216 protein-coding genes are annotated in these 206355 nt (G+C 40.8%); 144 read left to right on the forward strand and 72 right to left on the reverse strand.

From position 1 onward, the window contains the following. Positions 1-16: 16 nt before the first annotated feature. From TW85_RS17650 to TW85_RS17670, 5 genes are all read right to left on the reverse strand, one after another. Positions 17-535 (reverse strand): MCP four helix bundle domain-containing protein, encoded by a 519-nt coding sequence (locus tag TW85_RS17650; protein ID WP_046018463.1) that lies wholly within the window; start codon positions 533-535, stop codon positions 17-19. Positions 536-572: 37 nt separating this feature from the next. Next, positions 573-1430, reverse strand: a complete 858-nt coding sequence (locus TW85_RS17655) for a universal stress protein (protein ID WP_046018464.1) — start codon at positions 1428-1430, stop codon at positions 573-575. Between the two features lie 23 nt (positions 1431-1453). Then, positions 1454-3487: a tripartite tricarboxylate transporter permease gene (locus tag TW85_RS17660; RefSeq protein ID WP_046018465.1), complete on the reverse strand. Its 2034-nt coding sequence runs from the start codon at positions 3485-3487 to the stop codon at positions 1454-1456. Between the two features lie 150 nt (positions 3488-3637). Continuing rightward, positions 3638-4744 (reverse strand): tripartite tricarboxylate transporter substrate-binding protein, encoded by a 1107-nt coding sequence (locus TW85_RS17665; RefSeq protein ID WP_046018466.1) that lies wholly within the window; start codon positions 4742-4744, stop codon positions 3638-3640. A 143-nt stretch (positions 4745-4887) separates the two neighbouring features. After that, on the reverse strand, positions 4888-6018 hold the full coding sequence (locus TW85_RS17670; RefSeq protein ID WP_046018467.1) for a 4-oxalomesaconate tautomerase: 1131 nt from the start codon (positions 6016-6018) through the stop codon (positions 4888-4890). 423 nt (positions 6019-6441) lie between these two features. On the opposite strand from TW85_RS17670, the gene gcvA reads away from it, so the two are divergent. Continuing rightward, positions 6442-7332: a transcriptional regulator GcvA gene (gene gcvA, locus TW85_RS17675; protein ID WP_046018468.1), complete on the forward strand. Its 891-nt coding sequence runs from the start codon at positions 6442-6444 to the stop codon at positions 7330-7332. Positions 7333-7412: 80 nt separating this feature from the next. On the opposite strand, the gene tcuB is transcribed toward gcvA, so the two are convergent. The 3 genes from tcuB to TW85_RS17690 form a co-directional block, all read right to left on the reverse strand. Further along, entirely contained in the window at positions 7413-8534 is a 1122-nt protein-coding gene (tcuB, locus tag TW85_RS17680) for a tricarballylate utilization 4Fe-4S protein TcuB (RefSeq protein WP_046018469.1), read from the reverse strand. Beyond that, positions 8521-9915 (reverse strand): FAD-dependent tricarballylate dehydrogenase TcuA, encoded by a 1395-nt coding sequence (gene tcuA / locus TW85_RS17685; RefSeq protein WP_046018470.1) that lies wholly within the window; start codon positions 9913-9915, stop codon positions 8521-8523. The genes tcuB and tcuA overlap by 14 nt, the downstream gene beginning before the upstream one ends. 130 nt (positions 9916-10045) lie before the next feature. Next, positions 10046-10795, reverse strand: a complete 750-nt coding sequence (locus tag TW85_RS17690; RefSeq protein ID WP_046018471.1) for a sulfite exporter TauE/SafE family protein — start codon at positions 10793-10795, stop codon at positions 10046-10048. A gap of 325 nt (positions 10796-11120) precedes the next feature. On the opposite strand from TW85_RS17690, the gene TW85_RS17695 reads away from it, so the two are divergent. The 3 genes from TW85_RS17695 to TW85_RS17705 are packed head-to-tail and all read left to right on the forward strand — an operon-like array spanning position 11121 to position 14355. Next, complete coding sequence (locus TW85_RS17695) at positions 11121-11792, forward strand: response regulator transcription factor (protein WP_046018472.1); 672 nt, start codon at positions 11121-11123, stop codon at positions 11790-11792. Beyond that, positions 11785-13224 carry a sensor histidine kinase gene (locus TW85_RS17700; RefSeq protein ID WP_046018473.1) on the forward strand — a complete coding sequence of 480 codons (1440 nt, stop codon included), beginning with the start codon at positions 11785-11787 and terminating at the stop codon, positions 13222-13224. The genes TW85_RS17695 and TW85_RS17700 overlap by 8 nt, the downstream gene beginning before the upstream one ends. Before the next feature lie 3 nt (positions 13225-13227). Then, positions 13228-14355, forward strand: coding sequence for an ABC transporter substrate-binding protein (locus TW85_RS17705; RefSeq protein WP_052702275.1), 1128 nt, complete (start codon positions 13228-13230; stop codon positions 14353-14355). A 39-nt stretch (positions 14356-14394) separates the two neighbouring features. On the opposite strand, the gene phnE (TW85_RS17710) is transcribed toward TW85_RS17705, so the two are convergent. From phnE (TW85_RS17710) to TW85_RS17745, 8 genes are all read right to left on the reverse strand, one after another. Continuing rightward, entirely contained in the window at positions 14395-15192 is a 798-nt protein-coding gene (gene phnE / locus TW85_RS17710) for a phosphonate ABC transporter, permease protein PhnE (RefSeq protein ID WP_046018474.1), read from the reverse strand. Between the two features lie 19 nt (positions 15193-15211). Further along, positions 15212-16006 carry a phosphonate ABC transporter, permease protein PhnE gene (gene phnE, locus TW85_RS17715; RefSeq protein ID WP_046018475.1) on the reverse strand — a complete coding sequence of 265 codons (795 nt, stop codon included), beginning with the start codon at positions 16004-16006 and terminating at the stop codon, positions 15212-15214. After that, positions 15994-16779: a phosphonate ABC transporter ATP-binding protein gene (gene phnC, locus TW85_RS17720; protein WP_009832637.1), complete on the reverse strand. Its 786-nt coding sequence runs from the start codon at positions 16777-16779 to the stop codon at positions 15994-15996. The genes phnE (TW85_RS17715) and phnC overlap by 13 nt, the downstream gene beginning before the upstream one ends. A 120-nt stretch (positions 16780-16899) precedes the next feature. Next, positions 16900-17940, reverse strand: coding sequence for a phosphate/phosphite/phosphonate ABC transporter substrate-binding protein (phnD, locus tag TW85_RS17725; protein ID WP_046018476.1), 1041 nt, complete (start codon positions 17938-17940; stop codon positions 16900-16902). 258 nt (positions 17941-18198) lie between these two features. Then, on the reverse strand, positions 18199-19548 hold the full coding sequence (locus tag TW85_RS17730) for a sigma-54 dependent transcriptional regulator (RefSeq protein ID WP_046018477.1): 1350 nt from the start codon (positions 19546-19548) through the stop codon (positions 18199-18201). Then, positions 19545-21440, reverse strand: coding sequence for an ATP-binding protein (locus tag TW85_RS17735; protein ID WP_052702276.1), 1896 nt, complete (start codon positions 21438-21440; stop codon positions 19545-19547). Before TW85_RS17735 ends, TW85_RS17730 begins: the two co-directional genes overlap by 4 nt. A 330-nt stretch (positions 21441-21770) precedes the next feature. Beyond that, on the reverse strand, positions 21771-22436 hold the full coding sequence (locus TW85_RS17740) for a GntR family transcriptional regulator (RefSeq protein WP_046018479.1): 666 nt from the start codon (positions 22434-22436) through the stop codon (positions 21771-21773). 206 nt (positions 22437-22642) lie between these two features. After that, positions 22643-23644: a 4-hydroxyproline epimerase gene (locus tag TW85_RS17745; RefSeq protein ID WP_046018480.1), complete on the reverse strand. Its 1002-nt coding sequence runs from the start codon at positions 23642-23644 to the stop codon at positions 22643-22645. Positions 23645-23761: 117 nt separating this feature from the next. Here TW85_RS17745 and TW85_RS17750 point away from each other — a divergent pair, with 117 nt between their 5' ends. From TW85_RS17750 to TW85_RS17810, 13 genes are all read left to right on the forward strand, one after another. Then, positions 23762-25012, forward strand: a complete 1251-nt coding sequence (locus TW85_RS17750; protein ID WP_046018481.1) for an FAD-dependent oxidoreductase — start codon at positions 23762-23764, stop codon at positions 25010-25012. A gap of 154 nt (positions 25013-25166) precedes the next feature. After that, positions 25167-26045 (forward strand): 4-hydroxy-tetrahydrodipicolinate synthase, encoded by an 879-nt coding sequence (gene dapA / locus TW85_RS17755; RefSeq protein ID WP_046018482.1) that lies wholly within the window; start codon positions 25167-25169, stop codon positions 26043-26045. A 9-nt stretch (positions 26046-26054) separates the two neighbouring features. Continuing rightward, positions 26055-27578, forward strand: coding sequence for an aldehyde dehydrogenase (locus tag TW85_RS17760; protein WP_046018483.1), 1524 nt, complete (start codon positions 26055-26057; stop codon positions 27576-27578). Between the two features lie 156 nt (positions 27579-27734). After that, positions 27735-28751, forward strand: coding sequence for a substrate-binding domain-containing protein (locus tag TW85_RS17765; protein ID WP_084616418.1), 1017 nt, complete (start codon positions 27735-27737; stop codon positions 28749-28751). A gap of 138 nt (positions 28752-28889) precedes the next feature. Then, the gene (locus TW85_RS17770; protein ID WP_046018484.1) at positions 28890-29120 is read left to right on the forward strand and encodes a hypothetical protein; all 231 of its coding nucleotides are present in this window, start codon (positions 28890-28892) and stop codon (positions 29118-29120) included. Next, on the forward strand, positions 29120-29629 hold the full coding sequence (locus TW85_RS17775; protein ID WP_046018485.1) for a hypothetical protein: 510 nt from the start codon (positions 29120-29122) through the stop codon (positions 29627-29629). The genes TW85_RS17770 and TW85_RS17775 overlap by 1 nt, the downstream gene beginning before the upstream one ends. A 22-nt stretch (positions 29630-29651) precedes the next feature. Next, positions 29652-30086, forward strand: a complete 435-nt coding sequence (locus TW85_RS17780) for a DUF1801 domain-containing protein (protein WP_238326248.1) — start codon at positions 29652-29654, stop codon at positions 30084-30086. Positions 30087-30202: 116 nt separating this feature from the next. Then, on the forward strand, positions 30203-30580 hold the full coding sequence (locus tag TW85_RS17785; protein ID WP_046018487.1) for a polymorphic toxin type 44 domain-containing protein: 378 nt from the start codon (positions 30203-30205) through the stop codon (positions 30578-30580). After that, positions 30558-30986 carry a hypothetical protein gene (locus TW85_RS17790; protein WP_046018488.1) on the forward strand — a complete coding sequence of 143 codons (429 nt, stop codon included), beginning with the start codon at positions 30558-30560 and terminating at the stop codon, positions 30984-30986. The genes TW85_RS17785 and TW85_RS17790 overlap by 23 nt, the downstream gene beginning before the upstream one ends. Positions 30987-31234: 248 nt before the next feature. Continuing rightward, on the forward strand, positions 31235-32233 hold the full coding sequence (locus TW85_RS17795; RefSeq protein WP_046018489.1) for a sensor domain-containing diguanylate cyclase: 999 nt from the start codon (positions 31235-31237) through the stop codon (positions 32231-32233). Positions 32234-32543: 310 nt separating this feature from the next. Beyond that, a complete protein-coding gene (locus TW85_RS17800; RefSeq protein ID WP_238326249.1) occupies positions 32544-33110 on the forward strand; it encodes a GNAT family N-acetyltransferase in 567 nt (188 codons plus the stop codon). Between the two features lie 42 nt (positions 33111-33152). Continuing rightward, positions 33153-33821 (forward strand): HAD family phosphatase, encoded by a 669-nt coding sequence (locus TW85_RS17805; protein ID WP_052702277.1) that lies wholly within the window; start codon positions 33153-33155, stop codon positions 33819-33821. 538 nt (positions 33822-34359) lie between these two features. Beyond that, positions 34360-35127: a transporter substrate-binding domain-containing protein gene (locus TW85_RS17810; protein WP_046018491.1), complete on the forward strand. Its 768-nt coding sequence runs from the start codon at positions 34360-34362 to the stop codon at positions 35125-35127. A gap of 73 nt (positions 35128-35200) precedes the next feature. Here TW85_RS17810 and TW85_RS17815 read toward each other — a convergent pair whose 3' ends face one another. Next, complete coding sequence (locus TW85_RS17815) at positions 35201-36067, reverse strand: MBL fold metallo-hydrolase (RefSeq protein ID WP_046018492.1); 867 nt, start codon at positions 36065-36067, stop codon at positions 35201-35203. A gap of 123 nt (positions 36068-36190) precedes the next feature. Here TW85_RS17815 and TW85_RS17820 point away from each other — a divergent pair, with 123 nt between their 5' ends. The 5 genes from TW85_RS17820 (at position 36191) to TW85_RS17840 (ending at position 39967) form a co-directional block, all read left to right on the forward strand. Then, the gene (locus TW85_RS17820) at positions 36191-37081 is read left to right on the forward strand and encodes a LysR family transcriptional regulator (protein WP_046018493.1); all 891 of its coding nucleotides are present in this window, start codon (positions 36191-36193) and stop codon (positions 37079-37081) included. Between the two features lie 43 nt (positions 37082-37124). Beyond that, positions 37125-37661, forward strand: coding sequence for an MOSC domain-containing protein (locus TW85_RS17825; RefSeq protein WP_046018494.1), 537 nt, complete (start codon positions 37125-37127; stop codon positions 37659-37661). Positions 37662-37733: 72 nt separating this feature from the next. After that, positions 37734-38144 carry a GFA family protein gene (locus TW85_RS17830; RefSeq protein WP_046018495.1) on the forward strand — a complete coding sequence of 137 codons (411 nt, stop codon included), beginning with the start codon at positions 37734-37736 and terminating at the stop codon, positions 38142-38144. A 17-nt stretch (positions 38145-38161) separates the two neighbouring features. After that, complete coding sequence (locus tag TW85_RS17835) at positions 38162-38503, forward strand: aldehyde-activating protein (protein WP_046018496.1); 342 nt, start codon at positions 38162-38164, stop codon at positions 38501-38503. 45 nt (positions 38504-38548) lie between these two features. Further along, complete coding sequence (locus TW85_RS17840; RefSeq protein ID WP_046018497.1) at positions 38549-39967, forward strand: phosphomannomutase; 1419 nt, start codon at positions 38549-38551, stop codon at positions 39965-39967. Positions 39968-40043: 76 nt separating this feature from the next. Here TW85_RS17840 and TW85_RS17845 read toward each other — a convergent pair whose 3' ends face one another. The 3 genes from TW85_RS17845 to TW85_RS17855 are packed head-to-tail and all read right to left on the reverse strand — an operon-like array spanning position 40044 to position 41025. Beyond that, positions 40044-40493, reverse strand: a complete 450-nt coding sequence (locus tag TW85_RS17845) for a RidA family protein (protein ID WP_238326250.1) — start codon at positions 40491-40493, stop codon at positions 40044-40046. After that, positions 40490-40717, reverse strand: coding sequence for a DUF2798 domain-containing protein (locus tag TW85_RS17850; protein ID WP_046018498.1), 228 nt, complete (start codon positions 40715-40717; stop codon positions 40490-40492). Before TW85_RS17850 ends, TW85_RS17845 begins: the two co-directional genes overlap by 4 nt. Further along, positions 40714-41025, reverse strand: coding sequence for an antibiotic biosynthesis monooxygenase (locus TW85_RS17855; RefSeq protein WP_046018499.1), 312 nt, complete (start codon positions 41023-41025; stop codon positions 40714-40716). The genes TW85_RS17850 and TW85_RS17855 overlap by 4 nt, the downstream gene beginning before the upstream one ends. Before the next feature lie 103 nt (positions 41026-41128). Here TW85_RS17855 and TW85_RS17860 point away from each other — a divergent pair, with 103 nt between their 5' ends. From TW85_RS17860 to TW85_RS17900, 9 genes are all read left to right on the forward strand, one after another. After that, on the forward strand, positions 41129-42034 hold the full coding sequence (locus tag TW85_RS17860; protein WP_046018500.1) for a LysR family transcriptional regulator: 906 nt from the start codon (positions 41129-41131) through the stop codon (positions 42032-42034). Between the two features lie 105 nt (positions 42035-42139). Further along, complete coding sequence (locus tag TW85_RS17865; RefSeq protein WP_046018501.1) at positions 42140-43027, forward strand: AraC family transcriptional regulator; 888 nt, start codon at positions 42140-42142, stop codon at positions 43025-43027. Between the two features lie 92 nt (positions 43028-43119). Then, positions 43120-43410: a hypothetical protein gene (locus TW85_RS17870; protein ID WP_046018502.1), complete on the forward strand. Its 291-nt coding sequence runs from the start codon at positions 43120-43122 to the stop codon at positions 43408-43410. 118 nt (positions 43411-43528) lie between these two features. Next, a complete protein-coding gene (locus TW85_RS17875; protein ID WP_046018503.1) occupies positions 43529-44191 on the forward strand; it encodes a LysE family translocator in 663 nt (220 codons plus the stop codon). A 71-nt stretch (positions 44192-44262) separates the two neighbouring features. After that, positions 44263-44715 carry a pseudoazurin gene (locus TW85_RS17880; protein WP_046018504.1) on the forward strand — a complete coding sequence of 151 codons (453 nt, stop codon included), beginning with the start codon at positions 44263-44265 and terminating at the stop codon, positions 44713-44715. A gap of 118 nt (positions 44716-44833) precedes the next feature. After that, positions 44834-45646 carry a GNAT family N-acetyltransferase gene (locus TW85_RS17885; RefSeq protein ID WP_046018505.1) on the forward strand — a complete coding sequence of 271 codons (813 nt, stop codon included), beginning with the start codon at positions 44834-44836 and terminating at the stop codon, positions 45644-45646. Between the two features lie 72 nt (positions 45647-45718). Then, a complete protein-coding gene (locus tag TW85_RS17890; RefSeq protein ID WP_046018506.1) occupies positions 45719-46627 on the forward strand; it encodes a helix-turn-helix domain-containing protein in 909 nt (302 codons plus the stop codon). Between the two features lie 163 nt (positions 46628-46790). Further along, positions 46791-47462: a LysE family translocator gene (locus TW85_RS17895; RefSeq protein ID WP_046018507.1), complete on the forward strand. Its 672-nt coding sequence runs from the start codon at positions 46791-46793 to the stop codon at positions 47460-47462. 152 nt (positions 47463-47614) lie between these two features. Further along, positions 47615-48112, forward strand: a complete 498-nt coding sequence (locus TW85_RS17900; protein ID WP_046018508.1) for a mechanosensitive ion channel domain-containing protein — start codon at positions 47615-47617, stop codon at positions 48110-48112. Between the two features lie 67 nt (positions 48113-48179). Here TW85_RS17900 and TW85_RS17905 read toward each other — a convergent pair whose 3' ends face one another. After that, positions 48180-49367: an MFS transporter gene (locus TW85_RS17905; protein ID WP_046018509.1), complete on the reverse strand. Its 1188-nt coding sequence runs from the start codon at positions 49365-49367 to the stop codon at positions 48180-48182. A 170-nt stretch (positions 49368-49537) separates the two neighbouring features. On the opposite strand from TW85_RS17905, the gene TW85_RS17910 reads away from it, so the two are divergent. After that, positions 49538-50314: a helix-turn-helix transcriptional regulator gene (locus tag TW85_RS17910; protein ID WP_052702278.1), complete on the forward strand. Its 777-nt coding sequence runs from the start codon at positions 49538-49540 to the stop codon at positions 50312-50314. On the opposite strand, the gene TW85_RS17915 is transcribed toward TW85_RS17910, so the two are convergent. The 5 genes from TW85_RS17915 to TW85_RS17935 all read right to left on the reverse strand — a co-directional run bounded on the left by TW85_RS17915 (position 50311) and on the right by TW85_RS17935 (position 52964). Next, positions 50311-50721 (reverse strand): DUF6463 family protein, encoded by a 411-nt coding sequence (locus TW85_RS17915; protein WP_046018510.1) that lies wholly within the window; start codon positions 50719-50721, stop codon positions 50311-50313. The two genes, TW85_RS17910 and TW85_RS17915, sit on opposite strands and share 4 nt — an antisense overlap. A 207-nt stretch (positions 50722-50928) precedes the next feature. Continuing rightward, positions 50929-51324: a DUF6463 family protein gene (locus tag TW85_RS17920; protein ID WP_046018511.1), complete on the reverse strand. Its 396-nt coding sequence runs from the start codon at positions 51322-51324 to the stop codon at positions 50929-50931. A 31-nt stretch (positions 51325-51355) separates the two neighbouring features. After that, positions 51356-51961, reverse strand: coding sequence for a TetR/AcrR family transcriptional regulator (locus TW85_RS17925; protein ID WP_046018512.1), 606 nt, complete (start codon positions 51959-51961; stop codon positions 51356-51358). Next, on the reverse strand, positions 51958-52470 hold the full coding sequence (locus TW85_RS17930; RefSeq protein WP_046018513.1) for a DUF2867 domain-containing protein: 513 nt from the start codon (positions 52468-52470) through the stop codon (positions 51958-51960). Before TW85_RS17930 ends, TW85_RS17925 begins: the two co-directional genes overlap by 4 nt. 134 nt (positions 52471-52604) lie before the next feature. After that, positions 52605-52964: a helix-turn-helix domain-containing protein gene (locus TW85_RS17935; RefSeq protein ID WP_046018514.1), complete on the reverse strand. Its 360-nt coding sequence runs from the start codon at positions 52962-52964 to the stop codon at positions 52605-52607. A gap of 165 nt (positions 52965-53129) precedes the next feature. On the opposite strand from TW85_RS17935, the gene TW85_RS17940 reads away from it, so the two are divergent. The 9 genes from TW85_RS17940 to TW85_RS17975 all read left to right on the forward strand — a co-directional run bounded on the left by TW85_RS17940 (position 53130) and on the right by TW85_RS17975 (position 58851). Further along, positions 53130-53693, forward strand: coding sequence for an NAD(P)H-dependent oxidoreductase (locus TW85_RS17940; RefSeq protein WP_046018515.1), 564 nt, complete (start codon positions 53130-53132; stop codon positions 53691-53693). An 18-nt stretch (positions 53694-53711) separates the two neighbouring features. After that, on the forward strand, positions 53712-54149 hold the full coding sequence (locus TW85_RS17945) for a GNAT family N-acetyltransferase (protein ID WP_046018516.1): 438 nt from the start codon (positions 53712-53714) through the stop codon (positions 54147-54149). 11 nt (positions 54150-54160) lie between these two features. After that, positions 54161-54622 (forward strand): GNAT family N-acetyltransferase, encoded by a 462-nt coding sequence (locus tag TW85_RS17950; RefSeq protein ID WP_046018517.1) that lies wholly within the window; start codon positions 54161-54163, stop codon positions 54620-54622. Positions 54623-54655: 33 nt separating this feature from the next. Continuing rightward, positions 54656-55045 carry a GFA family protein gene (locus TW85_RS17955; protein WP_046018518.1) on the forward strand — a complete coding sequence of 130 codons (390 nt, stop codon included), beginning with the start codon at positions 54656-54658 and terminating at the stop codon, positions 55043-55045. 258 nt (positions 55046-55303) lie between these two features. Then, positions 55304-55447 carry a hypothetical protein gene (locus TW85_RS26195; protein WP_009832587.1) on the forward strand — a complete coding sequence of 48 codons (144 nt, stop codon included), beginning with the start codon at positions 55304-55306 and terminating at the stop codon, positions 55445-55447. Positions 55448-55565: 118 nt separating this feature from the next. Next, positions 55566-56051, forward strand: a complete 486-nt coding sequence (locus TW85_RS17960) for a glycine-rich domain-containing protein-like (protein ID WP_238326251.1) — start codon at positions 55566-55568, stop codon at positions 56049-56051. Between the two features lie 460 nt (positions 56052-56511). After that, positions 56512-57426 carry a DMT family transporter gene (locus TW85_RS17965; RefSeq protein ID WP_046018520.1) on the forward strand — a complete coding sequence of 305 codons (915 nt, stop codon included), beginning with the start codon at positions 56512-56514 and terminating at the stop codon, positions 57424-57426. A gap of 25 nt (positions 57427-57451) precedes the next feature. Next, positions 57452-58162 carry a 2OG-Fe(II) oxygenase gene (locus TW85_RS17970; protein WP_046018521.1) on the forward strand — a complete coding sequence of 237 codons (711 nt, stop codon included), beginning with the start codon at positions 57452-57454 and terminating at the stop codon, positions 58160-58162. 74 nt (positions 58163-58236) lie between these two features. Further along, positions 58237-58851, forward strand: coding sequence for an alpha-ketoglutarate-dependent dioxygenase AlkB (locus TW85_RS17975; RefSeq protein ID WP_046018522.1), 615 nt, complete (start codon positions 58237-58239; stop codon positions 58849-58851). A 124-nt stretch (positions 58852-58975) separates the two neighbouring features. Here TW85_RS17975 and TW85_RS17980 read toward each other — a convergent pair whose 3' ends face one another. Both TW85_RS17980 and TW85_RS17985 read right to left on the reverse strand, forming a co-directional pair. Continuing rightward, positions 58976-59887 (reverse strand): hypothetical protein, encoded by a 912-nt coding sequence (locus TW85_RS17980; protein WP_046018523.1) that lies wholly within the window; start codon positions 59885-59887, stop codon positions 58976-58978. Positions 59888-59928: 41 nt separating this feature from the next. Continuing rightward, positions 59929-60957, reverse strand: coding sequence for a hypothetical protein (locus TW85_RS17985; protein WP_046018524.1), 1029 nt, complete (start codon positions 60955-60957; stop codon positions 59929-59931). 223 nt (positions 60958-61180) lie between these two features. Between TW85_RS17985 and TW85_RS26020 the strand changes: the two genes are divergently transcribed. The 4 genes from TW85_RS26020 to TW85_RS18005 all read left to right on the forward strand — a co-directional run bounded on the left by TW85_RS26020 (position 61181) and on the right by TW85_RS18005 (position 65083). After that, complete coding sequence (locus TW85_RS26020; protein ID WP_084616419.1) at positions 61181-61636, forward strand: DUF4157 domain-containing protein; 456 nt, start codon at positions 61181-61183, stop codon at positions 61634-61636. A 45-nt stretch (positions 61637-61681) separates the two neighbouring features. Next, positions 61682-63268 (forward strand): ATP-binding protein, encoded by a 1587-nt coding sequence (locus TW85_RS17995; RefSeq protein ID WP_052702279.1) that lies wholly within the window; start codon positions 61682-61684, stop codon positions 63266-63268. A 164-nt stretch (positions 63269-63432) separates the two neighbouring features. Then, positions 63433-64230: a phytanoyl-CoA dioxygenase family protein gene (locus TW85_RS18000; RefSeq protein ID WP_046018525.1), complete on the forward strand. Its 798-nt coding sequence runs from the start codon at positions 63433-63435 to the stop codon at positions 64228-64230. A 115-nt stretch (positions 64231-64345) separates the two neighbouring features. Beyond that, on the forward strand, positions 64346-65083 hold the full coding sequence (locus TW85_RS18005) for a transporter substrate-binding domain-containing protein (RefSeq protein ID WP_052702280.1): 738 nt from the start codon (positions 64346-64348) through the stop codon (positions 65081-65083). Between the two features lie 12 nt (positions 65084-65095). Here TW85_RS18005 and TW85_RS18010 read toward each other — a convergent pair whose 3' ends face one another. Together TW85_RS18010 and TW85_RS18015 are read right to left on the reverse strand one after the other, a co-directional pair. After that, a complete protein-coding gene (locus TW85_RS18010; protein ID WP_046018526.1) occupies positions 65096-65515 on the reverse strand; it encodes a VOC family protein in 420 nt (139 codons plus the stop codon). Positions 65516-65810: 295 nt separating this feature from the next. Next, positions 65811-67070 (reverse strand): NAD(P)/FAD-dependent oxidoreductase, encoded by a 1260-nt coding sequence (locus tag TW85_RS18015; RefSeq protein ID WP_046018527.1) that lies wholly within the window; start codon positions 67068-67070, stop codon positions 65811-65813. Positions 67071-67445: 375 nt separating this feature from the next. Between TW85_RS18015 and TW85_RS18020 the strand changes: the two genes are divergently transcribed. From TW85_RS18020 to TW85_RS18040, 5 genes are all read left to right on the forward strand, one after another. After that, a complete protein-coding gene (locus TW85_RS18020) occupies positions 67446-68120 on the forward strand; it encodes a haloacid dehalogenase type II (RefSeq protein WP_046018528.1) in 675 nt (224 codons plus the stop codon). Positions 68121-68206: 86 nt separating this feature from the next. Then, on the forward strand, positions 68207-68686 hold the full coding sequence (locus TW85_RS18025; RefSeq protein ID WP_238326252.1) for an MEKHLA domain-containing protein: 480 nt from the start codon (positions 68207-68209) through the stop codon (positions 68684-68686). A 95-nt stretch (positions 68687-68781) separates the two neighbouring features. Beyond that, positions 68782-69111: a hypothetical protein gene (locus tag TW85_RS18030; protein WP_046018530.1), complete on the forward strand. Its 330-nt coding sequence runs from the start codon at positions 68782-68784 to the stop codon at positions 69109-69111. 15 nt (positions 69112-69126) lie between these two features. Continuing rightward, a complete protein-coding gene (locus TW85_RS18035; protein WP_046018531.1) occupies positions 69127-69609 on the forward strand; it encodes a MazG-related protein in 483 nt (160 codons plus the stop codon). A 263-nt stretch (positions 69610-69872) separates the two neighbouring features. After that, positions 69873-70235 (forward strand): VOC family protein, encoded by a 363-nt coding sequence (locus TW85_RS18040; protein WP_046018532.1) that lies wholly within the window; start codon positions 69873-69875, stop codon positions 70233-70235. 57 nt (positions 70236-70292) lie between these two features. On the opposite strand, the gene TW85_RS18045 is transcribed toward TW85_RS18040, so the two are convergent. Then, on the reverse strand, positions 70293-71111 hold the full coding sequence (locus TW85_RS18045; RefSeq protein WP_046018533.1) for a helix-turn-helix transcriptional regulator: 819 nt from the start codon (positions 71109-71111) through the stop codon (positions 70293-70295). Between the two features lie 225 nt (positions 71112-71336). On the opposite strand from TW85_RS18045, the gene TW85_RS18050 reads away from it, so the two are divergent. Beyond that, complete coding sequence (locus tag TW85_RS18050) at positions 71337-72737, forward strand: aspartate ammonia-lyase (RefSeq protein ID WP_046018650.1); 1401 nt, start codon at positions 71337-71339, stop codon at positions 72735-72737. Between the two features lie 200 nt (positions 72738-72937). Next, positions 72938-73387, forward strand: coding sequence for a GNAT family N-acetyltransferase (locus tag TW85_RS18055; protein ID WP_046018534.1), 450 nt, complete (start codon positions 72938-72940; stop codon positions 73385-73387). Here TW85_RS18055 and TW85_RS18060 read toward each other — a convergent pair. Together TW85_RS18060 and TW85_RS25630 are read right to left on the reverse strand one after the other, a co-directional pair. Continuing rightward, positions 73384-73758, reverse strand: a complete 375-nt coding sequence (locus TW85_RS18060; protein WP_046018535.1) for a hypothetical protein — start codon at positions 73756-73758, stop codon at positions 73384-73386. The two genes, TW85_RS18055 and TW85_RS18060, sit on opposite strands and share 4 nt — an antisense overlap. Then, positions 73755-76076, reverse strand: a complete 2322-nt coding sequence (locus TW85_RS25630) for a hypothetical protein (protein WP_052702281.1) — start codon at positions 76074-76076, stop codon at positions 73755-73757. Before TW85_RS25630 ends, TW85_RS18060 begins: the two co-directional genes overlap by 4 nt. A 172-nt stretch (positions 76077-76248) precedes the next feature. Between TW85_RS25630 and TW85_RS18070 the strand changes: the two genes are divergently transcribed. The 6 genes from TW85_RS18070 to TW85_RS18095 all read left to right on the forward strand — a co-directional run bounded on the left by TW85_RS18070 (position 76249) and on the right by TW85_RS18095 (position 81375). Further along, on the forward strand, positions 76249-76824 hold the full coding sequence (locus TW85_RS18070) for a GNAT family N-acetyltransferase (protein ID WP_052702282.1): 576 nt from the start codon (positions 76249-76251) through the stop codon (positions 76822-76824). 189 nt (positions 76825-77013) lie between these two features. Then, a complete protein-coding gene (gene chrA / locus TW85_RS18075; RefSeq protein WP_046018536.1) occupies positions 77014-78213 on the forward strand; it encodes a chromate efflux transporter in 1200 nt (399 codons plus the stop codon). A 135-nt stretch (positions 78214-78348) separates the two neighbouring features. Next, positions 78349-79419: a methylated-DNA--[protein]-cysteine S-methyltransferase gene (locus TW85_RS18080; protein ID WP_046018537.1), complete on the forward strand. Its 1071-nt coding sequence runs from the start codon at positions 78349-78351 to the stop codon at positions 79417-79419. A 46-nt stretch (positions 79420-79465) separates the two neighbouring features. Next, a complete protein-coding gene (locus tag TW85_RS18085; RefSeq protein WP_343251983.1) occupies positions 79466-79930 on the forward strand; it encodes a hypothetical protein in 465 nt (154 codons plus the stop codon). Further along, complete coding sequence (gene sigZ, locus TW85_RS18090) at positions 79927-80538, forward strand: RNA polymerase sigma factor SigZ (RefSeq protein WP_046018539.1); 612 nt, start codon at positions 79927-79929, stop codon at positions 80536-80538. Before TW85_RS18085 ends, sigZ begins: the two co-directional genes overlap by 4 nt. A gap of 120 nt (positions 80539-80658) precedes the next feature. Next, on the forward strand, positions 80659-81375 hold the full coding sequence (locus TW85_RS18095) for a glutathione S-transferase family protein (protein ID WP_046018540.1): 717 nt from the start codon (positions 80659-80661) through the stop codon (positions 81373-81375). Positions 81376-81455: 80 nt separating this feature from the next. On the opposite strand, the gene TW85_RS18100 is transcribed toward TW85_RS18095, so the two are convergent. Further along, on the reverse strand, positions 81456-82214 hold the full coding sequence (locus TW85_RS18100) for a transporter substrate-binding domain-containing protein (RefSeq protein ID WP_046018541.1): 759 nt from the start codon (positions 82212-82214) through the stop codon (positions 81456-81458). 284 nt (positions 82215-82498) lie between these two features. Between TW85_RS18100 and TW85_RS18105 the strand changes: the two genes are divergently transcribed. The 4 genes from TW85_RS18105 (at position 82499) to TW85_RS18120 (ending at position 85735) form a co-directional block, all read left to right on the forward strand. Next, positions 82499-83347 carry an aldo/keto reductase gene (locus tag TW85_RS18105; RefSeq protein ID WP_052702283.1) on the forward strand — a complete coding sequence of 283 codons (849 nt, stop codon included), beginning with the start codon at positions 82499-82501 and terminating at the stop codon, positions 83345-83347. Between the two features lie 29 nt (positions 83348-83376). Beyond that, positions 83377-83856 carry an ASCH domain-containing protein gene (locus TW85_RS18110; RefSeq protein ID WP_046018542.1) on the forward strand — a complete coding sequence of 160 codons (480 nt, stop codon included), beginning with the start codon at positions 83377-83379 and terminating at the stop codon, positions 83854-83856. 209 nt (positions 83857-84065) lie between these two features. Continuing rightward, a complete protein-coding gene (locus tag TW85_RS18115; RefSeq protein ID WP_084616421.1) occupies positions 84066-84731 on the forward strand; it encodes a 7-cyano-7-deazaguanine/7-aminomethyl-7-deazaguanine transporter in 666 nt (221 codons plus the stop codon). Between the two features lie 218 nt (positions 84732-84949). Beyond that, complete coding sequence (locus tag TW85_RS18120) at positions 84950-85735, forward strand: transporter substrate-binding domain-containing protein (RefSeq protein ID WP_052702284.1); 786 nt, start codon at positions 84950-84952, stop codon at positions 85733-85735. 18 nt (positions 85736-85753) lie between these two features. On the opposite strand, the gene TW85_RS18125 is transcribed toward TW85_RS18120, so the two are convergent. Together TW85_RS18125 and TW85_RS26595 are read right to left on the reverse strand one after the other, a co-directional pair. Further along, on the reverse strand, positions 85754-86392 hold the full coding sequence (locus TW85_RS18125; RefSeq protein WP_052702285.1) for a ferritin-like domain-containing protein: 639 nt from the start codon (positions 86390-86392) through the stop codon (positions 85754-85756). Positions 86393-86436: 44 nt separating this feature from the next. Next, the gene (locus tag TW85_RS26595) at positions 86437-86568 is read right to left on the reverse strand and encodes a hypothetical protein (protein WP_272947173.1); all 132 of its coding nucleotides are present in this window, start codon (positions 86566-86568) and stop codon (positions 86437-86439) included. Positions 86569-86831: 263 nt separating this feature from the next. On the opposite strand from TW85_RS26595, the gene TW85_RS18130 reads away from it, so the two are divergent. After that, positions 86832-87572 (forward strand): transporter substrate-binding domain-containing protein, encoded by a 741-nt coding sequence (locus TW85_RS18130; protein WP_046018543.1) that lies wholly within the window; start codon positions 86832-86834, stop codon positions 87570-87572. A gap of 65 nt (positions 87573-87637) precedes the next feature. On the opposite strand, the gene TW85_RS18135 is transcribed toward TW85_RS18130, so the two are convergent. Continuing rightward, positions 87638-89323, reverse strand: coding sequence for an MATE family efflux transporter (locus TW85_RS18135; RefSeq protein ID WP_046018544.1), 1686 nt, complete (start codon positions 89321-89323; stop codon positions 87638-87640). Between the two features lie 235 nt (positions 89324-89558). On the opposite strand from TW85_RS18135, the gene TW85_RS18140 reads away from it, so the two are divergent. After that, complete coding sequence (locus tag TW85_RS18140) at positions 89559-90884, forward strand: SH3 domain-containing C40 family peptidase (RefSeq protein ID WP_046018545.1); 1326 nt, start codon at positions 89559-89561, stop codon at positions 90882-90884. 108 nt (positions 90885-90992) lie between these two features. On the opposite strand, the gene TW85_RS18145 is transcribed toward TW85_RS18140, so the two are convergent. Then, positions 90993-91682 (reverse strand): transporter substrate-binding domain-containing protein, encoded by a 690-nt coding sequence (locus tag TW85_RS18145; protein WP_162197510.1) that lies wholly within the window; start codon positions 91680-91682, stop codon positions 90993-90995. Between the two features lie 342 nt (positions 91683-92024). On the opposite strand from TW85_RS18145, the gene TW85_RS18150 reads away from it, so the two are divergent. Then, a complete protein-coding gene (locus tag TW85_RS18150) occupies positions 92025-92762 on the forward strand; it encodes a TSUP family transporter (protein WP_157196979.1) in 738 nt (245 codons plus the stop codon). Between the two features lie 49 nt (positions 92763-92811). Here TW85_RS18150 and TW85_RS18155 read toward each other — a convergent pair whose 3' ends face one another. Next, positions 92812-93090, reverse strand: a complete 279-nt coding sequence (locus TW85_RS18155) for a hypothetical protein (protein ID WP_046018548.1) — start codon at positions 93088-93090, stop codon at positions 92812-92814. Between the two features lie 163 nt (positions 93091-93253). Between TW85_RS18155 and TW85_RS18160 the strand changes: the two genes are divergently transcribed. The 9 genes from TW85_RS18160 (at position 93254) to TW85_RS18200 (ending at position 99549) form a co-directional block, all read left to right on the forward strand. Then, positions 93254-93811 carry a DUF6817 domain-containing protein gene (locus TW85_RS18160; protein WP_046018549.1) on the forward strand — a complete coding sequence of 186 codons (558 nt, stop codon included), beginning with the start codon at positions 93254-93256 and terminating at the stop codon, positions 93809-93811. 44 nt (positions 93812-93855) lie between these two features. Beyond that, complete coding sequence (locus TW85_RS18165; RefSeq protein ID WP_202904885.1) at positions 93856-94365, forward strand: GNAT family N-acetyltransferase; 510 nt, start codon at positions 93856-93858, stop codon at positions 94363-94365. A gap of 140 nt (positions 94366-94505) precedes the next feature. Then, on the forward strand, positions 94506-95279 hold the full coding sequence (locus TW85_RS18170) for a class I SAM-dependent methyltransferase (protein WP_046018550.1): 774 nt from the start codon (positions 94506-94508) through the stop codon (positions 95277-95279). A 74-nt stretch (positions 95280-95353) separates the two neighbouring features. Continuing rightward, positions 95354-95599 (forward strand): Rho-binding antiterminator, encoded by a 246-nt coding sequence (locus TW85_RS18175; protein ID WP_046018551.1) that lies wholly within the window; start codon positions 95354-95356, stop codon positions 95597-95599. Positions 95600-95868: 269 nt separating this feature from the next. Beyond that, a complete protein-coding gene (locus tag TW85_RS18180) occupies positions 95869-96885 on the forward strand; it encodes a Gfo/Idh/MocA family oxidoreductase (RefSeq protein WP_046018552.1) in 1017 nt (338 codons plus the stop codon). A gap of 148 nt (positions 96886-97033) precedes the next feature. After that, positions 97034-97486, forward strand: coding sequence for a GNAT family N-acetyltransferase (locus tag TW85_RS18185; protein WP_082828023.1), 453 nt, complete (start codon positions 97034-97036; stop codon positions 97484-97486). 104 nt (positions 97487-97590) lie between these two features. After that, positions 97591-98445 carry an AraC family transcriptional regulator gene (locus TW85_RS18190; protein WP_046018553.1) on the forward strand — a complete coding sequence of 285 codons (855 nt, stop codon included), beginning with the start codon at positions 97591-97593 and terminating at the stop codon, positions 98443-98445. 162 nt (positions 98446-98607) lie between these two features. Beyond that, complete coding sequence (locus tag TW85_RS18195) at positions 98608-99216, forward strand: LysE family translocator (protein WP_046018554.1); 609 nt, start codon at positions 98608-98610, stop codon at positions 99214-99216. A gap of 33 nt (positions 99217-99249) precedes the next feature. Then, entirely contained in the window at positions 99250-99549 is a 300-nt protein-coding gene (locus tag TW85_RS18200; protein WP_238326253.1) for a Dabb family protein, read from the forward strand. Positions 99550-99625: 76 nt separating this feature from the next. On the opposite strand, the gene TW85_RS25635 is transcribed toward TW85_RS18200, so the two are convergent. The 3 genes from TW85_RS25635 to TW85_RS18215 all read right to left on the reverse strand — a co-directional run bounded on the left by TW85_RS25635 (position 99626) and on the right by TW85_RS18215 (position 101905). Continuing rightward, a complete protein-coding gene (locus TW85_RS25635) occupies positions 99626-100936 on the reverse strand; it encodes a GGDEF domain-containing protein (protein ID WP_157196980.1) in 1311 nt (436 codons plus the stop codon). Positions 100937-101300: 364 nt separating this feature from the next. Next, entirely contained in the window at positions 101301-101624 is a 324-nt protein-coding gene (locus TW85_RS18210) for a Rieske 2Fe-2S domain-containing protein (RefSeq protein WP_046018555.1), read from the reverse strand. Positions 101625-101626: 2 nt separating this feature from the next. Then, entirely contained in the window at positions 101627-101905 is a 279-nt protein-coding gene (locus TW85_RS18215) for a hypothetical protein (RefSeq protein WP_046018556.1), read from the reverse strand. A 152-nt stretch (positions 101906-102057) separates the two neighbouring features. On the opposite strand from TW85_RS18215, the gene mrcB reads away from it, so the two are divergent. Then, positions 102058-104436 (forward strand): penicillin-binding protein 1B, encoded by a 2379-nt coding sequence (gene mrcB / locus TW85_RS18220; RefSeq protein WP_052702287.1) that lies wholly within the window; start codon positions 102058-102060, stop codon positions 104434-104436. A gap of 99 nt (positions 104437-104535) precedes the next feature. Here mrcB and TW85_RS18225 read toward each other — a convergent pair whose 3' ends face one another. Then, positions 104536-105024 carry a YHS domain-containing (seleno)protein gene (locus TW85_RS18225; RefSeq protein WP_052702288.1) on the reverse strand — a complete coding sequence of 163 codons (489 nt, stop codon included), beginning with the start codon at positions 105022-105024 and terminating at the stop codon, positions 104536-104538. A 171-nt stretch (positions 105025-105195) separates the two neighbouring features. Between TW85_RS18225 and TW85_RS18230 the strand changes: the two genes are divergently transcribed. After that, positions 105196-105999 carry a transporter substrate-binding domain-containing protein gene (locus tag TW85_RS18230; protein ID WP_052702289.1) on the forward strand — a complete coding sequence of 268 codons (804 nt, stop codon included), beginning with the start codon at positions 105196-105198 and terminating at the stop codon, positions 105997-105999. A gap of 132 nt (positions 106000-106131) precedes the next feature. On the opposite strand, the gene glgA is transcribed toward TW85_RS18230, so the two are convergent. Continuing rightward, complete coding sequence (gene glgA, locus TW85_RS18235; protein ID WP_084616422.1) at positions 106132-107565, reverse strand: glycogen synthase GlgA; 1434 nt, start codon at positions 107563-107565, stop codon at positions 106132-106134. Between the two features lie 255 nt (positions 107566-107820). Here glgA and glgC point away from each other — a divergent pair, with 255 nt between their 5' ends. Beyond that, positions 107821-109080, forward strand: a complete 1260-nt coding sequence (gene glgC, locus TW85_RS18240) for a glucose-1-phosphate adenylyltransferase (RefSeq protein ID WP_046018557.1) — start codon at positions 107821-107823, stop codon at positions 109078-109080. Positions 109081-109194: 114 nt separating this feature from the next. On the opposite strand, the gene TW85_RS18245 is transcribed toward glgC, so the two are convergent. Further along, complete coding sequence (locus tag TW85_RS18245; protein WP_046018558.1) at positions 109195-110106, reverse strand: TraB/GumN family protein; 912 nt, start codon at positions 110104-110106, stop codon at positions 109195-109197. A gap of 248 nt (positions 110107-110354) precedes the next feature. Here TW85_RS18245 and TW85_RS18250 point away from each other — a divergent pair, with 248 nt between their 5' ends. Next, on the forward strand, positions 110355-111005 hold the full coding sequence (locus tag TW85_RS18250; RefSeq protein WP_046018559.1) for a riboflavin synthase: 651 nt from the start codon (positions 110355-110357) through the stop codon (positions 111003-111005). 135 nt (positions 111006-111140) lie between these two features. After that, a complete protein-coding gene (locus tag TW85_RS18255; protein ID WP_046018560.1) occupies positions 111141-111809 on the forward strand; it encodes a hypothetical protein in 669 nt (222 codons plus the stop codon). A 283-nt stretch (positions 111810-112092) separates the two neighbouring features. Here the strand turns inward: TW85_RS18255 and TW85_RS18265 are convergent, their stop codons facing one another. After that, the gene (locus tag TW85_RS18265; RefSeq protein WP_046018562.1) at positions 112093-112833 is read right to left on the reverse strand and encodes a cupin domain-containing protein; all 741 of its coding nucleotides are present in this window, start codon (positions 112831-112833) and stop codon (positions 112093-112095) included. Positions 112834-113003: 170 nt separating this feature from the next. Here TW85_RS18265 and TW85_RS18270 point away from each other — a divergent pair, with 170 nt between their 5' ends. Continuing rightward, on the forward strand, positions 113004-113408 hold the full coding sequence (locus TW85_RS18270) for a DUF4345 domain-containing protein (protein WP_046018563.1): 405 nt from the start codon (positions 113004-113006) through the stop codon (positions 113406-113408). Between the two features lie 41 nt (positions 113409-113449). Here TW85_RS18270 and TW85_RS18275 read toward each other — a convergent pair whose 3' ends face one another. Continuing rightward, on the reverse strand, positions 113450-114517 hold the full coding sequence (locus tag TW85_RS18275; RefSeq protein ID WP_157196981.1) for an AraC family transcriptional regulator: 1068 nt from the start codon (positions 114515-114517) through the stop codon (positions 113450-113452). A 766-nt stretch (positions 114518-115283) separates the two neighbouring features. Here TW85_RS18275 and lepA point away from each other — a divergent pair. The 6 genes from lepA to acpS all read left to right on the forward strand — a co-directional run bounded on the left by lepA (position 115284) and on the right by acpS (position 120934). After that, the gene (gene lepA / locus TW85_RS18280; protein WP_046018565.1) at positions 115284-117089 is read left to right on the forward strand and encodes a translation elongation factor 4; all 1806 of its coding nucleotides are present in this window, start codon (positions 115284-115286) and stop codon (positions 117087-117089) included. A 91-nt stretch (positions 117090-117180) separates the two neighbouring features. Further along, complete coding sequence (gene lepB / locus TW85_RS18285; protein ID WP_046018566.1) at positions 117181-118005, forward strand: signal peptidase I; 825 nt, start codon at positions 117181-117183, stop codon at positions 118003-118005. A gap of 15 nt (positions 118006-118020) precedes the next feature. Further along, a complete protein-coding gene (rnc, locus tag TW85_RS18290; RefSeq protein ID WP_046018567.1) occupies positions 118021-118704 on the forward strand; it encodes a ribonuclease III in 684 nt (227 codons plus the stop codon). Beyond that, positions 118697-119731 carry a GTPase Era gene (gene era, locus TW85_RS18295; RefSeq protein ID WP_238326254.1) on the forward strand — a complete coding sequence of 345 codons (1035 nt, stop codon included), beginning with the start codon at positions 118697-118699 and terminating at the stop codon, positions 119729-119731. The genes rnc and era overlap by 8 nt, the downstream gene beginning before the upstream one ends. Positions 119732-119743: 12 nt before the next feature. Beyond that, complete coding sequence (locus tag TW85_RS18300) at positions 119744-120508, forward strand: recombination protein O N-terminal domain-containing protein (protein ID WP_046018568.1); 765 nt, start codon at positions 119744-119746, stop codon at positions 120506-120508. A gap of 42 nt (positions 120509-120550) precedes the next feature. After that, positions 120551-120934 carry a holo-ACP synthase gene (acpS, locus tag TW85_RS18305; protein WP_046018569.1) on the forward strand — a complete coding sequence of 128 codons (384 nt, stop codon included), beginning with the start codon at positions 120551-120553 and terminating at the stop codon, positions 120932-120934. On the opposite strand, the gene TW85_RS18310 is transcribed toward acpS, so the two are convergent. Both TW85_RS18310 and TW85_RS18315 read right to left on the reverse strand, forming a co-directional pair. After that, a complete protein-coding gene (locus TW85_RS18310; protein ID WP_046018570.1) occupies positions 120915-123665 on the reverse strand; it encodes a response regulator in 2751 nt (916 codons plus the stop codon). The two genes, acpS and TW85_RS18310, sit on opposite strands and share 20 nt — an antisense overlap. A gap of 43 nt (positions 123666-123708) precedes the next feature. Further along, entirely contained in the window at positions 123709-123933 is a 225-nt protein-coding gene (locus TW85_RS18315; protein ID WP_046018571.1) for a hypothetical protein, read from the reverse strand. Between the two features lie 135 nt (positions 123934-124068). On the opposite strand from TW85_RS18315, the gene cysM reads away from it, so the two are divergent. The 10 genes from cysM (at position 124069) to TW85_RS18365 (ending at position 135954) form a co-directional block, all read left to right on the forward strand. Next, positions 124069-124965 (forward strand): cysteine synthase CysM, encoded by an 897-nt coding sequence (gene cysM, locus TW85_RS18320; protein WP_046018572.1) that lies wholly within the window; start codon positions 124069-124071, stop codon positions 124963-124965. Positions 124966-125194: 229 nt separating this feature from the next. Next, on the forward strand, positions 125195-126520 hold the full coding sequence (rlmD, locus tag TW85_RS18325; RefSeq protein WP_052702290.1) for a 23S rRNA (uracil(1939)-C(5))-methyltransferase RlmD: 1326 nt from the start codon (positions 125195-125197) through the stop codon (positions 126518-126520). A gap of 15 nt (positions 126521-126535) precedes the next feature. Then, positions 126536-128779, forward strand: coding sequence for a GTP diphosphokinase (gene relA / locus TW85_RS18330; protein WP_046018573.1), 2244 nt, complete (start codon positions 126536-126538; stop codon positions 128777-128779). After that, positions 128776-129591 carry a nucleoside triphosphate pyrophosphohydrolase gene (gene mazG / locus TW85_RS18335; protein ID WP_084616423.1) on the forward strand — a complete coding sequence of 272 codons (816 nt, stop codon included), beginning with the start codon at positions 128776-128778 and terminating at the stop codon, positions 129589-129591. Before relA ends, mazG begins: the two co-directional genes overlap by 4 nt. Before the next feature lie 120 nt (positions 129592-129711). Further along, the gene (gene ppc, locus TW85_RS18340) at positions 129712-132342 is read left to right on the forward strand and encodes a phosphoenolpyruvate carboxylase (RefSeq protein ID WP_046018574.1); all 2631 of its coding nucleotides are present in this window, start codon (positions 129712-129714) and stop codon (positions 132340-132342) included. A 296-nt stretch (positions 132343-132638) separates the two neighbouring features. Continuing rightward, a complete protein-coding gene (gene adk, locus TW85_RS18345) occupies positions 132639-133295 on the forward strand; it encodes an adenylate kinase (RefSeq protein ID WP_046018575.1) in 657 nt (218 codons plus the stop codon). Positions 133296-133300: 5 nt separating this feature from the next. Next, entirely contained in the window at positions 133301-134008 is a 708-nt protein-coding gene (tsaB, locus tag TW85_RS18350; protein WP_046018576.1) for a tRNA (adenosine(37)-N6)-threonylcarbamoyltransferase complex dimerization subunit type 1 TsaB, read from the forward strand. 4 nt (positions 134009-134012) lie between these two features. After that, positions 134013-134816 carry an undecaprenyl-diphosphate phosphatase gene (locus tag TW85_RS18355; RefSeq protein ID WP_046018577.1) on the forward strand — a complete coding sequence of 268 codons (804 nt, stop codon included), beginning with the start codon at positions 134013-134015 and terminating at the stop codon, positions 134814-134816. A 33-nt stretch (positions 134817-134849) separates the two neighbouring features. After that, a complete protein-coding gene (locus tag TW85_RS18360; RefSeq protein WP_046018578.1) occupies positions 134850-135134 on the forward strand; it encodes a hypothetical protein in 285 nt (94 codons plus the stop codon). A 25-nt stretch (positions 135135-135159) separates the two neighbouring features. Continuing rightward, positions 135160-135954, forward strand: coding sequence for a class I SAM-dependent methyltransferase (locus TW85_RS18365; protein WP_046018579.1), 795 nt, complete (start codon positions 135160-135162; stop codon positions 135952-135954). Positions 135955-135966: 12 nt separating this feature from the next. On the opposite strand, the gene TW85_RS18370 is transcribed toward TW85_RS18365, so the two are convergent. Further along, positions 135967-136182, reverse strand: a complete 216-nt coding sequence (locus TW85_RS18370; protein ID WP_046018580.1) for a SlyX family protein — start codon at positions 136180-136182, stop codon at positions 135967-135969. Positions 136183-136456: 274 nt separating this feature from the next. On the opposite strand from TW85_RS18370, the gene TW85_RS26600 reads away from it, so the two are divergent. Both TW85_RS26600 and tpx read left to right on the forward strand, forming a co-directional pair. Then, on the forward strand, positions 136457-136933 hold the full coding sequence (locus tag TW85_RS26600) for a cold shock domain-containing protein (protein ID WP_046018581.1): 477 nt from the start codon (positions 136457-136459) through the stop codon (positions 136931-136933). Between the two features lie 22 nt (positions 136934-136955). Beyond that, positions 136956-137450, forward strand: coding sequence for a thiol peroxidase (tpx, locus tag TW85_RS18380; protein WP_046018582.1), 495 nt, complete (start codon positions 136956-136958; stop codon positions 137448-137450). A gap of 91 nt (positions 137451-137541) precedes the next feature. On the opposite strand, the gene TW85_RS18385 is transcribed toward tpx, so the two are convergent. The 5 genes from TW85_RS18385 to dapE form a co-directional block, all read right to left on the reverse strand. Then, on the reverse strand, positions 137542-138174 hold the full coding sequence (locus TW85_RS18385; RefSeq protein ID WP_157196982.1) for an HD domain-containing protein: 633 nt from the start codon (positions 138172-138174) through the stop codon (positions 137542-137544). A 78-nt stretch (positions 138175-138252) separates the two neighbouring features. After that, positions 138253-138633, reverse strand: a complete 381-nt coding sequence (panD, locus tag TW85_RS18390; RefSeq protein WP_046018584.1) for an aspartate 1-decarboxylase — start codon at positions 138631-138633, stop codon at positions 138253-138255. 84 nt (positions 138634-138717) lie between these two features. After that, positions 138718-139092 (reverse strand): hypothetical protein, encoded by a 375-nt coding sequence (locus tag TW85_RS18395; protein ID WP_046018585.1) that lies wholly within the window; start codon positions 139090-139092, stop codon positions 138718-138720. Positions 139093-139097: 5 nt separating this feature from the next. After that, on the reverse strand, positions 139098-139394 hold the full coding sequence (locus tag TW85_RS18400; protein ID WP_046018586.1) for a hypothetical protein: 297 nt from the start codon (positions 139392-139394) through the stop codon (positions 139098-139100). A 15-nt stretch (positions 139395-139409) separates the two neighbouring features. Then, on the reverse strand, positions 139410-140546 hold the full coding sequence (gene dapE, locus TW85_RS18405) for a succinyl-diaminopimelate desuccinylase (protein ID WP_046018587.1): 1137 nt from the start codon (positions 140544-140546) through the stop codon (positions 139410-139412). An 86-nt stretch (positions 140547-140632) separates the two neighbouring features. Here dapE and TW85_RS18410 point away from each other — a divergent pair, with 86 nt between their 5' ends. After that, positions 140633-140860 (forward strand): hypothetical protein, encoded by a 228-nt coding sequence (locus TW85_RS18410; protein ID WP_046018588.1) that lies wholly within the window; start codon positions 140633-140635, stop codon positions 140858-140860. A gap of 10 nt (positions 140861-140870) precedes the next feature. On the opposite strand, the gene TW85_RS18415 is transcribed toward TW85_RS18410, so the two are convergent. The 5 genes from TW85_RS18415 to map all read right to left on the reverse strand — a co-directional run bounded on the left by TW85_RS18415 (position 140871) and on the right by map (position 147260). Then, a complete protein-coding gene (locus TW85_RS18415) occupies positions 140871-141215 on the reverse strand; it encodes an ArsC family reductase (RefSeq protein WP_046018589.1) in 345 nt (114 codons plus the stop codon). A 56-nt stretch (positions 141216-141271) separates the two neighbouring features. Then, positions 141272-142309: a 2,3,4,5-tetrahydropyridine-2,6-dicarboxylate N-succinyltransferase gene (gene dapD, locus TW85_RS18420; protein WP_046018590.1), complete on the reverse strand. Its 1038-nt coding sequence runs from the start codon at positions 142307-142309 to the stop codon at positions 141272-141274. A 156-nt stretch (positions 142310-142465) separates the two neighbouring features. Next, entirely contained in the window at positions 142466-143665 is a 1200-nt protein-coding gene (gene dapC, locus TW85_RS18425; RefSeq protein ID WP_046018591.1) for a succinyldiaminopimelate transaminase, read from the reverse strand. A 10-nt stretch (positions 143666-143675) separates the two neighbouring features. Further along, entirely contained in the window at positions 143676-146360 is a 2685-nt protein-coding gene (gene glnD, locus TW85_RS18430; RefSeq protein WP_046018592.1) for a [protein-PII] uridylyltransferase, read from the reverse strand. Between the two features lie 45 nt (positions 146361-146405). Then, positions 146406-147260, reverse strand: a complete 855-nt coding sequence (map, locus tag TW85_RS18435) for a type I methionyl aminopeptidase (RefSeq protein WP_197477846.1) — start codon at positions 147258-147260, stop codon at positions 146406-146408. A gap of 310 nt (positions 147261-147570) precedes the next feature. Between map and rpsB the strand changes: the two genes are divergently transcribed. From rpsB to rpoS, 29 genes are all read left to right on the forward strand, one after another. Further along, a complete protein-coding gene (rpsB, locus tag TW85_RS18440; RefSeq protein WP_046018593.1) occupies positions 147571-148308 on the forward strand; it encodes a 30S ribosomal protein S2 in 738 nt (245 codons plus the stop codon). Between the two features lie 80 nt (positions 148309-148388). Further along, a complete protein-coding gene (tsf, locus tag TW85_RS18445; RefSeq protein WP_046018594.1) occupies positions 148389-149249 on the forward strand; it encodes a translation elongation factor Ts in 861 nt (286 codons plus the stop codon). Between the two features lie 136 nt (positions 149250-149385). Next, on the forward strand, positions 149386-150108 hold the full coding sequence (gene pyrH, locus TW85_RS18450; protein WP_046018595.1) for a UMP kinase: 723 nt from the start codon (positions 149386-149388) through the stop codon (positions 150106-150108). Positions 150109-150115: 7 nt separating this feature from the next. Beyond that, entirely contained in the window at positions 150116-150673 is a 558-nt protein-coding gene (gene frr / locus TW85_RS18455) for a ribosome recycling factor (protein ID WP_046018596.1), read from the forward strand. A 62-nt stretch (positions 150674-150735) separates the two neighbouring features. After that, complete coding sequence (locus TW85_RS18460; protein WP_046018597.1) at positions 150736-151482, forward strand: isoprenyl transferase; 747 nt, start codon at positions 150736-150738, stop codon at positions 151480-151482. 2 nt (positions 151483-151484) lie between these two features. After that, positions 151485-152288, forward strand: coding sequence for a phosphatidate cytidylyltransferase (locus TW85_RS18465; protein ID WP_046018598.1), 804 nt, complete (start codon positions 151485-151487; stop codon positions 152286-152288). Next, positions 152288-153463: a 1-deoxy-D-xylulose-5-phosphate reductoisomerase gene (gene ispC, locus TW85_RS18470; protein WP_046018599.1), complete on the forward strand. Its 1176-nt coding sequence runs from the start codon at positions 152288-152290 to the stop codon at positions 153461-153463. Before TW85_RS18465 ends, ispC begins: the two co-directional genes overlap by 1 nt. Continuing rightward, positions 153460-154806 (forward strand): RIP metalloprotease RseP, encoded by a 1347-nt coding sequence (gene rseP, locus TW85_RS18475; RefSeq protein WP_046018600.1) that lies wholly within the window; start codon positions 153460-153462, stop codon positions 154804-154806. Before ispC ends, rseP begins: the two co-directional genes overlap by 4 nt. An 11-nt stretch (positions 154807-154817) precedes the next feature. Beyond that, on the forward strand, positions 154818-157136 hold the full coding sequence (gene bamA / locus TW85_RS18480; RefSeq protein WP_238326256.1) for an outer membrane protein assembly factor BamA: 2319 nt from the start codon (positions 154818-154820) through the stop codon (positions 157134-157136). A gap of 12 nt (positions 157137-157148) precedes the next feature. Beyond that, on the forward strand, positions 157149-157643 hold the full coding sequence (locus TW85_RS18485) for an OmpH family outer membrane protein (protein ID WP_046018602.1): 495 nt from the start codon (positions 157149-157151) through the stop codon (positions 157641-157643). Then, complete coding sequence (gene lpxD / locus TW85_RS18490; protein WP_046018603.1) at positions 157643-158656, forward strand: UDP-3-O-(3-hydroxymyristoyl)glucosamine N-acyltransferase; 1014 nt, start codon at positions 157643-157645, stop codon at positions 158654-158656. The genes TW85_RS18485 and lpxD overlap by 1 nt, the downstream gene beginning before the upstream one ends. Before the next feature lie 25 nt (positions 158657-158681). Further along, positions 158682-159119 (forward strand): 3-hydroxyacyl-ACP dehydratase FabZ, encoded by a 438-nt coding sequence (fabZ, locus tag TW85_RS18495; protein ID WP_082828017.1) that lies wholly within the window; start codon positions 158682-158684, stop codon positions 159117-159119. Then, positions 159119-159895, forward strand: a complete 777-nt coding sequence (gene lpxA, locus TW85_RS18500) for an acyl-ACP--UDP-N-acetylglucosamine O-acyltransferase (RefSeq protein WP_046018604.1) — start codon at positions 159119-159121, stop codon at positions 159893-159895. The genes fabZ and lpxA overlap by 1 nt, the downstream gene beginning before the upstream one ends. Positions 159896-159979: 84 nt before the next feature. Next, entirely contained in the window at positions 159980-161155 is a 1176-nt protein-coding gene (lpxB, locus tag TW85_RS18505; RefSeq protein ID WP_046018605.1) for a lipid-A-disaccharide synthase, read from the forward strand. A gap of 12 nt (positions 161156-161167) precedes the next feature. Then, positions 161168-161806 (forward strand): ribonuclease HII, encoded by a 639-nt coding sequence (gene rnhB / locus TW85_RS18510; protein ID WP_046018606.1) that lies wholly within the window; start codon positions 161168-161170, stop codon positions 161804-161806. 10 nt (positions 161807-161816) lie between these two features. Next, complete coding sequence (gene dnaE / locus TW85_RS18515) at positions 161817-165293, forward strand: DNA polymerase III subunit alpha (protein ID WP_046018607.1); 3477 nt, start codon at positions 161817-161819, stop codon at positions 165291-165293. A 156-nt stretch (positions 165294-165449) separates the two neighbouring features. After that, positions 165450-166397, forward strand: coding sequence for an acetyl-CoA carboxylase carboxyl transferase subunit alpha (gene accA / locus TW85_RS18520; protein WP_046018608.1), 948 nt, complete (start codon positions 165450-165452; stop codon positions 166395-166397). Positions 166398-166489: 92 nt separating this feature from the next. Then, a complete protein-coding gene (gene tilS / locus TW85_RS18525) occupies positions 166490-167794 on the forward strand; it encodes a tRNA lysidine(34) synthetase TilS (RefSeq protein WP_052702291.1) in 1305 nt (434 codons plus the stop codon). Between the two features lie 182 nt (positions 167795-167976). Then, on the forward strand, positions 167977-169611 hold the full coding sequence (locus TW85_RS18530; protein WP_046018609.1) for a CTP synthase: 1635 nt from the start codon (positions 167977-167979) through the stop codon (positions 169609-169611). 53 nt (positions 169612-169664) lie between these two features. After that, positions 169665-170960: a phosphopyruvate hydratase gene (gene eno, locus TW85_RS18535; protein WP_046018610.1), complete on the forward strand. Its 1296-nt coding sequence runs from the start codon at positions 169665-169667 to the stop codon at positions 170958-170960. A gap of 114 nt (positions 170961-171074) precedes the next feature. Next, entirely contained in the window at positions 171075-171350 is a 276-nt protein-coding gene (locus TW85_RS18540) for a septum formation initiator family protein (RefSeq protein WP_046018611.1), read from the forward strand. Then, the gene (gene ispD / locus TW85_RS18545; RefSeq protein ID WP_046018612.1) at positions 171347-172057 is read left to right on the forward strand and encodes a 2-C-methyl-D-erythritol 4-phosphate cytidylyltransferase; all 711 of its coding nucleotides are present in this window, start codon (positions 171347-171349) and stop codon (positions 172055-172057) included. Before TW85_RS18540 ends, ispD begins: the two co-directional genes overlap by 4 nt. A gap of 28 nt (positions 172058-172085) precedes the next feature. Then, positions 172086-172571: a 2-C-methyl-D-erythritol 2,4-cyclodiphosphate synthase gene (ispF, locus tag TW85_RS18550; protein WP_046018613.1), complete on the forward strand. Its 486-nt coding sequence runs from the start codon at positions 172086-172088 to the stop codon at positions 172569-172571. Positions 172572-172620: 49 nt separating this feature from the next. Next, positions 172621-173712, forward strand: a complete 1092-nt coding sequence (locus tag TW85_RS18555; RefSeq protein WP_046018614.1) for a tRNA pseudouridine(13) synthase TruD — start codon at positions 172621-172623, stop codon at positions 173710-173712. Beyond that, the gene (gene surE / locus TW85_RS18560; RefSeq protein WP_046018615.1) at positions 173690-174460 is read left to right on the forward strand and encodes a 5'/3'-nucleotidase SurE; all 771 of its coding nucleotides are present in this window, start codon (positions 173690-173692) and stop codon (positions 174458-174460) included. The genes TW85_RS18555 and surE overlap by 23 nt, the downstream gene beginning before the upstream one ends. After that, positions 174453-175112: a protein-L-isoaspartate(D-aspartate) O-methyltransferase gene (locus tag TW85_RS18565; protein WP_238326257.1), complete on the forward strand. Its 660-nt coding sequence runs from the start codon at positions 174453-174455 to the stop codon at positions 175110-175112. Before surE ends, TW85_RS18565 begins: the two co-directional genes overlap by 8 nt. Then, positions 175105-176043 carry a DUF368 domain-containing protein gene (locus TW85_RS18570; protein ID WP_046018616.1) on the forward strand — a complete coding sequence of 313 codons (939 nt, stop codon included), beginning with the start codon at positions 175105-175107 and terminating at the stop codon, positions 176041-176043. Before TW85_RS18565 ends, TW85_RS18570 begins: the two co-directional genes overlap by 8 nt. Positions 176044-176169: 126 nt before the next feature. Continuing rightward, positions 176170-176925 carry a peptidoglycan DD-metalloendopeptidase family protein gene (locus tag TW85_RS18575; protein ID WP_238326258.1) on the forward strand — a complete coding sequence of 252 codons (756 nt, stop codon included), beginning with the start codon at positions 176170-176172 and terminating at the stop codon, positions 176923-176925. 29 nt (positions 176926-176954) lie between these two features. Then, the gene (gene rpoS / locus TW85_RS18580) at positions 176955-177947 is read left to right on the forward strand and encodes an RNA polymerase sigma factor RpoS (RefSeq protein WP_157196983.1); all 993 of its coding nucleotides are present in this window, start codon (positions 176955-176957) and stop codon (positions 177945-177947) included. Positions 177948-178221: 274 nt separating this feature from the next. Here rpoS and TW85_RS18585 read toward each other — a convergent pair whose 3' ends face one another. After that, positions 178222-179586 (reverse strand): hypothetical protein, encoded by a 1365-nt coding sequence (locus TW85_RS18585; RefSeq protein ID WP_238326259.1) that lies wholly within the window; start codon positions 179584-179586, stop codon positions 178222-178224. Between the two features lie 362 nt (positions 179587-179948). Here TW85_RS18585 and serB point away from each other — a divergent pair, with 362 nt between their 5' ends. Further along, entirely contained in the window at positions 179949-180866 is a 918-nt protein-coding gene (gene serB / locus TW85_RS18590; protein ID WP_046018618.1) for a phosphoserine phosphatase SerB, read from the forward strand. Between the two features lie 97 nt (positions 180867-180963). Then, the gene (locus TW85_RS18595) at positions 180964-181884 is read left to right on the forward strand and encodes a LysR family transcriptional regulator (protein WP_046018671.1); all 921 of its coding nucleotides are present in this window, start codon (positions 180964-180966) and stop codon (positions 181882-181884) included. Positions 181885-182007: 123 nt separating this feature from the next. Here the strand turns inward: TW85_RS18595 and TW85_RS18600 are convergent, their stop codons facing one another. The 4 genes from TW85_RS18600 to moaA form a co-directional block, all read right to left on the reverse strand. Further along, the gene (locus TW85_RS18600) at positions 182008-182457 is read right to left on the reverse strand and encodes a hypothetical protein (protein ID WP_046018619.1); all 450 of its coding nucleotides are present in this window, start codon (positions 182455-182457) and stop codon (positions 182008-182010) included. Positions 182458-182552: 95 nt separating this feature from the next. Then, entirely contained in the window at positions 182553-183749 is a 1197-nt protein-coding gene (locus TW85_RS18605) for a molybdopterin molybdotransferase MoeA (protein WP_046018620.1), read from the reverse strand. 130 nt (positions 183750-183879) lie between these two features. Continuing rightward, a complete protein-coding gene (moaB, locus tag TW85_RS18610) occupies positions 183880-184395 on the reverse strand; it encodes a molybdenum cofactor biosynthesis protein B (protein ID WP_046018621.1) in 516 nt (171 codons plus the stop codon). Positions 184396-184410: 15 nt separating this feature from the next. Next, a complete protein-coding gene (gene moaA / locus TW85_RS18615) occupies positions 184411-185406 on the reverse strand; it encodes a GTP 3',8-cyclase MoaA (RefSeq protein WP_046018622.1) in 996 nt (331 codons plus the stop codon). Positions 185407-185607: 201 nt separating this feature from the next. On the opposite strand from moaA, the gene TW85_RS18620 reads away from it, so the two are divergent. Further along, positions 185608-186465 carry an acyl-CoA thioesterase II gene (locus TW85_RS18620; RefSeq protein WP_046018623.1) on the forward strand — a complete coding sequence of 286 codons (858 nt, stop codon included), beginning with the start codon at positions 185608-185610 and terminating at the stop codon, positions 186463-186465. Positions 186466-186474: 9 nt separating this feature from the next. Here TW85_RS18620 and queG read toward each other — a convergent pair whose 3' ends face one another. Beyond that, complete coding sequence (gene queG, locus TW85_RS18625) at positions 186475-187563, reverse strand: tRNA epoxyqueuosine(34) reductase QueG (protein ID WP_046018672.1); 1089 nt, start codon at positions 187561-187563, stop codon at positions 186475-186477. 101 nt (positions 187564-187664) lie between these two features. Then, the gene (locus TW85_RS18630) at positions 187665-187925 is read right to left on the reverse strand and encodes a hypothetical protein (protein WP_046018624.1); all 261 of its coding nucleotides are present in this window, start codon (positions 187923-187925) and stop codon (positions 187665-187667) included. A 419-nt stretch (positions 187926-188344) separates the two neighbouring features. Between TW85_RS18630 and TW85_RS18635 the strand changes: the two genes are divergently transcribed. The 3 genes from TW85_RS18635 to TW85_RS18645 all read left to right on the forward strand — a co-directional run bounded on the left by TW85_RS18635 (position 188345) and on the right by TW85_RS18645 (position 192068). Next, positions 188345-190060, forward strand: a complete 1716-nt coding sequence (locus tag TW85_RS18635; protein ID WP_046018625.1) for an acetolactate synthase 3 large subunit — start codon at positions 188345-188347, stop codon at positions 190058-190060. Between the two features lies 1 nt (position 190061). After that, a complete protein-coding gene (ilvN, locus tag TW85_RS18640) occupies positions 190062-190553 on the forward strand; it encodes an acetolactate synthase small subunit (protein WP_046018626.1) in 492 nt (163 codons plus the stop codon). A 207-nt stretch (positions 190554-190760) separates the two neighbouring features. Further along, positions 190761-192068: a hypothetical protein gene (locus TW85_RS18645; protein WP_046018627.1), complete on the forward strand. Its 1308-nt coding sequence runs from the start codon at positions 190761-190763 to the stop codon at positions 192066-192068. Here the strand turns inward: TW85_RS18645 and ilvY are convergent. After that, positions 192065-192955 carry an HTH-type transcriptional activator IlvY gene (gene ilvY, locus TW85_RS18650; protein WP_046018628.1) on the reverse strand — a complete coding sequence of 297 codons (891 nt, stop codon included), beginning with the start codon at positions 192953-192955 and terminating at the stop codon, positions 192065-192067. The genes TW85_RS18645 and ilvY overlap by 4 nt on opposite strands. 132 nt (positions 192956-193087) lie before the next feature. Between ilvY and TW85_RS18655 the strand changes: the two genes are divergently transcribed. Beyond that, entirely contained in the window at positions 193088-193549 is a 462-nt protein-coding gene (locus TW85_RS18655; RefSeq protein WP_046018629.1) for an Lrp/AsnC family transcriptional regulator, read from the forward strand. Positions 193550-193653: 104 nt separating this feature from the next. Here the strand turns inward: TW85_RS18655 and TW85_RS18660 are convergent, their stop codons facing one another. After that, positions 193654-194550 carry a DMT family transporter gene (locus TW85_RS18660; RefSeq protein ID WP_046018630.1) on the reverse strand — a complete coding sequence of 299 codons (897 nt, stop codon included), beginning with the start codon at positions 194548-194550 and terminating at the stop codon, positions 193654-193656. A 284-nt stretch (positions 194551-194834) separates the two neighbouring features. On the opposite strand from TW85_RS18660, the gene TW85_RS18665 reads away from it, so the two are divergent. Together TW85_RS18665 and TW85_RS18670 are read left to right on the forward strand one after the other, a co-directional pair. Continuing rightward, a complete protein-coding gene (locus TW85_RS18665) occupies positions 194835-195461 on the forward strand; it encodes a LysE family translocator (protein ID WP_046018631.1) in 627 nt (208 codons plus the stop codon). Positions 195462-195671: 210 nt separating this feature from the next. After that, positions 195672-196430, forward strand: coding sequence for a DUF1223 domain-containing protein (locus tag TW85_RS18670; RefSeq protein WP_071210296.1), 759 nt, complete (start codon positions 195672-195674; stop codon positions 196428-196430). Positions 196431-196538: 108 nt separating this feature from the next. Here TW85_RS18670 and luxS read toward each other — a convergent pair whose 3' ends face one another. Continuing rightward, a complete protein-coding gene (gene luxS, locus TW85_RS18675) occupies positions 196539-197051 on the reverse strand; it encodes an S-ribosylhomocysteine lyase (protein WP_046018633.1) in 513 nt (170 codons plus the stop codon). Between the two features lie 162 nt (positions 197052-197213). Then, a complete protein-coding gene (gene yjeH / locus TW85_RS18680) occupies positions 197214-198470 on the reverse strand; it encodes an L-methionine/branched-chain amino acid transporter (RefSeq protein ID WP_046018634.1) in 1257 nt (418 codons plus the stop codon). Positions 198471-198665: 195 nt separating this feature from the next. On the opposite strand from yjeH, the gene TW85_RS18685 reads away from it, so the two are divergent. Next, complete coding sequence (locus tag TW85_RS18685) at positions 198666-199094, forward strand: Lrp/AsnC family transcriptional regulator (protein WP_046018635.1); 429 nt, start codon at positions 198666-198668, stop codon at positions 199092-199094. 121 nt (positions 199095-199215) lie between these two features. On the opposite strand, the gene argC is transcribed toward TW85_RS18685, so the two are convergent. Continuing rightward, positions 199216-200247, reverse strand: coding sequence for an N-acetyl-gamma-glutamyl-phosphate reductase (gene argC / locus TW85_RS18690; protein WP_046018636.1), 1032 nt, complete (start codon positions 200245-200247; stop codon positions 199216-199218). 141 nt (positions 200248-200388) lie between these two features. Between argC and TW85_RS18695 the strand changes: the two genes are divergently transcribed. The 6 genes from TW85_RS18695 (at position 200389) to TW85_RS18720 (ending at position 206257) form a co-directional block, all read left to right on the forward strand. After that, positions 200389-201720, forward strand: a complete 1332-nt coding sequence (locus TW85_RS18695; protein WP_238326260.1) for a chloride channel protein — start codon at positions 200389-200391, stop codon at positions 201718-201720. Between the two features lie 178 nt (positions 201721-201898). Then, positions 201899-202321: a protoporphyrinogen oxidase HemJ gene (hemJ, locus tag TW85_RS18700; RefSeq protein ID WP_046018637.1), complete on the forward strand. Its 423-nt coding sequence runs from the start codon at positions 201899-201901 to the stop codon at positions 202319-202321. A 37-nt stretch (positions 202322-202358) separates the two neighbouring features. Continuing rightward, complete coding sequence (gene hemL / locus TW85_RS18705; RefSeq protein WP_046018638.1) at positions 202359-203639, forward strand: glutamate-1-semialdehyde 2,1-aminomutase; 1281 nt, start codon at positions 202359-202361, stop codon at positions 203637-203639. A gap of 28 nt (positions 203640-203667) precedes the next feature. After that, positions 203668-204453 carry a CDP-diacylglycerol--serine O-phosphatidyltransferase gene (gene pssA / locus TW85_RS18710; RefSeq protein WP_046018639.1) on the forward strand — a complete coding sequence of 262 codons (786 nt, stop codon included), beginning with the start codon at positions 203668-203670 and terminating at the stop codon, positions 204451-204453. A 161-nt stretch (positions 204454-204614) separates the two neighbouring features. Next, positions 204615-205607, forward strand: coding sequence for a protein-methionine-sulfoxide reductase catalytic subunit MsrP (gene msrP / locus TW85_RS18715; protein ID WP_046018640.1), 993 nt, complete (start codon positions 204615-204617; stop codon positions 205605-205607). 32 nt (positions 205608-205639) lie between these two features. Further along, positions 205640-206257 carry a protein-methionine-sulfoxide reductase heme-binding subunit MsrQ gene (locus TW85_RS18720; RefSeq protein WP_046018641.1) on the forward strand — a complete coding sequence of 206 codons (618 nt, stop codon included), beginning with the start codon at positions 205640-205642 and terminating at the stop codon, positions 206255-206257. The last annotated feature ends 98 nt before the right edge of the window (positions 206258-206355 follow it).

Here is a 206355-nt window from a genome sequence, read left to right on the forward strand (position 1 = left end):
CAAATATCGCGGCGGCCTACATGATGAGAGCCGCAATCTTATGACTAATGGGATCAATATCTTTATATAAAGGGCCAATTTGACGATTTAAACGAGAGGCGACTTTTGGGCTCATCTCGCTTAATCTGGTGATCTTTTGAGTGACTTTCTCTATGGCTTTGTCGGCATTTACAAATAAAACTTCGGCTTCTTCAGCGAGTAATCGCTCTTCAGCACTTAAGTTACGACTACGATAAGCAAGCCACTTCTCGCTTATTTCTGCTTGTGCTCGGTTAATACCCTCTAAGGCTTGGGTTGCATTGATCAGCCCTGCATTAGCTTTATTGACTGAGTCAGTGACATAAATGGCATAGTCATCCGCAATAATCTTTAGGTTTTCAAGAGGCACCATATGCTCTTGGTATACCTTTTCGACACCTTGATTAGCTGTTTTTAGTTGGATTAAGGAGGTGGCGACCACAATAAGTAGGCCAACCACTGGGAGCACTGAGAGCAAAAGGAGTTTGCTTTTAATGGAGATATGAGGGATTTGCATCTTAGTGCTCCTAGGTGATGAAGGTTTGTTTTATTTTTTAGTGCATCATAAAAATAGGAAGATCAGACTTGGCCAGCATATGACGAGTAACACCGCCAAAGATTTGCTCCCGCACACGCCGTCTTGTGTAGGCGCCCATTATGATGAGTTGGCTTTGATGGTTTTTAGCGAAACTCATTAAAGCTTCACCTGTGGCGCTATGGCTATTATCGAACTGTTCAATAATGGTATTGATGCCATGGCATTTAAGATAATCGGCTAGCTCATTGGGGCTTGGTTGACGATATCCCTTACGAGTACCTGTGGTGATAATGACTTGCTGGGCTCGTTTTAAAATTGGCAGAGCATGGCTTATTGCTCGGGCCACTTCAGTACTGGCATTCCAAGCAATCAATACCTTATCTGCTTTAAATTGGGTCATGGTTCTAGGGACTAGCAAAACAGGTTTGCCGCTGCGCATAATGGCGGCTTCAAAGGTAGCGGTAGAGCTACCTGATTTAGACTGAGGGATAATGACAAGGTCAGATACCTTGCCTTTTTCCGCGACTAGCTCACTGCGTAAACCATTCACTTCGACCCAGTGGGCAGTGGTATTTCGGCTAGATGCCTTTTCGCTCAGTTTGATATCTAGTTTACGGCATAACTTAGCGAATTCTGTCTGCAGGGTTTGTGATTCAGACTGAGAGAACTTCCCCGCCAGTGACTCTAATTCTCGTACTAGCTTGGTAGGAATACCTATCGCACCTTCTGGGATAAATTGTCTTGGGCTAACTTGAGCATGCAGCACTTCTAAATGACCATCAAAGTAATTAGCCACGGAAAGCGCACCTTCAAGGCGCTCATTAATGTGGCCACTGGTGGAGAGGGGCATTAATAAGGATTTTGGGGTAATCATAAAATATCTCCGTGAGAAACTCCCTAGCCTATCGGCCAGGGAAGTTGAACTAGATCTTGAAGCAGGCCACGGGGAAGATCTAACACCATGACATGAGATAGAACACTTAAGAATAAAACGGCACTCATAGTTAGGGAGGCGGTTTTTATAAAGGATGTACGCGCTTTTAAGACCAAGAAGGCAATAAAAAAGAGACTGATAGAAATGAGATAGCCAAGTACAAAACAACCCAGGATAAGGCCAACTAACCAATAGATATAATGCATCAAGCTGGCAACACTTTGATCGCCCTTATAGCCTGCGACGATTTCATTATCAAAGTTCACAGGGCCATCAAACTTATTAGTAACAAGCTTATAAAGCACAATACTGGATAATATGAGCATGAGACCAGATAAGCCTGCGGTAAACACACCCCCTAAAAAGGATTGCTGTAAAGAGTCGTACAAACCATAGGCGAAGGTTAGACAAACCGCAGCGGCAAATATTACCTGTGGGCGAATGGAGTGCTGAGTTTTAGCTTGTGTTTGAGTTAGCTTGTCTTTCTCATTGCTTTCAACGCTATCTGTTACAGAGCCATCAGCGCCACTAGTATCATCTGACTTACTCGCGTGTCTCGCCGCAAAGTAAATAGAAACCGCCGTCATGATGCCAATGATGATAACGCCCGGTTTTAATAAGAAGCCCCAACCATCAAACTGTACCGCTTGATATAAATAGGTTTCCATACCACCAGCGAGTACAAAGCCAATTAAAAAAGCCGGTCTAGGCCAGCCAAAACGCTTCATTAAAATACCTAATAAACCGATACCCAATAGTGCCATCAAGTCGCCAAGATCTCGGGTCGCTTGGAAAGCCGCAAAGCAGATAACCATGATCATAAAAGGGGCCATTAAGGCATAAGGTATGGTCGTGAGCTTAGCGACCCACTTAGATAGGATTAAACAAGCACCGGCACCAATAACATTCGCCATCGCAAGAGACCAGACAATGGTGTAAGTGATGTCTAGGTCTGTGCTGACCATAGCAGGGCCTGGTTCAAGACCGATAAGTACCATGCCACCTAAGAAGACAGCCATACTTCCAGAACCTGGAATACCAAATAACAGGGTAGGGATAAGACCACCGCCTTCTTTGGCATTATTGGATGACTCTGGTGCTAATACACCACGCACATCACCTTTACCAAATTCTGACTTGTCTTTTGAGGTTTGAACCGCATGACCATAGGCTATCCAATCGACAACGCTACCACCAAGACCTGGCAGTGCGCCGACGATGCAACCGATAATGGCACAACGAATCGCTAGCCATTTGTTACGTACTAGATCTGTGATGCCTTCAACCCAACCACTGCCTAATTTAGAGGCTTCAGCAATAGGGCGATTTTGTCTTAATAGATCAATAATTTCGGGAATAGCGAAAATACCTAAGCCAACAACCACTAACGGAATACCATCCATTAGGTAGCTATTATCAAAACTCATACGGTATTCACCGGTCGCAGGAGCGCCACCAATGCTGCCAAACAGCAAGCCAATGCCGCAGGCGCTTAAGCCTTTAATTAGGCTATTACCTGCTAGTACACCTACCATACTCAGTCCGAGTAAGGTCAGCATAAATAGCTCAGCCGAGCCAAACGCTAGGATGACTGGGCGAGCAATAAGAACAAATAAGGTTAGGACTAAAGCACCAAATAAACCGCCGAACAAAGAGGCAGAAAAAGCTGCTGATAAGGCTCTGGCTGCTTGGCCTTTTTTGGCCATGGGGAAGCCATCTAACACAGTGGCTTGAGACCCGCTTGAGCCGGGGATACCCATCAATACTGAGGTGAAAGTATCAGACGTTGGGATGACAGCAACCAAACCGATTAACATGGCAAGGGCCGAAACGGGCTCCATTCCGAATAAAAAAGGTAACAGGAGAGAGAGGCCTGCTATGCCACCTAAACCTGGAAAAATACCAATAGCGAGACCCAGTAAAACGCCGCCAGAAAGGTATAAAAGATGAGTGCCCGTGAGTATGGTTTGCAGGGCGATTAAGAATGCATCAATCATGCGCTCAAGCCTCTTAAAGTAATGATATGGCGAACGGTTTTTCGACCACAGGTGTTGGTTAGGTGAGGCATGTGCGCTCTCCGATAAATGAGCTTGTCAAAGCCCTGAAAACAGGGCTTATCAAAGTGAAAGAGTAAAGATAGTGAGGGATTAAAAGCGTACGTTATACTTTTCAGTCAACCAGCTGCGGACCCACTCTTTATCTGCGTCTGAGATAGAAAGAGCTGTGTTAAAGGCACTGGTAGCGTCACCATAAATCGCTTGCGGGTAAAGGCCTAAAACCTTTTCAGAACGGCTCTTAAATTCGTCTGATTCAACGGTTTTAGCAATGGCATTCTGCCAAGTTTCAATCACTTCTTCTGAGGTGCCTTTAGGTAAGAAAATCCCTTTTTGAGCGGCAAAGCCTGCGACAAAGAAAGCTTTCCAAACTTTAAAGTCAGTACCAGAAGGGGCTTCGCCATGAATCATTTTATAGACTTCAGCAAAGTGAGGTAGGTCTGGGAAAGTTGGGTCTCTTTGCAAGCTACCATCTTCAGCCAAAATACCCCAAGTCATGATAGGTGTCGCTTTGCCTTCTTTAACCAAAGGTGTCACTTTTTTCAGGTAAGCGGCACTGGTTTGGTAATCGATATTGACTTCACCACGTTCAAAAGCGAGACGGCCTGCGCCACGACCTTTCATGCCAAAGATCGCTTTAACATCTATGTCCAACATGTCTAAAGCAAGTAGTGGGACTAGGTCTAACGAGGTGGCGCCTTGGCTACCATACTTAAGTTCTTGATTGCGTAATTTCACTAGGTCTTGCGCTGAATTAATACCCAGTTCAGCGTTTACATAGAAAACACCGCCTGTTGGTGTGGCAAGTACTGCATGCCAGTCTTGATATTCATATTTAACGCGACGATCGCCTAATAGGTAAGGGAACTGAGTTGAACCTGAGGTGCCTAGTACGTTAAGGCCGTTGTTTTTAGCACGACGTTGGAATTGGTTTGCCCCTTTGGTAGAGCCACCACCAGGGATGTTTTTCACCACGACTACAGGTTCACCCGGTAGGTTTTTTGAGATCATAGGTGCATAGAAACGCGCCCAAGTGTCCGAACCACCGCCTTCTTTGAAAGGGACAATCCATTCAACGCGTTTACCACTAAAATCAGTGGCTTGAGCAGGTACTGAAAGTGTTGCAAGCACAATACTTGCGCCCGTGATGATGCCTTGCATCAATCGTGTGATTGATTGTTTTTTAAGTTGATAACTCATTGTAAGCCTCATAATTATTTTTGTATTAAGGGTGACCATACCTATGGTCGGGTTTACTCTTATTGCTCCACCTTAAAAAGGTAAGCTGTCACCAAGCTGTCACAGACGACTTGGTGTGGTTTTATTGAAAACGGATAAACTGATTAGGATGCTTGCAGTTTTAAAGGCGTCCAAATACGGCTAGGGACATACAGGTCGCCTCGAAATAAACGCCTGGCTGTACGGACTAATCCTGCTTGATGAATTTCAGAGCGCTCTTGATTAAGCGTCATATTTAACGCGATCGTGATTTTGCCACTTGGGTGTTCAATAACGACTTGCTTCGCTTTATCGCTACCCTTGCTATTAACTTGGTTATCAAGCTCTATGGGGGTTAAGCCTTCTGCAACTGTGCCTGGAATGGCGGAGCAAACACTGACGCAAATAGCACCTGTAGCAGAGTGGCTGGCATGGCAGTTGTGGGGGACGAAATAGCGAGAAGTAATGCTGCCACCCTGTTGTGGTGAACTTAGTAGACCAACTTTGGGAATCACTTGATGGGAAACATCTCCCAACCCCATTTTTTCACCTGCGATTAAACGAATCGCTTCGATACGCGCAAGCAAACTTTCATTATTATCTAGGGTTTGTTTGGACTCATTGCCTTTAATACCAAGGCTTGTGGCAGGGATAAGCACCATAGGCATAGCGGCATCAATGCAACTGACTTCTGTCCCTAGAATCGAATCCTTTAGCTGGCCTGTTGGGAATAGCTTGCCTGTTTTTGTGCCTGCAACATTCAAGAAGTTGAGCATGACAGGTGCCGCACTGCCTTCCACGCCATCAATTTGAGTTTCACCTTCATAATTGACAAAACCATCAGGTGTTTGTACCAAGACATGGATGAAAGAGTTGGTGTTTAGGTTGCGCACTCTGACTAAAGTTTCGCCTAATTGAGCACGAACTAAACCGGACTCTATGGCGAAAGGGGCTGCGCCAGAGAGGATGTTGCCACAAGATGGCGCGGTATCTACGGACATGTCATCGATAGAGACTTGTGCAAACAAATAATCAATATCCGCTTCTGGACTCTCTGAAACCGAAATGATCGCCGCTTTACTGGTTAAGCTGGTGGCACCACCAATACCGTCAATTTGTTGACCCGTACATGATCCCATCGCTGACAATAAAACCTGTTTTTGTGTTTCCCAATCCCTAGGTAAATCATTCGCCAAAAAATAAGGTCCACGTGACGTACCGCCACGCATCATGGTGCAGGGAATGGATGTTTGCATGAGGCCACCTCGAACTATAGTTTAGATTTTCTAAATCAAAATGCTGTTTTTTATTTTAGAACTTGCTGATGTGGGCTAAAGTAACGTGGAGGCTTTTGACTGACAAACGATAAGATTTAGCTATTTGGTATAGAAAAACTACACTGAAAAATTAGCGCAATAGATAAGATGAAAATTAAAGTGATTTCTATCTAGGGTTGATGAAAAATATTATGTTTCTATTTTATTGTTTTAACTGTATTTATTTTCAATATCTTTCTTCTTTAATGATTGTTCTTTGTAGGGTTTCGAAATCTTGATTTAGTAAAAATTATGGTGAATAAAAAATGTTTTATAAGTTAGAAACACTCATAAAAAAATAATCCCTACCAATAACGCTTATAAAAATAATAGAATAACTAAACTGAAAAAGTGAAAAATACGATGAAACGCTTACCTCCTTTAAAAGCGATGCAGGCATTTGAAGCGGCTGGACGACATCAAAGTCTTAAAAAAGCAGCGGATGAGCTATGTGTCACCACAGGTGCGATTAGCCAGCAAATTAAATTGTTGGAAGCCCATTTAGACGTTGAGCTGTTTAAGCGCTTAAATAAATCTGTGCGCTTAACAGAAGCGGGTAGAGCTTGTCTTCCTCTCATTGAGCAAGGGTTTGAATTGTTAGGCGATGCCGCAGCAAAAGCACAAACCTATAGTGAACAAAAGCTCATTACCATTAGCGTGGCGCCTTCTTTTGGCGCGAAATGGTTATTACCTCGATTAGAGCAGTTTAGGCGCAAACACCCTGATATTGATTTACGTATTGATGCTTCAACTCGACTCATCGATTTTGCCCATGATGATGTGGATATTTCAATTCGTTATGGGGCAATCAAGGAGAAAGGAATGCATGTGGAATCTCTTTCCCATGAAGAGCTGTTTCCTGTCTGTAGCCCTCACCTGATGACCCAGTGTGCCAGTTTAGAAGCCCTAAGTGATTATCCTTTATTGCACCTTGAGCGACGTTCTGCGGACAAATCCTTTCCCGGTTGGGCTGAATGGATTGAAGATAACGGGCTGAATAAAGATGCCTTTAAACATGGGCCAAGATTCAGTATGTCGAGCATGGTGTTACAGGCCGCAATAGATGGGCAAGGGGTGGCAATGGCCAGCAGCGTATTGGCGGCAGATGATTTAAAAACAGGGCGTTTAGTTCGACTTTTTCCGCAATCTTTAAGGGCGAAATATAACTATCACCTAATATGTACTAAGAGTCTGTCGCAAAGGGCTGATGTGGTGAAGTTTATTGATTGGATCAAGCAGGAAATTCTGGCCTAGTTTCTGACCTACTTTCTAGCCTACTTTCTAGTTTAAATATAAAAAAGCTGAGCCCAGTGATGAGCTCAGCAAAGGATGGGTTATACCTTGTTTTGCTCTTCTTTTATCAGTGCCGCGAGTCGATAAAAACCATGGGTCATTTTCGAGTAGGGCATGAGTAAGAAAAACGCTAACACACCGCCTAAATGCAAGGCTAAAAGCTCCCCTAACCAAGGGCTTTGTCCAAACCAATATAGGACTAAGCCTGAGGTGCTAACAAAAAAGAGTAGAAGAACAAAAGCCATTTCGCCTCCCCAAACTTTTGCATCGCCCAAAGACTTGTCTGCTTGTAGCTTTAAATAAGCTAATCCAGCAGTACCAATACTGAGAGAAATGCCCCCGACAATACCCAGTATTTTAGGTAAAGAGGTGAGATCGTAGGGGGCTGCCATAGCAAGTAGATAATGCATGAGCGTTGCTGTACTGGTTGCTGCAAAGCAGAGTAAAAAACCATACATGGTTGCCTGATGAAAATAACGACGGGCTTGGCTAAACCTGTCTTCATCCTCGTAATTGCAGCCTTCACCATGGCCGGCAGCGAGGTTTTTCATTTTCGCTGCTGAGGCAAAAGCCCCTTTAATATGGATTAAACGTAATGGCTCTGCGCCTATGTCTCGCCAGAAGCGCCTGACACTAAAGGCGATACTAGCAAGAGGCAGCAAAAAGGCTGGCATAAACAGAGCTACCATGAGGTTGTGTGACAACAGGTCATAGAAGTCAGTTTCAGAACCGGAAGAGGTACTGCTGCCCATCAGCTGAATGAGCCATAGCAGGGCAGCAAAGCCGATAATGACTGCTGCGCCTATGGCGGCACCGCTTTTATGAAAAGCCTTTGCAAAGGCGGCGGGGTAGGCATTATCCTGCCAACTTTCTTGTCTGACTTTTGCCAGTGCTTGTGGCAGGTTTAAGTCAAATTCGTGTGGTGCCGTATACTGGCAAGCATAAAAACAACCGCGGCAGTTATGACACAGGTTGGCTAGCTGTTTTAGGTTCTCATCAGAAAATGCTCTTTCCCTGTGAACGGCAGGAAAAACAGAACAATAGGTTTCACAATAACGACAGGCATTACAGATTTCGAGTTGTCGTCTGGCTTGTTCCAAAGGTTGGAGGGCGTGTTGCTCGCTGGTGTTTGAATCTAGGTTTACGATCTCAATGGTTTGCATACTTTACTACCTCTTGCCCTGCGATACGGCCAAAGACCGTACCAATTGCCATACCGAATCCGGCCAGATAGCCTTGACCTAAAATGGATCCCGCCATGGTTTCTCCCGCAGCCCAAAGATTTTGAATTGGGCCGTTCTCGCCTTGTACTTGGGCTGTTTCGTCCACCTTCAAACCTAGGTAAGTAAAGGTGACGCCTGTTCGCAGGCTGTAGCCATAATAGGGCGGCGTATCGATAGGTCTGGCCCAGTTGGTTTTGGCGGGGGTGAGATCTTGTGTCGCTAAACCATCAAGCTCTGTTGGGTGAAACTTTCCAGTACGACATGAGCTGTTAAAGCCATTGATTGTTTGAGTTAAGGCATGGGGTTCTAATCCCATTTTTAATGCCAACTCCTCTAGTGAATCCGCTTTAATCGGTGGGAAAACAGAAGGCATAAAGAGGTCCAGGGATTTTGCATCGATAATGGCATAGGCCACTTGGTCGGGTTGATCTGCGACTAATCTGCCCCAAATTGCATAACGTTTAGGCCAAACATCTTCCCCTTCATCATAAAAGCGCTGGCTATTTTGATTCACAACGACAGAAAAAGGCACGCAATCTAAGCGTGTCACTATGCCGCCATCGTATTTAGGTGAACGGCCATCAATAGCCACCGCATGGCATTGGGTTGGATCACCGACAGAGGTCGCACCTTGTTTAAGTAGGTTGGCCAGAACCACACCCTTGTTATATGGGGTTCCACGGATAAGAAAGTTTTTGGCAGCGGGCCCCCAAGCGCTTGCTAGCCAGTCGATATCTGCTTGAAAGCCACCTGAAGCGACAATAACGGTTTTGGGTGAGAGCTCTATGCTGTCATTTTGATAATCAAAGGTGACTGTCTTTATCTGATTATCGCGCAAATCTAAATGGGTAACTTGGGCCTCATAGAGTACATCCACATCTAACTTTTCAAGCTGACGGTAATACGCATTGACTAAAGACTTCCCTCCTCCCATAAAAAAGGCATTGGTGCGGGATAGGGATAAGGTGCCAGATAAGGAAGGCTGAAACCTAACTCCGTGATTCTGCATCCAGTCATAACATTCATGGGTATTTTTGATGACTAGCCGAGCGAGCGTTTCATCGGTTTTACCCTTAGTGACCTTGAGCAAATCATCAAAATACTCTTCTTCTGTGTAGGTATCTGTTAGCACAGCTTTAGGTGCTGGGTGCATGCATCTAAAGTTTCTTGTATGACGAGAGTTACCTCCACGATAGGGCTTAGGTGCGCTTTCTAGAATGAGGACTTTCAGGCCTGCCTCTGCCGCTGTGATGGCGGCGCAAAGAGCGGCATTGCCACCGCCAATGACTAGGGTGTCATAGATATTATTTATTTTTTTCATTATCTAAACCAGTGAACTTATTAGGTCGTCCTATTACGACCTCAAGCACAGCTTAAGAGGAGAAGCTGTCTCGAACCTGTCACCAATTGAGAGAAGAGAGTAAGGTGCTTTAACCTGAAAAAAGTTGCGTTCAAGCCAATAAGGCGGAATATAAAAGGCGCAATGCCAGAAGTGTAATGACGGTTTTGGATAAAATTTGAAACACAGATTCAGGGATTTTAAATAACATATGGCGACCTGCGTAAGTACCTAGCATGCCTGTCAGTAACATTAGAGTGATGAGAAGAGCATAGTCATAAAAGGCAAAACCCATAAAACCAAAGATAATGATTTTAAAACCATGTTGTATCGACATGACAGCGGCATGGGTGGCGACCTTAGCTTCTTTTGGCATCTTCTCGCGCCTCATAAAGGCGGCGGTAATTGGGCCAGAAGCACCAATAAATAAAGAGGCAAAGGTACTAATAAAACCGCCCAGATAGAAGCGGAACTTTCGTTTTACATTTACTGGGCTAATTTTGGGCCCCCACACCATGTACAAGATAAAGAGACCCAGTATGACTTTAAGTAAGGTCTCATCTAGGCTGACAGCGACTTGAGAGCCAATAATGGCCGCTAGAATGGAGCCCAAGGTAAAGGCAAGCAGAATATCTCGCTTGAAAAATTGACGCATAATCAAGGCGCGAAAGCCATTTGAGCCTAACTGTATTACCCCGTGTAGTGGAATGACGACAGCGGGTGGGAAGAAAGAAACCATAACTGCTAAGAGTAAAACGCCGCCACCTAGGCCTGCGACTGCCGCCATAAAAGAAGCAAAAAAGCTGGTACCTATCAATATCCAGTCAGCTAAAGTTAATACAAAAAGTTGGGGGTCTAGCATTCAGAACACCTATTATAATTTGTTATCTGATGATCTTGTTGTCTTAATAACGCTGTCTATACAAACGAAAATAAAACGAAAAATTATGCTTGATAGTCAGGCTTATTTCGCTTGTTTTATCATCAATAAGATGGCGGCAAAATAACACATTAAGCTGTCACCAAGCTGTCATGGGAAAAATTTATTTATCTTAACAGCCTGATAGCTGACTGCTAATATTTCATTGAATGGAAAAGAAATTTATGGGATTACAGCATAAGGATTTGTACTAAGTAGGTGAATATAAATGAGCAAATCTAATCAAACTTCTATCAGGTAATAATAAATGAGAATACTGGTTGTCGAAGATGATGCTGTACTGGGTGAGGCCATTAGCCAACGCATGTTAAAGCAAGGCCACGGGGTGGACTTGGCAACCAGTGGTGCGGATGCAAATGATATTTTAAGGCATCAAGAATATGACCTAGTGGTGCTCGACCTTAATTTACCTGGCATGAATGGCGAACAGGTGTTGAATAAGCTTCGAGTGCGTCAAACCAATACGCCGGTGCTTATCCTTACTGCCCGTAATCAAGTGGAAGACAGAATTCAGTTACTGGATTTAGGCGCTGATGATTACCTGACGAAACCTTTTGATTTTGGTGAGTTTGATGCGAGGTGTCGTGCCTTATTGAGGCGTCATCAGGGGCAAGCACAGAATGTCATTAGTTATGGCAATCTTAGCTTGGATAGAAAAGCCTGCCGTGTGTATGTTGATCAAACCTTAGTTGACCTTAAACAGAGAGAGTTTCGACTGTTAGAGATTTTTGTCACCCATACTGGCTGGGTGTTAAGTAAGGATGACCTGATTGATCACCTTTATAATTTTGATGAGCCACCTAGCCCCAATGCGATTGAGCTCTATGTGGCGAGGCTTAGAAAAAAACTGCAAGCCAGCGCTGTTGAGATCCGGACCTTAAGAGGCTTAGGCTATATCTTGGAAGAGCTTAATGAGTAACGGGAAAAAGACCCGTTCGATTCGCAGCCAGCTGGTGCTCATGACACTGCTTTTATTAATAGTCATGACAGTGATTACTTTTTTCTTAGCCAATAGTTATGGCAAACGCTCTGCCCAAACCTCATTTGATCGTCTCCTTACTAGCGCTGCCTTGCAAATCGCTGAAAGCATTAGTATGAAAGACGGTCAAATCTTGGTTGACCTCCCTTGGTCAGCCTTTGAGATTCTCTCCTCTGCGCCTAACGATAGGGTGTTTTATCAAATCAGTGATAAAGCGGGTAATAAAATCACAGGCTATCAAGGCTTGCCTCAACTAAGTGATACTGAGCGCAGAGGGAAACCAACAACTCAGCAAGGTCGACCAGAACCTAGATTTTTTGATGGCTTTTATCAAGGTGAGGCGGTGAGGTTTGTGGTCTTCAACAAACAGCTGACCGAGACCTTGTACCAAGGGGATGTGAGTATACAAATAGGGCAAACCGTCATTGCGCGTGAAGCCTTAGCCAGAGAAATTAGTTGGCGCGCAATCCAGTTAGTTCTGCCATTTATTTTTATCGGTTTTATCTTGGTTGTGTTGGGAATATGGACTCTTCTAAAACCTATCAAAGAGTTGAATAGAGCCTTATCTAATCGTACCGGATTTGATTTGTCGAAAATCAGCTTACCTGTGCCATCTGAGTTAACCCCTTTAGTTCAGAGTATTAACCATTTTATGGGCCAGCTTGATAATAACCTTAATCAGTTACAGCGCTTTACCAGTGAGGCCGCCCATCAATTGAGAACGCCTCTAGCAGGGCTAAAGTCTCAAGCGCAAAACGCCCTGAGTGAAGACGATGAAGCCATTCGCCATGCTCAACTTGTGCGCGTGATTGAATCCTGTGACATGCTAAATCACACGGTCTCTCAGCTGTTATTACAGGCGACATTATCCCACCGCTTTCAAAGCCAGCAATTGACGCGAATTAATCTGGCGCAAATGGCCAAAAAAGTCTGTAAGGATGTGGTTGTGTCGGCATTACAACAGGACATAGAAATTAGCTTTGATGGAGAAGAAGCCTTTGCCAAAGAAAACGCAGGTGACATTTTAGGGGATGCCTTTGCATTAGAGCAGATGGTACGAAACATATTGGAAAATGCGATTAAATACAGCCCGCCCCATTCTGTGGTCCATGTCAGTATCTTAAGTGTTACTCACGCTTTAAAGCCCATGATACGTCTGTCGGTAAAAGATCAAGGTATTGGTATTCCTGATAGTGAAAAGCCCCATGTGTTTGAGCGCTTTTATCGTAGTGCGAATAATCCTAGATCCGGTACGGGTCTAGGTTTGGCGATAGCCAAAGAAGTGGCTGATCATCATAATGCCTTGCTAAAGCTTAATGATAATGAGCCTAAGGGGCTGGTGGTGAACTTAACATTTGAGTTGGTGGGCTAGCTTATGTTGCAAGCTAAATTGAAAGTTATGTTGAAGGCTATGTGTTTGGCCAGCCTCACGTTACTAAGTGCTGTGATTAGCCATGCGAGCTTTGCTAATCAAGAGGAAAACAGAGACAGGGTATTTTTAGAGCAGCGCCAGCTGAGTATTCGAGGTGCAGCGGATTATCCAGAAATCGCGCCTTTGCTGAATGCCTTTATAAAGCGTTTTCCTAACATCAAGGTGGATTATCAAGAGCTGGGTACACGTCGCCTTTATGAGCGTTTTATTGCCGGTGAATTTACCAAAGTCGATTTAATTACAAGTTCTGCCATGGACTTACAAATTAAGCTGATTAACGACGGTTATGCACAAAGCTATCGATCTGCCCAAACCAGTGCCTTACCTGACTGGGCCAGTTGGCGAAATGAGCTCTTTGGTTTTACTTATGAGCCTGCGGTCATTGCCTATAACCACGATTTTATTTCTCATAATTCGAGTATCTTGACCCCAGACCTGCAAAGTCGTGAGCACATGCTGGAATACATTCGGGAAAACAGTGAGCGTATCAAGGGGAAAATAGGTACCTTTGATATTGAAAAAGTGGGTTTAGGTTATCTGCTGTGGTCCCATGATAGTCAGCAATCAACCAGCTATGGACGGGTGCTAGAGTCCTTTGGTATTCATGATGTTCGCCTCTATCCAAGCAGTGCTTCTATGCTTCAGGCTCTTGCTGATAATGAAATTGCTATTGCCTATAACTTATTGGGTTCTTATGCCAAATCCTGGTCTAAAAAATACCCTCAAATCAAGGTGGTCTTGCCAACCGATTACACCATGGCCATTATGCGAACCGCCTTTATCCCAAAGACAGCCCCTGATCCTGAAGTGGCTAAAGTCTTTTTAGACTTTCTGATTTCAGAAGAGGGGCAGCGTATCTTGGCTGAGCAATCTAACTTGTTTCCCATTAATGAAAGTGTGAGGAAAAAGTACCTAGAATCCAGCTTTAATATTTCCAACTCCACAACCACTCGGCCTATTTCATTAGGGTTAAAACTCTTAGTTTTAAGTGATGAAATGAAACGGAAAATTATTTTAGATGAATGGTCTAGGGCGCTAATCAAACCTGAGAAGGGCTCTCCTTTAAAATAAAGTTGAGCCCTTTTTGAATGAAACGGTGAATTAAAATCGTTAGATTAAACGTTTGCGGATATTCACCACGACAATTTCTGCGATGATCACGACTACAAAAATAGAGAGTAATGCGACTGCCACTCTTTGCCATTCAAACAGGTTCATAGAATCACTTAATACCACACCGATACCGCCAGCACCGACCAAGCCTAATACCGCTGATTCACGAACGTTAATGTCCCAACGAAATAGCACGATGCTGAAAAAGGCGGGCAGGATTTGTGGCCAATAGCCTTTTAGTAGTACCGACATCCAAGAGGCGCCAGTAGCTCTTAAGGCTTCAATTGGCCCCATGTTTACCTCTTCGATGGCTTCACCTAATAGCTTGCCGACAAAACCGACAGAACGAAAGGCAATGGCGAGCACACCGGCGATAACACCCGGGCCAAAGATAGACACAAACAAGAGTGCCCAAACCAGTGAGTTTACTGAGCGAGAAGAGACCAAAAAGAATCGTGCAATCCAGTGTACCCAAGGGGATGCCACAATATTGCTCGCATTCATCAAGGCCAAAGGCAGAGCGAAGATCAAGGTAACTAACGTACCTAAGGTGGCGATGTTAAGGGTTTCTATCATGGCGTCATGGACTGTCACAGGATAGTAAGCAAAATCAATGGGCCACATACGGCTGAACATGTCTGCCATTTGTTCTGGTGCATCAAAGAAGAACTCAGGGATGACCTCGACCGATTGAATCGATTGCACCATAGCCATGATAAGTACTAGGTAAACCGCATAACGGGACAGCTTTTGCTTTAGGGTAAAACGCTGCCATTGATGATTCATTGTATTCATTTAATTGGCTCCTAAAGGCTTATCTAAAGATGTTTCTGACTATGTTAGACAGAAACTCGCCCAGCATAATCAAGGCAATAATGGTGATTAAGATGGCAGCAACAAAGTCATAGTCAAAGCGCTGGAAAGCAGAGAATAAGGTGCCACCAAGACCGCCTGCACCCACGATTCCCACCATGGTGGAGTTACGTAAGTTAGAGTCCAACTGATACACAGAAAAGCCAATGAAACGAGAGAAAACTTGTGGCATCACAGAGAAAAGAATGACGCTCACAAAGCCTGCGCCAGTGGCACGAATGGCTTCTACTTGCTTGAGTGAAATCTCTTCGATGGCCTCGGCAAACAGCTTAGCGATAAAGCCAATGGAGGCCACGATCAGAGTGAGTATGCCTGCAAGAGCACCAAAGCCGACACTTTTCACAAAGAGAATAGCGATGATGACAGGGTGAAAAGTACGACACAAGGCAATGAAGCCTCGCATAGGCACACTGACCCAGTTTGGCATCAAGTTACGAGCTGCAAAGAGGCCAAAAAATAGCGATAGCACTATGCCTGAGACACTGGCGATAACCGCAATCTCTAAGCTTTCTGCTAAGCCGCTTAATAACAGCTCCCAACGGTCAAAGTTAGGTGGGAACATACGATCTAAAAGTTTGTCCGCATGGCCTAAACCTTGTGAAAATCTATCCCATGTGAGGCCCATGGCATTGAAAGAGTAAACCAGATAGACGCCTACAAGCGCCCAAATGCCAGTGCTTACCCAGTTACGCTTAAAAGGATTCTCATATTTTTTGGAGGTGCTTAGTCCAGCCATGATTCACCTCCATAAATTTGTTTAAGGTGTTCATCTGTGATGCCTTCTGGAGAGCCGTCATATACGACCACACCATTACTCATGCCTATCATGCGTTTGGCAAAACGGCTGGCGAGTTTAACGTCGTGAATATTGACCAGAGCAGGGATGTTTTTTTCTTCTGAGAAGCGTTCTAACAGCTCCATGATCTCAACAGCAGTTTTTGGATCAAGAGAAGAGGTTGGTTCGTCGGCTAATAACACACGAGGGTTTTGCATCACGGCGCGGGCGATACCAACACGCTGACGCTGACCACCTGATAAGCTGTCTGCACGTTTATTGGCATGTTCACTTAGACCAACCGCTTCGAGTAATTCAAATGCGCCATTAATGTCTTCTTGACTAAATTTACGACGCCAAGCTTGCCATGCACTCATATAACCAAGGCGACCGGTTAATACGTTTTCAATCACGGTTAAACGCTCAACCAAATTATATTCTTGGAACACCATGCCGACTTGGCGGCGTAGTTTGCGTAATTCGCCCCCTTTAGCTTGGCTAAGGTCTGCATTATCGAACAAGATAGCCCCAGCGGTTGGGTCAATTAAACGGTTGATACAACGTAATAAGGTACTTTTCCCTGTGCCTGATGGACCGATGATGGCGACAATGCCGGGTTCGCTGATGTTAATGTCGATGCCCTTTAAAATAGGGTTGCCTGGCACGTATTCTTTCTGTAATCCTTTGATTTCAAGGAAATTGGAGCGACCATGCGCCGTTTGGGTTGAAGACATAATCTGTATCCTACAAGCAATAAGAGGTGCAAACGACCTGGTTTCCCAGGTCGCTGATGAGCTATTTCAATTAATTAAATGTGCGGTAAAACTGAGGTGGTTAAATTGGCAAGTTAGCCATTAACCATTGTTTTTAGCCGCTGCGGCAGCACGCTTTTTCGCGGCTTTCGCTGCGTCAGCTTCAGCCAAACGTTTTAGGCCTGTTTTGGTGTAAGCCGTGCCAGATGCGTGGGCAATGTCGCGGATAACTTGCCAGTCAACTTTATAAGTAACTGGGAAGAAACGGTCCGCACCACCAAAGGTTTCTTGCATATCCGCAGGGAAACGGAATTCAGAGAAAGCTTTTTTGATTTTAGCCACTAATTCTGGGTTCAAGTCATGGGCATAACCAAATGAAGAGGTAGGGAAACGTGGACTGGTGTAGATGATACGAAAATCTTCTTCGTTAATACGCTCTGCTGCCACCATACGTTTAAATACGTCAGAAGCGACAGGTGCGGCTTCATAGTCACCTGATAGTACGCCCATGATAGATTGGTCATGCTTACCTGAGTATTTCACCTTGTAGTCTTGATCTGGCGTAATACCTAATGCAGGGAAGATAGCGCGAGGAGCTAGGTTACCAGAGTTAGAGGAAGCAGATGTATGTGCTACAACACGGCCTTTAAGATCAGACATTTTATAAATATCGCTGTCTGAACGGGCAATAGTAATCAGGTTATAACCTTGGAAACCGTCTGCTGTGCCTTTTACTGCGATTGGCACTAAACCACCTAGGTTAACCGCATAGCCAGTTGGGCCAGTAGAGAAACCGGCAATGTGTAAACGACCTGAACGAATAGCTTCGACTTCAGCCGCATTTGAGTGAACCGTGTAATAAACCACTTTTTTACCTGTGACATCACTTAAGTACTTTTGAAAGTCACTAAAGGCATCCTTGTACACTGCTGGGTCTTCTACGGGTGTGTAGGTGAACACCAAGGTGCTTGGATCACGCCACTTGCCAGGGTCTTTTGGTGTGTCGGCAACAAGGTCATAGTTATCATCACAAAACTTGTCGTCCAATACACCACGGTATTTACAGTCTTCTGCTTGTACAGCGCTGGCACCTAAGAATAACGAACTGGTTAAAAGTAAACCGGTAAGCAATTTGTTTGGCATCTCACTTTTCCTCATTAGATATTTTTATTTTTATCACCAATTGGGCAAGACCCTGATCGGAGATGAGTCAGCCCCACAATGTTGTGGATCTGACCCAGTGAGAGCAAAAGCAATACCAAGTCTAAAATGTTGTTTAATTTCATATATTTACGATATTTTTAAAAATCTAAGTCACGGCTTTGGGACGCTTTAGTCTCATTGTTTTTTGTTAAATGGGACACATGTGTCTTTTTTCCTTGAGTCCCTTTTATAACGTTTCTATGTCGCCTTAAAAACCTGCTTATCTAATTGATGTTTCTTCATTTTTCGATAAAGGGTTTTACGAGAGAGATCTAATAATTCCGCCGCTTCATTAAGCTGACCGCCCGATGCCCGTAGGCCTTGCTCAAGAATGCTACGTTCAAATTGCTCCATGCGCTCCTCGTAACTTCCGTTAGAATCTTCATCACGTTTAAGGGTTGCGAGAGAGGTTTCTGTGATACCTAAGACAAACCTGTCCACGGCGTTTTTGAGTTCTCGTACATTGCCTGGCCATGTTTGCTCTAATAAAAAGGCAAGATACTCTGGGGTAAGTTCAGGCAAAGGGCGGTCGAATTGCTCCGCGGCTTTACGGGCATAGTAGTGAAACAAAGGCAGTACATCTTCTGGTCTGTCTTTGAGTGGCGGTATGGTGAGGCTTGCCACATTGAGACGATAAAAGAGGTCCTTTCTAAACTTCCCTTCTTCGCCTAATTGGGCAAGGTCATCCTTACTAGCGGCTATGACAGTGAGCTCAACGGGAATAGGCTGTGTGCTGCCGACTCTTTCTATGGTCCTGTCTTGCAACACTCTGAGAAGTTTGATTTGTACGGGTAGGGGCATGGTTTCGATTTCGTCAAGAAACAGAGTACCGCCATTGGCTGCTTCTATCTTGCCAATATGGCGTTTATTGGCACCGGTAAAAGAGCCTGCCTCATGGCCAAAGAGCTCACTCTCAATCAAGCTTTCACTGATGCCGCCACAATTTATGGCGATAAAGCGGCTTTCATGGCGACGGCTAAACTGATGTAAGGCACGGGCGACCACATCTTTACCACAGCCGGTATCCCCATAAATAATGGTGTCCACATTGGCTTGGGCGAGGGCTGTCACATGTTGGCGTATGCCTTTAATGGCAGCGGACTCACCAATAATAAAGTTCTCTAGGCCTGTTTGATTGGCAAGATTTTGTTTGAGACTACGGTTCTCTAAAATAAGACAGCGTTTCTCTATGGCTCTTTCTAATTGGCTAATCAGCTTAGCGGGTTGCAGTGGCTTTTCGAGAAAGTCATAAGCACCTTCTTTCATGGCTTCGATAGCCATTGGTATATCACCGTGACCGCTCATTAAGAGAATGGGTAATTCAGGGTCTAAAGCTTGGAGCTTGGCCAGCACACTCATACCATCCATTTTGGGCATTTTTACATCACAAAGCACAACCACAGGGCTATTTTTGTTAAGAGAATCTAATGCTTGTTGAGCATCTAAGAAGGTGTCTACCTGAAAGTCCTCTAGCTCTAAAAGTTCTGTCAGGGCTTCAATGATGGTTTGCTCATCATCTATGATAAGAATGCGAATCGCTTGCTTCATTTTGTGCTCGCTTTTTGTAAAACCAATGTGAAAGTACTGCCTTGTCCTTGGGTCGAGCTGACGCGGATCTGGCCACTAAAATCTTGAATGATGTTGTAACTAATGGAGAGGCCTAGCCCTAAACCTTGGCCCACTTCTTTTTGAGTGAAAAAGGGATCAAATATCTGGTTGAGCTTATCGGCTTCTATGCCAATGCCAGTGTCGCTAACACAGATGAACACTTGATCCTCTTCTTCTGTTACTGCTATTTGAATTTGCTTTAAAGGGGCGCTGGATAAGGCATCCACCGCATTACTAATGAGGTTCACCAAGACTTGTTCGAGGCGAATAGGTTCGGCCAATACGTTTAGATCTTTGACATTATTTTGATACTCTAAGTGGCTATTTTGTTCTCGAATCTGATTCGACATTAGCTCTATGGCATCAAGAATAACGGGTTCTAATAACACAGGGCTGAGTGCTGTTCCTGCCTCACGGGCAAAGGCTTTAAGGTGGCGAGTAATGCCTGCGATTTTATCTAATAGCTGGCGCATCTTCTCGATATTGAGTCTGGCTTTATCTGGCTGGGCCTTGTCTAAATGACGCCCAGCTGTATGCAAATAGCTAGCAATCGCGGTTAAAGGTTGGTTTATTTCATGGGTGATCCCCACACTTAATTGACCAAGAGCGGCAAGTTTTCCGGCTTGGACTAGCTCGTTTTGGGTGCTCTTTAATTGAACTTCAGCGGCGAGCCTTTCTTCAATTTCGGCGGCGAGTTTTTGGTTGGTTTTTTCCACTTCTATGGCGGTTTTTTGGAAGTATTGCAGGTCTCTGGCCATACCTGATACTTCGTCATTACCCTTGATTAATATCTGGGTGTCTAGCTTAGAGCTTGCGATGGCCCGCATGTTTTTTTGTAGCTCAATAATACGCTGTAACACATCACGTCTGACGTAAAACCAAGAGATGGCACAGGCCACAGCTAGGCTGGCTAACGACAGTAACAGTATGCTGCTAATACTGGTATTGATTGACTTAATCGCCCCTTCTAAGGAGCCACGAATACTGGTATTGGTTTGGTTGGTATATTGATTTATTTGCGCCGCTAATTGCTGAATATGCTGTTGGCTATTTTCCAAAAAGAAGCTCTGTTGATAGAGCAAATCTAACTCTTCATTTTTTAATAAAAAGAGCTGTCCTTGGCGCGAACTTATTTCTAATAGTTGGCTAAGAAGTTGTCGTTTTAAACTCGGGATTTGAGGCAGAAATGGTAAGCGCGCACTGATTTCTCGGCCCAAGGCTTCAAGCCGTAAAAAGGTGTAATCAAGGTCGTTAAAGGAGGCTTCGTTACTGACTTTTTCGATAAGGCCTGAAAAGTAATAAAGCCGCCTAATGACTTCTTCCAATTGCTCACTTTGCTCTAGACGGTCAAATTCAACGATTAAATCTTGGAATAAAGGGAAGATGAGTTTGGACTGTTGGGTGAGTTTTTTGCGTATCACTTCTCGACGCTCAACACTCTGATTTAACAAGGTTAAGTTGTTTTGGATTTGCGTAATAAGTTCTAAAAAATAGCGGTTATAGTCGGGTAAATTACGCATCAAAGCATCCATATCTTGAATCGCAATGTTCAAAGTGTCCATGGCTTGATTACGGCTGACATTTGAGTCACTGGTGACAATTAAAGGTGCAGTGGCGACGATTAAGCGACTTTTATCATTAAGGCGCGCTGCGGCATCTAGGCCAGGAATATCCTGATGCTTGAGTAGCATTAGCCTATCGCTTAGCTGCAAATAGGTGTTTGTTGCCAGCCCACTAGAGACGATGGTGATGGAAGAAATCATCACAAAAGCCAAGAATAAGCGACTGCCAATCCCTAGCTGCGAGAGCCAGTAAAATCGTTTTATTGCCATTTCCAAATATCCTATTTTTATTTTTTTGGAAGAGCTTAGGTATTAAGTCAGCGCAAGCTGCTTACTAAAGAGCTGTTTTGCTAATAAAGCTAATGAAAGAATGATGCCAAGTTTGAAGTGCCATATATCAGGCTTTCAGCTTATTAAAAGGACAAAAATGTCCCATTAGCTAAATTACTTGATACTGACTGAAGTTAAAAGCGTTTGCTGTTTGAGCGTTTGCTTAAACTCATTCATTGGTTTGCTTAAAATTTGAATAAGTAGATGAGGAATCTGTGCTTGTGAGAAGAGGGAGCCAATTTATCAGGAGATAAATTGGCTAGGAATGACTTACTTTGCGTTTTCTTGTTGCTCAACTAATAGGTCATGAATGGCTTGGCCCGCTTCTAAAATATGCTTTTTAAGCAGGGCGCAGGCGGCAACTTTATCGCGCTGACGACACAGCGTGAGCAATTCACTGTGTTCTTGTTCTGCTTTATCAATGCGTGACGTAAGCAGTAGTTGCAAACGAATATATCTGTCTGACTTTAGGTTCAAGCTTTCAATAATCTCTTTGGCTTGAGGAAGATCAGCCGCCTTATAAAGGGCAGCATGTAACTGATAATTTAAGTCACTCCAACTTTCTACTTGAGCGCCTGTTTCGACGGCGGTTTCAAAAGCTTGCACTATTTTATCGGCCGCATCAAAGTCGGCTTCTGTCATATTATCGATAGAGTGTTCAAGTACATGACACTCTATCATGGCTCTTAGTTGGAAGAGTTCGTGAATTTTAGCGGGTGAGAGTTCGGTTGCGATGGCGCCTTTATGAGGTTCAAAAGCCACTAAGCCTTGGGCTTCTAATTGGAGTAGGGCCTCTCGAACAGGGATTCGGCTGACATCAAACTCTTTGGCTAGGGCTTCCTGGCGTAATGCTTCCCCTGCCACGATTTCACCGGACAGAATTTTATTCCTTAATATGTCTGCAACCATTTGAGTTCGTGTTTTATAAACAGGCATAGAGTTTCTAATCATGAGGTAGGGGCCGCGCTGTGGTCGTAAGGTGGAGTCTCGTAGTTATTCTATTGTAACACTTTCATTTTAAAGCTTAATAAAAAGCTGAGGTTTAATATAACCCCCAGCTTAGTATTTCTAAAAGCCCTTTTAAAAAAACTTAATACCTGTAGCCACTTAACAGGAGTGATTCTCTCACTTGTCGGTAAAGATCATTTAACTTCAAAGCCGTGGGCATAAGGGTCTTCATCGTCCACCCAAATGGTATTGTGACCATATACCTTGGCCCAACCTTGCACACTTGGCATGATGCCAATCTGGCTGCCGACTTGGGTAAGAGATTCAACTCGACCATGAAATAAGCTACCGATAATGCTTTCGTGTACAAAGTCATCGCCGACTTTGAGCTTACCTTTGGCAAACCATTGGGCCATGCGTGCGCTGGTGCCTGTGCCACAAGGTGATCTGTCTATGGCTCTGTCACCATAAAATACGGCGTTTTTCGCTCGCGCCCCTTCTTGTGTGGGTGTACCTGTCCATAACACATGGGAAACCCCATTAACGGTGGCATCGTCTGGGTGAACACATTCTGCAGCGGTATCAACAAGCTGGCGTACGATGGGGCTTAATTGCAAAATTTTATCTGGGCTAAAGTGCTCTAATCCGTGAAAGTTTTTTTGTGGATCTACAATAGCGTAATAGTTACCGCCATAGGCAATATCGACCACAAGTTCGCCCAATTCTGGTACTTGCACCACGACATCTGTGTGAGCGAGATAAGAAGCCACATTAAAAATACGCACGCTTTCTACCTTGTCACCATCTTGTTTGTATTCAATTTTAATCTTGCCTGCCGGCACATCGAGGATGAGCTGCCCCGGAATTTTTGGTTTGATAATGCCATTTTCAATGACACTTGTGACTGTGCCTATGGTGCCGTGACCACACATGGGCAAGCAACCACTGGTTTCGATAAAGAGTATTGATGCATCAGCATCTTGTGAACAAGGAGGATAAACAATAGAGCCAGACATCATGGAATGCCCCCTTGGCTCAAACATAAGTGCTTGTCGAATCCAGTCGTATTTATTAAGAAAAAATTGGCGTTTTTGGCTCATTGTTTGACCTTCTAGGTCAGGATAGCCGCCCGCAACCAAGCGTACTGGATTGCCACATGTATGAGCATCAATGCAAAAAAAGGTGCCTTCTCTCATCTTATTTTCCTTATCCATTTTTATCGTTATTGGGGGTTTTAGTATGAATAGCGTTGCTTTAATTTTGATCAAAGTATATTTTATACAATATACATAGATCGGATGAAAGGATATTTTATGAAGTCTTTGCAAGCGGATATTGCTGTTTTAGGCGCGGGTGTTGTTGGTGTCTGTTGTGCGCTCGCCTTACAAAAATCAGGTCATCAGGTGACCCTGATTGATAGGGATGGGGTGGGGGAAGGTTGCTCAAAAGGCAATGCTGGTCACTTTGCCACAGAGCAAATTCTACCGCTCGCCACACCTGGTTTGATGTGGAAGATACCTAAAATGCTGCTTGATCCTTTAGGGCCTGTGTCTATCCGTTGGTCATATCTACATAAAATTGCCCCTTGGTTAATTCGTTTTATGCTCAATACGCGCAGCGGCCCTTTTTGTCAGGGAGTGGATGCCCTAACAGGATTAAATAATGCAGCTTTACCTGCTTGGTTAAAGGTTTTAGAAGAATTAGGCGAGCAAAAACAAATTAAAGCGGACGGCTCACTGCTGGTATTTGAATCGAAGAAGTCAGTTTTAGACTATGAAGAGACTCATCTCTTTTTGAATGAGCAAGGGATTAAAACTCAATCCCTTTCGGGTTGTCAGGTAAGAGAGTTAGAGCCGAGCTTGTCAGGCAATATTTGCCATGGGGTTTTGTTCCCTAATACGGCCCATACGGCTGACCCTCATAAATTGACTCGTGTATTAGCTGAGCACTTTATCAAACAGGGAGGCAAGTTGATTGAGCAGGAAGTAGAAGCCTTAGGCATGAATGATGATGGCGTTGAGGTGAAACTTGATGGAAGTTCATATCAGGTCCCTAAACTTGTTTTAGCCACAGGGGCTTGGTCAAAACATTGGGTGCAGGCATTAACTCAGAAGAAGGTGCCTTTAGATACAGAAAGGGGTTATCACCTCATGTTGCCCAAAGTCGATAATAGTTTAAAAGTGCCTGTGACTTCTGCTGATAGACGTTTCATTATGACGCCGATGAATGATGGGCTACGCCTTGCTGGCACCGTTGAATTTGGTGGTTTGCATAGCTCACCAAATATGAAACGAGCTCATATGCTAGCAAGGCATGCACAAGTGTTGTTACCTAAAATTGATACTCAAGTTGGACAAACTTGGATGGGTTTTAGGCCTTCTTTACCAGACTCTTTACCCATAATAGATAAGGTTGGCGCCAAAGGTCAGGTGATATTAGCTTTTGGTCATCAGCATTTAGGGTTAACGCAAGCTGCGGTTACAGGTGAGCTGGTAGATGCCTTAACGCATAACCAAAAACCTAAGTTAGATATGACGCCATTTCGTCATGACAGGTTTGCTTGAGAGGCTTTCTTACATCAAGTTGATCTCTCACTGAGAGCTAAAGGGTGTTAAAAAATTTTGTAAAAATAAATTGTATAAAATATACATAAATTTAATTGTAAGTATAAATCGGCTTTTAAAATAAGCCAAAATCTCATGTTAAAAGGATAAGAAAATGAATATTGAAGGTGTATTAGTTCCTGTTGTTACCCCGTTTACTACAAATGGCAGTATAGATTTTGCGGCCCTTGCTAACTTATTGGATTTTCAAATTAATGCTGGTGTGAAAGGTATTGTTGCCTGTGGTACTACAGGTGAGTATTACACCTTCAATGATGAAGAGCGTTATAAAGTAATGGCCTTTATTGCTGAGCATGTGGGTGATAGAGCCTTGTTGATTGCTGGAGTGAATGACTTATATACCCAAGGTTCTGTGCTTAAGGCTAAACAGGCAAAAGAGCTAGGTTATACCTGCTTAATGCTCGCGCCACCTATCTATTGTTTGCCGCAAGAAAACGAAATTATTCAACACTATAAAACGGTCAGCCAAGAAGCTGATATGCCCATCATTATGTATAACTTTCCAGCACGCTCTGGTGTTGAAATCAGTGTTGAGGCGGTAATTGAGCTAAGTACAGATAAGAACATTGTTGGGATTAAGGAAAGTAGTGGTGACTTTAGCCGTGCTTTGTCGTTAATCAATGCCAAGTTAGACAACTTCCAAGTGGTGTGCGGCAGTGATGATCAGGCGGCAGACTACTTGTTCTGGGGTGTACGTGCTTGGATAGGTGGTGCAGCTAACTACTTACCTTCTCAACATGTCGCCTTGATTGAAGCAGCTAAAGCGGATGATCTTGCGAAAGTAAGAGACATAATGACAGCCATTTTACCCGTGATTAAGCATCAAGAAGCGGAAGATTATAATCAAAAAGCTAAGTTAGGTTGTGCCCATGTTGGCGTGCCTGTGGGGAATGTTCGCGCCCCTTTACTGCCTGTGAGTACTGAATCTCAAGCTGAGTTTATCGCTTTATTAGACCAAGCTTTATCGGCATAGGAGGCCAGTATGCAGTCATTTAATTCAACATCTAAGTCAGCTTCTAGCTCAAAGCTTCTTAAAGAAGATGTGTTTCAGCTTGGACGTAAACAGGCCTTATACGCTGGTGCTTTGATCAAAGGTTATGCAAGTAATGAAGCGCAAGCCTTTAAGACACTGAACCCTTTTGACCATAGTGTCATTGGTAAGGTGGAATCTTGTGATGAAAAGCATGTTAATGAGGCGGTTAAGGTTGCTAGAGAAACCTTTGAATCGGGTGAATGGGCGGGTTTACACCCGGCCGAGCGAAAAGCGGTGATGCAAAACTGGGTGGCATTATTGACGGAGCATGCTGAAGAATTGGCAGCACTGGATTGTATTGATGCAGGTAAACCCATTGCAGAATGTTTAGCGACAGATATTCCTGAAACGATTCAAACCTTCGCCTGGTATGCAGAAGCGATAGATAAGGTCTTTGGAAAGGTCGCGCCCACTCATGGGGATAATCTTGCCCTTGTAGTGAAAGAAGCTGTTGGCGTGGTGGCGGCTGTATTGCCTTGGAATTTTCCGGCTCTTATGTTCGCTTGGAAAGTCGCTCCTGCTTTGGCAGCGGGGAATTCTGTGATTGCAAAACCTGCTGAGCAAACCTCTTTAAGTGCATATCGTATGGTGCAACTGGCCTATCAAGCGGGCATCCCTGAAGGGGCGCTTTCTTTGATTACAGGCTTTGGAGAGGATGTCGGCAAACCTCTTGGCTTACATACTGACATTGATATGGTGTCTTTTACTGGCTCCACGGAAGTAGGGCGCTTGTTCCTAATTTATGCTGCCCAATCAAACCTAAAGGGTGTGGTGCTAGAGTGCGGTGGAAAAAGCCCACAAGTGGTGTTTGATGATGTTTATTCTGTCGAAGAAATTGCTGATGACGTGCTCTCAGCAGCCTTTTGGAATATGGGAGAAAACTGCAGCTGCGGTTCTCGCTTGATAGTGCATCAAGGTATTAAAGATGAGCTGTTAACTGTGCTAAAAAGGCGCCTAGAGGATTGGAAGTTAGGAGATCCTCAAGACCCAGATGTCTCTATTGGCCCTATGGTCGAACAGGTGCATTTTGATAAGGTGCTTTCTCATTTAGAAATAGCCAAACAAGAAGGTGCGAAATTGATTCAGGGTGGCAGGGTATCTGATTTAGGGGCGGGTATGTGTATTGAGCCGACTGTCTTTGATGAGGTTACACCAGAGATGACTTTGTTTAAGCAAGAGGTTTTTGGCCCTGTGCTGGCCGTGGTGAGTTTTGCCACGGAAGAAGAGGCGATCAAACTGGCTAATGACAGTGAATATGGCTTGGCGGCATCTTTATATACAGCGGATATTCGCCGTGCTCATAGGGTGTCTAAAGCAATTAAAGCAGGGACAGTTTCGGTTAACTGTTTTTCTGAAGGGGACATATCAACACCCTTTGGTGGTTATAAGATGTCTGGCTTTGGCGGTCGTGATAATGGTTTAGAGGCATTTGAGCAATATCTACAAACCAAGACAGTTTGGTACGCTAATTAGCGCATTAAGAGAAATTAATCTTTCTTCCCTTCAAGTTGCATTGAGAGAGATAGGTGTTAGTCTTAATTTAGTTTTCACTTATATGTAGATTAAACTTTGTATTAAATATCAATGGTTTATTTACTATCTCTCGATGCAATTTTTTTGAGGAAGTGTATGTCTTTTCATTACTCTATCAGTGCTTTTCTCCTTGCTTGTGCATTAAATATAACAGGACTATCTGCAACAGAAACGAGCCATGATGCAGCCAAAAAAAAGCTAAACATCGTTGTAATTGGCAAGACTAAAAATGACAGTTTTTATGAACAGTCTTTTGACGGTTGTCAAAAATTCGCTCAAACTGTGGGTGACATTAATTGTATTTATGATGGGCCTCAAGACTTTCAAAATATCCGTTCTCAAGCTTACATTATTGAGTCTTATTTAAAGATAGGGGTAGATGGTTTACTTATTTCAATCACAGACTCAAGCTTTCTCGTTAACCGGGTATTAAAGCAGGCTAAAGAGGCAAAAATCCCCGTCATTACTTTTGATTCAGATTTATTAGCAAAAGATAAAGCCTATCGATTAGCTTATGTGGGCACTAATAATTTTGATTATGGTGTGGCGCTTGGTAACCAAGCAAAGGCATTTAAAAAAGCGGGTGAGACTCAGATATGCATTCAGTCTGGACATGATACAACGCCAAATTTGAATGCGAGAATTGATGGTGTTAGATATGCTTTAGCGGGTACCCATGTGACTCGATTACAAGGTGAAAATGGCTGGACAGAGTATTCAAGATGCCCGTTTTATACCTTAGGGAAAAGAGAGCACGCCGTTAGACAGTTAGAATATATACTTAACCTTGAGCATCCTCCTACCTTTCTTGCCGTGGCAGGTTTTGCCCAGTTTTCTCCTGATTACATTAAAAGAATTAAACCCTATGGAGCGCAAATCAAATCTGGCAAGGCGGTTATTATCTCTGCTGATGCAGAAGAGATTCAGCTAAAGGCACTGGGCGCTCACTTATCAAATATAAACATCGGGCAAAAACCATTTGAAATGGGACGCTTAGGCACTGAGCTACTGTATCAATATTTAACTCAGAATCAGTTACCAGAAAAAGACATTTACTATCAGGACTTTTATTACTGCACTCCAGAGAATGTGAATGAATGTGTGGTTAAATAACAGACTTATGCACAATTTTTAGCCGTATTTAATACGGCTTTATTGTGAATTAGCGATTAATTGATTCTTTTTTAACCTTGTTTTTGGAAAGGAAAGTACCAATATCATAGGGATGTAACAATAAAGGATTTTGATATTGTGAAAAGCTTAAAGGCTTATAACCCGCAACTAAAGTATAAAAAAATAATCCGTGAGAAGGCCATCTCAAGAGCGAAAACACGCATTATTATTGCTGGTCGTACCCCAGAAGAATTTAGCCAAGAAGACTTAGAGGTTGTGGTACAAGAGGAAGAAAATAAGCTCAAGTCTGACATTAAGAGTAAGGGGCTGGTGGCTGTTTTAGCTTTATTAGGTGTGAGCTGGCTCTAATGATGAATCAAATTTTTCGTATCACCTTTGTGACCTTTATTTATAAGCGTTACAAGCAAACAATCTTGTCTACTGCCTTACTTTTATTAGTTTTATGGCTAATCGAAAAAATTCATCAAGACTTTGTCAATTACAGCCAACTTAACGAAGATACTAGCTTTCTTGCTGTTTCCTTTGGACTTAAATGGTTTGCCTTTGCTTGTGTGACTGGCCTATATACTGCTTGGAATCTGTTTTTTAAACGAGAGAGTTTTAAAAAAGAAAGTCTTAGTAAGGCTGAGCGCAAAAAGTACGGCCAGCTTTTAAATGATGAAGATGAATTAGAAGATGACCTAATCGCAAAAATGCGTGCCATTCCCATATCGAAAGTCACAGCAAAAACCACTGAAAAAGAGCCTCAAAATGAAAAGGATGGAGAAGATGCCAAGCCTGATCCTTTTGCTCAAATTCGCGATAAAGAAACCTTAAAGTCGAAAGCTGACTTTGTGTTACATAAAAAGCCTAAGTAGGGCACTTTGAAGGGTAAGTATGATGAATGACGTAGTTAAGCAAAAATTTGACACTTACCCTGTTAAGGTGAGAGCCAAGCTTGAGTACTTAAGACAGCTTATTCTAGAAGTGGCCGCTAATACCGATAAGGTGGGAGAAGTAGAAGAGACCCTAAAATGGGGTGAGCCTGCTTATATTACCCTGCCTATCCAATATGAAGATAAATCAGGCAAACTCAAAAAAGCAAAAGCCCCTGGTACCACAATTCGTATTGACTGGAAGAGTAAAAGCCCAGATCAGTATGCCCTCTACGTGAACTGCCAAACCAGTTTGATTAATTCTTTTAATTCTCTTTTCCCTAATACCTTTACCTTTGAAGGCTCAAGAACTGTGGTGTTTAGACTTGATGATGAGCTGCCTGAAGAAGCGCTTAGAGTCTGTATTCAAATGGCGCTGACATATCATTTAGGTAAGTAATTTAAAGATAACTTCATCTTCTTTATGAACTTTTAAAAAGTGAATTTAGTTCGCTAGTTTTTTATAAATAGGAACTATTAGAATGTCTTCTGTTTTTGATAACAGAGGAAGTTTATATGCCTGAATATCCAATGGAGCCTGAAGGTGTGTCTGTCGATGTAAATATGAAAATGGTCAGAGAAAAGTTTGGTGTTATTGTGGGGGCAAATGACTATTACTGGTTTTATGAACAAGTTAAAAATAAAGGTCCTTGGGACTTTAAACAAAAAGGTTCTTTCGAAGAGTATGGTAATTTTCATTACGGTTCAGTTGGCTATGCTGGAGGAATTCCAGAGAGCTTATTGTTAAGAGCTGCTGGATGCGCTCAGTCACAAGCGGGAACATCTACTGATGCTTGGGGAAGTTGTTGGGGGGATGCGCCCTATGGTGATGACCCAAGTGATCAATACTATATTTCATTAGGTATCGAGTATGCGAAAAACAAGGGTTATTAGTTTTCTTTTGTTGGCCATTTTTGTAAGTGTTTTTAGCTTTTTTTTCTTTTCAAATACAACAAATTTTGATGAAGAAGTACTTAAACTTCCTTTGAGTAAAGACTTTGAAGTAGTTGGCTACCGTAATAACAATGGGGGTGGAACAGTTGGTTTTACTTATCATTATTTTGTGAAAGATACTGATGTAGATACAAAATTATCTCATCCATTTCTTATAACAGATGATAAAGAGATAGTGGTGGTTCCTAAGTCTAAGGATAGGTTCTCAATCTCGCTGGTAGGGAAAGTATATCAATTTAACAATATTATCTGGCTAAAACATAATAAATCACTGATTCAGTTTCATACTGAACTGATAGCAAATAGTTGCATTGAAAACTGTAAGCAACTTAGCTCAAATCTTTAGCATTCTAATACGGATTGGTAAAACAGGTTATATAGCAAGAGCCTCTGGCTAATTCGTATTTTTTGTTTCTAAATACCGCTCTTTTTTCTCAATAATTGTTGAATCGTTTACCCGCTTATTTACCCTTCATATTTGCTCCAATAAGGGTTAATTACTATGCTTATTTATGACGTGTGTTAGGTAAGAGAGGGATGACTTATTAGGCCTGACGGTGATTGATAAGCACTTAACTTAGGAAGCCTCATCCTATGATTAACCTTAATACCTGTATTCTTGAACAACCCAATATCGATTTTGAAAAATGGCAAGTTTTAGTCAATATGATGGCCGAAATTTACGGTGCATCTAGTGGCGTGGTCGTTCAGTTTAGAAATGATATTTTTAATGTTGTTTCGGCGAGTAACAATGACGGTAGCTTTCTTGAGGTGAATGCCAGTTGGCCTTGGGAAATGAAAAGTTTTTGCCGCCGTATTATGGAAACGCGAAGTGTTCTTTATGTGAATGACGCAGAAAATTCGAATGAATGGTGCAGTGCTCCCCCTGTTAGTGAAGGGCCTGTTCGATCATACCTTGGTTACCCTCTTTTTTGGCCTGATAACTCTTTATTCGGTTCAATTTGCGTAATAGATACTACCCCAACGGATTATTCAGAGAGCTTTGTGAAACTCTTAGGTCAGTTGAAAAAAGTGATTGAAAGTGAGCTCCAACATGTTTTTGATCATGAAAGAATTTCTAAGTTACTAGAAGAGCAAAGTGAGCAGCAAGAGCAGCTTAAACAACTTGCTCTCTATGACAGTTTGACCGGCTGCGCCAATCGCAACTTTCTTAGTGAACGTATCGCCTTTGCTATTGCTCGATCTGAGCGAGAAAAAACCGAGTTTTCTCTTTTATATATGGACCTGAATAAGTTTAAAGCAATTAATGATACCTATGGTCACAAAGCTGGAGATCTGGTTTTAACGGCGATTGCGAATCGAATCAATAGCACAATAAGGCGTACTGATTTGGTGGCAAGAGTGGGTGGTGATGAGTTTGTAATCGTATTTAATAATCTGGTGAGTTCAGAGGACATCATTAACCTTTTGAGCGATAAGATTCTTGAACCTATCCCCTTTGAAGATAAGCCTTTGCAGGTTTCAGCGACTTTTGGTGTGAGTGTTTACCCTGAGGATGGTCACAATATGGATAAACTTTTAGATGTGGCTGATAAACGTATGTATTACCAAAAAATCAGGGCAAGGGCATAGCTTCTAAGTATTCGTTTTTAATGCTTTTGACTCAAAGGCTTGGTTCTAAGTCTAGGGTCGAAAGAGCTGTTTAAGCAGGCAAGTTATTTGCGACTCTTCATTTTAAAAAAAACTCTTTTCTCTTACTTATATTGTCTTCAATAGCACGACTTCTATCGATCTAATTTGATGGCATAGGTTTTGCTGCGATTAGCTTAATGCTTTTTCTACACCGAATACTGGTTTTTTGGCCATCTTGTAAGGCTAATCGGCTTTGCATTGCTCTAAAACGGTGCGATTTGATGATGTGTTTAAATCAAGAGGTTTGTGTATGGAACAAAGTGAACCTATTCAAAGTATAAAAACAAATAAGAAGAGAGATATGGAATTTAGAGAGTTGAGCTCTATCAAAGGGCATGAAAACGGGTTTAAAGAGTTGTTAATTGATAGCATCGAAAATGGCGCTTCAATTGGTTTTATTACACCTGTTAAGGGCGATGAAATTAGTACCTATTGGAATGGCATTGAGTCGGACCTCGCCTTGGCGAAACGTAAATTATTTGCAGTTTTCGAGGGCGATGAACTAGTGGCATGTGTGCAGCTTTCTTTGTGTGCCAAAGCTAATGGTGCCCATAGGGCGGAAGTTGAAAAACTCATGGTAAAAACGACTTCAAGAGGCCAAGGTATTAGTAAAAAACTGATGAAGTTGATGGAATGTGTCGCTGTCGAAATTGGCTTAACACTTTTGGTATTAGATACTAGAGTAGGTGACTTAGCATCAAACTTATATCGTTCGATTGGTTACATTGAAGCAGGTAAAATTCCACAATTTGCGCTTGGCTCAAATGGTAAGTTAGAAAGCACAGTATATTTTTATAAATTGTTAACAAGATTATAAGTTTGATTTTTAAAGGGTATGAAGTTTAAGGGAGGAAAGGTGATGGCAGCGATAAAAGCAATTCTTTTTGATCACGATGGAACCTTAGTCGATTCTGAGTTTATTCATTATCAAATGTGGGTAGCGATTTTAAAACCCTATGGTGTGATATTAACTGAGGAGGATTACATCAAGGAATATGCCGGTATTCCTAGCCCTGCCAATGCCAAGACTATGGTCGAAAAATACTGTCTTACCTATACGCCAGAGGCGCTTAATAGAGCGAAGGCTCTGGCAACGGATAACTACCTTTCAAATCAAGCATTTCCTTTAGTGGATGCAGCCAAAGAGGTGATAACGAGTTTGGCCCAAGAAGAGGTGAAGCTTGCCATTGTGACTGGCGCTGGTGGAGATGCACCTAGAAATACGCTTAAGCAAAATAATCTAGAAACTTACTTTGAGACTATCGTCTCTGGGGATGACGTTGAACACAGTAAGCCAGCACCCGATTGTTATTTATTAGCTGCAAAGAGGCTAGGGCTTGAGCCTCATGAATGTGTTGCTATCGAAGATACGGCAAATGGCGTCAGTGCGGCTGCAGCAGCGAATGTTCCTTGTGTCGCAATTGCAACAAAAATGTCACAGCATCAGGATCTGAGCAAGGCGATTAAGATAGTTGCTAGTTTAAAGGATGCGAAAAATTGGATTAAAAATCAGTATTTTAGTTTTTAATTTTTTTAGGCGCATGTCGTTTTCTTAATATCATTTTTTTAATTATTTCATTGTTTTACTTAAGGAACCTGCGAATAAGTCCTCCCGCCTCAGCGTGTGGATAAAAGCGCCTAGATTTATGGCGAGGGGCGTAACTTAATAGTTATTCTATTGATAAGGCCCTCAACTTAAAGATAGGGCTTTTAGACCACGCCTTTTGGGTCTTTCAGAAAAAGCGTCTCTCTGTGTTGTCCCTTCTCGAAAGGTACCTACATTACGTCAAAGTGACGCCTTGCTTGACGCTTTTTCTGAAAAGACTGAGAAGAGGTGACTTAATCGCAGGTTCCTTAGCTCTGTTACTAAAAACCTCATTAACATTTGAGATTTTTTAGCTTGAACGACTCAAGGGATCATTATTGTTAATAAGTGTGTTAAAACGCGCATTTTTGGCATTTAACTTGTTATAACGTGGCTAGAAATGAACTTCTTCTCTATAACTTTGTAGGAGACTTGTATTTGTTTTTGTTGATTTAACTTGTAATGCTAAAGGGCAAAGAAAGTGAGAAATATCCTTTTCCTATCAGTTATTCTGATTTTTTTCCCTGCTGTAAATGGATTTTCGCAGACTTTAAAAGTAGCGACCGGAGAATACTCGCCAACAATAGGTGCTAATTTAAAGCATGGTGGTTATGCGACTCATATGCTGACTTTGGCGTTTGAAAGCCAAGGTATCAAATTGGATATAGATTTCATGCCTTGGAAGCGGGCTATGGTGAGTGCGCAAAAAGGAGATTATGATCTTACCTTCTATTGGTTCTGCTCTGAAGAAAGGCAAAAAGACTTCCATTGTGGTGAATCATTAATACAGTCTGAAATATATTTCTTTCATCTAAAAAGCTTAGATTTTGATTGGCAAGATTATGATGATCTAGAACCTTATTTTGTTGGTTTAACGGCAGGTTACCATTACTCACCTGAACTTGATAAGTTAGTTAATGCTGGTGAGCTGAATAGCCATGTCACCACACGTGATATAGATAATGTGAATATGCTATTGGCCAGTCGCATTGATATTTTCCCTATGACCGTTCTTGAGGGTTTATATCTAATAAATAACCGTTTTCCTCCTGAGTCAGCACGAAAAATTACTTATCATTCTAAGGCTCTTTTAAAACCTACTGGGCATCCTCTTTTTCCTAAGGTGAATGAAAATGCGAATGAAATACTGCAGATTTATAATAAAGGAATTATGGAAATTAAAGCGAAGGGCATATTGCAAGAATATGAGCAAAAGATGATTCAAGGTTGGTACGAGCAAGCCCTATAAGATATGACAGAAAACTAAAGCTAGCTTGAATGGCTAGCTTTAGCTTAAGAAGGTAAGTTAATTTACTTTCTTTCTACCACTTCATTTCACCCATTTGTACTTTCGCACCAATGCTGAGTGAAATCGGCACATTGCTCGCTGGATATTTAGCTAACATCTTCTCGATTAGCTCAGCACTATTTTCACTTTCTGCTTTTGCTTGTTGGAAGTCCTCAATGTATTGCAATGAGTAAGCAATACTTGTTGAATTTAACTCAGTACCTGCCTTCATATGACCTGGAATGACGCTAGTTGGCTTGAGTGATTGCATCTCTTCAAGTTGAGCTACCCAAGCGCTTTGAGATGCATCAGTTTGAGTATCAGCCATCCAAAGATGCATGTTGCCATAAATGGCGACATTGCCTAAAACCGCTTTGTTGTCAGGAATCCAAAGGTATGGACGGTGAGCAAGAGCGCCTTGTGTGCCTTTGATCTCTATTTTATGACCTTCCAGTGTTAGAAACGACTTGTCATACACTTCCGGCATGATCGGTTTTACAGGCGCATTGGCTCCCATTCTAGGGCCCCAAACGGAGAGTTTAGTTTCAAGCTTCTTCTCAATCACTTTTCTTACGGCTTTAGTGGTGATGATGTCTGCGTCTGGGAAAAAATCATGAATGACTTCGGCACCAAAATAATAATCAGGGTCAGCCTGACTGATAAAGATGGTTTTTAACTCTTTACCTGAATCTAATACCTTGGCTGTGATTCTTAATGCATCTGCTTTGGTGAAGCCTGTATCAATCAAGATGGCATCGTTTTCACCATAAATAAGGGTTGAGTTAACGTTAAAGCTTTTATCATCTGCATTATAAACATCGAACTGAAGGTCAGATTGCGCATTTGCTGTGATAGCACTGCTAAAAACGAGTGAGGTAAGTAAAAGGGATAACTTATTCATCTTTGTTTCCTATCATATGTGGGTAAGGGGTGAGCGAGATAATAGGAGATTGATAAGTTCGGAAAAAGATACAATAATCAGCATCATTATTTCTTAAATTGAGCAGATAATTTAGGTAAACAGATGGATAGAGTCACAGCGGCAAAGGTGTTTGTAGATGTTGCTTATTCAGGAAGCTTTACGGCGACATCGGATAGGTTAAGTATTTCTCGATCTATGGTGACAAGGTATGTGGAGGAAATGGAAAACTGGCTAGAAACGCGTTTGCTACATAGAACAACACGCAAAGTTTCTTTAACCAGTGCTGGTGAAGCCTGTCTTGGTAAGATAGAAAAGTGGCTGGAGCAATCAGAAGAAATCGTATCTACATCTGCAATCAATGGTGAGCTATTTGGCAAAATTCGTGTGGCCAGTAGCATGTCATTTGGCTTTGCTCAGCTTGTACCTGCCGTAAAAGGCTTTATGGAAAAGCACCCAAAAGTCAGTATAGATTTAGACCTGCAAGATTCAGTGGCAGATTTAATTGAAAGCCGTATCGATTTGGCGATTCGTATTGCGAGCACGCCAGACCCTTCTCTCATTGGCCAACCTATTGCTTTATGTGAGTCTGTGCTAGTCGCTTCACCTGAGTACTTAGCAAACAATACTCCTATCCTTGAACCGCAAGATTTAATGTTTCAAGATTGTTTAGGTTACAAAAATTTTGAGCAAAATGTCTGGCACCTTTCTCAAGGGGACATGTTCGAATCAGTTGAAGTAAAGTGTCGCTTAACGGCGAATGAAGCAACGGCTTTGTTGCATGCTTCCTTGTTAGGTATAGGAATATCGCTACAGCCAACCTATCTGGCAACCGAATACATAAAGTCTGGCGAACTAGTTGCAGTATTGCCAGACTGGCAACCTAATACGCTTACTACCTATGCCTTGTATTCCTCTAGAAAACACTTATCCCCGACGGTACGCGCGCTTATAGATTATCTAAAAGATTACTTTTCGCCTCTGCCTTGGCGTTAAAAAAGGCAGAAGAGTCTAACCATAAAATGCTAAGGACGGCAAAATGAAAGTTTTATCTTTAAGCTGTGATAATAAACATGGGTTTTCTAAAAAGCCGGTAACACAGCTTACCTTGATCGCAGGCTTAGGCGTCGAAGGTGATGCCCATTGTGGCGAGACCGTTAAACATAGATCTCGAGTAAAAGCAGACCCAACCCAGCCTAATTTACGCCAAGTTCACCTAATTCATTCAGAGCTTTTTACTGAGTTACAAGCAAAAGTCTTTAATGTTGAAGCTGGCTCTTTAGGTGAGAATATCCTCACCCAAGGCGTTGATTTACTCTCTTTACCAAAAGATACCTTACTCCATCTAGGTGATGAAGTTGTATTACAAGTGACAGGGCTTAGAAACCCTTGTGCCCAGTTGGATCATTATCAAAAAGGTTTGACCCAAGCTGTGCTGGATAAAGATGAAGAGGGCAATCTCGTACGTAAAGCTGGCATCATGGCGACTGTCGTGAAAGGAGGGGAGCTTTTAATAGCGGATGCCATTAAGGTTGAGTTACCTGAAAAACCGTATCAAAAGCTTGAAAGAGTTTAGGGTTAAAAGTTACGGTAATGATAGATTTAGCTTTATCTAAACTATGAATGCTATTACGAAGTAGAGGTTATTATGGCTCATAAATATTATGGTTCTTGTTTATGTGGCGCTATTAGCTTTAATGTTACTGGTTTTAGTGAAAGCGCAGCAAATTGCCACTGTACTATGTGTCGAAAGTTCCATGGAGCTGCTTACGGAACACTAGTGAGTGTGACTGGCTTAACTTGGTTAAAAGGCTTTGAATTAATGAAGCACTTCACAGCAAAGAATGGGACTCAAAGAAGTTTCTGCCAAGAGTGTGGTTCTAGTTTAGGGTTTAGAGTTAAAAATGCGAGTATTAATGAGATTGAGATAGCAATTTCAACGTTTGATGAAGATATTCCTATTAAAATTGATGCTCAAATTTATACAGAAGATAAAGCTAACTGGAGTGAATTACAGCAAGGCATCCCATCATTTAAGCAAGGACGAAATGAAAGCTAGCTAAAGGAATAATTAAAATGAAACTAACTTGTCATTGCGGCAATATCGAATTAACAGCGGCTTATGTTCCTCAAGAAATAGCCAATTGTAATTGTTCCATTTGCCGTCGTTATGCGGCTTCTTGGGCCTATTATGAGCCAAAGGATGTTAATATCTCCCACACTCAAAAAGCCTCAGGCGCTTATATTTGGGGGGATAAGGAAGTCGCTTTTCATCACTGTACTTTATGCGGCTGTATTACTCACTATGTAACGACAGATAAATGTGATGCCAATGTGACGGCTATCAATATGTGTATGGCTGATAATGAGATTAAAGATGCTATTCCAGTTCGAAAAATTGATGGGGCGGCTTATTAAAGCTTTCACCTAGAAGCAATTCATTAAATAAGATTTAAAACAAAGATGTTACTAAGTTCAACAGAAATACAGCAGTCTGGTATTCAATTTGGTACAAGTGGTGCGCGAGGCTTAGTGACTCAATTTAGTGCTAATGCCTGTGCTGCATTTACCCATGCTTTTATTTCTTGTATGCAAGGCGAGTTTCATTTTGACAAGGTCGCGATTGCGATTGATAACCGACCAAGTAGCCCTGCTATGGCGCAAGCGTGTGTGAAGGCGCTAGAGCAACTAGGCCTAGAAGCTATTTATTATGGTGTGGTGCCAACTCCCGCTTTGGCTTACATCTCAATGCAAGATGAAGTTCCTTGTATCATGGTCACCGGTAGTCATATTCCTTTTGACCGTAATGGACTTAAGTTTTATCGCCCTGATGGGGAAATTAGTAAGGCAGATGAAAAAGGCATTTTAACTGCTGAGGCTGAGTTCGAAGCGATTACTGACTTACCTGAACTGGTGGTTAACCATAAAGCGGCTTCTGTCTATATTGAGCGTTATACCTCTTTGTTTGATTCTTCTTTATTGTCAGGAAAGCGTGTTGGTATTTATGAGCATTCCAGTGCTGGTAGAGATTTATATGCTGACATGTTTAAAGCCTTGGGTGCTTCGGTCATTGCCCTAGAGCGTAGTAATGAGTTTGTGCCTATTGATACCGAAGCGGTTTCTGAGGCGGATAAACTAAAAGCGAAAAACTGGTCTGCAGAATATGACTTAGATTTTATTTTCTCCACCGATGGGGATGGAGATCGTCCTTTAGTATCGGATGAGAAAGGCAATTGGTTACGCGGTGATGTACTAGGTCTAATCTGTGCTGATGCGATGGATATTGAAGCCTTGGCTGTGCCTGTCAGCTGTAATACCGCTATTGAGAAGAGCCAAGCGTTTGAACATATTACTCGTACTAAGGTTGGTTCGCCTTATGTGATTGCAGAATTTGAACCCTTATCAAAAGACTATGCGAGTGTTGCAGGTTTTGAGGCCAATGGTGGATTTTTATTAGGTTCTGATGCCATAGTGAATGATAAAACAATTAAGGCACTACCAACCCGTGACGCCGTATTGCCAGCACTTATGCTGCTTGCTGCAGCGAAAGAAACGGGAATAGCGAGCTTAGTGAATGCGCTGCCACAAAGAGTGACTCACAGTGATAGGATTCAAAACTTTGCTACACAAAAAAGCCAAGGGATTTTAGCCCAAGCGAAAGATGCGCCTGAGGCATTTTTACAGAGCCTAAATTTCTCTGATGCCAAGCTTGCTTCTCTTGATACGACAGATGGATTGCGCATGACATTAGCCAATGATGATGTGGTGCACTTTCGCCCATCAGGTAATGCGCCAGAGCTACGCTGCTATGCAGAGTCCGTATCGATTGATCAGGCTAAGTCTTTAGTTGATCACGCTTTAAAACAGATCCAATTAATCTAACTATTTTAGTTTTAGATGAAGAGCCTAACAGAGTAATCCGTTTGGCTCTTTCTATTCTTACATGACTCTTTTACTCTTAAATCGCTAAAATGGCCTCTACTTCAACCTTGAGATCTGCCGAAAATAACGCCTCTATCTTGATGAGAGAACTTGCAGGCAGATGGGTTTGATAAATATCTGAAAGGGTTTGTCTTAGTGCTTGCATATCAGATAAATCAGTCACAAAAATTGTCATTTTAATGAGCTTGCTTAAGCTGCTGTCAAGAGCCTTTGCCATGAAGTCAATTTGTCTGAAAACCTCTTTTGTTTGCTCTGATATTGAGCCTTCTTGTGCCTGTGTTCCAAATGCTGTCATACCAGATGTATAAAGTGTGTTGCCGTGAATGACGGCGTGGCTATAGGGCCCAGCAGGAAGGCCAAGTTCAGGAAAGTTAATTGGCTTAACTATTAATTCATTTCCCACCATGTCGCTTTCGGTAATTTCATTTTTTAAGAGTTTCTGTTTTGTTGTTTCCTTATCGATCATTTTAGAGCCTCCCATTTGCCCGCTAACTTTGTTGAGATTTTATGGACTTCTGGGCCAATAAAGAAGGCAATAATTGCTGCCACAGGCCAAGCCCCAAGAAAGGCTTTACGCCAATGTGATAGAAACTCATTGTTAAGCCCTAGATTAATCCAAGTCACCCAGCAGCTCATAAGTGAAGAGAGCAAAAGAGACATGAGCAAAGCGAATAGAATTCGTTGTTTCATAGGGTATCTCCGAGCTTTTCGATGTAATCCACTTGGGTTAGCCCTAGGGATAAATAATGCAAAGTATGGGGTTCTTGAAAGTGCTGAGTGAGAGCTTCTTGGTTAGTCCACTTTTCCCAGAGGGTGAATTTACGAGGGTTGTCATTGTGTGGCTTTACCTCAAACTGAAAGCATCCCGTTTCTTCTATTGTGGCTAATCTTAGCTTTGCTAATTCCTCACTGGCTGTTTGTGGACTTTTATCGTCAGGGACAGTCAATCCTGCGCTAACCCATAGAAAAGATGAATTTGAAAGATGAGAGTCAGTCATGAAAAGCTCCTAGGTTTAGGTAATTAAGATAGGTTCAGTTTGTATTGTTGCGCTTATGATGTGTATGCTTTATTAATCAATCTTAAATTCCGGAAATGGAATCATGTTAGACGACATAGTGTTATTTATTCATATTGTTCAGCAACAAGGTTTAGCGCCCGCTGCAAGGGAGTTAGATATGCCTGTTGCTACTGTTACTAGACGGCTGCAACGGCTTGAAAATTCAGTGAGATGTCGTTTAATTCATAGAACTGCTAGGCGGTTCGAGCTTACCTCTGAAGGCGAAATATACTTTCGAGCTTATAGTCATTTGGTAGATCAATTTGAACAAACTCAACAGAGTTTAAGTGGCGAGCTAAATGATATGCGCGGAACTCTAAAAGTCATGGCACCTATCAATTTATCGGCAGGTTTTTTACAACCTATGTGGTCTGGGTTTATCCAAGAATTTCCTGATATTCAATTAGAGTTGAGTTTGAGCAACCAACTTGAAGACATGCTAGCTGAGAAAGCTGATTTAGCGATACGTGTTGGTCCCCAGCCTGATTCCGCTTTTTATCAAAAAAGGCTTGGAGAGGTCGGTACCATGTTAGTTGCTTCACCTGATTATATTGCTAAGTTTGGCGAGCCTAAAAGCATAGCTGATTTAAGTCAGCATAAGTTAATTGCTTCTCAAGCGATTATGAGTTGGACGCTCCAAAAGTCAGATGGAAAAGAAAAAACGAGTTTATCACCGGCGCTTTCTACCTTGGTTAATGATGTGAATATAGCGGCTTCTTTTGTTAGAGATGGTCTAGGTATCTCCCTGTTACCGACTACCGAAGTTCAGGATTATTTAAACAAAGGGGAAATGGTAAGAGTGCTAGCCGATTGGCAAGGGTTAGATAGAGCTATCTATGCTGTTTGGCCAAGTGGACGTTTGATGAATGTGAGAGCAAAACGTTTGTTAGCCTTCATCGAACATTATTTTATGGAAAAAAGTACTCTCGAAGTGATTAACTGTCGTTAATGCTTATGGTTAAAAGCGAGCTTTAGTCACTCGCACTAATGGCTTTCTTTTAGTTAACTTTTTAGTTAGCGTACTTATTCTCTTCTGCTTTATGGATGAAACGGTATGAAAAGTGTTTTTGAATATTGTGAAAGTAATATCTTAGTCATACCTCAAGCCCTTCATGGCATGCAGGATGTTGAGCCCTTATTGTTGGATGATAATGTTGGCTTTTTCTATAAATGCTTACAAGACGACTTATTAGATATTGAATTCTATAGCAATTTTCCATGCTTGGTTTATATTGAAAAAGGGCAAGAAACGCTCACTAATGTAGATAATCAAACCCTTGTTTTAAAAGAAAACAGTGCCATATTCTTACCTCAAGGCTTAAATTTACATTCGGATTTTGTACAGTCTACCGAGAGTTTAAAGGCCCATTTGGTTTTCTTTGATCAAGCGCTGATTACTGAATTCCTCAGTAAGGCGATGCATTCTCATTCCCAAGGAAACTCAGGCTTTAGCGCCATTGTTTGTGATTCATTAATCCAATCATTTTTTGAGTCGATTAAAGAGATAAAGTTACAAAGGCGCTGCTCTAAAGGCTTGGTGCGAGTGAAGCTATTAGAATTGCTACATTTACTCGAATTGAGCGAACCAAACCTAGTCTCTTATCTTATTGAGAGCACACAAAATACAAGCACACCTAAGCGTAATTTATCCCGCTTACTCTCCACGAGCGATATTCTAAAGCTATCAATTAATGATATGGCCCATTTGTCAGGGCGAAGCTTATCGACCTTTTTACGAGACTTTAAAGCCTTGTACGACACTACCCCTAAAAAATGGTTGCAAGAAAAACGTTTGTTAAAGGCAAAAGATCTTTTAAGTGACACTGACTTAAGTGTCACTCACATTGCTAACGAAATTGGCTACGACAATGTTTCCCACTTTATTAGTGCTTTTAAAGCCCGCTATGACATCACCCCAAAACAATTAAAAAAACAACTTTGACGCATAAACGTTATTTGTGAGTGTTTTTGGGTAGTTCGATAAAGCCCCTGTGATTGAATAAGGTTTGAAATCAATGACAGGAGTTATGAATCATGAGTGTTAGAGTTACCTTAAATTGTGTATTAAAAACCAATAAAACAGACAGCTTAATGTCTTTCCTAGACACTAATTTGCCTAATGTAAGAGGTTTTGATGGTTGCTTAGGCGTTGCTGTCTATTTTGATGCTGAGCGAGGAGAAATGTTATTGGAAGAAGCCTGGGTGAGTGAGCAAAAGCATTATGCTTATATCAAACATATTGAAGAAAATGGTGTGTTAGAGCAATTGGCCGCCTTTTTTGAAACGCCTCCCAGCATTAAATACTTTACCAAAGCTGATATCTAACTTTGCTTGTAAGGCGCTGATTTTAAGGCGCAGGTTTAAAAGCTTGCTCCTTTCTTTCGTTAATGGCTAAATGCAGCCCCTTGGTGTGAGTTAGTCTTTAACAATATCAGGGAGCCTTATGATAGACCTTAGCGTGTTACCTCTTTTCTTTACGACCATTTTCTTTTTAGCAATTTCCCCAGGACCAGATTTATTACTGCTATCTAGCTATTCATCAAGTAAGGGATTTATGGCAGGTGTCATGGTGTCTATTGGTGTGTTATTAGCTGGTGTTGTGCAAACGAGCTTGGTTGCCTTTGGCCTAGGTGAACTCATGATGGCCATGCCAATTATCGCTCTAGGGGTTAAATTAGTCGGGGCCGCTTATCTAACTTATATCGGCCTCAAGATGCTCCTCACTTGGTATAAAAGTGTCGCTAATCATGAGCAAAACCAAGCTCTTCAGAGCGACGATGAAATGAGCTTTAAAACCATAAAAATATCGAGTTTTAGCCTGATAAATAAAGGGCTACTCAATAACTTATTAAACCCCAAAGCGCTCTTATTCTTTAGTTTATTTTTACCTCAATTCACCCATGATGGCTCCGATCTCACGATACAAATTCTGATACTTGGCCTTATTTTAAGTCTGTTCGTCTTTCTAATTAATCTGGCTTTTTCTTTTACCTTTAGCCAACTAGGGCGCTTTTTGGGGAAAAAGTTAACATTAGGACAGCATATAGACGGGATATTAGGCGTGATTTTTCTTGGTCTCGCAGCGCGTTTGGCAACGAGTAAATAAAAACACTTTTTTGACAACTACTTATATAAGCTTGTGCTAAATCAATCGGTTTAATCTATTAAGGAAAATTTATGTTATTAAGGAAGGGCTTGTTAATAGCTTCTTTCATGGCTTTGGCGAGTGTAGTTCAAGCGGCTGATTATGAAGTGAAAATGTTGAATGTGTCTGAGCAGGGCAATATGGTGTTTGAGCCTGCTGTGCTTGAGGTTGCAGTGGGCGACACAGTGACTTTTATTCCACAAGATAGAGGGCATGATTCTGTCTTTGTTTATACACCGCCAGGCGCTGCAACCTGGCATGGAAAACGGGGTAAAAAGGTGAGCGTGACCATAGATAAAGAAGGGGTGTATCTCTATAAATGCGCACCACATTATTACTATGGCATGTTTGGTGTTATTTATGCAGGCAAACTGGATAATCTTGAAAAGGCTAAAACTGAGGCCAACAAACACAGTGCTAAATTTATAGCTAATAAAGAGCGTTTAGTTGGTTATTTAAAGCAAGTTGAAACTGTAGCTCAATAAAGCTGGAAGTCGCTGCTGAGACCTTATTTAATCAAGTTGTCGTATTTATTCAATCATTCTTAAAGCTGTTTTTTTATTATTTCTTTATCAATATATATTTAGATAATAGGGAAACAGCATGTTAAAAATCAAACCTATAGACGATCTAAGCAAGCCTGAATTAAAGGTCTTAAAACAAGGTTTTTTCGAGCAAGCGAATGGCCCTTTAGATGGCATGTGGCACTTTGGTTTTGTTCCTATGAGCACTCACTTCGGCTTTTATTTTGAGGATGAGCTAGAAGGTTTTTGCTGTGTAAATGGCGAGTCACACCTTATTCAATTTTACCTTTCCCCTAAATCAAATATTCATGGCCCTGATTTATTTAAACTCATTAGCCAAGGTAATAGCTCTGTTATTGGTGAGATAAAAGGCGCCTTTGTCAGTACTGCAGAAATACAATATTTAAACCTATGTTTAGATAACGGGATTGGCTATAAGGTTAATGCCCTTATGTATCGTCAAGAATTAAAGGGCGTGCTTGAAACTGAGTTAGATATGCAGTTGGCTAACAAGTCTGAATTAGCCCGTTTTGTTAGTTTCGCAGCAATGAATATAGGTGCACCAAAAGCTTGGTTAAACGACTATTATGGAAATTTAATTGGGCGTAATGAGCTGTTTGGCTATTGGCTTGGTGATGAGCTTGTTGCAACAGGAGAGTGTCGTTTATTTGATGAGATACAAACTGAGTATGCTGACTTAGGTATGATAGTCGGTCAATCTCATCGAGGAAAAGGGCTGGCGACTCAAGTACTGAAATGCTTAACTAATATGGCTTCAAAAAAAGAGCTCGCCTGCATTTGTTCGACAGAAGCTGGCAATTTAGCGGCACAAAAAGCCATATCTAAAGCGGGACTTTCAGCCTCTCACCGTATTCTTCAATTTGAGTTTTAATTTTTTTTAGGTGGAAAATATGATGTCAGCTTTAGGTGTTAGCCAAGTTAAAAACTTGAGTATTAATAAGACATGATTAATTGGATTCAAGCCCCTAAATCAGAAGTATTAAGTAACTTGATAGAGTGTTATTGGTTTATCGAAAAAACCAAAGATGCCGCAAGTTACCCATATCCAAAACTCAATCCAGACCCAAGCGCACACTTGATATTATCACCTTCGGATCAGGCTTATTTTTATGGGCTTGATTTACATGAGGATGAGGTAACAGAGCCTCCGGCATCCGGTCAAACGGGTGTCTCATCTGGCCTTGGAAGTCACTGGTTATATCCGCATCAGCAAACTTTACAATTAGATCATAGACAGGCATTTGTTCACCTAGGTATTAAATTTCGCCCAGGTGCTTTATATCGTTTAAACCTTAATGAGAATGATGAGTTTGATAGCCAAGCGGTGTTGAATCAAGCCCAAGCAACTCAGTTGCAGCAGCTCATTAAAGGGGAGCTATTAACGAAAGAAAATCTATTCGTTGAGGAGCTTATCTCTATAGCTCGTAAAGAGCCGCAGCTCTGTTGTGATCAATTGGATAAGCTTTTACTGCCTTGGCTTAATCACGTAAAAAAGGATAGGCATAGCCTGCTTGTTGGTAGAGCACTCCCCCTTGTTGCGACAACGAATATCTCATCCTTAGGAAAAAGCTTAAATTGCTCTCAGCGTACCTTAGAACGCAGTTTTATCAGGGTAACAGGGTTAAGTTTAAAACAATACCAAGCAATGAATAAGCTTGAGGTTTTACTTGAGCATTTATATCAAAAACAAGCTCATGACATAGATTGGGTTGAGGTCGCCTTTGAATTTGGTTTTAGTGACCAACCACACCTTATTCGACACCTTAAAAAGCAGCTAGGACAAACACCAAAGCGTTATGCGAAAGAAAGAGGTTTTACCATTGATGTTTATGGTGGTGTGAGTTCTTCATAGCTATCTCTTAGCCTCTTTTTAGTAATAAATTAGTAAGATAATTAATGACTATTTAATAATATTAATTTAACTAATTTTATTTTCTCAGATAACCTTCATTCTTTCTTATTAGATCAGGTTCAGAAAATGATGTTCTGATCATGATGTTATTGGAGGGCGATGAATGCCATCAATCGAAATTTTATTAGCTTTTACTCTAACCTCATTATTAATGAGCCTCTCTCCTGGCCCATCTAATTTATATGTCATGGCAAGGTCCATTGCGCAAGGTGTACAAGGTGGCTTAGTGGCCGCTGCTGGTCTAGGTGTTGGCAGCTTAATCCATGTGGCTGCTGCTGTTTTAGGCTTATCAGTTTTGTTTAGCCATTCGCCGACCCTGTATATGATGGTGAAGTTAATTGGCGCTTTGTATCTTATTTATCTTGGGGTGAACTACTGGCGTGCACATTCTGCTTCTAGCTCTGAAGATAAGTCTGATGATGAAGCCTTGCCTGTTAAAAAAACAAAAAGCATGCCTCTTAAAAAGGTGTTCATCCAAAGTATTATTGTTGAAGTCACTAACCCAAAAACCGCCTTGTTCTTTATCGCTTTGTTACCACAATTTGTTGTGCCTGAATCAGGCCCGATTGCGTTACAGCTTTTTGTTTTAGGTATGATTGCAGCATTAACAGCCTTGCCGTGTGATATTTTAGTGGCCGTGTCATCCAGCAAGGTGGCCAGTTGGTTGTTAAAGCATAAGAATGCGCAAGTAATACAGGATAAGGTCTCTGGCTCGATTTTATTGGGCATGGGTAGCTTCATTGCTGTGGGTGAAGTGGCAGGTATTGAAGACTGATAAAGCACGCCTATAAAGCTCGCCTTTAAAGCACTCTTAAAACAGCCTTTTATTCGCCAATTTTCTAATTTTTGATCTATTCAGAGCATAAAATTAGGACTAAGATTGATCATCTTTGATAACGCTTAGCATGAATAAAAGGTTTAATCTAAATGAATACCCTGATTGCATCAGTCATTCTATTAGCACTCTTTATAAGCATACGTATTACCACTAAAACCATCGAAAAAATTGGTATCAGCCGTTCGGTAAGCCCTTATCGAATTAAATATATTTCCAAAACGTTAAGTCTTTCTTTAATCGTTTTTTACCTGATATTACTCGTGACTTTTTTAGGCATAGAGTACTCTCAAATTTCTATCTTTTTATCCTCTTTATTTGCTGTTCTTGGCGTGGCGCTTTTTGCTCAATGGTCCATTTTGAGTAATATTACAGCGAGTTTAATTATCTTCTTTGGTTTTCCATATCGAGTAGGGGATCATATTCAAGTTGTGGATAAAGATGATGATATTCGTGGTGTGATAGTTGAGATTGCTTTGTTTCATGTATTGATAAAGCGAGGTGATGATCTAATTACTTATCCCAATACTTTGATTCTTCAAAAAGCCGTAATCAAAAAAATGGACTCTACCAAGATAGATGTTAATTAGGCGATGGAAGACCCAAAATAAGCCAAGCTAGTTGATACTTATTTTGGGTGTGCGTGTTAGTTTTCTTTTATGCCCATTTAAATCGACGTACTTCATTACCCTCATCTGGTTTGGCTGGAATATTAAAAGCTAATACCAATGAGGCAACAGCCATAGCGGCTCCCGCTAAAAATACGCTGGCAGGGGAAACAAGCCAGATTAAACCAAAGGTCACTGGAATCACGACCGCTGCAATATGGCTGATAGTGAAAGACACGCCAGCAGTCGAGGCCATATCCGCTGGGTCTGCTATCTTCTGAAAGTAGGTTTTAATCGCCAGCGCCAAAGCAAAGAACAAGTGATCTACCACATATAAGCTACCTGCCATGATAGCCGAATCCACAAAAGCATAACCTACGAATACCAGTATCAAACCTAGGTACTCAAAAATAAGGGCATTACGTTCACCAAAGTGTCCAATCAACTTGCCAATTTTTTTCGCAAATAACCAATTAAAGGCATAGTTGATCAAGAACAAAAGCGTTATATCTGACGCAGAATAACCAAATTTTTCTACCATTAAAAAGCCTGCAAACACCACAAAGATTTGACGTCTCGCACCGCTCATAAAGGTTAAGGCGTAATAGAGCCAGTAGCGTTTGCGCAACACTAGCTTTTTATTTTGTGGCACCTTGGCCTCAAAGTTAGGGAAGGCTAGCCAGATAAATAGCACTATGGCTAGTGAGAGGCTGCCAGCAATAAGGTACACCCACTTAAACTCAAGTTGGAATATCTCTAATAAAACCCAAAGCCCAGAATAGGTAATGAGTGAGGCAAGCGCCCCAACGGAAATAAGCTTGCCTAATACCTCTGGCGCTTCTTCTTTTGTGAGCCATTGCAGGGATAAAGACTGCTTTAAGGTCTCAAAATAATGAAAGCCGATAGACATTAGCAAGGTAGTACATAAAAGCCCTGCCACCGAAGGGAAAAAGCCCGTAATCGCCACGCCTAAAGTGAGCATCACGAGTGAGAGCAACATGAACTTTTGTTCTCTTAAAAATAAGAGCACAAAGATGGCGGTAAAGGCTAAAAAGCCTGGGATCTCACGCACACTTTGTAATAAGCCAATTTCGGCGCCGGTAAAATGTGCTTTTTCAATAACAAAGTTATTCAGTAGTGCCTGCCAGCTAGCAAATGCCATAGGTACGATAATAGATACCAGCATGAGGAGATGCTTGGGAGTTTGCCAAGAATAAGCATTTCTATTGATTAACATTGTCTAATCTCTTCTGAAATAAATTGATATGAGACAGTCTATTCGTTATTTTTTAGTCTTACTTTCTATGTTATGACGATCAATATCGATAAACGGACAATGTTGGAATGAGTGTTAGCAATGAAAGTAAATAAAATAAAAAAGCCCACTAAATCACAAAGCGAAAGATTATGGCCAAGTTAACCTCGAACGAAAAAATTGAAAACGCAGGTGATAAATTCGTTCTTACCCATCAGATCGACATGCCAGCAGGATACAAAGGGCAATTGCATCGACACATCTGGTATCAGCTTATGTATGCCTCAAGTGGGGTATTAAATGTTGAGTACCAGAATCAAATTATGTTTGTGCCACCGCAAAAGGCGATTTGGTTACCACCGAACTGTGATCATAGGGTAAGGGTGCCTGTAGGAGCGCATTTTCATAGCGTGTATTTTAGGCCTGATACGGTTTCGGCTCTTGGAGATACGAGTAAGGTGTTAAGCGTTACCCCATTAGTGCGTGAACTGATTTTAGCTGTGGGTGAAATGACTCATGAAGATAAAGAGTTGGATGATAAGGATAAGCGACTCACGCAAGTTTTGATTGATCAGTTAAGTTTACAGGCGGATAGTGCTTTATCAATTCTAATCCCTTCAGATAAGCGGTTAGCCGAATTAGTTAGGCAGATAATTCATACCCCAAGTAATGCAATGAGCCTAGAGGAATGGGCTCAAACGCTTAACCTATCAAGTCGTACTATTACTCGAATTTTTACCAAAGAAGTGGGGATGGGTTTTAAAGAGTGGCGGCAAAAAGTGCGTTTATTAGAGGCAATTAACTTGTTAGAGCAAGGTTTGCCAGTTACTCAGGTTGCGTTAGAGGTAGGTTATCAATCTCCCTCTGCATTTACTTATGCCTTCAAGCAGGCGTTTGGGATAAACCCTGCTTCATATTTTGTAGATTAGTTACTCTCTTGCAAGCTTTCTTCAACTCTTTGATGGATAAGGTCTGGAATGCCGAACAGTAGAATAAAGCCTTGAATAAGGAGTAGATAAGCGCTTTCAAAAGGAGAAAGAAAAACCAAAATAATACCTATTATTATCAAGCCCCAAGCTAAAGATAATGGAGGAATAAAACCTTCTTTGAGGGCTTTTTGTAGGAATAACCCCAGCATTATCATCATGACCCCTGAGATCAAGAACCAGACGATAGCTAAACGGTCAAATATAGGTTCGTCATTGATGAAAATACTCGAAAACCAATGGTCGTTGTGCATATTAACCAGAGATTGCCAGCCATAATAGGTTCCTATTAGGCAATGAAATATACCTGTTGCAACTAGGTAGTAGCCTGAATATTTCATTAGTTTCATCTTAACTTCCTCTCATTTATACCTGTTAAAGTGAGGTAATAAATTCCCTCACTTTATTTAGAACAACTCGTCTTTAAGCTTAGCGACAAAATACAAAAAATCATGTTTGAACGCTCGAAATAAAGCGCGCATATTTTAGCATGTCAAAGCTTAAGCACATATCTAAAAAAACATAGATAAGATATAAATTAGATTCATCTTATGTAATTAAGAAAGGTTAATTGCTAATGATCTAAGGCGCTTTTTTGACTTGCAGCCAAGCAGCAGAACAATGCCTTGAATAATAAAGAAATAAGCGCCTGATACAGGCATTATGATGGCGACAATAATACCTATTAGGATAAAGCCCCAAGCTAAGGAAACGGGAGGAATAAAGCCTTCATCTAACGCTTTTTGAAGCATGATGCCAAATAGAATCCAGAAAATTCCTGACAGTAAAAACCAAGAAATTGCCTCACGATCAAACAATATCTGATCGCCAGCCATGGTGCTGGCCAACCAATTATCTTGGTGCATGGCTAAGAGCGTTTCCCAACCTAAAATTAAGCCAATAACACTGTGAAGTATGCCTGTTGCGATTAGGTAATATCCTGAATATTTCATGGTTTTCTATCCTTAAAGTTTCAATTTAAAATCAGTTATCCTTGGGCATTGGCAAAAAAGCTTGAGATGCCATCGCTGTGACTCTTAATACGGTTTCGATAGAGGGTCTTGGATGTATCTGTTGCATGCCTAAAAAATTGGCATAGGCCATTAATGCGATATCTTCTGCTTCTTCTTTAGGAAGGCCAAGTTCGGCATAACATTGGGCTAAATAGCCTTGTCTTTGCTGGTCTATTTTTTCTAAGTGTCCGCTAATACTCGGCTCTTTTAATGCCCAGGAACGTATGTGCATTTCTGCCTCAATGTTTTGTCCTGCGATGACTTGATCCAGTTTATTTAATCTTTCAAGTGGTGAGTCTTCTGTGTTTGCCTGCTTGATAAAATCTAATGTCATCTTTTCATACCAATGTGTCATCAGAGCATCAATAAAAGCGTTTCGATTATTAAAGTGGTGATAAAAGGAGCCTTTGGTTACGCCTTTTAATTCGCATAAAGGAATGATCTTTAGAGACTCAGGGCCTTTTTTGATTAACACTTTTAGTGCAAATTCTAGCCAGTCTAATTGGCTACTTTTACTCTCTTTGTTTTTGCCTGTTTGGGCTTTATTTAAGTCTTTTTTCGTTTTTGTTGTATTCATAATCTTTTAGCTTTTAGCGCGTTATTCATCACAGTACGTGCGATGATGTAATGGAAAGGCAAAATGCTATTGACATAGAGCCTACCTATCAATGTTTTTTGGTTAACTAAGGTAGAAACGATGACTTGATCAGCCTGTTTTAATACAGAGATATAGAAGATCATATGCTTGTCTTCGGCATAAGAAATAATCTCATCTTGAGTCTTTTCAATGACAGTTAAGAAACCTGCTTTATCACCTATTGCTAACTCGTCGCTGCTTGGTGTTAGGTTATCTGCGCCAACTTCAAAACCAAATAATTTAACTATTCGATTACGAATTCTCATTAACTTAGAAACCCAGCTAGGCATGTGTGCAAAAATGGCGTGTTGTAATTGGCTTGGACTCAAAGATGGGTTGTTTAGAGGCATTGAAAGGGCATCACGAAAATAGTGGCCTTCAACCTTATCTGCAAGCTTATCCTGTTTAGGTTCATCTAAGGTTTGAATATTGGAGAAAAGCCAAGCCATAGTAATTCCTTTGTATTTTATAGATGGTATGAAGCTTAAATATAAAACAATACATACCATACTGTATGGTATGTATAAAATGTTAGATAAAATTTGAATGCTTGTAAAGCAAAAAAACAAATCGCTTTTAGATACTAATTTTGGCTAGTGTCATTATTGTCTAGATGGCTTATGCCCCAAATCCTTAAGGACTCAATAACTGGCGCTAATGTTTTGCCATAGTCTGTCATGGCATATTCGACCCTAGGCGGTACTTCAGGATGAACTGTGCGTGAAATTAGCTTTGTTTCTTCTAACTCTCTTAGCTGCTTAGTTAGCATTCTTTGGGTGATGTTGGGCATGATACGACGCAGTTCATTAAAGCGAATTGAAGTATCTTGATTACTGCTATCTAGCAGGTGATAAAGAATTGCGCCTTTCCATTTCCCTCCTATGATTTCGAGAGCTCTTTCTACTGGGCAACCAAGGTTACAGTCATAATCCGTGTGCGGCATTTTTACTCCCAAAGGTATACAAAAAGGTACTGAGTACTTAAAAAGTGCCTTCTTATGTTGGCCAAATTTTTTGTTTATTCTGCTCCCAAGCTCATGCTCTCGCAAGAGAAATTCATAGTCATATATTGAAGACATTAGATTGAAAAAGTAGATTGGAGAAAGTAGATGAAAACCCTCGTTTTAGTTGCCCACAAACACCTGGCAACAAGCTCAATTGCTAACCAAGCCATAGTGGAAAGCCTAAATTCGATAGAAGGTTTGGAAGTACGTGACCTTTACCAGCTATACCCTGATTTTAAAATTGACGTCGCAAATGAGCAGCAGGCATTGGTTGAGGCTGATTTGATTATTTTTCAATTCCCTATCCATTGGTATAGCGTACCTGGACTTTTAAAAGAATGGATGGATCAGGTGCTGCTTTATGGTTTTGCATATGGCCGTAATGGAGACAAATTGAAAGGAAAACGTTTACTTATTTCAACAACATTAGGAGGAGAGATAACCTCTTATCAAGAGGGTGGCCATAACAACTTTAGTATTGAAACCTTGCTAACACCCTTGCAGCAAACGGCAGCCTTTTGCGGCATGCACTGGTTATCGCCTATGGCCAGTGGCAATATGTTATACATACCAGATATTGTGAATAAAAAGGAAGATGTCACCCAAAGAGCAAGTGCCTATGGCGCAAAGTTAAAAGAGCGGATTAAAGCCTTAGAAAAAGCAGTTTAATGATGAGGAATAAAGGGAATGGAAGACGCAGAGTATCAAGTGGCTCAGCCTCAAGATGCACAAACCTTAGCTGAAATAAGAGCATTGGCTATGAAGCCCAGCTTAGTCGCCTTAGGGCGGTTTGATGAAAACAGAGTGAGGAATCGATTCTTAGAGACTTTTATCCCACAAGATACGATAAAGCTTACCTTTGAGGGGGAGCTACTTGGTTTTTATGTCCTACGAACTCATACAGATCATATTTGGTTGGATCATTTATATATTAAGCCTGAGCATCAGAATAAACAGCTTGGTAAAAAGGCTCTCACTAGAGTTATCGACCTAGCGAAAGAAAAGGGCTTAGCTTTGCGTTTAGGCGCTTTGAAAGGAAGCCTGTCCAATAGGTTTTATCAAAACAGTGGCTTTGTACAAACTCATGAAGATGAATTTGATCTTTATTATGAATATGTTGGATAAGGAGAAAGTGTATGGAAATCAGAAAAATTACAGAGATAAGATCAGATGTTCAGCATCTTTTAAATGAATCTGATTTATACATGCAAGCTCTCTACCCTGATGAGAGTAATCATATGGAAACTCAGTCTACTTTATTAAATGATAGTACGGATTTGATCGGCATATTTTTAGAGGATGAGCTCGCCGCTATAGGGGCGGTAAAGCGTTTTAAGTCAAAGGACAGTTACGGAGAGATTAAGCGTATTTATGTGCCTGAGAAACAAAGGGGAAAGGGCCTATCAAAAGTGATTATGTCGCATTTACATCAATTTCTTATTCAAGACGGTATTCCAATAGCCAGATTAGAAACAGGTATTTATCAGCCTGAGGCGATCGGTCTTTATAAGTCTTTAGGCTATCGCGAGTGTGAACCTTTTGGCGAGTATCAACTCGATCCATTAAGTATCTTTATGGTCAAAACATTAACTAAGTAATGTGTATTTAAGCGTGTTAATAGGAGAGAGTAGGTGATTAAAGGAAGCTGTCTTTGTGGCAATGTTACTTATGAGATTTCGGGCGAAGTAGGTGATATCGTTCACTGTCATTGTGTTACTTGTCGAAAGGCTCATGGTGCCGCGTTTTCAAGTGTTGCGTCAGTGCCATTAGCTAATTTTCGGTTATCTGGTGCGGGAGAGCTAAGTCAGTTTGAGTCTTCTCCAGGTAAAGTTAGGCACTTTTGTGCAAATTGTGGCACCCAGATTTATGCAAAAAGAGAGGGCACACAGCATATTATTTTACGACTAGGCTCACTTGATGATGATATTTCTAGTAAAGAGATTGGCCATATTTGGACATCACAAAAAGCGAATTGGTACGAAATTAATAGCCCTTTACTGGAGCATCTCGAATTTGAATAGTTATGAATTAAACTATTCACATTTTATTGGATATAAGCCTGTTTTATATTAATTATTATAAGGTAGGTTGGAAAAATAAATATTTAAAACAATCCTCCTTATATAAAATGTTTTCAATTACGCTGTATTACATATATCTTTTTTGATTAAATTTATATTTTATTAGTCTAATGACTTGACACTTATTGGCTGTGTTGCTTACATAATATTTCCATTTGATTGGAAAACAATATAAAAATATTATGAAGGAATATAGTTATGAACAAAGTAAATGCTAGTCTTGCTAAAAAAGCCTTTTTCCAAACTGCTCAAAAAGGTGATAAGAAAACACAATTTAAAATGAAGCTAGAAAGTGATAAGAAAGCCTTTTGTGGCAAGTTGTGTTTACACACACCTAAGTAGCTTTTAGCGTTAAATATTTAAGCGCCTTATTGTTTTATAGGGAATTCAATAAGGTGCTTTCTTCTTATATTCATTATTCTTAATGAAATTGAAATATATTAAGTTGGCAGGTAATAAAATGGAATTTCAAGAATTTGATGTTAAAGACTTAAAAGATGATGTGGGTTTACCTCTTACATTTCCTCATGTACCAAAACTAAAGAGTTTAGAGGAGATCAAGGAATATATCTTCAATATGGATATGTCTATGATCTTTTTCAAGATGACAGACGAAGAGTGTGCCGGTGATCTTGGGCTTCTTTGGGATGAAGAAGATGCTGCATTTGCCATTAATCAATACCGTCAATATCTCTATCTTATTCGAAAATACGATACCAACATTTCGCCCACTCTTGCGATAGATGCTGTTTGGCATAACCATATATTAGATACCAGAAAATATGTGCAAGACTGCCAAGCCATATTTGGCCATTATTTACATCACTTCCCTTATTTCGGTTCCCGGGATGAAGAAGATAGAAAACATTTAGAAATGGCTTTTGAAAATACTAAGATGTTATTTAAAAAAGAATTTAACGTTGATATTGCTAAAGATGTTGAATAATTTTTTCTGTTTCTAAGGTTTTTAATAACCTGCCTTATTGAGGTCTTTTATTAAGGTTTTATTAAATATTTTATTTAGAAAATATTTTCAAATGAAACTTTTAGAAAAATATATTGATAAATAGATAGACTGAAAAGTTAATATGATAAAAACCTTTTATTTAGATGATGCTCTTATCTAAGTTGGGAGTTTTTATTATTCTAATTTCTTTTCAGTAACCTCTATTGTGAGCTTTGGCTTTGGTTTAGCAGTATTAATAGATAAATTCCCCTATAGGGACATCTATTCTCTGTGTCCCTTCAACTTGCTAGTTCTTTTTCATCCTTTAGCCAAAGGTATTAACGCTTATCTCTTATCTAAGTAAATTAGCCTTTAAGAAATAGCAGGCAAGAATCAGATGTTTTTACCCATTGATACTTGCTAACTTGATGTCAGCACAATTCATTTTAGGAGTTTATGGATGACATCAAGAATCACTTCGTCAATGAGCCTGACTGTGTGGGGAGCCTTGATATTGCTCTCTGTACTCTGGGGAGGTTCATTTTTCTTTGTAGAGGTTGCACTAGTTGACTTTCCGCCCCTTACTTTAGTGGCATTAAGGGTTGGCATTGCTGCTATGACCCTTTGGATCATCGTTTTTATCTTAGGGTTAAAGCCTCCTAAGGAGTTCAAGGTTTGGTTAGCGTTTCTAGGCATGGGTCTACTGAATAATGTGGTGCCTTTTGTTTTAATAGTATGGGGGCAAACTCAGTTAGCCTCTGGCTTAGCTTCTATCTTAAATGCGGCTACCCCTATTTTTGCTGTTGCCGTGGCAGGCTTTTTATTACCCGATGAGAAAGCAAGTCTGCTAAAAATTGTGGGTATTCTCATTGGCTTTATGGGGGTTGTCATCATGATAGGTTTGCCTGCGTTAGCTGGGGCGGGTGGTTTAGTTGCTCAATTAGCGATAGTACTCGCAACCGTATCTTATGCTTTTGCTGGGGTCTTTGGTCGACGCTTTAAGCAGATGGAAATTAACCCTATTATCACTGCAGCAGGGCAAGTGACAGGCTCTAGTTTAGTGCTCTTTCCTATTGCTCTTTTCTTCGACGGTCCTATTAATTTCGCACTTCCGCAAATGACGAGCTGGCTATCTGTTATTTCTTTAGCAGTATTTTCGACTGCGATCGCCTATGTGCTTTATTTTAGAATATTGGCAATTGCGGGGGCGACCAACCTCATGCTAGTAACCCTATTAATTCCTGTTTCTGCCATCTTATTGGGTTATTTTTTCTTAGATGAATCCTTTGAGGTCATACATTTTGTTGGCATGGGGTTAATTGCTTTAGGCTTATCTGCAATCGATGGCAGATTGTGGCGCTTCTTTTCTAGGTAGTCGCCGTTAAAGCTAAAGGTGTGATATGAATTTGAATCAGCAAATTAATCAATTAGATTGGCAGGAAATTTGCCATAGCTTGCAGGATAAAGGTTATGCCCTCGTTTCTAACTTTTTATCAGATAGCCAATGTCAGAGTTTGATTAAACGTTATGACAATGAAAGTGAGTATCGTAAAACCGTGGATATGAAGCGTTATCGCTTTGGTTTTGGCGAGTATAAATATTGGGATTATCCTTTACCCGATATGGTGAAAAACTTGCGTGAAGGGCTATATCCACATTTAGCGCCTGTGGCGAATGCTTGGATGCAATGCCTGAATCTTGAAACACGTTTTCCCCAGCATTTGCCAAGCTTAACGTCTCAATGCGAGGCGAACGGCCAGATGAAACCTACGCCCTTGATCTTAAAGTATCCGCAAACAGGCTTTAATACGCTGCATCAGGATTTATATGGTGAGGTCTATTTTCCCATTCAGGTGGCCATTGTGTTAAGCCAAAAGGATGAAGATTATCAAGGCGGCGAGTTTGTTATGACAAGACAGATACCAAGAGCCCAATCTCAAGCCATAGTGCTAACACCAGATCGGGGCGATATGATTATATTTACCACGAATTTTAAACCTGAGCAGGGAGTAAGAGGGTATTATAGGGTGAATATGAAGCATGGTATTAGTGAAGTGTTAAGTGGAGAACGATATGCCATGGGTATTATTTTCCATGATGCAGCGAGTTAAAAGTGAGCTAAAAATAGGCTAAAAGTAAGCTAAGAAAACATAGGTTAATTTGTTTAGAGGTGAAGGGTTAAGTAATGGATCTGTTTGATCAATTAGAAGAATGGCCAAGAGAATTACTGCCCCATGATGGCAGTGTTGAATACTATGGCAGCATAATGTCCTTGCCTCAGGCCGATCATTTCTTTGAAGCGCTATTTAATACAATTGAATGGAGAAATGATGAAGCGGTTATCTTCGGGAAGAAGATTATCACCAAACGTAAAGTCGCTTGGTATGGGGAAAGGCCCTTTACTTATACCTATTCAAATACCACCAAAACCGCTTTGCCCTGGACTAAAGAGTTGATTGAACTCAAAGCGATGGCAGAAGCCGAGAGTGGCGAAACCTATAATTCATGCCTGTTAAATCTTTATCACGACGGTAGTGAAGGCATGGCTTGGCACAGTGATGGCGAAAAGGATCTCAAAACCCATGGTGCTATTGCCTCGATTAGCTTAGGCGCTGAACGTAAATTTGCCTTTAAGCATAAAAACAGCAAAGAAGTGATCTCTCAAGTGTTAGATCATGGCAGCCTACTGGTGATGAAAGGGGTGACTCAAACCCACTGGTTACACAGGTTACCCCCTACAAAAATGCATCATGGACCTAGAGTCAATCTGACCTTTCGAACCATACAAACTTATGATTAGCACGTCTTTATTCATTGAAAAAAAGAGTTTAATAAAGAGATTTAATGAAAGAGAGCTTAATAAGAAGGGCAAAAACAAGCGCCTGTATCAATAGGCGCTTTTCGTTTGTGCTGGCTAACTCTGTTTAGTATCTCGGTAGATAACGCCTGAACTTGGTTAGTAAGAAGGGATAATCATCCGTGACATCAATCGCACAATACCAATGTTGGCCAATACTATTTTGCACATTCTGAAAGTCAAAAATCACCTTGGCAATTTTACGCTCGCCACAAATTTCAGTGAGAACTGTTACATTATTGAGCTGGGCAACTTCTCTATCTGAATGGCTATTAGCATGGTTATAGATAAGCTCATAGGCGCCCATATAGACTTCTAAATTGTACTTAAGGGTATAATTTAGCGCTCTATCCTGATCTGTATCGCCATTGTTTCCGGCAAGCGAGATCATGTCCGTAATCACTTTCTTGAGCTTTTTGTCATTAAAACCAGCGTGAATAGCATGGATTTTATTGACGATATCAAGGGGCCTTATTGTGTCTATTTTTAGAATTTTAACCTTAGGTATGGCCTCATGAGAGCCTAATTGATAAGCGCCTATGATATTTATTGGAGTCAAAGCTTCTGTATTACTGTCTCTTCGGCTTAAGCTCTTATCTTCATTAGGTTTAAGAGCACTGATGAGCGCATTTAATTGCTGAGCATTTGGCTCTAACAAGTACATTTTATCCCGATAAGCATTGATGATTGACCATTTCATCTCTCTGGCAATATAGCGGTTTTTAGGGTTCGAAAGGTGCTTATACAGACAATAAGCTCTGTCGTTTTGCCAGTTCTTCTTGTTAAGCGCATGGGGGATATCCTCAGGCATAAAAAGGGCGCTATCTTCGTGATCATCACTTGAAGCCAAGTTACGCTCGAACTCTTTTTCTAGCCCCAAATTATCAAACTCAGCCCGAATAAATCCGCCCACATAAATAAAATCTAATGCTGCAGGATTGGCTAACCCTAGCTGGCTAGCATTCATTTTGTTCATCATTTAATTTCTCCTTCTCAAGCGTTATCGCTACATATTTAGGCTTAATTCGTTGGAATGTAAGTCGTTAGGTTGCTGTGTAAGAAGGGATATAGGTCAGTCACATCTATGCTGGCGTAAAAGCTGGTTTTACGACCACTGATATTTTTTTGGTAGGTTAAAATGATATCAACTATTTTACGTCCCGGTGCCACATTAGAATGCTGTAAGGCGAGATTCTCTAAAAATTGATCGTCATCTGAGCTGTTGTCAGCATAACAGGAGCCTTGACTAGATGAGTGGCCAGACGAACTGCTAGAGGAATGATTAGCAGGCTGTCTAATGGCATAGATACTAGGGTAACGAAAGGCGGCAAAGTTTTTTGCGCGATCAAAGTCGCTTTCCCCTGTATTTGGTTGCTTGGTCAAGGCATCTAAAACATTGCTGATCGCAATAGTGGTTGTATTGCCCGCCTTGAGTTCATTTTGTAATTGCGCTGTGGTGAAGTGATAAAGGTGATGGCACATTACCATAGGCAATGGTTTGTCATTACTGAGCTGCTCTGGTGCTAATGGGCCTTTAATGCCAATGGCAACTGAGTAGGTTTCATCTGCTAGGTTACTGTCAGAATCAAAGGTAAGAGAGTCGATAAACTCATCAAGCTCATCATTGCTATTAGGTAATAGTACATACACATCTTGGCCACCGACGCTCAATATCCAACTTACTTGTTCTGCAATATAACGAAATGGGTGATGACCATTTTCTGTATAGGTAAAGATCTTATTAAAATCTCTTGGGTTCAAGCCCAGTGTTTGTGCGGCTGTATCGTACTCTTTCTCCAAACCACGGGATGGAAAGTGAGGTCTAAGTTTACCTGCCACATAAATATAACTTGGATTTTCCGGTTGGCTTTCTATTGCTGATAATTGAGCTGTAGTGCCGATTTCGCTGCCCATATTCGCAAGTGGGAGAGCCGTATTTTCTACTCTTTGGGCAGTAGGTGCTTCTTGGGCCTGTGTTTCTTCAATGTTTTTTTCTTGGACGTGAGCTTCTTGGGCAGAAGCAAGATGATTTGTCTGAGTGTCACTCATTCCATTTCTCCTAAGTTAGTTTCGCTAAAGATGACTGGCCTAACCCTAATTGAATATAAAAAGTGGGGAGCGGCAAAAATGATGCAAACTGCGGTATTTACCAGTGTGTTCATAAATGCTATTTGAGTGTCCGATTTTCGGCCGAATTCTTAAGTGTTTAAGCCCAGTAGCTAGATTTATTTAGCGCTAAATTAGCCAAGCTTTAATGGTTTAAGGAGGCGCTATGTGCGACTTATGGGCGAGCAAGTTTCATCGGCTTTTTAAGAAAGAGGCGGAATGGCCAACACATTATCCTGCCCGTTCTATTGGGGTTAGGTTACCCACGGATTTAAAACTTGGTATGGAAAAGTTAACAGGCTTAAACCTAAATCAAGTGCGGGTGCATTATGCGTCGCCGTTGCCCGCTTTAGTTCAGGCCCATGGCTATGCTCAAGGTAATCAAATTTATTTAGCGTTAGGACAAGAGCATCATTTGCCCCATGAATTAGGGCATGTGGTACAGCAAATGTGGGGCATGGTAGAAGCGACAACTGAGGTAAATGGGGTTGCTGTGAACGATGACCCTAAGCTTGAAGAGCATGCTACCAAGCTTGGCCAACTTGCTCTTAATGCTGGTGTGAATCATGGCAGGCATTCTCAAAGAAATAGACATGTCTCTTCATTGAAGACACTGCCCTAGTTCGAAGTGTCTATTTAGTTATTGGCTTTTAAAAGATAGGTTGTTATGAGAAGTAGAATCACCTCAGACAGAGTTCAATACCCTAATATTGCATCGATAAATCAGGTGCCTGATTACGCTAATGCAACGGATTTAACCCAAGAGTTCACTTGGTGTGCTGCCATGATACAAGCACGTTTAGCCGCGTATTTTAAAAGGCTAAAACAAGAGGAAGAGGGGAGCCGAAAAGGGGGGCTAGAATCAGATATTTATTTGCCAAAACCGCCTGTGTTTAACCTTACTAATCAGGCTCATAATGACGCTAACTCAGGTGTTGAAACAAGTCGTTCCTATGCTCAGTTTATTCATGAGTATCAATTAGATACGCAAGCAAGGCTGGCTCTAATATTGGCCCTAGCCAGTGATATTAAGCCTGATTTATATGATGCCTTGTTAATGCGTAATGAGGTGACGGGTTTGGCTTACTTTGAGTTTGGTGTTCAACTTTATAACGATAGGCCCTATGCAACAGGGGCGACCCTTGCTTTTATTTTATCTGGCGCAGAATTAGAAACATATTTTCATATTCAGGATTGGCTACAAGCCTTGGTACAAAAAGATAAGCATGCTTTATCTCAAAGACAGGTTTTAGAGATTAGCAGTTTAAATCAGGTACTCGCCTTAGATTTAGAGCAAGCGAATAATGTCATGCAGATGCCTATCAATCTGACTGATTCCGCCTTGTATCGATTTACGACTGGGCGTGCTTTTAGGCCTGAATCTAGTCATGATTTTCCGGCTCAATATCTTTCTACAGATCTTGAGTGGGAGCATCTGATTTTGCCTGAGGCCGTAATGAAACAGGTATCAGATATTCAATATCATATTTTTTATGGTGAACAACTGATGCAAGAGTGGGAGCTAGAAGGCAAGATTCGCCCAGGTTACCGCGCTTTATTTTATGGCCCACCAGGCACGGGTAAAACCTTAACAGCAAGTCTATTAGGTAGGGCAACTCAGCATGATGTCTACCGTATTGATCTGTCTTTAATGGTGTCTAAATATATAGGTGAAACCGAAAAGAACTTATCCAAAGTCTTTAATATGGCAGAAGATAAAAAGTGGATCCTGTTGTTTGATGAAGCCGATGCCTTATTTGGAAAACGTAATCGTGCCATGAGTGCTAACGATCAGTTTGCGAATCAAAATGTGGCCTATTTGCTACAACGAATAGAGGCATTTAATGGTGTGGCTATCTTGGCGACTAACCTTAAAGATAATCTTGATGAGGCCTTTTTAAGGCGTTTTGAATCCATCATATATTTTCCACTGCCAGGCCCTGAAGAACGCTTGAGCTTATGGCAAAAAGGTTTCTCTGCTAAAGCCAAATTAGAAGATAAAATCGACCTGTCTTGGCTCGCGCACAAGTATCCACTTTCTGGGGCGAGTATTATGAATGTGGTGCGTTATGCCTCAATGCAGTCTATTCGAAGAGCGCATATTAAGCCTCAGCTTGGAAAGCCTTCTCAGTTAGCAACTGAGGCTGAACCCGTTTTTGACATAAAGCTGATGGATTTAGAAACTGGTATAGGTAAGGAATTAGAAGCCAGTGGTGACTCTCGCATTTTATCTAAAGGCAGAAGCCCTTTTTAATGAGTCCTGTTTAACTCTATAAAAGTTAATTCTGGAGCAGCTTAACGCTATAAAGCTTAGCTCTAAAAGAGTTTGGCTTTATAGCGGTCTTAAACTAAAACAGTTTACAGTCTGATGCTTTCATTTCATGATGGAATCACTTAACGCTAGAGATTTAAGAGAGCATGAAACAAGCTGAATTAAGCAGTGCCAAAGAGTATGAGGATCAAGGCTATTTTATTTTGCGAAATTTCTTTAATTCGCAGGAAATCGCTCATTTAACCGCTTTGGTTGATCCTATTTTTTTACAGTGGCGTGATGGCAAAGAAGCACTCATATTCGAACACAAATTATTGAATATGCACTCTCTTACTCATGCTGGATATTTTGAGCAATCACAGACTCAACGCCTCGCACTTTTCAATGCGATTTTACCTACTAAGCTCACCCAGTATTTGGATGCTTTGTTTGGTGAAGGTTTGTATTTTCATAATACTCAGCTCTTCTTTAATCCCACAAACAAAGCGCATTTACCTTATTGGCATAGAGATATGCAGTACAGCCCTATTGCCGATGAGCTGCAAGCAAGCGAGCTGCTCAATATGTTAAGCCTGCATGTACGTATTCCTTTGTTAGATGAAACTGGGGTAGAGCTTATCCCAGGATCTCATAAACGTTGGGACACAGAATTAGAGCGTAAGGTGAGATTCGAGTTAGACGAGCATGAGAACAGTGAAACCCTAGCCGATTCAAAGTTGATCGCGCTCTCAGCTGGAGATCTGCTTATTTTCAATGCTCAAATGCTACATAGGGGGAATTACGCCCTTAATCATGAGCGAAAAGCCTTAGATCTTTGTATTGGTAAACCTCACCCTTTATCGATCGAATTTTTAGATAAAAGTGTGTTGCCAACGAGCCAAGAACTAGCCCAATTAGATAATCCATCTTGGTTTCAAGCGGCTTATCAATTGGGAAAAGCCTAGTTGCTGCGAATTTAATTTCTCTGATTAGCCTTAATTCAAAGCTAGATCAATTATTTAAGTGGTTTCTAATGTTTGTGATGATTTACAATATCCGTTTTGCTCAGCGGAACCTTAAATGAAAAGTTTGGCGCTAACACTTTCTTTATTAGGTGCAAATGCTTCTTTATTTGCACATGACCTTATACAAGTGGTGACGGAGGATTTGAGACCGTTTAACTATTTAGAGAATGGGGAAATTGTCGGATCAAGCACAGCTTTGGTTCGTAAAGTGTTGCAAGAAGCAAAGGTAGAGGCCAAGTTTCAGCTTCATCCTTGGGCTAGATCCTATGCAATGGCACAAAGGGATGAAAATACCCTGATTTATACCATCAATAGAACGCCTGCTAGAGAAGCAAAATTTAAATGGATTGGGCTATTAGGAGCGGAAGAGAATGATACTTTTTTCTTTAAGCTTGCTGCAAACAATCAGATTCAAGTCCAGACTTTAGAGCAGGCAAAGCAGTACTCTATAGGTGTCAGTTTGCATGATGTAAACCATGAAATTCTAAAGTCTGAAGGCTTTAATCGTATTCATGCTGTCTCTCAGTTTAATCAAAGTGTGCAAATGTTGTTACGAGATAGGATTGATTTAATTGTTGGCTCTTATCCTGTCTTGTTAGAAGCCTGTAACCATCTAAATATTTCTATTGATGAGATAGAAGCCGTGACATCTTTTAGAGCTTCTAGGCCTTATATGGCCATGAGCAAGTCTACTTCAGAGAAAATGGCGAACCGTTTAAAGGCCTCCTATCAAAAGCTTGTCTCTATGGGAGAGATACCAGACTTTGAGGCCCAAATAACAGCAGTAGAGTAAACAGCTTAAAAGCTAGTTTGATAAATTCCTTTGTACTGGGTCATCGCTTAAGTATTCCACGAACTCCACTTCAAACCCTGCAGGGTCGATAAAGTAAACGTTTTTACGATAAAGGTCCTGCGCACCATTTTTGGCAATCTCATAGCCAGCAGCAAGCAACCTGTTAATGACTGCATCTAAGTTATTGGTGACATAGGCAAAATGCGCCAAGCCAACTTGATGGCCATCTAGGTCTCTATTCTCACCTTCCCCATGATCACTTAAGGCTATGTATTGGTAATCATCGCCAAAATGTAACCAGTTTCTGGGTTTACCGTTCCATTCTCCCTTGCCTTCATCACGTATCTTCCAGTGAGGAAAAACGGCCTGATAAAAATTTAGCATGGCAGGGATATCACTTACTACGAGGTTGATATGTTCAAGTTGTATCATAATGTCTTCCTTACAAAAGGGCTGATTGCTTTGAATGACATAAGGTTAAATCCTCAAGTTAACTTGAGGTAAAGTGTTATTTTATTCGTTATAAGAATAGTCACTATTGGATCAATCAATAGTTTTGAATGCTCGAAATCATACTGAGAGGATAATTCGAGACGATAGCTAGAGGAGATCGTTGTAGGAAGTAACGAGAAAAGGAGCGAATAGATTAGTACAGAATAGAAAAAAGCATATAGGCGAGACATCAGCAAACCTTGTGCATAAGGTTTGCTGACAGACTAGTTAGCTCTTAACGCTGTGAAGGGGCTTTATACTCTAGGTACTTATGCTGGGTCGCAATATGGTCTGCTATGTGTTTTGCATCATGCCAAACACCCCAGATAAAGGTCGAGCCGCGGCGAGATAACCAAGGCAAGCCGACAAAATATACGCCTGGCTCAGATGATACACCGCGTTGGTGTTGCGGTTTACCTTTGTCATCCAGTGCATCTACTTGCAACCAGCTATAGTCAGTGGCAAAACCCGTTGCCCAGATGATAGAAGTAACACCTGCTTCAGCTAGATCTAGCTCAAGCACTGGGTTAGTCACACAGTCTGGCTCTGGGAAGGTAAAACGCGCTTCTGGCTCTTCCGGTAAATCTAGGCCGTTTTGCTTAATATACTCATCAGCTGCATCTAATAGGGCCAAATAGTTCTCATCACCTTTTGCTAGATTAGTCGCTAGGTCGTTTTGAAAACTTACTTTATCACCATCAAAAGCTTTGGTTAGACCAACCAGTGTCATGCCTTTATGAGCCAAACCTCTAAAGTCCACAGTATGGCCACCATTTGCACCACTTACAGCAATAGTGACATGCTCGGTACCAGGCTTCATTGCGGCTGCATCCCATTCACCCAGTACACCTAACCACCAGCAGAAATCGCGGTTACGATAAGCGCGAGGCGGACGGTCATGGGCGCCGACAGAAAGGTAAACCTTCTTACCTGAATTTTGTAGTTCGTCGGCAATCTGTACACCAGAAGAACCAGCTCCTACGACTAAAACTGCGCCTTCAGGAAGTTGCTTAGGGTTACGATATTGAGCTGAATGAATCTGCTCTATCTTATCGGTTTTAGGCGCAATAGGTGGAATAACGGGTTTCTGAAATGGACCAGTCGCCGACACAATACGGTTCGCTTCAATCACACCGTCAGAGGTTTCAACTGTAAAGCCTGGGCGGTTTGTATTACGGGTTGCCTTGGTAACTTCAATGCCAGTACGAATTGGTGCTTTGAATTTTTTAGCATAATCTACAAAGTAATCAGCAACACGCTCTTTAGGCGCAAATGCATCTTGATCAAGGTCTTCAAACTCTAACCCAGGAAACCTATCATGCCATGCTGGACCATTGGCAACTAACGAGTCCCAACGCATAGTACGCCAGCATTCGGCGATGCGGTTACGCTCAAGTACAAGATGAGGAATATTTAACTTTGTAAGATGTTCGCTGGTGGCTATACCGGCCTGACCGGCACCAATAATAAGCGTATCAATTTTTTCAACTGCCATTTCAGTATCCTTTTTTATTCTTCTGCAGCCGTATGGCTGAGTGGTTAGATCAAACTGTTCCACAATGGGTGGGTCAGTAGAGCCGGATTTGTCTTCAGAATATTTGCTTAGGAGTCCTAGATTATGGGAGTGATATATTTGGTTATTTGTCCTGATGCTTTTTACTGCGTCTAACCAAGTTTTCTGCCGATAACCTGCTCCTCCTATGCCTAAATAGGTTATGAGGAAACACCTTATTGGTAAAACATTATTAACTTTATAAAAGCATCAAAAAAACTGATGCAGGATGACAAAATTAACACCTAAGTCCCATAGACAAGCGGGAAAGGCTTTATTATTTTGAGATGCTTAAAAAGGGTTATTAGAGGGAAAGTTATGTCGTTAGTACTTGCATTTGATGTGTATGGCACCTTAATCAATACTCAAGGATTGGTCCCAGAACTGGAAGCCATTGTAGGGAGCAAGGCCGAAGCATTTTCCCAAAGATGGCGAGAAAAGCAGCTAGAATATGCTTTTAGACGAGGCTTGATGCAGTCTTACCAAGACTTCTCTGTTTGTACCAAAGACGCGCTGGAATATACCTGCCTTGAGATGGAAACGCCCTTAACCCAGTTACAAAAAAACGAACTGCTTCAAGCCTATGCAAGCTTGCCTGCTTTTGATGATGTAAAACCTGCCTTGGCGCAACTTAAAGAAGCTGGCGTACAATTGTATGCTTTCTCGAATGGCACTAAAGCGGCTGTTACTCGGTTACTAGAGCATGCGGGTATTCATGATTATTTTATTGATATTGTCAGTGTTGAAGAGCTTCAAACCTTTAAGCCTAATCCCAGTGTCTACCAGCTTTTCTTAGATAAAACAGGCGCAGAAAAAACCAATACTTGGCTGATCTCAAGTAATAGCTTTGATCTTATTGGGGCACTTTCTTTTGGCTTTAATGCCGCTTGGGTAAAGCGATCAGATAAGGCCATATTTGACCCTTGGGGAATGACGCCAAGCTTGACCGTAAGTGAGTTGGGAGAATTAGCTGAATTTGTTGTTAGCAAATAAGCCTCTTTTGGGGGCTTTTATCCTCAGCTAAACTTGCTTTAAATCTGTTATATTCTGCTAATAACGGATTAACCTTGAAGTAAATTATGATGCATGACTCCTTAACAAGCCCTTTTTATATTGAACATGGCGTTCGACTGGTTGAAAGCTATAAACGTCTAACAGGCAATGATTTACTTACCTATAACGGCATGAATAGAGATGCTTCATTAAGTATTATCGAGCAATTAGATAATGCGCCTTTTGTACTACTATCCCATGGTTTAGGCGACGACCCTATTTTCAATTTTGGTAATAAAAGCGCACTCGAATTATTTGAAATAGACTGGCAGGGTCTGACTAAAATGCCTTCTCGCTTATCTGCTGAAACCATTAATCAGGCAGATAGGGAATATCTTTTAGAGACAGTGACTCGTCAAGGCTATATTGACGATTATTCTGGTGTGCGTATTTCAGCGAAAGGCAAACGCTTTATGATAAAACAGGCTATTGTATGGAATATCATAGATGCGAAGGGCGACTATTTTGGCCAAGCTGCCATCTTTTCACACTGGGACTTTTTATAACTAGCCCTTCTTATTCAAAGCGCTTTTCAACGAGGGCTTTTCTTACTTAATTTAGCGCGCATACTGCTATGAAAATGAAGGGACAGGAAAATAAGGTGTTAGAAACAATGAAAGGATTAGGTCACGTTTCTCTTATGAGCTTGGTATTGATGTCAGTTGCCTGTTCATCCAATAGTAGTGTGCCTCAAGCCTGGATGAGTCTAAAAGAAAGGCGTCAGCTTAATGATATTGTTGCTAACCATGAATTCTACTCAGGTTGCGTGACAGAAGAGATTACAGATCTTAAAGCCGAGTTTTGTGACTCCCAAAATCAATGCAGTCAATCACATAGTGATAACAAGGTAAATGAACAGGATTTCACAGATCAGCTAGACTATCAGACATGGCTCAAGATTTATAAAGCCTGTATTGCTAATACACTTTAGTGAGGAGTCAAAGGTATGAAGAATTATAAAATGGACTTAGATAAGGTGAAAAATGCACTGCTTTGGATTCAATCCATTTTAGAGCGAGCTGACGTGCCTTATCAGATTGTGGGCGGTCTAGCGGCATACATTTATGGTGCGCAAAGGCCGATAGCAGATATTGACCTTTATATTCCTAAAGAAGATGTGGCTAAGCTAGAGCAAGAGCTTGCACCTTATATTTCAAAGCCTCTAACCCATTATCTTGAAGGCGAATGGGATCTAGAGTATCTGCAACTGATTTATCAGGATCAGAAAATTGAGATCGGTCTAGTGCCTGGGGTGAAGATAAGGAATAAAGATGGTGATTGGGTCAATCAAAATATCGACTTCACCACCTCTGTGATGTCAGAGTTTGAGGGGGTGAGAGTACCTCTAATGCCTAAAACACAACTTATTCAGTACAAAACTTTGTTAGCAAGAGATGTCGACCTTTTCGATATTCAGGCGATAGATTAGGGAAGCTGCGAATAAGTCTCCTCTTCTCAGTCTGCTCTTTTAGGTATATGGGGGAAAGTATCAAACAAGGTATTATTTTTTCTGAAATGATGAATAGGTATTATTTAAAGACCCGTAGGGCGTGGTCTAAAAGCCCTATCTTTATGTTGAGAACCTTATCAATAGAATAACTATTAAGTTGCGCTCCTCGTCATAAATTTAGAGGCTTTTATCCACACGCTGAGGCGGGAGAACTTATCCGCAGCTTCCCAAGGAGACCTGCCATGAAATACACTCTCTATTGTCATAGGATTTTTTGTTTCAATTTTGAGCAAAGTATCGCTTTTTACGCGGACACTTTAGGACTTCCTTTAAAGAGTGTGAATGATGAATTTGGTTGGGCTGAGTTTTCATTGCCCGGGGGCACGTTAGCGATTGAGCAACAAGATCCAAATGATGAAGAAGCTCACACCTTAGTGGGCCGATTTTTAGGTATCAGTTTACAGGTGGATAATTTGGATGAGGTTTATGCTGAACTAATTTCGAGAGGCGTAAACTTTCAAGGGCCACCGGAAAAACAAGAATGGGGAGCGAGCCTTGCTCATTTTAAAGACCCTGATGGTAATGTCTTGACCTTATTGGGCTAAGGTTCTGTGTAAGGTATTAGAGCGAGTGAGCACACATCAAGCGTCAGTATGAGCTCATCAAAAACGGGCTCTAAAATGCCATTCATCTTCTTTAATATCATTTCGAATATTTTGGCGAATGCCGCACTCTATCTCATCAGAATCTAGATCATAAAGACCGCATAGTTTAAACGCTTTACGAAAACTCACTTCTTGCCCTAGGTACTCGTATACAACTCGGGTGCAGCAGGGCATACGCTCCCCACTACCAGACACGCCTAATCTAAGACCCGTTAGGCAATCGATACGATTCTTAAACGAAGGGAAGAGTATGGTTTGTGTGATTTCATATTCAGTCAGGGTTTCAAAATCCATCATAAAGATACGGTCAGATAAATATTGCACCATGCCCTTATATTTACCATGAAACACATGGCGCCTACCTTTCTTTTGAATGCGCTCCGTACGCTGAAAATAGGTTTTACCAGCATGCTTCTCAAGACAAACTAGGGTTCTTAAAATCTTGCCCGGATAAGCCATAGAAAGGTAATACTCAAAATAATAACCTAGGTATTTATCTAAACCTTTTTGCCCCATTTGCATGACTCTTTGTTGATACATGAGAGCAGGGTCAGAAGTCGGGGCTGCTGGTGCATTAAAAGGTTCTGGCTTGACTTGAACAAGGCGTTGAAACTGCTGATGAGGTAATTTTATCTCTTCAACTTCGACGCCAAAGAAATCACAAAAGCGTCGTAGCGTATTGGTTGATGGAAAGGTTGTGCCATTGAGGTAACGATTAAATTGGGCACGATTAATTTCAAGCCGACGACACACTTCAGAAATAGACTTATAGAAGCTGCAAAGTAATTTGAGATTGGCTTGAAAATCTTTATTCATATCATCTACCCAGAAAGTGCTTAGATTGAAGTTATGGTGCTACTTGGTGCTAATTTAGCATCAAGTAGCATCAAAATGATACAGGTTACAAACTACCTAAAGGTATAGCGCTCACGTTACATTAACTCTGCTTGCTTGAAATACAGCGTTTTGCTTTGTCCTGATCGCCATCAGGGCGAGGCTTTTTTTGCTAGTTCGGTATCTTGAATGAAAGGGTTAACAGAGATGACAATGCGTTTAGAGTATGACTTGTTGGGTCAACTGGAAGTGCCAGCTGATGCTTATTATGGAATTCAAACCTTAAGAGCGGCGCAAAACTTCTCTGTTACAGGTGTTCCTATCTCACACTTTCCTGACTTAATTGTGGCGCTCGCCATGGTGAAAGCCGCCTCAGCAAGAACCAATCAAGCTTTAAACCTCATTTCAGAAAAGAAAGCAGAAGCTATAGTGGGCGCCTGTGAAGAGCTCATCATAGGGAATTATCACGACCAATTCATTGTGGATGTGATTCAAGGTGGCGCTGGCACCTCTACCAACATGAACGTCAATGAAGTCATTGCCAATATTGGCCTAGAGTTGATGGGACACCATAAAGGAGAGTATCAGTACCTTCACCCAAATGATGATGTGAACTGCTGCCAATCCACCAATGATGCTTACCCAACAGCCGCTTGCTTAGGCATTCAATATGCGGCAGAAAACTTTATCCCTAGCTTAAGCTCTCTAAAAGCGGCGTTAGAAGATAAAGGCCGTGAGTTTTCTCATATCTTAAAAATGGGCCGTACTCAGTTACAAGATGCAGTACCTATGACACTTGGCCAAGAGTTTGATGCGTTTGCTGTTAACCTAGGTGAAGACATAGACAGAATTCATGAAGCCTGCGCGCTTTTATGTGAAGTGAACCTAGGCGGAACCGCAATAGGTACAGGTATCAATACACCAGCAGGTTATGCCAAGCTTGCGGTGGCAAATCTTGCCGAATTATCTGCTAAACCTTTTGTCCCAGCTTCGAACTTAGTTGAAGCAACGTCTGATATGGGGGCTTTTGTTTTCTTCTCCGGCATATTAAAGCGCCTTGCAATCAAGCTAAGTAAGATGAGTAATGACCTTAGATTGCTCTCAAGTGGTCCAAGAACTGGCTTAGGTGAGATCCAATTGCCTGCCATGCAACCTGGTTCTTCCATTATGCCGGGTAAAGTAAACCCTGTGATTCCAGAAGCGATGAACCAAACCGCTTATCAGGTGATGGCATCGGACATGGCCGTTTCATTGGCCGCAGAAGCGGGGCAGTTGCAGCTTAATGCGATGGAACCCATGATTATCTACAATCTGCTTAACTCGCTTAAGATGCTAACTCAAGCCTGTGAAATGATGGAAAATCGCTGTATTAAAGGTATCAAGGCTAACGAAGAAGCCTGTGCCGCCCATGTGGATAATAGTATCGGTATCATCACTGCACTTGTGCCTCATATCGGTTATGCCAATGCGTCTCGTATCGCTAATACGGCTTTGCATACGGGTAATACAGTGAAAGCCTTGATCATAGAAGAAGCCCTATTAACTGAAGACGAAGTAAATCAGTTATTAAGCCCAGAAAACATGGTTGCTCCCGCCCTTAGCGCCTAGTCAAAAAACTCTTCTTCCTTGCTCGCAACGGTGAGCAAGGAAAGATGAAATTTCATTATACGATTTCTATTTTACTTGTTTCCCCATTACCTGCTTGTTACTTTTTATTTATTATCAAAGGGTTAGCTCTTTCAATTGAAAGGCTACTGAGAAAAAACTGCTGAAAAAGCACTAAGGATGAGAAGAAGGAAGGAGCCTAAATGATTGTATTGCGTGAAATGCAGCTAGAGGATTATGAGGCTGTAATCAAACTCTGGCAGCAAACCGAGAGCATGTCATTACGGGATTGTGATTCGAAAGAAAGTATTGGTTATTACCTAGAACGAAACGCTGGCTTGAGTTTTGTCGCTCTAGACCAAGCTGATATGAATCAAACTAAGTTAATTGGTGCTATACTTGTTGGAACTGATGGCCGTCGAGGTTACCTGCAACATCTTGCTGTCTCTCAAGGATATCGAGGTCAAAAAATTGGTTATCAGCTGGTGGAAAAATCTATCGGCGCGCTCGCTGAAATCGGCATACCTAAAACTCACTTGTTTGTGTATCAAGACAACATCAAAGCCCAAGCTTTTTATGAAAAGTTGGGCTGGTTTTCACGAGACGAAATCCGCATGTATTCCTTTAATGCTTCAAACAATGAGAATGTTTAGTTTCTGCCTGTTGGTTTGCAAGTAAGCTTTTTTTTAGGAATGTAAACTCTGCATCGCTGTTCATTCCAAGGGGCTGCTACAGTAAAATAGGCACTACTACCTTCGACTGATTGTTCACCAATATATATAGAAGGAAAATCTTTCTCTAAATCCAAGTCAATACCTTCAATTTTGCAATACTTTATTTCCTCTTTTGTCGCAAAGATTTTGATATAAAAGCAAGGGCTGTTTTTGGTCATATAAGCTGCAAAACTTTCTTCTTTAGTTGATTGATCAAAATTAGATTGATAAAAAATGAAATTTTCAATCCCAGTTGGCATTACAGCTGAACTATTTAGAAGAATGAAACTTATTAATAATGTACGTATCACTTTAAAGCTGCCTCTCTTTTCTTTCTACGATTTAAATCGACACCAAACGATTTCCATAAATCAGTGTTAGATATCACTTCATTCAAATTAGAAGTTTCTCCTTTTAGCCCTTCAACCTGATCTTTATACACTGCAGGCACTATGACTTTTCGGGTATTACCTCTTTTATCTTTGGTACCTGTGTAATCGCCTCGGTAAGTTAAATCGATTAACACATCCTTTACATTCTGAGGCAAAGCACCCCAATCTATCTTGTTATCATTTAGGTAGTCTCTACAAACATCTGGTTTGGTACTTAAACGTTTGGCTTCACCTTCATAATAATCATAAATAGCAAGGAAAAGATAATACTGCTGCTTACGGGTAAGGGTGATTTTAGATTTATCTTTAATACTGTCTTTAAAGTCTTTTACGTACTTAATCAGCGCCTTATCATTCTCTTGTGCTTTTTCAATATGGGCAGTTTTAGCTTCGTCTTTTAAACCTTCTCCTGATTTATTGTGGGCTCCTTTCATCCCCACTGAATCTTTCAAAAACGTGATAAGTTCAGGTGCAACTGGTCTACAATGTTCAGCAACTTTATCAAAGTAGCCTTGAACTTCTTTAGCCGACCTAGAACCGACATCTAAGCCTCTACCTATGGTTATACCTGATGCGCTAGCGACAACTTCTGAGGTTGAGGCCTTACCTCGAACGGGTAGATGAACAAGGCGGCTAAAGTTCACACTGGACTCAATATCATCCCCTTCCACATCAAAGGTCAATTGTCCCTTTGGTACGATCAGCCATTTTTTGTCCATTTCATCATCTAGGATGCTGTCATCAGGTTTGTCTGTGATGGTTTTTATCTTTTCATTTTCTGTCTTCTTAGCCCAGTCTGATGGTTGGATGTCGGCTTTAGCTAAGGGGATCTCGATGACTTTTTTATGGCTATATTTAGCATCAAAAGGTCTGAGGGTTTTCAGTGGTTTAACCAAGTTGCTAAGGGCTTGAGAAATGTCTTTATACCATTCAGTTTTAGTGTCTGTGGTTGCGGACAATAGCACTTGTCGAGTAATGGCCAAGCTGACTTTACCTGTAAGTATTCCCATTAGGTTTGAGACACTATTGAGAGTGGCGTCTTCGGTAGTTTTGATCGAGAGGTACACAGCTAAGTCGATAAGCTTTTCTGGTGTCATGGCCTTAACAAAGCGCTGGCAACTGGTTGCCAGTATATTACGACTTTGTTGATCGTTAATGATGAGAATCTGCTTTTCCATGGCTTTTGATTCTGCTTTCAGTCTGATCTCTTCCCTAGGCTTCCAACCTGCTAATGCTGATTCCAGTGTATCAATGTCACCATCGATAACCGCAGTGCAAAGGGCGTCTTGGATTGGACTGAGAGCCGTTTCGTCTAAGTCTGCTGTATCTTGAGGGAGAAACTCTTTAAGGGCGTCAGTGACATCACTTGCTGCGTTTTTGGCTTTATCTATCGTATTGCCGTAAAAGCTGAGCATATCCACATCCTCAAGTGTGTTGCTAAGCTCAGCAAGGTAATCATTTAGTTGCTGATTGGAGGTCTCTGTAATTGCACTGATTTCGATGTCTTTTAATTTCTCTAGCGTGTAATCAGCGACTTTGTTAATGGTATTATCAAGTGCTGTTTCTAATTTGGCATAAAGGCTATCCAGCTCTGCTTGGTTATCGACGGGTCCTCCAAAACTTATGCTGGCTTTGGCGTTAGGACAGTCTTCCACACAGGCCCAACCCATAGGGTTTAGCGCCCCTTTTAAAACCTTTTTATCTGGATCATCAAACTCAATTTTATAGGGGACATCGCCGACAGGTGTCTTTTCTTTATCATCATAAACCACTTCTAAAATGATAGGCGCAGGTGGCTGGCCAAAAGACGCCGGTACTTTAGGTTTACTGGTTTCTGGCTCAGGGTCTTTTACCACAGGTTCTGGGGCCTTTTCTTCCATAGGGGCTGGCGGATGTAAGTTACCATTTGATTGTGCTGATTGAGCGCTAAAAGAGGCGCCACTGCCTTTGGCGTCGAACCTCGCATTAAGGCGTCTGATAAGATCTTGGTTGGCTTGCGAGATTGCCAGAGGATTGACTTCAATGTCTCCTTTAATAAAGCAAAAAAGGGGGAGGTTTGGTGTGTCCGCTAAGGCGACCATGTCACCGTCAGCCAGTTTTTGTTTTACCTGTTCTGGGGAAAGGTTTGTCGGTGTGATAGCTTGCCAATTCTCTTCATTAAAAGAGGAAAAGTCTGCTTCTATTCTATTTGCATCATTTAGCAGGACTGAGTCAGTCGGGGTAATTCTATGGTACATCTTGGTCGCATCCTTGCGATTAAAAACGCGCATTAAACCTGAATAAAAGCAGTATGTTAATTCAATTTTTGTAAAGAAAATGCAGATTACTTGTCTGTTATGAGGATAATCCGCTACTCTCTTGTGTCTGGTGGAATGCGGATTAACTCAACTAATGCAAGGAGTGGCGATAATGTTATCAACGAAAAGACTGGTATTAAGTAAGCCTTCTATTGCGGATTTTGCTTTGTTTAGTGAAATACTTACCTGCCCACAACAAACACGATTCCTGCATAACGAATCTCCTTATAACTTGGTGCAAAGGGAAAACTACCTAAGAAATCGCATCAATCATTGGGAAGAGCATGGTTTTGGTACCTTTGTGATTTCATTAAAAGATGAAGGTTATGAAGACGCGTTAGCGCAAGTTTCTGATGAAGATGCAGAGTTAGAAATGCTTGTTCAAGCGGGTACTAAACTGGGTTTTATCGGAGTGGAATATACGCCCGTTGGTAGCGCGGTGGATATCCGTTTTGCTCTAACGAAGGAGCATGAGGGCTTTGGTTATACCAGTGAAGCAGCCAGCGAAATACTAGACTTTATCGCCAAAAACACCCCTCACAGGCAAATCTACGGCGTTGCTATGCCTGAGAATCAAGCCTCTAAAGCTGTATTGGTAAAATTAGGTATGACACCTGCGTTAGATGTAAAGCTCTATGAGGCGGATGACTTAGATTGTTTTAGTTTGGTACTTAACTTACATCAGTGAGACGATTTTCTGATACGGCCAGCCAATAAGAATGGCAAGAAAAAATAAAGGCCAAATAAAGAGCTACTTGATTTGCTCTTTACTTGGCCAACCTAAATACAGGCTTTGCCTAAAAAAGCTTGCTCTGCAATATACTTTGTAACAACTTCTTAATAGACTCTTGGGCTCGTAACATAGGAAGAGCAAACAATGTCTAGTCAAGTTGCTAGTGAGAATGTGCAAGTATCTGTTTTCACAGTTTTTTTAAGTTTCTTAAAATTAGGGTTAACTTCTTTTGGAGGCCCAGCTGCCCATATCGGCTATTTCCGTAAAACCTTTGTGGAAGAAAAAGCTTGGGTTAGCGAAAGTCAATTTGGTCAATTACTTGCTATCTGCCAGTTTTTACCTGGCCCTGCTAGCAGCCAATTAGGTTTTGCAATTGGTTTATTAAAAGCCGGTTGGCTGGGCGCGATTGCAGCCTTTTTAGCCTTCACTTTACCCTCTGTCGCTATTTTAATTGGCTTTGCCAGCGCATTGCCTTTGTTATCCAATACCTATGGTGAAGCCTTAATTCATGGCCTTAAATTGGTTGCCTGTATTGTGGTGGCTGATGCTGTGATAGGCATGGGTAAAAAGCTTTGCCCTGATAAGCAAAGGGCAAGTATCGCCATACTTGCAGCGAGTGCTGTCTTATTAAGTGGCTTTGCTTGGGCGCAAATTCTTGTGGTCCTACTTGCAGGTGTTGCCGGTTTGTTCTTATGTCGTAGTGTCAATCTAGAAGCTCACTCTCAACTGCAAGTACCTTATGGTAAGCGCTTAGGATTAAGTCTATTAACCGTGTTTTTTGCACTGTTAGCCTTTTTCATCCTAGTGCCAGCAGAAGGGCTTATGGCCATAGCGCAAGCCTTTTATCAGGCGGGTGCTTTGGTGTTTGGTGGTGGCCATGTGGTACTACCCTTGATTGAAGAATCAGTAGTGGGCACAGGTTGGGTAACTAACGAAAACTTCTTAGCAGGTTACGGTGCTTCACAAGCGATTCCTGGGCCTATGTTCGCCTTTGCCGCTTATTTAGGTGCTTTGATTCCCACTGAGTTTGGTTATCTAGCGGGTGCGTTTAGTGCACTGATCTTTATGTTTTTACCTGGCTTTCTATTACTTGCAGGTGTTTTGCCTCTTTGGCAAAGCATTAGTCATAAGGCAAACCTTGCCTATGTGATTGCAGGTATTAACGCTGCTGTAGTGGGCATTTTGGCAGCGGCTCTTTACGACCCTATTTTTACTTCGGCGATTAGTTCTAATTTGGATTTTGTTATTGTGATTCTAGGTTATGGCTTACTGACTTTTTGGAAGAAATCTCCTTTGTTTATTGTGGCTTGGTGTGTGTTTGCTAGCATGATGAGTGTGATTTAACTTTTTTAGAAAGAGTGAAATTACTAAACAAGAATTGGATGGTTTCATGTTAGCGTATGCTTAATGATTAAGGCTGACTTACCCACTTTTGGGTGTCAGTCTTAATTCGCTTTAAGTAAGAGGGTAGGTGATTCTATGTCTAAGCTAACTGAATCAAAGATGGCGCAAGCCGTTAAAGACCGTGATACAAGTTATGATGGAAAATTTGTTTATGGAGTCGTGACCACAGGTATTTTTTGCCAGCCTTCTTGCCCATCGCGTCAGGCGAAAGCCGAAAATATCCGCTACTTTTCCTCAAAAGAACTCGCCTTACTAGCAGGCTTTCGTGCTTGTAAACGCTGCCTTGCCAACGAAGATATGACGGAACTCAAACAGCTTGTGGAGGTGGCACGTTATATTCAAAATCACTTGGAAGAAAGCCTTTCTCTAGAGCAACTGGCCCTGGTAGTTGGGCTCTCAGCGTCTTGGTTACAACGTCGTTTTAAATTAGCATTTGGAGTAACCCCCAAAGCCTATCAAGATGCCTTACGTATGGGACAGTTCAAGCAATCCTTACAAGCTGGAGAGCCGATAACCGATGCTATTTTTGCTTCAGGTTATAGCTCTATTAGTCGCGTATACGGGCAAGCATCAAGACACCTTGGTATGAGTCCAAAAGCCTATCGAGCGGGTGGGAAAGGGGAGTATATCTCTTATGGTTTTGCGTCCACGTCTTTAGGATTAATTGCCATGGCCGCTACGCAAAAAGGGGTTTGTTTCGCGCAATTTGGTGAAGATGAAAAAAGCTTGATTGAGCAAATGCAGGTGGAGTTTCCTAAGGCAGAATTAACCCCAAGTGATGCTCAAGATTCGATCGAATTATCTAACTGGATAGAGGCGCTTAATCAGCACATTAGCCAAGGTGCCCCCAGACCTGATTTGCCTTTAGATATAAGAGGTACAGCCTTTCAGATGCGAGTGTGGCAGTTCCTTCTAAGTATTAAAGAAGGGGATGTACTGAGTTATTCAGAAGTGGCACAAGGGATAGACAAACCCAGAGCGTTTCGCGCAGTAGCGACAGCCTGCGGCAAAAACTCTATAGGTGTTTTGATTCCCTGTCACCGAGTATTAAGAGGCGATGGTAGCTTGGGTGGCTATCGCTGGGGATTAGAGCGAAAACGTACTCTTCTGGATGCAGAGAGGCGGGTAGTGTCAGTATCTGAATAACAAACTGGCATCACGAGTAAATCAATTAAAAAAGGACATGCAACAAATGGAAAAACAAGACATAAAGTCGGCAAATCTCATGAGTCTGAATTCGATCAGGCAAGATGAGCAAACAGGCTGTGGTATCGCAAGCGTAGCGAACACTTTGGGCCTGAGTTATCAGGAAGTAAAAGCCCAAGCGAATCAGCTAGGCATCTTCGCAGATGATACAAAACTCTTTTCAGACACTGGCTATGTTCGTACATTGTTGGCTCAATATAAAATAAAAACACATACTAAAGAGCTGCCTTTTACGAGTTGGGAAGCCTTGCCAGACCTCGCTTTATTAGCCATTAAATACTATGAAGAGGCAGGTAAAGGCTTTTGGCACTGGGTTGTGTTTAAGCGCCTTAATGGGCAAGATTATGTACTCGATTCATCTCAATCTTTAACTTCGCACTTAAGACAAGACCTTGAGAATATGCAGCCTAAATGGTTTATTCCCATGAGTCCGGAGCCACAAACCCCATGACAGCAAGACCTCAGTTAGATCAAATTTGGCAAGAATATCGCCAAGCATTAAAAGCTTTTTTACATACTAAAGTAAGCTGCCCAGATGATGTGGATGATCTATTACAAGAGGTCTTGCTTAAGAGTTTTACTAAGCTGGATGGTCTAAAAGATGCGGCAAGTATTAAAGCTTGGCTGTTTCAAATCGCAAACCACAGTGTGATCGATTTTTATCGAAAGAACGCAAAAAAGGCGGACCAGATTGAAAGCGAAGAAGGGCATGTGGCAGAAGAGGGTAAAAGCGATACGTTTGATAATACTATTAAGGCTGAGCTATCCCATTGTGTGCAGCCCTTTATCAGCGCTTTGCCTTATGAACAAGCTGAGTTATTGCAGGCAATAGAGCTAGAAGGCATATCGCAAAAAGCCTACGCTGAGCAAAGAGGCATTCCTTATTCCACCCTTAAATCCCAAGTAAAAAAAGCACGATTAGAACTAAAAGCCTTGTTTGATCAGTGCTGCCACTTTCAAGAAGATAAGTTCGGTAACCTGATTGAGTATGAAAGAAAACAGAACTCGAATTCAGATATGAATAAGTCAGGCTCTAAGGGTAACTGTGACCCTTGTTAGGGGTCATTATTCTTTTCTTTTTAACTTCTTATTTTTTATTTTTCAAAAAGCGTCGTCTTTTTCTGCGGTGCTTCGTCTTATTAGTAAATAGATTAAACCTTTTTATTAAGAGAGAAGAATATGATCAAGATAGTTAGCTTTAAAATTTGCCCTTTCGTGCAACGTGTTACTGCTTTGCTAGAAGCGAAGCAATTGGCTTATCAGGTGGAATACATCAGCTTAAAAGATAAACCACAATGGTTTTTAGACATTTCTCCTAATGGCCAAGTGCCGCTTTTAATTACCGAAGAAGGTATCGCCTTGTTTGAGTCCGAAGCGATTGTGGAATACATCAATGAAGTGAGCCGTCCCCTTGAAGATAAGTTAACGCCAGAGCAAAAAGCCTTAGACAGAGCTTGGAGCTACATGGCGGCGAAACATTATCTTGTCCAGTGCAGTGCTATGCGAAGTGCCGATGAAGACACCTTGTGTGAACGCATGACCAAGCTAAGTAAGCCTTTTGCCAAGGTTGAGGCGGAATTAGCGAAAAGAGAGAGTGCTTCTGGCCACCTATTTAAAGGTGAGCAACTAAGTAATGTGGACATTGCTTGGCTGCCTTTATTGCACAGGGCTCAGATCATTCAGCAGCATACGGGCTTTGACCTTTTTGCTAACAAGCCAAATGTAAAAGCATGGCAAACGGCTTTGTTTGAAACGGGATTGTTTGGAGCATCGGTAGCGGAGGATTTTGAAGAGGCGTTTACTGGTTTTTATCTGTCGGATCAAACCTATTTAGGCCAAGGCGCTAAATGTTGCGAAACTCGTTCAAACTCTAATGACGAGCTAGCCTGCTGCTAGTAATACCTGCTGCAAGTAATAGATGCCTCTTACCTTAATCACAGATTCTTTAAGGGTAAGAGGCATTTTTTATATCTGTCTTACTGAGTGGTCAGTTGATGTTTTTGTTTTAAGGCTTGAATGAAGCCCGGCAAGCTCTGTACTTGATTCAGTGCTTTTTGAAAATCGAATACCAAATCTTCTTCAGTTTGATGATGGAAGGCAAAGCATAAAGGGCGCTTTTCAAGTAACCAAACGACCTTAAAATTCTTAGGGTTTTCACCCATTTTTATAAGTTGCCTAAAGGCAGTGGTTTCTTCGCTTGAGATAAGGTCTACATGGCCATGTTTTAGCATTAAGATGGCACTATTTAAGAAATTTGATAGATGTATTTTAGTCTCAGAAAAGTCTTTATCTTGTAAAAGTTGTTGCCCAATATCTGATTTAATTGCCACAATTTTATATTGCTTTGCATCTTCAATAGACTCTATTGTGATGTTTGATTTACGGCGAGAAATTAACACAATACGAATATCAATAATGGGGCAAGCCCATTTAAATAAATCCTCTCTGGATTCACTGCGAGTGGTAGAAAACAGCAAGGTATTATCTTGCTGTAGACCTAAGGAGTAACCACGTGCCCAAGGAAATACATGGATTTTTTGAGGCGCAACATCCATTACCTCCCAAACCTTATTTAATACCTCGATAGAAAAGCCTTGGGGAATACCCTGTTCATCTTGGTAGTTATAAGGCGCATATTGTTCTGTAATGTATTCAAGGTTCTCTAAGGAATTTGCCGCTAGGCTAAAGCCAGACAAACAGAAAAGAAAACATATGAAGTATTTAAATAACTTCATATCCACCTCATCAATCACTCGTCTTATTTTAAGTATGGTGCAGTCTTGGGAAAAGCGTATTTTGTTTTGTGAAATTTTTTAGTACTTGAATAGCTAGGTTCCCTAGACTCTTAGTGAGTGACTTCATTCTAAGGAGAAATAGGCTCGCTGCCTTTCCTATCTCTAACTAAGATTATCTGAAGGAAAGTTTATGCTTGAGGTTAGTATGTCTGCTTATTATCCAGTTGAAATTGCGAGTAACTTTAAAATCCCCGACATAGGGCTAGGTACATACCAAGTGAGCGATGAAGCGGTTTGAGGCCTTAGTTTGCCAAGCTTTGGTTTTGGGTTATCGCCATATAGATACCGCTGAGGGGTATCATAATGAAGCGGGTATTGGACGGGCTATTCAAGATTATCTAAAACAAGGCATAAGCTCACGGGAGGCTATTTTTACTAGCTCTAAACTCTGGTCAGGGAATGCGAATTGGGGGCAAACGCCCAAGGATTATTCAGCCTGCCTACAAGCTTTTAATGAGAGTTTAGAACGTTTGCAGCTCGACTATTTAGATCTCTACTTGATCCACGCGCCTTTTAAAAGACAGGAATACATTGAGCAATGGCATGCCTTGGTTGATCTGAAAAAAGCCGGCAAAGTTAGACACATAGGAGTGAGTAATTTTACGCAACAGCATATTGAAGACTTAATTCAAGCAGGTTTACCTAAACCAGAAGTAAACCAAATTGAGTTACACCCTTGGTGTCAGAAGCCTGAGTTAGTAACTTATCTTAAAACTAATAATATTTTGCCTATGGCTTACAGTAGCTTGGTGCCACTCGCGAATTGGCGTACTGAACCTAAATTAGAAAGTGCAAAAACCGACAAAATGCAGGCGCTCTCCAAGGATCAAGACTTTGTGATTAACCGTCTGGCGCAAGAGTATCAGGTGACACCTGCCCAGCTTTTACTGCGTTGGGCTTTGGAAGAAGGCTTTGCTGTCATCCCTAAAAGTTTAAACTCAACTCACCTTGCTGAAAACCTTGAACTTTACCACTTTAGATTAGATGATGTGAGCAAGCAGGCATTAAGAGAGTTAGACCTAGCTATGCCAGTATCATGGCCTAGCTGTGATCCTAGCCAGCTATCATCCTAAAAAAGCTTAAATAGAGATAAGGAAACCCTATGTTAGAGCCAAGATCACAGGCATATTTAGAGACTTACCTAGCAAGCCTTTGTGAAGAGGAACAAGCTAAGGTAAGTAGTGTGAGCGCTGATTATTTTTGTGCCGATGAATACAATGCCAATGTCTGTGCTGACCTTATTTTAAAGGATGAGAAAACCGCTTCTTGTAGTATGGCGCATTGGTATGAGGTCGAAGGTGACCCTATGCCTGAAGTCGGTGCTTTACAGGTTGTCACTAATTGGGATGGTGAACCTATTTGTATTATCGAAATTACATCAGTAACCCTTTGTGCTTATCAAGATGTGACAGCTGAATTTGCCGCAGCAGAGGGGGAAGGGGATAAAAGCTTGAGTTGGTGGCGTGATGCCCATTGGGATTTCTTTAGCCAAGAGTGTGATGAATTAAAGATTACCCCACAAGAAGACATGATGTTGGTGTTAGAGCGATTTAAGCGTGTTTTTCCCATTCCTATTTCTTAACTCTTTTTTTAGTATTTTCTTCTCTAAGTGCTTTTTCTCGCTAAGAGTTTTTAAACTGGTTTTTATAATATGAAAGCTAAAACTCAAAATATCTGACCGATCGGTTAAATATAATTTCATTTAGCTTTACACTCCTGTCTAAATTATGGACAATGCGCGCCTGATTCAGGGTTCCCTCACCCCTGGCGTTTCATAAAAAGGACAATACAATGCAAATGACTCCGACATTTGATGCATTATCTAACAATGCGTCAACCATAAAAAAAGCCCTGCTTATCCTTGCTGGATTCCATATTCTTATCTTGGCATCGAGTAACTATCTCGTTCAACTTCCCTTTACCATCTTTGGTTTACATACCACCTGGGGAGCTTTCACCTTTCCTTTTGTATTCCTAGCGACTGATTTAACCGTTCGCCTTTATGGTGCTGCTTTAGCAAGACGTATCATTTTGACCGTGATGTTGCCTGCATTGCTGGTGTCTTATGTGGCTTCTGTCCTGTTTTATCAGGGCAGTTACCAAGGGATAGAAAAACTGGCGCAACTGGATACCTTTGTTGCTCGTATCGCTATTGCAAGTTTCGCGGCGTATGTCGTTGGCCAAGTCATGGATGTGACGGTTTTTAATAAGCTAAGACAAGCAAAAGCTTGGTGGATTGCCCCATCTTTATCCACTGTAGTGGGTAATGCCGTGGATACCTTGGTTTTCTTTGGTGTAGCCTTTTATCAAAGCAGCGATGCTTTTATGGCAGAAAACTGGGTAGAAATCGCCCTAGTCGATTATGGCTTTAAGCTGATTATCAGCCTATGTATGTTTGTGCCACTATACGGCGTCTTGCTGAATAAACTCTCGCTGAAGCTAGCTAAATCAGCATAAGTTCGCTCTGAGAGCTCTCTCAAAGTACTATCACTAAAGCCTCAATTTGTTGGGGCTTTTTTGTATCTGCCCTCTAATTTTAAATACCTTAGCTATCGCGTTTTTAGACTTATGAATCGGCTTCACATTAGTACACGCTTTATCGCTCGGCGATCCGAGGTGGTTTGGCTATACTAACTGACACTTAATTCAGTTTTATTTTGACTAAGTGACTAGCCATGAATAAAAAACAGATACGAGTACTTTCTTTTCTTATCCCTTTTGTTGGATTTCAGAGTATTAACCTTAATGCTGAAACCGTCAGATTAACCAGTGGTGAATGGGCACCTTTCACCTCAGAACATACACTAAAGCATAACGGACTGGTCTCTAGAATCGTTCGTGATTCCTTTGCACTAGAAGGAATCAACGTCGAGTTTGGTTATTTTCCTTGGAAGCGCTCTCTAAGACTTGCCAGAGAAGGGCGATGGGATGGTTCAGTCGGCTGGGCGATTACAAGGCCAGACATACAAGAAGACTTTTATATAAGTGATGCAACCAACTCGATACCTAAAGTACTGTTTTCCTTAAAAGAAAAACCATTAATTTGGGATTCTATGGCGGATTTGAAAAATAAGCAGATAGGAATAACAGATGGGTATTTTTATGGCGATATGTTTGAAGAGGCGAAAAACAATAAGCTCTTCAAGGTGCAATATGTATCGACCGAACGCCTTAACATCACCAAGCTATTAGGTGGACGAATGGATGCTGTGGCAATGGGGATGGACCCAGGTTTGTATATGATTAAAAAAGACTTACCAGCGGATCAAGCTGATCGCATTACCTATCACCCTAGGCTCTTAGCTGAAACCTTTCAAGGTGTTGTTTTCCCTAAAAAGTTAGAGCGAAGCGCTCGTTTAGTCAAAACCTTTAATAAAGGCTTAAATCGGTTGAAAGCATCCGGTAAATACGATCAATACTTTGCTGAATCCAGAGCGGGTCTATATCTACTTGAAAACTGACCGATGTTTATCTAAGGGTTAACCTTGGCGCTTGTAAGTGGCGCTTTGCTCTAAATAATTAAGCTCATTTTGGCTAAAACCAGAAGCGAGCCGTGCCTCATGATTAAAAGGCCCGCTTAAAGGTTGCTTCATATACTTTTCAATCAAATGAATGAAATGCGTATCAGGGCTAAGTTTGGCTTGCTCACAACGATAACGAAACCAGCGAGTACCAGAGCTCACATGGCCAACTTCTTCATTACAAATCTTGGTAAGAACCTTTACCATCTGATTGTCATTTTGAGCTTCAAACTTTTTTAATGTACCTGGGATTACATCCAAGGCGCGAGCTTCAAATACCCTGTGTACTATGGCCATTCTATCGGTGAGATCATCTGCTGTGGTGACGGCCATTTTCCATAACTCATTGTGAGCAGGAAAACTGCCATAGTCATAACCCATTTCTCTGAGCCTTTCGCGTAACAGACTAAAGTGTTCAGCTTCTTCTTGGGCGCATTGCACCCAATCTTGGTAGTAGTCTTTAGGCATATCTCGATAACGATAAATTGAGTCCCAAGCAAGGTTAACTGCTGTTAGCTCAATATGGGCCAGAGCATGAATAAGCGCCGCTCTGCCAGCCTCTTTCTTTAGTTTCCGTTTACCTATCTCCCTTGGCATGACAATTTCAGGTTTCTCTAGGCGGCCCGGTTCATTAAGACGTTCTATGGGCGCCCTTCACGCCAACTTAACTTATTCGCCTGCCAAGCGGCACAGGTTTGATAAGTAAGTGCAATTTTATCGTCTGGATCAGCGGCTAAAAAACACGATTTGGCTTCTTGATAGAGGTTTTGCATGGAAAGAATTGCGTCTTAGGGAGAATAAAGGGGCGCTATTTTAACAAGGTGAATAATGGCTCTTTTGATCTAACTCAGGAAATAATCTGTCTTTTGTCTCTTTAGTAAACAAAGAATGTGACATTTGTCTTATAGGCATTTGTGAAAACGCTAATATCATTATTTATATCAAACTATGCTAATTTAATAAGTAAGGCAGAAAGCAAAGCCATGTGGTTTATTCCCTGCCTTTTCCAAATGAATTGATAATGTATGAGAGATGAATGAAAGCGGCTTTTTTATTATTAATATTGGTATCAAGTCTTTCTACAAGCTTTACAAATGCGACAGAGGTATTGGTTTATCGCCATGAAACCATGCCTTGGTGTGGCACAGTCGATGGGCGTGATGCGGGTGTGACAGTCGAAATATTAGAACAAATTACCCTGCATGGCGGTCCAAGTTTTCGTTATCAATCTATGCCTTGGCCCCGTGCCTTAAAAATGGTGCACAAAACCAAAGGCTCTCTCATCATCCCGCTTACTAGAACCCCAACCAGAGAGCCCCATTTCTCTTGGATTGTACCGCTTGTCCCTAATCAAATACGTCTAACCTTGTATGACGAGTTCGCAACGAAAGGCACACAAGCAAGTGATCTTACTCTTGAGAAAAGCAAATGGCTGTCTGTTGGTGTTATTCAAGGGTCATCGATTATTCCCGATTTAGAAGAGGCTGGTTTTGCCAGTATTTATGAAGCAGATGATATTCGACAGCTAATTGATTTACTGGCTAAGAAAAGGCTAGATGCCATGGTGGAATCTAAATTGGTAGATACTTATCAGTGGCAAAAGCTAGGTTATGACAAGCAGAGTTTAGTGGCTGGGCCAAATATAGGCGGCGTGAATTACATCTACCTTGGGGCTGGCTTGGATTTTCCACCAGAGATGAGTAAAGAAATACAGCGAGCCATGGAGAAGATAAAAGCCAATGGGGTATACGATGAGATCTTGTCTCGTTGGTATTAACTTTTTTGTGTTCGTTCATGACGATAGATAAGTTTTTATCATTATCTATCGTCATTAAGCCTGTCTTATTTTTCCTTTAACTCTTTCTCGTCTTCTTTATTAATCTCGTCACTGTTAATCACATCACTATTAATCATAGGCGCTGTCACTAACTCATCCTTGTGCGAGGCAAGGTCGTCTATGAGTACCGCATCGAGTGTGCAAAAAGGTTGTGCGTTAAGGCAAGAGAGTGGGATTTCATCATCATCTTTTAGCGCTTGTTCACAAGCAGGGTTAGATTTAGCCAATGTCTGCCAGTCTACTTGTGTATCTGAAACCGTTTCTTCTGTTTTCTCAGCAGCCGCTTCTAAAACTGCTTCAGCTTGTACTGGGGTTGCGGTTTCTTGGGCTGTATCTGCTTCATTCTGATTATCAGCGGCAGAGCTTAGCATTAGCTCTTTTATATGGCGTTGTAATACTAAGATAGCGATCACACCGAAGATGATATTCCCCAATGCTTGTCCATAAAGTACACCCAAGGCACCAAACCAAAGAGAGCCAAGATAGACGAAAGGCAATGTACCTATAGTGGCACGACCTAGGCTAAGAATAGTTGAGTAGATAGGTTTACCTAGGTTATTGAAGGAGGTGTTAGCAACGAAAATAGCGCCATTAAAAATAAAGGTAATGGCCACATAAGTACAAAATGCCTGCACGATAAGTACGGCATCCCCTTCGAGGGTGAAACCTTGAATGACATAGTCCTGTACAAAGTAGAGCAGTATGCACACACCAATGGTGTAAAGGGTCGTCACTATCAAAGAGTTGTAGAGCGTTTCTTTAACCCTATCGATTCGCTTAGCCCCAAGGTTTTGACCGATAATCGGGCCAACGGCCCCAGATAAGGCAAAGATAACCGCAAAGCACACTGGGATAAGGCGACCAATCACCGCATAGCCTGCGACAAAATCATTACCATATTGAGCAATACTCGTGGTGACTATTGCATTACCGATTGGTGTCGCAGCGTTAGTAAAAATGGCCGGCACAGCAATCTTCAAAATGGCCTTAATATGTTTTAGCCACTGGCTTAAGCTAGGCAAGCTCACCAGATTATGATGTTTAATTAATGGGTATAAAGAGAAATACAAAACGGCAAAACGTGAAATTACAGAGGCTAAAGCCGCGCCTTCTACATTCCAGTTAAAACCAAAAATAAAGATAGGGTCCAAAATAGCGTTAACAATACCACCAGATAGCGTAACCCACATAGAGCGCTTGGCATCACCTGCTGATCTCAATCCAGCACCCGCAGCCATGGCGACCGCTAAAAATGGGCCACTAGGTACCAGTATTTGTAAATAGGCTTCGGCCCGTTCTGCTGTGGTTCCCTCTGCCCCAATTAAGGCTAATAACTCAGGGATATAGGCAAACATAAAGACAGTAAAAACCAAACTAATAGCAAAGGCGGTGATCATGATACTGCCACTTAATTGCCTGGCATTATCAAACTCCTTAGCACCTATGGCTTTAGACACCAAGGCCCCCATAGCAATAGAAGTACCGATAGACACAGATGTGGAGAAGAACATCAAGGTACCAGCAAAACCGACAGCCGCGGCAAGCTCAATTTGCCCCAGCATACTGATAAAGAGCATATCCAATAGATCGACGGCAAATAGCGCCATTAAGCCAACCGAGCCTGAACCCGACATGACTAAAATGTGGCGCATGGTAGAGCCTTCTACAAATTTTGCAGTTTGTGCATTCATTAGCGTCTCTTTAGGGAAAAGTTGAAAGGGGGACCCATATAAGTCTAGTTAATCACTCTCTAATGCATCTGGCTAGGGGGAAGTTGAGACTTGTAGCAGAATCATGAAGATTCGATGAATTTACCCAGTGCTTAAGCGCAGCTGACATTTAATTAAGGTATAACACAACATAAGCACCTAGAATCTAACATGATATTAATTCGAATACCTGCCAGAAAACCTTAAGGAAGCATATATGAAACTAGGTTACTCCGCCTCGTTAGCACTATTAAGTTTGTTAATTAGCGCCTGTACTAGTACCCCTAAGATTACTGAAATTGCTGATTTAAAAAACTTACCGCAAACCGCAGAATCCTATACTCAATCTATCGGTAGTTACGACTTTGACGAACAAGCAAGGTTAGATGCAGAGTACAACAAAACCTTCTTTAGTCCTTGGGACATTACGCAAATGTCTTACGATCTAGAACAAGCGAGCTGGGGCAGTTACTACCTTAAAAAAGAAACCTATGGTGAAAACCACAAGCTGCGCAAAAAAGAATGGTATGAAGAGCAAATAAGACGCTCTAACTTTGAGGAATACGACACAGTCAGAGAGTATGCCATCACGACTCACAATACGGACTTGAGAGTCTTCCCCACTCAAAGTGTGATTTTTTATAACCCAGATGCTCCTGGGGAAGGTTTTCCGTTTGACTATAACCAGAACTCACATATTAAGATTAATACACCACTTTTTGTCTCTCACTATTCTTTAGATAAAGCTTGGGTCTATGTGGAAGCGAACTCACTCTTTGGATGGTTACCCGTGAAAGACGTGGTTTTGATGAACAAAACCCAAAGAGACAGTTTTAAAAATGGGAATTATTATGTCTCCACGCAAGATGATTTTGCTCTGTTTGATAAGGCCAACAACTTTATCGAATACATCAGGCTAGGTACCATCTTTCCTGTGATCGCAGGTGAGTTAGTAACAGTACAAAAAAATCACCAAGCTGGTGGTACAGGTGTAGAGTTTGTTCTATCCACAGCCAATGCGCAAAACGTTGCGCCTAAGCCACTTAAATTCAACCAAGCGAACTTGAATAAAGTATCGAACGCTTTAATCGGCGAAGATTATGGTTGGGGTGGTGTACTTGCTAATCGAGATTGCTCTGCTTTTACCAAAGACTTCTTCACACCATTTGGTGTTTACCTCAAACGTAACTCATCAAAACAGCTAGAAGCGGGTGAGTATATCGAGCTTAAAGAACTGGATAACCAAGGCAAAAAGCAACGTATTTTAGACGACGCCGTACCCTTTATGACGCTTATCTACCTACGTGGACACATAATGTTATATGTGGGCGAAAAAGCTGGTGAGCCACTTGTTTTCCATAACATCTGGGGCTTACGTACCCTAGAAGAAGACGACAGCGTGGGTCGATTTATCATAGGCCGAGCGGTCATCACCACACTAGAACCGGGTAAAGAGCTACCTAACCTCATCCAAGAGGCCAGTATCTTAAGCAAGGTACAAGGCATGGTGTTATTAGATAAAGCACCTAAGCCAGCGCTTTAATTCATCGTATAATATGTTTTTAAACGGCCATAGAAACGCTGATTTCTATGGCCGTTTTTTGATTCAGTCTATACAAATGGAGAGTTTAGTGGGTGAGTGCTAAATGCCTTAAGGCATAATCTCATCGTAGGTAGGGCTGGCTTTTATATCTTCTAACGCCTGATTTATTTGCTGGAGATAGTCTCTATTTTCTCGCGTATCGTGACAAATTAAGTTGTCGCTGCCATGGTATAAAACAAACCTCTCATCGTAATGCAGTATATCCAAATGGGCGTTGAGGTCGGGCATAAAGCCCAAAATTGCCTGCACCCGTTTTGCGACTAACATATTGATGCTTTGCTCATCGCTACTCACAAGTGCGAGCCTGTGCTTCTCTGGTAATATTTTCTTGTATAAACCTTCAATACCTAGGATTCCACCAATAAGCTTATTCTGGTTCAGGTCGTTAAAATTGGTGATAGGTGGCATGTGCTGTAGGTTAAAAAAGTGCAGTTTGATTTCACTTAAAGGGTTTGAAACAAGGTATTTTTCAGGGTTTTTAATCGTAAGACTGTTACCTGATAGTAGGCAATTATCATGCTTATTTTCGAAATGATAAACTGCCCGTTTTAATGGGATTACCTTGAAAGAAAACTCAGTACCAATGACGTCATTGAGCTTAGTTAAAAGCTTTGGGTAAGGGCCGCTGGCATCTTCAAACACTAATCCATTTATCGGATGAGACACAATGTTGATAGCGAATGATTTCGTCGCTAATAAAACACAGAGCAAGAAGAAAGCGTTTTTATAAGTTGCCATCATGACCTTTTTAAAAGGTGAAAAGTTAAAAGCTAATACCCGAGGGTTAGAAAAATTATAGGAATGGCTAGCAAATAAGAAAAGCAACAAGCTGTAAATATAGCACCTAATTAGCTTAAAGTTTGCCTAATGAAGAAGGTTTTAAAACCTTCAACAAGGCCTCTAAATTCAAAGGGTTAGTCTAGCTGTGACAAAATGCTGCATAGGCACTCACTTTTTTAAGAGTTAAACTCTCTTCTTTAAGCATTGTATTGGCGCGCTCAGCAGTCATGTATAGAAGCTGTAAGACGCTCCCAAGTAAAACAAGGATACGTTTTGATCATCACCCCAGAACTACTCGCCATGCTTTTTTGCGTGGCCGTGTTAGCCGGCTTTATCGACTCCGTCAGTGGCGGTGGCGGCTTAATCGCTTTGCCCACCTTGATGTTAGCTGGCTTAAGCCCAGTGCAAGCCATAGGCACCAATAAGTTTCAGGCCATCTTTGGCAAGATATCTTCCGTAAGGTATTTTTTAAAACACGGCTTAATAGACGTGAAGAAGTTCAAGCTGGCGATAGTCGTCACCTTTATCAGCGCAGGCCTTGGAGGCTATGCGGTACAGCTGATTCCTAATAATGATTTAGTCTTGTACATCCCTTGGATGATAGGTCTGGTCGCGCTATACACCATCTTCTCTCCGAGAATGGCGGACATAGACACCAGCCAACGTCTCACCATTGCGGCTTTCAGTTTTATTGTCGTGCCTTTTCTCGCCTTCTATGATGGCTTCTTTGGCCCCGCCGCCAGCTCTTTCTTTTCCATTTCCTTCATAGCTTTACTCGGTTTTAGCACCGCCAAAGCCGTCGCCCATACCAAACTCTTATTACTCTTTGCCAATGGCGCCGCCATCATCACCTTTATCATAGGTGGGCATATAATCTGGGAGATAGGTTTTATCATGGCCATAGGCCAATGGATAGGCGGTCATTACGGCTCCAAAATGGTTCATCTAAAGGGCAGTAAAATCGTCAAACCCATGTTGATCAGTGTGTGTTTTATCTTGATTGGGAAGATGATTTATCAGAGTGGGGTGGTAGTGTAGCTTAATCAAAAAAGCCCCATTTCTGGGGCTTTTTCGTGCTAACGCTGGGTTAGTCTTGATCTTCTTTGGGTCTATCGCTTTTCCAAATATACAGCTTTGCCATTTTTTTATGGTAAAGGTCTGTCAGTTCTAGGTTTTCGCTGAGTAGGCCTTTTTTAATGAGGGCGGCGACCGTCTTTTCGTAGTAGACGATTTTCTTTTTTTCTTCTGGTCTGTCTTTGTGTGCAAAACAATATTTGTTGTTTGCATCTTTAGTAAGTGTGTACCCACTATTGAGACGGCCTAGAAAAACTCTTTGTGTTTGTGTTAAGGGAATTGAGAGTGGCATTTTGATTTTTTAAACTAGCTATATTATTGATGGGTCATATATTAGCATTTACTGTTGCTATAGATAAACTCATGCATTGGATAGTTTTATTTGATTTAGCTTTTTTCTTTGGGCTGTTTTTAGGCTCAGGGCTGTAATTAAACATATATAAGGAGGTTGATGTATGGATACGAACGATATGAGATTTAAGGCGCTTGAGGCTTTAGGTGCTGGTGAGTTTAATCATCTAAATGGTTCTTTGATTTCGCACTTAACGGGTACCTTCAAGATGTTAAAAGCATGGGGTGCAGCAGATTATGTCTGTGATGCTGGGCTTTTCCATGCGGCGTATGGCACGGCTGGTTTTGATGAAACCATGGTGTCTTTATCCCAAAGAACCAAGATAGCAGAGGTCATAGGGAAAGAGGCTGAGGCTTTGGTTTATTTATATTGCAGCTGTGATAGGGATTATGTGTTTGAGCGAAGCGTGGGCAAAGCCCCTATGGCGTTTAAAGACAGGTTTACTGGTGAGTGTTTTACCTTAGATGATGAACAGGCTTGCGCTTTTTGCGAGCTAACACTGGCAAATGAGCTAGAGCTTTTATTAACGAGCGAGGCCTTTGTGGCCAAGTATGGGGCTGAGCTTTATGACCTGTTTGAGAATATTCAGCATTATTTAACCGATACAGGTGTTAAGGCTTACAAAGCCTTTTATGCAAAAGAGCCTGAGTTAGCCGACTGAGTAAGAGGCGAAGGTGCTCAAAAAATGAAACAAGCTTAATAAGGATGAAAAGCGTTTTAACCATGAAGATAGAGGTTGCGACTAAGTCTGATATGCAAGATTTTTTTACTTATCTGACTCTACAATTAGCAGATAACGGGCGCGGAGGTTCGCCTATGTTTCAGCCTGTGTCTCGTGATGATTCGATTGTTAGTGTGCCAACCAGACAAAAGTTTATGCAAGGTGTTACGACGCCTGTAGGAGAGCCCGGTTGGCGCTTATTATGGCTAATGAAGAATGACACTGGTGCAATTATGGGGCATGTGGATATTCGCCCTTATGAGGATGAGTATTGCCAGCATAGGGTACTGTTAGGAATGGGCGTTGATAGCCATTATCGACGACAGGGTTTGGGCCGTATTTTGATTGAACACTGTATTGCCTATTGTCATGATCAGGCGCAGATCAGTTGGTTAGATCTAAATGTGTTGTCGAATAATGAGGCGGCGAAACCGCTTTATTTGCATGCTGGATTTCAGGTTTTAGGTGAGGTTGAAGATAGGCCATCGTATTGATGGCGTGTCTGTGTCTGAAATCAGCATGGCTTTAAAAACGCATTAGTCTTTTCACATTAAGTGGTGAATACATCTTGTGAGAGAGTTGGTTAACTAGGTTCCTTAATAATGGGTTAGAAAAAGCATAAAGGACGAAATTGGTGGATTATATCGAAGTAAATAAGGCCGCTTGGGATAAGCGCGCTAAAGTGCATGTGGGCTCGAAATTTTATGATGTAGAGGCCTTTGTTGAGGGTAAATCGTCTCTTAATGAAATTGAATTGGCTGAGGTGGGCGAGGTAAAGGGCAAAAGCCTTTTGCACCTACAATGCCATTTTGGCCAAGACACCTTATCTTGGGCGCGAATGGGAGCTAAGGTAACAGGTGTAGACCTTTCGACTGAGGCCATTACTCAGGCAAGACAACTTGCAGAAACCATAGGGCAAGAGGCGCATTTTATTGCACAAGATATTTATACCTTTGGTGAAGAAAACCAAACTCAGTTTGATCATGTTTTTACCTCTTATGGTGTGCTGTGTTGGTTGCCCGATCTGGATAAATGGGCGCAAACAATCAACGCGGCATTAAAACCAGGTGGTCAGTTTAACCTGGTAGAATTTCACAGCTTTAATGATCTGCTCTCTGGTTATAATTACTTTGAGCAGCACCATGCCGATGTGGAAGAAGAGGGTACTTATACCGAAAATTGCGATGGTGAAACCTCTGTCATGATGACTTGGCCTCACCCTTTAAGTGAGGTTGTGAATGCTCTTATTAAGACTGGGATTCAGATTGAGTCACTAAATGAATTTCCTTATAGCCCTTATAATTGTTTTGAAGGCTTGGAACTTGTTGCGGGTAAAGGTTATCAAATGCTATTTAAAGGCCAGCAAGTCCCGCTTGTATATTCGATTAAGGGGCGCAAAGCCTGTTAGAAGGTTCGACTTATGCGAGCTGCTTGTAACGAACGATACCGAATTAATAAAGAGTGAATGAAGGAGCTAACCCTATGATGTCTTGCGATCAACATGATTATATTGAGCTGGTATGCGTTTATCGCTATCGGGTTGAGCTTGTTTTAGCGACAGGTGAGGTGCTTCAAGGGCAAGCATTGGACACAGCTTATAATGATGAACGCCAATCTTGTTTGTGTTTAAAACAAGGTGATGAAAAGCGCTTTGTGGTGTTAGACAATGTGGTTAGCATGTCAGCTTGTGAGCCTAACCCTCACTTTTCTGAGATTTCTTTTGTTTAATTTTATAAGCTTTTTTAGGGATTTTAGCCTCTTTCCATATTAGTTTTTATGAATATTTATGCCCCGTATAAGTGAGTGTTTACGGGGCTTGCCTCTATTTTTTATTCTGCTTTTGCTTTCTGATACCTTGTCTTGACTCTTTGTTCCTATGAATGCGCCTTTTTTATGAGGCTTGTTCAGTAGTAACTTGCTTGGCGTTTTTATAGAGTGGACGGCGAATTAGGTCTTAATGATGAGATCCTTAAAGCTCCAAAAAGGAAAGGGATAAAATGGACGATATTAAATTTGGTGTCATAGGAACAGGCAATATTGCAAATGTGGTGGCTAATGCCATTGAGGCGGTTGAAAGCGCAAGCCTGCTAGCTGTGTCTAGCCGTACTTTATCTAAGGCGGTATCTTTTGTTTCAGAGCGCAAAACGGCGATTGCGGTAGAAGGTGTGGATAACCTTCTTAAAATTCCTGAATTAGATGTGGTGTATGTGGCAACACCAACGGCCACAAAAGAAGCCATTGTTTTTGCTGCGATTGCAGCGGGTAAACATGTATTAGTGGAAAAACCATTACCTGCAAATGCCGCTGTTAAACGCATGATAGAAGCCGCTAAAACAGCGGGTGTGGTGCTTATGGATGCAACCCACTTTGTACATCATCCTCGTACAGAAGCCATTCGTGAAGCCATTCCAGCTAAGGTTGGCCAACCTAAGTCTTTGCACTCTGCTTTCTATTTCCCAATTGAAGATAAAGGCGATATTCGTTACGACCAAGAGTTAGAGCCGATGGGGGCGCTTGGTGATATGGGTTGGTATGCCATGCGAGCCGTCGTTGAATATCTACAGCCAAAAGGGAGTTTGAATAAAGCGGCATCTGTGGCGGAACGTGATGAAGAAACTGGTGCAATAAAGCGTATGTCTGGGGTGATAGGGTTTGATTCTGGTGAGAGCGCAACCTTTGATTTTGGTTATACCTCAGGCACAGGGATTATGGACCTGAACCTAATAGGAACAAGTGGCATGATCGCTATGGATGATTTTGTCTTGGACTGGCATAACAGTTTTGTTTTCCAAGAAGCAGATGTAAAAACGGGCTTTACGCATCGTACTCATATGGCGAGTCGTAAGGATTTTAACTTTATTGAAACGCCAGCAGAAAAAGCCGCTGATGTGATTATGATAGAGCGCTTTGTTGCCTTGGTAAAAGAGCAGGATGTGACAGCGTTAGATCAGTTTGCCGACAATGCGTTTAAAACTCAGCGCTTATTAGATGCGATTTGGGAAGTCACTGATTAACGCTTTCTTTTGTTTAAAAGCCATTCGTTCTTGAGTAAAGAATGAGTGGCTTTTTTTTGTGTTAAATAAATTGATTTTAAAGCAAATACTAACCTGTTAGATTAGGCCTAATCGAGATATTAAACGCTTTTAAGAAGGAGCATAAGTCATGATTGAGTGGCAGGTTAAGCGGTTTGAACAGTTAAAAATCGCTGATCTTTATGAGATTTTAAGGGTAAGACAAGAAGTCTTTGTGGTAGAGCAAAACTGCCCTTATCAAGATGTGGATAGCTTGGATAATGTGTCTTGGCACCTTTATACCAGTGATGAGAAAACCGATAAAATTTTAGCTTATCTACGTATTACTTATGCTGGCTGTAAATATGATGAAATCTCTATTGGTCGGGTGCTTACCACGGAAGCTGCCCGAGGCATGGGGTTAGGAAAAGCTTTGATTCAAGGTGCACTTGAGTTTTTAGATAAAGAAGCGCCAAAAAGCCCGATTCGTATTTCTGCTCAACTTTATCTACAAAAGTTTTATGAAGACTTTGGTTTTGAGGTGGTGTCTGAGCCGTACGATGAAGATGATATCCCTCATATTGAGATGCTGAGAACCCTCTAAACTGAATAGGTTTGCACAAATCTTCTAGCAATATTTTGAAGATAGTCATACCTTTTTATTTGTAATGGTCTTTTTAGTTATGCAGGTTTTAGAGAGTTAGGTAAATGTCACAGGCAGACAGTTGGGTACAATTAGAACAGGATAAGCGCACAGGGATAGAAACCTTTCGCGCTCATTTTAAAGGACATGCTTATGACCCCCATTGGCATGATACTTATCTGATTGGCTTTACTGAGCAAGGTGTACAGCAGTTTAATTGCCGTAAACAGATGTGCACCTCGTTAGAAGGCGGGAGCTTTTTATTAGAGCCTGGTGAAATACATGATGGTAATGCGCCATTAGAAGGAGGCTTTACCTATCGCCAGCTTTATCTGCCTGTGGCTTGGTTACACGATAATCTCGCCTCTTTATTTCATGATTTGCCCGATAACTTTGAGTTTAATACGGCTCAGAATTTGATGCAGGACAAACAGCTGACGGCCAGTATTTCTGCGGCTTTTAGTGCTTTGCATTATCAAGAGCCTGAGATTATTCGAGAAGCTTGCCTAGACCAAATGTTAACCCATGCTAGTAAGCATTTGAGCTGGCGCAAAAAAGCAGATCGTGATTTGCCTTTATCTTTTGGTAACCCTTGTGAATTGGCTTTAAGGACAAGAGAGTACTTAAGACAAAACATATATCAAGACATTAACCTTGAAGGCTTGGCCCTAGAGCTAGGTACAGACAGGTTTCGCCTGACTCGGCGTTTTAAAGCTGCTTTTGGGTTAGCGCCTCATGCTTATTTGATTCAATTAAGGCTGGCAAAAGCTAGAACCTTGTTGTCTCAAGGTATTTCACCTATCAGTGTGGCGAGTGATTTATGTTTTGCCGACCAGAGTCATTTAGGCCGCTGGTTTCGTCGTGCTTATCGTTTAACTCCTAGTGCCTATCAAAAACAAATTCTTAGAACTCAAATCTAAGTTTCTTACCTCTCTAATGCTTTTTTAGCCTTTTAAATATTCTCTAAAAAACAGCTGCTTATCTATTTTTATAAATATTCTGCTTATGCACAAAGCTTCCAGACTTTAAGGCTTGGGCAGCTGATACTAAACATTCAAATTACCCAAGTGACAGGTGTTTCTATGTTGAGTTTATACGTGAGTTTTTCTTTATTTTCCTTGGTGGCTTCTATCACACCAGGGCCAACCAATGTGATTGCCCTAAGTTATGGCGGCAAACTGGGAATCTTACGTGTGATGCCTTTCATTCTTGGGGCTTCGATTGGCACTGGGGTGATTCTGTTTTTTACGGCCATGGGGCTAACTCAATTTTTATTTGATTATCCTTTTGTGAAGCCTTTATTAGGTTTTGTTGGCGCCAGTTGGCTAAGCCTCATGGCGTTTAAGCTATTTAAGCTTAAGTCTATTTCGGCTGATGGTACTGGTCTAGAGGATAAACAAGGTCTGACTTGGTTACAGGGCTGTGGCTTGCAGTTTGTTAACCCTAAGAGCTGGATGATGTCTGTGACTGTTGCTAGTTTGTTTCCTAGCCAAGGTTTGAGTGAGCTGATCCATTATGTGGTGTTAGCCGTTTTATTTGCTTCAATTGCTGTACCTTGTATTTGTGTTTGGGCTTATCTTGGTAAGTTGGCTAACCGACACCTTAATAGTGAACAGCAGCAAATTCGTTTAAACCAAATACTCGCCATCTTATTGTTTTTAAGTGTATGGTGGGCCTTTATTCAAGCTTAATAAGCATATCGCTTTAGATCAAAAGGGAGTCTAGTGATAGTAAGACATATTTTATTGGTTAAGTTTACTCCTGAAACAAGTGAACAGGATTTGAGCCAGCTAGAGCAGGCCTTTTATCAACTGAAAGCAGATATTTCTGGCATCGAAGGGGTTGAGTTTGGTGCTAATACCAGCCCAGAAGGGTTAGATAAAGGTTATACCCATGCTGTTTTAATAACATTTACAGATGTTAAGGCGAGGGATGCCTACCTTCCTCATACTAAACATGAGGCTTTTAAAGCGATGTTTGTGCCTATGATTGCTGATATTCTGGTATTCGATTACGAGTTTTAAGCAAACAAAAAAGGGGAAGAAATCTTAATGATTTCTTCCCCTTTCTTTCATTTCTTTATTACTGATAAATAGGTGTTTATCTATCCAGTACCGGCGCTGAACTTAAATCCATCTCTTCTTCATCGTCTGAATATTTATTAGATGATGTTTGCATGTAAGACACTTGGTTACGGCCATTATGCTTAGCGAAATAGAGTGCATCATCAGCACTTTTGACCAGATTATCCAGGTTTGGATGAGCAATATCTGAGATACAAGCAACTCCTAGACTTACAGTAATTTGTATTTTGTGGGACTGGGTATCAAACGCGGCCTCTTCTATGGCTAAGCGTAATTTCTCTGCAATGACCTGACTGCCATTCTTTCCTGTATTGGGCAGAAGTATGACAAACTCTTCACCACCATAACGGGCAACTATGTCATTGGAGCGTATAGTTTTCTGGGTAATCTTGGCCAACAACGTGAGCACGTTATCTCCCGCTTGATGGCCATAGGTATCGTTCACAAACTTAAAGTGGTCCACATCAAAAAGGATGACGCTCAATTCCGTTTGAAACTTTTCATACTGCTTAATATCTTGAACTAATCTGGCTTCGAAGCTGCGGCGGTTATAAATGTTGGTAAGCTTATCTTTAGTGGCCATTTCTATCAGCTCTAGTTCATACTCTTCTCTGATCTGTTGTACTTTTTTATAGCCGATACCAATGACAAAGGCAGTAATAATGGCGACACCTGATAAGAGTAGCAGCATTTTATCGACCCACTCCATGTGAGCATCCATGGCTTCTATGCGGGCACTTATATCGTAATAGAGTTCGAATGCGCCAATAAATTGACCTTCTACCATGAGCGGAATATAGGTTTCGACAACATCGAGTGTTGTGACTTCTCCATCGAGTGAGCTTCCATTCTTTTTAACGAGTTTGGTAAAAATTTCACCTTTGGCGACCTGATTATGGAAATAACCCTTTTCATTTATTGTGCCTATGTCTTTATCTTGGGATGAGTAGAGAACTTCACCATCATGGCTAAATACCTTGCTTTTCCAAAGTAGGTAATCTTGTTCGGCTTCCTTTAAATAATTAATCGTGTCTGGTGACACGGTGAGATGGCCATTTTTAATATCTTGAATAACAACCCTTTTCATACGCGTTGCCGCACGATTTGCTTCATTTTCTGTGTTTTGTACGACGAGCTTGATAAAAGCAGGGTGGATAAAGTGACTTTCAATAAGAGGAGTGCCAATGGCAATGATTACGACGCAAAGTTGAATCAAACGTACCAAGGTAACTTGGTTGATTATGTGTGATTTTTTATTGATTCCAAGATGCATAGGTAACACTCCTTGTGTCTGTTTGGCTGTCCCTTGTAAATGAGTAAATTCCACTTCGACATCATTTAGTCTATTAACATTAGTCGTCCATTGCAGAAGGGGCAATATTGAGTGATTGCATTTCCTTTTTTCAATCAGGTAATAAGAGTAGTCATATTGGTACTTGGACCTTTAAGAAGTAAAACGCATGATGGAGCAACACAAGGGGGAATATAGAAAGCTATGAAGTTTCCATCTATTAGAGGCAGTTAATAGAGAGGTTTATTCACAGCTTCCTTGTTGCTCCATCATTTGCACTTAATAATTTGACCAGAGATACAGAGGCTTAAAATATAAATCTGTTATTAAGTGCATCGACCGTAATCGAAAACCTAGCATAAACTTGTTGATAATGATTATCAATAACTTTTAGAAAAAATTAATACTTAATATGAATTCTGTCGTCAATGATGAGAATTGTTAGGGGCGTTAATGAGGCTTGGCTACAAGGTCCGGTAATGCAATAGCCATTATGGGGCAAGAATAAAGCCCCATGAGTAGCACATTGAAGGTAGTCTTTGTTGTGGTCAAAAAAGTCATTTTCTTGCCACTCAAGTTCTATATTTCTGTGAGGACAAGCGTTCAAGTAAGCATAAACCTGACCTTCATATTTGATGATAAAACAGCTGAGATCATCAAACTTATATGATTTAGCTGTTTTTTCTGGCAGTTCACTGACAAGGCAGAGAGGTGTAGAGGGCATGGCTAGCTTGATAGTTTGCTGGCAAGTTCATCTGTTAGTGCTCTTTCACCTTGCCATTGGCTACAAAGGGCTTGTTTGATCTCAGGTAAAAGCAGGGTGATGTCTTGGCAAACTTCACCTAGCCATAAATTAAGTGCTGCCCATTCCTCTTCATTTGCCGTTTGTGCTGCGCTTTGTAGTAGCTCGCTCATATCAGCAGGGTCTTTCTTATCTAGGTTGGGTACTCTTTGGTGAATACCTTCGATGATATCGAGTTCATCGATTAGGTCTATGATCATCATATTTTTGTTCTCTTATTTTTCTGGCAATGGGCCTATGAAGTGAGTCTAAAATGGGTGTGTATGAGAGTCAATGACAAGAATCTTCTGTCAGAATTAAGGAAAATAAGCTTGCTTGATTGCACCCTAAATAAGCTGTCTTTATACTCTTGCCCATGAGTAAAACACGCCCTGTAAATCGCCCTACGAAAAAGCCTTCTGCTTCATCTAATAAGCCGAAAAAAACCTCGACCGCTAACTCCAACGCTAGGAAAACGAGCCGTAAAACGTCTCGACCTAGGGGCAAAAAGCCTATCAAACAATCTTGGTTTAAAAGGTTAATAAAACGACTCTTTGTTATCTGTTTTGTGCTGGGGTTAATCGCAGCCATTCCTCTTTCTGTTTGGGTATGGTGGTTAGATAAAGAGCTAGTACAGCATTTTGAAGGGCAAAAATGGCAAGTGCCGGCGGAAGTTTACAGTGCGCCTACCTTGCTACGTTCTGGTGATCAGTGGCGTAAACAGGACTTAGAGAAAAGTTTGCAACAAGCGGGTTATCGCTTTGGACGTAACAGCCAAGAGATAGGTTGGGCTGCAAGAAGCTCAACAAAAGTAAGTGCTCACTTAAGGTCTTTCTCTGATCACACTGGAAACTATCCAGCTCAGCGACGTATATTCTCTTTTCCAGATGGGCATCTAGAGATCAAAACTGTGGCGGGCAGAAAAGTCAGTTCAGCCATTTTAGAGCCGCAATTAATTGGCCATTTGTACGGTGGTAACAGTGAGAGCCGCATTCTACTGACTTATGACGAGATCCCTAAGCATCTCATTGATACCTTACTCGCGGTGGAAGACAGGGACTTTTATGAGCACATAGGGATTTCCTTTACCGGTATTGCTAGGGCGTTTTGGGTCAACCTACAAGCGGGTTCGCGTCGACAAGGGGGCAGCACCCTGACTCAGCAGCTGATTAAGAATATGTACTTAAGCTCTGAGCGAAGTTATAGCCGTAAAATCCGAGAAGTGATTATGGCGCTCTTGATGGAATATCGTTTTAGTAAGCAAGAAATTCTGACCGCTTATGTGAATGAGGTTTATCTAGCGCAACATGGTAATAAGGCAATTCATGGGTTTGCTGCCGCTAGCCAACACTTTTTCGCAAGGCCGTTAAAAGAGTTGAGTATAGATGAGATGGCGACCTTGGTTGGTACGGTAAAAGGGCCTTCTTTGTATAACCCTAAACGGCACCCTAAACGAGCGAAAGAACGCCGTGATGTCGTGCTTAACCTTCTGTATCAGCAAGATTTTATTACAGAGGCTCAATATAAAGTGAGCTTGTCTAAGGCCTTAAAAACACGCACTCAAGCGGGAACTCGTAGTTTGTATGGTGACTTCTTAGACCTGGTGGCTTTTCAATTGTCCCGGGACTTTGATAAGACGACGCTTGCTACTCAAAGCTTAAAGATCTACACAGGGTTAGATACGCGAGTTCAACAAGCTGTGCTGGAAAGTATGACCTCTCAAGTCAAAAGCCTAAAGCGTGCTAAAAAAGGCTTGAAAGACTTACAAGGCGCGATAGTGGTAACCGATGCTCATAATGGCCAAGTTAAGGCGATTTTAGGGTCGAGTGATGGCCATTACACAGGTTTTAATCGGGCTTTGGCCGCGGTTCGTCCTATTGGCTCATTAGTGAAACCGCCTATTTATTTAGAAGCTTTAGCGAATCGATCTTTCACTTGGTTAACCTTGTTGGAAGATGATGAAACACGTTTTGAAGTGGGGGGTGAGATTTGGGAACCGGAGAATTTCGATCACAAATATCATGGCAATGTGCCCATGTATCAGGCTTTGGCCAAGTCGTATAACTTAGCTACCTTGGACCTCGCTTATCGTATTGGTTTTGAAGAAGTTGGTGATGCTTTGCGCCGCCTTGGTGTGGAACGAGAATTTACCATGTTCCCTGCGGTAGCGTTGGGCGCGATAGAGCTTTCTCCATTTGAAGTAGCAAGGTTATATCAGCCGATTGCCTCTGCGGGGGAGTCTAGCCAATTAGGTATCGTGGCTTCTGTGTTAACGAGCGAAGGCGAAGTACTTAAAGAGTTTAGCCAAGATACACGTGTGCCATACTCTAAAGCGGCGCTTGCCACTTTACGAGATGGTATGAAGTTGAGTGCCCAGATTGGTACCACAAGAGCGGCGCAAGCAGCCTTACCTAACTTAGTCTTTGCCGCTAAAACAGGCACAACAAACCAGCAAAGGGACAGTTGGTATCAGGGTATTACTGCTGATTATTCCACTACCATTTGGTTAGGTGCTGATGATAATCATCCATTATCGATTACTGGAAGCTCTGGCGCGCAAAAGGTTTGGATTGAAATGATGAAACGATTAAACCCTACTTCTCTTGAGGAAGTTTTACCTCAAGGCAGTGAGTATTTTCAGGTGAGTCGTAATGAATTTAAGCTAGCGGCAGACAGGTGTGATGACAAGGTCACTCTGTCCTTTTTAGAAGGGACGGCACCAGAAGATAAAAACTTCTGTATCTGGCCGTTTTAGGTTCATTAAGTAAAAGGTTATCTCGTATTCAATTTGCAAGATGAGGCCGCTGTCTCATGTAGCCTCATCTTGCACTAATCAATTCGACTTGAAAGGTGATTAGTCGATTTCAGCCCATTCTTTATCGGCAACATCAATCAGTGATTGCTCACCGTCTTTACCTGCTTTTTTATTCCACTTGGCTAAGGTGTCACCCCAAAAACCATTGTAGTAAAGGTGGTTTTTGCCATTAATGATTTTGTAGCTAAGGGGATCAACTTCTACCTTATCACCATCTAGCATAGCCCATGCGCACCAACCGCCGTAAGCCGGTACATACTTTTCTGGGTTTTCACTAAATGCTAGGCGGTTTTCTTCATTCTCAAAGTAATAAAGCACCTGATTATGGCGGATTTGTAAGGCAGGGTAACCCTTCATAGGTTCTTCTGAGAAATAGCTCACCGGATCATAGCCCTCTAGGGCCAGTTGATCTTTATCAAGGTTAAGTTTTTTTGCGTTAACACCAGCGGTAAAAACTAGGGTTAAAACGAAAAGCATTAGCTTTGGTAAGAATGTCAGTTTTGAGTCAGTTGTGTGTCTATTTTTCATAATTCCTCCTGTAATTTAAGCTTTTGAGGCAGAAGTTGTTTAAAGGTTCCCGTCAAATTTACTTTTTATTTTCTATGTTGGGCACAGCCCTCTATACTTTTGTATGTTAGTTTAGGACTTAGTCATTAACTAACTGAAATCTAATTCATTAATTTTAAGATACTAGGCGTTATGTCCTTTTTTCGCGAAAAAAATAAATTTTTATCTATCTTTGTTATGGCGGGATTCCATACATTATCGGAGGCGGCACCAGGTGATAGGTGTGACTATTTAACCGCGACCGGTAATTCAGAATACCCTCCGTTTCTATGGCGTAAAAACCTAGAAACGAATCAACTATTAGGGACTAATAGCTTGATTATTAATGAGATTAGTCAGCGTTTAGGGAAGAGGATTGAGCTGAAACATACAGGCCCTTGGTCACGAGCTCAAAGGGAAGTTAAGAGTGGTCGCATTGATCTCATGGCAGGGGTGTTTTATACCCAGCCAAGAAGCCAATACATGGATTACATAGAACCTGCATTTCTTGAGACTCAGAGTGTGGTTTGGACGAATGCGTCGGCCCCATTTGATTACCAAAATCAACACAGTTTAGAAGGTAAATTAGGTGCTACTGTGATCAATAATAGTTTTGGTCAGGCGTTTGATTCTTACGCGGCCGAGCACCTTAATATCGCTACGGTTGCTAGTATTGAGCAAGCTTTTAAAATGCTGTTAGGTAAACGAGTGGATTATGTATTGTACGAAGAGTTGCCCGGTGAAGCTTATATTCAGCAGATTTGGAATTACTTTCCTTTCCAGATTCAAAAGCCAGCGGTAAGCAGTGAGGGGTTATATTTAGCCTTCTCACAAAACTCGCCCTGTAATAGTCAGGCTCTAAGGGAAGAGCTGGCTGGCATTATGAGTAATCTGACGCAAGAAGGCTTTTTCGAACAGATAAAGTTGAAGGGCAGTGCTCAGTGGTTATTAAAATAGTAAAAAAAGGAAGGCAAATGCCTTCCTTTTTTATGGCATTATTATGTAAGCTGGTTTGAGGCTTTCATAATACATAGTGCTTTAGCTCTGCTTTTTTAGTTTTTTTATAGCTCGCATGTTTAATGCAGAAGCTTAATCTAGTAAAGATTGATAAAGGCTAAGCCAAGTATCTGTGGTTTTTTGCCAGCTAAAGTCGTACTTCATGCCATTGATTTGGCGCTGACGCCAAGCTTGGCTGTGGTTAAAGCAATCCATCGCCCTATGAAGTGTGTCTATTAAGCTTTGTGTATCCGCTCTTTCAAAGACAAATCCATTGGCTGCATCGCCAGTCTCAAATACTGTATCTGCTAACCCGCCTGTCTTTCTTACCAAAGGTAAGGTGCCGTACTTAAGGGCGTATAACTGAGTAAGTCCACAAGGTTCAAAACGAGATGGAATTAATAAGCAATCCACACCCGCTTGTAGTTTATGTGAGTAGGCTTCGTCATACCCAATACGCACTGCAACCTGCTCTGGATAATCCTTTTCAAGCTGTAAAAAGGCTTGCTCTAAATTAGGGTCTCCAGAACCTAATAGAATTAAACGTGCACCATTTTTGATCACAGAAGGTATGGCTTCGAGTACTAGATCGAGACCCTTTTGTTCTGTTAAGCGGCTGACAACCCCAAAAATAGGCTTGCTGAGGTCAGGTGATAAACCGTTTTCGATCAACAATGCCTTTTTGTTTTCATCCTTTAAATCGAGATTATTAATGTCATATTTCTGTGCAATATTGTTATCAATCTCAGGCGACCACTCATTGTAGTCAACGCCATTTAAGATGCCGTGTAGCTTGTGCTGGTGGGCTCTTAATGTGCCGTCAAGGCCATCACCATATTCTGGTGTGAGTATCTCGTTGGCATAGGTGGGGCTGACTGTGGTGATAGCGTCACTGTAGACCAGCGCGGCTTTAAGGGTTGAGAACTGGCCGTAGAACTCTAGACCATGTAGGTCGAGAAGTTCGTTTGAAAGACGCACATCTGGGTATAAAGACATAGGGAAACTGCCATTGTACCTAAGGTTATGAACTGTGCTGACAATGGGAATATGTTGGGTTTTCCAACTTTTAAGATAAGCGGCTGCTAGGCCTGTTTGCCAATCATTAAGGTGAAGTATGTCGGCTTGCCAGCCTAAAAGATTGCCTTGGCTGGCTAGTAATGCGGTGACCCAAGAGAAAACAGCAAAGCGAATATGATTATCGGCATAGTCTTTGCTGTATTGATCTAGGTAGGGGCTACCGCTGCGTTCAAATAGGCTTTGGCATTGTACTAGCCAAATGGGCGTATCGCTTGCCGGAATAAGGGTTTCTAACAATATGATGTCGCCAATGCCAAAGGGGTCACCCAGATTGGTTTTTGCTTGTACTGGCGCCAGTTTCTCTAATATGCCTTGGTAAGCTGGCATGATAAGGCGGACATCTTGTCCTGCTTGTCTTAGTGATACTGGTAATGCACCAGCAACATCTGCAAGGCCGCCCGTTTTGATTAGTGGGTGAATTTCAGAAGCTGCAAAGAGTACTTTCATCATAGAGAGTCTTATTTAGTAAGTGGAGTTGAGGGCCGTTATATAAAATACGATATTAAGATGATTAAGTTAATACGCAATTAAAACATTGGGTTAATATAAATTATTGTATTGGGATAAGGTAAGGAGTGAAGGGGGGTTACTCAGTAATGAGTAGACGAACTAACTTATCACATCAAAGTAGGGATGATTGCATTACTTGATTGAATTGATCGACAGAAAATGAATAGATAAAGTTAAATAATAAAAAGGTGGAATATGGATTTAAATACCGCACGCATGAAAACCTTAGCGCTTGTTCTTGCAGGAGGACGAGGCTCTAGACTAAAAGATTTAACTGATTACCGTTCGAAACCTGCTGTACCTATTGCGGGAAAGTATAAGATTATTGATTTTCCTCTCTCCAACTGTATCAACTCCGGCATTCGTAAGATGGCCGTGTTAACTCAATACCGCTCACATACGCTTAATCAGCATGTGCAAAGGGGCTGGAACTTTTTACGTTCAGATTTTAATGAATTTATTGAACTTTGGCCGGCGCAGCAACAAACCGGCGAAGACTGGTATCGCGGTACCGCGGATGCTGTGTATCAGAACTTGAAAATGATTAAAGGGCTAGATAGCGAATATGTGCTGATTTTGGCGGGTGATCATGTGTATAAGCAGGATTACAGTAAGATGCTTAAGGATCATATCGATTCTAAAGCGGATGTCTCTGTTGCTTGTATTGAAGTGCCTGTAAGTGAAGCTGATCAGTTTGGTGTGATGCATATAGATGATGAAGACAACATCATTGCCTTTGAGGAAAAGCCTGCTAACCCACCAACTATGCCAGGTAAGCCTGATGTGTCTTTAGCTAGCATGGGTATCTATATTTTTAATACCAAGTTTATGATCGAGAAGTTAGAGCTGGATGCCAGTGATACCAACTCAAGCCATGACTTTGGTAAGGATTTGATCCCCCTCTTTATTGATTCATGCAAGATAAAGGCGCATCACTTTAGCCACAGTAGTATCCCAAACCCAAGCTACCCTGATAGTGCTTATTGGCGTGATGTCGGGACTTTGACTGCCTATTGGGAGTCAAATATGGATTTAACCAAGTTGGTACCAGAGTTAGATTTATATGATGATTCTTGGCCTATCCGTACTGCTCACTATCAAAGACCGGCTGCCAAGTTTAACTATAACTATGAAGAGCGTATTGGTACTGCGTTGAATTCTGTGGTGTCAGCTGGCTGTATCGTTTCGGGTGCAACAGTAGATAAGTGCATTTTATTTAACAATGTTAGGGTGAATTCATATTCGACAGTGAGCCGTTCTGTGGTTTTACCTAACTGTGATATTGGCCGTCACTGCCGTCTTAATAAAGTTGTTTTAGATTCTGAATGTAAACTGCCAGAAGGTACTATTATTGGAGAGGATGCTGAAGAAGATAGCCGTCGTTTTTATCGAAATGAAGATGGTATTACTTTAGTTACCCAAGCTATGATAGAAAAACTGAAGGCCGAATCTTAACTTAGCGTCTGTTTAGGCCTTTTGATAAAAGACTAAAAAAAACGACAATTTACTTGTCGTTTTTTTGTGCCTGTAATGTGTGTTGACTCTCTAATAGATGCTTTTGAAATTGCTCTACGGGGTAACTTTGGTAGCTTGATAGCCCATATCTTCAAGATAGGATTGCACACTCTGTGGACCACTTAGATGTAGTGCTCCCACCATAACAAAGTAGCTGCCACCTTGTTCAAGATAGCCTTGAATCCTCTCCGCCATTTTCTGGTTTCTCTTATATAAAAGGTGTGACATGAGAGGCGCTATATTCGGTTGTTCAATAAGGTCTAGCTGGCTGTACTCATATAAACCATCGGCATCAGCACTTTGCCAATAATTTGCCATTTCTGTGAGTTGCTCTTGGCCTTTATCAAGCTGGGAAAGGGCTAATGATATTGCTGCGGTTTGAGCAGTAAGCTCTGCACCGTTAATGGCATTGATTTGTTCTTGTAAGGTTTCTAGCTCTAAGATGTTTTTACCTTGTTGATTTGCACGTTTGAGAAAAAGCATATCGACACCCAAATCAGCTTGGAAATCTGTCTGGGAGAATTGAAAACTGCTTAGGGCCTCGATAATGAGCCAAGGTCTGAGCCTAAGCAAGGTGTCTATATTCATGCCTTTTCGCTCTGCAAAAGGCTTTAACGCTTCTATCTCTTGTTGGCTAAAAGCTGACTCAATGGACTCGTCATGATTCAGCCAAGTAAATTGTGAAATCTGCTCTTGTGCCTTTTCTGGACTTAAATCTAGGATATTGTATTCGACGGCAAGTTGATCAACTGAGTCAAAGGCTTGGATGTAGGCTGGGGCCAATGGGTAAAAGTCTGAATTTAAGGCATGGATAGAACCAGCTAAATAAAGCTGGGTTTTATCGGTTTTGATTTGCCACATAAATGGTGCTTTAAGGGTTTGATTTGCTGATGAATAACTATAAGATGCTTGGAAAAAGAGTAAAAAGATAAGCGCAGTTTTAAACCGAATAAAGTGATGAATCATAATTTTATCTAACAAAAGTTTGGTGTTGGTTGATTTCGTTATCCCCGCAAGCTGTGGATAACCCTATTAGTGTCTTTGTGATAACTTACGCTAGCCCAATAAATACGGGCACTCTGGTGGGTATGTTCAAATCTTCTTCAGTGTTGAGCGCCAGCATAGATTTTTTTAAAAATTGTACGCTTTTTCATCATTTAAAAACGCTTAAATGTTCTTTATCCGTCTTCAAATTATATTAGGTAGGTGTGTGCATGTTTACAGGTATTGTTCAGGGTATGGCTCAGGTTGAAAGCTGTCAAGAGATGGGCACAAATAAGCGTTTGGTGATCCAGTTTCCAGAGAACTCAATGGATAAGCAGCAACTGGGTGCCAGTGTCGCGATAAACGGTGTATGTCTGACTGTATCTGAAGTGGATAATGACAAAGTCAGTTTTGATGTGATTGATACTACACTTGCGTTAACAAATTTAGGCGCGATTAATGCCTCCGACAAAGTGAACTTTGAACGTGCCGCTAAAATGGGTGATGAAGTGGGCGGGCATGTTATGTCCGGTCATATCATGTGTGCCATTGAGGTAATGCAGGTGCGTACTCAAGATGACAGCTACCGTATCCGTTTTGTTGTTAAAAAGCAGGCTGGTTTGAGTGACGACAGCGCCACAGTTGATGCCATGAGATACCTATTTGATAAAGGTTATGTAGGCTTAAATGGCTCTAGCTTGACGATTTGTGATATTGGTGAAGACTGGATTGAGATCTCTCTTATTCCTGAAACCTTAAGACTCACTACTTTTGGTTTATTAGAAGTAGGCGATAGAGTTAACCTTGAGATCGACAGTCATACTCAAGCAACTGTTGATACAGTTGAACGTATTCTGCAGCAAAAAGGCATTAGTTTATAAGCCTGTAAAAAACTTTTTGGTGTCTCTCCCTTGTCTGCTTGGATAAGGGGGGCTTTCTATTTCTCTCAACTTTTCTTTGGTGGGATTAAAGTTTAAGCCTAACGTTCACTTTCTTATCATGTTTTAGAGGTCAAAATGGACGAAACATCGTCATTAGTAAAAGATAGTCTGAAGTTTTTTATACATCATTTAGGCCCTATTTCTCGTATTATCTTACCCTGTATTATTCCTCTTAATCTGCTTTATGCCTTGGCGGGTGTTTATAGTGAAGACCCAAATCAACTTTTTTGGTTTTCGACTATTATTGGGATGGTGGTTTACCCGCTTTATCAAGGGGCGTTAATTGCTTATATGGCATCTGTGATTTCGGGTGAGTCTTTGACACGAGGACAATGTTATGGCGTTGGTGTCATGTATTGGCGACCACTCTTTTTGCTGTCAGTGATAATTAGTTTAGCGTTCATGGGTGGGCTCTTTCTGTTTGTTTTTCCTGGGCTCTATATTATGGCGCGTTTGGCATTTTCTGAGTTTTATTGTGTGCTCAATAAGCAATCACCTTTTTCTTCATTAGAAGCAAGCTGGCACGCCACTAAGGATAAGGTGTGGGGTATTCTACTCGGTGGCGCTATTTTATTTCTGATTACTTGGTTACCAACTTGGCTAATCGAAAATTTCTTTTCTTTAATTGGTTTAGAACATGTCTTAATAACTTTTGTATTAAGTATTGTTGAATCTGTGTTGTGGGTAACCCTAAGTGTGTTCGCTTATCGAGTATTTTGCTCAGCTAATATTGTGAATAAATAGCTATCTGGATAATAAATGCGCAAAATAAAGTGCATAAGCCGGATAGCTATCCACAGGTAACTCAATAAAGAAGAGAGCTTCTTGTATATTAGGTTTCATTTTTGATGTGATGATTCTGTTAGGGTGACGCCTTTTATTTTTTAAAGGCTCGCCTGAATGAAGGCTCAGAACGGTATCCAAGGCTTTCAATAAAATCTAAATTAACCCTCTCTCCGTTTTGTATACGTAATTCTGCTAAATTCATTCTCCATGACGTTAAGTAACCGATTGGTGCTATCCCCACTTATTCGGTAAAACGTAATGAAAAAGCGGTTCTCGACATGCCGACAGCTTTTCCTAATGTTGCTATTGTCCAAGGCTTTTCTGGAGAGTGATGCAGGTAATAAAGAGCTTTGCCAATTTTAGGGTCTTGAAGTGCTTTAAGCCAAGGGTCGTGATGCTCTGCTGAGGTTTTTATCCATTGTCTGATGGATTGGATTATAAGTATGTCTATGAGCCAAGTGATAATAGACTCTCCACCAAGAAAATTACTTTCTGCTTCTTGAAATATTAATTCGACAACTCCTTCTATCATACTATTAAAGAGGCTTTGCTCTTTATTTATATGGATAACATTAGGCATTTCGTTTAATAGCATAGACCCGGAAGGGTGGCTGATTTTGACTACGCCGCAAAGTATAATAGTTTTATTTGTATTCTGGTCACCTAGCTCAAGTGTTTCATACAAGTCGCTTATCTTTTTTATCGGTAAAGCATCTAATTCAACAGCGGTAGCAGTATCTGAGGATGAAACTTTATGTCCATGGGCTTTAGGAAAAAAGACAACATCACCGGCTTCAAGTTTTAGTTGATTTCTTCTAATTTTTACGTCGCATGAGCCTGTTACGACTACATGAAATATGCTCGCATCAGGATATTCAGGAATATTAATCGCCCAATCATGCTCCCCTAAAGCTGATCGACTGTAGTAGATGCTTTCTAATTTTAGGTAATGGAGTATTTCATTATATTGCTCTGTTTTCATGCTAGTTAAATTAATGAACGATCTGAGATAATTCAAGTGCTATCTGAGATTCATCATTTGACATTATGGACGCAAACTAGGTTAACGCTTTTTACTTGAGTCTAGATTGCTTAAAGAGCATACCTAGCCTGAATGTAAATTGAGTGATTTTTAACTTTAGGAGTATTCTCATGACTTTGAATAAAACAAAATTCTATCTATTTTTTGCTGGTATAACTTTATTGACTGTTGGGTCCTATATAGGATTTGTTCCAGTGGATTACTTAAGGCATTTTTTTACACATGATGACTTTAGTCTCGATAGCTTGAGTGAAATTAGAGGAATGGGTGGTTCTCTATTTTTAGTAGGGGCTTTTGTCTTTTTTGGAGCCTTTAGACAAGCGCTTGAGTCAGCATCTTTAATCTTAGCATGTCTCATTTTTTGTGCTTTTTCTTTATTTCGCACACTCGGCATCGCCATAGATGGTATGCCAAGTGAAGGCATCTTATTTGCGTTATCTATAGAGGCCTTTTTTGCTATTCTGGCCATAATTTTATTAAAAGCAAATCGTAATCCAAGGCAAGCCTCAACTTAACGTTTAATTGTTAGATTAATTTATAGATACTTAAAAGCAAGTTAATAGCTTGATCTTAGATTAGCTTTATATTCTTTAACTGTTATGCCATACCAGACTTTAAAGGCTGAATAAAAACTACTAATTTCTTTGTAACCAAGCCGCTCACTAATGTCTGTTGTAGTTAAATTGTTTAGATCTAGAAGCTCTTTTGATCTCTTCTTTCTGACCATATTGATAAGTTCTTTAAAATGAGTGTTTTCTTTTTTTAATCTTCTATAGAGTGTTTGACGACTGATTGATAGCTTAATACAAACGTATTCAATATTAGCTTTGTTTTCAGATAATAAGTTTTCGATGATTTTTAATATGAACTCTTTATTAATGACTTGTTTTTTTTCAAAGTCTTTTATGTAATCAGCCTTTCTTTCAATTATGCTTTTTTCTATTAATTGTTTGATGTTTGGGTTGTGGTTTGAAAGTTTTTTATCTAATGCACTGGATTCAATTTTTATCATATTGAATTTTTTTGAAAACTTTATATTTTTACCAAAGGTTTGTCTTAATAAATCATTGAAAGGTGGTGCAATAAAGTCGAAAGTGACAGTATTGAGCTCAATGTTAGAGTTTGATGATTTTCTGGCCCAATGAATTACATTACTCATGCTCTTGATTATGGCTGAATTTGGATAGCCTTTGCTTTTATTTAATGAGAAATAGATATAAGTGTAATTTCTGTCATAGCTTAAAGTGCATTTAAGAGAAGGGTTTATCCAGTCTATATATTTTGTATAACTCTCAAGAGCCTCTGACAATGTTCCGCATTGAGAAGCTAGGCTTGTAACTAAGCAGCGTGTAGTTGTTGGAATATACTCACCCAATAAGGCTGCATAATTAGTCATGTTAGAGTTTTCTTCTAAATTCTTCCAAAGATTGATTAGAATACTTTCGCTTACTCTTTTTTCAGGGTTTAGGAAAAAATTTTTATCAAGTTGTATTTTTCTAGGGTTGATTATTGAAAGTGAGGTGATTGATTCAATTAAATTGAAAACTGTAGTTGACGATATGGTGTCTTTATAATTGAGCATGTTAGTCCATGTTTTTAATTTAAAAATTGATATTGAAACCAAGTATTGTTTCTTGATTACGAAATAATATTGGTGTTTTGATTAATTGATATATTATTTAGAAAATCTATTTTGTTTTTTGAAAAGGCTCTTCATGTTGCTTACTATTCTTCTTTTAAGTGTTTTAAAGAGAAATAACTTGTTGATTTTAGGTGAACTTGCTTTTACTTGATTGTAGAACTAATGCTGCAATCAATGAGTCACCATATATGGTGATTTTGAATGAAAAGTTGAGTGTTATTTATCTAAGAGTCGGCTTTGTTATTTTGTATTATTACTTTGAATAATTGATAGACTTCATATTTTTAATATGTATTAAATGAGGGAGGCTAGATTTGTCTGTCATAGTAGGTTGAAGACGTAAATTGCTCTACGTTAACTTTTTGTTCCTGTTATGGTTGGCTTCTTCATATGTAGTCCTAGTCCTAGCGTGACTAGCTGGTTTTGCTCAAGCTCTTATCGTTAGGGCTTGGGTTATCCTACCTTGTTGTATCACTTGGTTTCCTTTCTCTTTGCGATCAAATTTTCCTCTAATTTTTCTAGTCTCTTGTTAAGCCGTGGTTTTTTACTTTAAGGATGTAAAAGCTAGGAAATTAAAGGCCTTAGAAGCTGCAAATAAAATGGAGTCCTGGGGCTAAATTGGGTAGAATGCTTCAAAATTCTATCCGGAGAAGGTGTCGATAAGTTTTTTAAGCTTGTCACTGATTTGTATTAAATGACTTATCAACACCTGCTCTTTGTGTGTCGCTTTATTAAGTGTGAGAAATAAGTGTCTTCTAAACAGTTAAAACATATACGTAACTTTTCTATTATCGCCCATATCGACCATGGTAAATCTACGCTTGCTGACCGTTTTATTCAAAACTGTGGTGGCTTGAGTGAACGAGAAATGGAAGCTCAAGTACTTGATTCCATGGATATTGAACGTGAGCGTGGTATCACGATCAAATCACAAAGTGTGACCTTGGATTACAAGGCGCAAGATGGTGAAACCTATCAGTTAAACTTTATCGATACGCCTGGACACGTTGATTTCTCTTATGAGGTGTCTCGTTCTTTAGCTGCCTGTGAAGGGGCTTTGTTAGTCGTTGATGCTGCTCAAGGTGTAGAAGCTCAATCTGTTGCTAACTGTTATACAGCGCTAGAGCAAGGCCTAGAAGTAATGCCTGTACTGAACAAAATTGATTTGCCACAGGCTGAACCTGAGCGTGTGTGTGATGAAATCGAAGATATCATTGGGATTGATGCCCATGGTTCTGTTACCTGTTCAGCGAAAACAGGCATGGGTGTTAATGACGTGCTTGAGCGCCTGATAGGTGAAGTGCCACCACCAGAAGGTGATGTTGATGGCCCTCTACAAGCACTAATTATTGATTCTTGGTTTGATAACTATCTAGGTGTTGTTTCTTTGGTACGTGTTAAAGAAGGTACCATTAAGAAAAAAGATAAGATTGTGATCAAGTCTACAGGCCAATCTTACCCAGTGGACATGGTGGGTATCTTTACTCCTAAACGTACTGAAACCGGCATTTTGCGTGCAGGTGAAGTCGGCTATGTTGTCTCTGGTATTAAAGACATTCACGGTGCCCCTGTGGGTGATACCATTACACATTTGGCAACGAAAGATATCCCTCAGCTTGATGGTTTTAAGAAGGTAAAACCTCAGGTTTATGCAGGTCTTTTCCCTGTAAGCTCTGATGATTATGAAGATTTTCGTGAAGCTTTGAACAAGCTTACTCTGAATGATGCTTCTTTGTTCTTCGAGCCAGAAACATCTGACGCCCTAGGGTTTGGTTTCCGCTGTGGTTTCTTAGGTATGCTGCACATGGAAATTATTCAAGAGCGTCTTGAACGTGAATACGACATGGATCTGATTACTACAGCGCCAACCGTAGTGTTTGAAGTCGAGCTTAACAATGGTGAGGTTATCATGATAGATAGCCCATCTAAGATGCCTGATCCAGGTAATATCCGCGAAATGCGTGAACCTATGGTTGAAGCGAATATTTTAGTGCCGCAAGAATACCTAGGTAACGTGATTACCTTATGTGTTGAAAAACGTGGTATTCAGAAAGATATGCTTTATGTGGGTAATCAAGTTTCTTTGAACTACGAACTGCCTATGAATGAAGTCGTTTTGGACTTCTTTGACCGACTTAAGTCATGTAGTCGTGGTTTTGCTTCCCTAGATTTCAGTTTTAGTCATTATAGTGCGGCACCTTTAGTGCGTCTTGATGTCCTTATTAATGGCGACCGTGTCGATGCGCTTGCGCTTATCATGCATAAGGATAATGTCTTGTATAAAGGCCGTATTCTGTGTGAAAAAATGAAAGAGTTGATTCCTCGTCAAATGTTTGATGTGGCAATTCAGGCGGCATTAGGCGCTAAAGTAATTTCTCGTACGACAGTAAAAGCCTTACGTAAAAACGTAACGGCGAAATGTTACGGTGGTGATGTGAGTCGTAAGAAGAAACTTCTACAGAAGCAGAAAGAAGGTAAAAAGCGTATGAAGCAGGTAGGTAATGTTGAAGTACCTCAATCTGCATTCTTAGCTGTTTTAAAAGTGGATAGCTAAAAGATACTTAAAAACAGCGAGCTAATTGCTAACTAAAAAATGAAATAGACCCTGTTCAGCCAATGAATGGGGTTTATATTAAGGACAATTTATGGCGTTTGATTTTGAGATTATCCTAGCGGCAGCCTTTGTTTTGACTGCTGTTGTTTGGGTATACGATAGAGTTGCCTTTTATCCAAAGCGTGTTGCTGCGCTAAACGATTTATCTCCAGAAGCATGCTCTGCAATACCAAAAGAAGTGAAAGACAGTATGGCGGGTACTCCTAAGTGGGTAACTGAAATTAAGTCTTATTTTGTCATTGTTGCTGTGATTTTTGGTTTACGCTCTTTTGTTGTAGAGCCTTTCCAAATTCCATCAGGTTCAATGTTACCGACGCTAGAAGTGGGTGACTTTATCTTGGTGAATAAGTTTGATTACGGGATACGTTTACCAGTTACTAATACTCAGCTTATAGCAACGACTGAGCCAAAACGTGGTGATGTGATTGTTTTTAAATACCCGAAAGATCCAAGTGTTAACTATATTAAACGTTTAATTGGTTTGCCAGGTGATACGATTAGCTATCATGATAAGCGCTTGACCATTAATGGTAAGCTGATAGGTGAAGAATTTCAGGCTGATTTACCACCTTCTGAAAAGAATCAAGGTATTCCTGTTACTCAGTTTAAAGAAGACTTATTGGGTGTTGAACACGAAATTTATAAAACAATGCGTGCAATTAACCTAAAGGGTGATTGGGTTGTACCTGAAGGGCATTACTTTGCTGTTGGGGACAATCGTGATAATAGTTCTGATAGCCGTGTTTGGGGCTTTGTACCAGAAGAGTATATGAAGGGCCGTGCCTTTTATATTTGGATGCATTGGAATAAATTCTTAAGCGTACCTAATTTTAAAAATAATGGTTCGATTGAATAGTAGTTTGGAGATATTTTGAGTTCCTCTTATCAAAAATTGTGTCGGCAGTTGGGTTACTTTTTTGCTGACCTAGGGTTACTAGAGCTGGCGCTTACTCACCGTAGTTTTGGTGGTAAAAATAATGAAAGGCTAGAGTTTCTAGGTGACTCCATTTTGAACTATGTCATTGCCGAAGACTTATTTCATCGTTTTCCTAAAGCAAAAGAAGGTGAGCTGAGTCGCTTACGTGCTTCTTTAGTTAAAGGTGAAACTCTGGCTGAAATTGCCCGTGAATTTAAATTGGGTGATTACCTTAAACTAGGTGCCGGTGAATTAAAAAGTGGTGGCTTTCGTCGTGATTCTATTTTAGAAGATGCGGTTGAAGGTATTATCGGTGCTATATTTTTAGATGCAGGTATGGACTCTTGCAGCGAGCGTATTTTGAGCTGGTATGAGTCACGTTTGAATGCCACTTCTTTAAAAGTTGTTACTAAGGATGCGAAAACCCGTTTGCAAGAATATTTACAAGCACGCAAGCATGCTTTACCTCAGTACGAAGTGATTGAGGTTTTGGGTGAGCCCCATGATCAAACCTTTTATGTACATTGTGTAATAGAGTTATTTGCTGATCCGATTGAAGGTAAAGGAAACAGTCGTCGAATTGCAGAGCAAAAAGCAGCAACACAAGCCTTAGCTATGTTGGAGCAAGAAAATGCCTAAAGACGATTTACCAGAAAATCAGGATAATATTGAGAATCCTGCTATTGAAGATGATGGTGGTATTGATCTAGATAACTTTGACTTTAGCCAAATGGCTGCTGGAGAGTCCACAGAGGACTATGACGAGCCAGAGTTAGATATCACTCACTGTGGTTATGTGGCGATTGTGGGTCGACCTAATGTGGGTAAATCGACCTTGTTGAACCATGTATTAGGTCAAAAACTGAGTATTACATCACGTAAGCCTCAGACTACCCGCCAGCAAATTTTGGGTGTAAAAAGCCAGGGGCATGTGCAAACTATTTATGTCGATACGCCTGGTATGCATTTAGGTGAAGCTAAAGCGATTAACCGTTTCATGAATAAAACGGCGTCGTCTGCATTAGCTGATGTTGATGCTATTTTATTTGTGATTGATGCTGAGCGTTGGACTCAAGAAGACCAGTCTGTATTAGAGAAGGTTAAGCTTGCTCGTTGCCCTGTTGTATTGGTTGTAAATAAGGTTGATAAGCTAGAAGAAAAAGATAACTTGCTACCTACTTTGGCTAAGTTATCTGAGTTGATGAACTTTGCTCAAATTGTTCCTATCTCTGCTCTTAGGGGTAAAAACCTAGATAGATTAGAGCGATTAGTAGAAGGTATGATGCCAGAAGGCGGACAATTCTATCCTGAAGATCAGATTACTGACCGTAGTTCTCGCTTTTTAGCCTCTGAGATTGTGCGTGAGAAAATTACCCGTCAATTAGGGCAGGAAGTGCCTTATGAAGTGGCTGTTCAGATTGAAGAGTTTAGCTATGAAGGTGAAACCTTACATATTAGTGCTTTGATCTTAGTTGAGCGTAACGGACAAAAGCGCATTATTATTGGTGACAAGGGTGAAAAAATTAAGCTAATTGGTAAGGAAGCTCGTGTTGATATGGAGAGCATGTTCCAAGCTAAAGTGATGCTTAATTTGTGGATTAAAGTCAGAGCAGGTTGGTCTGATGATGAGCGTGCGCTAGCAAGTCTTGGTTATCAGGACCAATAATTAGGTCTTGTTATGCAAGATAACAAAGATGCGCTAATTTCGGCTTATGTAATACATACTAGGCCTTTTCAGGATAATAAAATCCTGTTGGATTTGTTAACACTTGAATCAGGTTTGGTAAGGGCAGTTTTTCGACTGCCAAAAAAAGAGGCTCGGGTTATTCCCGGGCCTTTTTTGCGTTATCAGGTCTTGCTAAAAGGTCGAACTGAGCTAAAGACGGTATATGTGCTTGAGTCTTCAGAGCCTGCCTCAAATTTAGAGGGGCTTCGTCTTTTTGCTGGCATGTATGTGCATGAGATCTTGCTCAAGCTTTTACCTGCAAATTTACCTTTATCTGTCTTTTTTGAGCTCTACCAGTGGCTGATTCTTAGTTTACATTCTAATGCACCCGTAGCACCCTTGTTGCGACGTTTTGAACACGCTTTGTTTGAAGAGATAGGAAGCAGTATTAACTTGGCTATGACGGCAACGGGGAATGTATTAGACCCAAATGCAATGTATCGCTTTGATGTAAGGTTTGGTTTGCGACCTTATTATGGTGATAAACCAAAACAGCTACCTGATTTATTTATTAGTGGGCAGATGGCATTAGATTACTCAGAAGGTTTATGGGGTAAAGCGGATGTTGTTAGGTTAGCCAAAACCTTACATAGAATTTGGTTAGATCATTTGCTAGAAGGAAAAGAAGTGGTGGCTAGGCGTTTGTTACCTGACTATCAGTTTCATGGTGAGCGTCATTATACAGTGCCTGTTTTTCGCTCCGATAAAACTCAGTAGTTTTTTAGTTAGTGATAGAAATAGTATTGGAATAAATAGTTTATGATTCTTGGAATTGGTACCGATATCGTTGAAATAGGTAGAATCCGTGATTCTGTCACGCGAATTGGTGAGCGCTTTTTAAAGCGTTTACTTACTCAGAGTGAAATGGATAAATACCATAGTATTAATAATGAAGAGGTTGCCGCGGCTTATGTCGCAAAACGTTTTGCTGCTAAAGAAGCGGTTGCAAAAGCCTTAGGTACTGGTATTGGTAGAGGCCTAAGTTTTCAGCATATTGAAGTCAGTAATGATGAGATGGGAAAGCCAATTGTTAATGTAAAGCCTCACGGTAATCAGATGATGGATCAACCGGTTAAATGGCATTTAAGTATTAGTGATGAAAAAGACTATGCTCAAGCCTTTGTTATTCTTGAGGCCATTTGATGAGGTTTCTTACCTCAAGTACTTGATCAATCGCGTGAATAAAGTCGAGTAATACTTCTTCCACTTCCTCTAAACCTAGCTCTTTTAAATGGCTTTCTAAGAAACCAGCATGCTTGGTTAAGCTAGGGGTGCCACAGTATTTAGATGCACCGTGTAGTCTATGTACGACTTGGATTAATTTCTTTAGTTCTTCTTGTTTAAAGTGATGGTTGATTAGCTTCTTCTCGGACTCAAGCGAGTCAGCCAGCATGTTAAACATATCTCTAGCAATAGGGACTTGATCGTTCACAATAGAAAGTGATTTCTCCAAGTCGAAAATACCTTCTAAGCTTCTATCCGATTCTATTTCAGAGGGTTGGCTGAAGCACCATTCTTGAATAACTTCTATCAGCTTGCTTTCGTTTACAGGCTTAGTGAGATAGGCATTCATGCCTGAATTTAAGATTTCTTGTTTCTCTGAATTGAGCGCGTGTGCAGTTAGGGCAATGATAGGTGTTAGGGTTGTATTCTTATGTTCACGCAGACGTTTAGTGGTTTCCATGCCATCCATTTCAGGCATTTGAATATCCATAAGAATAAGGTCGAAATTTTCCCTCGCGCATAAATCGAGTGCTGCTTGACCTGAGTGAGCTAGGCTGACTTCGATATTGTTTGGAGTGAGCCAGTGGCTAACAAGTTGCAGGTTGATTTGGTTGTCATCAACAGCCAATACTTTAAGACCATTAAATGGAATTATATTTGGTGTGCTGTTAATCGTTTCCTCTAGAGGTTGCTGGTCAAGTGATGTAAGACTCTTATAAAGTTGTTTATGGCTAATGGGTTTGAGTAACACATCGCAAGCAAGTCTTTGTAGCTCTGGGTGTTGGTTGATTTTTCCCGGTAACTGAGTCATTAAAATGCAAGGTATTTTACAGCTTTCACTCGCATAAACAGCCAACTCATAGCTTTGAGCTATATCTTTATCTTCACCGCTCACACTTAACAACACTGCATCGATTTCTTCCTCATCTTGACGTGAATTTAAACGACGAATCAGGTGTTCTAGAGTGGTACAGAAAATAGGGTTAATCTGAATGCTAGTTAGGTAGCTTTCTAAGTAATGACGGTAGCCCTTGGAAGGCTCAAAGATAAGTATGTTCTTATGGATGGCTTCTTGTGGCTGGTCTTCACGATTTGAGTTTTGCAGGTTAATGCGGAAACGGAAGTTAGAACCAACACCAGATTCACTATTTACTTCTATTTCACCACCCATCTGTTCTACTAGTTTTTTAGTGATGACTAAACCTAAGCCTGTACCACCAAATTGTCTTGTGGTTGATGTGTTTACCTGAGAGAAGGCTTTAAAGAGACTGTTTAGCTTGTTTTCGGGAATACCTATGCCACTGTCTATCACTTGAACTAAAAGGGTGGGTTGGCCGTTTCTTTGTTGCTCAAGGGTTACCTTAGTGCGGACAAAACCATTGTGAGTAAACTTGATGGCATTACCAATTAAGTTGGTTAGAATTTGACGAATTCGAATGGCGTCGCCTATCAGCCATTCGGGAACCTCTTTTGCGACTTCTGGAATCAAATCTACCGATTTTTTATGTGTTAAGAGGTTGGCACTGAGTATTTGGTAGACATCATCAATGAGTTCACGAATATTCACTTCTGAGTGCTCAAGGCTCAGCTTCCCAGCTTCAATTTTAGAGAAGTCGAGAATGTCGCCAATGATGGCAAGTAGGCTGTTAGTCGATTGTTCTATGGTATTAATATAGAGGCGCTGCTGATTATCGAGTTTGTCTTTCTGTAATAGCTGGGTATAGCCTAATATTGCGTTAAGCGGGGTTCTTACCTCGTGGCTCATGTTAGCCAAAAACTGTGTTTTTAAACGGTTTGACTCGCTCGTTTCCCGGTTAGCAATATGTAACTGCGCACTTTTCTCTTCCATGCTATCCATATTGCGGCGCATGTCTTCTGTTGCTTGTTCTATGCTTTTTAGCATTTCTTCTTGGCTGTTTTCTAGACGCTCATTAATTTCTGCAAGACCCTTGGTTGTCGCTAAATAGTCTCTCGGCAGTTTGAGTTGTTTGATGGCGTTGAACTGGCCTTGGCTGATTTTTTCAACCACACGATTAAGATTGTTGACTGGGTTGGCTATCTTATTGGCGATTTTTATAGCGATTAATGCAAAAAGAGTGGTGAAGGCAATGAGAGTTATCGCCATAAAGCTGAATAATCGGTACTTTTTAAGAGTGAAATCCGCCGTATTGGATTCAAGGACTAGCCAGCCAGTGAGCGTTTTGTCATTACTTTCAATTGGTCCCAAACCTTCACTTTCTAATGAGGTTTTAAGGCTTAACAAGGGGGTGATAGAAAGTGCGGAATATTGAGAAAACTTCTGTTCTGCTTGGTTGGTAAAAAGCGCCTCAGGGTCGGTAAATGTACTCTTATTACCTATTTCATTAACGAGTTTTTTTTGCGCGTTATAGACTCTAGCAGAGATAATATTAGGACTTAAAATACTGGCTTTAAGTTGTTTCTGTAAGAAATTATTATCTATGTGAGGAGCCGCATTTTCGTAGGCAATGGCAAATTGCTGTGCGATAAATTCGATTTGGCTTTGGTTTTGTTGTTGGTAATCTACTTTTCTTTCATAGATGAAAATCAGTGAAATAACCAAACTTAGGAAGGAAACTGGCAAAAAAATCGCAAAAAAAGTTTTAACTCTTAAAGAAAAATTTGAATTCATTGCCAGTCATATACCTTATAAACCTGCTAGGTTTAACAAATGGTTAGTAGCAGGCGAAATTTCCGTTTCTCTTACGACGATCACATTCGCGTGTGTAGTTTTCACATGCCATTACCTTGGTACGTGATGGATTACTGATTGTTTTACACTCACGCCATTTAGTACGTAATTCATCATCAGGGATGTCTGCAGCAGGGCCGCCAAACATGTCACAACCCGCTAGGGTTAGGGTTGAAATGAGTAGTCCAAACTTGAGCTTCTCGCGCATGTGATGCTTCTCCGGTTTTATTTCGCGCTAACGATATAACGCTTTTGTCTTGCAATAGTGTAAATAAGTGATTTATAAAATCATAGAATTAAAGTAAGTTTCACGTTCTACGTAATTAATGTCAATGAAGTTTTTATGAATAACTATCCAACTATCGAGTCTTTAATAGGTCAAACCCCTTTGGTCAAGCTTCAAAGGATAAATCCTAATAGTACGAATCAGGTCCTACTTAAGCTAGAAGGTCAAAATCCAGCGGGTTCTGTAAAAGATAGGCCTGCTCTCAATATGATAGCTCAAGCCGAGCTAAGGGGAGATATTAAGCCTGGCGATAGTTTGATAGAAGCGACCAGTGGTAATACTGGTATTGCTTTGGCTATGGTTGCGGCAATCAAGGGTTATCAGATGCATCTCGTAATGCCTGATAATATGAGCGAAGAGCGCAAGTCTGCTATGTCTGCTTATGGGGCTGTACTTCACCTTGTTACTAAAGAAGAAGGTATGGAAGGGGCTAGGGATCTTGCCATCTCTATGCAAGAGAAAGGGCAAGGTAAACTATTAAACCAATTTGCTAACCCTGATAACCCTGATGCTCATGTAAGTTCAACAGGACCTGAAATTTGGCAGCAGACTCAAGGTGAGATTACCCACTTTGTCAGCGCGATGGGCACTACAGGCACTATTATGGGAGTTTCTAAATACCTTAAGTCTCAAAGTGATGCTGTTGAAATTATTGGTTTACAACCACAAGAAGGTTCCAGTATTCCTGGGATCAGACGATGGCCTAAGGAGTACTTACCAAGTATTTTTGACGAAACTCGTGTGGATAGAATTATTGATGTTGCGCAAATTGACGCAGAAAATGTGATGCGTGATCTGGCAACTAAAGAAGGTGTCTTCTGCGGTGTTTCTTCTGGTGGTGCTGTTTCTGCCGCTCTTAAGTTGTCTGAGCAAGTAAATAACGCAACGATAGTGGTCATCATCTGTGATCGTGGTGATCGTTACTTATCTACAGGTGTGTTTAATCCGGTATAAGATTTAGGCGCCTAGGTTATGAGACATTAATTATTTTGGGGTGGAGAGCAAGTTAAATTGTTTTTCTACCCTAAAATATAACAAATGGTTTCATCACTTTGGCTTACTGCCTTGAAACCTCTGATATTTTATAAATTCTTCTCTTTATCTCCACTAAGTTAGCTAGCTGATAGCTTGGCTTTTGGGTAAAATTGCCGCCGTTGTTAATAAATACAAATGAGCCCAATTTTTGAAGCATCGTACTCGTCAACAAAGAAGACCTAGCGCTTCCCCCGCTAAACTGGGACCTGAACTCGTTTTTCACATAGATCGTCTTACTCATGATGCTAGAGGTATTGCTAAGTCTGACGGTAAGGTTACCTTCATTGCAGGTGCACTACCTGGAGAAGAAGTCAGCGCTCGAGTTTTTAAATCTAATCGTCGTTATGACGAAGCCAAATTGACTCGAATTCAGCAAGCATCAGAAGACAGGGTAATGCCTACATGCCTGTACTTTGATCAGTGTGGTGGCTGCAGCTTTATGCATTTGTCTTACCCTCAGCAAGTTGTGGCAAAACAAGTATGGTTAACTGGGCAGCTTCGTAAGCTTAATTTTACGGGTGAAATGGAGCAGTTGACTGATGCTCCTCTCGCTTATCGCCGTCGTGCCAGACTGGCGGTTAAAACCAATAAAGATGGTAGCGTTAATATGGGGTTTAGGGGTAAAGCCTCTGCCGATATAGTTAACCTTGATACCTGTGTTGTGATGACTGAAAAGTTGCAGGCGATTATGCCTAGCTTAAGGCAGATTCTTGCACAAAGTGAAAAGCCGAGTGCTATTGGTCATATTGAGCTACTTGAAGATGACTTAGGCTGTTCTGTTTTATTACGATTAACTGCTGACTTAAGCGTAAATGATCTGGCTTTGTGGACTGAAAGAGCAGGCTCTTATGGATGGGACTTGTATTTGCAAGCGCCGTCCCTAGATAAAGTTAAGTGTGATGAAGAATCATTACGCCAATATACCTTGGAAGGTTTATCTATTCATTACCACCCACAAGACTTCATTCAGGTGAATAAACCTATGAATGATAAGATGGTGGCCCAAGCTTTGCAGTGGTTAGATCTTAATGATCAAGATAAAGTTTTGGACTTATTTTGCGGGGCAGGAAACTTCTCCTTGCCAATGGCTAAAATTGCAGCAAAGGTTGTTGGGGTGGAAGTTCAGCCGCAAATGGTGCTAAATGGCGAGCGCAATGCGAGTTTGAATGGGCTAGAGAATGTGACCTTTATTGGTGCAGACTTGACTCAAAAAGTGACTCACAGTGAATTGAAAAAAGGCTTTACAAAGGCTTTGTTAGATCCGCCAAGAGCGGGTGCATTTGAGTTTTTACCAAGTTTACTCAAACTCAAAATAGACACTATTTTATACGTGTCTTGTGACGCGGCAACGTTGGCACGGGATGCAGAATTTCTTGTAGAGCATGGTTATAAAGTGAAGCGTGTGAGTATGATGGAAATGTTTCCTCAGACGGCTCATGTTGAAACCATGATGTTGTTACAAAAGAAGCACTAAGCAAAAGGTGAACACATGGTAACAGTGCGTAAGGATCATCCAACCCAAGCCGATGGGTCTGTGGATATTGATCTGTGGATGGCGCAGTTAGGCGACAATATTGATGTTTCAGCACGTGTCCCATTACGGATGGCATGTGAATTATCACGTCAAGCGGAAGTTGCAATGGGTAAAGACTCCTATTGGGGGCCTCAAGCAAGTACTTTTAAAGCGGGTTTAGAAATGGTCGAAATCCTTTCCGGTTTTCGAGCAGATCAAGACTCTTTACTTGCAGCAGCCATGTATCGAGCTGTACGTGAAGATCAGTTGGCCATAGAAAAAGTGGCTGACATGTTTGGTCGTAAAGTTGCCTCTATTATTGAAGGGGTAATTCGCATGGGAGAGGTATCAAAAAACCTTTCCGCAGATACAAAGGCTGAAGTGCTAGGTAATAGTGATAATCAGCTTGAATCTTTACGAAAAATGCTGGTGTCTATCATTGATGATGTGCGTGTTGTGTTGGTGAAGCTAGCAGAAAGAGCATGTGCAATTAAGGAAGCAAAACATCAAGATGGTGCAAGGCGTGAGGCTGTGGCTTTGGAAGTGCAAAGTGTTTATGCCCCTTTAGCACACAGACTAGGCATAGGTTATATCAAATGGGAGTTGGAAGACTTATCTTTCCGTTACCTATATCCAACCGAGTATAAGCGCGTTGCAACCTGGCTAGATGAAAAGCGTATTGCTCGTCAAGAATATATAGATGAAGTGATCTCCACTTTAGATGTGGAATTACAAAAAATTAATATCCATGCGGATTTAATGGGACGAGCAAAGCACATCTATAGTATTTGGCGCAAAATGAAGCGTAAAAATATTGGTTTTGATGAAGTTTATGATGTTCGTGCCGTGCGTATTTTGGTTGATAAAACCATGGATTGTTATGGTGTATTAGGCACAGTTCACACTCTCTGGAAGCCGATTCCCCATGAGTTTGATGATTATATCAGTAACCCAAAATCTAACGGTTACCAGTCATTGCATACGGCGGTTATTGGGCCGAATGGGCGTGCTGTCGAGATTCAAATTCGTACTCATAAAATGCATGAAGATGCTGAACTTGGTGTGTGCGCCCACTGGAAATATAAAGGTACAGATTTAAGTTCGAATAGTAGCTCGTACGAAGAAAAGCTTTCTTGGTTAAGAACCATCTTAGATTTTCATGAGGTTCAAGGGGATCTTGAATCTCTGTCTGAGCAAGTTCGAAGTGATATCGAACAAGATAGGATTTATCTCTTTACACCAGATGGCCATGTGGTGGATTTACCGACAAACTCTACCGCGGTAGATTTTGCTTATCGTGTACACACGGAAATAGGCCACCGTTGCCGAGGTGCCAAGGTAAATGGCCGTATTATTTCTTTGGTCACACCACTTAAAACCGGTGACAAAGTCGAGATATTAACCACGAAAGAAGGTGGTCCGAGCCGTGATTGGCTACACAATAGTTTAGGGTATGTGAAAACAAACCGAGCTAGAGCAAATATCCAAAACTGGTTTAAAAAACAGGATAAAGATAAAAATATTCAAGCTGGTCGTCAGATCATAGAACAAAACTTTAAGCGTCTTGGGATAGATGAAGCCAATATCGATTTACAACTCATAGCTGAAAAGTGCAAGTACGCTAGCAAAGAAGAGTTTTATGTTGGTATAGGCGCAGGTGATATCCAGATAGCGCGTATTCTTCGTCGTATTGAAGATGTTTATGGTTTGGATGGTGATAAAGAGCACCCACCACGTTTGCGTAAAAGTCAGCATGATGCGGATCAAAGTGATGTTCATATTCGTGGTGTAGGTAAGCTGCTCACTAGTATGGCGAAATGCTGTACGCCGATTCCGGGTGATGAGATTTTAGGCTTTATTACGCAAGGTAGAGGTGTATCCGTTCATCGCCAAGATTGTATTAACATGGTGCAGTTACAAGTTGATGAGCCGGAGCGTGTGGTTGAAGTGAGCTGGGGCGAAGAGTCTGGTAACCTCTATCCTGTCAACATTCAGATCGAAGCTTATGATAGAACTGGCCTGCTTAGGGACATTACTAACCTTCTCGCTAATGAAAAGGTGAATCTTCTATCCATGAATACGATCTCAACGAAAGAAAGTAATACCGCCTTGATTCGTTTTACGATTGAAGTAGGTGAGCTAGATATATTAAGTAAGTTATTGCATCGTATTAATCAGCTACCTAATGTTTTGAACGTTTATCGTGAGCGAGAGAAGTGAGTCATACACTAGATGATTTATTAACCTTAATGGCAAACCTTAGGGCTCCTGAAAAGGGTTGCCCTTGGGACTTAAAGCAAACCCATGACAGCCTTGTCCCTTATTTAACAGAAGAGGCCTATGAGGTTGTTGATGCGATAGAGTCAAAAGACTTGGCTCATTTAAAAGAAGAGTTGGGTGATTTGTTATTTCAGGTTGTTTTCCATGCTCAGATAGCAAATGAGAAAGAAGCCTTTAACTTTGATGATGTTGTCGCTGGCATTACCAGTAAAATGTTACGTCGACATCCTCATGTCTTTCCTGATGGCCAACTTTCAAGTTTTGGCACTCAAAGTAGTTTAACGGATGCTGAAATTGCTGAACAATGGCAAGTGATCAAACAGCAAGAAAAAGCGTTAAAACCGCAGGATACGAAAACGGGTCTGCTTGACTCTATCCCCGCAAAGATGCCTCCTATGCAAAGGGCAGTAAAACTGCAAAAAAAAGCAGCTAAAGTTGGTTTTGATTGGCCAGATGTTAAGCCTGTTTTTGCAAAAATTCGAGAAGAACTGGATGAGCTAGAAGAAGCCATTGAAGAGCGCGATAATGGTCATATTCAAGAAGAGCTTGGGGACTTGTTGTTTGTCATGGCAAACCTTGCTAGACATGTTAAACAAGATCCAGAACAAGCTGTTAGCTTAACAAACCAGAAATTTTGTCGTCGATTTGCTAGAATTGAAAGCTTGCTGCAAGAACAAGGCAAAAAATTAGATGATTGTGGCTTAGCTGAGCTCGATAAATACTGGGATCAGGCCAAATCAGAAGGCTTATAAAAGCCAATAAATTGATCGAAAAACAGCATTGATCAAGATGAATATTTTGTTGCAGATACATTCAATTCAAGCAAATTTTTAATGCTATGTACGCAACATAGATGGATGGGAGATTATTAAGTGAGTGATCGACAGGCTTCGTTACGCGAAAATGTGAGACTTTTAGGTGATTGTCTTGGGGAAACCATGATTAATCATTTAGGGGAAGACTTACTTAATCAAGTTGAAGATATTCGCAGACTATCTAAAGAAGGTCGACAGGCAGGCGATTCAGCCCCTTTGATTGCAGCGCTTGAGGCGTTGAACGATGATGAGATAGTACCTGTTGCTCGTGCTTTTAACCAATTCCTTAATCTATCAAATATTGCTGAGCAATATCATAGGGTGCATAGACGTCGCACAAATGAGAGCTTAGGTGTATACCAAAACCCAGTTGGTGACTTGCTTGCTAGACTGCATGATAATGGTCACAGTCAGGAAAGTATTCTTTCAACCTTGAAAGAGCAGTCCATAGAGCTTGTTTTAACCGCACACCCAACAGAAGTAGTGCGTCGTTCCCTTATTCAAAAATATGACAACATTTCCTCTGAACTTGAAGCGCTTGATAAAGATAATATTCTTCCGCTTGAAGAAGATATTCATGTACGTCGCTTAAGTGAGATTATTACGCAGGCTTGGCATACGGATGAAATCCGTGATCAAAGACCGACGCCAGTTGATGAAGCTAAATGGGGCTTTGCTGTTATTGAGCAATCTTTGTGGCAAGCAATTCCACGCTTTTATCGTCAATTAGAGCAACAATTTAGCCGTCACTTAGATGGGGCTTTAATGCCTATGGATTTGGCGCCTGTTAAGTTTGCGACTTGGATGGGCGGTGATAGAGACGGTAATCCTAATGTGACAGCTAAGGTGACGAAAGAAGTGAGTTTACTGGCTCGCTGGATGGCGGCAGATCTTTATATAAAAGATTTAAATGTCCTGCGTTCTGAGTTCTCTATGTCTGAATGTAATCAGGCTTTAAGAGATAGAGTTGGCGAAAGCACTCAGCCTTATCGCGAAATTCTACGAAACCTTGAAAATAAAATGATCGCAACTCGCGACTGGGCTCAAGCTTGTATTAAAGGAGAACCTGCGAGTCGTGAAAATATTCTTTTAGATAGTAAACAATTACATGATGATCTGGTGCTTTGCCACCAATCTTTGATTGATTGTGGCATGAAGGTAATTGCTAATGGTCGCCTGCTAGACTTGATTCGTTGTGCAGCCACTTTTGGTTTGAGTCTAGTTAAACTGGATGTAAGACAAGATGCATCGCGTCATATTGATGCACTATCTGCGATTACTCGTTTTTATGGTGTTGGTGATTATGCTGAATGGGATGAAGCATCACGCCAAGCATTTTTGTTAACTGAATTAAATTCTAAGCGCCCATTGTTGCCCCGTGATTGGGTGACAACATCTGAAGTTAAAGAAATCTTAGATACTTTTGCCATGATAGCGGATGGTGATGCCAGTTCATTTGGCTCTTATGTGATCTCTATGGCTAGCGCGCCTTCTGATGTTTTGGCCGTTGCTCTTTTATTGCAAGAGAGTGGCGTTGTACAGAAAATGCGTATCGTGCCTTTATTTGAAACACTCGCAGACCTTGATAATGCCCAGCCAACGATTGAGCAACTTTTCTCTATGCCTTGGTATAAGGCTTATATTGATGGCCAGCAAGAAGTCATGATTGGTTACTCTGATTCTGCGAAAGATGCAGGACAAATTGCAGCAACTTGGGGGCAGTATCGAGCTCAAGAAGCGCTAACAGATTTGTGTCATAAGCATGGTGTACGCCTGACTTTGTTCCATGGTCGTGGTGGTACAGTCGGTCGTGGTGGTGGTCCTGCGCATGTTGCTATTTTGTCTCAACCTCCAGGTTCTGTGAATGGCTCTATTCGAGTGACAGAGCAAGGTGAGATGATTCGTTTTAAATTTGGTATTCCAGATATCGCGGTACGATCTTTAGAACTTTATTGCTCTGCTGTGTTGGAAGCGACATTGATGCCTGCAGAGGCACCAAAAGAAGAATGGCGCGCTGTTATGGATGAAATGGCTGAGATAGGCATGAATCAATACCGTAGCATAGTTCGAGGTCATGAAGACTTTGTGCCTTACTTTAGAGCTATTACACCAGAGCAGGAATTGGCAGAGTTGCCATTAGGTTCTCGACCTGCTCGTCGTAAAAGTGATGGTGGCGTCGAAAGTTTACGTGCCATTCCTTGGATTTTTGCTTGGATGCAAATACGCTTGATGTTGCCTGCTTGGTTGGGTGCTGAAAGTGCGTTGCAGCAAGCGGTTGATTCGGGACACTTAGAGAAATTAAGACAGATGCGAGAAGAGTGGCCTTTCTTCTCCGCTTATCTTGATATGTTAGATATGGTACTTGCTAAGGCAGAGCCTGAAATCGCTGAATATTATGAAAAACGTCTTGTGCCTGAAGAGCTAAAGCCATTAGGACGTTTATTGCGTAATAAGCTGCAAAAAGTAAGTTCACTGATTATTGAGCTAAAAGAACAAGAGCGTTTGATAGAAGATAATCAAACCATACGTCAGTCAATTGATGTTCGTAACCCTTACATAGATCCGTTACATTACCTGCAAGCAGAATTGCTCTACCGTAGTAGACAAACGTCTGATAACAAAAAAGTGAGTAAAGCGCTTATGATAACCATGGCGGGTATCGCAAGTGGCATGCAGAATACGGGTTAAATGAAGTCTTAGCCTTCAAGAGTGGAAACCTTGGACAGGTTTTTCACTCTCAGCAAGGTATAGTCAGGTAAAATTGCCAAAAAATTGTTTAAAAGCGATCAATTCAGATCCTAATAACGAATATTTGCCAGTTAATTTGCATATTCAATGCTTGCTTGGGTATCCTTGGCGACCGTTTTATTTTTTATGACTTGTAAATGGCTAGGTATCAATTTGAGCTAGGTGATGCTCTGCCTGTAAGACCGACAAAAGTCAGACCAGTTTTTATTTTTTAAAATTATATATAGGAGATTGTTATGCGAGTTATTCTATTGGGCGCTCCAGGCGCAGGTAAGGGTACGCAAGCGCAATTTATTACTGAAGCTTTTTCTATTCCTCAAATTTCTACTGGTGATATGCTGCGCGCAGCCATTAAAGAAGGTACAGAACTAGGTCTTAAAGCTAAGGCTGTTATCGATGCTGGGGCTTTGGTATCTGACGATATTATTATTGGCCTTGTAAAAGAGCGTCTAACTGCTGCTGATTGTAATAATGGCGCTTTGTTTGACGGTTTCCCACGTACAATTCCTCAGGCTGATGCATTAAAAGATGCTGGCGTTGATATCGATTATGTTGTTGAAATTGATGTTGCGGATGAAGAAATTATCCAGCGTCTAAGTGGTCGTCGTGTGCACCCAGGTTCTGGCCGTGTTTATCACACTGTTTACAATCCACCTAAAGTGGAAGGTAAAGATGATGAAACAGGTGAAGACTTGGTTCAACGTGCTGATGATACAGAAGAGACTGTGCGTAACCGCTTAGGTGTTTACCATGATCAAACAGCACCATTAGTTAACTACTACAATGATTGGGCTAAAACAGGGGCTGATAATGCGCCTGAATATGTGAAAGTAAATGGTGTGGGTGATCTGAATGAGATCAAACAAACTTTATTGGCGGCCCTAAAAGCGTAATACAAATGACTGCTATTTTAGCGTTAGATACTTCGACACCAGCATGCTCTGTGGCATTGCTGGTAGATGGTGTGCTGATGGATGATTTTCGTCTCGCACCACGTAAACATAATGAATTAATTCTTCCCATGGTCGATCAGATGCTAACTCAAGCGCAATTGAGTTTATCTGATCTTGATGCCATCGCATTTGCTAGAGGTCCAGGTTCATTTACTGGATTAAGAATCGCTGCTGGTGTGGTTCAAGGTTTAGCTTACGGCACTGATTTACCTGTTATTCCTGTTTCGACCTTAGCCGCATTGGCTTTGGATGGGTTTCAGCAAACAGGTGATAATCATTGGTTAGCTGCCTTGGATGCTCGTATGGGAGAAGTGTATCTTGGTGGCTATGAGTTTTCTGAGAGTGGTGGTTCGCTTGTTGTGAAAACCAGCTTTGAAGAAACTGTAATTAAACCTGATCTACTATCTGGTTTTGAGAAGGCTTATCAAGGTATTGGGTCTGGTTGGTGCTATCAAGAAACACTATCCAATTTATTGCCTAGTCAGGCTAAGCATATTTTAGAAGACGCCGCGCCAAAGGCATCTTGTATTGTTCGCTTGGCTGAAATAGCTTGGCAAAAAGGTGAGACGGTAGCAGCCCACGAAGCTGTTCCAACTTATCTTAGAGATGAAATATCATGGGAAAAGCAGCCGCTTAAAGTAGGGAAACGATAGTTTAATGTTTTGGTATCAAATACTCTTCTTAGCCCTTATTCAAGGGCTAACTGAATTTTTACCTATTTCGAGCTCTGCTCATCTTATCTTACCTGCACAGGTGCTTAATTGGCCTGATCAAGGTTTAGCCTTTGATGTCGCTGTTCATGTCGGCACCTTGATCGCTGTTGTGACTTATTTCTATCGCGATATTGTTCAAGTGGTAGGGGACTGGTTTTCATCTTTGATGGGAAAAGGCTCAACTGAACAAAGTAAGCTAGGTTGGTGTTTAATTGTAGGCACTATACCTGCTGGTTTAGCTGGATTAGTTTTTAATGACTTTATTGAAGCGAATCTCAGATCTGTTGAGGTGATAGCTTATGCCACTATAGGTTTTGGTATTTTACTTTGGTTAGCAGATAGGTTTGGTTCTAATGAAAAAAGTGAATACCAGCTAACCTGGCGCACTAGTTTGATGATAGGTATTGCTCAGGCGATTGCCTTGATTCCAGGTACATCACGTTCGGGTATTACTATGACTGCAGCAAGGGCGTTTGGCTTTAACCGCGAATCGTCTGCACGTTTCTCATTTTTACTTTCTATTCCTTTAATTGTGCTAGCTGGCGGTTATAAGTTGGTTCAGCTGTTAACAACGAATGTTTATGTAGAATGGGGCTCGCTTGTTTCTGGTGTAATCTTATCCGCATTAAGTGCTTACTTTTGTATTTACTTCTTTTTGAAGTGGCTAAATACTATTGGTTTTACACCCTTCTTAATATATCGTCTAATATTGGGAGGCGTACTACTTGCCTTGGTATATGCTGGATAGTCATTTTCTTATAATCTTGAGGTCGCGCTTGTTATGCAAATAAATACGCGTTTTCCAGTTGTTTCGGATGCAGGTCGCTCTAAAGTTAAGCCGACGTTACCTGCTGTTGCTGAACCTGTTAGCGCCCCTCAGTTTTCATTACCTGCAAGCCCAGTGTCTAGCTTTGAGCATGCCCAGCAGAGTCAGGGTGCCAAATTTAGTCGTGTTGAAGGTTTAGATAGAGCTGTACAGGAAGCGATAGCAAGCTATCAGGCTACACAATCTATGGCTGCAGACAATCCGAAAAACTACCTTATTGGCGTTGATACTTTCGCTTAATCTTTTATTTATATTGTAACTCTTCATGACTCAATCTCTTGCTGTAAGTGCGCTAGAGCCTTTTTACAATGAGGCTGCTAAAACCTTAGCTAAATCTCTTGAACTTGATTTTTTCTCTGTTAAAACACCGCTTAAATTTGTTAATCAGTATGATTATCTTTTACTTGTTTCTGACCATGTTTCAATTGCAAGAACCGGTAAAGGGGCTCCTGCTCCTGTAAAAGTTGATTTTACGAGTGGTGCTGTTGCACACAGGCGTAAATTTGGTGGAGGTAAAGGGCAAGATATCGCTAAAGCTGTGGGTTTAAATAAGCGGGCAGATATTAGTGTATTTGATGCGACGGCAGGGCTTGGGCGAGATGCATTTGTGTTGGCTACACTTGGCTGTAAAGTGACCTTATTTGAACGTGTTCCTTTTGTTAGAGCTTTGCTTGAGTCAGGTTTGAATGCTGCCCGTTATCATGAAGAGGTTGCTGATATTATGGCACGTATGAGGCTTGCCCCTTCTACTTTAGCTGATTACGTAGGCGAGTCTGTAGATGTTGTCTATTTAGATCCTATGTATCCACATACGGAAAAATCTGCTGCAGCCAAAAAGGAAATGGCATTTTTTAGAGATCTTATTGGTCACGATGAGGATGCTGATGCGCTTTTGCCCTTAGCCTTGGAGAAGGCTAAGTACCGTGTTGTTGTTAAGCGTCCGAAAGGTGCTCCCTACCTAGATTTGAAAAAGCCAACCTATCAACTGGATGGGAAATCTGGGCGCTTTGATATCTATGTTTTAAAATCACTTGATTCAAGTGAAAATAATGCGTTTTAACTTTATTGAAGACTAGTAGTGTGGCGGTATTTCGTTCTCAGAGTTTATGCCTTGTTGGCTGCGGTATGACTCAAGCAGGCGCCCCAAAAGCTGTACTTTTTCTTGTAACATGAGTAGATCTTTTTGTTGCTGAGAAACCACCTGATTTAAGCTTTCTATCGTATCTTCCTGATACAGCACTTTGAATTCTAAGTCATTGATGCGCTCGTTGATTTCTGTAGTGTTCATTCGTACCATCTGTATGTTAATCTTATGACGTTAAGCTCTTGAGTTTGCCGTGTTGATAAAAGTTTTAACAATAAATTGTCGATTCTTTTAGGCAGCATTTCTATTTTTGTACCAAAAGCGAGTCCCGCTATTATAGGGGGTTATGCGTGGAATCTAAATGGCAATCATGGGTGCTTTGTATAGCAAGTTATATTTTTTTATTTTACCACCAATGCTGGCCTCGATAATGCCGGATAAAGTGGGTTTTTCATTTCACTGTTAAAAGAGAAATTTTATGAATGACAACCAAGATAATGAAGTAAGTAGCAGCACGACATCTGCCACTCCTTCTGTATTTTCATTACGTGCTTTTGTAGCAAGTATTATTATTGCTTTAGTTATGCCATTGCTAATGGCTGCCGTTTTACAGGAAGATCTAGGTACTAACTTCCTTGTGTATTTTGCTTTTGTTTTTGTTGCATCTTATCTAGGTGCTGTTTTGGGTGGCGAGTCTAAAGCCTCTACTAATTCTTCGTCAGAAGAAGAGGAAGAGGATGATGACCGTGAAGAAGGGACTGTTAAATGGTTTAACTCTTCAAAAGGTTTTGGTTTCTTAACTCGTAATAATGGTGAGGACGTTTTTGTTCATTACCGTGCTATCCGTGGCCGTGGTCGCCGCTTCCTAATTGAAGGCCAACAAGTTCGTTTTTATGTGACTGAAGGCGAAAAAGGTAAGCAAGCTGAGAACGTATCTATTTTACGTAACGGTTAATTCATTTTTAAAGGATAGTGTTATGGCAAGTGTTACTCTAAAGGGAAATCCATTTGAAACTGTTGGGCAATTGCCTGAAGTATCGTCAAAAGCGCCTGATTTTGAATTGGTTAAAACAGACTTGTCTGTTGTTACTTTAGCTGACTATCAAGGCCAGAAATTGGTGTTGAATATATTTCCTTCAATTGATACGCCAACTTGCGCAACGTCAGTGCGTAAATTTAATGAAGCGGCAGCGTCTTTAAAAGATGTGACAGTATTATGTGTTTCTGCTGATTTGCCTTTTGCTGCTGCTCGTTTTTGTGGTGCAGAAGGGATTGATAATGTTGATACAGGATCTAGCTTCCGCTCAAGCTTTGGTGATGATTACGGCGTCGATTTTAAGACAGGGCCTTTAGTGGGTCTGACTTCTCGTGCGCTTGTTGTTATCAATGAACAAGGTGAAGTAATCCATACTGAACAAGTTGCTGAGACAGCTGATGAGCCAAACTATGATGCAGCACTTGCTGTTTTATAGGCTCATCTGAAGCAAAAAAAAGCCAGCCCAATGAGCTGGCTTTTTTTTGCTTGAAATTTACTTGATCAGATCTCTATCGGTTCATCATTTGTTAGTGGTTGATCTCACTCTGTAGTTGTTCCAAAAAGCCTTGCATATATTCACTGCGTTTATCGGCTTCTTTTTTCGCGGATTGGCAGTGCATTGTATTTTTTATTTTTAAAAGCTTTTGATAAAAATGATCAAGAGTGAAGGTTTTATCATCGACTTCTCTTGTGTTGCAGAATGGATCATCTGGTGCATAAAGTGGGCGCTTTAATTGACTGCTAACTTGTAAGCATCTTGCTATGCCGATAGCGCCTAATGCATCGAGTCTATCTGCGTCCTGTACTATTTTTGCTTCTAGTGTGGTTGGTGTGATGTTAGCGCTATAGCTATGACAGCAAATGGCATGGTGTATCGCTTGATAATGTTCTGCTGGGTATTGAATGCTGGTTAGAAAGCTAATGGCTTTGTCTGCTGCAAGTTGTGATGCTTGAGCTCTTTGCGGATGATCTTTAGGTAGAGATAAACAATCGTGTAGCCATGCGGCAGGTAATACGACAGCTTCGATTGCACCTTCTTGCTGACAAAGTTTAGACGCATTTTTAACGACTCTTAAAACGTGTTGATAATCATGGGCTAAGTCAGTTTGCATTTCTGCTTGAATGAAAGCGGCAAAGGCGGGTTCAAATTGAGCAAGCAAGGTTATCTCCTTAGGTGTAGGCTATAAAAAAACGCCAAACGAAAACTCGCTTGACGTTTTTTTATAAAGATTTGCGTGTTAGGCAACTTGTACCGGAATGGTGTTAGTGCTGCGCTCAACGCTGTTATCTTCGTTTAAATAGACTAGTTTAGGTTCAAACTCATCTGCTTCTTTCTCGTCCATATCAGCATAAGCGGCAATAATGATTCTATCGCCAACTTGCACACGGCGAGCGGCAGCACCGTTCATCGAGATAGTGCCAGAGCCTGCTTCGGCTAAAATAACATAAGTATGGAAACGCTCACCATTGCTTACGTTATAGATATCAATTTTTTCAAACTCACGCAGACCTGCTAGTTTGACAAGGTCGCTATCGATAGCGCATGAACCGTCATACCAGAGTTCGGCTTGAGTAACGCAAGCCATGTGAAGTTTGCCTTTAAGCAGGGTAATTTGCATGTTTTTTCTCTCTATATTTCTTTACCGGACTAGTTGTGTAGCCGTTAGTTAAAAGCGGGGTCATGCCCTAGCTTTAATAAAAAATTAGCGCCAAATAAATGGGCCTTCTTCATATTGGTTTATATGCCACCATTGATCAGGATCTTGTTCTTCCACTTCGCTCCAACTGCCAATATTACATCTAATTTCGCAGTTTAGAGCTTGGTAAGCTGCTTTAGCGCATTCTACATCATCTTTCCAAGGTGTTTTATCTGAATTCAACCAAACCGAAGTGAAGCGTTTTCCAGCAGCTTCTTCGAGTATTTGAATTTCAAACTCAGCACCATTAATTGAAGCATTAAGACTTGTTAAGTTTTTATTTAAGGCTTTTTGGTCAATGATTTCAAAGTGAGTCTGCAACCACTCAATAATTTTGTCCTTGTTGCAAGAAAGCAGGTAAATTTCAATATCTGGCTGCATTGTGCTTAATGATCCTTGTTATTAATCATATGGTATAGGCGAAGTAAGCTCATCGATAGGTAGCCAAAAAGCGCCATGATTATGCCAATGCCCGCTATGATAACACCGAGTAGTGCTATCATCTCTTGTTGAAGTGAATTTGCTAGTACTCTATCGGAAATAATGAGTATTAAGGCTCCGAATAAAAACACTAATATACCTTGTAAAAGGCGTGCAAAAGCAAGTTTAGGGTTATTTCCTAAACGTAAGGCAAGTTGATGAACTTGCCTTCTAAACTTGAGGAAGGCTTTTCTTTGGCTCATGGCTGGCAAATTAAACTATAGGAAAAGATTTTCCAAGGTTTTTCGATAAATATTCGTCAACTGGTTTAAGCTCTCAGCCTCAACACATTCATTGATCTGATGTATAGTCGCATTGATAGGGCCAAGTTCAACCACCTGTGTTCCCATTTGTGCGATAAACCTACCGTCTGATGTGCCACCTGATGTAGAAAGTTCTGGTGTAATGTTCACGCTATCTTCAACAGATTTAACAATGGCATCGACTAGTTCTCCAGGGCGAGTAAGGAAAGGTAGGCCGTTATAGGTCCACTCAATGTCGTATTTGACACCGTGCTTTTCGAGAATCGCTAGAATACGAGTTTTTATCTTGTCAAAGTCTAACTCAGATGAAAAACGTAAATTGAATTGAGTGCTTAATGTGCCTGGTACCACATTGGTTGCGCCGGTTCCAGAATTGATATTGGAAACTTGGAAGCTGGTAGGTGGGAAGTAGTCATTACCTTCGTCCCAATGTGTTTCTGAAAGTTCTGCGATAACAGGTGCTGCGATATGTATTGGGTTTTGGGCTAGGTGTGGGTAAGCCACATGCCCTTGTTTACCATAAATGGTTAGGTTGCCACTAAATGAGCCACGACGACCATTTTTGATTATATCACCCAGTTGGTTTGTACTTGATGGCTCACCAACAATGCACCAGTCAACTTTCTCTTTGCGCTCGATAAGAGCATCCACTACACGTGTAGTTCCGTCTACAAATGGACCTTCTTCATCGCTTGTAATTAAAAAAGAAATTTGTCCTTGGTGATCTGGGTTGGCGTTAACAAACTCTTCGACAGCAACTACCATGGACGCTAGACTACCTTTCATGTCTGCTGCACCACGGCCATAGAGTTTTCCATCAATGATTTTTGGCTCAAAAGGAGGGTTGATCCATTCTGACTCAGGGCCTGTCGGTACAACATCAGTATGACCTGCAAAGCAAAGATTTGGGCTCGAGCTTCCTCGCTTAGCATAAAAGTTTTTCACTTCACCAAATGGCATTTTTTCTATTTCGAAGCCAAGTTTTTCTAAGCGTTGAATCATGACATCTTGGCAGCCTGCATCTTCTGGTGTTACAGAAGGGCGAGATATGAGGTCAAATGCAAGTTCTAAAGTGGAGGACAAGTTAGTCATAGTGGTCTTTTCTTTACCTTAGGTCGAAGTTTTTGTTACTTTTAAGTATGTTTGCTAGGATACAGCTCGAATTACGAGGCCTTTTTATGAAAAATCTATTAATTTTATCTAGCCTATTTTTATTGACCGCCTGTGGTGTGCAAACATATGAAACAGGTTATGCAAGAACAAGTAACCAATATGTACCATTAATTATGTCTGATGAAGCGGGTAATGGTACTGCGCCGGTTGTTAATGTTTGCGGGCAGGGTGCTTATACAGCTTACTTAAATAACGTTTATCGCTGCGCCTATGCACCAGTGATCCTTCCTTGAAGATAAACGGTTAATTAAATATTGTTTCGTATTCAGCAGCTTTAAAGCCTAAAGTTGCTTTATTGTTATGAATTAATAAAGGGCGTTTTATCATAGCGGGTTGAGCTAAAACTGCTTCTATAGCTTGAGCATCATTCATATTGTTTTTTGTGTCTTCATCTAATGCTCGCCATGTTGTTCCGCGTTTATTGATGATCTTTTCCCACCCAAATTCTGCTATCCATTGGCTGATAAATTCCTTTTCTAGCCCGTCTTTACGATAGTCATGAAAGTTAAATTCAATCTCATTTTGAGTTAACCAAGTCATGGCTTTTTTCATGGTGTCGCAATTTTTTATGCCGTAAATGCTTGTCATTGTCTGCCTTATTATTCAATAAAAGCGCGACCATATTTGATCGCGCTAGATAATGCTTAGTTGTTAGCGTGAAGCTCTTCGTTCAAGCTGACAGCAGATTTATTGGTACGACATTCAACCGCACCTGTTTCTGAGTTGCGAATGAATAGAAGGTCAGATTTGCCAGATAGTTCACGAGCTTTAACTGTAGCGACTACGTTACGGTTTTCATCACGAACGAGAACTTTCTGTCCAGCAGTGATGTATAGACCTGCTTCTACTGTGCAGCGATCGCCAAGACCGATACCGATACCCGCATTCGCACCAACTAGGCATTTTTCACCGACACCGATAATGATTTCGCCGCCGCCAGATAGTGTACCCATAGTGGAGCAACCAGCACCTAGGTCTGAACCTTCTCCAATGACAACGCCAGCAGAGATACGGCCTTCGATCATAGAGTTACCCAAGGTACCTGCATTAAAGTTACAGAAACCTTCATGCATTACGGTTGTGCCTTCACCAAGATGTGCACCAAGGCGAATACGAGCAGCATTACCAATACGAATGCCTGATGGCACAACAAAGTTAGCCATTTTAGGGAACTTATCAACACTAAATACTTCGATTGTACGGCCTTCCATGCGAGCGCTTAGTTGACGATCTGCTAGTTCTCTAACGTCGATAGGACCGTCGCTTGTCCAAGCTGTATTAATTAATAGACCGAACATACCTGTTAAGTTTGTGCTGTGGGGCTTAATTACACGATGAGAGATTAGTTGAAGCTTTAAGTAAACTTCAGCTGGGTTGCTTGGTGCTTCATCTTTGCTTAGTAGGCAAAGAATGACAGGTTGGGTTGATGCTTTTAGGCGTGATGCAAGTTCAGCTTGTTCAATGTTGCCAGCTTTCAGTAGACTCATGTGAAGGCGGTTAAGATCGCTTTCATCAAGTACAATAGTGTCATTGCCTTCTGTATAGCTAGTGCTTTCAAGGATCGCATCAATAACGGCTTTTTCAGGGTTGATGATAGGGTTTGAGTAAAAAACTTCTAACCACTCACCTTCTGTATTTTGTGTGCCTATGCCTAAACCTAATGCGAAAAATTGACTGCTCATTAATTAACTCCAACGCGATAAATATAAAGTTAGTTCAGGCTAAGTTGTTTTCAGCTTAACCTGTAAAAGTGAATGCCAGTATGGTATCAGTTTCAATTTAATTTGGCTTTGTTGAAATGATAAAAAATACAGGCGTTTATCGATAAAATATTTTACTTATTTTGTGTGCTTTAACATGAAGCGCTTGATGCGAGATGCCGCTTCAACACAATCCTGTGTAGTAGCAACAAGGGCCATGCGTACATGGTTCTTAGCAGGATTAATACCTTCCACTTCTCGAGCAAGGTAACGGCCGGGCAATACTAATACCGCTTCTTCTTGATAAAGTTTTTGGCAGAAAACTTCATCGTCCATATCGAGTTGTGGCCATAGATAAAAGCCAGCGTCAGGTTTGCTTACCTTCATGACAGGCGTCAGGATTTCTAGTACCTGTTCAAACTTCTCACGATAGAGATTGCGGTTTTCTAATACGTGCTCCTCGTCGTTCCAGGCGCTAATAGAGGCTATTTGGGTTTGCAGTGCCATCGCACAGCCATGATAGGTGCGATACAGTAAAAAACTAGCGAGAATGCCGGCATCTCCAGCAACAAAGCCAGAGCGTAATCCAGGTAGGTTTGAGCGCTTAGATAAAGAGTGGAAAACGAGGCAGTTTTTATACTCTGGATTATCCAATCTCTGGCAGGCTTCTAATAGGCCTGTTGGCTTTGTATTTTCATCGAAATAGATTTCTGAATAGCATTCATCAGCAATGATGGTGAAATCAAACTCAGCTGACTTTTTAAGGAGGAACTCATAGTCTTCTAGTGTTGTGACATAGCCATTAGGGTTGTTCGGAGAACAAGTAAATAAGATTTGAGTGTCTTGCCAAACCTCATCACTTATATCTGTGTAATCAATTTTATAATTTTGCTCTGGATTACCGGCTAAGAAGTGTAGTTTTGCGCCTGCTAAAATCGTCGCACCTTCATAGATTTGATAAAAGGGGTTTGGGCTAATCACTGTTGCATTAGGCTTGGTTGAGTCTACGAGAGTTTGAGTGATGGCAAACAGTGCTTCTCGTGTACCTGTTACGGGTAAAACTTGAGTATCAGGATCTAGTTGACTCAGTTGAAAGCGTTTACTTGCCCAGTTAGCAATGCTTTGTCTCAGTTCTGGGGTGCCTTTAGTGCCTGGATACTTACTAACCTTGTCTAAGTTTTGAGTTAGGGTGTCCAGTACAAATTGTGGTGCGGGATGTTGTGGTTCACCTATGGTTAGCTTGATTAGTTCAAGGTCTTTATTCGGTGTTATATCGGCTAAAAGCTTAGCGAGCTTTTCAAACGGGTACGGGTGTAATTCATTAATGGATGGATTCATTTCTTCCTCGCTAATTGGCTTGTGAAAATAAGTCGATTTTTTCTTCGAGTTGTTGGCAAAGTTGTTTAATGCGAGCTTCTTCTAGAATTGGCTCACCATTTTTCTCTGTGATGTAAAAAGTGTCTTCTACTCGTTCGCCTAGGGTGGCGATTTTGGCTTTATGAAGCATGATGTTCTTAGTCATGAAAAATTGACCTATCATGGCTAATAAGCCAGGGCGGTCTGGAGCGATGACATCCATGGCAGACCAAATGTCTTCGGGGTTGTTCTCTAAGCTTACTCTGGCAGCATTATTGAATATTTTAAGAATTCTTGGTGTGTATCTTTGAATTAAACTTTCGTACAAAGAGGGGGATTCGAGTTGTTCAATTAAGGTGTCTTGAATTAGCTTAATTTTATTAATATCAAGATTCCAATTAGTGTTGCTATCATTATCATCCATGACAACTAGACTATCTAAGCTGTAGTTGTGGGTGGTGATATTGATTTTTGCATCAAGAATGGTGAGGCCTAGTTGCTCTAATGTCGCTGCCGTAACGGCAAATAGATGATCGCTACAGGGGGTGTAGACAAAAATACGGTTTGCTCCAGAGAAATTTCGGCCACCGAGTGACTTGATTGCAACTAGAGGTTTATCGCTTTTGTGATTTAAAATCGCTTCTGTATTCCAAGCAATTTCATCACCACTGGAGCGAATAAAGTATTCATCATCTATGGTTTCCCAAATTTTTTCTGCTTCGCAAATATCAACACGGCGCTCAATCAATACTTCTAACGCCCTTTGTTTGTGCTCATCAATCAGCATTTCTGCATCAATTGGAGAGTCTAGTCCGCGTCTTAAGGCACGCTTTGTTTCTAAATAGAGTTGACGCATTAATGATGCGCGCCAGCTATTCCACATAGCTGGGTTGGTTGCATTAATGTCTGCCACAGTCAGAATGAAAAGGTGGTCTAGGTGTTCTTGATCCTTAACTATGCGAGCGAATTCCCAGATTACTTCGGGATCTGATATATCCTTACGTTGAGCAGTAACAGACATTAGTAGGTGATTTCTAACAAGCCAGACAATGAGCTCCGTATCGTGCTTGGATAAGCTGTGTCTCTCACAAAAGGCTCTAGCATCTTGGCAGCCTAATTCAGAGTGGTCTCCGCCTCGGCCTTTAGCTATGTCGTGATATAAGCCTGCTATGTAAATTAACTCTACCTTAGGTAGGTGGCGAATTGTTTGAGATGAAATTGGAAATTTTTGTTTGTACTCAGGTAACCAAAGTCTGCGCAGGTTTTCCACGAGTTGTAGGGTGTGAGCATCGACGGTATAAACGTGGAATAAATCATGCTGCATTTGACCTATGATTGCTTCAAATTCAGGGAGGTAACGCCCCAACACGCCAATGTGTTTCATTGAGCGAAGTAGGCTAGTCATGCCATATGGGCTAGAAATAATGTCCATAAAGAGCTCAGTATTATGTTTGTCGTATCTGAACTCATCATCAATTAGGTCTAGGCTGTTTTGTAGTGCTCGCATTGTATTTGCGCGTAAGCCTTTGATGTCTTCTCTGCTGCCTAAAACAACATAGACTTCAAGAATAGCGGAGGGGGTTTTGCGAAAAACATCCTGATCACGAATATCTAGTTGTCCATTATGGACTTGGAATCTTTCATTAATGATTTCAGTGATATTGCTTTGGTCTGGATATAAGAAAGACTCTTCGAAGTGCTGTAGTAGTAAATCATTTAATTGCTGGATGGCGGCAACACTTTGATAATAGCCTTGCATAAAGTGTTCGACGTTACGTTTTAGGTCGTCGCCAATAAAGCCGAAGGTGCCTGCTAGACTACGTTGATGGTCAAATAGTAATCTGTCTTCTTTACGGTTGGTCTCTATATGTAGGGCCCAACGAATACGCCATAAATGGGAGACAGCTTCTTTTAGTCTGTGGTACTCATCCTCAGATAAAAAGGATTTATTAATGAGGGCGCTTAGTCTATGTGTGTGTAGGTGGCGTTTGGCAACCCAGTCAATAACTTGCATATCCCTTAACCCACCAGGACACTCTTTTAGGTTGGGTTCTAAGTTATAGGCAGTGTTTTGGTATTTCTCGTGTCTCTGTTCTTGTTCTTTGATTTTTGCTTGGTAAAAAGAGTGGCCATCCCACATGTGTTCAACATCAATACCAAGCTGTACGTTAGCTAGTAGATCTGGTTCGCCAGCTAGGTGTCGTGATTCAATTAGGTTGGTGATGATGGTGATATCGTCTTGAGCCAGCTTTATGCATTCATCATGGGTGCGAACACTGTGGCCCACGTCTAAATTAATGTCCCACAAAAAAGTGATGAAGGCCTCTAGTTTAAGTTTTAGTGGTTCATCAACTTGATCAATAAGAATGAGTAGGTCGACATCAGACTTTGGATGTAACTCACCACGGCCATAGCCGCCAACGGCAACTAGGCAAATATCTTTCTCTTTATCTAACCCCTTTGACTGCCAAGCAGTGGCAAGTACTTGGTCAATTAAGTTTGCGCGACCTTTTACTAGCCATTCAATAGGGAGTTGTTGGAGGAAAAGTTGATTTAGCGCTTCGCTCTTGGTCTCAATAATCTCTTTGTATCTTGAGACGGGACAGCTTGCTTGACTTAGTTCTTGTTGCTCTTTTTCTGTGAGAGTGGGTAAGTCTATATGTGCAGGGCTGTCCATCTTGGTCCTCTTTGGATTTTGTTTGGTATGGGTTATGACATGGAGTTAACTAAAGTCTTCTTCAGCGCGTTTTGTTAAAATTTCAACGCCGTCTGCCGTTACTAGAAGAGAATGTTCGTACTGGGCTGATAAGCGACCGTCTTTTGTTTTGGCAATCCAATTATCTTGGCCAGAGTGTTTAACCTGCTTTTTACCTGCATTGATCATAGGCTCTATGGTAAAAGTCATGCCTTCTTCAATAACGGCGCCTGTCCCCGCTGTGCCGTAATGAGCAACTTGTGGCTCGCCGTGGAACGTTGTACCAAGACCGTGGCCACAATACTCTTCAACAACTGAGTAGTTGTGTTTGTGTGCATGTGCCGCAATCGCTGCGCCAAGGTCGCCAATTCGAACTCCAGGTTTCACCATTTTTATTGCCAAGTAAAGGCACTCTTGAGTGACTTTGCATAAACGTACTAGGTGTTGAGCAGGTTCGCCAGCAAAGAACATGCGGCTAGTGTCGCCATAATAACCATCTTTAATTACTGTGATATCTATGTTGACCGCATCACCTTTTTTTAAGGCTTTAGCATTTGGGATGCCGTGACAAATAACATCATTTACTGATGTGCAAATAGAGTTCGGGAAGCCGTGATAGTTAAGTGGGGCTGGGATGGCGCCTTGCTCTGAAACTATGTAATTGTGGGCAATAATGTCTAGTTGGTCAGTAGTGACGCCTGGCACAACATAAGGGAGTAACATTTCTAATACTTCAGCGGCTAAACGGCCAGCAGTACGCATTCCTTCAATGTCTGCAATGTCAGTAAATCGAGTTGCTGCAGTTTTAGGGGTCCATTTTGGCACATCAACTCGGCCATTCTTTGTGAGTTCTTTAATTTGGTTTAAAATTTCGTTGCTCATGATAGAAAATGATGTCTGATTTAAGATGCCTGCTATTCTACATGAGACGGCATGGATATTCCCTCTTTTTACTGACTAAAAACAGAAGAAAAAACGGCCATAGCTAATATCTTCTTTTGATTGTGTTGTAATTGTGGTATAAACACGCCGCTTGAATCTTAATTACTTTTGGTTCAAGTTTAATTAAATAAACCTTAACGACCTTACCACAATTAACTGCCGCTTCTGGGGTGCCAATGGTTGCTTTAAACCTTGTCTGGCTGGAGTAGTAGGTTGGTAAGTGATAAACAACCCAAACAAGGATATTATTATGCCTACAGTTTCTATGCGCGACCTTTTACAAGTCGGCTCTCACTTCGGTCACCAAACTCGTTACTGGAACCCAAAAATGAAACCTTTCATTTTTGGTGCTCGTAACAAGATTCATATCATCAACCTTGAGCACACTGTACCTGCTCTTAACGAAGCGCTTGAGCTAGTTAAGAAAATGGCAGAGAACAAAAACAAAGTTTTGTTCGTTGGTACTAAGCGTGCAGCGTCTAAGACAATGAAAGAACAAGCTCAACGTTCTTCTATGCCTTACGTTAATCACCGTTGGTTAGGTGGTATGTTGACCAACTACAAAACTATCCGTGCTTCTATCAAGCGTCTACGTGACCTTGAAACTCAAATGGGCGACGGTACTTTTGAAAAAATCACTAAGAAAGAAGCTTTGATGCGCACACGTGAGCTAGAAAAACTTGAGCTTTCTATCGGTGGTATCAAGGATATGGGTGGTCTTCCTGATATCCTTTTTGTTGTTGATGTTGATCACGAACGCATCGCAATTAAAGAAGCTAACAAGCTAGGTATCCCAGTAATCGGTGTTGTTGATACTAACAGTAACCCAGATGGCATTGATTATGTAATCCCAGCTAACGATGACGCTATCCGCGCTGTTCAGTTGTATGTAACTGCATTCGCTGATGCTGTTCTTGAAGGTCGCGGTGCGGCTGCAGGATCTGCAGATGAGTTTGTTGAAGTTAGCGAAGCAACTGAAGCTAACTAATTAGGGCTTTCCTAATTTTGAAAGGGGGGCCTAAATGCCCCCTTTTTTAAATTTTAAATTCGTATTAAGAGGATTTACAAATGGCAGCAGTAACTGCGGCAATGGTAAAAGAATTACGTGAGCGTACCGCTCTTGGCATGATGGAGTGCAAAAAAGCACTGACAGCTGCTGGTGGCGATATTGAGTTAGCAATTGAAGAATTGCGTAAAACAAGTGGCATGAAGGCAGCTAAAAAAGCTGGTCGTACTGCTGCTGAAGGTCGTTTGGTTATGCGCGTTGCGCCTGATAACTCTTACGGCATCTTGGTTGAAGTTAATGCTGAAACTGATTTCGCGACTCGTGATGATAGTTTTGGTGCTTTCGCTGAGAAAGTAGCTGATGTTGTTTTTGAAACAAAAGAAACAAACATGGAAGCGCTTTTAGCTGGTGAAATTGGCGAGTTGCGTGAAGCGCTTGTTCAGAAAATCGGTGAAAACATCGCGCCTCGTCGTGCTGTTGTCGTTGAAGGTGGCTTGGTAAGCGGTTATCTACACGGTAACGGTCAAATTGCTGTATTGACTCAGCTAGAAAATGGTTCTGATGAACTAGCTAAAGATGTTGCTATGCACGTTGCAGCTGTTGCTCCACGCGTTGTACGCGGTGAAGATATGCCTGCTGATGTTCTAGCAAAAGAAGAAGAGATCATCCGTGCTCAGCCAGATATGGCAGGCAAACCAGCTGAAATCGTTGATAAAATGATTGTTGGTCGTATGAAGAAATTCTTGGCTGAAAACAGCCTAGTTGAACAGCCTTTCGTTAAAAACCCAGATGTTAAAGTGGGTCAATTGGCTAAAGATGCTGGCGCAACTATCACTTCTTTCGTTCGCCTTGAAGTAGGTGAAGGTATTGAAGTTGAAGAAGTTGACTTTGCTGCAGAAGTTGCGGCTCAGCTTAAAGGTTAATCCTAGCTGATCGACTTCATAAAAAGGGCAGCTAGACTGCCCTTTTTTATAAATATACATCTTACAAAGGTGAATATTTTATATCAGGCTGATATTTTTGCCTGAATATTAACAATGCCATTACCGGAGATTGAGTATGCCGATTGAAAAAAACGCCAATTATAAAAGAATTTTGTTAAAGCTAAGTGGTGAAGCTTTAATGGGGGACGAAAAGTTTGGTATCGACCCTAAAGTATTGAATAGAATTGCGCTTGAGATTGGCCAATTGCGTGGTATAGGTGTTGAAGTTGGTATTGTTATTGGTGGTGGTAACTTATTTCGTGGACAAGCGTTAAGTGAAGCTGGGATGGATCGTGTGACTGGTGACCATATGGGTATGCTAGCAACGGTTATGAATGCCTTGGCAATGCGTGATGCACTCGAAAGAGCAAATATTACAACACGTGTTATGTCTGCAATTACTATGACAGGGATAGTTGAGCCTTATGATCGTCGACGTGCTATGCGTTTGATGAAAGAAGGTGATGTGCTGATTTTCTCTGCAGGCACAGGTAACCCATTCTTCACGACAGACTCTGCTGCATGTTTACGTGGTATTGAAATTGATGCTGATGTCGTTCTAAAAGCGACTAAAGTAGATGGTGTTTATTCTGCTGATCCAATGAAAGATCCAGATGCTGTTAAATATGATACATTAAACTATGACGAAGTATTGGAAAAACAATTAGGAGTCATGGACTTAACTGCAATATGCTTGACTCGCGATCACCATATGCCAATACGTGTATTTAATATGAATAAGCCAGGCGCACTCATTAATGTCATAGTGGGTAGCAATGAAGGCACAGTAATTAAGTGAGAAAGTTATGATTGATGAAATTTTGTTAGACTCTGAAGAGCGTATGGGAAAATCTATCACTGCGGTAGAGACAGCATTTAAAAAGATCCGTACTGGTCGTGCTCACCCAAGTATTTTAGATTCAGTTCGTGTGGATTATTATGGCTCAGATACACCTCTTAGCCAAGTTGCAAATATTACTGTAGAAGATGCTCGTACTTTGGGTATTTCTCCATGGGAGAAAAACTTAGTGCCTGAAATCGAAAAAGCAATCATGAAGTCAGATTTAGGCTTAAATCCTTCTACTACTGGTGGTCTGATTCGTATTCCTATGCCTGCTTTGACTGAAGAGACTCGTAAAAACTACTTTAAGCAAGCAAAAGCAGAAGCTGAGAGTGCGCGTGTGTCTATCCGAAATATCCGTCGTGATGCGAATGCTAACTTTAAGTCTTTGGTAAAAGAGAAAGAAATCTCTGAAGATGAAGAGCGTCGTGCACAAGACTTGGTGCAAAAACTGACTGATAAATATGTTGCTGAAGTGGAAGATCGCTTGGCTAAAAAAGAAAAAGACCTAATGGCAATCTAAAAAACTTAATGGAGCCCTTAGGGCTCCATTAAGTGTTTTTTCTTTAAAATAAGGTTTTGCGTATGTCTGGATCGTCAAACGACGAACTTAGCCATTCTATGGAAGTGGCAGAAAATATTCCTGCCCATATTGCCATAATTATGGATGGTAACAATCGCTGGGCTAAACGAAAGTTTTTACCAAGTCTTGCTGGCCATAAGGCTGGTGCTACGGCTGTGCGCCGTATTGTAGAAGCTTCTGCAAAGACTGGTGTAAAGGTGCTAACGTTATTTGCCTTTTCTAGCGAAAATTGGAAACGGCCTAAAGCAGAAGTTGATGCTCTTATGATGTTGTTTATGCGCTCTTTGAAAAAAGAGTTAAAGCGCATGCATGAGCACAATATTCGACTTAGGGTGATGGGTGATGTGTCAGGTTTTAGTGCTAGTTTACGAGCGCAAATTGCCTACACAGAGCAACAAACTCAAACTAATGAAGGGATGCAATTAGTTATTGCTGCAAATTACGGTGGGCGTGGTGATATCACTCAAGCAGCGCGTCAACTTTGTAAAAAAGTGATTGAGGGCGATTTGTCTATAGAGCAAATAGATGAAAATGCAATTTCAGATCAACTTTACCTTTCAGATCTTCCTGACCCAGACCTTATTATACGAACCTCGGGTGAGGAGCGTATTAGTAACTTCTTGTTATGGCAGGCAGCCTATTCGGAGTTTGTTTTTTTACCTGTTCTTTGGCCTGATTTTAATGCTGACGATTTTCAGTATGCGATTGATCTTTATCAGCAGCGCCAAAGACGTTATGGCGGTCGATAATTATGCTTTTACCTAGAGTGCTTAGTGCCATTGTTATGGCAATTGTGTTTGTCTATGTTGTTATTACCTTTGATAAAATCGGTTTTATGCTTTTCACTGGTGCTGTGCTAGTTGTAGCTGCTTGGGAATGGGCAAGGCTTTCAGGTATTACTCGGCAACAAACGCGTATTGCTTTTGCTGGTATGGTTGCAACCTTATCTTATGGTGTTGCTATTTTTGATCTGCAACGGGCTATGTTGTGGATTACGCCTGTACTTTGGTGCTTCGCACTCTACTGGGTTATTGCTTACCCTGAAATGAAGGCTTGGAAGGGACGCTTCTTAAGGTTGTCATTTGGTTTAAGTATTTTGCTAACAACTTGGTGTGCGTTGGCAGTAATAAAGCAGGGCGATCAGTTTATTACTTACTTGATTTTGCTTATGGCACTTATTTGGGGAGCAGATACTGGTGCTTATTTCACTGGGCGATTACTTGGTAAGCGAAAATTAGCGCGACATGTAAGTCCTGGGAAATCTTGGGAAGGTGTAATTGGTGGCCTTGTTGTAACTCAAGTAGGGCTTTTTGTCTTTGCCTCTTACCAAGAGCTTGCTTTGGCTCAAACTCTTATTTTGTCTGCCGTAGGTTTAGTAACAGTAGCTGTCTCTGTGTTGGGTGATTTAACGGAGAGCCTGTTTAAAAGGCACGAAGGTTTGAAAGACTCAAGTAGTCTTATACCTGGTCATGGTGGTGTAATGGACCGAATAGATAGCGTTACTTCTGCAGCACCTATTTTTGTATTGCTCATGATGAACGTGGGATGGCTCTAATGCAAAATATTTGTCTCTTGGGTGCGACTGGTTCGATTGGCTCAAGTACGCTCGATTTAATTTCTCAGCATCCTGATAAGTTTAAACTAATTTCGGCTGCAGCAAATGAAAGTGTTGAGCGTATGGTTGAAATTTGTCATGAATTTCAACCTGAACGAGTTGTTATGGGTTCTGAAAGGGCGCGAGATGCTGTTGCTCATGCCTGCCCCAATTTACCTATTCAGTTTGATTGTAGTGCTGAAGCTATGACTGAAATTGCATCTGAATCTAATGTGGATCAGGTTGTTGCTGCTATTGTTGGTTTTGCTGGCTTAACTTCTACTTTATCTGCTATTCGTGCAGGTAAGCGAGTTTTGTTGGCGAATAAAGAATCTCTTGTCACTGCTGGCAAGCTTTTTATGGATGAAGTTTCTAAGCATAATGTCACTTTAATGCCGATTGATAGCGAGCATAATGCAATCTATCAGTGTCTTCCTCAAAATGAGTCTGGTGCGATAAAAAGATCAGTTGATAAGATTTTATTAACAGCGTCAGGCGGCCCATTTAGAAACTTCAGTAATGAAGAAATGCTATCTGTGACGCCTGAGCAGGCATGTAAGCATCCAAATTGGTCTATGGGGCGTAAAATCTCTGTTGATTCCGCTAGTATGATGAATAAGGGGTTGGAGCTCATTGAGGCTTGCTGGTTATTTGATGTGGAGCCTGATGATATTGAGGTGGTAATTCATCCTCAAAGTATTATTCACTCAATGGTTTCTTATGATGATGGATCTGTCATTGCTCAAATGGGTAACCCTGATATGAAGGTGCCTATTGCTTATGGCATGACCTGGCCTGAGCGAATTACAACCCGAGTTGAGCCGTTAAATTTGTTTGAAATTGCCCAGCTAGACTTTTCAAAGCCTGATTTAGATAAATTTCCTAATCTGAGACTTGCTGCTGATGCTTGGTATATAGGTGGCACTGCGATGGCTAGTTTGAATGCCGCAAACGAAATAGCAGTAGATGCTTTTTTGAACAAGCGTATTGGTTTTTTGGATATTGCCAAAATAAATACCGAAGTGCTTGAACAAACTGCTGTTTTCCCTGTCACAGATTTGGAAGCTGTATTTGATGCTGATAAAGTGGCGCGTCAAAAAGCAAATGATGTTATTAATTCTAAGGCGTTTTTGTGATTCAGAGTGTACTGTCCATTATTGTTGCTTTAGGTGTGCTTATAACCTTCCATGAGTTCGGTCACTATATAGTAGCGCGTGCTTGTGGTGTGAAGGTGCTTAGGTTTTCAGTTGGTTTTGGTAAGCCAATTTTTAAATGGGTAAATCGCCTCGGCACTGAATTCACTTTGGCGCTTATTCCTCTTGGTGGATACGTCAGAATGTTGGATGAGCGAGAAGGTGATGTACCTGATACGCAAAAACATGAGGCATTTAACAATAAAACGGTTTGGCAACGTATTGCTATTGTTGCAGCAGGGCCCTTAGCTAACTTTTTGTTGGCAATTATTCTTTATGCAGTAGTTGCGCTTCAGGGGATTCAAACGGTTACGCCAATAGTTGGTGGGATAAAAGCAGATTCAATTATTGCTCAATCAAGTTTGCAGGCTGGTGATGAAATTACTTGGATAAACGGTGATAACGTCGCATCTTGGCAACAGGTGAATCTTGCACTTGCAAATTTAATTGGGCAAACAGGTAGTTATTCCTTTAGATATATTCCCAAGGGAAGTTCGACTGAAGTTGAGTCTGATTTCCAGTTGCAAGCTTGGTTGTCAGATTCAGAGCCAGCAGGGCTTATCAATGAGTTAGGATTAACTCCTAAGCGACCTCAAATGCCTGCAATCGTCGATAAAGTCTTATCTGATGGCGCAGCTGAATTAGCCGGGCTTAAAGAGAATGATAGGGTCGTTAAGGTTGATGATAATTTAATTGAGGACTGGCAAGAATTTGTCAATATAGTGCAAAAGAGCCCGTTGCAGGCTTTGTCAGTCACTTTGCAGCGAGATAATCAAGAAATAAACCTTATGCTAACGCCAAACTCAAGGGATGTAGAGGGAGTGGCGACAGGTTATGTCGGTTTGATGGTAAAGCCTGTTGTGTTGGACGCATCTTGGTATAAAGAAACTCAGTATGGTTTTTTTGAGTCAATTGCTTATGGGGTCGATCGCTCTGGTCAAATGATCAATTTAACCTTGTCATCTATTTTTAAGATGATTAAGGGATTGATCTCAATTGATAACTTATCTGGCCCAATTACTATTGCTAAGGTTGCAAGTGCATCTGCTGAGTCTGGCTTGCAATCATTTTTACAGTTTATGGCTTACTTGAGTATTAGTCTTGGAGTACTTAACTTGCTACCTATTCCTGTATTGGACGGTGGTCATTTGCTGTTTTATTTTGTTGAGGCCGTGCGTAGAAAGCCAGTCTCAGAAAAAGTTCAATATCTAGCTTATCGTATCGGAGCTTCTATGTTATTCGCTTTGATGTTGGTCGCTATTTTTAATGATATCGCCCGTTTGTAGAGAGGTTGTGAGTGAAGTTTGTTTTTACCTTATGTCTAATGTGTTTGAGTTTACCGGCGATTTCTAAAAGTGTTTCTCAAGTCCAAATAAATGGTTTGTTGCAAGTGCCTGATGCAAGGGCATTTGAAATGATAGGTTATGAAGAGGGTGTAGAGTATCAGTATGAATCTGTTCATGATGCTATTCAAACCTTGTTTACATCCGGCTTTTTTAGCGATATTCAGGTCTACGAAGATCAGGGTGTACTGACTTTTGAAGTATTAGAAAGGCCATCTATTGGTTTGCTTGTCATTGAAGGGAATGACTTGATACCAACAGAAGATTTAGAAAAGGGTTTAACGCGTTCTTCATTAGAGGTGGGAGAGTTTTATAAACCAGATACCTTGAATCAAATTCAGCAAGAGTTACAGCGCCAATATTATGCGCTTGGGCGCTATAATGCTGATGTGGAAGTGATTACTGAAGAGATGCCAAGAAATAGAGTGGGTGTCACCATCAATATTGACGAAGGTGAAACCGCTAAAATTGTGCATTTAAATGTAATTGGTAATCAATTTTTTACTGAAGAAGAGATTACTAAAGATTTTCTGTCAATGGAAACTGGCTTTTTTAATCCATTTGGTTCAGGTGATGAATATGCTAAGCCTAAAATCCAGGCAGACTTAGATAGTTTGAAAAGTTATTATTTGGATCGTGGCTTCCTAGATTTTGAAATTGTCTCTAGTCAAGTAAGTTTATCCCAAGACAAACAAGATGTTTATATTGTTATTAATATCGAGGAAGGGCCTCAATATTTTATTGATGAAGTTGCATTGAATGGTGAGCTAGTTTTAGAAGAGTCTGAAATATTTGAAAAAATAACCCAAGAAGAAGGTGATGTTTTTTCTAGAGCTAGAGCGACAAAGGACCTGGAAGCCGTGTCAGCATTATTAGGTGATCATGGATATTTGTTTACTAAAGTAAATATTATTCCTGAAAAGTTGGAAGGTGATAAAGTTAAGTTAACTTATCATGTGACACCTGGGCCTAAGGTTTATGTTAGGCGTATTAACTTTTCGGGTAATTCAGAAACCAGAGATGAAGTATTGCGTCGCCAAATGGTGCAATTCGAAGGAAGTTTAGCTAACCACTCAAGTATTCAGCAATCGAAAAGACGTATTGAACGATTAGGTTATTTTGGTGAGGTTTCTTTAAGAACTATTCCCGTTAAGGGAAGTAGTGACCAAGTTGATATTGATATCTCTGTAGAGGAGCAACCATCTGGTAGTATTCAAGCGAGTATTGGTTACTCTGAAGGTGACGGTATGCAGCTTGGTTTTGGTATTTCCAAACGTAACTTTCTAGGTACGGGGAATAAGGCTTCTTTTAATATAAGTTCTTCTGATACTAAAAAAGCCTATACTTTATCTTATGATAATCCATTCTTTACTGTAGATGGTATTAGTCGTGGATTTGATGTGTTTTATAAAACCACAGATTATGACGAAGATGATGAGGTTGAAGATTATAGTCTTGATAGTTTAGGGGCAACAGTAAGGTTTGGTTACCCTATTTCTGATACGCAAAGGTTAACTTTTGGTGTGACTGCAAAAGAAACTAAGGTGAAGCTAGGGACAGATCCATCAAATGAAACCAGTGATTATGTAAATCAACATGGCAATAACTTTGATGATATTATCGGTAGTATTACTTGGAGTGATAGTGACCTAGTGGGCGGTATGTTGCCAACACAAGGTTATTCTACGCGCTTGAGTTTAAGTTTAGCGACCCCTATTAGTGATCAAGAATATGGAAAATTAGATTTAAACTCTCAGCGTTATTGGAATCTTAATGGCTCAAATTTATGGCTAATTAGATTAAAAGGTAAGTTGGGTTATGGGTTTGGCTATGGTGATTCTGAGCAACTCCCTTTTTATGAAAACTATTATGCAGGTGGGGTTTATTCTGTAAGAGGTTTTGATAGCTCATCTCTCGGGCCTTTGAACTCTTATCCAAGTACTTCATCTGAAACACCTGATGCTTTAGGTGGGAATATTTCTATTACAGGTACTGCTGAATTTATTTTTCCAATGCCTATGGTTGAAGATCATAAATCTGTACGTACTGCCTTTTTTATAGATGCAGGTAACGTTTTTACTGATAACTGTTATAGTGGTAATACAGGTTGTAATGAAGGTGTAGATCTTGCCGAAATTCGCTTTAGTGCTGGTTTTAGTTGGACTTGGGTAACACCTATTGCACCATTATCATTTAACTTAGCAAGAGCGTTAAATGCTAAAACTGGTGATGATACGGATGCTTTTCAATTTCAGCTAGGTACTACATTTTAATAAGGACTCATAATGAAATACTCGATTGTTTTTGCCATTTTCTCTTTGTTTTCTCTGTCTGCTTTTGCGACCAATGTAGTAACACTTGATTTCCGTGTCGCTGTTTTGCAAAGTAAAATAGGTCAGGAAGCAGCAAAAGAGCCAAGAGAAAAAGTGGCTAAAATGGAGCAGCAATTAAACGCAGCAAAAACTGAGTTGGATGAAAAAACAGCTAATTTAAAGCGAGATGAATTAACTCTAGATCCAGAAACATTTAAACAAAGACGTGAAGTATTAGCTAAAAGAGACGCTGAGTTAAGAGGTGCTGCGACTAATATGCAGCGCCAAGCGCAAAAGCTTGAAAAAGAATTGCTGGCAAAACTAACACCGAATGCGGAAGCCATTTTAAAGCTTATTATTCAAGAAAAGAAAATTGACTTAGTAATTAATCGCCAATTGAGTTTATATGCAGGGCCCAACATAGATATCACTAATGAATTAACAAAACGTCTTGATGAGAGTAATTAATGGCTTTTAGTTTAGCGCAAATAGCAAACCATGTTGATGGTGATGTTATCGGCGATTCGTCTTATATGATTGAGAAGTTAGGAACGCTTGAGCATGCGGATGCTCAGGCGTTAAGTTTTTTAGCAAACCCTAAATATCAGGGGCAACTTGCTAATACTCAAGCCGGTGCTGTATTAATTCGTGATAAGGCGTTATCCCAAGGCCTAAAAAATGCTGTTGTTGTCAGTAACCCTTATCTTGCTTTTGCTAAGCTAACTCACCTTTTTGATAATAGACCCAAGCCTTTAGCCAACATTCATCCTTCGGCAAGTATAGATGCAAGTGCAAGCTTAGGTAAAAATGTCAAAATTGCTGCAAACGTGGTAATTGAAGAAGGTGCAGTTCTTGCTGATAATGTTGAGATTGGACCAAACTCTGTCATTGGAGCACGAGTTGAGATTGGTGAAAATACGCGAATAGCAGCCAATGTTACTCTTTATTATGATGTTGAAATAGGTCAGGACTGTTTATTGCATAGTGGATGTGTAATTGGTGCTGATGGATTTGGTTTTGCACCTAGCTCAGAAGGCTGGGTTAAAATTATGCAGCTTGCTGCCGTTACTATAGGTAATAAGGTAGAAGTGGGTGCAAATACCACAATTGATCGTGGTGCTCTAGAGAATACTAAAGTTGGTAATGGTGTTATCATTGATAACCAAGTTCAAATTGCTCATAACGTAATTATTGGCGATAATAGCGCAATTGCGGGTTGCTCTGCGATTGCTGGTAGTACTCATATAGGTCAACGTTGTACTATTTCTGGTGGTGTCGGCATTATTGGGCATTTAACAATTGTTGATGATGTTCATGTGACTGCCATGAGTTTGGTGAGCAAGTCTATCCATAAAGCGGGCTCTTACTCTTCAGGTACTGGGTTAGAGGCAACGGATAAATGGCGTAAATCAGCCGCTAGGTTGCGAAGAATTGATGATATGGCTAAGCAGATAGCCAAGTTAGAACATAAACTTAAGTAAGAAGAAAATATAAGGTCGATAGTAGATGATGGATGTAAATGAGATTCGCCGATATCTCCCACACAGATACCCTTTTTTGTTAGTGGATCGTGTTGTTGATATTAAGTTGGGTGAATCAATTGTGGCATATAAAAATGTCACAGTGAACGAGCCGTTTTTTAATGGTCATTTCCCTGATCATCCGGTTATGCCAGGTGTTCTAATTATAGAAGCAATGGCACAAGCAGCAGGTGTTTTAGGCTTTAAAACAATGGATAAGACACCAGAAGATGGTTCTATCTATTATTTCGTAGGTGCCGATAATACTCGCTTTAAGCGTCCTGTTGTACCTGGTGATAGAGTGCAGCTAGAAGCTGAAATTATTACTGAACGTCGTGGTATTTGGAAATTTGCTTGTAAAGCAACAGTAGATGGCGAACTTGCTTGTTCCGCAACTATTTTATGTGCAGATAGGAAACTCTAGTGACGATTCATGCATCAGCCATTGTTGACCCTAATGCCGAAATCGACTCAAGTGTCGAAATTGGGCCTTTTTCTGTGATTGGTGCAAATGTCAAAATTGGAGCAGGGACTGTTGTTAAATCCCATGCCGTTATTAATGGCCACACGACGATTGGTGAAGGTAATGAAATTTATCAATTTGCCTCAGTCGGTGAAGCAAACCAAGATAAAAAATATCAAGGTGAACCCACTAAGCTTGTGATTGGTGATAATAATATTATTCGTGAAAACGCCACAATACATAGGGGCACGATTCAGGATAATGGTATTACTCAAATAGGTAATGGTAATTTGTTTATGGCCAGCACACATGTTGGTCATGACTGTATTGTTGGTGACAATAATATACTGGCAAATTATGTCGCTTTAGCTGGGCATGTTGTTATTGGTGACTCTATTATTTTGGGGGGCTATACAGGCATACACCAATTTTGTCAGGTAGCATCTTTTAGTATGTGTGGAATGGGATCTATGGTAACCAAAGACATTCCAAACTATGTCATGGTCTCAGGTAATCCAGCTAAAGCTCACGGGATGAACTTTGAAGGTATGCGCCGCAGAGGCATGTCTAAAGAAGTTATTAAAGCGCTAAGGTCTGCCTATAAGTGCATCTATCTAAAAGGCAGTAAATTAGAAGATGCAGTGAAAGAGCTTGAGCAGGGCCTTGCATTAGAATATGACGAAGTTGCCATGTTTTTAGCTTCGATAAAACGTTCTAAGCGCGGTATTATTCGATAGCGTCCGTTATTGATATGCTTGAAGCTAGTAAAAACCCCAGACACTTCTGGGGTTTTTTGTTAATTAGCTCTATGAGGAAAATAAGTGTCAAATCATTACGTTTTGGTTGCGGGTGAAGCATCAGGGGATATTTTAGGTGCGAGCTTAATTTCTCATTTAAAACAACTCGATCCAGATGCAAGTTTTAGTGGTATTGGTGGTCCTTTAATGCAAGCACAAGGCTTCACTTCTTTAGTTCCTATGGATAGATTATCTGTGATGGGGCTAGTTGAGGTGTTGGGTAGGCTGAGAGAACTTCTTTCTATTCGTAAAATGCTATTTAACCTGTGTGTTGAAAACCCTCCGACCGCCTTTATTGGTATAGACTCCCCTGATTTTAACTTACCTCTTGAAAAAAAGTTAAAGCAAAAGGGTATTACTAGTATTCACTATGTTAGTCCCTCTGTCTGGGCATGGCGTCAAAAACGCATTTTTAAAATAAAAGAATCCGTTGATCTTATGCTAGCTCTATTTCCTTTTGAGACAGATATCTATCATGAGCATAAGATTCCGATTAAATGTGTTGGGCACTCGCTTGCTGATGAAATTCCTTTGCTTGTTGATCAAGCCAAAGCACGCGCCGAGTTAAAGCTTGAGTTAGAAGGGAATGCCATCTTTGCTGTTTTGCCAGGTTCAAGAGGGGGGGAAGTTAGTCGCTTAATGCCTGTGTTTGCTAAAACTATGGCCATTATTAAAAAACAAATTCCTCATGCTCAATTTCTGATTCCAGCAGTGAATGAACAAAGACGTGCTCAAATTGAAGAAACAATTGCAGCCTTGATCCTAAGTGATGATCTAAAGGCTGACTTATTACCTTCGATAGTGGTAACTGACGGCCATTCTAGAGAGTGTATGGTTGCAGCTAATGCAGTTCTACTTGCCTCAGGTACTGCTGCTCTGGAAGCTATGTTAGTTAAACGTCCAATGGTAGTAGCATACCGATTTACTAAATTGACTTATGCCATCATGTCAAGAATGATTAAAGTTCCTTATGTATCGCTGCCTAATCTATTGGCTAAAAAGGCATTAGTACCTGAGTTGATACAAGATAAAGCAAGCCCTGAGAATTTAGCAAAAAGCTTAATTGAAAGTTGGCAAAACTTCTCGCCAGATACCGAAATAGCACAAACATTCGAGCGTCTACATAGAGAGCTTAAATTAAACGCGGGTCAGCAAGCTGCAGAAGCAGTCGTCGCGTTAGTAAATCAAAAGCAAATATAGAGGCCTGGCAAGTTGATAGATAAAAAAAAGAAAGTTAAGCCCGTATTAGAGCCTTTCGTTAGTGAGCAATATACCGGAGTTTTATTCGCGGGCTCTGATGAAGCTGGCCGAGGGCCTCTTGCTGGGGATGTTGTCGCAGCAGCTGTGATACTTGATCCTAATAATCCTATAGAAGGTTTGGCTGATTCTAAGAAATTGTCAGAAAAAAAGCGTGTTGCTTTGTTTGATGAAATTAAAGAAAAGGCACTCGCATTTTGTATTGCCAGAGCTAGCGTGGCTGAAATTGACGAAATAAATATTCTTCACGCTAGTATGCTGGCGATGCAGCGAGCTATTTCAGGTTTACCCATTGCTCCAGAGCATGCCTTGATAGATGGTAATCGTATCCCCAAAGATTTACCTTGCACGGCAGAAGCTGTCATAAAAGGGGATGATAGAGTTGAGGCAATTTCAGCTGCATCTATTTTAGCTAAGGTAGAGCGTGATAATGAAATAAATGCTTTGGCGGAACGATATCCAGGTTATGGCCTAGAGAAACATAAGGGATATCCAACAGCACAACACCTAGAAGCATTAGAAACATTAGGTGTGACCCCTATTCATAGACAGAGTTTTGGCCCTGTTAAACGTATTATTGAAAAGTTAGCTTAAAGGTTTACACGTGTCGACATCCTTCGTACATCTTAAATTACATACAGAATTCTCTTTAGTTGATGGTCTAGTAAAGATTAAAGGTTTATTAGGTGCGACTGCTGATTTAGGTATGCCTGCTGTTGCAATGACAGATGAAAATAACCTTTGTGGCTTTGTGCGTTTTTATAAGGGCACAATGGGGAGTGGTATTAAGCCCATTTGTGGTGCTGATGTTGTTATAGAAGCGGATGGTGAGTTAGAAGAAAACCATAGGTTGACCATGCTTGCTATGACAAACAAGGGTTACAAGAATATCATCGAAGTAATATCGAAAGGATATCAGCTTGGTCAGTTTGAAGGGCGTCCGATAGTTCAGCGAGCCTGGGTTGAAGAGCATGCTGAAGATGTCATTCTTATCTCAGGTGCTCAATATGGCGATATTGGACAGTATCTAACACTACAAAAAACTACTTATGCTAAGCATCAACTTGAACGTTGGATGCAAATTTTTCCTAATCGCTTTTATGTAGAGCTTCAAAGAACTAGTCGAGTGGGCGAAGAAGAGTATATTCATGCTGTTATTCCCTTAGCTCAAGAGTTAGGTTGTCCTGTCGTTGCAACAAATGATGTGCGTTTTCTTAAGCGTGAAGACTTTGATTCCCACGAAGCGCGTGTTTGCATACATGATGGTGTCACCATAGATGACCCAAGACGGAAAAAGCGATACTCAGAAGAGCAATACCTTAAATCAGCCGATGAAATGGAAGCCTTATTTGAAGATATTCCTGAAGCGTTAGAAAATACGGTTGAGATAGCAAAACGTTGTAATGTAGATGTTCTGTTGGGCGAGTATTTTTTGCCAGATTTCCCTGTGCCTGAAGGCATGACAATGGATGTTTTCTTTAGTGAGCTTTCCTTTAAAGGTCTAGAAGAGCGTTTTGACTTTCTAGTCAATAAGTATGGCGATCGTATCGCTAATAAAAAGCAAGAATATTGGGATAGACTAGAGTTCGAGCTCAATATTATTAATCAAATGGGGTTCCCAGGATATTTCTTAATCGTAATGGACTTTATCCAATGGGCTAAAGATAACGATATCCCTGTTGGCCCTGGACGAGGTTCTGGTGCGGGTTCACTTGTTGCTTATGCACTCAAAATCACTGACTTGGACCCACTGGAATACGACTTACTATTCGAACGATTCCTTAACCCTGAACGTGTATCCATGCCCGATTTTGATATCGACTTTTGTATGGATAACCGAGATAAGGTGATCGACTATGTAGCAAGAACATATGGTCGTGATGCGGTATCCCAGATTATTACGTTTGGTGCTATGGCGGCTAAAGCTGTGGTTCGAGATGTCGCACGGGTACAAGGTAAGCCCTATAGCCTGGGTGACAAACTTTCAAAACTGATCCCTTTTGAAATTGGCATGACTTTGAATAAAGCCCTTGAAGAAGAGCCAATGCTAAAGGAGTTTATTGATGGTGATGAGGAAGCGGGCGAAGTGATGGAAATGGCACTTTCGTTAGAAGGTGTTGTTAGAAACTTTGGTAAGCACGCAGGGGGCGTGGTAATAGCGCCAACAAAATTAACTGATTTTTCACCACTTTATTGTGAAGAAGATGGTTCAGGTTTAGTTACTCAGTATGATAAAAATGATGTAGAAGAAGCTGGCCTTGTAAAGTTTGACTTCCTAGGTCTAAAAACACTGACGGTTGTTGATTGGGCGATGAAGAATATCAATGATATTCAAGCCCGAGAAGGCAAGCCTGCGCTTGATATCTCTCTTATTGATTTAGAAGATAAACCAACTTATGACATGCTTCAAAGAGCTGAGACGACGGCCGTTTTCCAGTTAGAGTCGCGAGGCATGAAGGAGCTAATTAAAAAGCTATTGCCTTCGCGTTTTGAGGATATTGTCGCTCTGGTAGCGCTTTATCGTCCTGGTCCTTTAGGGTCGGGCATGGTAGATGACTTCATCAACCGTAAGCATGGGCGTTCAGAGCTTGCTTTCCCTCATCCTGATTATCAGCATGATGACCTAATCCCAGTGCTAGAACCAACTTACGGTATTATTTTGTACCAAGAGCAGGTTATGCAAATTGCTCAGGTGTTGGCGCGATTCAGCTTGGGTGGTGCCGATTTATTACGTCGCGCTATGGGTAAGAAAAAGCCTGAAGTAATGGCAGAGCAGCGCTTACTCTTTATGGAAGGTGCAGGTAAGTACGATATCAGTGATGATTTGTCAGGTAACATCTTCGACTTGATGGAGAAATTCGCAGGTTATGGCTTTAACAAATCTCACTCTGCTGCATATGCCTTAGTTTCTTATCAGACAGCATGGCTGAAACATCATTATCCAGCACCCTTTATGGCGGCGGTATTATCTGCCGATATGCAAAACACTGATAAGATAGTTATCTTCATTGAAGAATGTCGTGCTATGAAGCTTCAACTTGAGCTGCCAAATGTTAATGAGTCTGTATATAAGTTTACCGTAAATAGTGCTGGAGCTATTGTCTATGGCCTAGGTGCGATTAAAGGTGTGGGTGAAGGCCCCATTGAAGCAATTACTCAGGCTCGTGAAGATGGACCTTTTGAGCATATTTTTGACTTCTGTAAGCGGATCGGTAAAAAAGTAAATAAACGAGTGATGGAAGCCCTAATTCGCTCAGGTGCGCTTGATCAAATTGGCCCAAATCGCGCGACCTTATTTGCCTCAATTGATGAAGCCCTAAAGCGTGCTGATAGAATTGCCAAAGATGAAGATGCCGGCATGATGGACCTTTTCGGTGTTGCTGTTGAAGAATCTACGGGAGGGGCTTATGACGAAATAGGGATTCAACATGAATGGCCGTCTCGTCAGCGACTAGACGGTGAAAAAGATACGCTTGGCTTGTATGTAACGGGTCATCCAATTGATGATTATGAAAAAGAAATTCGACGCTTTGCCCGCTCACGTATTGTTGATTTACAGCCAAAACGAGGTGATTCGCAAATTATGGCGGGTCTTATCGTTGAAATGCGTATCACCAAGAGTAAGAAAGGCGGCAATATCGCATTTGTGACTTTGGATGATAGGTCTGCACGTATTGAAGTGACAGTCTTTCCTGATAGTTATGAAGAATTTAAAGATGTCATTCAAAAGGATCAAGTTGTCGTTGTTGAGGGGGAAATCAGTAACGATGAGTTCCGAGGTGGTCAAAAGGTCATTGCTCGTAAAGTAATGGATATTGCTCAAGCACGAATAAGATATGTTCAAGCTTTAAGAATTGATTGGCAGTCTGATACAGTGTCGAGTATGGATATACAAACTTTATCTCAGTTCTTGCAGCCTTATCGAGGAGATGGTTGTGATGTGGTAGTAAGTTTTGCAACAGATCATGCAGAAGGAGACATTTGTTTGGGTCAAAGTTGGAAAATTATGCCTGATGACCAATTAATGTACGATCTTAAAAAACAATACGGTCAACAAAACGTTCAGCTCGTGTATAATTAGCGACATTTTAGAATTATAAGACAGAAAACTTGTTGATATTATTGGTGCAATTTAATGGTATTAGACAAGTAGTGATTGGAATGACTCTGATTTCTTTAGAGAAATCGTATAAAAAGAGCATTCTCTCGATGGCAACTAAACAGCAGTGATTAAATAATGAATTTAAACTATTTACCTTTTGAACAACCAATTGCTGAACTTGAGCAAAAAATTGAAGAGTTACGCTTGGTTGGTAATGATAATCAACTTAATATCAGCGACGAAATCAGTCGTTTAGAAGAGAAAAAGATTACCCTAACTCAGTCACTGTTTAGTAATCTAGGTGCATGGGAAGTATCTCAACTTGCACGTCACCCAAAACGTCCTTATACCTTGGATTATATCGAGCACGCTTTTACCGATTTTGAAGAAATGCATGGTGACCGTCATTATGCTGATGATCGTGCCATTGTTGGTGGTGTAGCGCGTTTAGATGGTAAACCCGTTATGGTTATCGGCCATCAAAAAGGACGTGAAGTAAAAGAAAAGGTACTACGTAACTTTGGTATGCCTGCACCTGAAGGCTATCGTAAGGCACTACGTTTGATGCAAACAGCTGAACGTTTCAATATGCCAATTGTGACTTTAATTGACACTCCTGGGGCATACCCAGGTATCGGTGCTGAAGAGCGTGGTCAAAGTGAAGCGATTGCTTACAACCTAGCTGTTATGTCTCGACTGAAAACGCCTATTATCGCAACAGTTATTGGCGAAGGTGGTTCTGGTGGTGCGTTAGCAATCGGTGTATGCGATGAATTGATGATGATGCAATACGGTACCTACTCGGTAATTTCTCCAGAAGGTTGTGCGTCTATCCTATGGAAAAGTGCTGACCGTGCTTCTGATGCTGCAAAGGCTATGGGTATTACAGCGGATCGTCTGCAAGAGCTTGGTTTAGTTGATAAAATTATCGCTGAACCTATGGGCGGTGCACATGTACATCATGAGCAAACAGCGCAAAGTTATAAAGATAATGTACTTGAAGCGCTAGATCGTATGAACGCATTAACAACTGATGAGTTATTAGAGCGTCGCTACCAAAGATTGATGTCTTACGGACTATAATATTTAATAGTTCAGAGCGTGAATGCTGATGCTAAAAAGCCTCCTAATGGAGGCTTTTTTATATTTAAACCTTAATCAATTGAGTGGTGCTAATGCAACTTTCCAAAGAAACATTTGAAATGGGTTTAGGAGGCTCTTTTCAGAACTATTTGAAAGGAAGTGATAAACCTATTCTGATTGGTTTAAGTGGGGGTGTTGATTCTGTTGTTTTATTGCATTTATTGGTTGAGTTAGGGCTTTCTGAGCGTTTAAAAGCCATTCATATACACCATGGTTTAAGTGAAAATGCTGATGATTGGCTTAGCTTTTGTGACGCTCTATGTCATAAATATCAAGTGGCATTTCAAGGTCTCAAGGTTGAATTAAATACGCAAAAGCATTCAATTGAAGAAGCCGCTAGGATTGCTCGATATGATGTTTTTGCTAGGCATTTGAGTGAAGGTGCTTATCTTTTATTAGCACATCATGCCGGTGACCAGGCAGAAACATTAATGTTTCGTTTGTTAAGGGGAACTGGTGGCAAAGGCTTAGCGGGAATGCCTGAAACACGTACTTTGTCAGACGGTTATCTTTATCGACCGTTATTGCCTTTTGATAAAAACAGTTTGATTGAATATGCAAAACAAAATGTTCTAGATTGGGTTGAGGATGAGTCCAATCGAGATGAAATTTATAGTCGTAACCATATTCGTCACCGTATCATTCCAGCACTGCAGACTTTTGAAAAAGAAGCAGAGCTTAGAATTGAGCAAGCCGCCAGGCGATTAGCTTTTGATTATCAAATGTTGTCGAATTTGAGCCAAGAAAAGCTAGCTAAGTGGCAAGCGATTGATGGAAGCTTATACCTAGGAGAGCTTGCTGTACTCACTCAAAAAGAGCGAACCTTTTGGTTACGTCAATATCTTGAGTTATTTTCGCTAAGTTTGACCCAGGCTCAAGTTCTAGTGCTTGATACGAGCTTTTTTAGCCAGCAAGATAAACAGCCTTGTTTTAAACATAAACAGGCGCGCCTAATGCGCTTTCAAGGGCGTTTGTATGTGCTGCCAGCAAACTTAATAGATCAGAATATTGGGATAAATTTGGCTACGCCTGTAGAGCGAGAGTATGATTTCTATCATTTATCTATCAATGATAAGCAAGCTTTAGACTATGATGATTTTTGTTTGGCTGTTAAACCAGAATCCTGTGATTTGTTATTAACTAATGGTCATTCTCGTAAATTAAAAAAATGGTTTAACGATGAAAAAATCCCAGTATGGTGGCGTGAGCACTTACCTTATCTATTTTACAAAGGTGAACTTGTTGCTATTGCAAATATTTGGGTTAAGCCGAGTTTTCAAACTCGTATAGATATTAAATGGCAACCGAAAACGCTGCTGACTTGGCCAAAAATTTAACTTTTAAAAATCCATTTTCTTAAATCTCTTAGCCTCAAGGGAATTTATCTCTATTTAAGTCCTATTCTGGATTTATCGATTGAGTGATAAGTCATCAAATGGTATTATTTCGACCCGTCAGAAGGCATGGCTCAACATGTCATCAACTCTATTTTTCATCTATAAAGGCGGGCTTTTCATAAATGGCGACTCGATACATTTTCGTCACAGGCGGCGTAGTTTCTTCTCTTGGTAAAGGATTGGCAGCAGCCTCTCTAGCAGCGATCCTTGAATCGCGCGGCCTTAAAGTCACTATGCTTAAACTGGATCCTTACATCAACGTTGATCCAGGTACCATGAGCCCTTTCCAACATGGTGAAGTTTTTGTTACCGAAGATGGTGCTGAGACCGATTTGGATCTTGGTCACTATGAGCGTTTTATCTCAACCAAAATGGGCAAACGCAATAACTTCACATCAGGTAGAATCTATCAAAGTGTACTGAAAAAAGAACGCCGTGGTGATTACCTTGGCGGTACTGTGCAAGTGATTCCACACATTACTGATGAAATTAAACGTCGTGTAATTGCTGGTGCAGAAGGTTCTGATGTTGCTCTAGTAGAAATTGGTGGCACAGTAGGTGATATTGAATCACAACCTTTCCTTGAAGCGGTACGTCAACTGAAAGTAGAGCTAGGCTCTCATCGTGCTTTGTTTATGCACCTTACATTAGTGCCTTATATTCGCACTGCTGGTGAAACTAAAACGAAGCCAACACAGCACTCAGTTAAAGAGTTACGCTCTATTGGTATTCAACCTGATATTCTACTATGTCGTTCTGAAGTGTCTATTGAAGCACCTGAGCGTAAGAAGATCTCTCTTTTCACTAACGTAGATGAAAGAGCTGTTATCTCTCTTCCTGATGCTGATACGATTTATAGCATTCCACAGCACCTGAATAATCAAGGTTTAGATAGCCTAATAGTTGATCGCTTTAGTCTAGACTGCGGTATTCCTGATCTTGCTATCTGGAATAAGGTGGCACAAGCCAAACTTAATCCAGAGAAACAAGTTAATATTGCCATGGTTGGTAAATACATGGAGCTTCTAGATGCTTATAAGTCTCTGATTGAAGCCATGGACCATGCTGGTATTCACGCACAAACTAAAGTGAAGCTACATTATATCGACTCTGAAACTATCGAGAATGAAGGCACTGAAGTTCTAAAATCAATGGATGCTATCTTAGTACCAGGTGGTTTTGGTGAGCGTGGTGTTGAGGGTAAAATTTTAACTGCTCAGTATGCTCGTGAGAATAAAATTCCTTATCTAGGTATCTGTCTAGGTATGCAGGTTGCTGTTATTGAATTTGCGCGAAATGTTGCAAAACTAAACGGTGCCCATAGTACAGAGTTCAACTTAAAAACAGAGAACCCAGTAGTCGGTCTTATTACAGAATGGACTGATTCAGAAGGTTCCAAAGAAATACGGTCAGAGGAATCAGACCTAGGTGGCACTATGCGTCTTGGTGCACAAAACTGTAACTTGCTTGATGGTTCAAAAGCGCACACTGCTTATGGTCAACCTGTTATTAGTGAGCGTCACCGTCACCGTTATGAAGTCAATAACTACTATTTGACTGCATTGGAAGAAGCTGGACTGACAATTTCAGGTCGTTCAGAAGATAACTCTCTAGTAGAAATGATTGAGATAGCAGATCACCCATGGTTTGTTGCTTGTCAGTTCCATCCAGAGTTCACTTCCACGCCACGCTATGGTCATGGCCTATTTAGTGCGTTCGTACACGCCGCTCTAAAATACGCTGGTAAAGAGAAATAAGTGCTGCGCCTTAGGAGGCGTAGTTTTTTCATTTTATTGATAAAAGGTTTGTTATGACTCAGATCATTGATATTAAGGCGAGAGAAGTTCTTGATTCTCGAGGTAATCCAACAGTTGAAGCTGACGTAATCTTGGCTGATGCTTCTGTTGGTTCTGCTTGTGCTCCATCTGGTGCTTCTACTGGTTCTCGTGAAGCACTTGAACTACGTGATGGTGATAAGAGTCGTTACCTAGGTAAAGGTGTATTAAAAGCAGTTGCAGCTGTAAATGGTCCAATTCGTGAAGCTTTACTAGGTAAAGATGCGGAAAACCAAGCTGAACTAGATCAAATTATGATCGACCTAGATGGAACAGAAAATAAATCTACTTTTGGTGCGAATGCTATTCTAGCAGTATCGCTTGCCGCAGCTAAAGCTGCAGCAGCCGCTAAGAAAATGCCTTTGTATGAGCATATTGCTGAAATCAATGGTACAGCGGGTCAATTCTCTATGCCTGTTCCTATGATGAACATCATCAATGGTGGAGAGCATGCTGATAACAATGTAGATATCCAAGAGTTTATGGTTCAGCCTGTTGGCGCACCTAACTTCCGTGAAGCATTGCGTTACGGTGCTGAAATCTTTCATGCCTTGAAAAAAGTATTGAGCGATCGTGGTCTTAATACTGCGGTTGGTGATGAAGGTGGTTTCGCACCAAACCTAGCATCAAATGCTGAAGCCCTGGCTGTAATTAAAGAAGCTGTTGCCAATGCCGGTTACGAGTTAGGTAAAGACATTACTCTAGCAATGGACTGTGCTGCATCAGAATTCTTTGAAGATGGCCAATACAACCTGAAAGGTGAAGGTAAAGTATTCTCTTCAGAAGGTTTCTCTGACTACCTAGCTGATCTTTGTGAACAGTATCCAATCGTATCAATTGAAGATGGCTTGAATGAGTCTGATTGGGAAGGTTTTGCTTACCAAACTAAGATTCTAGGCGATAAGATTCAACTAGTAGGTGACGATTTATTCGTAACCAATACTAAGATTCTGAAACGTGGTATTGATGAAGGTATTGCTAACTCTATCTTGATCAAATTTAACCAAATCGGTTCTTTGACTGAAACGCTGGAAGCTATCAAAATGGCTAAAGCGGCTGGTTATACTGCTGTAATTTCTCACCGTTCTGGTGAAACTGAAGATGCAACAATTGCAGATTTGGCAGTAGGTACAGCGGCGGGCCAAATAAAGACAGGCTCCCTATGTCGTTCTGACCGTGTTGCTAAGTACAACCAATTGCTTCGTATTGAAGAGCAATTAGGTGGTAAAGCACCTTATAACGGTCTTTCAGAGATCAAAGGTCAAGCTTAATCTAACAAACTAGGTTAAGTAAAAAAGGGAGAACCTAGGTTCTCCCTTTTTTTGTTTTACCCAATATTGGGCGTGATTTATAGTAGGAGCTCTTTTTCAGGAATGATCATTTCAATGCAACGATTAGTGTCCCTATTGTTCGCACTTATGGCGATCTACCTTACTTACCAACTTGTATATGGTGAGCAAGGTCATAAACGTCAAGAAGAGCTAAGTAAACAGGTTGAGTTTCAGGAGCTGACCAACGATAGACTCGCTCAGCGCAATGCGGCTTTGCGAGCACAGTTGTCGAACCTTAGAAATGGGCAAGATGCAGTTGAAGAAAAGATTCGTACCGAGCTGCAATATATTAAAGAAGGTGAAACCTTTTATAGGATGGTAGACCAATGACAGATTCCTATTGGGTTATTTTACCTGCGGCGGGCGTCGGTGCTCGAATGCAGGCTAACGTCCCAAAGCAATACTTAACGCTAGATGGCCAATATTTAATCGATCAAACTATCAAGCGTTTACTTAGTCATGAAAAAGTAAATAATATTGCTGTTGGTCTAAGTCTGAATGATGCTTATTGGCTAGATTCAATTTGGGCTAATGATAAACGTGTTCACCGTTATATTGGCGGCAAAGAGCGCAGTGATACCGTGTTAAATGGCTTATCTTTTATTATGGATAAACATGCTATAAAGGATGAGTTTGTTTTAGTTCACGATGCCGCTAGGCCGTTAATTTCACTGTCTGAAATTGATGACTTATTGGCGAATAACAATCCAGTGGGCTCCCTGTTAGCTATGCCTGCAAAAGATACAATTAAACAATCAAAGCAGGTATCTAAGCATCAAACGCATGTGCAAACGAGTCTAGATAGGCAGTTTATTTGGCATGCGCAAACACCGCAAAAATTTAAAGCAGATGCACTTTTTGCGGCCTTAATTAAAGCTAAAAAACAAAGTTTAATGATTACTGATGAAAGCTCTGCGCTTGAGTCGGTAGGACAATATCCTGATTTGGTAGAAGGTAAAGCAAGTAACTTTAAAGTTACTCTACCTATCGATTTAGTAATGGCACAAGCCTTACTTCCTTTACTTGATAACCATTAATTGAACGAATGAATAAGGTGATTTATTTATGCTGCCATTTCGTATTGGCCATGGCTTTGATGTCCATAAATTTGGTGAAGGTGATGAAATAATTTTAGGTGGGGTTCGTATTCCTTACCAACAAGGGCTGATAGCTCATTCTGATGGAGATGTCGTTCTTCATGCTTTAACCGATGCTATTTTAGGGGCGGCAGCGCTCGGTGATATCGGCAAACATTTTCCCGATACTGATCCTGATTTTGCCGGAGCAGATAGCCGAGTTTTACTAAAAAAGGCCTATCAAGAAGTACTTAAGAAAGGCTATAAACTAGGTAATTTAGATATTACCATCATGGCTCAAGCGCCCAAAATGGCTCCTCATATTGATCCGATGAGAAACAACATCGCTCAGGATTTAGGACTTGATATTGATTGTGTCAATGTCAAAGCAACGACGACAGAGAAGCTCGGCTTTACTGGGCGTAAGGAAGGTATTGCAGTGGCCTCTGTTGCTTTGCTTATCGCTGCTGAATAAATAGATTTACTAAGCCTACTAGAGAGCGCTTGAATGACAAGGTTGTAGAATGAATACTGATTGGCGATATGCATGGTCTAAACCACAGGTTACAGGTGATTTAAAAACAAATGCCCAAGACTTTTATGTTGAAGAAGAGCTGGGCTTTGAGCCTGAAGGCAAGGGCGAGCATCTCTACCTTTTCATTGAAAAGCAGGGCGTCAATACAGAGTTCTTAGCGCGCCTTATCGCAAGGCATGCTGATATTGCTGTTAATAAGGTCACCTATAGTGGAGTAAAAGATAGGCATGCGGTAACACGGCAATGGTTTTGTTTACATGTGCTAAATAAAGCCTTAGATGGTGCTGGTTTAATGCAGGCTATCGGTGAAGAGCTTGCACCAGAAGAGAGTATTAAACTGGTTCAGATGGTAAAGCACCCTCGCAAACTTAAAGTTGGCGTTCATAAGACAAATCGCTTTGTTCTTAGAATAAGGAATTTAGTTGGAAATTTAGATGATCTAGCTGATCGTCTTGCACTTGTCGCACTTGAAGGCGTGCCTAATTATTTTGGACCGCAGCGATTTGGTATTAACGGTAATAACCTAGCCCAAGGAAGTCGTTGGTTAGCAAAAGAGCCATCACCAAAAAAACGTTTAACCAAGACTGAATCATTTTGGCTTTCTGCAATACGTTCTTGGTTTTTTAATCAAGCGTTAAGTGACCAAGTTGCTTCTGGTTTATGGGGGCAAGTGTTTATTGACGATAGAGTTCAGTTACAAGGAACACAGTCTTCTTTTAAGGTAGATGAACTCAATGCTAATTTGTTAAGACGTTTGCATCAATTAGATTTACATCCTCAGTTACCTTTAGCTAATAATGGCGCACTTGCTGATACTAGTTTGTTAAGAGCACACTCAATGGAACAATCTTGGAAAGAAGATGGTGTTTTATTAGAGCAGCTAAATCGTCTTTCTTTAGGTCGTGAGCAAAGAGCGACTCGAGTCATTCCTGAAAACATGGTCTGGGAATTGCTTAACGATCAACTGATTGTGCAATTTAGCCTGCCTAAAGGTTGTTTTGCGACGAGCGTTTTACGCGAATTAATCGACTTTACCGATGTATCTAATTTGAGTGCCAATGAGAATACTAATAGCGAATGACGATGGAGTGGATGCGAAAGGTATCCAAACTCTAAATCAATTTTTATCCAGTAAATATGAGACTGTTTTAGTCGCGCCTGATCGTAACCGCAGCGGGGCAAGTAACTCTTTAACCTTGACGCGAACTCTTCAGCCTAAACAAGTCGCACTAGGTCAGTACAGTGTTGATGGTACACCGTCTGATTGTGTTAATTTGGCTATTTCAGAAGTTATCGATGGTAGATTTGATTTTGTTGTTTCTGGTATTAATCATGGTCCGAATTTAGGCGATGACGTCATTTATTCCGGTACTGTCGCAGCGGCTATGGAGGCTCGTCATGTTGGGTGCTTCGCTATCGCAGTCTCATTAGTTGGAAATAAACACTTTGATACAGCAGCAAAAGTCATTATGAACTTGATTGCAGATCAAGATGCTTTAAATGAGCTGAGTTTGTCTTTGCCCAAAGGCAGCATTTTGAATGTCAATGTGCCAGACGTTGAGTTTGAACAAATCAAAGGTTTTAAAGTAACACGATTAGGCTATCGTAAATCTGCTCAACCAGCCATATCCGCTCAACATCCCAAAGGCATACCAAGTTATTGGATTGGTGCTTTATCTGAACCTCATGATGAAAAAGAAGGGACAGATTTTCATGCGATTAATCAGGGTTACGTTTCTATCACTCCCTTGCATACAGATATGACATGTTACAATGCCATGACTTCTATCTCTACTTGGTTAAACACGCCTTTAGATGAAAATGAATAGTTTAAAAAGTTTAGTAAGAACCTCTGAGAGTCGTGCTTCAAGCATGATTAGCGATTTAAGAAGGCAAGGGATAGAAAATGAAGCTTTATTAGCAAAAATGGCTGAGTTACCACGCCATATTTTTGTTGAGCCTGCTTTTTCTCATCTTGCTTATTCTTCTACGCCTTTACCTATTGGCCATAATCAAACAATTAGCCAGCCTTTTACTGTTGCCAGAATGACGCAATGGTTACTGCAGTATGCGCGTTTAGGGAGAGTGTTAGAGGTTGGGACAGGGTCTGGTTATCAAACAGCCTTGCTTGCTCACTTTTTTAATAAAGTGCATACCATAGAGCGAAAACAAGCTTTGCACGAAATTGCTAAGCAAAGGTTAACTCAGCTAAATATTAAAAATGTTGAATATCTATATGGTGATGCGAATAAAGGCTGGCCAAATAGTGTTGCGTTAGATGCCATTATTGTGACAGCCATGGTAAATAAGGTGCCTACTGCCTTGTTAGAGAACTTAAAAGAGGGTGGAATTTTAATTATGCCGATTGAAGATACTGTTTCATGTGTCGCTTGTTGGCTAAAAGAGGGAGCTAAGTGGAAGCGTCTGGATGATGAAAAAGCTCACTTTGTTCCTCTGTTAGAAGGTTTAGAAGATGAATAAATGGGTAAAGATTTACTTTAGTGGCATTTTTATGGGGGCTGCAGATATTGTCCCTGGTGTTTCTGGTGGCACTATTGCGTTTATATTAGGGGTTTATGAGCGTTTGATCTCAGCACTTAGTGGCGTTAATAAGAAAAGCATACAATTACTTTTCAAGGGAGACATCAAGGGGCTTTGGAAGCATTTTGACGCAAGCTTCTTACTTGTCCTAGGAGTCGGTATTCTAACTAGCTTGATTGCCTTGTCTGGGGCTATTTCTTTTGCCTTAGAGTTTTACCCTAGATATTTAGCAAGTTTCTTCCTTGGTCTTATTCTTGCGTCTGCTGCATTATTGTCAAAAGATTTACCTAAACTGCAAATTAAGCATTTGATAATGATTTTACTGGGTTGCTGTTTTGGTCTGCTAGTGTCTTTGTTATCACCCACGAATATCAATGTCACACCTTTAATGGTTATTCTCTCTGGCATGATTGCTATTTGTGCCATGTTATTACCGGGTATATCAGGTAGCTTTATTCTATTAATGTTAGGTATGTATGGACCAGTTTTATTAGCAATAAAAAACTTAGAATTAAGTGTTTTAGCTTTGTTTGCCTCTGGGGCTTTATTAGGATTACTGACATTTTCTAAATTACTTAAGTATTTGATGACTTATTTTAGAGAGATAACTATTTCATTTTTAATTGGCGTTATGTTGGGATCATTGTTAAAAATCTGGCCATGGAAAAATATAGGTCAGTGGACCAATATTGATGGTAAAGATGTGCCCGAAAATGTCATGTATGTGATGCCTTGGAATATTAATGATTATCAAATGTCATCTGATTTAGTTTATCCCTTGTGCTTTGTATTGCTTGGTATTTTTATAATTAAGGCGATAAATAACATTTTTTTACTTAATGATACGAATGATATAGATACGAAACGTTAATTCATCTTTCAAAAGTGAGCTCTAATATAATTTCTAATGACAAGTAAGAAGAGAATAATAAAGTTAATTGATTTAATTGCTGTTAGCTTAGCTGGCATGATGCTTTACGGCTGTGCCAGTGACCCTTTGAACTTTTCTGGAGCTTCAAATTCAAAAAAATCAAACTGGACGCCTGACCTTTCCTTTGGAAAACAAAAAACTGTAAGCGGCTACTATCGCGTAAAGTCAGGCGATACTTTATTTTCTATCGCATTTAAGTACGGCCTTAATTATAAAGAGCTTGCCGCCTTAAATAAGATTCCTGCACCTTATGTAATTTATCCAAAACAGAAAATTCGTTTATCAAACAAGGTTAAAACGGTTAAGCAAACGGTTAAGAAAAGTACTGCAAATAGCCAAAAAGCGAAAACAACCCCGACAAAAGTGGTCAAAAGTAATAAAAAGCAAACCACTGTAAGTAATAAGAACCAAATAGCAAAAACACCATCTAATACTAAAACTAAGTCCAAAAAAGCCCTAAATTGGGTGTGGCCTGTGTCGGGAGATGTAATTAAGGGGTTTTCAAACAAGGGTGTTAGTAGTAAAGGTATAGATATCAAAGGCAAAAAAAATGGCAAGGTGGTTTCTGCTTCTGATGGTATTGTTGTTTACGCAGGGAATGGATTAATTGGTTACGGTAATCTTGTTATTGTAAAACACAGTGATGAATACCTAAGTGCTTATGCTTATAACCAAGAAATTTTAGTGAAAGAGCAACAATCTGTTAAAGCCGGTCAAAAACTTGCAATCATCGGAGGAAAGGGATCACAAACATCATTATTGCACTTTGAGGTTAGGAAAGACGGTCAGCCAATAAACCCATTAAAAGTATTACCCAAATAATAACAACTCATTGGGTATTTGGAGGGAACATGAAAGCTGTAGAAATCGTAAAAGCAGAGGATGTAGCATTATCGTCAGGTAATGATATTGAGAATGGTCTTAATCTAGATGATGTTGATACTAACGAAGAGTTTGAATCAGCAGTTACTGCAAGATATGCCAATGAGGATGTTGGTAAAAATCTTGATGTTACTCAGATGTATTTAAGTGAAATTGGTTTTTCTCCTTTATTAAGCGCGGAAGAAGAAGTTTATTATGCGCGTAAGTCTTTAAAAGGAGATGAATCATCACGTAAAAGGATGATAGAAAGTAACCTGAGGCTGGTGGTGAAGATTTCACGTCGCTACCTTAATCGTGGCCTATCACTACTAGATTTGATCGAAGAGGGCAACTTAGGCCTTATCAGAGCGGTTGAGAAATTTGACCCTGAAAGAGGTTTCCGTTTCTCAACTTATGCAACATGGTGGATTCGACAAACAATCGAACGTGCCATTATGAATCAAACTAGAACAATTCGATTACCTATTCATGTCGTAAAAGAACTGAATGTTTACCTAAGAGCTGCGCGTGAGCTAACGCAAAAGCTCGACCATGAGCCAAGTGCAGAAGATATAGCTGAATTGCTTGATCGTCCTGTGGAAGACGTGCAAAAGATGCTGAGCTTGAATGAACGTATCAGCTCGATCGATTCCCCTGTCGGTGGTATGGATACAGATAAAAGCTTGGTTGAAATTATTGCAGATGAAAACCACGCTGGACCAGAAGACGAAAGACAATTTAGTGATGTGGTTCACAATATTGACCACTGGCTTAATGACTTAAATGAAAAACAAAGAGAAGTAATTGCACGCCGATTTGGTCTGCGTGGCTATGAGCCAAGCACTCTAGAAGATGTGGGTGCTGAGATAGGCCTAACACGTGAGCGTGTTCGTCAGATTCAGGTTGAAGCTTTAAGAAAGCTTAAATTAATGATGGAGAAACAAGGTTTGTCTTTGGATGATGTTATGCATTTGAATGACTAATTAAAAGGCAAGCGATAAACAAAAACCAACTGTATTATAGTTGGTTTTTTTCTGTGTGAATAAAAGTCGCTAGATTTATGGCGAGGAGTGCAACTAAATAGTGATTCTATTGATAAGCTCTTCAATGTAAAGATAGGGCTTTAGACCACGTCCTTCGGGTCTTTGAAGCATACCTAAACGGCATTTCAGAAAAAGTACCCCCCCTGAGTGATACTTCTCCCCATTAACTTAAAAGAACAGACTGAGAAGAGGTGACTTATTGGTAGGTTCTTTATTATTCACTGATTTGTTCAAACTTAGTTTGGATTTTACTTAGCAGTTTATCTGACATGCCTTTAATCGAGTAGCTTAGTTTTTCATTCCCTTTTTCATCCGTGTGTATTTCCGGTAACCCTGTAAAGACTTTATTCTGAATTTCAGGCAAAACGAAAATGGCTTCACTAATTGCAGTTGTTTTTACTTCGATCTCATCGCTCAATTGTTTGATTTCTCTAAATAGCTCTTCAAACTCCAGTGGTATGTTATCTGCCTGTTCCATACGTTGGGCGAGATTTTTAATACCATCATCAATCACTATCTTATATTCAATGCTAGGAGTGTCGGCATAAATATCTGACTGTAAGAGTTTTTCTAATAAGTTAGTAAATAACTTTGCAGTGCAAATAGCATTTAAATAAAGCTGATCTTCACATTCACTTGCACTAAATAGAATTAAAGTTGCGTTTTCTTGATATTGATGAACTTGCCCGCAATAGGCTTCACTAGCTTGAAACATAGCCCGATAAACAGGAGTAAAAAGGTTCGCGATTTGAATAGGGGTAAACTCTTCTTGCCACTGAGACATATTGGTTAATTCAATATAAAGAATGCAGCTTCTTTGTTTATCTTCTTCAAAAATTTGCTCGAAATTAAACTCAAACTGATCCTCTTTATCTATCCCTGTTTCTGCCTCTAAGATTTGTATATTTGTATCTGTTTGGGCTTTCTTGTCGCCTTGTGCGCTAGGCAGCCATTCAAGGGACTGCACTTTAGCAAGTAAGCCTAATAATGTGTTTGCTTCCTTATAAAGCCCTTTGTTGAGGTGTGCATCGGTATGGCCTTTAAGAAGGGCTTCTAATGCTTCACTCACATTTGTGATGGGGGCGAAGAGCTTTTTAGTCATAAAAAAGACAATGAAAAGTGCAATCGCTGTAATAAATATACTAACGCTAATAAGCAAAGAATTTAGTCTAGAGAGAATGTTCTGAGTAGGCGTTTTATCAAGCGTAATAATGACGTGTCCTACGACCTCTTGTCTAAATTTAACACTAGAGCTAAATACTCTTTTGTTTTCACTAAGGCTAATATCACTATCATTTAAATGGCTACTGTTATCACTAGAAGCTTCAGCAAGTAGTTCGTCTTTTTTATTAAATACTCGCGCACTTAAAATATTTTCGTCAACGACAAGCCTCGTGAGCAGTACATTTAAGCTTAATAGATCATTGGTTAAAATTGATTGGGTTGCATTAAAGGCTGCTTGCGTTGCTAAGCTGCTACCCAGTACTTCGGTTTGTTGGGTTAAATAACCTTCAAGCGTGTTAGTAATAGTCGCCCAAAAAATGGTAAGTGAGATCAAAATTAAGCTGAGAAAAGTCATTAAAGTGACTATTGAGGCACTTATTCTCTGTTCAAGAGTCGTGCTGAGATTGCGAGCTTTTGCTTTGATATCCATTATTCTGTCAATATTCCAAAGGCGTCTAAATGTCAGGGTGTTTATATGCTATCGGCTGAGATTAGTTTTCTTTAATTTGCATATTTGTTAATCAGTTAGCCTTTTTTCATCATGTGGCAGCTAGGGCTTCCCTGTGATGTTTTTGTTATTACTTTACTTAGTCTTTTGTCGTCTTTAGTAGCTATTTTAGACTTAAAATGTGTATTTTGTATGGTGATTCATCATCTAGAGTATTTGATTGGGCAGGTATTTGATATAGTTGAACTAATGTCGTTTGAGGAAAAACTATGTCTGCAAGTATTACGTTATTGGGTGCCATTGATCAAAAGACAATGGATCAATTAGAGTCTTGGTTAGCTGAATATAATAAAGATGTAAGTCGTCAGTATTTAACTGATTCAAGTGACCCTGTTGCAGTGCAGAGATGGAACCTGAATAGCCCTTTTACTAAAGAGCAAGAGGCTATGGTGAGAGCTCAGTTATTAAGTTTCTCTGATGAGAGTCATATTGACCATGTTTATCAAAGCCAATCTGTGGATATTAGCCGACCAGGTTTAGCTGTATTTGATATGGACTCAACTTTAATTAAAGCTGAAGTGATGGATGAACTGGCAGTTGAGGCAGGAATTGGTGAAGAGATTGCTGCTATTACTGCGAGTGCTATGCGTGGTGAAATAGATTTTACAGAAAGTTTTGTTAAGCGATTATCTTTGCTTGACGGTTTGAGCAGTGATGTCATGGATGGTGTGTTTGCTCGTATTGAATATATGGAAGGTATCGATAAGCTGATGAAAGTGCTAAATCACTTTGATTGGCACACCGCGATTCTCTCTGGTGGATTTACTTTCTTTGCAGACAAAATAAAACGTGCTCTCGATTTCAGTGAAGTACATGCCAATGTTTTAGAAATAGAAGACGATAAATTAACAGGTAAACATCTAGGACCAATAGTAGATGGCAGTCGCAAGAAGCATTTATTAGAAAGCATTTTACAAGAAACAGGTTACAGCCAATCTCAAACGATCGCTTGCGGAGATGGTGCTAACGATCTGCTTATGCTGAATACGGCGAACCTTGGTGTCGCATTGCATGCTAAGCCTTTAGTGAGAGAGCAAGCTCCACACCCTGTTAATCAACTAGGTTTGGATAGCATATTGTATTTATTAGGTATGACATCTGCAGAAATTAGGCAAATATCTGCTTAATTTTTATTCATTTAATTAATTTGATTGGCATATCATGCAGTTTTGATATGCTATAAATAATAATTTTTACAAGAATTTATAATTGGGGGTTATTTCTTTGCAAGAAATAAAATTATCAGAAATTGACTTAAACTTGCTTTATATTCTGCAAGTTTTAATTGATGAGCTGAACGTTACTAAGGCGGCGCAGAAGTTAAACGTAAGTCAACCAGCGGTCAGTCGCTCTCTTGCTAGACTTAGAGAAGTATTTAATGACCCCTTATTTGTTCGTACTTCCCATGGCTTATCGCCAACGGCTCGTACAGAAAATTTAGCGCCTTACTTGGTTGATATGTTGAAGGGATTAGAAAGTTTAGTTCAGCCTCCTCAGTTTAATCCTGCCTCCTCACAACGTCGTTTTGTTTTATCTACTACAGACTTCGGTGCTTTAACTGTATTGCCTAAAATTTTAGATAGTTTTAGACAGCAGGCACCTAATGCGGTGTTGGATGTAAAACATTGGCATGAAGGCACGTCTTTTGAGTTGGATGTGAATGATATTGATGTCGCTGTTGCTGTTATCTCAAAAGAGCCACCTAGCAGTATTCGAGCAGTGCGATTAGACACAGATGAAATGGTCTGTATTGCTAGAGCCGATCACCCAGGGCTTCAAGGTGAGCTGACTTTGGAGAAATACTTGAATCTACACCATGCTCAAGTGGTATTAGGTAAAAAAGAAAGGGCAGCAGTGGATAGAGTATTAGACAAGATGGGTCATCAAAGGCATGTCGCTATTGTGCTTCCAAACTTTGTACCCGCTGTGAGAGTGGTTTCTAGCAGTAATCTATTGCTGACTGTGCCGCGTTTATTTGCGACAGATATTTTAGCAACCTCACCAGATCTTAAAATTTACGATCTACCATTTGAAACTCGTACTTTTGATTACTCTATGATTTGGCATGATAGATACCAGTTTGATCTAGGTCATCAATGGTTGCGCGGTATTATCCGTAATGCGTTTGTGAATGAAATGGGCTAGATAAGAACTTATATATCAGCAAGAGTTATTTTGAGTGTTTTTGCATAATTACTCTTGCTGATATGTCTAGGTTCTAAGTTCTAAGTGCAATGGTTAATGAGCTTTTATTGAGCGCCATAGATATTAGCCAGCATTTAGCTTTAGTTGAGCATCAATATTTTTAAGTCTCGTTGTCCACTCTTTTGTTAGTACTTCTACTAAGCTATAGCGTCTTAACTCCATTGCTTGTCTTAGAATATTAAAATTCTCGTCTAAGTAATCAAATAAAATATTTTCACGAATCTCTATCAATATTCTCATTTGTTCACCTTGTTCAAAGGTGACATCATTATGTTCTAGTAAGGCTTTAAGTACTTCGTGTCGCTCATATACTTTGGTTTTGTAATGATGCTTAAGTACGTATTTGGCGAGATCTAACATGGACGCTACCAGGAGTTGAAACGAATGCTCAATCACCATCTTATCGTCGCTTGTTAATTCTTTACTTGAAGGCTGCTTACGGTAAGTATCTAGACGTTTTATCATCTGATGCTGGTGTTGATATAACGAATCTTCCCATTCAAGATTGCGCATGCGTACTCCCCAAAACTTAGAATAACTCAGTTTAATATCGCTAGAATGTTTCTATAATCTAGTTCATAAACCGAGCTTATTCAAAAAATCAGGAATTAAAAGCTAGAGAAAGGGTAAAAAATAAAACGTTTGTTTTCTTCGATTTTTTCACCGGCAGGTATGTGGAAATAACCATGGCTATGGCAAGCAGCACTTAGTGCTCCAGAGCTTTGTTGAAAGTGAGCAACAGCTTTGCCATTAACTATCGACACTCTTAAAAACTCATCACGACTAATGACGTTTTGGCGACTAAACCCAGACGCTATTGCAAAACCTTGTACAGGGTTCACTGTTAAACCTGAACTTACCGCTAATGCTATCGTCGCAAACCAGTGGAAAGTCACTAAAGTAGAGCTAGGGTTACCTGGCAAGCCGATAAAAGGGGTATCAAATACTTTTCCATGAACTAAAGGTTTTCCTGGTTTTATTGCAATTTTCCAAAGAAGTAGTTCTCCATTAGCCTGAATCACATTTTTAACGTGATCTTCTTCGCCAACCGATACACCACCAGAGGATAAAATGATGTCACATTCAGGTGCCATTTTTGCCAGAATGGCTTCTGTTTCTTCATGATTATCCGGAGCATGTTGATAGCTTGTGACTTTATAACCTAGCTTTTCCACTAATGCCTTGAGCATAGGGCCATTACTATTATAAATCTGGCCTTGGGCAAGAGGTGTTCCTGGTTCAACAAGTTCATCACCTGTGGTTAAAACGCCAACGCTTAATTCGCTGAATACATTTACCTGCTTGATACCAAGGCTTGCTATCATGCCCAAATGTTGAGCTTCAAGGCGAGTTCCTTTACTTAAAACCAAATCACCTTTAGTAATATCTTGGCCTTGTGGGCGAATATTGTCATGTTGTTTAGGTGTTTGCTGAAAGCTTACTCCCTCATCTTGCTGGGTCGCATTTTCTTGCATAATAACCAAGTCAGCATTAGTGGGGATTTCCGCTCCTGTAAAAATACGAGCAACTGTACCTGGCGCTAATTCTGTTGCAGCTTGGCCTGCTGGAATACGTTGACTAATGGCAAACACCTTGTTTGCTTGCCAATCTTCAAAGCGCATCACATACCCATCCATTGCACTGTTTGATGCCGGTGGTATATCAAGTTCAGCAATAATATCTTGTGCCAAAACCTTGCCTAGAGCTTGATTAAGTTCGATTGTCTGGTTGGATACCAAGCATTTGGAGTTTGCTTGAATCGTATTGAGAGCATCCGTGAAAGAGATTAATGGCGACTTAGACATGATTGGCCTTAATGAATATTTAGCTGGAACAAGTGATTAGACTTTACGTATTTGAGGTGGTGTGTGAAAGAGTGCACTGAATAAAAAGTGCACTTCTTCATATGCTTGTTAATTTATTTAAAACTAGGTTTTACTTACCTAGTAACATCTCAACAAAGTTACAAGGACGAGTTGTTGCATTTAGTTGAGATTCTATAATCTTATACCAAGCTGTTTTACATGCACCTGTCGAACCAGGAAGACAAAATACTAAGGTACGATTGGCAATACCCGCTGCTGCTCTTGATTGAATTGTTGAAGTGCCGATTTCTTCAAAAGAAATTTGCCTGAAGAGTTCACCAAAGCCTTCAACATGCATATCAAAAAGTGGTTTTAACGCTTCTGGAGTACTGTCTCTTGAATGAAAACCAGTGCCACCAGTAATAAGGACGACATTAATCTCTTTATCTGCAATCCAGTTAGACACAGCTGCTCTCATGTCATAAATGTCATCTTTTACGAGCTTTCTTTCTACTAGGTTGTGGCCTGCTTCTGTTAGACCTGCAATTAGGGCATCACCTGAAGTGTCTTCAGCAATAGATCGAGTATCTGAAACGGTAAGTACATTAATATTTAAGGGACGAAAAGGTTTAGCTGTCTTGCTCATTGTTTGCCTTCTTAATTAACCACCAGTAGCGCTCATAAAGCGTAAAATTTGTGGTTCTTCTTCTAGATTAAAATAGTGCTGTTCGGGTTTCAGTGCCAAGGCTTTGATAATGGCATCTTCTAAGGTTAGTTTATCTTGATTCGTTGCGCGTATATAAGGTTTTAAATCAAGAGAGTGCTCATTGCCAAGACATAATAGCAGGCGGCCTTCGACTGTCATGCGTATGCGGTTACAACTAGAGCAGAAATTATGACTATGGGGAGAGATGACCCCAATTCGTCCTTGTTCGCCTTCAACTTTATAGTATTGGGTCGGCCCCGGTGTCGTGGCCGAGCTTTTGCTTAGTTGATAATGGTTACTTAATAGTTCGATAACGTCATCACTAGACATATAAGACTCAGCTCTATCATGTGCAGTGATAGCGCCCAGTGGCATCTCTTCTATGTAACTAATGTCCATATTATGAGCAAGGGCAAATTTGGCCAAAGGCAAAATTTGATCGTCATTTTGGTTTTTCATAATGACGCTATTAATTTTGCAGCGATTAAAAGGAAGAGCCGCAATGGTTTCTATCCCCTCAACGACTTGCTTAAACTTGTTGCGACGCGTTAGACGGTTAAATTCTTCTTCTATGAGTGTATCTAGACTGACATTTAATCGAGATACACCGACATCATAAAGCGATTGGCCCAATTTTTTTAACATAGAGCCATTTGTTGTGATGGTTAACTCTTCTAAGCCTGGGGTATTGGCAATTTGTTCAAGAGCCCATAAAATGTTTTTTCTGACAAGTGGTTCACCTCCGGTAATTCGGATGCGTTTCGTCCCCATTTTTATGAAAGTACGCGCAGTAGTGACGATCTCTTCTAAAGACAAAATGTGTTCTTTAGGCATGAAAGTGACATCTTCGTCCATGCAATAAGTGCAGCGAAAGTCACAGCGGTCGGTGACAGAAATACGAAGATAATCTATGCGTCTTCCAAATGGATCGACTAGGGATGACTCAGACAAAAAAATACCTCACAGAGTTAGCAAGTCCATAGAACCAAAAAAAAGCGCAATAAGCAAAGTTAACAGAATAAATAATTTTCATATTATGTGACTAATTTGCTATTAATTTGATTTATGACATAAGCTTTAAGCGTATGATTAAATTCAAGTTATTAATCTATATAAGAGTTTTATAATTAACTGAATGGGAGTTTAAGAAAATTGCAAAATGTCGTAAATGATTTGATTGATGTTCTTAAATTAGAGCAACAAGATGAAACCCATTTTATTGGCCGCAGCAAGGATCTGGGCTTTCCTAAAGTTTTTGGTGGTCAGGTCATAGGACAAGGTTTGTCCGCTGCCACACAAACAGTAGAGAATCGCCAACCCCATTCACTACATGCTTACTTTTTACGTCCTGGTGATGCATCACATCCAATTAACTACGAAGTAGAAGTCATTCGTGATGGTGGCAGCTTTAGTATGCGTCGAGTGGTGGCAAGTCAGTTTGGGAAACAAATCCTTAACATGTCTATCTCATTCCATCAGGAAGAGGACGGCTTTGAGCACCAAGATGTCATGCCAAATGTGCCGGGGCCTGAGCACTTCCAATCTGAACTGGATTTATACCGTGCTCATGCTAGCGAAATTCCAGATAAGATTAGAGATCTGTTTATTGCTGATAGGCCGATAGAATGTCGGGTTGTAGAAAATCAAAATCCATTTAGACCAAGGCATGGCATAGCTAAGCGCCATATGTGGATTAAAAGTGTGGCACCTTTGCCTGATAACCAACTGATTCATCAATCTATGTTGGCTTATACAAGCGACTATGGTTTTTTAGAAACAGCCTTAACACCACATGGTATCTCAATCGGTAATCGTTATTTGAATATCGCGAGTCTTGATCATGCTATCTGGTTTCATCGTCCTTTTAAATTAGATGACTGGTTACTTTACGTGGCTGATAGTCCTTGTGCTGGTGGTGCAAGGGGCTTTGTTAGAGGTCAGATATTTAATCGAAAAGGGGAGCTGGTTGCATCTACGGTACAAGAAGGCTTAATTCGCTATTCAAAGTAATGAATGGTGTTAAATGAGTTTAGGTTTAAGGGCATGTTGAGCTAAGGCCCAGTTAACATGTTCTTTTACTAACTCAGAGCTGTCATCTTCTCTGCTTTTTAAGGCGTTAATTACATCTTCGCTATAGGGAGCGTTACCAAGTGCAATGGCGATATTTCTGAGCCAGTTCTCATAGCCTGTTCGGCGTATAGGTGAGCCTTCTGTTTTTTTCAGAAACTCATCTTCTTGCCACAAAAAGAGTGTGACTAACTCTTCTTTATCAAGTTGGTGGCGAGGTTGAAAATCTTGCTCTTCAGTGTATTTAGCGAACTTTGTCCAAGGGCAAACTAGCTGACAGTCATCACAGCCAAAAATTCGGTTACCCATTTTCGACCTAAGTTCAACAGGTATCGGTCCATCATGTTCTATGGTGAGGTAGGAAATACATTTATTAGCATCTAAAACCCAAGGTTCGACAAAGGCATCGGTAGGGCAAAGATCAAGGCAAGCAGTGCAGCTGCCACAATGCCTTTTTGGCGTTGGCTTATCAACTGGTAGTGGGAGGTTAGTAAAAATCTCACCTAATAAAAACCAGCTACCCGCTTTAGGAGTGAGTAAGAGCGTGTTTTTACCTGTCCAACCTAAGCCAGCATTTTCAGCAATTTGTCTTTCTAGAACGGGTGCGCTATCAACAAAGGCACGATAACCATGATCACCTACTTCTTCTTGAATCTTTTTAGCAAGCTGAGTTAAGCGTTTACGTATTAGCTTGTGATAATCACGGCCAAGAGCATAACGAGCAATATAAGCTTTACTCTTGGTTTGTAGGCGTTTAACTGTTTCAACCGATTGGGGCAGGTAGTGCATGCGTAAAGCAATAATACGTTGCGTGCCTGGATGCAGCTGTTCTGGATAAAAGCGCATGTCACCATGGTTAGCAAGATAATCCATACTGGCGTGGTAGCCCGCGTCAATCCATGCTTGATAGTCATCTTTATGCTGGCTGTAATCTGTGCCCGTTATTTTTGCTTCAGCAAAACCAAATTCTATTGCCCAGTCTTTAATTTTAAGGACGAGTTCGTTTAATTCAGCGGCACTTAATACGCTAGTTTGAGACATGCTTAGATCGTTTTTTAATGATGACAAAGAGATAAGGCTTTTAAGGGAGGTACTTTTTAAAGGCATAAACACTTGTTATGCCTTTAAAAGAAGTAACCAGGCTAATAAAGGTTAGAATCGCCTTTTACGACATCGATTAATAAGTTGATAAACATGCGGTCTGCATCTGTGTGTTCATCTGTAATTTTTAACGTTGTTTGGCTAGAAACTTCTTGAGAGATGCGCTCGTATGCATCTGGCTCATTAATATGTTCTTTCGCAATGCGAACCAGCTCTCCTGCTAGTTCTGGCTCCATGATCATTTTTCTAAAACAGCGTAAAAATTCATCAATAATTCGTTGTTGATTTAGTTCACTTGCCATTGTTTTAAAACTCCTACTGTTCAAATCAGCCTATGACACCACGAAGCGGGATGAAGGGCAAGCTTCTTCATAAATGTTGCTTGACAGCTTGGGGAATAAATAGGCAGAATAAGGCATCTTTTTAGCAAACATCCCAGCTAAAAATCTTATTTAGGCCAACAGCCTATCCCAATCATATGCATAGACATATGAATGCACACAAAAATGTGAAGTGATTTAAGTTACAACTTTACATTTCTCCTCGCGAAAAACGCGGGCAGTGTTATTACTGCGATTTTTTGCGTTTGAATGCACCTTTTTTAGGGTTTCTGCATAAGCTTTGCAAACTTCGTTTAATCAATATTTATCTGACTAAGATATATGGGTACAATATGTGCCATAAAAATCTAGCAGTAAAACGAATAATAGAGGGTAAAAAGGTGGAATTATTATCCGGTGGTGAAATGATCGCCCGCTTTCTTAAAGATGAGGGCGTAGAGTATATTTATGGATATCCAGGCGGGGCAGCCTTGCATATCTATGACGCATTGCATCGCCAAAATGACGTCAAACACGTACTTGTTCGTCATGAACAAGCTGCAACACATATGGCAGATGGTTATGCTCGTGCAACCGGTAAAGCGGGTACAGTACTTGTAACATCTGGTCCTGGTGCAACAAATACCATTACAGGTATTGCAACGGCTTATATGGATTCAATTCCAATGGTTGTAATCTGTGGTCAGGTAATGAGTTACCTGATTGGTGAAGATGCATTCCAAGAAACTGATATGGTTGGTGTAAGTCGTCCAATCGTAAAACACAGTTTCTCTGTGAAACATGCGTCAGAAATTCCAGAAATCCTGAAAAAAGCGTATTACATTGCGTCTTCTGGTCGTCCTGGTCCTGTTGTCGTTGATATCCCGAAAGATATGACAGTACCAAACGAAAAGTTTGAATATAAATACCCTGAAACGGTTTCTCTACGTTCTTACGTGCCACCAACAAAAGGCCATAGTGGCCAGATTAAGAAAGCGGTTGATTTAATGCTGGCGGCGAAACGCCCAATCATTTACGCCGGTGGTGGTGTTATTTTAGGTGGCGCATCTGATCTACTGGTTAAATTGGGTAAAGCGTTGAACTTCCCTGTAACCAATACACTAATGGGCCTAGGTGGCTACCCAGCAACGGATCGTCAATCTGTGGGTATGTTAGGTATGCATGGTAGCTATGAAGCGAATATGACCATGCACCATAGTGATTTGATTCTTGCTGTGGGGGCACGTTTCGATGACAGGGTAACAAATGACCCTGATAAATTCTGTCCTGGCGCTAAGATCATTCATATCGATATTGATCCTGCTGCTATTTCTAAAACCATTCGTGCTGATGTACCTATTGTTGGTCCAGTAAGACAAGTACTAACCGAAATGTTAGGTCTTGTTGAGTCTTCTAAGAAAGCGGATGCAAGTGTGTTAGATGGCTGGTGGAAGCAGATTGAAGAATGGCGCAAGGTTCACGGTGGTAAATACGATACTACGAGTGAAAAAATCAAGCCACAGGCTGCGGTTGAAGCATGTTGGAGAGCGACTAAAGGGGATGCATTTGTTGCTTCCGATGTAGGTCAGCACCAGATGTTTGCTGCACAATACTACAAGTTCGATAAACCAAATCGCTGGGTTAACTCAGGCGGTCTAGGCACCATGGGCTTTGGTTTACCTGCGGCTATGGGTATCAAACTAAACTTCCCAGATGAAGAAGTAGTATGTGTAACAGGTGAAGGCAGTATTCAAATGAATATTCAAGAACTGTCTACCTGCTTGCAATACGGTTTGCCCGTTAAAATCTTATGTTTGAATAATGGTTATCTTGGCATGGTACGCCAATGGCAAGATATGAACTATGAAGGTCGCCACTCTAGTTCATACCTTGAGTCTTTACCTGACTTTGAAGCTTTATTGAAAGCCTATCGTCATCAGTACGTTGAGATTAATACAAAAGACGAACTTGATGAAAAAATGGCTGAAGCTTTTGCCATGAAGGATCAGTTGGTATTTATCAACTGTTATGTTGACCCTGAAGAGCATGTTTATCCAATGCAGGTACCTCGTGGTTCCATGCGTGATATGTTATTGAGCAAGACGGAGCGTACCTAATATGCGACACATTATCTCTGTATTGATGGAAAACGAACCAGGTGCCTTGTCGCGTGTAGTTGGCTTATTTTCTCAAAGAAACTTTAATATCGAATCTCTAAACGTAGCTGCTACTGATGATCCGACCTTGTCGCGTTTAACTTTGACAACCTTTGGTTCAGACCAAGTGGTTGAGCAGATTACAAAACAGCTTAATAAGCTGATCGATGTCGTTAAGCTAGTTGACCTTACTGAAGGGCAGCACATCGAGCGTGAATTGATGTTGGTTAAAGTGCGTGCGACAGGTGCACAACGCGCTGAGATTAAGCGTACAGTTGATATTTTCCGTGGCAACATAGTTGATATGACACCGTCTATTTACACAATTCAAATTGTGGGTGAATCAGACAAGCTAGATGGCTTTTTACAGTCACTAGGTGCTGTTCATCTACTAGAAGTTGTGAGAACGGGTGTTTCCGGTATTGCACGCGGAGAGAAAGTACTGAGTATTTAGTACTTTATATTTTGAGCCATTCAGTTTTCTTGATTGGCTCAAAATAAAACTGAATAGAGTTACAAAAAAGTCACATTTATGTGGCTTTTTTTTTCCTCATTTTTTTAATATTCAACTATTCTATAAATGCATTTTATAGAGATATCATGTTATCTTGCTAATTAGGCCATATTTATCAAAAGGGTTAAAAGGACTTAAAGGAGTGATATGGAGCTGGCTGATCAGATGTCTAAGGAGTATGCGGTTCAACTGGAATCAATTGAACCTAAGAACAGCGCATTAGCTTCTAAAGATATTTTAAACAAGGAAGGGGCAGTATTAGTCAAAGCTGATACTGAGTTAACATCTGCGCGATTGGCTAGAATTCGTCAGCATGTGTTAGAGCAGCCTTTGGAGTTCAGCATTAAAATGCAGAACTCGCTAGCTCGAAATGAAATTCTACAACAGACTCTCAATGTCATTAACGAAAATGATTTATTGAAAGAGCTGCATCTAAAGCTTCATAACGAAGAAGACCTCACTGATATGTGTGGTTTTTTTACGCAATATCCAACTCTCGTTCAACTCATTACGGTTTATGCCCAGCTTTACCCAGGTAAAATGAAAAAGTCCCTAACCCTAGCTTGGGGTGCATGGATGATAGCCAGAGCAAAGCAAGACAGCCAAATGACAAAGCGGGCTGTTTTTACCGCTTGTCTATTTCAAGATATTGGCCGTCTGTTTATCAGTAAAGGTGGGTCTAATGATTCTATTCTCTCATTAACGAGCCAAGTGCTTGGCAAAATTAACGGTTTGCCAATTACGATAGTCAGATCCATTACGAATATGAAGGTGTTTCCTACTAGCCTAGGTTTAATGAAAAAAGAAGACATGCTTGAGGTTGCTAATGAAGACCAAATTGTTTGGTTAAGCAGGTTTTTACAGGTAGGAATGAGTGATAAGTTCTCTTTTAATGTGGGCCCATTGGACTTCATTCCAATTCTTAAGCTTTACTCCCCCCATTATTTTCCACGTTACTCAAAAGTCATCATAGAGGCGATTTGCTCCGCAGATTTAAAGCATGTCATTACCGATGAAAAAAGCTTATTAGAGAATTTGCGAAAAATTTTAATAAATCATGTGGTATTAAATGAATGGTTGGAGCTTTTTGAAAAAGTAGAGGCACAACTTGCAATTAGCTCTAAAAATCTGCCTTTAAGGTTTAGACAAAAAGCTGAACAGGTTTTATTTATTGTATCCAGTACAGGTTTGCTGACGGAATCTCTTGCGCGTTGGATGTCTCATGTGGAAGAAATGCAACTGTTGGAAGCGGCACCAGAGGTGAGGGAATACTTTATCTTTCAGCAAGAGCTAGCACGCCAACTATCTCAGTACGTATCCATGGCTGGCTTCTTAATTAGCCGTATTAATGATATGGAAAAGAAAAAACCTTTATTACTGCTCCATAAAGAGTTCCATCAACTTTCATCACGCTTTAATTACAATATTCTTGATGATGAAAGCCTTGCCTCTTAGCGGTTAATTTGTTGCCAGAAAGCCTTGATAATTGGTGTCGCAAGATTCTTTTTTAGCGTAAATAGACCAACATCATAAGCCTCTAGTTCTGGTTGAAGATCCATAATGCTTACCTTGTCGATCAAAGGGCTATTGTCGATTACTATTTTTGGTACCACACCTATTCCAAAGCCTAAGGACACCATACTAACAATGGCTTCATTACCTGATACCTGTGCATAGATTTTAGGTTTTGCATTACGTTGTCGAAACCACTGATCCACACGTGAACGTGAAATACCTTCTTCAGATAAAATCATAGGTACTTGATTCCAGTTAATCTTGCTATCGGATGACATGGAAACCCCAAGCGATTGAGCGGCATTAACATCATTAGGAGCAATAAAAACCAGAGGGGAAATAGCAATACGTTTAAACGCCATACTGCTTGGTAGATTGTTTGGCCTTGCCGCTATGGCGATATCTTCATGTCCTTCCATGACGCGAGCAAGGGCTGGAGCTGGGTCACCAGTATGCAATTTCATTTCTATCTTTGGGTGCAGACCACGAAACTCACTCAAAATATCATACAAAAAACTATAGCTTGCGGTTACAGAGCAATAAAGGCTGATTTCCCCCACCAATTGCTCTCCGCTTGTGGTGAGAGAACGTCTAAAATTGCGCCATTGAGAAAGGCTTTCTAAGGCATATTGGTTAAACCTTTCGCCCTCAATGGTTAGTTGAACAGAGCGATTGTCTCGATTAAACAAAACATGGCCTATTTCATTTTCAATTTGCTTAATGTGTCGGCTTAAGGTGGATGGGCTCATATGAAACGCTTCACTGGTTCGGCCAAAATGTAGAGTTTGGGCCAAGTGAGAAAAGAGTTGCAATGATTTGGTATCCATAGAGCAGGCCTTAAATTTAACAAGCTATAAATGCAGTTTGTTTTTATGTATAAAATGCAATAATAGCAAAAATATATATCATTTATTGCAACATATCTAATGACAAAGGTTTGCCTCATAGGTTTATGAAAAATGGACAAAATTAATCAAAAGCTGATTTTTGCTTTAACTGAAAATGCCAGAATGTCATTTTCAGAATTAGGGAAAAGAGTTCACTTATCCGCGCCTGCGGTGGCTGAACGTATTCGAAAATTAGAGGAGTCTGGAGTAATTACAGGCTACCGACCAACACTCAATTTAGAGAAAATGGGGATTCCCATTACAGCCTTGATTGGTTGTGAAGTGCATCATGCCAAAGAAAAAGAGTTTAAAGTCTTGGTGAGTACTCTGGATGAAGTAATTGAAAGCCAGAACCTAACAGGGCCTTATGCTTTTATTCTTAAGGTGGGCGTAGCCTCTATGTCTGCTTTAGATGATTTATTAAATCGATTAATTGATTTAAGCGATACTCATACCATGATGATACTCTCGACTCCTATAAAAAGAGAGCTGCCAAGGCAACTGAACCTTTTTAATAACGAGTTAGAAGGCTGAGGCTAATAAATTATTGGATAAAAAAAGGCCCAGTAGTCTGAACTGGGCCAAAAGGGTAATGCTTAACGCATGGGAATCATTAACTTGGGTGAACACTAAACTGACTAAGTTGAGGCCGTTGTTTCTGCATTGACTCTTTCTTTTTCTTTACCTTCCTTAGTCGGCCATTGGCTAATCAACATACCGATAAGAATCAAGCCACAGCCAACATAGGCATCAAAACTCAAAACTTCATCCATAAATAGCCAGCCGGCAATGACTGCAAAGACAGCTTCGGTTGATAAGATCAGGGCACTTGCACTCGGCGATACTTTTTTCTGTCCGAGAATTTGTAATGTGCAAGCAATACCTGATGCCGCTATACCTGCGTATGCAATTGGAACCCAAGCTAGATAGAAGTTCTCAAGTTTTGGAGTCTCCCAGATAAAAGCGGCGGCAATAGCCAAAACGGCGGCCACACAAAACTGAGTAATTGCAAAAGGAATTGCGGGTATACGCTTCGATAAATAACCTATCACCAATACATGGGATGCCCAGAAAAAGGAGCCTGCTAGTTCAAGTGCGTCACCATAATTAATCGTTAGATTAGGGCCTATGGTTAGGCTATATAAACCAACAATAGCGAAGGTGATGCCAATCCAAGTATTACGTGCGGTTTTTTGTCCAAAGGCCATGCCTATGATTGGGACAAGAACGATATAGACGCTGGTGATAAATCCAGCATTACCTGCTGTGGTGTAAAGCAAACCCGTTTGCTGGAAAGTGAAGCCAGTAAACATAAATATCCCGCCAACTATTCCGCCTAATACAAGTGTACGAACTTGATAGCTTTGCTTGCTCGGGAAAATAAACAATAAAGGAATCAATGATATAGCAGCTAGAATAAAACGAGCAGCATTAAAACTATGTGGCTCAAGTGAGTTCATGCCTGCACTTTGTGCAACAAATCCCACTCCCCAAATAATCGCGGTTAACCATAACATGATGTGTGCAATGCTCATAAATCCTCACTCTTTAACGTGCCCTTTGCTTATCTGATATTGAGCAAAGGTTTTGATGTCTTAACTTGTGGAGAAGTTTGCGCCAGAGGAAAGTTTTTCACCAGACAATTACCAATCATTTAACGGCTTAAAACTTTAAAAAACAGCGTAAATTTGCAAGCAAACTTTCGATTCAAAAGTTTGATTAATTTCTTGTGGCTAGGAAGTATTTAATTGATAATTGCTTGAAAATTAACCACTCATAATTCGTTTTAATTTACTTTGAAAACTCAGTAGGAAACAGCATGGCATTTGTTGACTGGCTAACGATAGCGCCAATATTTCTTTTGTTATCTCTAGGACCTGGTCCTAATAACTTTATGGCTATGTCTAATGGTATTAATCAGGGCCCCGTGGCAGCTTTGGTTGGCACTATTGGCCGAAATTTTGCCTTTGCTATTTTGATGCTGGTTTCTGCTCTAGGTCTGGGTGCTGTTATTGTTTCATCTAGTCTGTTGTTCAACATAGTTAAGTGGGCGGGTGTTTGCTACCTACTTTATATGGGCATTAAAACTTGGCGTAATGCTGCTCATGGGGTTGATTCAGGTGAAGTTACTCATACTAGAAAAGTGCCTTATTCAGGATTAATTCGTCAGGAGTTTATTGTTGCTATTAGCAACCCGAAAGCCATTCTGATATTTACGGCGGTTTTTCCTCAAATGTTAAATCTTGATAAACCCGTTATGATTCAGTTCTTTATCATGGGCTTTACTTTTATTGTGACTGAATTTATCGGCTCATATATTTATGCGATAGCAGGTAACCAAATTAAGCGTTTCATCAAAAGCTCAAAGGGTGTCATACGTTTAAACCGTTCTATGGGAGCAGTGTTTGTGGCTGCGAGTGCAGTACTTGCTAGCGCCTCACGTTAAATTCTACGAATCATGATTTAAAATTCGCGGCTCGCATAAAAAATTATGTGAGCCGCTCCTCTCTTTACTCTTCTGTTTCAAACTTTTTGTTTTATTTGCCATAACTTGAATTCATCAACAAGTGAACTAAATTAGATTTTCTACCTCATATTAGCTATATCGCATATTTCTATCAGCGTAGGCTTGTGCTGTTAGGGTGCACTTATCCATATGAAAAGGCATGATGATATGAGGCTCTTTTATACAATTCCGTTTTTATTTGGCTTACTTTCAGCTCAAACCGCACATTCACAAGTGTTTGTAACAGATTCAAACGCGCCAACCGTGGTAGAACTTTTTACTTCTGAAGGATGTAGTTCTTGTCCTCCTGCAGATCGCTTTTTATCTAGTCTTGCGACTGAAGAAAACCCTTTCGAAAAAGCAATTCCTCTTGCTTACCATGTGGACTATTGGAATTACATTGGTTGGGAAGATCGTTTTTCCCGTCCTGAATATAGTAGTAGACAAAGAAGACATGTAAGAGAGGGGAATACAAGTCAAGTTTATACCCCAGGTTTTGTAGTGAATAATAAAGAATGGCGAGAATGGTTTAGAGGAGAACGAGATATACCTCAAAATCACGGTGATGCAGGACAGTTATCGGCTAAATTAACTCAAGGTTTTTTAGAAGCTGAATATTCAGGGCACCCTGATATTGATGGGCCTTATCTGCTTAATGTTGCGTATTTAGGTATGGGGATTACAACTCAGGTCAAAGCGGGCGAGAACAGAAATAGGCGACTTAATCATGACTATGTTGTATTAGATAATTTTAGTCTTATCAGTCAAGGTAAGCGTTGGCAGATTAAGCTAGATAAACCACCTGAGTTAGGGCAAGAGAAAACAGGAATCGCAATTTGGGTTAGTTCTACAAAATCACAGGATGTTTTACAAGCAGATGCAGCTTTACTAGAAGAGGATGCTTTCTAATTAAGGTGTAAAGCTAGGTTTGCCCTTATGGGATTCAGGGACAAATAAAATATAAAAGCCCTGATTATGACTGTTTATAATCAAGGCTTTTATAGGCTAATTTAGCAATTAGCTATGTTCAGCAAGGAACTCTTCACTTAAGTAAAGTTCTTGGTTGCTGTTTACAGCTACGTCACGCTCAAGAATCATTTTTGCAATATCCTGCGCTTCTTTAAGTGAGTGCATTTCAAAAGTGCCGCACTGATACTCATTTAACTCCGGGATATCTTCTTTTGCTGCAACATTTACAACATCTTCCATCGCCGCTTTCCAAGAGTTCGCCACTTTTTCTTCTGTTGGTTCGCCAATTAAGCTCATGTAAAAACCAGTACGACAGCCCATAGGTGAAATATCAATAATCTCAACAGAATCACCGTTTAGGTGATCACGCATAAAACCAGCAAATAAATGCTCTAATGTATGTATGCCTGTTTCAGATAGTATTTCTTTATTAGGAATGCAAAATCTTAAATCAAAAACGGTAATTGTGTCGCCGCTAGGTGTCGCCATGGATTTTGCTACGCGAACTGCAGGGGCATGCATGCGAGTGTGGTCGACGCGAAAGCTGTCTAATAAAGGCATGAGAATTCTCCTAAAATCGAAATTAGCCATTCTTCAATGAAAACTGAATGGCATGCTAAAAAGATTAATTTTCTGGATTATACAGAAAATTAATCTTAGCGCTCAGTAATCTTAGACTTAAATTTTGAGCTTAGCAGGCTCAATTACTTAAATTAATGGTTTTTAAGCAATTGCAGTTTTATTAGCTTTCAAGAGTGAGAAAAGATAGGCAGAACCAAGCATCACAAAGGCGAATAGCATGCTTTCACCAATTTGTAAGGCAATAAAGGTGCAAGCCATCAATGCCGGTATTGCAAGATATCTTACTTTGCCTTTTAGAAGGTGCCATGCCGCTAAAGACGCCAATGTATAAACGGTTAGGAATGAGCCATTTGTCATTTCAATGAGCCACTCCATTTTTAGATTGAAGGTTTCTCCTAAAATGAGTGAGCCTGCGCATACAAGGTTAACAACAATGATGGCATTACCTGGCGAACCAAAGCGGTTAAGTTTACCTAAGTAAGCAGGTAGTGCTTTGTTTTCTGACATAGCTTGCACCATACGGCCAAAACCAAGTAGATAGATGCTGACATTTGCAAAGGAAATGACAAAGGCCCCAAAGGATACCCAGCGACTGGCACTCTCACCGGCGATACTTGAAACTAAAACCGCAATAGATTGATTGTTAGTTTGTTCGTCACCATAGCTTGCGTAGGCAAAAATAAGGAAAACGACGGTTAGGTAACAAACAATCACAACACTAATGCCAACAATCATAGCAATAGGGAAATCCCTAGCAGGGTTTTTAAACTCACCACCCAAGTGGGCCATTACTTCAATACCAAGAAAGCACCAAAAAACCACACTGATAGCGCTAAAGGTTTGCTGCCATTGAGTGCCCGTTACTGGCGTTTGAGTGAGCTGGACTGCATTTAGAATATCTCCTTTTATGGCAAGCCATACAATAGCCACAAGCATAAGAACAACTATGGCGGTTTGTGTTTTGGCTGAGGTTTGAATACCAGCAAGGCCAAAGCCTAAAAATAAGATAAAGATCAGAATATAGAGGTAAATAAACATGCTTTGATCAAAACCTAAGAAGGCAGCGAGGTAATTAGCTGTGATCTTTATCGCAACCGCAGGGCCAACGATTAAAATAGATAAGAACAACCAACCCACTGCATCTTGTAAAGGTTTACTAAAAGCCTGACCAATATAATGTGATGCGCCACCTGCATGGGGAAGTCTTGCTCCTAGCAAAGCAAAAATAATGGCAATTGGCATAATGATGAGAGCTGTAAAAATCCAGCTGTAAGCGGTTTGTTCGTGAGCTATGCTGACAGATAATGCGGGGAGTACCATCAGACCTGTGCCAACAAACGTCGTCACTGTCATGGCAATACCTTGTAATGGACCTATCCCTTTGGTGTTTGTGCTCATGTTTCTTCTCTTTAATGTCAATCGCAAAAATTGTGGGTGAATTCAAAATAAATTGATGTGTGATTCAATTGAGACAGGATAGAATGATTTGATTAAGTATACAGCTAGCAAAATAGGTTATTTCGCCGTTAAAGTGACGGTAATGCCGTCAAACTGCTTAGCTCCAAGAAAATGCGATGGCAACAAGGATTATGAGTGAAGTTAGACAGTTTTGACCAAAAAATTCTTTCTCTCTTGGTAGAAGACGCCAGATTATCTATTTCGGATATTGCTCGTCAGGTGAGTCTGTCTCGTTCGGCTGTGACGGATAGAATTAAGCGTTTAGAAGAGAGCCAGACAATCACAGGTTATCATGCCAAGCTTAATCAAGATGCTACAACTCAAGTGGCAGCTTATTTTTCTGTCACTTTTAGCCCTTTATGTTGTGAAGTGATTGCAGGCTTGATGCAAGATATTCCAGAAATTAAGCAGGCCCATAGTATTAGTGGCGATGTGGATCTGATTGTTTTTGCTGAAGCTGCAAATATGACGCGCTTGAGTGAAATACGTGAAATGATGGATGCTTGGCCAAATGTACAACGAATTGTTACCCATACAGTGTTGGTTGACCGATTACAGCGCTAACACTAAAAATAGTGTGCAATGACATGTCATAAAAATGCCCGTATCGCTTTTGCTATACGGGCATTTTAAATCCAGTCTTTAAACATGGATTTGATTGAGTGCTGACTTAATCTTAGGTTCCCTAGGGAATCATGCCTAAAGCCGCCAATCCTGTGTTTTCAGCAAGACCCAACATGATGTTCATGTTTTGAATCGCTTGACCTGATGCGCCTTTAACAAGGTTATCAATGACAGAAAGTACGACTACCTTGTTTCCGCCTTGTGGACGATAAACCGCAATACGACAGAAGTTTGCTCCTTTAGTACTACGAGTCTCAGGTAAGCTACCTTCAGGCATTACATCAACAAAGAACTCATCTTGATATCTTTCTTCAAATAGTTTTTGCAGGTCAATGTTTGTATCTAATAATGTGGCATACATGGTTGAGTGAATACCACGAATCATTGGTAATAAGTGTGGTACAAACGTTAAACCTACTTGTTTGTCTGTATAAGCTTGAAGGCCTTGCTTGATTTCAGGTAAGTGTCTGTGACCTGCAACACCATAAGCTTTAAAGTTTTCACCCGCTTCGCAAAGTAGTGTACCAACATTAGCGCCACGACCAGCCCCACTCACCGCTGATTTTGCATCAGCAATAAGATCGCTTGGATCAATCACACCCGCTTCAAGTAAAGGGATCAAGCCAAGTTGTGTTGCAGTTGGGTAGCAACCTGGGTTGGCAACCAAACGAGCTGATTTTATTGCTTCACGGTTTATCTCAGGTAAACCGTAAACGGCTTCAGCAACATAGTCAGGTGTTCTATGTTCCATGCCATACCATTTAGACCATTCCACTGTGTCTTTAATTCTAAAGTCAGCGCCAAGGTCTACAACTTTAACGCCTTTCTCTAGTAATGCAGGCACTTGGTCCATGGCAACACCATGAGGCGTGGCAAAAAAGACAAGATCGCATTCAGCCAATTCGTCTACACTTGGTGTGGTGAACTTAAGGTCGTAATGTCCTCGTAGGCTTGGGTAAATATCAGCAACTAGTTTGCCTTCTTCACTTCGAGAGGTGATGGCTTTCACCTCAACCTCTGGGTGATTTGCTAAAAGTCTTAATAATTCTGCACCGGTATAACCTGTGCCGCCTACTATGCCGATTTTATACACTGTTGAGTCCCGTTATCTTAATACTGGATTGAAACGCGTTAACACATTTGCGCCTGTGTTGATTTACTGGTTGAATAGTGCCCGATTTTTACAAATCTTAAAAGTAAGGAGAGCCAACTGTACCGCTTTAAATTAAAAGATTTGCTGCAACAGCGACTTAATTCTTCAGATGCTCTACTTTTACTCTCTTTTGTTGGGGTTATTGTAGGAATTGCCTGTGCTTTGTCTATGGTGCTACTTCATTGGCTTTTAGATCTGCCTGCTCATATTTTTATGGGGGGAGACAATGAAGGTTTTGAAGATTTACCTCTATTATTGCGTGTACTTTTTCCGCTTATTTCTTGTTTCCTATTAATTCTGATCATGTTTTACTTGCCCAAAAAATGGCAGAAAGTGGGTGTGCCTTATGTCATTGAGCGACTCAATTACCATAAAGGCCATTTACCTATTATGAATGGGGTTATTCAGTTTATAACCGCGGGCATTGGTTTGATGGGAGGCTTATCTATCGGTAAAGAAGGGCCCGCTGTTCATATCGGGGCCACCTTTGGTAGCCGTATTGCGTTACGTTTGGGCTTATCTCAAAGTCATATTGAAGTACTGGTTGCCTGTGGTATTGCCGGTGCAATTTCAGCAGCATTTCAAACGCCTTTAGCAGGTGTTCTTTTTGCGCTTGAGGTCATTTTTTTAGAATACCGAATAGCCATTATTCTCCCTGTCATTTTATCCTCCGTCTTTTCAATGGCAGTCAGCCATGTACTTCTAGGGCCGATTACTCTTTTTAGTTTCGATCGTGTTGCTGTTTTAGTGATTAATACAGAGAGTATTACTGCCTTGGCAGTTCTATCTTTGGTAGTTGCTCTATTGGCTGGTTTGTTTTTTAGAACGCAGCAACTGCTTTGGAGAGTCAATCATTGGTCGCTTATTTGGCGTTTTTCACTTGTGGGCGTGGCTACTGCATTATGTGCAGCTTTCATTCCTGAGGTACTGGGTGCCGGTTATGACTCAGTTGAAAAACTATTGGCTGGTGGATCGCTAACAAATGTCTTGCTGTTAGTTTTGCTGGCCAAAGTTTTATTAACCGCCTTCTCAATCGGTTTAGGTATTCCTGGTGGCATGATAGGGCCAACTTTTGTTATGGGTGGATTGGCTGGAATTCAGGTGGCTGTTTGGGCTTTTTCTGGTGAAGCAAGCCTTGAGTTAATTTCATTGTTTGCCTTGCTTGGCATGGCAGCCATGATGTCAACCAGCTTCCAGGCGCCTTTAACAGGGCTTATTGCGATAGTAGAAATGACTCATACTCCAGAAATTCTACTGCCAGCCATGTTAGTAATTGCATCATCATGTGTGATAACAAGAGTCGCTTTTAAGCAAGATTCGATTTTTATAGAAAGGCTTACTAGCTTAGGTTTGCATTCTAAGGCAAGGGTGCGAGTTGACCATAATGGTGATGTGAAAAGTACAAAAGAATAAGTTAGTGATTTATCCCACTTTAGGTTGTGTTTTCTGGAGTAATACCGAAAAAATAAATATGCTAGAATGCCTGCCGTTTATTTTGCTTGAACCTTTGTTACTGCTTTGACGGCGGTAACGCCCAAGTTCAACTTGTTACAAGATTGCTAAAATTGAATTTTAGATAGGAATTCGAATTATGTTATGGGTTAAAGCGTTTCATTTAGTTGCTATGGTTTCTTGGTTTGCGGGGTTGTTTTATTTACCGCGTATTTTTGTGTATCACGCTGATGCTAAAGATACGATTAGTAATGAAAGATTTAAAGTAATGGGGCGTAAGCTGTATCGTGGCATTATGACGCCAGCGGCTGTAATCACCATCGCCTTGGGTATTTGGTTAGTCAGTTTTAGCCCAGAGTATTATATGAAATCAGGCTGGTTTCACGCCAAATTGACCTTAGTGTTTGTTTTACTTGGTTATCATCATGCTTGTGGCCGTTTATTGAAGAAGTTTGCCAATGACGCGAATACACGTAGTCATGTTTTCTTTCGTTGGTTCAACGAATTGCCAGTTGTTATTCTGATTGCCATAGCCATCTTGGTAATCGTTAAACCTTTCTAATTTTCCTTTTTTGTTTTTAAAGTTTGAGTATAGAGTTATGAGCCGATCTGAAGATTTGTATCAAAGAGCCCAAAAACGTATCCCTGGTGGCGTAAACTCACCAGTTCGAGCCTTTAATGGTGTCGGTGGAACACCTGTTTTTTTCCAAAAAGGGCAGGGCGCATATGTTTATGATGAAGATGATCAAAGATACGTTGATTATGTAGGTTCCTGGGGGCCAATGATTATTGGTCATTCTCACCCTGCTGTTTTAGATGCGATTCGTGAGCAAATAGATTTAGGTCTAAGTTTTGGCGCACCAACTGAAATCGAAATCGATATGGCAGAGAAAGTGTGCGAACTAGTACCTTCTATGGACATGGTTCGTATGGTTAGCTCTGGTACAGAAGCAACCATGAGCGCGATTCGTCTAGCGCGTGGTTTTACTAAACGCGATAAAATTGTGAAATTCGAAGGTTGTTACCATGGTCATTCTGACTCTTTATTGGTAAAAGCTGGTTCTGGTGCATTAACGCTTGGTATTCCAAACTCTCCTGGTGTTCCCGCAGACCTTGCACAACACACAGTAACACTACAATACAATGATATTGAAAGTGTAAAACAATGCTTTGCAGAAATTGGTGACCAAGTTGCTTGCATCATTGTTGAGCCTGTCGCTGGTAACATGAACTGTATTCCCCCAATTGAAGGTTTCTTAGAAACCTTACGCGAAGTATGTGATGAATCTGGTGCTGTACTGATTTTTGATGAGGTAATGACGGGTTTCCGTGTTGCCTTGGGTGGCGCGCAAGAAAAGTTCAATATCAAACCTGATCTTACAACCCTAGGTAAAGTGATTGGTGCAGGCATGCCAGTGGGTGCATTTGGTGGTCGTCGTGACATTATGGAGCATATCGCTCCACTCGGTGCGGTTTATCAAGCGGGTACACTTTCTGGTAACCCTATTGCCATGACGGCGGGTTTAACTGCCCTTAACCTAATTAGTGAGCCTGGCTTTCATGAGACGCTAACTGCAAAATCTGAAAAATTGATGCAGGGTTTAAAAGCCGCTGCGGATGATGCTGGTGTCCCCTTTCATTCAGTGAGCGTTGGTGGCATGTTTGGTTTCTTCTTTACTGATGCAGACCGCATTACTTCATTTGCAGAAATGCAGGCTTGTGATGCAGAGAAATTTAAAAAGTTTTTCCACCTGATGCTACAAGAAGGGGTGTATTTTGCTCCAGCTGCATTTGAAGCTGGCTTCATTTCTCAAGCTCATACTGATGAAGATATTGAGTTTACAATTGCTGCTGCCAAAAAAGCCTTTGCGCAACTATAAGAATATTCATAATTAACAGAGAGAGTGCATGAGCAAAGTGACTGAAATGCCCCTTGAGAAGAAAAACGATAAACCAGAGTCGAATGGCATTGAAAGCGAAAAAACAGAAATAAAGCCACCTCATAAAGGGGTGTACTTATTACCCAATCTGTTTACTACCTCGGCATTATTTGCAGGCTTTTATGCCATTATCGCAGCAATGAATGGCGACTTTACTCATGCTGCTGTGGCGATTTTTGTTGCCATGATTCTTGATGGACTTGATGGTCGTGTTGCTCGTATGACAGGAACTCAAAGTGCTTTTGGTGCTGAATACGACTCTCTCTCTGATATGGTCTCTTTTGGTGTTGCCCCTGCTTTGATCTCTTTTACTTGGGTATTAGCTCCTCTTGGTAAACTAGGTTGGGTCGCTGCATTTATTTATGCCGTTGGTGCTGCATTAAGATTAGCCCGGTTTAATACCATGCTGGGGGTTGAGGAAAAGCGTTATTTTACTGGTTTGCCGAGTCCTGCTGCAGCAGCAATCATTGCTGGTGTTATCTGGGCGGCTAATACCCAAGGTATAGCAGCTGAAAGCCTTGTTTATTTGATGCTCCTGCTTGTTCCTGCTGTTGGTTTATTAATGGTGAGCAATATTAAGTATCGCAGTTTCAAAGACTTAGATATGAAAGGTAAGGTGTCTTTTATTAAGCTGGTGGCTGTAGTCTTTGTTCTAGTGCTTGTCGCTATGGAGCCATCTTTAATCTTAGCAAGTGCCTTTATACTCTACGGTGCTTCGGGTGTGATTGGTTCAATTATGCGTCGCTTTGCTTAAACCTATTTAAACTTATAAAAGCCTGCAATATGCAGGCTTTTTTTTTTGCTTTGATATTCATGAGCATGGCAAGCTAGGGGTTAAAGTGTCAATAAAACGTAAAGATAATTGAACCCATGAGGAAAACACTGGTCAACACTTACAGATTATGAGGAATGACCATGTTGATAAAAATTAAGAAAGCATCCGACGTTAGTGAGCATCAAGTTACAGATCAAGCTGTTTATTTAAATCGCCGTCAATTTATGCGTAATTCAGCATTATCAATTGCTGCGTTATCTGGCACATCAAATGTATTGGCAGGTTTACAAGAAGGTAACTTGATTACGCCTCCCACATCTTTAGCGCCATACTTTAATAACATTAAAGAAACCAGCTTTGGTGCTGGGGAAAAGGTAGCACCTTTTGATGTTGCAACTACCTATAATAACTTCTACGAATTTGGCTACGGTAAAGGTGATCCAGCAAAACGAGCTGAAAACTTTAAGCCTGATCCTTGGAATATCACAGTCGAGGGCGAAGCTGATATTGTCGGCACTTTTGCACTAGAAGATATTATTAAAGAGCATCAACTAGAAGAACGTATTTATAGACTGCGTTGTGTTGAAGCTTGGTCCATGGTGGTTCCTTGGGTAGGGATTTCACTTGGTGATGTGCTTAAAAAGTTCAAGCCGAACTCAAAAGCTAAATATGTTTACTTCGAAACCTTATATGACCCTTCTCAGTTCCCAGGGCAAAATGGCGGCAATATAAAATGGCCATATAGAGAAGGTTTACGCATAGATGAAGCTATGAATGATTTGGCGTTTTTAAGTGTTGGTATGTATGGCAGTGTGCTACCTAATCAAAATGGTGCGCCAATTCGTTTAGTTGTGCCATGGAAGTATGGTTTCAAAAGTATTAAATCTATTGTCAAAATACGTTTTGTTGAAACTATGCCTGAAACCACATGGAACCTGCTTGCACCACAAGAGTACGGTTTTTATGCCAATGTGAATCCTGGCGTTGATCATCCAAGATGGACACAGAAACAAGAAAGACGTTTACCGGGAGGATTACTTTTCCCTAACGTTATCGATACACAAATGTTCAATGGTTACCAAGAAGAAGTTGCTGACCTGTATAGAGGCATGAGCCTAGTTAAGAACTATTAATTAACATTGGTAAAAAGAAAGAGGTAAGGCTTATGTGGGACAGAAAAGAGAAACCATACGTATTAGTGGTGTTTTGTGCTCCATTTATTTGGTTAGTGTATTCGCTTTTAAGTGGGCGCTACTTTCCGGACCCTGCCGAACCTTTTATGACCTTAAGTGGTATTTGGGCAAGTGTCTTTATTTGCATGAGCCTGAGTATTACGCCTTTAACTAAAAAGTTCAAAAGCTTAAGAATGATAAATCGATACCGTCGCTTTATCGGTTTAGCCGCTTTTTGGTATGCCTTAGTTCATTTACTCGCTTATTTAGTTCTGCATGCTGGCTTTAATTTAAGTTGGATTCAAGAAGACTTATTAAAGCGTCCATATATCTATATTGGTGTACTGGCATTTGTGATACTAGCGGCATTAGCGATTACCAGTCCCAAAGCTATGGTGAGAAAACTAGGTAAACGCTGGAAACCATTACATAAGATGGTTTATATAGCAGCATTAGCGACCTTGGCTCACTTATGGTGGCAGATTAAAGCAGACTCAGAGATAGCTATTTGGTTTACGCCATTTTTAGTGATTCCATTGCTTCTTCGCATAGATTTTAAAAAAATGAAAATTAATGCAAAAAACACTTGCACTAAATCTACCAGTCATTAATATACGCCCTCGCTGACACGGGGTAGCAAACAAGACTGCACCGACAAGTTACCAAGTAACTCACTATCTTACAAAGATAAGTCAGACGCTCTTTAAAA

It is taken from the genome of Marinomonas sp. S3726 (genome assembly GCF_000967665.1).
In the GTDB taxonomy this organism is placed as follows: domain Bacteria; phylum Pseudomonadota; class Gammaproteobacteria; order Pseudomonadales; family Marinomonadaceae; genus Marinomonas.

Excerpts from the sequence above, each read along its gene's own strand:
- lepB (WP_046018566.1), top strand. The coding sequence starts at position 117,181 with ATGGCGTTTGATTTTGAGATTATCCTAGCGGCAGCCTTTGTTTTGACT.
- TW85_RS18670 (WP_071210296.1), top strand. The coding sequence starts at position 195,672 with ATGAAAAGGCATGATGATATGAGGCTCTTTTATACAATTCCGTTTTTA.
- TW85_RS17815 (WP_046018492.1), bottom strand. The coding sequence starts at position 36,067 with ATGAATAAGTTATCCCTTTTACTTACCTCACTCGTTTTTAGCAGTGCT.
- ispD (WP_046018612.1), top strand. The coding sequence starts at position 171,347 with ATGACAGATTCCTATTGGGTTATTTTACCTGCGGCGGGCGTCGGTGCT.
- lpxD (WP_046018603.1), top strand. The coding sequence starts at position 157,643 with ATGGCTTTTAGTTTAGCGCAAATAGCAAACCATGTTGATGGTGATGTT.
- luxS (WP_046018633.1), bottom strand. The coding sequence starts at position 197,051 with ATGCCTTTATTAGACAGCTTTCGCGTCGACCACACTCGCATGCATGCC.
- TW85_RS17985 (WP_046018524.1), bottom strand. The coding sequence starts at position 60,957 with ATGAGTGACACTCAGACAAATCATCTTGCTTCTGCCCAAGAAGCTCAC.
- TW85_RS26595 (WP_272947173.1), bottom strand. The coding sequence starts at position 86,568 with ATGCAAAACCTCTATCAAGAAGCCAAATCGTGTTTTTTAGCCGCTGAT.
- TW85_RS18585 (WP_238326259.1), bottom strand. The coding sequence starts at position 179,586 with ATGACTTTTCTCAGCTTAATTTTGATCTCACTTACCATTTTTTGGGCG.
- TW85_RS18010 (WP_046018526.1), bottom strand. The coding sequence starts at position 65,515 with ATGATACAACTTGAACATATCAACCTCGTAGTAAGTGATATCCCTGCC.
- TW85_RS17980 (WP_046018523.1), bottom strand. The coding sequence starts at position 59,887 with ATGATGAACAAAATGAATGCTAGCCAGCTAGGGTTAGCCAATCCTGCA.
- ispF (WP_046018613.1), top strand. The coding sequence starts at position 172,086 with ATGCTGCCATTTCGTATTGGCCATGGCTTTGATGTCCATAAATTTGGT.
- rpsB (WP_046018593.1), top strand. The coding sequence starts at position 147,571 with ATGCCTACAGTTTCTATGCGCGACCTTTTACAAGTCGGCTCTCACTTC.
- TW85_RS18100 (WP_046018541.1), bottom strand. The coding sequence starts at position 82,214 with ATGAAGTTATTTAAATACTTCATATGTTTTCTTTTCTGTTTGTCTGGC.
- panD (WP_046018584.1), bottom strand. The coding sequence starts at position 138,633 with ATGCAAATTACCCTGCTTAAAGGCAAACTTCACATGGCTTGCGTTACT.
- TW85_RS18015 (WP_046018527.1), bottom strand. The coding sequence starts at position 67,070 with ATGGCAGTTGAAAAAATTGATACGCTTATTATTGGTGCCGGTCAGGCC.
- serB (WP_046018618.1), top strand. The coding sequence starts at position 179,949 with ATGTCTGCAAGTATTACGTTATTGGGTGCCATTGATCAAAAGACAATG.
- TW85_RS18415 (WP_046018589.1), bottom strand. The coding sequence starts at position 141,215 with ATGACAAGCATTTACGGCATAAAAAATTGCGACACCATGAAAAAAGCC.
- TW85_RS17960 (WP_238326251.1), top strand. The coding sequence starts at position 55,566 with ATGGAATTTCAAGAATTTGATGTTAAAGACTTAAAAGATGATGTGGGT.
- TW85_RS18655 (WP_046018629.1), top strand. The coding sequence starts at position 193,088 with ATGGACAAAATTAATCAAAAGCTGATTTTTGCTTTAACTGAAAATGCC.
- TW85_RS17835 (WP_046018496.1), top strand. The coding sequence starts at position 38,162 with ATGAAACTAACTTGTCATTGCGGCAATATCGAATTAACAGCGGCTTAT.
- TW85_RS18485 (WP_046018602.1), top strand. The coding sequence starts at position 157,149 with ATGAAATACTCGATTGTTTTTGCCATTTTCTCTTTGTTTTCTCTGTCT.
- TW85_RS18155 (WP_046018548.1), bottom strand. The coding sequence starts at position 93,090 with ATGCCACTCTCAATTCCCTTAACACAAACACAAAGAGTTTTTCTAGGC.
- TW85_RS17905 (WP_046018509.1), bottom strand. The coding sequence starts at position 49,367 with ATGTTAATCAATAGAAATGCTTATTCTTGGCAAACTCCCAAGCATCTC.
- TW85_RS18360 (WP_046018578.1), top strand. The coding sequence starts at position 134,850 with ATGCAAATAAATACGCGTTTTCCAGTTGTTTCGGATGCAGGTCGCTCT.
- acpS (WP_046018569.1), top strand. The coding sequence starts at position 120,551 with ATGATTCTTGGAATTGGTACCGATATCGTTGAAATAGGTAGAATCCGT.
- TW85_RS18070 (WP_052702282.1), top strand. The coding sequence starts at position 76,249 with ATGTTATCAACGAAAAGACTGGTATTAAGTAAGCCTTCTATTGCGGAT.
- TW85_RS18365 (WP_046018579.1), top strand. The coding sequence starts at position 135,160 with ATGACTCAATCTCTTGCTGTAAGTGCGCTAGAGCCTTTTTACAATGAG.
- TW85_RS18465 (WP_046018598.1), top strand. The coding sequence starts at position 151,485 with ATGCTTTTACCTAGAGTGCTTAGTGCCATTGTTATGGCAATTGTGTTT.
- TW85_RS18555 (WP_046018614.1), top strand. The coding sequence starts at position 172,621 with ATGAATACTGATTGGCGATATGCATGGTCTAAACCACAGGTTACAGGT.
- TW85_RS18050 (WP_046018650.1), top strand. The coding sequence starts at position 71,337 with ATGACAATGCGTTTAGAGTATGACTTGTTGGGTCAACTGGAAGTGCCA.
- TW85_RS18570 (WP_046018616.1), top strand. The coding sequence starts at position 175,105 with ATGAATAAATGGGTAAAGATTTACTTTAGTGGCATTTTTATGGGGGCT.
- tsaB (WP_046018576.1), top strand. The coding sequence starts at position 133,301 with ATGACTGCTATTTTAGCGTTAGATACTTCGACACCAGCATGCTCTGTG.
- TW85_RS18270 (WP_046018563.1), top strand. The coding sequence starts at position 113,004 with ATGACTTTGAATAAAACAAAATTCTATCTATTTTTTGCTGGTATAACT.
- TW85_RS18190 (WP_046018553.1), top strand. The coding sequence starts at position 97,591 with ATGTCACAGGCAGACAGTTGGGTACAATTAGAACAGGATAAGCGCACA.
- TW85_RS18055 (WP_046018534.1), top strand. The coding sequence starts at position 72,938 with ATGATTGTATTGCGTGAAATGCAGCTAGAGGATTATGAGGCTGTAATC.
- relA (WP_046018573.1), top strand. The coding sequence starts at position 126,536 with ATGGTAACAGTGCGTAAGGATCATCCAACCCAAGCCGATGGGTCTGTG.
- TW85_RS18300 (WP_046018568.1), top strand. The coding sequence starts at position 119,744 with ATGCAAGATAACAAAGATGCGCTAATTTCGGCTTATGTAATACATACT.
- TW85_RS17895 (WP_046018507.1), top strand. The coding sequence starts at position 46,791 with ATGCCATCAATCGAAATTTTATTAGCTTTTACTCTAACCTCATTATTA.
- TW85_RS18085 (WP_343251983.1), top strand. The coding sequence starts at position 79,466 with ATGGAAAAACAAGACATAAAGTCGGCAAATCTCATGAGTCTGAATTCG.
- TW85_RS17760 (WP_046018483.1), top strand. The coding sequence starts at position 26,055 with ATGCAGTCATTTAATTCAACATCTAAGTCAGCTTCTAGCTCAAAGCTT.
- surE (WP_046018615.1), top strand. The coding sequence starts at position 173,690 with ATGAGAATACTAATAGCGAATGACGATGGAGTGGATGCGAAAGGTATC.
- TW85_RS17945 (WP_046018516.1), top strand. The coding sequence starts at position 53,712 with ATGGAAGACGCAGAGTATCAAGTGGCTCAGCCTCAAGATGCACAAACC.
- TW85_RS18565 (WP_238326257.1), top strand. The coding sequence starts at position 174,453 with ATGAATAGTTTAAAAAGTTTAGTAAGAACCTCTGAGAGTCGTGCTTCA.
- TW85_RS18000 (WP_046018525.1), top strand. The coding sequence starts at position 63,433 with ATGAAACAAGCTGAATTAAGCAGTGCCAAAGAGTATGAGGATCAAGGC.
- TW85_RS17775 (WP_046018485.1), top strand. The coding sequence starts at position 29,120 with ATGATGAATCAAATTTTTCGTATCACCTTTGTGACCTTTATTTATAAG.
- ispC (WP_046018599.1), top strand. The coding sequence starts at position 152,288 with ATGCAAAATATTTGTCTCTTGGGTGCGACTGGTTCGATTGGCTCAAGT.
- TW85_RS18645 (WP_046018627.1), top strand. The coding sequence starts at position 190,761 with ATGGAGCTGGCTGATCAGATGTCTAAGGAGTATGCGGTTCAACTGGAA.
- TW85_RS18250 (WP_046018559.1), top strand. The coding sequence starts at position 110,355 with ATGTTTACAGGTATTGTTCAGGGTATGGCTCAGGTTGAAAGCTGTCAA.
- TW85_RS17975 (WP_046018522.1), top strand. The coding sequence starts at position 58,237 with ATGGATCTGTTTGATCAATTAGAAGAATGGCCAAGAGAATTACTGCCC.
- rpoS (WP_157196983.1), top strand. The coding sequence starts at position 176,955 with ATGAAAGCTGTAGAAATCGTAAAAGCAGAGGATGTAGCATTATCGTCA.
- TW85_RS17935 (WP_046018514.1), bottom strand. The coding sequence starts at position 52,964 with ATGCCGCACACGGATTATGACTGTAACCTTGGTTGCCCAGTAGAAAGA.
- TW85_RS18310 (WP_046018570.1), bottom strand. The coding sequence starts at position 123,665 with ATGAATTCAAATTTTTCTTTAAGAGTTAAAACTTTTTTTGCGATTTTT.
- TW85_RS25630 (WP_052702281.1), bottom strand. The coding sequence starts at position 76,076 with ATGTACCATAGAATTACCCCGACTGACTCAGTCCTGCTAAATGATGCA.
- TW85_RS18660 (WP_046018630.1), bottom strand. The coding sequence starts at position 194,550 with ATGAGCATTGCACACATCATGTTATGGTTAACCGCGATTATTTGGGGA.
- TW85_RS17780 (WP_238326248.1), top strand. The coding sequence starts at position 29,652 with ATGAATGACGTAGTTAAGCAAAAATTTGACACTTACCCTGTTAAGGTG.
- TW85_RS18720 (WP_046018641.1), top strand. The coding sequence starts at position 205,640 with ATGTGGGACAGAAAAGAGAAACCATACGTATTAGTGGTGTTTTGTGCT.
- chrA (WP_046018536.1), top strand. The coding sequence starts at position 77,014 with ATGTCTAGTCAAGTTGCTAGTGAGAATGTGCAAGTATCTGTTTTCACA.
- TW85_RS17860 (WP_046018500.1), top strand. The coding sequence starts at position 41,129 with ATGTTAGACGACATAGTGTTATTTATTCATATTGTTCAGCAACAAGGT.
- TW85_RS18185 (WP_082828023.1), top strand. The coding sequence starts at position 97,034 with ATGATTGAGTGGCAGGTTAAGCGGTTTGAACAGTTAAAAATCGCTGAT.
- gcvA (WP_046018468.1), top strand. The coding sequence starts at position 6,442 with ATGAAACGCTTACCTCCTTTAAAAGCGATGCAGGCATTTGAAGCGGCT.
- phnE (WP_046018474.1), bottom strand. The coding sequence starts at position 15,192 with ATGAATACAATGAATCATCAATGGCAGCGTTTTACCCTAAAGCAAAAG.
- map (WP_197477846.1), bottom strand. The coding sequence starts at position 147,260 with ATGAGCAACGAAATTTTAAACCAAATTAAAGAACTCACAAAGAATGGC.
- TW85_RS18005 (WP_052702280.1), top strand. The coding sequence starts at position 64,346 with ATGAAAAGTTTGGCGCTAACACTTTCTTTATTAGGTGCAAATGCTTCT.
- TW85_RS17930 (WP_046018513.1), bottom strand. The coding sequence starts at position 52,470 with ATGGCTTGGCTTTTCTCCAATATTCAAACCTTAGATGAACCTAAACAG.
- TW85_RS17970 (WP_046018521.1), top strand. The coding sequence starts at position 57,452 with ATGAATTTGAATCAGCAAATTAATCAATTAGATTGGCAGGAAATTTGC.
- TW85_RS17900 (WP_046018508.1), top strand. The coding sequence starts at position 47,615 with ATGAATACCCTGATTGCATCAGTCATTCTATTAGCACTCTTTATAAGC.
- TW85_RS18210 (WP_046018555.1), bottom strand. The coding sequence starts at position 101,624 with ATGCCCTCTACACCTCTCTGCCTTGTCAGTGAACTGCCAGAAAAAACA.
- TW85_RS17910 (WP_052702278.1), top strand. The coding sequence starts at position 49,538 with ATGGCCAAGTTAACCTCGAACGAAAAAATTGAAAACGCAGGTGATAAA.
- TW85_RS18180 (WP_046018552.1), top strand. The coding sequence starts at position 95,869 with ATGGACGATATTAAATTTGGTGTCATAGGAACAGGCAATATTGCAAAT.
- TW85_RS18315 (WP_046018571.1), bottom strand. The coding sequence starts at position 123,933 with ATGCGCGAGAAGCTCAAGTTTGGACTACTCATTTCAACCCTAACCCTA.
- TW85_RS18245 (WP_046018558.1), bottom strand. The coding sequence starts at position 110,106 with ATGATTCATCACTTTATTCGGTTTAAAACTGCGCTTATCTTTTTACTC.
- TW85_RS18460 (WP_046018597.1), top strand. The coding sequence starts at position 150,736 with ATGTCTGGATCGTCAAACGACGAACTTAGCCATTCTATGGAAGTGGCA.
- dapE (WP_046018587.1), bottom strand. The coding sequence starts at position 140,546 with ATGACTAACTTGTCCTCCACTTTAGAACTTGCATTTGACCTCATATCT.
- TW85_RS18135 (WP_046018544.1), bottom strand. The coding sequence starts at position 89,323 with ATGAATGCACAAACTGCAAAATTTGTAGAAGGCTCTACCATGCGCCAC.
- TW85_RS17740 (WP_046018479.1), bottom strand. The coding sequence starts at position 22,436 with ATGCCTGTTTATAAAACACGAACTCAAATGGTTGCAGACATATTAAGG.
- TW85_RS18150 (WP_157196979.1), top strand. The coding sequence starts at position 92,025 with ATGCTTTTTTGCGTGGCCGTGTTAGCCGGCTTTATCGACTCCGTCAGT.
- TW85_RS18410 (WP_046018588.1), top strand. The coding sequence starts at position 140,633 with ATGAAAAATCTATTAATTTTATCTAGCCTATTTTTATTGACCGCCTGT.
- TW85_RS26600 (WP_046018581.1), top strand. The coding sequence starts at position 136,457 with ATGAATGACAACCAAGATAATGAAGTAAGTAGCAGCACGACATCTGCC.
- TW85_RS18605 (WP_046018620.1), bottom strand. The coding sequence starts at position 183,749 with ATGTCTAAGTCGCCATTAATCTCTTTCACGGATGCTCTCAATACGATT.
- TW85_RS17965 (WP_046018520.1), top strand. The coding sequence starts at position 56,512 with ATGACATCAAGAATCACTTCGTCAATGAGCCTGACTGTGTGGGGAGCC.
- queG (WP_046018672.1), bottom strand. The coding sequence starts at position 187,563 with ATGTCTCAAACTAGCGTATTAAGTGCCGCTGAATTAAACGAACTCGTC.
- TW85_RS17940 (WP_046018515.1), top strand. The coding sequence starts at position 53,130 with ATGAAAACCCTCGTTTTAGTTGCCCACAAACACCTGGCAACAAGCTCA.
- TW85_RS18400 (WP_046018586.1), bottom strand. The coding sequence starts at position 139,394 with ATGAGCCAAAGAAAAGCCTTCCTCAAGTTTAGAAGGCAAGTTCATCAA.
- TW85_RS18140 (WP_046018545.1), top strand. The coding sequence starts at position 89,559 with ATGAAACTAGGTTACTCCGCCTCGTTAGCACTATTAAGTTTGTTAATT.
- TW85_RS17820 (WP_046018493.1), top strand. The coding sequence starts at position 36,191 with ATGGATAGAGTCACAGCGGCAAAGGTGTTTGTAGATGTTGCTTATTCA.
- TW85_RS18095 (WP_046018540.1), top strand. The coding sequence starts at position 80,659 with ATGATCAAGATAGTTAGCTTTAAAATTTGCCCTTTCGTGCAACGTGTT.
- TW85_RS17995 (WP_052702279.1), top strand. The coding sequence starts at position 61,682 with ATGAGAAGTAGAATCACCTCAGACAGAGTTCAATACCCTAATATTGCA.
- TW85_RS18530 (WP_046018609.1), top strand. The coding sequence starts at position 167,977 with ATGGCGACTCGATACATTTTCGTCACAGGCGGCGTAGTTTCTTCTCTT.
- TW85_RS17695 (WP_046018472.1), top strand. The coding sequence starts at position 11,121 with ATGAGAATACTGGTTGTCGAAGATGATGCTGTACTGGGTGAGGCCATT.
- tsf (WP_046018594.1), top strand. The coding sequence starts at position 148,389 with ATGGCAGCAGTAACTGCGGCAATGGTAAAAGAATTACGTGAGCGTACC.
- glnD (WP_046018592.1), bottom strand. The coding sequence starts at position 146,360 with ATGGACAGCCCTGCACATATAGACTTACCCACTCTCACAGAAAAAGAG.
- TW85_RS17915 (WP_046018510.1), bottom strand. The coding sequence starts at position 50,721 with ATGAAACTAATGAAATATTCAGGCTACTACCTAGTTGCAACAGGTATA.
- era (WP_238326254.1), top strand. The coding sequence starts at position 118,697 with ATGCCTAAAGACGATTTACCAGAAAATCAGGATAATATTGAGAATCCT.
- TW85_RS18600 (WP_046018619.1), bottom strand. The coding sequence starts at position 182,457 with ATGCGCAATCTTGAATGGGAAGATTCGTTATATCAACACCAGCATCAG.
- TW85_RS17825 (WP_046018494.1), top strand. The coding sequence starts at position 37,125 with ATGAAAGTTTTATCTTTAAGCTGTGATAATAAACATGGGTTTTCTAAA.
- phnE (WP_046018475.1), bottom strand. The coding sequence starts at position 16,006 with ATGGCTGGACTAAGCACCTCCAAAAAATATGAGAATCCTTTTAAGCGT.
- TW85_RS17855 (WP_046018499.1), bottom strand. The coding sequence starts at position 41,025 with ATGACTGACTCTCATCTTTCAAATTCATCTTTTCTATGGGTTAGCGCA.
- TW85_RS18110 (WP_046018542.1), top strand. The coding sequence starts at position 83,377 with ATGTTAGAGCCAAGATCACAGGCATATTTAGAGACTTACCTAGCAAGC.
- TW85_RS17870 (WP_046018502.1), top strand. The coding sequence starts at position 43,120 with ATGAGTGTTAGAGTTACCTTAAATTGTGTATTAAAAACCAATAAAACA.
- TW85_RS17885 (WP_046018505.1), top strand. The coding sequence starts at position 44,834 with ATGTTAAAAATCAAACCTATAGACGATCTAAGCAAGCCTGAATTAAAG.
- moaB (WP_046018621.1), bottom strand. The coding sequence starts at position 184,395 with ATGAGCAAGACAGCTAAACCTTTTCGTCCCTTAAATATTAATGTACTT.
- TW85_RS17670 (WP_046018467.1), bottom strand. The coding sequence starts at position 6,018 with ATGCAAACATCCATTCCCTGCACCATGATGCGTGGCGGTACGTCACGT.
- TW85_RS17920 (WP_046018511.1), bottom strand. The coding sequence starts at position 51,324 with ATGAAATATTCAGGATATTACCTAATCGCAACAGGCATACTTCACAGT.
- TW85_RS17865 (WP_046018501.1), top strand. The coding sequence starts at position 42,140 with ATGAAAAGTGTTTTTGAATATTGTGAAAGTAATATCTTAGTCATACCT.
- TW85_RS17790 (WP_046018488.1), top strand. The coding sequence starts at position 30,558 with ATGCGAAAAACAAGGGTTATTAGTTTTCTTTTGTTGGCCATTTTTGTA.
- glgC (WP_046018557.1), top strand. The coding sequence starts at position 107,821 with ATGGATTTAAATACCGCACGCATGAAAACCTTAGCGCTTGTTCTTGCA.
- TW85_RS18355 (WP_046018577.1), top strand. The coding sequence starts at position 134,013 with ATGTTTTGGTATCAAATACTCTTCTTAGCCCTTATTCAAGGGCTAACT.
- TW85_RS18025 (WP_238326252.1), top strand. The coding sequence starts at position 68,207 with ATGATGCATGACTCCTTAACAAGCCCTTTTTATATTGAACATGGCGTT.
- TW85_RS18175 (WP_046018551.1), top strand. The coding sequence starts at position 95,354 with ATGATGTCTTGCGATCAACATGATTATATTGAGCTGGTATGCGTTTAT.
- TW85_RS17950 (WP_046018517.1), top strand. The coding sequence starts at position 54,161 with ATGGAAATCAGAAAAATTACAGAGATAAGATCAGATGTTCAGCATCTT.
- ilvN (WP_046018626.1), top strand. The coding sequence starts at position 190,062 with ATGCGACACATTATCTCTGTATTGATGGAAAACGAACCAGGTGCCTTG.
- TW85_RS18370 (WP_046018580.1), bottom strand. The coding sequence starts at position 136,182 with ATGAACACTACAGAAATCAACGAGCGCATCAATGACTTAGAATTCAAA.
- TW85_RS17925 (WP_046018512.1), bottom strand. The coding sequence starts at position 51,961 with ATGAATACAACAAAAACGAAAAAAGACTTAAATAAAGCCCAAACAGGC.
- TW85_RS17735 (WP_052702276.1), bottom strand. The coding sequence starts at position 21,440 with ATGGCAATAAAACGATTTTACTGGCTCTCGCAGCTAGGGATTGGCAGT.
- dapC (WP_046018591.1), bottom strand. The coding sequence starts at position 143,665 with ATGAATCCATCCATTAATGAATTACACCCGTACCCGTTTGAAAAGCTC.
- TW85_RS17845 (WP_238326250.1), bottom strand. The coding sequence starts at position 40,493 with ATGATCGATAAGGAAACAACAAAACAGAAACTCTTAAAAAATGAAATT.
- TW85_RS18040 (WP_046018532.1), top strand. The coding sequence starts at position 69,873 with ATGAAATACACTCTCTATTGTCATAGGATTTTTTGTTTCAATTTTGAG.
- TW85_RS17795 (WP_046018489.1), top strand. The coding sequence starts at position 31,235 with ATGATTAACCTTAATACCTGTATTCTTGAACAACCCAATATCGATTTT.
- TW85_RS17705 (WP_052702275.1), top strand. The coding sequence starts at position 13,228 with ATGTTGCAAGCTAAATTGAAAGTTATGTTGAAGGCTATGTGTTTGGCC.
- TW85_RS18125 (WP_052702285.1), bottom strand. The coding sequence starts at position 86,392 with ATGCCAAGGGAGATAGGTAAACGGAAACTAAAGAAAGAGGCTGGCAGA.
- TW85_RS17805 (WP_052702277.1), top strand. The coding sequence starts at position 33,153 with ATGGCAGCGATAAAAGCAATTCTTTTTGATCACGATGGAACCTTAGTC.
- msrP (WP_046018640.1), top strand. The coding sequence starts at position 204,615 with ATGTTGATAAAAATTAAGAAAGCATCCGACGTTAGTGAGCATCAAGTT.
- TW85_RS17660 (WP_046018465.1), bottom strand. The coding sequence starts at position 3,487 with ATGATTGATGCATTCTTAATCGCCCTGCAAACCATACTCACGGGCACT.
- TW85_RS18035 (WP_046018531.1), top strand. The coding sequence starts at position 69,127 with ATGAAGAATTATAAAATGGACTTAGATAAGGTGAAAAATGCACTGCTT.
- TW85_RS18105 (WP_052702283.1), top strand. The coding sequence starts at position 82,499 with ATGAAGCGGTTTGAGGCCTTAGTTTGCCAAGCTTTGGTTTTGGGTTAT.
- TW85_RS18230 (WP_052702289.1), top strand. The coding sequence starts at position 105,196 with ATGTCCTTTTTTCGCGAAAAAAATAAATTTTTATCTATCTTTGTTATG.
- TW85_RS17800 (WP_238326249.1), top strand. The coding sequence starts at position 32,544 with ATGGAACAAAGTGAACCTATTCAAAGTATAAAAACAAATAAGAAGAGA.
- mrcB (WP_052702287.1), top strand. The coding sequence starts at position 102,058 with ATGAGTAAAACACGCCCTGTAAATCGCCCTACGAAAAAGCCTTCTGCT.
- TW85_RS18215 (WP_046018556.1), bottom strand. The coding sequence starts at position 101,905 with ATGATGATCATAGACCTAATCGATGAACTCGATATCATCGAAGGTATT.
- TW85_RS17785 (WP_046018487.1), top strand. The coding sequence starts at position 30,203 with ATGCCTGAATATCCAATGGAGCCTGAAGGTGTGTCTGTCGATGTAAAT.
- glgA (WP_084616422.1), bottom strand. The coding sequence starts at position 107,565 with ATGATGAAAGTACTCTTTGCAGCTTCTGAAATTCACCCACTAATCAAA.
- TW85_RS17665 (WP_046018466.1), bottom strand. The coding sequence starts at position 4,744 with ATGAGTTATCAACTTAAAAAACAATCAATCACACGATTGATGCAAGGC.
- frr (WP_046018596.1), top strand. The coding sequence starts at position 150,116 with ATGATTGATGAAATTTTGTTAGACTCTGAAGAGCGTATGGGAAAATCT.
- TW85_RS17830 (WP_046018495.1), top strand. The coding sequence starts at position 37,734 with ATGGCTCATAAATATTATGGTTCTTGTTTATGTGGCGCTATTAGCTTT.
- phnC (WP_009832637.1), bottom strand. The coding sequence starts at position 16,779 with ATGTCTTCAACCCAAACGGCGCATGGTCGCTCCAATTTCCTTGAAATC.
- TW85_RS18255 (WP_046018560.1), top strand. The coding sequence starts at position 111,141 with ATGGACGAAACATCGTCATTAGTAAAAGATAGTCTGAAGTTTTTTATA.
- TW85_RS18630 (WP_046018624.1), bottom strand. The coding sequence starts at position 187,925 with ATGGCAAGTGAACTAAATCAACAACGAATTATTGATGAATTTTTACGC.
- fabZ (WP_082828017.1), top strand. The coding sequence starts at position 158,682 with ATGATGGATGTAAATGAGATTCGCCGATATCTCCCACACAGATACCCT.
- TW85_RS17700 (WP_046018473.1), top strand. The coding sequence starts at position 11,785 with ATGAGTAACGGGAAAAAGACCCGTTCGATTCGCAGCCAGCTGGTGCTC.
- TW85_RS18080 (WP_046018537.1), top strand. The coding sequence starts at position 78,349 with ATGTCTAAGCTAACTGAATCAAAGATGGCGCAAGCCGTTAAAGACCGT.
- dapA (WP_046018482.1), top strand. The coding sequence starts at position 25,167 with ATGAATATTGAAGGTGTATTAGTTCCTGTTGTTACCCCGTTTACTACA.
- TW85_RS17875 (WP_046018503.1), top strand. The coding sequence starts at position 43,529 with ATGATAGACCTTAGCGTGTTACCTCTTTTCTTTACGACCATTTTCTTT.
- TW85_RS17730 (WP_046018477.1), bottom strand. The coding sequence starts at position 19,548 with ATGAAGCAAGCGATTCGCATTCTTATCATAGATGATGAGCAAACCATC.
- adk (WP_046018575.1), top strand. The coding sequence starts at position 132,639 with ATGCGAGTTATTCTATTGGGCGCTCCAGGCGCAGGTAAGGGTACGCAA.
- TW85_RS18160 (WP_046018549.1), top strand. The coding sequence starts at position 93,254 with ATGGATACGAACGATATGAGATTTAAGGCGCTTGAGGCTTTAGGTGCT.
- eno (WP_046018610.1), top strand. The coding sequence starts at position 169,665 with ATGACTCAGATCATTGATATTAAGGCGAGAGAAGTTCTTGATTCTCGA.
- TW85_RS18265 (WP_046018562.1), bottom strand. The coding sequence starts at position 112,833 with ATGAAAACAGAGCAATATAATGAAATACTCCATTACCTAAAATTAGAA.
- phnD (WP_046018476.1), bottom strand. The coding sequence starts at position 17,940 with ATGCCAAACAAATTGCTTACCGGTTTACTTTTAACCAGTTCGTTATTC.
- TW85_RS17880 (WP_046018504.1), top strand. The coding sequence starts at position 44,263 with ATGTTATTAAGGAAGGGCTTGTTAATAGCTTCTTTCATGGCTTTGGCG.
- TW85_RS17655 (WP_046018464.1), bottom strand. The coding sequence starts at position 1,430 with ATGATTACCCCAAAATCCTTATTAATGCCCCTCTCCACCAGTGGCCAC.
- cysM (WP_046018572.1), top strand. The coding sequence starts at position 124,069 with ATGAATAACTATCCAACTATCGAGTCTTTAATAGGTCAAACCCCTTTG.
- dapD (WP_046018590.1), bottom strand. The coding sequence starts at position 142,309 with ATGAGCAGTCAATTTTTCGCATTAGGTTTAGGCATAGGCACACAAAAT.
- TW85_RS26195 (WP_009832587.1), top strand. The coding sequence starts at position 55,304 with ATGAACAAAGTAAATGCTAGTCTTGCTAAAAAAGCCTTTTTCCAAACT.
- tilS (WP_052702291.1), top strand. The coding sequence starts at position 166,490 with ATGCAACTTTCCAAAGAAACATTTGAAATGGGTTTAGGAGGCTCTTTT.
- pyrH (WP_046018595.1), top strand. The coding sequence starts at position 149,386 with ATGCCGATTGAAAAAAACGCCAATTATAAAAGAATTTTGTTAAAGCTA.
- TW85_RS17745 (WP_046018480.1), bottom strand. The coding sequence starts at position 23,644 with ATGAGAGAAGGCACCTTTTTTTGCATTGATGCTCATACATGTGGCAAT.
- sigZ (WP_046018539.1), top strand. The coding sequence starts at position 79,927 with ATGACAGCAAGACCTCAGTTAGATCAAATTTGGCAAGAATATCGCCAA.
- pssA (WP_046018639.1), top strand. The coding sequence starts at position 203,668 with ATGAGCAAAGTGACTGAAATGCCCCTTGAGAAGAAAAACGATAAACCA.
- accA (WP_046018608.1), top strand. The coding sequence starts at position 165,450 with ATGAATTTAAACTATTTACCTTTTGAACAACCAATTGCTGAACTTGAG.
- TW85_RS18120 (WP_052702284.1), top strand. The coding sequence starts at position 84,950 with ATGAATAAAAAACAGATACGAGTACTTTCTTTTCTTATCCCTTTTGTT.
- TW85_RS18165 (WP_202904885.1), top strand. The coding sequence starts at position 93,856 with ATGAAAAGCGTTTTAACCATGAAGATAGAGGTTGCGACTAAGTCTGAT.
- tcuA (WP_046018470.1), bottom strand. The coding sequence starts at position 9,915 with ATGAAAAAAATAAATAATATCTATGACACCCTAGTCATTGGCGGTGGC.
- TW85_RS18225 (WP_052702288.1), bottom strand. The coding sequence starts at position 105,024 with ATGAAAAATAGACACACAACTGACTCAAAACTGACATTCTTACCAAAG.
- TW85_RS17765 (WP_084616418.1), top strand. The coding sequence starts at position 27,735 with ATGTCTTTTCATTACTCTATCAGTGCTTTTCTCCTTGCTTGTGCATTA.
- hemL (WP_046018638.1), top strand. The coding sequence starts at position 202,359 with ATGAGCCGATCTGAAGATTTGTATCAAAGAGCCCAAAAACGTATCCCT.
- TW85_RS18145 (WP_162197510.1), bottom strand. The coding sequence starts at position 91,682 with ATGGCAACTTATAAAAACGCTTTCTTCTTGCTCTGTGTTTTATTAGCG.
- hemJ (WP_046018637.1), top strand. The coding sequence starts at position 201,899 with ATGTTATGGGTTAAAGCGTTTCATTTAGTTGCTATGGTTTCTTGGTTT.
- tcuB (WP_046018469.1), bottom strand. The coding sequence starts at position 8,534 with ATGCAAACCATTGAGATCGTAAACCTAGATTCAAACACCAGCGAGCAA.
- TW85_RS17890 (WP_046018506.1), top strand. The coding sequence starts at position 45,719 with ATGATTAATTGGATTCAAGCCCCTAAATCAGAAGTATTAAGTAACTTG.
- TW85_RS18130 (WP_046018543.1), top strand. The coding sequence starts at position 86,832 with ATGAAAGCGGCTTTTTTATTATTAATATTGGTATCAAGTCTTTCTACA.
- TW85_RS26020 (WP_084616419.1), top strand. The coding sequence starts at position 61,181 with ATGTGCGACTTATGGGCGAGCAAGTTTCATCGGCTTTTTAAGAAAGAG.
- TW85_RS17840 (WP_046018497.1), top strand. The coding sequence starts at position 38,549 with ATGTTACTAAGTTCAACAGAAATACAGCAGTCTGGTATTCAATTTGGT.
- TW85_RS17690 (WP_046018471.1), bottom strand. The coding sequence starts at position 10,795 with ATGCTAGACCCCCAACTTTTTGTATTAACTTTAGCTGACTGGATATTG.
- TW85_RS18395 (WP_046018585.1), bottom strand. The coding sequence starts at position 139,092 with ATGCAGCCAGATATTGAAATTTACCTGCTTTCTTGCAACAAGGACAAA.
- TW85_RS18020 (WP_046018528.1), top strand. The coding sequence starts at position 67,446 with ATGTCGTTAGTACTTGCATTTGATGTGTATGGCACCTTAATCAATACT.
- TW85_RS18195 (WP_046018554.1), top strand. The coding sequence starts at position 98,608 with ATGTTGAGTTTATACGTGAGTTTTTCTTTATTTTCCTTGGTGGCTTCT.
- TW85_RS18665 (WP_046018631.1), top strand. The coding sequence starts at position 194,835 with ATGGCATTTGTTGACTGGCTAACGATAGCGCCAATATTTCTTTTGTTA.
- tpx (WP_046018582.1), top strand. The coding sequence starts at position 136,956 with ATGGCAAGTGTTACTCTAAAGGGAAATCCATTTGAAACTGTTGGGCAA.
- TW85_RS17650 (WP_046018463.1), bottom strand. The coding sequence starts at position 535 with ATGCAAATCCCTCATATCTCCATTAAAAGCAAACTCCTTTTGCTCTCA.
- yjeH (WP_046018634.1), bottom strand. The coding sequence starts at position 198,470 with ATGAGCACAAACACCAAAGGGATAGGTCCATTACAAGGTATTGCCATG.
- TW85_RS17750 (WP_046018481.1), top strand. The coding sequence starts at position 23,762 with ATGAAGTCTTTGCAAGCGGATATTGCTGTTTTAGGCGCGGGTGTTGTT.
- TW85_RS18115 (WP_084616421.1), top strand. The coding sequence starts at position 84,066 with ATGCAAATGACTCCGACATTTGATGCATTATCTAACAATGCGTCAACC.
- TW85_RS18540 (WP_046018611.1), top strand. The coding sequence starts at position 171,075 with ATGCAACGATTAGTGTCCCTATTGTTCGCACTTATGGCGATCTACCTT.
- TW85_RS17850 (WP_046018498.1), bottom strand. The coding sequence starts at position 40,717 with ATGAAACAACGAATTCTATTCGCTTTGCTCATGTCTCTTTTGCTCTCT.
- ilvY (WP_046018628.1), bottom strand. The coding sequence starts at position 192,955 with ATGGATACCAAATCATTGCAACTCTTTTCTCACTTGGCCCAAACTCTA.
- TW85_RS18045 (WP_046018533.1), bottom strand. The coding sequence starts at position 71,111 with ATGAATAAAGATTTTCAAGCCAATCTCAAATTACTTTGCAGCTTCTAT.